199 protein-coding genes, 2 tRNA genes and 1 other annotated feature (1 of these 202 running past the window's edge) are annotated in these 230,686 nt (G+C 53.0%); of the genes, 49 read left to right on the forward strand and 152 right to left on the reverse strand.

The annotated features are described in order from the left end of the window. A protein-coding gene (locus tag BHK98_RS06640) for a LysR family transcriptional regulator (protein ID WP_075712750.1) crosses the window boundary here: on the forward strand, positions 1–196 show its end. The gene continues 686 nt to the left of window position 1, outside the view; the window shows 196 of its 882 coding nt (coding positions 687–882); its start codon lies off the left edge, out of view; its stop codon occupies positions 194–196. A 73-nt stretch (positions 197–269) separates the two neighbouring features. Beyond that, positions 270–977: a DUF554 domain-containing protein gene (locus BHK98_RS06645; RefSeq protein WP_075712751.1), complete on the forward strand. Its 708-nt coding sequence runs from the start codon at positions 270–272 to the stop codon at positions 975–977. Between the two features lie 15 nt (positions 978–992). Here the strand turns inward: BHK98_RS06645 and BHK98_RS06650 are convergent, their stop codons facing one another. Beyond that, positions 993–2,033 (reverse strand): YeiH family protein, encoded by a 1,041-nt coding sequence (locus tag BHK98_RS06650; protein ID WP_075712752.1) that lies wholly within the window; start codon positions 2,031–2,033, stop codon positions 993–995. Positions 2,034–2,211: 178 nt separating this feature from the next. On the opposite strand from BHK98_RS06650, the gene BHK98_RS06655 reads away from it, so the two are divergent. Further along, complete coding sequence (locus BHK98_RS06655; protein ID WP_075712753.1) at positions 2,212–3,090, forward strand: LysR family transcriptional regulator; 879 nt, start codon at positions 2,212–2,214, stop codon at positions 3,088–3,090. Between the two features lie 108 nt (positions 3,091–3,198). Here BHK98_RS06655 and BHK98_RS06660 read toward each other — a convergent pair whose 3' ends face one another. From BHK98_RS06660 to BHK98_RS06680, 5 genes are all read right to left on the reverse strand, one after another. Continuing rightward, positions 3,199–3,414 (reverse strand): hypothetical protein, encoded by a 216-nt coding sequence (locus tag BHK98_RS06660; protein WP_075712754.1) that lies wholly within the window; start codon positions 3,412–3,414, stop codon positions 3,199–3,201. Between the two features lie 17 nt (positions 3,415–3,431). Beyond that, on the reverse strand, positions 3,432–4,046 hold the full coding sequence (locus BHK98_RS06665) for a cytidylate kinase-like family protein (protein WP_075712755.1): 615 nt from the start codon (positions 4,044–4,046) through the stop codon (positions 3,432–3,434). Between the two features lie 199 nt (positions 4,047–4,245). Continuing rightward, the gene (locus BHK98_RS06670; RefSeq protein ID WP_465250957.1) at positions 4,246–6,099 is read right to left on the reverse strand and encodes an ABC transporter ATP-binding protein; all 1,854 of its coding nucleotides are present in this window, start codon (positions 6,097–6,099) and stop codon (positions 4,246–4,248) included. A gap of 18 nt (positions 6,100–6,117) precedes the next feature. Then, entirely contained in the window at positions 6,118–8,427 is a 2,310-nt protein-coding gene (locus BHK98_RS06675) for an ABC transporter ATP-binding protein (protein ID WP_075712757.1), read from the reverse strand. Further along, positions 8,424–8,930: a MarR family winged helix-turn-helix transcriptional regulator gene (locus BHK98_RS06680; protein WP_075712758.1), complete on the reverse strand. Its 507-nt coding sequence runs from the start codon at positions 8,928–8,930 to the stop codon at positions 8,424–8,426. Before BHK98_RS06680 ends, BHK98_RS06675 begins: the two co-directional genes overlap by 4 nt. A 306-nt stretch (positions 8,931–9,236) precedes the next feature. Here BHK98_RS06680 and hcp point away from each other — a divergent pair, with 306 nt between their 5' ends. After that, positions 9,237–10,871 (forward strand): hydroxylamine reductase, encoded by a 1,635-nt coding sequence (hcp, locus tag BHK98_RS06685; protein ID WP_075712759.1) that lies wholly within the window; start codon positions 9,237–9,239, stop codon positions 10,869–10,871. A 93-nt stretch (positions 10,872–10,964) separates the two neighbouring features. Here the strand turns inward: hcp and BHK98_RS06690 are convergent, their stop codons facing one another. Further along, on the reverse strand, positions 10,965–11,237 hold the full coding sequence (locus BHK98_RS06690; protein ID WP_465250942.1) for a type II toxin-antitoxin system RelE/ParE family toxin: 273 nt from the start codon (positions 11,235–11,237) through the stop codon (positions 10,965–10,967). Positions 11,238–11,244: 7 nt separating this feature from the next. Further along, positions 11,245–11,514 (reverse strand): type II toxin-antitoxin system prevent-host-death family antitoxin, encoded by a 270-nt coding sequence (locus BHK98_RS06695; protein WP_075712761.1) that lies wholly within the window; start codon positions 11,512–11,514, stop codon positions 11,245–11,247. A gap of 704 nt (positions 11,515–12,218) precedes the next feature. Here BHK98_RS06695 and BHK98_RS14070 point away from each other — a divergent pair. From BHK98_RS14070 to BHK98_RS06725, 7 genes are all read left to right on the forward strand, one after another. Next, positions 12,219–12,392 carry a helix-turn-helix transcriptional regulator gene (locus BHK98_RS14070; RefSeq protein ID WP_083628097.1) on the forward strand — a complete coding sequence of 58 codons (174 nt, stop codon included), beginning with the start codon at positions 12,219–12,221 and terminating at the stop codon, positions 12,390–12,392. Then, the gene (locus BHK98_RS13640) at positions 12,320–12,493 is read left to right on the forward strand and encodes a hypothetical protein (RefSeq protein ID WP_192846834.1); all 174 of its coding nucleotides are present in this window, start codon (positions 12,320–12,322) and stop codon (positions 12,491–12,493) included. Before BHK98_RS14070 ends, BHK98_RS13640 begins: the two co-directional genes overlap by 73 nt. After that, a complete protein-coding gene (locus BHK98_RS06705; RefSeq protein ID WP_143404553.1) occupies positions 12,471–12,746 on the forward strand; it encodes a hypothetical protein in 276 nt (91 codons plus the stop codon). Before BHK98_RS13640 ends, BHK98_RS06705 begins: the two co-directional genes overlap by 23 nt. Before the next feature lie 280 nt (positions 12,747–13,026). Further along, positions 13,027–13,743, forward strand: a complete 717-nt coding sequence (gene cuyB, locus BHK98_RS06710; RefSeq protein ID WP_075712763.1) for a cysteate racemase — start codon at positions 13,027–13,029, stop codon at positions 13,741–13,743. 148 nt (positions 13,744–13,891) lie between these two features. Further along, a complete protein-coding gene (locus BHK98_RS06715; RefSeq protein WP_083628099.1) occupies positions 13,892–15,301 on the forward strand; it encodes an amino acid permease in 1,410 nt (469 codons plus the stop codon). A gap of 124 nt (positions 15,302–15,425) precedes the next feature. Continuing rightward, on the forward strand, positions 15,426–17,084 hold the full coding sequence (locus BHK98_RS06720; RefSeq protein WP_075712764.1) for a M20/M25/M40 family metallo-hydrolase: 1,659 nt from the start codon (positions 15,426–15,428) through the stop codon (positions 17,082–17,084). 499 nt (positions 17,085–17,583) lie between these two features. After that, positions 17,584–18,348, forward strand: coding sequence for an IclR family transcriptional regulator (locus tag BHK98_RS06725; RefSeq protein WP_075715037.1), 765 nt, complete (start codon positions 17,584–17,586; stop codon positions 18,346–18,348). 226 nt (positions 18,349–18,574) lie between these two features. Here the strand turns inward: BHK98_RS06725 and BHK98_RS06730 are convergent, their stop codons facing one another. After that, entirely contained in the window at positions 18,575–20,005 is a 1,431-nt protein-coding gene (locus BHK98_RS06730; protein WP_075712765.1) for an aldehyde dehydrogenase family protein, read from the reverse strand. 39 nt (positions 20,006–20,044) lie between these two features. After that, the gene (locus BHK98_RS06735) at positions 20,045–21,208 is read right to left on the reverse strand and encodes an FIST signal transduction protein (protein WP_075712766.1); all 1,164 of its coding nucleotides are present in this window, start codon (positions 21,206–21,208) and stop codon (positions 20,045–20,047) included. Between the two features lie 373 nt (positions 21,209–21,581). On the opposite strand from BHK98_RS06735, the gene BHK98_RS06740 reads away from it, so the two are divergent. After that, complete coding sequence (locus BHK98_RS06740) at positions 21,582–21,797, forward strand: RDAC family protein (protein WP_075712767.1); 216 nt, start codon at positions 21,582–21,584, stop codon at positions 21,795–21,797. A gap of 27 nt (positions 21,798–21,824) precedes the next feature. On the opposite strand, the gene BHK98_RS13185 is transcribed toward BHK98_RS06740, so the two are convergent. From BHK98_RS13185 to BHK98_RS06990, 50 genes are all read right to left on the reverse strand, one after another. Then, positions 21,825–22,805, reverse strand: a complete 981-nt coding sequence (locus tag BHK98_RS13185; RefSeq protein ID WP_083628101.1) for a gamma-glutamylcyclotransferase family protein — start codon at positions 22,803–22,805, stop codon at positions 21,825–21,827. Positions 22,806–22,929: 124 nt separating this feature from the next. Further along, entirely contained in the window at positions 22,930–23,817 is an 888-nt protein-coding gene (locus BHK98_RS06750) for a hypothetical protein (protein ID WP_075712768.1), read from the reverse strand. Between the two features lie 14 nt (positions 23,818–23,831). Further along, the gene (locus BHK98_RS06755; protein WP_075712769.1) at positions 23,832–24,053 is read right to left on the reverse strand and encodes a hypothetical protein; all 222 of its coding nucleotides are present in this window, start codon (positions 24,051–24,053) and stop codon (positions 23,832–23,834) included. 85 nt (positions 24,054–24,138) lie between these two features. Next, positions 24,139–24,495, reverse strand: a complete 357-nt coding sequence (locus tag BHK98_RS06760) for a DUF1304 domain-containing protein (protein WP_075712770.1) — start codon at positions 24,493–24,495, stop codon at positions 24,139–24,141. 268 nt (positions 24,496–24,763) lie between these two features. Then, the gene (locus BHK98_RS13520; RefSeq protein ID WP_158024471.1) at positions 24,764–24,940 is read right to left on the reverse strand and encodes a hypothetical protein; all 177 of its coding nucleotides are present in this window, start codon (positions 24,938–24,940) and stop codon (positions 24,764–24,766) included. A gap of 104 nt (positions 24,941–25,044) precedes the next feature. Next, the gene (locus BHK98_RS06765; RefSeq protein ID WP_075712771.1) at positions 25,045–25,671 is read right to left on the reverse strand and encodes a flavodoxin family protein; all 627 of its coding nucleotides are present in this window, start codon (positions 25,669–25,671) and stop codon (positions 25,045–25,047) included. 55 nt (positions 25,672–25,726) lie between these two features. Then, positions 25,727–26,095, reverse strand: coding sequence for a fluoride efflux transporter CrcB (crcB, locus tag BHK98_RS06770; RefSeq protein ID WP_075712772.1), 369 nt, complete (start codon positions 26,093–26,095; stop codon positions 25,727–25,729). A 44-nt stretch (positions 26,096–26,139) separates the two neighbouring features. After that, positions 26,140–26,502, reverse strand: coding sequence for a DUF4180 domain-containing protein (locus BHK98_RS06775; RefSeq protein WP_075712773.1), 363 nt, complete (start codon positions 26,500–26,502; stop codon positions 26,140–26,142). Positions 26,503–26,845: 343 nt separating this feature from the next. Continuing rightward, the gene (locus BHK98_RS06785; RefSeq protein ID WP_075712775.1) at positions 26,846–27,334 is read right to left on the reverse strand and encodes an HD domain-containing protein; all 489 of its coding nucleotides are present in this window, start codon (positions 27,332–27,334) and stop codon (positions 26,846–26,848) included. 39 nt (positions 27,335–27,373) lie between these two features. Further along, complete coding sequence (locus BHK98_RS06790; RefSeq protein WP_075712776.1) at positions 27,374–27,664, reverse strand: hypothetical protein; 291 nt, start codon at positions 27,662–27,664, stop codon at positions 27,374–27,376. Positions 27,665–27,697: 33 nt separating this feature from the next. Further along, positions 27,698–28,618, reverse strand: coding sequence for a BsuBI/PstI family type II restriction endonuclease (locus BHK98_RS06795; RefSeq protein WP_075712777.1), 921 nt, complete (start codon positions 28,616–28,618; stop codon positions 27,698–27,700). Then, positions 28,611–30,098 carry an Eco57I restriction-modification methylase domain-containing protein gene (locus BHK98_RS06800; RefSeq protein ID WP_075712778.1) on the reverse strand — a complete coding sequence of 496 codons (1,488 nt, stop codon included), beginning with the start codon at positions 30,096–30,098 and terminating at the stop codon, positions 28,611–28,613. Before BHK98_RS06800 ends, BHK98_RS06795 begins: the two co-directional genes overlap by 8 nt. Positions 30,099–30,500: 402 nt before the next feature. Further along, positions 30,501–30,574, reverse strand: a tRNA-Gly gene (locus tag BHK98_RS06805). A gap of 35 nt (positions 30,575–30,609) precedes the next feature. After that, positions 30,610–31,848 (reverse strand): pyridoxal phosphate-dependent aminotransferase, encoded by a 1,239-nt coding sequence (locus tag BHK98_RS06810; RefSeq protein ID WP_083628103.1) that lies wholly within the window; start codon positions 31,846–31,848, stop codon positions 30,610–30,612. A gap of 125 nt (positions 31,849–31,973) precedes the next feature. Then, entirely contained in the window at positions 31,974–32,621 is a 648-nt protein-coding gene (trmB, locus tag BHK98_RS06815) for a tRNA (guanosine(46)-N7)-methyltransferase TrmB (RefSeq protein WP_075712779.1), read from the reverse strand. Between the two features lie 13 nt (positions 32,622–32,634). Next, entirely contained in the window at positions 32,635–33,435 is an 801-nt protein-coding gene (locus BHK98_RS06820) for an energy-coupling factor transporter transmembrane component T family protein (RefSeq protein WP_075712780.1), read from the reverse strand. Further along, entirely contained in the window at positions 33,432–34,295 is an 864-nt protein-coding gene (locus BHK98_RS06825) for an energy-coupling factor transporter ATPase (protein ID WP_075712781.1), read from the reverse strand. Before BHK98_RS06825 ends, BHK98_RS06820 begins: the two co-directional genes overlap by 4 nt. Further along, positions 34,280–35,119 (reverse strand): energy-coupling factor transporter ATPase, encoded by an 840-nt coding sequence (locus tag BHK98_RS06830; protein ID WP_075712782.1) that lies wholly within the window; start codon positions 35,117–35,119, stop codon positions 34,280–34,282. The genes BHK98_RS06825 and BHK98_RS06830 overlap by 16 nt, the downstream gene beginning before the upstream one ends. Positions 35,120–35,248: 129 nt before the next feature. Further along, positions 35,249–36,193 (reverse strand): diacylglycerol/lipid kinase family protein, encoded by a 945-nt coding sequence (locus tag BHK98_RS06835; protein ID WP_075712783.1) that lies wholly within the window; start codon positions 36,191–36,193, stop codon positions 35,249–35,251. 42 nt (positions 36,194–36,235) lie between these two features. Then, entirely contained in the window at positions 36,236–38,104 is a 1,869-nt protein-coding gene (ftsH, locus tag BHK98_RS06840) for an ATP-dependent zinc metalloprotease FtsH (protein ID WP_075712784.1), read from the reverse strand. A 96-nt stretch (positions 38,105–38,200) separates the two neighbouring features. Continuing rightward, complete coding sequence (tuf, locus tag BHK98_RS06845) at positions 38,201–39,394, reverse strand: elongation factor Tu (RefSeq protein ID WP_075712785.1); 1,194 nt, start codon at positions 39,392–39,394, stop codon at positions 38,201–38,203. 15 nt (positions 39,395–39,409) lie between these two features. Beyond that, positions 39,410–41,479 (reverse strand): elongation factor G, encoded by a 2,070-nt coding sequence (fusA, locus tag BHK98_RS06850; protein ID WP_075712786.1) that lies wholly within the window; start codon positions 41,477–41,479, stop codon positions 39,410–39,412. A 15-nt stretch (positions 41,480–41,494) separates the two neighbouring features. Beyond that, on the reverse strand, positions 41,495–41,965 hold the full coding sequence (gene rpsG / locus BHK98_RS06855; RefSeq protein WP_075712787.1) for a 30S ribosomal protein S7: 471 nt from the start codon (positions 41,963–41,965) through the stop codon (positions 41,495–41,497). 260 nt (positions 41,966–42,225) lie between these two features. Further along, positions 42,226–42,642: a 30S ribosomal protein S12 gene (gene rpsL, locus BHK98_RS06860; protein WP_075712788.1), complete on the reverse strand. Its 417-nt coding sequence runs from the start codon at positions 42,640–42,642 to the stop codon at positions 42,226–42,228. Between the two features lie 130 nt (positions 42,643–42,772). After that, the gene (gene rpoC / locus BHK98_RS06865) at positions 42,773–46,597 is read right to left on the reverse strand and encodes a DNA-directed RNA polymerase subunit beta' (RefSeq protein ID WP_083628105.1); all 3,825 of its coding nucleotides are present in this window, start codon (positions 46,595–46,597) and stop codon (positions 42,773–42,775) included. Between the two features lie 17 nt (positions 46,598–46,614). After that, entirely contained in the window at positions 46,615–50,286 is a 3,672-nt protein-coding gene (gene rpoB / locus BHK98_RS06870; protein WP_075712789.1) for a DNA-directed RNA polymerase subunit beta, read from the reverse strand. A 233-nt stretch (positions 50,287–50,519) separates the two neighbouring features. Beyond that, on the reverse strand, positions 50,520–50,882 hold the full coding sequence (gene rplL, locus BHK98_RS06875) for a 50S ribosomal protein L7/L12 (protein WP_075712790.1): 363 nt from the start codon (positions 50,880–50,882) through the stop codon (positions 50,520–50,522). Between the two features lie 52 nt (positions 50,883–50,934). After that, complete coding sequence (gene rplJ, locus BHK98_RS06880) at positions 50,935–51,444, reverse strand: 50S ribosomal protein L10 (protein ID WP_075712791.1); 510 nt, start codon at positions 51,442–51,444, stop codon at positions 50,935–50,937. Between the two features lie 58 nt (positions 51,445–51,502). After that, positions 51,503–51,623 (reverse strand) — a sequence feature (ribosomal protein L10 leader region). A 9-nt stretch (positions 51,624–51,632) separates the two neighbouring features. Continuing rightward, a complete protein-coding gene (rplA, locus tag BHK98_RS06885; protein WP_075712792.1) occupies positions 51,633–52,331 on the reverse strand; it encodes a 50S ribosomal protein L1 in 699 nt (232 codons plus the stop codon). A 67-nt stretch (positions 52,332–52,398) separates the two neighbouring features. Then, positions 52,399–52,824 carry a 50S ribosomal protein L11 gene (gene rplK, locus BHK98_RS06890; protein WP_075712793.1) on the reverse strand — a complete coding sequence of 142 codons (426 nt, stop codon included), beginning with the start codon at positions 52,822–52,824 and terminating at the stop codon, positions 52,399–52,401. Positions 52,825–52,842: 18 nt separating this feature from the next. Continuing rightward, complete coding sequence (gene nusG, locus BHK98_RS06895; RefSeq protein ID WP_083628107.1) at positions 52,843–53,430, reverse strand: transcription termination/antitermination protein NusG; 588 nt, start codon at positions 53,428–53,430, stop codon at positions 52,843–52,845. Positions 53,431–53,448: 18 nt separating this feature from the next. Continuing rightward, on the reverse strand, positions 53,449–53,751 hold the full coding sequence (secE, locus tag BHK98_RS13190) for a preprotein translocase subunit SecE (protein ID WP_083628109.1): 303 nt from the start codon (positions 53,749–53,751) through the stop codon (positions 53,449–53,451). A gap of 12 nt (positions 53,752–53,763) precedes the next feature. Then, entirely contained in the window at positions 53,764–53,913 is a 150-nt protein-coding gene (gene rpmG, locus BHK98_RS06905) for a 50S ribosomal protein L33 (protein ID WP_075712794.1), read from the reverse strand. 220 nt (positions 53,914–54,133) lie between these two features. After that, positions 54,134–59,749, reverse strand: coding sequence for a hypothetical protein (locus tag BHK98_RS06910; RefSeq protein ID WP_075712795.1), 5,616 nt, complete (start codon positions 59,747–59,749; stop codon positions 54,134–54,136). Positions 59,750–60,156: 407 nt separating this feature from the next. Further along, positions 60,157–61,683 (reverse strand): LCP family protein, encoded by a 1,527-nt coding sequence (locus BHK98_RS06915; protein WP_075712796.1) that lies wholly within the window; start codon positions 61,681–61,683, stop codon positions 60,157–60,159. A gap of 285 nt (positions 61,684–61,968) precedes the next feature. After that, entirely contained in the window at positions 61,969–63,162 is a 1,194-nt protein-coding gene (gene tuf / locus BHK98_RS06920) for an elongation factor Tu (RefSeq protein ID WP_075712785.1), read from the reverse strand. A 46-nt stretch (positions 63,163–63,208) separates the two neighbouring features. Beyond that, a tRNA-Thr gene (locus BHK98_RS06925) sits at positions 63,209–63,285 on the reverse strand. Positions 63,286–63,395: 110 nt separating this feature from the next. Further along, entirely contained in the window at positions 63,396–64,010 is a 615-nt protein-coding gene (gene sigH, locus BHK98_RS06930; RefSeq protein ID WP_158024472.1) for an RNA polymerase sporulation sigma factor SigH, read from the reverse strand. Then, complete coding sequence (gene rlmB, locus BHK98_RS06935; protein WP_245796842.1) at positions 64,000–64,722, reverse strand: 23S rRNA (guanosine(2251)-2'-O)-methyltransferase RlmB; 723 nt, start codon at positions 64,720–64,722, stop codon at positions 64,000–64,002. The genes sigH and rlmB overlap by 11 nt, the downstream gene beginning before the upstream one ends. 1 nt (position 64,723) lies before the next feature. Next, the gene (locus BHK98_RS06940; protein ID WP_075712801.1) at positions 64,724–65,215 is read right to left on the reverse strand and encodes a dihydrofolate reductase; all 492 of its coding nucleotides are present in this window, start codon (positions 65,213–65,215) and stop codon (positions 64,724–64,726) included. Continuing rightward, positions 65,212–66,042 (reverse strand): thymidylate synthase, encoded by an 831-nt coding sequence (gene thyA, locus BHK98_RS06945; protein ID WP_075712803.1) that lies wholly within the window; start codon positions 66,040–66,042, stop codon positions 65,212–65,214. The genes BHK98_RS06940 and thyA overlap by 4 nt, the downstream gene beginning before the upstream one ends. Then, on the reverse strand, positions 66,039–66,434 hold the full coding sequence (locus BHK98_RS06950) for a Mini-ribonuclease 3 (RefSeq protein ID WP_075712805.1): 396 nt from the start codon (positions 66,432–66,434) through the stop codon (positions 66,039–66,041). The genes thyA and BHK98_RS06950 overlap by 4 nt, the downstream gene beginning before the upstream one ends. A gap of 2 nt (positions 66,435–66,436) precedes the next feature. Then, the gene (gene cysS, locus BHK98_RS06955) at positions 66,437–67,840 is read right to left on the reverse strand and encodes a cysteine--tRNA ligase (RefSeq protein WP_075712807.1); all 1,404 of its coding nucleotides are present in this window, start codon (positions 67,838–67,840) and stop codon (positions 66,437–66,439) included. A gap of 19 nt (positions 67,841–67,859) precedes the next feature. Continuing rightward, entirely contained in the window at positions 67,860–68,336 is a 477-nt protein-coding gene (locus tag BHK98_RS06960; RefSeq protein ID WP_075712809.1) for a peptidylprolyl isomerase, read from the reverse strand. Next, positions 68,333–68,836, reverse strand: coding sequence for an NUDIX domain-containing protein (locus BHK98_RS06965; RefSeq protein WP_075712811.1), 504 nt, complete (start codon positions 68,834–68,836; stop codon positions 68,333–68,335). The genes BHK98_RS06960 and BHK98_RS06965 overlap by 4 nt, the downstream gene beginning before the upstream one ends. Further along, complete coding sequence (locus BHK98_RS06970) at positions 68,827–69,351, reverse strand: chromate transporter (protein WP_075712813.1); 525 nt, start codon at positions 69,349–69,351, stop codon at positions 68,827–68,829. Before BHK98_RS06970 ends, BHK98_RS06965 begins: the two co-directional genes overlap by 10 nt. Then, positions 69,348–69,935 carry a chromate transporter gene (locus BHK98_RS06975; RefSeq protein ID WP_143404554.1) on the reverse strand — a complete coding sequence of 196 codons (588 nt, stop codon included), beginning with the start codon at positions 69,933–69,935 and terminating at the stop codon, positions 69,348–69,350. The genes BHK98_RS06970 and BHK98_RS06975 overlap by 4 nt, the downstream gene beginning before the upstream one ends. 5 nt (positions 69,936–69,940) lie before the next feature. Continuing rightward, positions 69,941–71,680: a proline--tRNA ligase gene (locus BHK98_RS06980; protein WP_075712815.1), complete on the reverse strand. Its 1,740-nt coding sequence runs from the start codon at positions 71,678–71,680 to the stop codon at positions 69,941–69,943. A gap of 11 nt (positions 71,681–71,691) precedes the next feature. Then, positions 71,692–72,189 (reverse strand): 2-C-methyl-D-erythritol 2,4-cyclodiphosphate synthase, encoded by a 498-nt coding sequence (gene ispF / locus BHK98_RS06985; RefSeq protein ID WP_075715048.1) that lies wholly within the window; start codon positions 72,187–72,189, stop codon positions 71,692–71,694. 76 nt (positions 72,190–72,265) lie between these two features. Then, positions 72,266–73,384, reverse strand: a complete 1,119-nt coding sequence (locus BHK98_RS06990; RefSeq protein WP_075712816.1) for a PIN/TRAM domain-containing protein — start codon at positions 73,382–73,384, stop codon at positions 72,266–72,268. A 254-nt stretch (positions 73,385–73,638) separates the two neighbouring features. Between BHK98_RS06990 and BHK98_RS06995 the strand changes: the two genes are divergently transcribed. Both BHK98_RS06995 and BHK98_RS07000 read left to right on the forward strand, forming a co-directional pair. Beyond that, positions 73,639–74,316, forward strand: coding sequence for a response regulator transcription factor (locus tag BHK98_RS06995; protein WP_075712818.1), 678 nt, complete (start codon positions 73,639–73,641; stop codon positions 74,314–74,316). Further along, a complete protein-coding gene (locus BHK98_RS07000) occupies positions 74,306–75,820 on the forward strand; it encodes a sensor histidine kinase (RefSeq protein ID WP_075712820.1) in 1,515 nt (504 codons plus the stop codon). The genes BHK98_RS06995 and BHK98_RS07000 overlap by 11 nt, the downstream gene beginning before the upstream one ends. A 73-nt stretch (positions 75,821–75,893) precedes the next feature. On the opposite strand, the gene radA is transcribed toward BHK98_RS07000, so the two are convergent. The 7 genes from radA to BHK98_RS07035 all read right to left on the reverse strand — a co-directional run bounded on the left by radA (position 75,894) and on the right by BHK98_RS07035 (position 86,294). After that, the gene (gene radA, locus BHK98_RS07005; protein WP_075712822.1) at positions 75,894–77,276 is read right to left on the reverse strand and encodes a DNA repair protein RadA; all 1,383 of its coding nucleotides are present in this window, start codon (positions 77,274–77,276) and stop codon (positions 75,894–75,896) included. A gap of 103 nt (positions 77,277–77,379) precedes the next feature. Continuing rightward, entirely contained in the window at positions 77,380–79,341 is a 1,962-nt protein-coding gene (locus BHK98_RS07010) for an elongation factor G (RefSeq protein WP_075712824.1), read from the reverse strand. Between the two features lie 319 nt (positions 79,342–79,660). Next, complete coding sequence (gene asnS, locus BHK98_RS07015; RefSeq protein ID WP_465250943.1) at positions 79,661–81,061, reverse strand: asparagine--tRNA ligase; 1,401 nt, start codon at positions 81,059–81,061, stop codon at positions 79,661–79,663. Between the two features lie 76 nt (positions 81,062–81,137). Then, on the reverse strand, positions 81,138–82,802 hold the full coding sequence (locus BHK98_RS07020) for a glutamine--tRNA ligase/YqeY domain fusion protein (protein ID WP_075712826.1): 1,665 nt from the start codon (positions 82,800–82,802) through the stop codon (positions 81,138–81,140). A gap of 31 nt (positions 82,803–82,833) precedes the next feature. Beyond that, on the reverse strand, positions 82,834–84,234 hold the full coding sequence (locus BHK98_RS07025) for an LCP family protein (RefSeq protein ID WP_075712828.1): 1,401 nt from the start codon (positions 84,232–84,234) through the stop codon (positions 82,834–82,836). Between the two features lie 174 nt (positions 84,235–84,408). After that, the gene (locus tag BHK98_RS07030; RefSeq protein WP_075712830.1) at positions 84,409–85,632 is read right to left on the reverse strand and encodes a CCA tRNA nucleotidyltransferase; all 1,224 of its coding nucleotides are present in this window, start codon (positions 85,630–85,632) and stop codon (positions 84,409–84,411) included. Between the two features lie 149 nt (positions 85,633–85,781). Next, positions 85,782–86,294, reverse strand: a complete 513-nt coding sequence (locus BHK98_RS07035; RefSeq protein WP_075712832.1) for a ferritin — start codon at positions 86,292–86,294, stop codon at positions 85,782–85,784. Between the two features lie 276 nt (positions 86,295–86,570). On the opposite strand from BHK98_RS07035, the gene BHK98_RS07040 reads away from it, so the two are divergent. The 3 genes from BHK98_RS07040 to BHK98_RS07055 all read left to right on the forward strand — a co-directional run bounded on the left by BHK98_RS07040 (position 86,571) and on the right by BHK98_RS07055 (position 90,162). After that, on the forward strand, positions 86,571–88,037 hold the full coding sequence (locus BHK98_RS07040; RefSeq protein WP_075712834.1) for a LuxR family transcriptional regulator: 1,467 nt from the start codon (positions 86,571–86,573) through the stop codon (positions 88,035–88,037). A 954-nt stretch (positions 88,038–88,991) separates the two neighbouring features. Further along, complete coding sequence (locus BHK98_RS07050; RefSeq protein WP_075712836.1) at positions 88,992–89,894, forward strand: hypothetical protein; 903 nt, start codon at positions 88,992–88,994, stop codon at positions 89,892–89,894. A 52-nt stretch (positions 89,895–89,946) separates the two neighbouring features. Next, a complete protein-coding gene (locus BHK98_RS07055; protein WP_075712838.1) occupies positions 89,947–90,162 on the forward strand; it encodes a hypothetical protein in 216 nt (71 codons plus the stop codon). Between the two features lie 102 nt (positions 90,163–90,264). Here BHK98_RS07055 and BHK98_RS13525 read toward each other — a convergent pair whose 3' ends face one another. Continuing rightward, positions 90,265–90,429 (reverse strand): hypothetical protein, encoded by a 165-nt coding sequence (locus tag BHK98_RS13525; protein ID WP_158024473.1) that lies wholly within the window; start codon positions 90,427–90,429, stop codon positions 90,265–90,267. Between the two features lie 54 nt (positions 90,430–90,483). On the opposite strand from BHK98_RS13525, the gene BHK98_RS07060 reads away from it, so the two are divergent. From BHK98_RS07060 to BHK98_RS07075, 4 genes are all read left to right on the forward strand, one after another. Continuing rightward, positions 90,484–91,116, forward strand: a complete 633-nt coding sequence (locus BHK98_RS07060) for a helix-turn-helix transcriptional regulator (RefSeq protein ID WP_075712840.1) — start codon at positions 90,484–90,486, stop codon at positions 91,114–91,116. 70 nt (positions 91,117–91,186) lie between these two features. Beyond that, positions 91,187–91,540 carry a hypothetical protein gene (locus BHK98_RS07065; protein WP_075712842.1) on the forward strand — a complete coding sequence of 118 codons (354 nt, stop codon included), beginning with the start codon at positions 91,187–91,189 and terminating at the stop codon, positions 91,538–91,540. Between the two features lie 335 nt (positions 91,541–91,875). Then, a complete protein-coding gene (locus BHK98_RS07070; protein WP_075712844.1) occupies positions 91,876–93,714 on the forward strand; it encodes an NAD(P)-binding protein in 1,839 nt (612 codons plus the stop codon). Beyond that, the gene (locus tag BHK98_RS07075; RefSeq protein WP_075712846.1) at positions 93,708–95,504 is read left to right on the forward strand and encodes a [FeFe] hydrogenase, group A; all 1,797 of its coding nucleotides are present in this window, start codon (positions 93,708–93,710) and stop codon (positions 95,502–95,504) included. Before BHK98_RS07070 ends, BHK98_RS07075 begins: the two co-directional genes overlap by 7 nt. Before the next feature lie 163 nt (positions 95,505–95,667). Here BHK98_RS07075 and BHK98_RS07080 read toward each other — a convergent pair whose 3' ends face one another. Further along, positions 95,668–95,904, reverse strand: a complete 237-nt coding sequence (locus BHK98_RS07080) for a hypothetical protein (RefSeq protein ID WP_075712848.1) — start codon at positions 95,902–95,904, stop codon at positions 95,668–95,670. A 437-nt stretch (positions 95,905–96,341) separates the two neighbouring features. Between BHK98_RS07080 and BHK98_RS07085 the strand changes: the two genes are divergently transcribed. The 4 genes from BHK98_RS07085 to BHK98_RS07100 all read left to right on the forward strand — a co-directional run bounded on the left by BHK98_RS07085 (position 96,342) and on the right by BHK98_RS07100 (position 100,216). Further along, complete coding sequence (locus BHK98_RS07085; RefSeq protein ID WP_075712850.1) at positions 96,342–96,725, forward strand: helix-turn-helix domain-containing protein; 384 nt, start codon at positions 96,342–96,344, stop codon at positions 96,723–96,725. A gap of 197 nt (positions 96,726–96,922) precedes the next feature. Further along, positions 96,923–97,207 (forward strand): hypothetical protein, encoded by a 285-nt coding sequence (locus BHK98_RS07090; RefSeq protein ID WP_216858784.1) that lies wholly within the window; start codon positions 96,923–96,925, stop codon positions 97,205–97,207. A gap of 756 nt (positions 97,208–97,963) precedes the next feature. Continuing rightward, positions 97,964–98,749, forward strand: coding sequence for a tRNA threonylcarbamoyladenosine dehydratase (locus BHK98_RS07095; protein WP_075712854.1), 786 nt, complete (start codon positions 97,964–97,966; stop codon positions 98,747–98,749). 156 nt (positions 98,750–98,905) lie between these two features. Next, a complete protein-coding gene (locus BHK98_RS07100; protein WP_075712856.1) occupies positions 98,906–100,216 on the forward strand; it encodes a DUF1015 domain-containing protein in 1,311 nt (436 codons plus the stop codon). Positions 100,217–100,390: 174 nt separating this feature from the next. On the opposite strand, the gene BHK98_RS07105 is transcribed toward BHK98_RS07100, so the two are convergent. Further along, positions 100,391–100,753, reverse strand: a complete 363-nt coding sequence (locus BHK98_RS07105; protein ID WP_143404556.1) for a hypothetical protein — start codon at positions 100,751–100,753, stop codon at positions 100,391–100,393. A gap of 206 nt (positions 100,754–100,959) precedes the next feature. Beyond that, complete coding sequence (locus tag BHK98_RS07110; protein WP_143404557.1) at positions 100,960–101,844, reverse strand: DMT family transporter; 885 nt, start codon at positions 101,842–101,844, stop codon at positions 100,960–100,962. Positions 101,845–102,038: 194 nt separating this feature from the next. On the opposite strand from BHK98_RS07110, the gene BHK98_RS07115 reads away from it, so the two are divergent. Continuing rightward, positions 102,039–103,370 carry an ATP-grasp domain-containing protein gene (locus BHK98_RS07115; RefSeq protein ID WP_075715060.1) on the forward strand — a complete coding sequence of 444 codons (1,332 nt, stop codon included), beginning with the start codon at positions 102,039–102,041 and terminating at the stop codon, positions 103,368–103,370. Positions 103,371–103,390: 20 nt separating this feature from the next. Here the strand turns inward: BHK98_RS07115 and BHK98_RS07120 are convergent, their stop codons facing one another. After that, complete coding sequence (locus tag BHK98_RS07120; RefSeq protein WP_075712862.1) at positions 103,391–104,743, reverse strand: hypothetical protein; 1,353 nt, start codon at positions 104,741–104,743, stop codon at positions 103,391–103,393. Between the two features lie 226 nt (positions 104,744–104,969). On the opposite strand from BHK98_RS07120, the gene BHK98_RS07125 reads away from it, so the two are divergent. After that, the gene (locus tag BHK98_RS07125) at positions 104,970–106,262 is read left to right on the forward strand and encodes a sensor histidine kinase (RefSeq protein WP_083628117.1); all 1,293 of its coding nucleotides are present in this window, start codon (positions 104,970–104,972) and stop codon (positions 106,260–106,262) included. Further along, complete coding sequence (locus BHK98_RS07130) at positions 106,259–107,110, forward strand: response regulator (protein ID WP_075712864.1); 852 nt, start codon at positions 106,259–106,261, stop codon at positions 107,108–107,110. The genes BHK98_RS07125 and BHK98_RS07130 overlap by 4 nt, the downstream gene beginning before the upstream one ends. Before the next feature lie 235 nt (positions 107,111–107,345). Here BHK98_RS07130 and BHK98_RS07135 read toward each other — a convergent pair whose 3' ends face one another. The 3 genes from BHK98_RS07135 to BHK98_RS07145 all read right to left on the reverse strand — a co-directional run bounded on the left by BHK98_RS07135 (position 107,346) and on the right by BHK98_RS07145 (position 111,232). Next, the gene (locus BHK98_RS07135) at positions 107,346–108,491 is read right to left on the reverse strand and encodes a YkvI family membrane protein (protein WP_143404558.1); all 1,146 of its coding nucleotides are present in this window, start codon (positions 108,489–108,491) and stop codon (positions 107,346–107,348) included. A 273-nt stretch (positions 108,492–108,764) separates the two neighbouring features. Continuing rightward, complete coding sequence (locus BHK98_RS07140) at positions 108,765–110,201, reverse strand: basic amino acid/polyamine antiporter (RefSeq protein WP_075712868.1); 1,437 nt, start codon at positions 110,199–110,201, stop codon at positions 108,765–108,767. Positions 110,202–110,431: 230 nt separating this feature from the next. Beyond that, positions 110,432–111,232, reverse strand: a complete 801-nt coding sequence (locus tag BHK98_RS07145) for a dimethylarginine dimethylaminohydrolase family protein (RefSeq protein ID WP_245796844.1) — start codon at positions 111,230–111,232, stop codon at positions 110,432–110,434. 289 nt (positions 111,233–111,521) lie between these two features. On the opposite strand from BHK98_RS07145, the gene BHK98_RS07150 reads away from it, so the two are divergent. Next, positions 111,522–112,415, forward strand: coding sequence for a LysR family transcriptional regulator (locus BHK98_RS07150; RefSeq protein ID WP_075712872.1), 894 nt, complete (start codon positions 111,522–111,524; stop codon positions 112,413–112,415). A 203-nt stretch (positions 112,416–112,618) separates the two neighbouring features. Here the strand turns inward: BHK98_RS07150 and BHK98_RS13950 are convergent, their stop codons facing one another. Continuing rightward, entirely contained in the window at positions 112,619–112,744 is a 126-nt protein-coding gene (locus BHK98_RS13950; RefSeq protein ID WP_281247617.1) for a hypothetical protein, read from the reverse strand. 272 nt (positions 112,745–113,016) lie between these two features. Between BHK98_RS13950 and BHK98_RS07155 the strand changes: the two genes are divergently transcribed. Continuing rightward, positions 113,017–114,462, forward strand: coding sequence for a 4Fe-4S dicluster domain-containing protein (locus BHK98_RS07155; protein ID WP_075712874.1), 1,446 nt, complete (start codon positions 113,017–113,019; stop codon positions 114,460–114,462). A 139-nt stretch (positions 114,463–114,601) separates the two neighbouring features. On the opposite strand, the gene BHK98_RS07160 is transcribed toward BHK98_RS07155, so the two are convergent. The 3 genes from BHK98_RS07160 to BHK98_RS13530 form a co-directional block, all read right to left on the reverse strand. Beyond that, entirely contained in the window at positions 114,602–115,174 is a 573-nt protein-coding gene (locus BHK98_RS07160; protein ID WP_075712876.1) for a hypothetical protein, read from the reverse strand. 311 nt (positions 115,175–115,485) lie between these two features. Then, positions 115,486–123,711: a Spy0128 family protein gene (locus BHK98_RS07165; protein WP_083628121.1), complete on the reverse strand. Its 8,226-nt coding sequence runs from the start codon at positions 123,709–123,711 to the stop codon at positions 115,486–115,488. Positions 123,712–123,891: 180 nt separating this feature from the next. Then, positions 123,892–124,056, reverse strand: a complete 165-nt coding sequence (locus BHK98_RS13530; protein ID WP_158024474.1) for a hypothetical protein — start codon at positions 124,054–124,056, stop codon at positions 123,892–123,894. An 827-nt stretch (positions 124,057–124,883) separates the two neighbouring features. Here BHK98_RS13530 and BHK98_RS07175 point away from each other — a divergent pair. Continuing rightward, entirely contained in the window at positions 124,884–125,720 is an 837-nt protein-coding gene (locus tag BHK98_RS07175) for a LytR/AlgR family response regulator transcription factor (RefSeq protein ID WP_075712881.1), read from the forward strand. A 659-nt stretch (positions 125,721–126,379) separates the two neighbouring features. Here the strand turns inward: BHK98_RS07175 and BHK98_RS07180 are convergent. The 3 genes from BHK98_RS07180 to BHK98_RS07190 all read right to left on the reverse strand — a co-directional run bounded on the left by BHK98_RS07180 (position 126,380) and on the right by BHK98_RS07190 (position 130,681). Beyond that, positions 126,380–128,593, reverse strand: a complete 2,214-nt coding sequence (locus BHK98_RS07180; RefSeq protein ID WP_075712883.1) for an alpha-amylase family protein — start codon at positions 128,591–128,593, stop codon at positions 126,380–126,382. After that, entirely contained in the window at positions 128,590–129,576 is a 987-nt protein-coding gene (locus BHK98_RS07185; RefSeq protein WP_075712885.1) for a carbohydrate kinase family protein, read from the reverse strand. Before BHK98_RS07185 ends, BHK98_RS07180 begins: the two co-directional genes overlap by 4 nt. A gap of 184 nt (positions 129,577–129,760) precedes the next feature. Further along, positions 129,761–130,681, reverse strand: a complete 921-nt coding sequence (locus tag BHK98_RS07190; protein WP_158024475.1) for a LysR family transcriptional regulator — start codon at positions 130,679–130,681, stop codon at positions 129,761–129,763. A 200-nt stretch (positions 130,682–130,881) separates the two neighbouring features. Here BHK98_RS07190 and BHK98_RS07195 point away from each other — a divergent pair, with 200 nt between their 5' ends. Beyond that, the gene (locus tag BHK98_RS07195; protein ID WP_075712887.1) at positions 130,882–131,271 is read left to right on the forward strand and encodes a hypothetical protein; all 390 of its coding nucleotides are present in this window, start codon (positions 130,882–130,884) and stop codon (positions 131,269–131,271) included. 78 nt (positions 131,272–131,349) lie between these two features. Here the strand turns inward: BHK98_RS07195 and BHK98_RS07200 are convergent, their stop codons facing one another. Together BHK98_RS07200 and BHK98_RS07205 are read right to left on the reverse strand one after the other, a co-directional pair. Further along, positions 131,350–132,678 (reverse strand): sensor histidine kinase, encoded by a 1,329-nt coding sequence (locus BHK98_RS07200; RefSeq protein ID WP_075712889.1) that lies wholly within the window; start codon positions 132,676–132,678, stop codon positions 131,350–131,352. Between the two features lies 1 nt (position 132,679). Continuing rightward, on the reverse strand, positions 132,680–133,384 hold the full coding sequence (locus BHK98_RS07205; RefSeq protein WP_075712891.1) for a LytR/AlgR family response regulator transcription factor: 705 nt from the start codon (positions 133,382–133,384) through the stop codon (positions 132,680–132,682). An 877-nt stretch (positions 133,385–134,261) separates the two neighbouring features. Between BHK98_RS07205 and BHK98_RS07210 the strand changes: the two genes are divergently transcribed. Beyond that, a complete protein-coding gene (locus BHK98_RS07210) occupies positions 134,262–134,690 on the forward strand; it encodes a TetR-like C-terminal domain-containing protein (protein ID WP_075712892.1) in 429 nt (142 codons plus the stop codon). A 130-nt stretch (positions 134,691–134,820) separates the two neighbouring features. Further along, entirely contained in the window at positions 134,821–135,978 is a 1,158-nt protein-coding gene (locus tag BHK98_RS07215) for a prealbumin-like fold domain-containing protein (protein ID WP_075712894.1), read from the forward strand. Positions 135,979–136,644: 666 nt separating this feature from the next. On the opposite strand, the gene BHK98_RS07220 is transcribed toward BHK98_RS07215, so the two are convergent. From BHK98_RS07220 to lon, 6 genes are all read right to left on the reverse strand, one after another. Then, complete coding sequence (locus BHK98_RS07220; RefSeq protein ID WP_075712896.1) at positions 136,645–137,202, reverse strand: PIN domain-containing protein; 558 nt, start codon at positions 137,200–137,202, stop codon at positions 136,645–136,647. A gap of 60 nt (positions 137,203–137,262) precedes the next feature. Further along, the gene (locus BHK98_RS07225) at positions 137,263–138,093 is read right to left on the reverse strand and encodes a VanZ family protein (protein ID WP_075712898.1); all 831 of its coding nucleotides are present in this window, start codon (positions 138,091–138,093) and stop codon (positions 137,263–137,265) included. Then, the gene (locus BHK98_RS07230; RefSeq protein ID WP_075712900.1) at positions 138,090–139,274 is read right to left on the reverse strand and encodes a hypothetical protein; all 1,185 of its coding nucleotides are present in this window, start codon (positions 139,272–139,274) and stop codon (positions 138,090–138,092) included. The genes BHK98_RS07225 and BHK98_RS07230 overlap by 4 nt, the downstream gene beginning before the upstream one ends. A 432-nt stretch (positions 139,275–139,706) precedes the next feature. Beyond that, entirely contained in the window at positions 139,707–139,982 is a 276-nt protein-coding gene (locus BHK98_RS07235; RefSeq protein ID WP_075712902.1) for a hypothetical protein, read from the reverse strand. A gap of 151 nt (positions 139,983–140,133) precedes the next feature. Further along, entirely contained in the window at positions 140,134–141,528 is a 1,395-nt protein-coding gene (ltrA, locus tag BHK98_RS07240; RefSeq protein ID WP_075712904.1) for a group II intron reverse transcriptase/maturase, read from the reverse strand. Between the two features lie 486 nt (positions 141,529–142,014). Then, on the reverse strand, positions 142,015–144,399 hold the full coding sequence (lon, locus tag BHK98_RS07250; protein WP_075712908.1) for an endopeptidase La: 2,385 nt from the start codon (positions 144,397–144,399) through the stop codon (positions 142,015–142,017). 168 nt (positions 144,400–144,567) lie between these two features. On the opposite strand from lon, the gene BHK98_RS07255 reads away from it, so the two are divergent. Continuing rightward, on the forward strand, positions 144,568–145,152 hold the full coding sequence (locus BHK98_RS07255) for a flavodoxin family protein (protein WP_075712910.1): 585 nt from the start codon (positions 144,568–144,570) through the stop codon (positions 145,150–145,152). Positions 145,153–145,207: 55 nt separating this feature from the next. On the opposite strand, the gene ppk1 is transcribed toward BHK98_RS07255, so the two are convergent. The 3 genes from ppk1 to BHK98_RS07270 form a co-directional block, all read right to left on the reverse strand. Further along, entirely contained in the window at positions 145,208–147,322 is a 2,115-nt protein-coding gene (gene ppk1, locus BHK98_RS07260; RefSeq protein WP_075712912.1) for a polyphosphate kinase 1, read from the reverse strand. Next, the gene (locus BHK98_RS07265) at positions 147,301–148,194 is read right to left on the reverse strand and encodes a Ppx/GppA phosphatase family protein (protein WP_075712914.1); all 894 of its coding nucleotides are present in this window, start codon (positions 148,192–148,194) and stop codon (positions 147,301–147,303) included. Before BHK98_RS07265 ends, ppk1 begins: the two co-directional genes overlap by 22 nt. 248 nt (positions 148,195–148,442) lie before the next feature. Next, the gene (locus BHK98_RS07270) at positions 148,443–148,634 is read right to left on the reverse strand and encodes a hypothetical protein (protein ID WP_075712916.1); all 192 of its coding nucleotides are present in this window, start codon (positions 148,632–148,634) and stop codon (positions 148,443–148,445) included. A 147-nt stretch (positions 148,635–148,781) separates the two neighbouring features. Here BHK98_RS07270 and BHK98_RS07275 point away from each other — a divergent pair, with 147 nt between their 5' ends. Both BHK98_RS07275 and BHK98_RS07280 read left to right on the forward strand, forming a co-directional pair. After that, positions 148,782–149,465: a phosphatase PAP2 family protein gene (locus tag BHK98_RS07275; protein WP_075712918.1), complete on the forward strand. Its 684-nt coding sequence runs from the start codon at positions 148,782–148,784 to the stop codon at positions 149,463–149,465. A gap of 26 nt (positions 149,466–149,491) precedes the next feature. Next, entirely contained in the window at positions 149,492–150,511 is a 1,020-nt protein-coding gene (locus tag BHK98_RS07280) for a glycosyltransferase family 2 protein (RefSeq protein ID WP_281247618.1), read from the forward strand. Positions 150,512–150,519: 8 nt separating this feature from the next. Here the strand turns inward: BHK98_RS07280 and glf are convergent, their stop codons facing one another. Beyond that, positions 150,520–151,644, reverse strand: coding sequence for a UDP-galactopyranose mutase (gene glf, locus BHK98_RS07285; RefSeq protein WP_075712922.1), 1,125 nt, complete (start codon positions 151,642–151,644; stop codon positions 150,520–150,522). 432 nt (positions 151,645–152,076) lie between these two features. Here glf and BHK98_RS07290 point away from each other — a divergent pair, with 432 nt between their 5' ends. Next, positions 152,077–152,820: a hypothetical protein gene (locus tag BHK98_RS07290; RefSeq protein ID WP_075712924.1), complete on the forward strand. Its 744-nt coding sequence runs from the start codon at positions 152,077–152,079 to the stop codon at positions 152,818–152,820. A 167-nt stretch (positions 152,821–152,987) separates the two neighbouring features. Here the strand turns inward: BHK98_RS07290 and rpsI are convergent, their stop codons facing one another. The 25 genes from rpsI to BHK98_RS07415 form a co-directional block, all read right to left on the reverse strand. Continuing rightward, complete coding sequence (gene rpsI / locus BHK98_RS07295) at positions 152,988–153,383, reverse strand: 30S ribosomal protein S9 (RefSeq protein WP_075712926.1); 396 nt, start codon at positions 153,381–153,383, stop codon at positions 152,988–152,990. An 18-nt stretch (positions 153,384–153,401) separates the two neighbouring features. Beyond that, the gene (gene rplM / locus BHK98_RS07300) at positions 153,402–153,830 is read right to left on the reverse strand and encodes a 50S ribosomal protein L13 (RefSeq protein ID WP_075712928.1); all 429 of its coding nucleotides are present in this window, start codon (positions 153,828–153,830) and stop codon (positions 153,402–153,404) included. 279 nt (positions 153,831–154,109) lie between these two features. Continuing rightward, positions 154,110–156,455: an HAD-IC family P-type ATPase gene (locus BHK98_RS07305; protein WP_075712930.1), complete on the reverse strand. Its 2,346-nt coding sequence runs from the start codon at positions 156,453–156,455 to the stop codon at positions 154,110–154,112. Positions 156,456–156,532: 77 nt separating this feature from the next. Then, positions 156,533–157,108: a class II aldolase/adducin family protein gene (locus BHK98_RS07310; RefSeq protein ID WP_075712932.1), complete on the reverse strand. Its 576-nt coding sequence runs from the start codon at positions 157,106–157,108 to the stop codon at positions 156,533–156,535. Next, on the reverse strand, positions 157,092–157,706 hold the full coding sequence (locus BHK98_RS07315) for a hypothetical protein (RefSeq protein WP_075712934.1): 615 nt from the start codon (positions 157,704–157,706) through the stop codon (positions 157,092–157,094). The genes BHK98_RS07310 and BHK98_RS07315 overlap by 17 nt, the downstream gene beginning before the upstream one ends. Before the next feature lie 15 nt (positions 157,707–157,721). Continuing rightward, entirely contained in the window at positions 157,722–159,218 is a 1,497-nt protein-coding gene (locus tag BHK98_RS07320) for an aspartate aminotransferase family protein (RefSeq protein WP_075712936.1), read from the reverse strand. 36 nt (positions 159,219–159,254) lie between these two features. Next, a complete protein-coding gene (locus tag BHK98_RS07325; RefSeq protein WP_075712938.1) occupies positions 159,255–159,797 on the reverse strand; it encodes a TetR/AcrR family transcriptional regulator in 543 nt (180 codons plus the stop codon). Further along, complete coding sequence (locus tag BHK98_RS07330; protein WP_202816875.1) at positions 159,784–160,257, reverse strand: GtrA family protein; 474 nt, start codon at positions 160,255–160,257, stop codon at positions 159,784–159,786. Before BHK98_RS07330 ends, BHK98_RS07325 begins: the two co-directional genes overlap by 14 nt. A gap of 215 nt (positions 160,258–160,472) precedes the next feature. Then, positions 160,473–161,807, reverse strand: coding sequence for a tyrosine--tRNA ligase (gene tyrS, locus BHK98_RS07335; protein ID WP_075712940.1), 1,335 nt, complete (start codon positions 161,805–161,807; stop codon positions 160,473–160,475). Positions 161,808–161,844: 37 nt separating this feature from the next. Further along, positions 161,845–162,474 (reverse strand): uracil phosphoribosyltransferase, encoded by a 630-nt coding sequence (upp, locus tag BHK98_RS07340; protein WP_075712942.1) that lies wholly within the window; start codon positions 162,472–162,474, stop codon positions 161,845–161,847. 23 nt (positions 162,475–162,497) lie between these two features. Beyond that, a complete protein-coding gene (gene rpiB, locus BHK98_RS07345; RefSeq protein ID WP_075712944.1) occupies positions 162,498–162,929 on the reverse strand; it encodes a ribose 5-phosphate isomerase B in 432 nt (143 codons plus the stop codon). A gap of 2 nt (positions 162,930–162,931) precedes the next feature. After that, entirely contained in the window at positions 162,932–163,930 is a 999-nt protein-coding gene (locus BHK98_RS07350; RefSeq protein ID WP_075712946.1) for an L-threonylcarbamoyladenylate synthase, read from the reverse strand. Further along, entirely contained in the window at positions 163,930–164,994 is a 1,065-nt protein-coding gene (gene prfA, locus BHK98_RS07355; RefSeq protein ID WP_075712948.1) for a peptide chain release factor 1, read from the reverse strand. Before prfA ends, BHK98_RS07350 begins: the two co-directional genes overlap by 1 nt. 424 nt (positions 164,995–165,418) lie before the next feature. Then, a complete protein-coding gene (locus BHK98_RS07360; protein ID WP_075712950.1) occupies positions 165,419–166,804 on the reverse strand; it encodes an alanine/glycine:cation symporter family protein in 1,386 nt (461 codons plus the stop codon). A 249-nt stretch (positions 166,805–167,053) separates the two neighbouring features. Next, on the reverse strand, positions 167,054–168,424 hold the full coding sequence (locus BHK98_RS07365; RefSeq protein WP_245796845.1) for a sigma-54-dependent transcriptional regulator: 1,371 nt from the start codon (positions 168,422–168,424) through the stop codon (positions 167,054–167,056). After that, entirely contained in the window at positions 168,421–170,415 is a 1,995-nt protein-coding gene (locus tag BHK98_RS07370) for a transporter substrate-binding domain-containing protein (protein WP_075712952.1), read from the reverse strand. The genes BHK98_RS07365 and BHK98_RS07370 overlap by 4 nt, the downstream gene beginning before the upstream one ends. 180 nt (positions 170,416–170,595) lie before the next feature. Further along, complete coding sequence (locus BHK98_RS07375; RefSeq protein WP_075712954.1) at positions 170,596–171,765, reverse strand: iron-containing alcohol dehydrogenase; 1,170 nt, start codon at positions 171,763–171,765, stop codon at positions 170,596–170,598. An 11-nt stretch (positions 171,766–171,776) separates the two neighbouring features. Then, the gene (locus BHK98_RS07380; RefSeq protein ID WP_075712956.1) at positions 171,777–172,760 is read right to left on the reverse strand and encodes a lipoate--protein ligase; all 984 of its coding nucleotides are present in this window, start codon (positions 172,758–172,760) and stop codon (positions 171,777–171,779) included. Between the two features lie 11 nt (positions 172,761–172,771). Next, the gene (locus tag BHK98_RS07385; RefSeq protein ID WP_075712958.1) at positions 172,772–173,500 is read right to left on the reverse strand and encodes an MBL fold metallo-hydrolase; all 729 of its coding nucleotides are present in this window, start codon (positions 173,498–173,500) and stop codon (positions 172,772–172,774) included. Between the two features lie 5 nt (positions 173,501–173,505). Further along, a complete protein-coding gene (gene lpdA, locus BHK98_RS07390; RefSeq protein ID WP_075712960.1) occupies positions 173,506–174,912 on the reverse strand; it encodes a dihydrolipoyl dehydrogenase in 1,407 nt (468 codons plus the stop codon). Between the two features lies 1 nt (position 174,913). Further along, the gene (locus tag BHK98_RS07395) at positions 174,914–176,026 is read right to left on the reverse strand and encodes an electron transfer flavoprotein subunit alpha/FixB family protein (RefSeq protein WP_075712962.1); all 1,113 of its coding nucleotides are present in this window, start codon (positions 176,024–176,026) and stop codon (positions 174,914–174,916) included. Between the two features lie 11 nt (positions 176,027–176,037). Beyond that, positions 176,038–176,841, reverse strand: a complete 804-nt coding sequence (locus BHK98_RS07400; protein ID WP_075712964.1) for an electron transfer flavoprotein subunit beta/FixA family protein — start codon at positions 176,839–176,841, stop codon at positions 176,038–176,040. A 21-nt stretch (positions 176,842–176,862) separates the two neighbouring features. After that, positions 176,863–178,002: an acyl-CoA dehydrogenase gene (locus tag BHK98_RS07405; protein ID WP_075712966.1), complete on the reverse strand. Its 1,140-nt coding sequence runs from the start codon at positions 178,000–178,002 to the stop codon at positions 176,863–176,865. Positions 178,003–178,013: 11 nt separating this feature from the next. Then, positions 178,014–179,312, reverse strand: a complete 1,299-nt coding sequence (locus BHK98_RS07410) for an acetyl-CoA hydrolase/transferase family protein (RefSeq protein ID WP_075712968.1) — start codon at positions 179,310–179,312, stop codon at positions 178,014–178,016. Between the two features lie 23 nt (positions 179,313–179,335). Then, positions 179,336–180,292 carry a zinc-dependent alcohol dehydrogenase gene (locus tag BHK98_RS07415; RefSeq protein WP_158024476.1) on the reverse strand — a complete coding sequence of 319 codons (957 nt, stop codon included), beginning with the start codon at positions 180,290–180,292 and terminating at the stop codon, positions 179,336–179,338. Positions 180,293–180,512: 220 nt separating this feature from the next. On the opposite strand from BHK98_RS07415, the gene BHK98_RS07420 reads away from it, so the two are divergent. After that, positions 180,513–181,637 (forward strand): response regulator transcription factor, encoded by a 1,125-nt coding sequence (locus tag BHK98_RS07420; RefSeq protein WP_075712972.1) that lies wholly within the window; start codon positions 180,513–180,515, stop codon positions 181,635–181,637. 57 nt (positions 181,638–181,694) lie between these two features. Here the strand turns inward: BHK98_RS07420 and BHK98_RS07425 are convergent, their stop codons facing one another. The 12 genes from BHK98_RS07425 to BHK98_RS07480 form a co-directional block, all read right to left on the reverse strand. Further along, positions 181,695–182,666, reverse strand: a complete 972-nt coding sequence (locus BHK98_RS07425; RefSeq protein ID WP_075712974.1) for an alpha-ketoacid dehydrogenase subunit beta — start codon at positions 182,664–182,666, stop codon at positions 181,695–181,697. A 17-nt stretch (positions 182,667–182,683) separates the two neighbouring features. Further along, entirely contained in the window at positions 182,684–183,649 is a 966-nt protein-coding gene (locus tag BHK98_RS07430) for a thiamine pyrophosphate-dependent dehydrogenase E1 component subunit alpha (protein WP_075712976.1), read from the reverse strand. A 10-nt stretch (positions 183,650–183,659) separates the two neighbouring features. Next, the gene (locus tag BHK98_RS07435; RefSeq protein ID WP_083628133.1) at positions 183,660–184,382 is read right to left on the reverse strand and encodes a 2-oxo acid dehydrogenase subunit E2; all 723 of its coding nucleotides are present in this window, start codon (positions 184,380–184,382) and stop codon (positions 183,660–183,662) included. A 14-nt stretch (positions 184,383–184,396) separates the two neighbouring features. After that, on the reverse strand, positions 184,397–184,636 hold the full coding sequence (locus BHK98_RS07440; protein ID WP_075712978.1) for a lipoyl domain-containing protein: 240 nt from the start codon (positions 184,634–184,636) through the stop codon (positions 184,397–184,399). Between the two features lie 17 nt (positions 184,637–184,653). Next, entirely contained in the window at positions 184,654–185,445 is a 792-nt protein-coding gene (locus BHK98_RS07445; protein ID WP_075712980.1) for an SDR family NAD(P)-dependent oxidoreductase, read from the reverse strand. Between the two features lie 204 nt (positions 185,446–185,649). Next, a complete protein-coding gene (locus tag BHK98_RS07450; RefSeq protein WP_075712982.1) occupies positions 185,650–186,435 on the reverse strand; it encodes an enoyl-CoA hydratase/isomerase family protein in 786 nt (261 codons plus the stop codon). Between the two features lie 203 nt (positions 186,436–186,638). Continuing rightward, on the reverse strand, positions 186,639–187,751 hold the full coding sequence (locus BHK98_RS07455) for an ABC transporter ATP-binding protein (RefSeq protein ID WP_075712984.1): 1,113 nt from the start codon (positions 187,749–187,751) through the stop codon (positions 186,639–186,641). 47 nt (positions 187,752–187,798) lie between these two features. Beyond that, positions 187,799–189,280 carry a glycoside hydrolase family 32 protein gene (locus BHK98_RS07460; RefSeq protein WP_075712986.1) on the reverse strand — a complete coding sequence of 494 codons (1,482 nt, stop codon included), beginning with the start codon at positions 189,278–189,280 and terminating at the stop codon, positions 187,799–187,801. Between the two features lie 47 nt (positions 189,281–189,327). Next, on the reverse strand, positions 189,328–189,984 hold the full coding sequence (locus BHK98_RS07465; RefSeq protein ID WP_075712988.1) for a YesL family protein: 657 nt from the start codon (positions 189,982–189,984) through the stop codon (positions 189,328–189,330). 21 nt (positions 189,985–190,005) lie between these two features. After that, the gene (locus BHK98_RS07470) at positions 190,006–190,869 is read right to left on the reverse strand and encodes a carbohydrate ABC transporter permease (RefSeq protein ID WP_075712990.1); all 864 of its coding nucleotides are present in this window, start codon (positions 190,867–190,869) and stop codon (positions 190,006–190,008) included. Further along, a complete protein-coding gene (locus BHK98_RS07475; protein ID WP_075712992.1) occupies positions 190,869–191,747 on the reverse strand; it encodes a carbohydrate ABC transporter permease in 879 nt (292 codons plus the stop codon). Before BHK98_RS07475 ends, BHK98_RS07470 begins: the two co-directional genes overlap by 1 nt. Positions 191,748–191,770: 23 nt before the next feature. After that, positions 191,771–193,072: an ABC transporter substrate-binding protein gene (locus BHK98_RS07480; protein ID WP_075715071.1), complete on the reverse strand. Its 1,302-nt coding sequence runs from the start codon at positions 193,070–193,072 to the stop codon at positions 191,771–191,773. A gap of 419 nt (positions 193,073–193,491) precedes the next feature. On the opposite strand from BHK98_RS07480, the gene BHK98_RS07485 reads away from it, so the two are divergent. After that, positions 193,492–194,604, forward strand: coding sequence for a LacI family DNA-binding transcriptional regulator (locus BHK98_RS07485; RefSeq protein ID WP_083628135.1), 1,113 nt, complete (start codon positions 193,492–193,494; stop codon positions 194,602–194,604). A gap of 39 nt (positions 194,605–194,643) precedes the next feature. Here the strand turns inward: BHK98_RS07485 and BHK98_RS07490 are convergent, their stop codons facing one another. Genes BHK98_RS07490 through BHK98_RS07500 form a run of 3 tightly spaced genes read right to left on the reverse strand, consistent with a single transcriptional unit; the run spans position 194,644 to position 199,510 of the window. Continuing rightward, positions 194,644–197,007, reverse strand: coding sequence for an alpha-galactosidase (locus BHK98_RS07490; protein WP_245796848.1), 2,364 nt, complete (start codon positions 197,005–197,007; stop codon positions 194,644–194,646). Then, complete coding sequence (locus BHK98_RS07495) at positions 196,959–197,594, reverse strand: metallophosphoesterase family protein (protein WP_075712996.1); 636 nt, start codon at positions 197,592–197,594, stop codon at positions 196,959–196,961. The genes BHK98_RS07490 and BHK98_RS07495 overlap by 49 nt, the downstream gene beginning before the upstream one ends. Then, positions 197,591–199,510, reverse strand: a complete 1,920-nt coding sequence (locus tag BHK98_RS07500) for a BMP family ABC transporter substrate-binding protein (RefSeq protein ID WP_075712998.1) — start codon at positions 199,508–199,510, stop codon at positions 197,591–197,593. Before BHK98_RS07500 ends, BHK98_RS07495 begins: the two co-directional genes overlap by 4 nt. 289 nt (positions 199,511–199,799) lie before the next feature. On the opposite strand from BHK98_RS07500, the gene BHK98_RS07505 reads away from it, so the two are divergent. Then, positions 199,800–200,639, forward strand: a complete 840-nt coding sequence (locus BHK98_RS07505; protein WP_075713000.1) for a Uma2 family endonuclease — start codon at positions 199,800–199,802, stop codon at positions 200,637–200,639. A 169-nt stretch (positions 200,640–200,808) separates the two neighbouring features. Here the strand turns inward: BHK98_RS07505 and BHK98_RS07510 are convergent, their stop codons facing one another. Both BHK98_RS07510 and BHK98_RS07515 read right to left on the reverse strand, forming a co-directional pair. Next, the gene (locus BHK98_RS07510; RefSeq protein WP_075713002.1) at positions 200,809–202,020 is read right to left on the reverse strand and encodes an FprA family A-type flavoprotein; all 1,212 of its coding nucleotides are present in this window, start codon (positions 202,018–202,020) and stop codon (positions 200,809–200,811) included. Further along, positions 202,020–203,951, reverse strand: a complete 1,932-nt coding sequence (locus BHK98_RS07515; protein WP_075713004.1) for an acyl-CoA dehydrogenase family protein — start codon at positions 203,949–203,951, stop codon at positions 202,020–202,022. Before BHK98_RS07515 ends, BHK98_RS07510 begins: the two co-directional genes overlap by 1 nt. Before the next feature lie 211 nt (positions 203,952–204,162). Here BHK98_RS07515 and BHK98_RS07520 point away from each other — a divergent pair, with 211 nt between their 5' ends. Next, entirely contained in the window at positions 204,163–204,906 is a 744-nt protein-coding gene (locus BHK98_RS07520) for a Crp/Fnr family transcriptional regulator (RefSeq protein WP_075713006.1), read from the forward strand. A 51-nt stretch (positions 204,907–204,957) separates the two neighbouring features. Here the strand turns inward: BHK98_RS07520 and BHK98_RS13350 are convergent, their stop codons facing one another. From BHK98_RS13350 to rho, 6 genes are all read right to left on the reverse strand, one after another. Continuing rightward, entirely contained in the window at positions 204,958–205,299 is a 342-nt protein-coding gene (locus tag BHK98_RS13350) for a hypothetical protein (RefSeq protein WP_143404560.1), read from the reverse strand. A gap of 256 nt (positions 205,300–205,555) precedes the next feature. Next, positions 205,556–205,756: a 50S ribosomal protein L31 gene (gene rpmE / locus BHK98_RS07530; protein ID WP_075713010.1), complete on the reverse strand. Its 201-nt coding sequence runs from the start codon at positions 205,754–205,756 to the stop codon at positions 205,556–205,558. Positions 205,757–205,966: 210 nt separating this feature from the next. Then, positions 205,967–207,016, reverse strand: coding sequence for a hypothetical protein (locus tag BHK98_RS07535; RefSeq protein ID WP_075713012.1), 1,050 nt, complete (start codon positions 207,014–207,016; stop codon positions 205,967–205,969). A 97-nt stretch (positions 207,017–207,113) separates the two neighbouring features. Next, entirely contained in the window at positions 207,114–208,049 is a 936-nt protein-coding gene (gene prmC / locus BHK98_RS07540; protein WP_075713014.1) for a peptide chain release factor N(5)-glutamine methyltransferase, read from the reverse strand. Next, complete coding sequence (locus tag BHK98_RS07545; RefSeq protein WP_075713016.1) at positions 208,024–209,133, reverse strand: DUF1385 domain-containing protein; 1,110 nt, start codon at positions 209,131–209,133, stop codon at positions 208,024–208,026. Before BHK98_RS07545 ends, prmC begins: the two co-directional genes overlap by 26 nt. 3 nt (positions 209,134–209,136) lie before the next feature. Then, positions 209,137–210,546, reverse strand: a complete 1,410-nt coding sequence (gene rho / locus BHK98_RS13810) for a transcription termination factor Rho (RefSeq protein WP_245796849.1) — start codon at positions 210,544–210,546, stop codon at positions 209,137–209,139. Positions 210,547–210,637: 91 nt separating this feature from the next. Here rho and BHK98_RS13815 point away from each other — a divergent pair, with 91 nt between their 5' ends. Further along, positions 210,638–211,558 (forward strand): hypothetical protein, encoded by a 921-nt coding sequence (locus tag BHK98_RS13815; protein ID WP_245796850.1) that lies wholly within the window; start codon positions 210,638–210,640, stop codon positions 211,556–211,558. 710 nt (positions 211,559–212,268) lie between these two features. On the opposite strand, the gene BHK98_RS07555 is transcribed toward BHK98_RS13815, so the two are convergent. Next, entirely contained in the window at positions 212,269–213,465 is a 1,197-nt protein-coding gene (locus BHK98_RS07555; RefSeq protein WP_075713018.1) for an NAD(P)-dependent malic enzyme, read from the reverse strand. A 344-nt stretch (positions 213,466–213,809) separates the two neighbouring features. Between BHK98_RS07555 and BHK98_RS07560 the strand changes: the two genes are divergently transcribed. The 5 genes from BHK98_RS07560 (at position 213,810) to BHK98_RS07580 (ending at position 217,268) form a co-directional block, all read left to right on the forward strand. After that, complete coding sequence (locus BHK98_RS07560; RefSeq protein WP_075713020.1) at positions 213,810–214,667, forward strand: Rossmann-like and DUF2520 domain-containing protein; 858 nt, start codon at positions 213,810–213,812, stop codon at positions 214,665–214,667. Further along, positions 214,664–215,494 (forward strand): 3-methyl-2-oxobutanoate hydroxymethyltransferase, encoded by an 831-nt coding sequence (panB, locus tag BHK98_RS07565; protein WP_075713022.1) that lies wholly within the window; start codon positions 214,664–214,666, stop codon positions 215,492–215,494. The genes BHK98_RS07560 and panB overlap by 4 nt, the downstream gene beginning before the upstream one ends. Positions 215,495–215,558: 64 nt before the next feature. Then, positions 215,559–216,443: a pantoate--beta-alanine ligase gene (panC, locus tag BHK98_RS07570; protein ID WP_075713024.1), complete on the forward strand. Its 885-nt coding sequence runs from the start codon at positions 215,559–215,561 to the stop codon at positions 216,441–216,443. Next, the gene (gene panD / locus BHK98_RS07575; RefSeq protein ID WP_075713027.1) at positions 216,433–216,831 is read left to right on the forward strand and encodes an aspartate 1-decarboxylase; all 399 of its coding nucleotides are present in this window, start codon (positions 216,433–216,435) and stop codon (positions 216,829–216,831) included. Before panC ends, panD begins: the two co-directional genes overlap by 11 nt. A gap of 131 nt (positions 216,832–216,962) precedes the next feature. Then, entirely contained in the window at positions 216,963–217,268 is a 306-nt protein-coding gene (locus BHK98_RS07580; RefSeq protein WP_245796851.1) for a rhodanese-like domain-containing protein, read from the forward strand. A 152-nt stretch (positions 217,269–217,420) separates the two neighbouring features. Here BHK98_RS07580 and BHK98_RS07585 read toward each other — a convergent pair whose 3' ends face one another. The 3 genes from BHK98_RS07585 to BHK98_RS07595 all read right to left on the reverse strand — a co-directional run bounded on the left by BHK98_RS07585 (position 217,421) and on the right by BHK98_RS07595 (position 220,887). After that, positions 217,421–218,941, reverse strand: a complete 1,521-nt coding sequence (locus BHK98_RS07585; RefSeq protein ID WP_075713031.1) for a CHAP domain-containing protein — start codon at positions 218,939–218,941, stop codon at positions 217,421–217,423. A gap of 131 nt (positions 218,942–219,072) precedes the next feature. Beyond that, positions 219,073–220,194, reverse strand: coding sequence for a ribose-phosphate pyrophosphokinase (locus BHK98_RS07590; RefSeq protein ID WP_075713033.1), 1,122 nt, complete (start codon positions 220,192–220,194; stop codon positions 219,073–219,075). 255 nt (positions 220,195–220,449) lie between these two features. After that, a complete protein-coding gene (locus tag BHK98_RS07595) occupies positions 220,450–220,887 on the reverse strand; it encodes a YkvA family protein (protein ID WP_075713035.1) in 438 nt (145 codons plus the stop codon). Positions 220,888–221,449: 562 nt separating this feature from the next. On the opposite strand from BHK98_RS07595, the gene BHK98_RS07600 reads away from it, so the two are divergent. After that, on the forward strand, positions 221,450–222,661 hold the full coding sequence (locus BHK98_RS07600) for a leucine-rich repeat domain-containing protein (protein WP_075713037.1): 1,212 nt from the start codon (positions 221,450–221,452) through the stop codon (positions 222,659–222,661). A 149-nt stretch (positions 222,662–222,810) separates the two neighbouring features. On the opposite strand, the gene BHK98_RS07605 is transcribed toward BHK98_RS07600, so the two are convergent. The 6 genes from BHK98_RS07605 to BHK98_RS07630 form a co-directional block, all read right to left on the reverse strand. Further along, positions 222,811–223,806 carry an ABC transporter permease gene (locus tag BHK98_RS07605; protein WP_075713038.1) on the reverse strand — a complete coding sequence of 332 codons (996 nt, stop codon included), beginning with the start codon at positions 223,804–223,806 and terminating at the stop codon, positions 222,811–222,813. Then, positions 223,806–225,317, reverse strand: coding sequence for a sugar ABC transporter ATP-binding protein (locus BHK98_RS07610; RefSeq protein WP_075713040.1), 1,512 nt, complete (start codon positions 225,315–225,317; stop codon positions 223,806–223,808). The genes BHK98_RS07605 and BHK98_RS07610 overlap by 1 nt, the downstream gene beginning before the upstream one ends. Continuing rightward, positions 225,317–226,276: an ABC transporter permease gene (locus BHK98_RS07615; RefSeq protein WP_075713042.1), complete on the reverse strand. Its 960-nt coding sequence runs from the start codon at positions 226,274–226,276 to the stop codon at positions 225,317–225,319. Before BHK98_RS07615 ends, BHK98_RS07610 begins: the two co-directional genes overlap by 1 nt. An 80-nt stretch (positions 226,277–226,356) precedes the next feature. Then, entirely contained in the window at positions 226,357–227,478 is a 1,122-nt protein-coding gene (locus BHK98_RS07620) for a sugar ABC transporter substrate-binding protein (protein ID WP_075713044.1), read from the reverse strand. Between the two features lie 185 nt (positions 227,479–227,663). Further along, positions 227,664–229,634, reverse strand: coding sequence for an oxidoreductase (locus BHK98_RS07625; protein ID WP_075713046.1), 1,971 nt, complete (start codon positions 229,632–229,634; stop codon positions 227,664–227,666). A 12-nt stretch (positions 229,635–229,646) separates the two neighbouring features. After that, complete coding sequence (locus tag BHK98_RS07630; RefSeq protein ID WP_245796853.1) at positions 229,647–230,657, reverse strand: NAD(P)-dependent oxidoreductase; 1,011 nt, start codon at positions 230,655–230,657, stop codon at positions 229,647–229,649. Between the last annotated feature and the right edge of the window lie 29 nt (positions 230,658–230,686).

Here is a 230,686-nt window from a genome sequence, read left to right on the forward strand (position 1 = left end):
GTCAAGGGGCTTCGCTCTGATCCCCTCTGGAACCGCCGCGAACACGGAAACCCTCGCGGTTTTTCCCATGCGCGAGATATATTCCGAAACGGCCGAGCTCATTTACTGCGAATCCCATGTACCTGATGCCCTGCGCCGGCTGATCCGATTTGTTTCTGTCCGGACTGATGAAAAAATCGATGAAAAAAAGGAATGAATTCATGACCACAATTCATTTCACAGAGACCCTCCCCTGTGGTAGAGTAGTATCAGCAAAGGGAGGGTCTGTTATGTTTGCAGTTATCATCAATACTATAGCGATCGTCATCGGCACGAGTCTCGGCCTGATATTCAAAAAAGGAATTCCGGAGCGTGTTTCAGACATCATGATGAAGGTGATGGGACTGTGCGTCGTTATCATCGGCCTGCAGGGCTGTATACAGGAGAAAAACGCACTGATCCTCATCCTTTCCTGTGTGGCCGGCGCCGCTGTCGGCGAGCTCTGCGACCTGGACGGCCGGATCAGCCGTGGAACAGAACGGCTCACGAGGCGCTTTGAGAAAAAGGAAGCGGAAGGCGGCCGGATCACAGTAGCGGAGGCCTTTATCAATTCCTGTCTGATCATGAGCGTCGGCGCCATGATGATCGTCGGTTCTCTGGATGCGGGCCTGAAGGGCGACTATACGATGCTCTATACAAAGTCTCTGCTGGATCTCATCACCGGCGTCATGCTGGGCGCCACGATGGGTGCGGGCGTCTACGGATCCGCGCTCTTCACGCTGATCGCTCAGGGAGCCATCGTGCTGCTGTCTTCGTCTCTCGCGCCGTTTCTGTCAGACGCTCTGATTCTGGAGCTTTCCTGCAGCGGAAGCCTGATGATCGTCGCCATCGGCACCAACATGCTTGAGCTCACCAGCCTGAAGGTCATCAACCTTCTGCCCGCATTCCTCGCAGTACCGTTCGCTCTTCAGCTGATGCAGGCGCTGGGGCTGTACTGATGCGGCGGGCGGGCATTACCAGATACCCATCACCCGCTGAAGCACCAGACTCACGACCGTGATTCCGATCCAGCAGCAGAGTCCCATGAGAATGGGTTTCCCGCCGTTCTTCACCAGTTCCACAATGTTCGTGTTCAGGCCGATCGCCGCCATCGCCATGATAATGAAAATCTTGCTGAGTTCCTTCAGCGGCGTGAATATGTCCGCAGGAACGCCGGCGCCGGTCGCCGCTGTCGTAATTACAGACGCAAGAATAAAATAGAGAATGAACATCGGAAAAACACTGAGAACCGGAACCTTTTTACCTTCCGCGCGTTCTCTGACCTCCTCATCCCGCGTCCGCATGAATGCGATCGCCATCGTAATCGGAATAATCGCCAGAGTCCGTGTCAGCTTGACCGTAACCGCCTTGTCCAGTGTCGCCGTGCCGAGATTCCACATACTGTCCCAGGTCGCCGCCGTCGCAGTCACCGACGACGTATCGTTCACCGCCGTTCCGGCGAAAACGCCAAACGCCTCTCCGCTGGCGGTATCAAAGCCAAGCAGATGTCCGAGAGGCGGAAACAGAACCGCAGCCAGAACGTTGAAGAAGAAAATCACTGAAATTGCCCGGGCGATATCCTCGTCTTTCGCATCAATTACACTTGCCGTTGCCGCCACTGCAGAACCTCCGCAGATGGACGAGCCGACTCCGATCAGCATGGAAAGCTGTCCCGGCGTCCCTGTCGCTTTATGAAGGAGCCAGGCGATGACCAGCGATGTAGTGATCGTACAAAGGATAATCGGCAATGACTGTTTTCCCGTCTGCGCGATAACGCCGAGATTCAGACCGAATCCCAGTAATACCACGGCCGTCTGCAGAATCTTCTTTGAGGTAAAAGCGATTCCCGCACGGTACACACCTTTGTCACGCAAAGCCAGACAGAACACCATCCCGATCAGGATCCCGAAAATCGGCCCTCCCACCACCGGGAACGCCCTTCCCAGCAGCCATGCCGGCGCGGCGATTCCGCCGCAGAGCAGAATTCCTCTTCCATTCGTTTTCACAAATTCCATTCTGTTTTTTCCTCACTTTCTCCGTTTATCCGCCGTCAGCGGACTTCTCACATCATACCCTCTTTCAACTATAAAGTAAAATCATATTTTTTCATGTATTCATACGGAAATTTTATGATACAATGGTATATGTATTATCGTCATTTCAGGCACACGGCTTCAGAGGAGGAATTTCAGCATGTTGGATTATCGGTTTCAGACCTTTCTCACGGTCTGCGAAACCCTGAACTACACCCGCGCGGCGGCGAAACTCGGTCTTACGCAGCCGGCGGTGTCACGGCACATCAGAAGCCTGGAAGAGGAATACGGCGTACCGCTCTTTGTGCACAAAAATAAGCGCATATCGCTCTCCCCCGCAGGAACTCTGCTGATGCGTCACGCCCGGACGATCCGCAGCGACGGGGAGCTTCTGCGTCAGCAGCTGAAGGACACGGATGCGCAGGTCCGAGAGCTTCGCATGGGCACCACCAAAACCATCGCCGACTTTGTCATCGGCCGCCCGATGGTTCGTTTTCTGCGCAGGAACCCCGAGCTCAGCCTTCATCTGTCCGCTGCCAACACGACAGAGCTGCTGGAGCGGATCCGGCAGGGTACGCTGGACGTGGCGCTGGTCGAAGGGCATTTTGATTCCCGGGAATTCGATTCCTGCCGGTACAGCACAGAAGACTTTATCGCGGTAACATCGGCAAAGCATGCTTTTGCACACGAACCGCTGAAGCTCCGTGAGGTTCTGAATGAGCCTCTGCTGATCCGGGAACCGGGCTCGGGCACTAGGGATATCCTTGAGAAAAACCTCGCCGCGGCGGAGCTGAACATCGGCGATTTCAGCCGGTGCGTCGAAATCGGAAGTATGCATATCATCCTCCAACTGCTGGAGGCGGATATGGGAATCTCCTTCATGTACCGCGCGGCGGCGGCAGAAGCATTGTCACGGGGAAGCCTGCGGGAGCTCCGGCTGCGTGATTTCCGGGTGCGTCACGATTTCAGTTTCGTATGGAACAAAGGGAGCCTTTTCGCGGATACGTTCCGCGAAATCTGCCTGGAACTTCGGGGATAAGCCGCCCGCACCGCATCAGACAGAAAGCCGCCGCACCTGCGCCTCTCAGCGCCCGGTACGGCGGCTTTCCCGTCTTCCGACATATCATTTCTATCTGCTTTCGCAGACTTAATCCTCCAGATCCTCTCCGGCCCAGTCGTCGCTGGACCATTCCTCGTCCGGCCAGTCCTCGTTGACGAAAATACGCTTCATGACCTGATCCATTCCGATAACCAGAGTCACTCCGGTGACTACGCCGACTCCAATGACCGCCAGCATCACCTTCGCGGCCTTAGACGTGGTCTTTCTGCCCTGATCCGCTTTGTTCGCGCTCATCTTGTTCATGTTCTACCTCCTTCAGATCATCTGTACATTCTTGTCCTGACAAAGTCAACTACCAGATCCGCAGCCGCCTCTTCGGATATGTAGCTGCTGTTAATGCTGAGATTGTAGTTTTCATACGCTCCCCATTTCTGGCAGGTGTGGTAATTATAGTAATTCGCCCGGGCCTTGTCGTAGGTCGCGATCTTCTTTCTGACCTCCTCCGGGTCGTCCCCGTATACCTCCACACAGCGTTTGACCCGATCCGGAAGCTCCGCGTAGATGAAGACGTTGGTCACATTCGGAATGTTCTTCAGAATGTAATCCGCACAGCGTCCGACAATGACGCCCTCGCCGAGCTCGCCGATCTGCTCGATGATATCGAACTGTGTCAGAAAGAGCTTCTCGTTCATGGAAATCGGTTCGCGGTAGATATTATCGCCGAACACCATCGCGGAGGACAGCGTATAGGTAAACGCACTCTTCGCTCTCAGCTCCGCCGATTCAATCACCTCGCGGGAAAGACCGCTTTTCTTGACGGCGATGTCAATGATTTCCTTGTCATAGCACGGGACACCCAGCTTCTCCGCAATCATGGCACTGATCTGTCTGCCGCCGCTTCCGTATTCTCTGCTTACTGTGACTAGCTTCTTCATTTGCCTCACCCCTTCTTTGTATATCATCATTATATACTAAATGCAGCGGAAAAGAAACAGCATTTTTCAGACAATATTTTCGCAGGGCGCGGGCGCGGCCTGCTTTAGATCTGCTGTCGTCGGGCAGATTGCGCAGGCGCGAGGCCGACCAGCCTCGCATTCACAGACATCAGGCGATGCCGTCGTCGCGCCGGCTGCCTCAGGACACCTTCTCGAACTGAGAATTGTAGAGATCCGCGTAGAATCCGTTTTGCGCCAGAAGCTCCTCATGAGTCCCCTGCTCAATAATGTCGCCGTGGTTCATGACCAGAATCAGATCAGCGTTCCGTATCGTGGAAAGGCGATGAGCGATGACAAAGCTGGTCCGCCCCTCCATCAGAGTGTCCATGGCGGCCTGGATCTGCTCCTCTGTACGGGTATCCACCGATGAGGTGGCCTCGTCCAGAATCAGCACACGGTTATCCGCCAGAATCGCCCGGGCGATGGTGAGCAGCTGCTTCTGCCCCTGAGAGACATTGGTGGCGTCCTCGTTCAGCTCCATATCGTAGCCTCCCGGCAGAGTCCGGATGAAGTGATCGGCGTGAGCCGCCTTCGCCGCAGCGATGACTTCCTCATCCGTCGCGTCCAGACGTCCGTAGCGGATGTTTTCCATAATCGTTCCGGAAAACAGCCATGTGTCCTGCAGCACCATACCGAAGTTCTCCCGCAGCTCGTGACGGTCGAACCGGCGGATATCCACGCCGTCCAGCGTGATACTTCCGGCGTTCACATCGTAGAAGCGCATCAGCAGCTTGACCATCGTGGTCTTGCCGGCTCCGGTCGGGCCGACGATGGCGATTTTATGCCCGGGCTCAGCCTCCGCACTGAAGTCGTTGATGACAATCTGATCCTCGCTGTATCCGAACCGGACATGGTCAAACCGGACGCGCCCCTCAACCTTCTCCAGATGAACCGGATCCGAAGGCGTTAGTTCCTCCTCTTCCTCCGCGAGGAATTCAAAGACACGTTCCGAGGCCGCCGTCATGGACTGCACCTGGTTCATGACCTGCGCGATCTGGGCGATGGGCTGCGTCAGATTCTTGACGTACTGGATGAACGCCTGAATGTCTCCGATTCCGATGGTTCCGCGTATCGCCAGGAAGCCTCCGGAAATAGCGACGCCTGCGTATCCCAGATTTCCGACAAACATCATCAGCGGCTGCATGATTCCCGAAAGACACTGCGACTTCCAGGCGGAATCATAGAGCACGTCGTTGGTCTGCCCGAAGGTTTCTATCACATCGTCCTCCTTGCAGAACGCCTTGATAACCTGCTGTCCGGCGAAATTTTCTTCTACCTGCCCGTTGATATGACCCAGATAATTCTGCTGCGTCTTGAAATATTTCTGCGAGAACCGGATCAGGAGGGTCATCAGCACCGCGGAAACCGGAATGACGACCAGCGCGATCAGCGTCATCAGCGGTGAAATAGTCAGCATCATCACGATCACGCCGATGATAGTTGCCACAGAGGTGATAATCTGCGTAATACTCTGATTCAGTCCGGTTCCCAGCGTATCGACGTCATTGGTGATGCGGGAGAGAACCTCTCCGTATGTCCTGCTCTCAAAGTATTTCATGGGCATCCGGTCAATTTTCTCCGCAATCTCCCGACGCATGCGGTAGCAGATTTTCTGGGTGATTCCCGTCATGATCCAGCCCTGCAGAAACGCGAACACCGCGCTTGCGATATACAGACTCAGCGTTATCAGGAGGATACGGGCGATTGTTCCGAAATCAATTCCTCCGGTTCCGCTGATCTTCCGCATGAGTCCTTCGGCAATCTCTGTGGTGGCGTTTCCCATGATTTTCGGTCCCATCACGTTGAATACCGTGGACGCGGCCGCGAATATCATCACGAAAAACACGCCGATTCTGTATCTTCCCATATACCGGAGCAGGTCCCCGAAGGATCTCCGGAAATGCTTCGGTTTTTCACCGGGGATCATCCCCGCAGGTCCGCTGTGTCCGCCGGGGCCCCCCGGTCCGGGATGCCTGCGGGGCGCCGTTTTCATCGAACTGTCTTCCTTCATTTATATCCCCTCCAATTCCGTACTGGAAAGCTGCGATTCCGCGATCTGGCGATATACCTCGCAGTTCTCCATCAGTTCCTGATGGGTTCCCTTCCCCACCATACGTCCTTCATCCAGCACCAGAATCTGGTCAGCGTTCAGGATCGTGCTTATCCGCTGTGCGACAACAATCGTGGTCGCGTCTTTTACCTTCTCAGACAGCTTTTTCCGCAGCTTCGCGTCTGTCTTCATGTCAAGCGCCGAAAAGCTGTCGTCGAAAATCAGGATCTTCGGCCGCCGGGCGATGGCTCTGGCAATGGCGAGCCGCTGCTTCTGACCTCCGGACACGTTGCTTCCGCCCTGTGATACGTCACTTTCAAAGCCCATGTTTTTTTCCTCGATGAAGTCCGTCGCCTGGGCGATCTCCGCAGCCTCCCGCATTTCCTCGTCGGACGCGTCTTTGTTCCCGAAGCGTATGTTGGAGGCGATGGTTCCGGAGAACAGCACTCCCTTCTGCGGAACAAAGCCTATTTCGCCGCGCAGGGCGCGCAGGCTCAGATCCCGGATTTCCACGCCGTCCACCTTCAGCCTTCCGCCGGTAATGTCGTAGAAACGGGGAATCAGATTCACCAGAGTACTTTTTCCGGAGCCTGTGCTCCCGATAATAGCTGTGGTCTTCCCCGGCTCCGCGGTAAAGGTGATATCTGTCAGCACATTATGCTCCGCGTCCGGATAACGGAAGTCCACATGCTCGAATTCCACAACGCCCTTCGGCGCGCTGATTTCCCGGGGATGCTCCGGATCCTGAATCGAGGAGCCGGTCCGGATGACCTCATCGATCCGCTCCGCCGCAACGCCTGCTCGGGGAAGTATGATGGACATGACCGTGATGATTAAGAAGGACATGACGATCATCATCGAATATGTAATGAACGCGGTCATCGCGCCTACCTGAAGAGTTCCGTCGTCAATGCGGTGCGCCGATACCCAGGTAATCAGAACGATCAGCGCGAACATGAACATCTGCATGGACGGCTGCATCAGCGTCATGACACGGTTGGTAAACAGCTGTGTCTTTTTCAGCCTCTCATTGGCGACATCAAACCGCTTCTCTTCCTCCTTCTCTCTCCCGAAGGCGCGGATTACCGAAAGTCCGGTGAGAATCTCCCTTGAGACCCGGTTCAGACCGTCCACAAGCTTCTGCATAATACGGAACTTCGGAAGCGTGACTGCGAAGAGAACGCCCACAAACGCAATGATCATCAGAATCGCCAGAGCGATGATGTATCCCATATGAGCGCCGGTCTGTGCCACCTTGATAATGCCCCAGATTCCCATAATCGGCGCATACATGACCATGCGCAGCATCATCGTCGTCACCATCTGGATCTGCTGCACGTCGTTGGTACAGCGTGTAATCAGCGACGCGGAGGAGAATCTGCCGATCTCCGCATTGGAAAAGCTCATCACGTTCCGGAACAGTTTCCCCCTCAGGTCGCGCCCCACAGAAGCGCCGATCCGAGCCGCGAAGAAGGACGCCACTGCCGCGGCGATAAACATCATCAGCGCCATCAGGAACATCCTGCCGCCCTCTCTCCATAAATACTGCTTCTGAATCCGGTCCACATTCATCCCCGCCGCCTTGTCACATCCGGCCGCATAGGCAATTCCCATGGATTTCAGCGTCTGCGTCCCCACAGAGTCGATGGTCTCCTCCATCTGTTTCTTCGCCTTTGTCACCGCCGAGTCCGACATGGCTCCGGAATCGATCATGCTCTGCATCATCGAACGCATGTCTACATATGTCTTCACCTTTCCGTTCTCATCCTCCGCCCGGAAGGTGTCGATGTCATAATGAAGCAGCTCTCCGATTTCCTTTACCGACATATCGTCAATACGCGATGCGACAGTCCTGCTCTGAGGGTTCTTCTGCTGCAGCAGAGAAGAACGGATGATTTTTCTGAACCGGGACACACTGGTATGCCCCATCTCGTAGGTGAGCACGATCGGAGTCAGAAGCTCCTGATCCAGCTCGTCCAGCCTGTCTCCATCCGTGACGTTCAGAACATACCGGCTCCCCTGTCTGGTGTAGATGCTCTTCCACGTCTTTTTCTCCGTCTTTGTCATGAAGATTGACGCAGATTTATACTCCTCCGCCGTCATCTTCTCCGGCACGATATGCTCAATGCCCTTGTTCTGAATCCCCACATCGATGATGTCCTGTGTGTACTCCGGCAGCGCCAGGTCACAGTAAGCCTGGATGCAGAGCATCAGCGCCAGGATTATCACCGTGACCCGATAGGGCTTCAGGTTCCCGATTATTTTCCTCATATATTTTCGTCTCCCTTCCCTTTATCACAGCGCTCTGCCTTCTCCGCCTCTGCGGCGTCCACCAGCCGCGTCAGGGAATCCAGCAGCATTCTGACGTTTTCCCGTCCCATCCGGAGGAAAATCCCCCGAAAGAACTGATCCATCTGCGCCCTGCACTGTCCGCATTTTTTCCATCCTTTTTCAGTGAGGCGCACCAGCGTGTTCCTCCGGTCACCGGGATCCGCAGACCTCTGGGTATATCCCTTCAGCTCGAGATTCCGCAGACTCCGTGAAACGGCCGGCGGCGGCACCGGCAGCGCCTGTACGATATCCGATACCCTGACGTAATCTCCGTCCCTCATCTCATGCCCGATGGCGATCATGGTATTCAGGTCCCCTTGATTCAGCTCGCAGTCCTTTATCTGCGGATGAAGCCGCTTGATGCGTCCGATCAGATGAATCAGCTCCCGCTGCTCTTCACGAATCCGTTCATTTTCCTCATTTCCTGCATTCTTCCTGTCCATACGTCCTCCCTCCGCGCCGTTCTGTCTGTCCGCGCACGCATATTGTTATCTTTGTTAATAATTAACAATGTTAATTATTGTAGCACCGCGCCCTCACCGTGTCAAGAAAAAACTCCGCAACGGTCATGTAAACTTTTGTAAAAATTCCAGCCGCGTAACATTTGTTACCGTCGTCCCCCCCACTGACGTGATATCATGCAGATAACATACGAAACCGATACGCAGTGACGGCGCCCCGGGATCCGGCTTTTCCGAGCCGCTCAGAGCGCACGCTCAGCGAACGCCATGAAAACGGAGGTAATCAATATGGAAAACAAAATGTTCTGCTATCAGTGTCAGGAAACCGCCGGCTGCACGGGCTGCACCGTGTCCGGAGTATGCGGCAAGAAGCCGGAGGTCGCTGCGATGCAGGATCTGCTGATTTATGTCACAAAGGGACTTTCCGCGGTCGCCTGCCGGCTCCGTCAGGAAGGAACCGCGGTCAGCAAGGATGTCAATCATCTGGTGACGCTCAATCTGTTCACTACAATCACAAATGCTAACTTCGACAAGGACGCCATCGTGGCCAGAGTCAAGGAAACTCTGGCAGTCAAGCAGCAGCTTCTGGGTCAGGTTCACAACAACAACGACCTGCCGCCGGCCGCGCTGTGGAACGGAAGCGAGGACGAATACGCGGCCAAAGCCGCCGCCAACGGAGTTTTGTCCACCAAGGACGAGGACGTGCGCTCCCTGCGCGAGCTGATCACCTACGGTCTCAAGGGTCTCTCCGCATATACGAAGCATGCGAACGCGCTGCTGGAGGATGACGCCGACGTCGATGTGTTCATTCAGGAAACGCTGGCGAAGACTCTGGACGACTCGCTGTCCGTGGACGACCTGGTTGCACTGACGCTGGAAACCGGAAAATACGGCGTACAGGGCATGGCGCTGCTGGACAAGGCAAACACCGGCGCCTACGGCAATCCGGAAATCACCAAGGTGAACCTGGGCGTCCGCAGCAATCCGGGAATCCTGGTCTCCGGTCACGACCTGAAGGACCTGGAGATGCTTCTGGAGCAGACAAAGGGAACCGGCGTGGACGTCTACACTCACTCCGAGATGCTGCCGGCCCACTACTATCCGTTCTTCAAGAAATATGACAACTTCGTAGGCAACTACGGAAACGCCTGGTGGCAGCAGAAGGACGAGTTCGAGAAATTCAACGGACCGATCCTGATGACCACCAACTGCATCGTCCCGCCGAAAGACAGCTACAAAGACCGTCTCTGGACCACCGGCGCCGCCGGATATCCGGGATGCAGACACATCGACGCGGCCTACGGTGAGGTAAAGGACTTCTCTCCCATCATCGAGCAGGCGAAGAGCTGTGCCGCTCCCACAGAGCTGGAGCAGGGTGAGATTGTCGGCGGATTCGCGCACGAGCAGGTGTTCGCACTGGCCGATCAGGTTGTGGACGCCGTCAAGTCCGGCGCGATCAAGAAGTTCGTCGTAATGGCAGGCTGCGACGGTCGTCAGAAGGCGAGAAGCTACTATACGGACTTCGCGAAGGCTCTGCCGGAGGATGCGGTGATCCTGACTGCAGGATGCGCCAAGTACAAATATAACAAGCTGGGACTGGGCGACATCAACGGGATCCCCCGTGTTCTCGACGCCGGCCAGTGCAACGATTCCTATTCTCTGGCGCTGATCGCGCTGAAGCTGAAGGAAGTGTTCGGGCTGGACGATGTCAACGATCTGCCGATCGTCTACAACATCGCGTGGTATGAGCAGAAGGCGGTCATCGTACTGCTGGCGCTCCTGTACCTTGGCGTGAAGAACATCCACCTCGGACCGACCCTTCCGGCCTTCCTTTCACCGAACGTGACCAACGTTCTGGTGGAAAACTTCGGAATCGGCGGAATCGGCACAGTCGAGGACGACATTCAGAAATATTTCGGCTGATATTCAACGGCCCGGCGGCCTCCGCGACCGCGGAGGCCGATACAGTCAAAAGCGCCCCGTGCGACACAGTTCGCCGGGGCGTTTTTTTGAGCATTATTCGAAAATCCTCGTAATATCCTGATGCCGGTTGATTACTCGATAAATCTCAACATACTCCTTACCTGCCTTGTAGATAATCACATAGTCTTCCCATATCGCATATTTATAATCTGTCCTTAAACTGACTCGCTTTGAAAGATCTGATCCCATTCCCGGAAACATCTGGAGATTTTCAAATTTACCGTAAATTTCCTTTATGGTCTTTGCCGCATATTCCTCATTGTCTTCAGCAATGTAATCCCGAATATTCTTCAGATCCTTTGCCACAATCGGGTTAATCCGCAATTTTAACATCTTGTTCCCCCACAAGTGCCTTCAATTCATCCAAATCCAGCCATCCCTCACTGTCTTTCACTGCTTCTTCGGCTTCCTGCAACTTCATCAAAAGCTTTTTTTCCGCACGATCACGTTCATAATCTTCAAAATCCACCACCACAAAACGACCTCTGCCATTCTTTGTAAGATATACAGGTTCACCCTTGCGACAGTTTTTCAGGACTTCATTATAATTTCTCAAATCAGATACCGGTAAAATACTCGCCATATACTTTCAGCTCCTTCCTTGATTTTATCTTGTTTCTGCTACTTAATGCGTGCTCAGCTATCGAATATGCTTGAAATATCAATAATACAAAGAGCATATTCGATGGTCTGCCGCAAGGTTTTCAAGCGTTTCATCCGAAAACCCTGCGGCAGCGGGATTCGGAAACGGCCGAATCCCTGAGCACAGGCATCAAGTAGTGTCTGCCGGCGCACACTACCGTTGGATAGATTGTGCGCCGCGGCACTGCTGACAAACTGCCGTCAGCGCCCATTAAGTCCGACGGGGACTTAATGAGCAGATACTACTTATATTATACACAAAAGCTGTAAAATTCAACGTGAATTTTTACAGCTTTTTATTCGAGTGATAATCCAGTCTTTGTTGTTACAGAATTCCGAATCCGAATAACAAATAAAATATCATTCTTTATTGAATATAAACTACATTTGCTATTAATATTCGTGCAAATCACCCTTATTACTTAAGCACTGCTCCTCGCAGAGATACATTGAATTATTCAGAAAAATATATTTAAATGCTATTGTGCGCTCTATCTGTTCAAAAAGTCCGGATGACTGCAACGCTTGATACAAATGTTAAATTGCGTTGCCTGATTAACAGGAAATCCGGCGGCATAATGGGAATAGAATACAGAGAAGCCGACTGCAAAACGGCAAAGACAAATAGGAAAGGCAGGATCAGTTATGACGCTCAGTGAAAATATAAAAAATTTGCGCAAACGAGCAGTAATGACTCTGGAACAACTTGCTGATAAACTCGGCGTTACAAGACAGACCGTGTCAAAATGGAAAATAACATATCTGTTCAGGATGCAGATATATTGTCTGAGACGGCAGATGTTTTTGACGCTTCGGTAAGCGAACTTCTCGGATACGGCGCGGACAACGGTTCAACAAAAGACTATGCCAAAATTTTAGCCTCATTGAATGGGGAACTTGCAGAAAAGCATCTCTTCTGAGGTGGCTTTGTCGTATCGGATCAGCGTGCAGAAAATATGCAGCGACCGGTATTACCGGGCAGGTGAAGAAAATACGCTGAACATAGGACTTCTCGTCAAGGGGAGTCTGAGTGAGTTCAACCGCGGATATGTCGGCAGCGGGCACGAGGAGGCGTCGGTCAACCTGAAAGGTCATAAAACAGTTTCGATGTGCGGAATCAGCTTCGGGTCGCTGGGCAAAGCAGACATCGACGAGCTGCTTTCCTCCGACTGACCGCTGCACCTCTGAAAAACCCTTACGAGGCTTTGTGCTCATGAAACGAGAGTACGAGCCTTTTTTTGTGAACAGGTACAAATCAGAACAGTGTTTTTTTCCTCTGTCCACTTGTTATCTTTCCGCTCCGTGCTATTATAATTAGTATCTGCCCATTAAGTCCCCGTCGGACTTAATGGGCGCTGACAGCAGTTTATCAGCAGCGCCGCGGCGCACAATCAATCCAATGGTAATGTGCGCCGGCAGAACTCGCATTAATATATAAGGAGTGTGAATAAATATGAACAGGAAAATCGGTGTAATCGGCGGCATGGGGCCCATGGCCAGTCAGCTTTTTTATAAGATGGTCACGGAGAAAACGGTTGCGGACAGAGACCAGGATCACGTCCCGATGATGATCCTGAGCGACCCCCAGATGCCGGACCGCACGCAGGCGATTCTCAGCGGAAAGACAGACGAGGTCACGGCGCGACTCCTTGAGGACGCACGGACACTGGAAAACTGCGGCTGCGACGCCATCGCGATCACCTGCAACACGGCTCATTACTTTGCGGACAAAATCGCCGATGAACTGCACATCCCGATTATCCATATGATCCGGGAGACTGCCGGAGAAACCGCAGAGGAAGCGACGGCAACAGGAAACCGCAGAGTCGCCATACTTGCCACGGACGGAACCATCCGAACCGGGCTCTACCAGAAGGCGCTGGAAGCGCAGGGACTTGAGCCCTTTGTTCCCGGCTCCGAGGGTCAGGCGCTGGTCATGCACGAGATTTACGACTGTGTCAAGGCGGGTCTGCCATACGATCGGGAGGCCTGGGCAGACATCCACAGAGAACTGACCGGACACGGATGCGGGCGGGCGCTTCTGGCCTGCACGGAGCTTTCCGTCATCGGCAGCGACAACGACCTGGGCGATATGTACAAAGACCCGCTGGAAGTGCTGGCGCGCCGTGTCATTGAATTTTCCGGGCACAAAGTAAAACCGGGCCGGTAATGCCGATGTGACACCTGCTGATTTCGCCGTTCTGGCGCGCCGGCGAGCTCGCGAGCCGGTCCGGGTACGGCAGTGACGGCATACCGGTGCGTTTGCATATTTTCATTTTTTATTTTGTTTTATGTTTTTGTTTTAGGAGGTAAGTTTTATGAGTAAGAAAGTGCCATGCATTCAGCATGTGATGGACACCAGCCAGGGTCTGAACAGACACATGACGACCCGCGCCGCGATCATGACCGGCGTCGGCGGTACCATCGGAACGGGACTGTTTCTGAGTTCCGGAGACGTTATTTCCACAGCCGGACCGGGCGGAGCCATCGTGATGTACCTCATCGGAGGCCTGATCGTCTGGCTGATGACCACCTGCCTGGGCGAAATGTCTGCCGCCATGCCGGTTTCCGGAAGTCTGCAGGCCTATTCCACAGAATTTATCGGTCCGGCCATGGGTTTCACCATCGGCTGGGTCAACTGGATCGGCGGCGCGATGACCATCACCGCACAGGTTGTGGCCTCCGCCATCATCATGCGGGACATCATCCCCAATTCGCCCACATGGCTCTGGATCGTTGTATTCTCTGCACTGCTGTTCGGCGTCAATATGCTGGACGTAAAAATTTTCGGAAACATCTCCTTCTGGGCCTCCTCAATTAAACTGATCATGATCGTTGCCTTCATCATCGTAGGCGCAGGAATGATGGGGGGTCTCGGAAGCGGAGACGCAGTAGGATTTTCCAACTTCAGCGACGGTGCGTTCCCGACCGGTCTCGCCGGAATGGGAGCAGTCATTCTGACGTCCTTCTACGCCTATGCCGGAACGGAGATCGTTGCGTCTACAGCCGGTGAGATTCAGGACGAGAACAAAATGGGCCGGGCCATCAACATCACTCTTCTGGTTCTGATCGGCTCCGTCGTAATCAGCATCGCCATCGTCGCGGCCCTGCTCCCCTGGCAGCAGGCAAACGTTCTGGGCAGCCCCTTTGTCTACGTATTCCGCAACGCCGGAATGCCCAGCGCAGCCCTGATCGTCAACATCGTTGTTCTGACCTCCGCGCTGACCTCGGGCAACTACTTCACCTTCGCCTGCGCGCGGTACCTGTGGTCCATGGCCAAGTTTGAACAGGCGCCGAAGTATTTCGCAAAGACCAACAAAAACGGCGTGCCGGCTAGATCGCTGATCGTCTCCATGCTCTTCGCGATGATCGGCATCGTCGCTCAGTTCGTCGCAGAAGACACCGTATATCTGTTCATCGTATACTTCATCGGAGGCGCCAACATCTTCATGTATTCCGTAATCTGCATTTCCCAGTACAGATTCAGAAAGCGCTATGTCGCAGAGGGCGGCGATCTGAAGGATCTGAAGTTCCGGGTCGCAAGCTATCCTCTGGTACCGGTTCTGGGCGTTCTGGCCTTCCTGATCATGCTGGTCGTATCCCTTATCGACGCCTCGCAGCGCACAGGAATCATCGTCAGCGCGATCTGCTACATCGGAATCTACGTCCTTGCGACGCTTTATGTAAAGAAACACGGCGACGCGAGAGCGAAGAATATCGATATGTAGTGAACAAAATCATGCGGCAGCACACAGCGCAGTTTGCTGCCGTCACAAATATGACCCGTGTGCGGACTCACTCCGCGCACGGGGCTTCTCCTATCTGATGATCTGACATTCAGGAGGTAATCACATGATTGAGAAAAACAGAATGTATGACAACATGAAAAGGCTCGTCGAGGTTCCCAGCGTTTCCGGCACAGAGGATGAGATTCTGGCCGCACGGAAGCTGGAGGAGCTGCTTTATGAGATTCCTTATTTCGCAGAGCACAAAGACAACGTCCGGCTGGTTCCTCTGGAAAACGATCCCTTTGACAGAGTCATCGTCACCGCTTATCTGGAATGCTGCCCGCAGAGCAAAAAGACCGTCATCCTGACCGGCCACTATGATGTGGTAGACGTCGAGGAATTCGGCAGCCTCCAGAAGGATGCATACGATATCGAAAAAATCAGCCGCGAGATCAATCAGCTTCCGCTGGACGACAGCGCCCGAAAGGATTTCGAAAGCGGTGAATGGTTCTTTGGCAGAGGTACCGCGGATATGAAGTTCGGCCATGCTTTGTGCCTGGAGCTCCTCCGCTATTATTCCGAGAACGGCGGCATCAACGGCAATCTTCTGTACACCGCGGTCTGCGGAGAGGAGACCAACTCGGAGGGAATGCTCCGGGCGGTTCCCTTCTTCAATCAGATGACCGATGAGAAAGGACTGGACTACCAGGCCCTTCTGCTGACCGAATGCTATACTGTGGACGACAAATCCAGGGAGGGCGTCCACTATGTCCACATGGGCGCTTCCGGGAAAATCATGCCCATGTTCTTCTTTGTCGGCGAATCCACCCACGGCGAAGCACCATTCATGGGAATTGACCCAAACCTCCTCTCCGCAGAGGTTTACAGGCGCATGAGCCTCAACGTCGATTTCTGCCAGACCGCGCGGGGCGAAGCGACGCCGGCGCCGGTATGCCTGAAAAGCATGGACCTGAAATCGACCTACTCCGTCTCAATCCCGATGTACGCGGCATCCTACTACAACATCATCAGCGTGGATCTGGATCCGGAGGTCGCGATGAGCAAGCTGAAGGAAATCGCCTTTGAGAGCTTCAACGCGGCGAATGAACTGTACGACCGGAGGATCAGCGAATATGAGGCGCGCTTCGGTATCCGTTCTCAGCGTCACCGTCCGCAGCCCTGCGTCATGACCTTCCGGGAGGTGAACGACGCCGCAAAAGCGAACTACGAGCGGGACCGCGGCGCCGGCGAACCGGACTACGACGCCTATATCGACCGGCTGATTCACGAATGGCAGGCCGAAAATCCGGAAATGCAGACCACAGCCATCCGGACCATGAAAAAAATCTATGAGATGTCCGGATTCAACAGGCCGATGATCATCATTTCCATTATTCCCCCATATTATCCGGATGTTTACCCCGATACCGGCGATCCGAAGGTGAAGAATCTGCTGGAATGCCTGGACCGGACCATTGAATACGCCCGGACAGAGTACGACACGACGCTGGAGGAGCGGGACTACTACATGGGGCTGTCCGACCTGAGCTACACCGGGCTGGATTCTTCCAAGAACTTTGACCAGCTGTTCCAGAACGTGATCGGCGTGAACCATATGTATTCGCTGCCCGAGGAAGATCTCAAGCGCTTCTCGGTCCCCGGCATCGTGCTGGGCGGCTACGGAAAGGACTTCCACAAAAGCACCGAACGCCTGAACAAAAAATACAACTTCGAGGTGCTCCCGTATCTGTACATCAACCTGATTAACGATCTGCTGAAGTGACGGCGGACATTACCCGGTGATGCTGCCAGGAAGCATTGTTTCATCGTTTTTCAAAAGACAGTCTTCGCCCGGCAGTGACGACATCGCCGACAATTCAGGACATATCCGGCTCCCAATCGCAGGGCAGGTTCTTATACTCAATCGCGGGGCAGGCTCTCATAGTCTTTTCCGGATGCTTTATGCCGACAAGACAGCTTTGTAGGTTTTGTAGGTTAACAATTAACCCACAAAACCTACAAAATCTTCTTTTTCTGCAAAGGCTTTCCCGAAAAGGGTGGGGAGAGACTCGCGCATACTCACTGCAGAGATTCACCGCAGCGCCCAGACGCCGCAGATAACCGACCGCCCCGCTGCGAATGCCGCTCCTCCGCAGGGCAGATAACCGCACATGCCGCCCGAATGCCGTTCTCCTCTTGTCATTCCCGCACAGATTGCGTATAATAACCGTAGCAACGCGCCGGCTCCGGCGCACTCTGAGAAAACGGAAGCGGGTTTATTTATGAAATCGGATAACAATGTACAGTCTGTGGACCGTGCGCTGGACATCATTGAAGTCCTCTCCGAGGAAAGCGGCGGCCTGGGGACCACTGAAATCGCGAAACGCCTGAACATGAACAAAAGCACCGTGCATCGCATCGCCGCAACGCTGCTGAACCGGGGATATCTGGCGAAGGACAGGAACGGCAGTTATAAAATCGGACTGGAGCTTATCCGCGCGGTCGGATGTTATATCAACAGTCTGGAACTCCAGACGGAGGCCAGGCCCTATGTCGCCAAAATCACCGGAGAGCTCGGACTGACCTGCCACCTCGGCGTACTCGACGGTGACGAGGTCGTATACATCGAAAAAATGGACGTCTTCTCCAATGTGCGTCTCTATTCCCAGATCGGCGTCCACGTCCACGCCTATTCCTGCTCTCTGGGGAAATGCCTTCTTTCCAACTATTCCGCAGAGGAGGTGCGGCACATCATGTCGAACTGCAGGTTCGTCCGATTTACGGACAAAACGCTTTCCTCCATGGATGAACTGATCGCCGACCTGGACGCCGTGCGCCGCCGCGGCTGGGCCCTTGACGATGAAGAATCAGAAATCGGGCACCGCTGCCTTGGCGCTCCCATCTACGACTATCGGGGCGACATCATCGCCGCCATCTCCGCGAGCGGCCCCACCAGCGTCTTCACGGAAGACCGGATCGAGAGTGTCGCGTCGTATCTGACAGAGCAGGCGATGGAGATCTCCCGCACCATGGGATATACCGGCTGACTTCTCTCACAGGTACAAAGAACACTGCACATGGCGTGGACGAGGAACACCGATCCTTCACGGTACAAAGCGCGGTCGAACCCTCACGATACAAAGGACGCCGATCTCTCACGAAACAAAAAAGAGCGCCGAACCTGCCGGGTGCATCACAAAAAAAGCCCGCCGCCGGAGTCTGTGACACTGTCATCACAGACTCCGGCGGCGGAGTTATGCTTTGAGTCAGAGATCAGAAAATATTTTTCAGTACAATCGTCTTACTGCGGGTCATCTCATTGAAGGTTGAGAATACGCCCTCGGTACCGATTCCGCTGTCTTTGTAGCCTCCGAAAGGCTGCTCGAATGCGCGGAAGAAACTGGCTCCGTTGATGACCGCACCGCCGGCCTCCATTTTGGACGCAACGCGGAACGCCGTCTTCTGGTCACGGGTGAATACGCAGCTGGAAAGTCCGAATCTGGAGCGGTTTGCGATGGCAATCGCTTCCTCCTCGGTGTCGAATCCGATAATCGGAACGACCGGTCCGAAGATTTCCATGTCGGACGCCACATCCGCGTCGGCCGGCACATCCACGATGACCGTCGGCTCATAAAATGCACCGTCCCGGTGACCGCCGAGAATGATCTTTCCGCCCTGTTCCACGGTTTTGTTCACCTGTGCCTCCACCTTGACGGCCGCCTTCTCACTGATCAGACATCCGATCTCAGTGTCCGGATCATCCGGCTGCCCCACCTTCAGACGCTTAATCCGTGCGACGGCCTTCTCTGCGAATTCATCCTTCAGAGAGTTATGAATCAGGAACCGCTTGCTCGCGCAGCAGACCTGACCGGTATTGTACATTCTGCCCCAGACAAGTTCTTCGACAGCCAGATCCACATCGCCGTCCTCCATGACAATGAACGCATCGTTGCCGCCCAGCTCCAGAGCAGTATGGGTCAGATTGTCCGCACAGAGCCTCGCGGTGGAAATTCCCACTTCCGTGCTGCCCGTCAAAGTTACAAGATGCACCCTGGGATCTGTAATCGCAGCCTCCTTGACCGCGCCCGGCGCAGTCAGACACTGAATCGCGCCGTTGGGAACGCCGGCCTCACAGAGCAGTCCGGTCAGCTTCAGCAGCGTCAGCGGATTGTCCGAGCTGGGAAGCACGATCGCCGCATTCCCCATCATCAGCGCCGGCGCCACCTTCTGGTCAAACAGGTCGCAGGGGAAATTGAACGGAATGACACAGGCCACGACGCCGATCGGTTCGCGGGTGATCAGCTGCAGATTCGTATCCTGTCCCTGCTCTGTGCCCTGCGGGATAATGCTCCCGTAATAATGCTTGGCGTGCTCCATGAATCCGCTGAACCCGATGGGAATATTCCCGATCTCCGCCTGCGCCTCACGAATCGGCTTCCCGTTCTCCGCGCAGAGCGTCTGCGCCAGGTCATCTTTGTTCACCTCTACCAGCTGAAGGAACTTCTTCAGCACCTCAGCGCGCTTCCAGACCGGAAACTCCGCCCAGATCTTCTGGCCCTCAACTGCGGCGTCCACCGCGGATTTCACATCCGCTTCCGTCGCACGGGGCACAGATTCGATGACCGCTCCTGTCGCCGGATTGGTGACGTCAAAGGTTTTTCCGCTTTCACTGTCTACATACTTTCCGTTTATTACCATTTTCATACAAAATCACCTCCGTATGCTTCCGTCGTATGCTCTATCCTATTTTTCGAATCCCGCAAAGGAAAGCATCAGCCCTCCGCAGGTGTTTCTGCCGTCGTCCTCATATCCGAACTCGCCGAAGGTGAACTCGGTGATGAAGGGAACGCCGCCGGCGGCGTCCTTCAGCGCCTTCGCAACCTCATCGATGCGATCGCCGATGCCCGCTCTTCTGCCGCCGCAGTGAACCAGCATATAGGCACCGGGCTCCTTCCCGAGCTTTGTCTTCAGCTTCTCCAGCGTCTCACCGGTAGAGGAAATCAGCTGATCGACAGACCCTTCCATCAGGATCATCGCTGTACCGACCGCCGCGTTGTTGCCAATATTGAAGGTCATGTCCTCGTTCGCACTCTGGGGATGCCGGATCGCAATCAGGTCTCCCAGAGGATCCTTCACTCCCACCGGAGCGGTAACCGAATATCCCAGGAGATTTCCGCCCTCAATTTCATCTTTCTTAGCGCCGGTCCACTCCATGTATTTCTCCAGCGCCGGAACTCCGTCAATCTCGCAGATCTTCCGGTAATCCTCGACCTTCGTGATGATGCCGACCTTCTCAGTCTCCTTATATGCACCTGTATATACATCGGCAAAGGCTTTGTCGGTGTAGAAGAAGGCTACCGCAACGCCGTCCGGCGTAACCATGTCCGAGGTGTACAAAACCCACTCTCCTGTAATCGTATTGTCCGCGGCGCTTCCGCCGAACATCGGAACGCGTCCGATGACCTCCGTGATTCCCTTCAGATAGAATTCCTCTTCACCCGGAGAGGCTACCATGAAGAAATAATCCGGAGCGCAGTCCTTTCCGGCGTTTTTCATCGCCTCGACCGCGACCTTGTGGCCTGTCGCCCGTGCGTCACCCTCTTTTGGAGATCCCGCGACTCCGACGGTCATGTCCGCATCCCCCATCGCCATGATTCCTACGAATCCGTCGTCTCCGGTCACAAAGCCCTGATCCGTAATGACTCCCGTAAAGGAAGTGTTGCCGATCAGAGGTACCCCGGGAAGCTCTTTACTGACCGCTCCCAGCAATGCCTTTGTGTCATACTGGACGCCGCTGTAAACGAACGCCACCTTCGCGTCCTCAACCGCCTTTACTGCAGCCGCAGCTTCTTTTCCCGCCAGCTCCGGGCTGGCGTTCACACTTGTTCCGGTTTTTGCACTCAACATATAGATCCCTCCAATCTGATTTTTCGAAATTCTTTATTTGTTTAGATAATACTCCATTCACGGAAAAAGTCAACGAACCCGGTTTTGTTCTGAGATACTCCTGTTTCACGATGCGGAACGGCAGATTTTCTTCCGGCATACATATCTCGCACAGAACCGCTTTCAATCCCGTCGACGTAAGAAATACAGCCGTCTCCCATTCCTTCAGTTCCGGGCAAATTATCCGATAACTCATCCGGAAAACCTTTCGAAATTCTTTGTTTTCCGCCGAAAAACAGCGTATAATGAAGAAACAGTTAACGCACACGCAGCACCGGCAGCACAGGATTATCTTCGTGGCGCCGCCGGGCCGCAGCTGAAAGGAATTCTGAAAATGAACAATCTCACTGTTATGGACATCAGCCGCCTGCAGCTTGAAATCGAACACCGCTTCGATGTGCACATTCACATCCACGACACCTGCAGCGGCTTCGACCTGTCGCTTGACGAACCGAATGCGGAGGTATCCGCCTGGATACAGGATTTCATGCGGAAAAACGGAGAGCCCCTGTTCATCTCCGACGACGGGCTGACCTTTGTTGTCGGATAGAGGCTCTCTCTCCGCACGCAGCCGTGCTCAACCCCGATACGGCTGCTGTTCGAAAGGAATTTCTCTCAGCCCCTCTACACTGCAGAGATACTCATAGACGATGGCATCACACGCCGCGGCTCCGCCGCCGTCCCCGCAGCGGCTTTTGTCCGTGTATGCTTCCGCCGCCACGCACACGCGCCTTCTGCCGTAGAGGCTGCCGTTACCCTCGAGCATATCCAGCCGCTCCAGAGTTCTCCTGCTCACGCGGTAAAGCTCGCCTCTGACGCACCCCTCACCCGGCACAATCGCAGGAAAACTACCGACATCGTACATATCAAACCCTTCCAGGATTCCGCGCCCGATGCACGGACACCCCCGCAGATAACCGCGGTGGTTGCTCCGCCCCCGCAGCAGTGTGCCGTACACAAATACGGTATAATGCAGCGCCTCATCGACGCGCCGGATATCCTCCTCGTAGTCCTCACCCCATGCGCCGCGGAAATTCTCTTTACGGACCATCATCGCGAACTGCCCGCCTATCCTGTCAAACATCTCAGTAAACTTCCGGGACATATCCGGATGGTCCGACAGGAAATCCATCACTCCCGCCGTCAGGAAGAAATCGACTGCGCGAATCTGCTCACGCAGCCCCTCATAACCATGGCCGCTCAGTCCCCTTCCTGTACAGCAGTCCAGGCTCCTCGCCAGCGCTCTTCCCACTGCGCCCTCAAGCAGCCCGGGGTCAGTTCTGTACGCCTTCATCAGCACCGCCGAACAAAGGTAAGTCGGGATGTAAATGAAATCCACCCTCGCATCCGACGGAACCCAGAAATCCTCCAGCAGCGCGAAAAAGCCGTCCTCCCTCTGAAATTCCACGATGCTCCGGATTCCCGCCATCCACACGGGGTCGGTCGCATCCGGCGCCCAGTGCAGGAAGCCTTCCAGTTCTCTGACAGTGTTCAGCATCTCCTTAGTATCTACATTTCCTTCAGTTCTTCTCTCCAGCTTTAATACATTTCTCAGCATATCGGTCCTCCTTTGTACCACCAGCGCCCGTAATGTCCGACGGGAGCTCAATCAGCAGATATTGTTTATGGCATCATTATCGCACAAAAAAAAGGCGCTTACCCTGCAACGGGTGCGCCGCTTTTCATTTGTACACAAAGGACTCTCGGATGACCTCGATGTCCCGGGGATCGGCGTCAAGAACCTCTCCGCTCTCCGTCCGGAATACATATCCCCTGCCTTCTCCGGATCGACGCGGTTCAAACGTCCCGGTGTATTCCTTCCCCATCCACAGAATGCGGCAGGAGCTTCTGCGCTTCATCAGATACATCTGCACATGCCGGTCGTCGGTGGAGAAGAACCGGTCGTCTCTGTAATCGTTACTCACATCCGGACGTCCATCTGCCGGACAGATCTTGTCGATCGCGTAGTCGGACAGCTGAAGCTCGATGCGCCGGACGATATCCCACACCAGCTGTGAATTAGGGTCATCCGGAGGCAGCACGTTTTTCAGATACTCTGTCATTGCGTATACCTCTGTGAGATTCAGCGGCAGGAAAATGGGATGCAGCGTCGATTCGTAAAAGACTCTGCCGTCTTCACGGGTCTTCGTGATCTTAATCTCCGCTCCGAAAATCTCCAGTCCGTTCTCAAGCGCCTGCAGATCTTCCCGTCTGGTCCGTTCGTCGATATGAAAGTGCTCGTCGATCTCCCTCAGCGTCCGCCTCTGCTGCAGAAATTTAGCCATCTCCAGCTGTCTCATGAATGCATAATCGTAGAAGGACACATCGTACAAAGGCGATTCGACCTCAACGCCTTCCGTCCTCCGCAGATAATCATAAAAAGCGACAATCAGCGCCCTGGTGGTTTCCTTACGGGAACGCAGCGTCAGAACATATTCATCGATCTGCACGGTATCTGTCCACCACTCCATCCTTCGTTCGAGATTATCATAAAACCGTTCCGGATTATGGGAAATCATATACTTTCCCTCCGTCCTCCAGAATTTCACAAAGCTCTCATGCAGGCTCATTCCGTCACCTCCGGTCAGGCGGAGACCAGCGCCGTGCACAGGGCAGCCACCAGCACCACAGGAAGCACGATCCATCCGAGCAGAAAAATTCCCAGTCCGAGCATGCCGATGATGAGCAGCGGAGCCAGCAGGATTCCCATCACCACATACGCCGCCTTGAACAGAAACACGATTAATTTAAAGATAAGCATCCCGACAGCAAACAGTAATATTACTGAAAACAACATTGTAAGCATAATCGTTCCTCCCATGTAAAACACTTTTATCGGCCGTATATCCGTATCCGCCGGCCGGCAGTTCTTTCAGCCTTTGTGCCCGCGCTCAGAAAAGCCCGGAAATCAGCGTCAGAATCGCCAGTCCGCCCTGCATGAGTATGATCCTGGGATTGCTGGTGATACTGCCGTAGAGCGCTACAAGCACAATATAGCCCATCAGAAGCATGACCGCGGTTTTACTGACAAACAGAAACGCTGCCAGCAGAATCAGCACCGCAAGCAGGCCGTTGTATACACCCTGGTTCTTGAACAAAGTATTAACCGACTTCCGTTCCAGCTCGTCCAACTCCATCCCGAAAACCTTCGACGTTCTTTCCGACGCCGTCGCAAAGGTCTCAAGATACATGATATACAGAAATTCCAGCGCTGTCAGCGCCGCCAGTACTTTTGTGATTATCGTCATTCCCTGTCCCTCCTGTAATGTCAAACAGTTTCTGCATTTTTTCCGGATTGGTCTTCAGTTCTGTATCAGTCGGTCTCTCAACTTCCGTTGCGTCTGCCATACTTTCACGTCTCCCTTTAGTCATAGTATTATATCCCACGACATGCTTTTTTGCAAGCAGCGGCATGCACAAAACACGACACACATAAAAAACCAGCAAGGCTGTCCCTGCTGGCTCTGCATTGCATTCTGCGGTTCGAAATTCGAAAAACCAAAAGAACGCCCGGCGTCACCCCTCCGACGAAGTCTCCGAAGTCTCCGCGAGAATAATCGCCTTTCCGCTGTTTGTAACGGAAAACGAAAGCACCTTGAAACCCGCTCCCGCGATCTCATTCGCTTTTTCCTCCACCGCTTCGGCCATTTTGGAGGTCTGCGGATTGTAATCGATAACAAAAGTTTTATACATGACAAATCTCCTCCTTTCTCGAAAGATACCAGATCAGAGAAGCTTCATCTACCCGAAAAAGAAAAAGGGAATGTCAAATCTTTGTAAAAGCGGGGCGTTTCCGCCTACCGGCCGCCGATGAAATCCGTAAAGACATCTGTCGCTGTTGCGGGCGCGCCGTATCTGTCCTTTCCGTCTGCGATGGATTTAATCATAAACGCCATATTCAATGTCAGATTGCGAACAGTCTGCAGTCCCTCTTCATCCCTGTAGACGTCTTCTTTTGTATAACCATGCACATCGTTCCAGTAGGACGACGGCGCCGTCGGCATGCCGCAGATTCCAAAGAACTGGTTCAGCGCCTCAAAGGTCGCGCTGTTTCCGCCGCGCCTGCAGGAAACGATGGACGCGCCCACCTTCATGCGGAGATCCAGGCCGCAGCTGTAGAACAGACGCTGAACAAAGGAAAGAATTGTGCCGTTGGGGTTCCCGTAATAAACCGGAGAACCAAGAATCAGGCCGGACGCTTCTGCCAGCTTGGGCGCGGTTTCGTTGACCAGATCATTAAAGACGCATTTCCCTGTTTCCTTGCACTTTCTGCAGGCGATGCACCCGCGGATGTCTCTGTTCCCGATCTGCAGCTCCTCCGTCTCAATTCCCTGCTCCGCGAGAATCGCTGCAGCCTCCTCCATCGCTGTATGTATACAGCCTGCGGGATCCGGGCTTCCGTTAATCATCAGAACCTTTGCCATAAATACCTCCAAACCTTGCCTGAACTATAAATCATCATCCCACGCTTATTGCGCCCTACCTCGAGAATACGACCTGGGGCAGTGCCACCGCCAGAACCCCGAGAATCATGCTGGCGGCCACATAGACAATTGCCATCGCCGTCCTTCCGTTCGCCACAAGCTCGCTGGTTTCAAGTGCGAAAGTCGAAAATGTTGTGAATCCGCCGCAAAGCCCCGCCTTGAGAAGCAGTTCCATCTGCGGACTGAAATTTTCGTGCTCCGCTACCATAGCCGCCAGAAAGCCGATCAGGAATGCGCCGGCCACATTGATAACAAGCGTGTTTACCGGAAAAGCCGTATGCTCCCTGACCGGAATCAGACTCACCAGATACCGGAGCACCGAACCGACAAAGCCCCCGCACCCCACCAGCAGACAATTGTACATAATAAAATTTCCTCCTTTTCCGACACGACTGCGGCATCTTCACGCTATCCAATCAATTTTTCAATCGCTTCTTCCTTTGTGGCGACAAAGAATGCGTTGATTCCTTTGTTGCTCTCATAAATAAAATCCTTCAGAGCTTTGCTTGTGTAACTGGAATAGTCCCCATAGACAGCGATCCGGCCGCCGTAGTTGACATACTTCTGCAGGATCTCACCTGCCAGACCGGTACTGAGAACAAAAAAATCCGCCGCAAGCAGTGCACTGCTGATCACGATATTCTCCGTCCCAATCTCGTATTTCGCAGTCATCAGTAAATCCAAAGCAGACTGTGCGTCTGTAATAACAGGCGAATCACCGTTTACAATAGCACAGACCGCACCGTCCTTCTCAAATTTCGTAATATCCATTGTACCACCTCCATCCGAAGTTATCTTCTATATTCTCCATTTTTTCCGATCCACAACTCATACTGCGCCTTCATCGCCGCTTACCGAACAGAAAGAAATTCACGAGCCAGAAAACCGCCCCATACACCAGAAAGGTGACGGACACGATCAGGATCCATATTCCAATATCGGCTCCGGCGATTGCCAAGGTCCCGGCGCTTTCGGCCGCTTCGCCGCTCCCGTCTGCTCCGGCCGCTCCGCGGAAAACGACGAAAAGCAGGGCGATTGCCGCACCTAATGCCGCCGACACGGCAGCGGTCAGGGTGAATGTTCCTTTGCGATGAACCCTCTCTTTTCCGTCTGCCTACTGTATTCCGAACACCGCTTTTATCAGCTTCTTCCCAGATTGCGTTTTCGCAGCCTTCTCCAGAAAGCTCCGGATACTCTGTCCGGAGTATCCGTTTTCGGAAGCGTTTGCGATGTAGTCAGCCTCAACGAGAATCTGCCAGTCGGCGCTGTCAATCCCTTCAAGGGTATGGTGATGTTCAACCAGAAAGGCGACCCTGTCAATCTGAGTCTTTGTCATCCCGGTGTTCGCCAGAAATTCCCTCACCAGCGGCCCGCCTTCCTTCTCCTGATGCTTTCCGTCAGTATTCCCATACTTTTCACGGCACAAAGGACAGGCGATGTCATGTGTCACAGCAGCGACTTCGAGGATAAACTGGCATTCATCGTCCAGCCCCTCCAGTTCGCCTATCGTCTTCGCGTATGTCCACACCCGTATCAGATGGTCTATATCGTGAATATTGCCGTCCGACCGGATAATCATTTTCTCAATTATTGCCGCAATCATCCCTGCTGCGCTCCCTTCCATCAATGCAATCAACGGACATTATTTGTCGATCCACAGATGATGCTTGTCATAATATTCGTCCTCATCCGGGTCAGGCACCCTGACATTCATAGCGCCCAGCTCCTCCGGTTTGTTCATTCCCGTCACGCTGCCCGGCAGGTCGTCCGCAACCCCGACCGGCGGAATGCTCCCCCTCACCGGTTGTTTTGTTACCAGCCGGTAAACAAGTCCCCCGACGATAATTCCCGCGATACGCCTCACCGTCTCTGACCGACTGCTCAATCGCAGCCGGAATATAATCTGTTCAAAATGTCCCTTCTGCATTGTCATGTCTGTTTGCTCCGCGCCCTATCGCACAGTTCTTCATCTCGGTCCCATAAACCTATTCCCATTCAAATGTATCATATGCTCCGGCATTTCAGCAATCCAGACCTCTGTCTCCCATGCAAGTTCCTCTGCAAATTTTTTATATGTTTTAAAGTCCAGAAACGCAGTTACAAATATCTTCCCAGCCGTAACATCTTTTGTCATTTCCGTTATTTCCAGTACACGTTTCGGATTCATCGGACCGACCGATGTTACCGATTCCACAAAATAAATCCAGTCCTTATCTTTTCGATACAGCACAACGTCTGGCATCTTATCGTGTAATGTGATTTCAAATCCTAACTCTTTCAACTTTTCTACATTCTTTACCAGATCTTTTTCTATTGTATCTCCAACGTACAGACACTCCGAATTTGGAGCAAATCTTGGTGCAAATTCTTCGATAATAACTTTTTGAAGCTCGTTATGCTTACCTGTAGAAAACTTAAAACTTTCACCATTTATATGTACGGGCATCATTGTCATTTTCTTTTTTGAAGCATACAAATCAATTAACTTCTCATGGTAATAAAGGAAACGTTTTACAGAGGTTTCCCATGCCGATGTCCCCATAGTTCTCAACATCTTGACTGTCTCTTCTGTCAATCTGTACCGATAATTCGGGCTGTTGGTCGTTTTCCCATTGTCCTCTATCAATGCGGCGGTCCGAAATCTGTGCAAAGCCTGTTTTCTAAACGTTTCTCTGCTATTTTCTGCATAACTCATACCATAAAAGCTATTAACAAACTGAATAATATCATGAATACGAATCCATTCATTTGTTGCCTCGCTCCATGACATATCCGGCTTCACTCCCGCCATTGCCAGTATCACATAGCAACATATATCTGCTTGCTGTGCCTTGGGCATACCTATTGTTCTCAGAAATCCTCTTGTTTCCTCTATTTTCTTATCCACAATACCCCTCTAATATCAAATTACAATTTGCCTCTGAATAATCCTTACTTTTAAGCATTTTTCTTCCCATCTCCTGAATAGCCTCTAAATCCGGTACAGGCATTGCGTTGATCTCTGTTGAATTAACCTGCGTAGACCCATTCAAAATACGGTAATATTCGTCATAAAGTGTAGAATTAAACAACACATACAAACCATATACTAGACATTCTGACATCTCCGTTAATACACCGTCCACAAAATTAATTTTATTCTGTGTACTTATCTTTTTGTATTGTGGGAATCTTTTTGCCAGATATACTCCACACTGTAATCTTCGGTGTTCTTCCTTTGCTGTAAATCGTTTTACAAATAGATAATTTTTATTATCCTGCATCAACCCCTTTTGCCCTGTCACTACATATTCATGCTCTTTATGTATCGGGAATTCGACTTTCCCATGCTCTATATGTTGTGCATAAAATAAAGGAATCGCTCCTTCTTCTTCCTCATCCCGCAAGATTTCACGATTACGAAAATCTACTGTTAATCCTGTTTTCATTTTTACGCCAATTGCCGGCAGCGTTTTATCAAATTTGCGAATTTTCCTCAAAACTTCCACTTCTTTTTCATCAGTCATAAGGTAAACGTAATAATCCGAACCAGCTACAACCAAATCATACGGAACTGTCAATGAACTTATTTCTCCAAAATCACCATTTGATTTCGACGATGTAATAGTAACTGTTTCCGGGGGTTTAGCCGTTTTTCTTACCTTAATGATGATTGTTTCCTGTAGTACACTTTCTTTGTCAAATACCTTACTGCGACTAACAAAAAGATGAATGCGTTCCAGTTTCCCGACTGTCAGAAAATACTCTCTGAAACGTTTAAAATATGCTCCAGATGTCCATGATCGCGGAATAATATATACCATTTCCCCATCCTCACATAAATTAAACAGCCCCATAGAAGCAAAAATAAAATACAAATTTGGTGCCCCATAGCATATTTCCGGCATCGCTGTTGCTTCTGGAGCATCTTTAGAAATTTTCATATATGGAGGATTTCCAATTACAAAATCATATTTCTTAGGATCATCACTTCCACCTATCATATGGTTAAAATCAAGGTATTGAGTAAGGATATAATTGTCTTCGATTATGTTAATATCAATTTTTTTTTCGGATTTTGCCTTGCAGTATTCCAAATTTCGCTTTAGCAATGGCAATACATTATTATCATTCTCATAACAGGTAAGCTCAATTTTCTGGACAGAGTCTATAGTTTCTAATCTTTCAATAAAAGCACACGATAGTATGCCCGAACCAGCTCCTGCATCAAGTACGCTTACCCTACTCTTCTTCTCATCAATATCATATAAATCAGCCATAAAACGGGCAGTCTCCATACTTGTAAAAAACTGCCCATACCTTTTACGCTCTTTTTTCGGCATACTGTCTATATATTCGTTTGTAAGTCTTATAACTTTTTCCAGCATATTCCACCTACCTGCAAGACTTTTATTTCCTGTTATTATACTATAACTCAATCCTGTTTTCAACGCTCTTTAACGAACATTTGTTCTTTTTTATTTCTCAGATTTCACCGGCATCCAAAAATCAAAAATGCATTTTTAATCCACCTTTCTCTCGCAACCCGCCGTCCTGCGCCTCCTCTTTCAGTCGGCTTGCACCGCTCGCTGCCCGTCAGTCCACCGGACTGACGGGTTTCACGCTCGCGCCCTTTTGGAGACCTGCCCGATGAGCCATGTGAATCGCCGGCAGGTCCCATGTCAGGAGCGCAGCGCTTCAGCGCGTGGCGCTCTACGGCCCGGGTTCGATTCCCTTTTTCTCTATCCCACGAAAAAAACGGCTTCCTTTTCAGGATGCCGTTTTTTTCGTGGAGCGGGCGAAGGGAATCGAACCCTCAACGCAAGCTTGGGAAGCTCGAATTTTACCACTAAACTACGCCCGCATATGCGGCCGGTGAAACCGGCCAACGATATTATACTATCTTTTGTTCAAAACTTCAACTACTTTGGCGGGAATCCTGCGGCATTTCTCTTCTGAGACGGACGCCAGCGAGACGCGCAGTCCCATGGCCAGCGGCACCAGGAAGATGCCCTCCGCTTCCAGCTCACGGCTGGCGGAAGCCGGATCATCACAGGGAATCGATGCGAAGAATCCGCCGTCGTAGGGAAGAATCGGCAGACCGGCCCGCGCCGCCTCCTCTTCAAAGGCGCGGCCGCGCTTCAGAAGCATGTCGCGGATCTCCTTCCTTTCCTTTGTGACCCGATCCAGAAGATCCTTATCGGCGAAGATATTGGCGATGATGCTCTGGCCGACTCTGGGGCTGTTGGACCAGGACGCGCGGGAGGAAAACTCGCAGACACGGACGAACTCGTCCGCAATCTCCTCATTCGGCGCGAGGCAGATCATCGCTCCGCACCGCAGTCCGTACAGAGTGAACGTCTTGGACATGCTGAACGCCAGAATCGGGAGGACATTCGCAGGCAGCTCCTCCAGATACGGAAGGAAGCTTCTGTATTCGTCTTCATCTCCGGCAAAATCAATATACGCAGTGTCCACCAGCAGCGCGATGCGCTTTTCCGGTTCCTGCGACGACAGGATGCCGATCACCTTCTGCCAGTCCGAATCAGTCAGCGAATACCCCGTCGGATTCTGTGCCGGCGTATTCAGAATGATAATCAGGCGGTCCTGCTTCTCCAGCATTTCTCCGACCCGTTTGCGGAAATCCTCTGCGTTGAAGCCGTGATTCTCGTCAAACAGACGGAAGGTCGCAATGCTGCGTCCCTGCTCAGCCGCAATGGTTTTGTAGGGAGACCAGTGCCAGTCAGTCGTCAGAATCTGATCTCCCGGACAGGAATAGTTGGCGATGGTGTTCCGCAGCGACCCGGTACCTCCCGGCGTTGCCACAGCGCGCACCTGCCCCTTGGGCTCGTAGTTCCTCAACGCCGCCCGTATCGCCGCCTTCCGGAATTCGGGCGTTCCCCCGATGGGCGCGTACTGGGCGTATTCCACCGGCTCAAGGCCCATGAACGTATCATCCACCGAAGAAAGCACCAGCAGTTCTCCCTCATCGTCCAGAAGAGCGCCGATAGTCGCATTGATGACTTTGTCCTCACCGACGTCCTCCGCCATTTCCCGGGCTCTGCGGCTGATGCCGAAGATCACATCTTCCTTAGGAATGTTTCTGCCGTTCGCGGCAGCCATAATAAAATCTGACATAGCAATCTCCCCCTGCGCATAGTTTTTGTACAAAATTCTGTTCTATTATATTCCAAACCGCACCGGTTTACAAGAGTTCAGAGGGTTTTTCAGCGGAGGTTCTGCCCTGCCGCGTCCGATTCGTCCTACAGTGCCTTCCTCAGGCGCATGAAGCTGATGCTCTTGCCTGCGGCGGAGAATTTGTCCTCATACTCCGTTGTCACATATTCCGAAGGCGCCTTCGCAACATGCAGATCCCTCGTCACTTCCTCCACGACGAAGAACCCCTGCTTCAGCACCTGCTCCAGCGAATACTCGAACAGCCCGTCGTTATCAGTCTTGAACTCCAGGATTCCTCCCGGGCTGAGAACACGGGCGTACTCCTTCAGCTTCTCACCGCTGGTGAGTCTCCGCTTGGCGTGGCGCTCCTTGGGCCACGGATCGCTGAAATTCAGAAAGATCCAGTCCACCTCTCCGTCCGCGAATATTTCATCCAGAGAACGGATATACTGCAGCACGAAGCGGACGTTCTCACTTCCCGTTTCTCTCTCCTTCTCCAGCGCGTGAAGCGCCACGCTCCTGTGCCCTTCAAAGCCCAGGAACATCCAGTCCGGGTGACGTTCAGACATTCTCGTGATGAACTGACCCTTGCCGCATCCAATCTCAATGGCGAAGGGACGGTTCCCTGCAAACTCTTCTCTCCAGCGCCCTCTGTATTCGCCGGGGCTGTCAATGCAATACTGTCGGAAGGCCTCGATTTTACTGTCGAGATCCTTTATCTTTCTCTGCCTCAATCTGCTTCCTCCGCTAAAACATAATGCGCATTCCTATGATTACTCCCAGGAACAAAAACATCCCGGCCAGACACAGTGCGTCCGCCCGTCCCATCTTCATTCCGTTCATCCTCGTTCTTCCCGCGCCGCCCCGGTAGCACCGGGCCTCCATCGCCATAGCGAGATCCTGCGCGATCCGGAAGGCGCTGACAAAGAGCGGAACCAGAATCGGAATCAGCGATTTCGCCCGGGCGAAAATGTTTCCGCTCTCAAAATCCGCGCCGCGGGCCTGCTGCGCTTTAATGATTTTGTCGGTTTCCTCCATCAGCGTCGGGATGAACCGAAGAGCGATGGACATCATCATGGCGATCTCATGCGTGGCGACCCCGACTTTGTTCAGCGGGCTCAGCAGGCGTTCGATACCGTCCGTCAGGCTGATGGGCGTCGTCGTCAGAGTCAGCAGCGACGTACCGATGATCAGCAGAATCAGACGGATACTCATGAACACCGCCGTATACAGACCGTTATCCGTCACGCGCAGCGGACCGATATGGTACAGCACTCTGCCGTCAATCATGAAAATGTTCAGGCAGAAGGTGAAAATCAGGATAATCAGAATCGGCTTGAGCCCTCTCATGATAAACCCCGGCGGCACTCTGGAGATCCCGACGACCACCGCCAGCACGCCTGCGCAGACCGCGAATCCCGGAAAATCGTTCACGATAAACAGCTCGATAATATACAGAACCGCCGCTGTTATTTTCACTCTCGGATCCAGCCGGTGCACAAAGGATTGCACCGGATAATACTGACCCAGCGTAATATCTCGGATCATTTCGCTTTGCTTCCTCTCAGATAATCATAAATCGACTCCTCCGCCTCCCGCAGCGTCAGCGCTCCGATATCGACGTCGATTCCTCTCTCCTTCAGCTGATACATCATTTCTGTCGCCGGCGGCACATCCAGCGCAATCGCCGCAAGCCGGTCCCGCTGACGGAATACCTCCTTCGGCGTTCCCACCGTGATCAGCTTGCCCCGATCCATAACCATCACTTTGTCCGAAAGCGCGGCCACATCGTCCATATTATGGGAGACAAAAATAATGATATTCTGCTGTGATTCATGTACCTTGCGGATCATTGCCATAATCTCGTCATGGGAGCCCGGATCAAGCCCCGCGGTGGGCTCGTCCAGAATCAGCACCTGCGGTTTCATGGCGATGACGCCGGCGATGGCGACCCGGCGCTTCTGCCCTCCGGAAAGCTCAAAGGGCGATCGCTCAGCCACCTCGCCGTAGTCCAGTCCGACAAGCTCCAGCGCGTCACGGACGCGTTCGTCGATTTCGTCCTTCCGCAGTCCCAGATTTCCGGGGCCGAACGCCACATCCGCAGCGACGGTCTCCTCAAACAGCTGGTATTCCGGATACTGAAAGACCAGCCCGACCCTACGCCGCACATCCCGCATGGAAATCCCCGGGCGGGTAATCTCCGTTCCGCCGACGATAATCGTGCCCCCGTGAGGCTTCAGCAGGCCGTTCAGCTGCTGCAGCAGCGTGGATTTACCGCTTCCCGTGTGGCCGATGATACCCGCCACCTCGCCGTCATAGATATCGAAATTGATATTGTCCAGGGCGACAGTCTCACTGGTCAGACCTTCGTTATATATGTATGAAAGATTTCTTACCTGTATTGACATACAAACTCCACCATGTCCTCCGGCGTAATTACATCCTCCGGAACGTCAATTCCTCTGCTGCGCAGCGCCGCCGCGATTTCCACCGCCACCGGCACATCCAGACTGACCTCAAGCATACGCTCCCGCCTGGAAAACACCTCTGCCGGAGTACCGTCCAGCAGGACCCTGCCTTTGTCCATGATAATGACGCGATCCGCTCTCACCGCCTCATCCATGAAATGCGTGATCAGGATCACGGTGATCCCCTCCTCATGCAGCTGCTGTATGATCTTCATGATGTCGCGCCGCCCCCGCGGATCCAGCATCGCAGTCGGTTCGTCGAAGATAATACATTTCGGGCGCATGGCGATGACGCCGGCAATGGCGACACGCTGCTTCTGTCCTCCGGAAAGCTGATGGGGCGCTTTGTGCCGGTACTCACCCATTCGCACGGACGACAAAGCCATGTCCACACGCTCCCGGATTACGGACGGCTCCACACCGAGATTTTCCGGGCCGAACGCCACATCGTCCTCCACAATGGAAGAAACCAGCTGATTGTCCGGGTTCTGAAAGACCATGCCGGCGGTCTGGCGGATCTCCCAGATATGCTCATCGTCGCGGGTGTCCCATCCGTCTACAAGGACCGTCCCCTCCGTGGGAACAAAGAGGCCGTTCAGATTCTTGGCCAGCGTGGATTTTCCGGACCCGTTGCGGCCGATGACTGCGACAAAGCTGCCCTCCTCGATGTCCAAGGTAACGCCGTCGATGGCGCGGACCGGCTCTCCGTCCTCTTCCTTCTCATATTCAAATATAAGATTTCTGATCTGTATTATACTGCTCATACTGCCTCCGGGCAGGCCGGCGCATTTCGCGCGTCTCCTCTGTCCCTGCCCATAGATAATATATTATACTACAAAAAAGCCACGTCCCGCAACATTTCAATTTTGCGGGACGCGTGACCGCGGTCAGCCTCAGTGCTCCGGAATAATCAGCCGCAGCGCGCCGGGGCAGATTTCAACCTCCAGCCCCGAAGTATCGGCAATCTCACCGTCCACACAGGTCAGAAAACTCTCACTGTCCTTCGGTATCAAGTGGACGCGGCGGCATTTCTTTGTGATCAGAAGATCTCCGACATCCTTTCTCTCCAGATGCCTTCCCCGGGCGAAATCCGGAAAAAAACGGAGGAACTGCCGCCGGCTCACATAATTGATGATGTTCAGATCCAGCATGCCGTCCACGAGACTTGCCTGGGGAGCAGACTTAATCCCGCCTCCGCAGTAGGAGCCGTTGCATACCGCGCAGAGGAGCATGCTTCCGTCGATAATCTTTTCGCCGTCGCCGTACACGGTAAGCCGTATGCCTTCCCTGCGCACAAACTTTTCAAACACTGCCAGCATATACGCCGCAGAGCCGGCCAGGAGCGGACGCTCCTTCAGCTGCGCGGCTCTCGCCACCACATTGCAGTCGAATCCGTTGTTGATCATATTGACACAGAACCGGTTCACATCGATACCGCCGAGCCGGCCTCTGCACCGCAGCAGATCGATTTGCCGCGGTGCTCCCGTCAGCTGCTCCGCAACGCTGCGGAACGCTTTTTCCGACGGGGGAAAGTTCCGGATAGTATCGTTCCCCGTTCCGATGGGGATCATTCCGACGGAAATGTTCTGATAACCTGCGACGCCGTTAATCACCTCGTTAAGCGTACCGTCGCCGCCGCAGGCATAAACCCGGGCCTCCTCGCCCTTCAGCTCCGCCGCATAGCGGGCGGCGGTTCTCTCGGCGTCGCCTCTCGCATTGGTCCTGTGGATCACCGCCTCTATCAGACGCAGCCTGGTTTCTCTCAGTATTTCCTGCCGCAGCGTTTCCGTTTCCTTTCCCCGTCCCGCGGCCGGGTTAATGATGAATATATGTTTCATATACTGTCCCTGATATCATTCGCTCCCGTGCCGTTTGCACCGTCATTCCTGCGTCGGCTCCGGAGACTCTGTGTTACTCTGCCCGGATATGCTGTCCCTGTGAAGAATCTCCATGAATTCGTCTCCTGTAATCGTTTCCTTCTCATAGAGGAATTCGGCCAGCTCATCCAGCTTGTCTTTGTTGTCGCGGAGCATCCTCAGAGCCTTCTGATGCTGCTCCCGGATCACTTCCACGACGCGCTTGTCAATCTCCTCCTGGGTCGCGGCGGAACAGGTCAGCGATGTGTCCCCGCCGAGATACTGGTTGTTCACCGTCTCCATCGCGACCATGCCGAATTCGTCGCTCATGCCGTACCGGGTGATCATGGCGCGAGCCAGGCGGGTAGCCTGCTCGATATCGTTGGACGCTCCGGTGGTGATGCGGCCGAACCGGACCTCCTCCGCGGCGCGTCCTGCGGTGAAGGTGGCGATTTTATTTTCCAGTTCTTCCTTGGACAGCAGATATTTGTCTCCCTCGTCCACCTGCATCGTATAGCCGAGTGCTCCCGAGGTCCTGGGGATGATGGTGATCTTCTGCACCGGTGCGGAATCGGTCTGAAGCGCCGCCAGCAGTGCGTGCCCGATCTCGTGATATGCGACGGTCCGTTTTTCATCGTCGGAGAGAATCGCGTTCTTCTTCTGGTAGCCGACGATGACGACCTCGATGCTCTCCTCAAGATCCGCCTCACAGACGGTGGTCCGGTTGTCCCGGACAGCCCGCAGCGCCGCCTCGTTGATGATATTGGCCAGCTCCGCGCCGGAAGCGCCTGAGGCCATTCTGGCAACGGTATGGAAATCCACATCCTCCGCCAGGCGGACCTTCTTTCCGTGGACCTTCAGAATCGCCTCACGTCCCGCAAGATCCGGCAGCTCCACCGGTACCCGGCGGTCGAATCTGCCCGGACGCAGAAGCGCGGCGTCCAGGGATTCCGGACGGTTGGTCGCAGCCAGAATAATGACGCCGTTATTGCTCTCGAAGCCGTCCATTTCAGTCAGCAGCTGGTTCAGCGTCTGCTCTCGTTCATCGTTGGAAGCCAGCTGATTTTCTCTTTTCTTTCCGATCGCGTCGATTTCATCGATGAACACGATGCAGGGCGCCTTCTCCTTGGCCTGCTTGAACAGGTCTCTCACCTTGGAGGCGCCCATTCCCACGAACATCTCGACAAATTCCGATCCGCTGATGCTGAAGAACGGTACGTTCGCCTCGCCTGCCACGGCCTTCGCCAGCATGGTTTTTCCGGTTCCCGGCGGACCGACCAGCAGTACGCCCTTGGGCATAGACGCACCCACAGCAGTATATTTCTCCGGATTGTGGAGATATTCCACGATCTCCATCAGGTTCTCCTTCGCCTCATCTTCTCCGGCCACATCATCGAAATGAATGCCTTCGGTGGACTGGACGTAGAGCTTGGCGTTGCTCTTGCCCATGCCGAACATCATGGAGCCCTGGCCTCCGCCGGCCTTGTCCATCATACGTTTGGACAGAACCTGTCCCAGCCAGAGGAAGATGATAATCGGCAGAATCCATCCCAGCAGGGTAATCAGCAGCGACGCGCTCCCGCTGTTCGTGATGTTGGTGGTGAACTTCGCTCCGGACTTGTACAGACGCTCGGTCAGGCCCGTATCCCCCTCCATCGGCGTGGTGGAATAGTACTTGTCATTTTTATCGGTGAAAATAATCTTGCTGCTCTGGATCTGGACCTGTTTAATCTGCCGGTCCTCCGTCATCTTCATAAACGTCCCGTAATCCACCTTGGTAATCTGGCTCTGCTGCATGGCCGGCAGCGCGAACATATTGAACGCGAGGATCACACAGAGGATCAGCAGATAATAAAATATCATCGGCCTTCTCGGCCTTTTGACTTCCTTCATTTGCGACATCTCCTATCTCGTTGCCGTTTCACTTTTCACTCCGTTTTATACAACAAAAGACGCCCGTTGGAGCGTCTTTTGACTGGGTTCCATCTGTTACTCGATGATTTCGGTTACAACGCCGGAGCCTACGGTTCTTCCGCCTTCTCTGATCGCGAATCTCAGTCCTTCCTCGATAGCGATCGGCGTGATCAGCTTGATCTCCATCACAACGTTATCTCCCGGCATGCACATCTCGGTTCCTTCCGGCAGCTTCAGGTCGCCCGTTACGTCCGTTGTTCTGAAGTAGAACTGCGGTCTGTATCCGTTGAAGAACGGCGTATGACGTCCGCCCTCTTCCTTCTTCAGCACGTATACCTGTCCCTTGAACTGCGTATGCGGATGGATGCTTCCCGGTGCAGCCAGTACCTGTCCTCTTTCGATTTCGTTTCTCTGTACGCCTCTCAGCAGCGCTCCGATGTTGTCTCCCGTCTCTGCCTCGTCCAGAATCTTACGGAACATCTCTACGCCTGTGACGACTACCTTTCTCTTCTCATCAGACAGTCCGACGATTTCCACCTCGTCTCCGACCTTCAGCACGCCTCTCTCGACTCTTCCGGTCGCTACGGTTCCGCGTCCGGTGATGGAGAATACGTCCTCTACCGGCATCAGGAACGGCTTGTCGTTGTCTCTCTTCGGCTCAGGAATGTAGCTGTCTACCGCTTCCATCAGCTCGACGATCTTGTCTCCCCACTCTCCTGCGGGATCCTCCAGCGCCTTCAGCGCGGATCCTCTGATGATCGGCGTGTCGTCGCCCGGGAAGTCGTACTCGCTCAGCAGCTCTCTGACTTCCATCTCCACCAGGTCCAGCAGTTCCTCATCGTCTACCATGTCACATTTGTTCAGGAATACGATGATGTAGGGAACGCCTACCTGTCTCGACAGCAGGATGTGTTCTCTGGTCTGCGGCATCGGTCCGTCCGTCGCGGCGACAACCAGGATCGCTCCGTCCATCTGCGCAGCTCCGGTGATCATGTTCTTTACATAGTCCGCGTGTCCCGGGCAGTCTACGTGCGCGTAGTGTCTGTTCGGGGTCTCATATTCAACGTGTGCGGAGGAGATGGTGATTCCTCTTTCCTTCTCTTCCGGCGCCTTGTCAATCTGATCGAACTCTACGTCCTCACCCAGGCTGTATCTCTGATGCAGCACCTTGGTGATCGCAGCCGTCAGAGTGGTTTTTCCGTGGTCTACGTGACCGATGGTGCCGATATTGATATGCGGCTTGGTTCTCTCATATTTCTGTTTTGCCATTGTAATTCTCCTTTATTACTTACTGCTGACTTTCTCTACCAGACTGTCAGGCAGCTTCTCGAAGTGGTCGAACTGCATTACATAAATGCCCCGGCCCTGTGTTCTCGATCTCAGATCGGTAGCGTATCCGAACATCTCCGAGAGCGGTACCATCGCTCTGACCGCAACGGCTCCGTTGTTCATGTCGGATCCCTCGATACGTCCCCGTCTTCCGGAAATGTCGCCGATGACATCTCCCATGTACTCCTCCGGAACCGTGACTTCTACCTTGAAGACAGGCTCCAGCAGCACCGGCTTCGCCTTCTGCGCCGCTTCGCGGAACGCCATGGAGGCAGCAACCTTGAAAGCCATCTCGGACGAGTCGACCTCATGGTAGGAGCCGTCATACAGCTCTACGCCCACATCGACGACCTGATATCCCGCAACCGGTCCGACTTCCATCGCGGACTTGATTCCCTCTTCGATAGGTCCGATGTATTCCTTCGGAATCGCACCGCCGACAATCGAGTTGACGAATTCAAATCCGGAACCCGGCTCTCTCGGATAAACCTTGATCTTGACATGACCGTACTGACCATGTCCGCCGGACTGCTTCGCGTATTTGTGATCCACATCGGCGGTAGCCGTAATGGTTTCTTTGTACGATACCTGCGGTTTGCCCACGTTCGCCTCAACCTTGAACTCACGAAGCAGACGGTCCACGATGATCTCCAGATGGAGCTCGCCCATACCGGCGATAATCGTCTGTCCCGTATCCGCGTTGGTGTAGGTCTTGAACGTAGGATCCTCCTCCGCCAGCTTCGCCAGAGCAACGCCCATCTTTTCCTGACCGGCCTTGGTCTTCGGCTCGATGGCGATCTCGATAACCGGATCCGGGAATTCCATGGACTCCAGGATGACCTCGTGATCCTCATCGCACAAAGTATCTCCCGTCGTGGTGTTCTTCAGTCCCACCGCCGCGGCGATGTCGCCGGAGTACACTCTGGAGATCTCCTGTCTCTTGTTGGCGTGCATCTGCAGGATACGTCCGACTCTCTCCTTCTGTCCCTTCGTGGAATTGTAGACATAGGAGCCGGAATCCATCGTTCCGGAATAGACCCGGAAGAACGCCAGCTTACCGACATACGGGTCGGTCATAATCTTGAACGCCAGTGCGGAGAACGGCGCTTTGTCGTCGGAAGGTCTGTCGACCTCTTCTCCGGTCTCCGGATCCACTCCCTTAATCGGCGGGATGTCGATCGGCGCCGGCATATAATCGACGATGCCGTCCAGCAGCATCTGGACGCCTTTGTTCTTATATGCGGAACCGCACATTACAGGCACCATCTCATTCGCGATCGTCTGTTTACGAATCGTCGCCTTGATCTCCTGCTCTGTCAGTTCTTCGCCTTCCAGGAACTTCATCATAAGATCCTCGTCGCACTCCGCGACAGCTTCCAGCATCTTATCTCTCCACTCCTGGGCGAGCTCCAGCATGTCATCCGGAATCGCCTCTTCGTCGATCTGGGTTCCCAGCTGGTCCTCATAAATTTCTGCCTTCATCGTAATCAGGTCGATGATCCCCTTAAAGGTCTCTTCCTTTCCGATCGGCAGCTGAACAGGCACAGCGTTCGCCTTCAGCCTGTCCTTCACCATGTCAACGACGCGGAAAAAGTCCGCTCCCATGATGTCCATTTTGTTCACGAAAATCATCCTGGGAACGCCATATCCCTCTGCCTGTCTCCAGACAGTTTCCGACTGCGGCTCTACGCCGCCCTTCGCGCAGAGAACGGTAACAGCACCGTCCAGCACACGAAGTGATCTCTCAACTTCAACGGTAAAATCTACGTGTCCCGGCGTATCAATGATATTGATACGGTTGCCCTTCCACTGGGCGGTCGTCGCAGCAGACGTGATGGTGATACCGCGCTCCTGCTCCTGCTCCATCCAGTCCATCTGGGAGGCTCCGTCATGAGTCTCGCCGATCTTGTGGGTTTTTCCGGTGTAGAAAAGGATACGTTCTGTGGTAGTTGTCTTGCCCGCATCGATATGAGCCATGATTCCGATGTTTCTTGTTTTTTCAAGCGGAAATTCTCTACCTGCCATTGTTCCTCCGTTCCATTACCATCTGAAGTGCGCAAAAGCCTTGTTGGCCTCTGCCATCTTGTGGGTATCTTCCTTCTTCTTGACGGATGCGCCGGTGTTGTTCGCCGCGTCCATCAGCTCCTTCGCAAGACGGTCAGACATGGTTCTCTCTCCTCTGAGTCTGGTGTACTTGGTCAGCCATCTCAGACCGAGAGTCTGTCTTCTTTCAGGTCTCACTTCGATCGGAACCTGGTAGTTCGCACCACCGATTCTTCTCGCTTTAACTTCTAATACCGGCATGATGTTGTTCATTGCCTTCTCAAATACTTCCAGCGGCTCCTCGCCGGTCTTTTCTCTGATCGTATCGAATGCGTCATAGACGATCTTCTGAGCAACGCCCTTCTTTCCGTCGAGCATGATGCTGTTGATCAGCTTGGAGACCGTAACGCTGCCGTATACTGGATCCGGAAGTACTTCTCTCTTTGGTGTCTTACCTTTTCTTGGCACTTCTCTTCCCTCCTTGCCTGTGAATTTTCTAATTGCGCGACTGTCTTCGCCCGCAAACCGCGGGTTACTCTGCGCGGCCCGGCAATTAATGTGACCGCCCAGTCTGTCCGGGGGTACTCGACATCACTCCTTCGGATGCCGCGGTGCTCTTATATGGTACACGAATACAAACTATTCTGTAGTACGTACAGTCCCGTCGGAATATGCGGCAGGACTTTAAGCGCACACTAAAGTTCCCATTTTCCTGAGTTCAGTCCGGTTTACTTTTTCTTAGGTCTCTTGGTTCCGTACTTGGAACGAGCCTGTCCTCTTTCAGCTACTCCGGCTGTATCGAGTGTTCCTCTGACGATGTGGTATCTGACGCCCGGGAGGTCCTTGACTCTTCCGCCTCTGATCAGAACGACACTGTGCTCCTGCAGATTGTGACCAATCCCCGGAATGTATGCCGTTACTTCGATACCGTTGGTCAGACGTACTCTGGCAACCTTTCTAAGAGCGGAATTCGGCTTCTTAGGGGTAACTGTCTTGACGGAAGTGCAGACGCCTCTTTTCTGCGGGGAATTGTTGTCCGTAGCGGTGCGCTTCAGAGAATTCATTCCCTTGCCCAGGGCCGGTGCGTCGGACTTCTTGACAGAACTTGTTCTGCCCTGACGTACTAACTGATTAATAGTAGGCATTCGTTTCTCCTTTCTTCTGATATTTTATATTCACAGCCAAACTGACCCTGATACCTCTTTCAGGGTCAGAATGACCGCAACTACCGATTAGTTTATCATAACAATTCGCCGATTGCAACTGAATTTTCCATCAGTCGTCCATCTCAACGATTTCGGATTCCTCCGGCGTTTCCTCTGAAGGCGCCAGGAACTCGTCGCTGACGTATTCGTCCGCCACAGCGAAGCTGTCGTAGCGGGCCTCCGGCCGGTTGGAGTCAAACCTGACGAACTCATTGTTTTCCGGTCTCCTGTCAAAGGATTCCATGTATTCCGTATTCTCGCCGTAATCGACTTTGATATTTTTATAGCGCTTCATGCCGGTTCCGGCAGGGATCAGCTTACCGATGATGACGTTCTCCTTCAGTCCCTGCAGGTGGTCTCTCTTGCCCTTGATGGCTGCGTCGGTCAGGACACGCGTGGTCTCCTGGAAGGATGCAGCGGACAGGAAGGAGTTCGTCGCCAGCGACGCCTTTGTAATACCAAGAAGCAGCTGCTTGTAGTTCGCAGGCGCTCCTCCGGCAGCCTCCGCCTCCGCGTTCGCCTCCTCAAGCTCGGTGATGCTGTACATGCCGCCCGGCAGCAGGTGAGTATCGCCTGAATCCTCCACCTTGTACTTGGACAGCATCTGGCTGACGATGATCTCAACGTGCTTGTCGTTGATGTCTACACCCTGATTCCTGTATACTCTCTGTACCTCCATCAGCAGGTAATCGTAAACGCCCTTGACGCCTTTCAGACGGAAGATGTCGTGGGGGTTCAGCGGACCTCTGGTGATATTCTCTCCGGCCTCGATCTTCTCTCCGGGGCGAACCACGATGGTGGCGTTGTAAGGAACATCGTATTCCTTCGATTCCCCGGATTCCGCGCCCAGAATCGTTACGCCGATCTTGCCGTTCGGCTTGTTCTCGACCTTCTGTACGGTGCCGTTCTCCTCGCAGATCTCAGCGAGACCCTTCGGCTTTCTGGCCTCGAACAGCTCCTCGACTCTCGGAAGACCCTGAGTGATGTCGGAACCTGCGACGCCTCCGGTATGGAAGGTTCTCATGGTCAGCTGCGTACCCGGCTCACCGATGGACTGTGCCGCGATGATTCCCACGGATTCGCCCAGATTGACTTCCTCGCCGGTAGCCAGGTTCCGTCCGTAGCATCTGGCGCAGACGCCGGTTTTGCTCTTGCAGGTCATCACCGAACGGATCTTTACGGATTCAATTCCGCAAGCCTCGATCTTCTTCGCCTGCCGGTCGCTGATTTCCTCACCGGCCGCAACGATGATCTCCTTCTCATTCTCCGGATTCACGATGTCCTCGGCGGCGGTCCGTCCTTCGATTCTGTCCTGCAGACGTTCCAGAACTTCCTTTCCGTCCACGAACGCGGAGACCTCAACGCCGTCGGTGGTTCCGCAGTCCTCTTCTCTCACAATCACGTTGTGAGAGACATCGACCAGTCGTCTGGTCAGGTAACCGGAGTCTGCTGTACGCAGCGCGGTGTCCGCCAGTCCCTTACGGGCTCCGTTGGAGGAAATGAAGTATTCCAGAATGGAAAGTCCCTCACGGAAGTTGGCCTTAATCGGAATTTCTACGGTCTTACCGGTCGCGGTACCCATCAGTCCGCGCATTCCGCCGATCTGACGGATCTGGTTTTTGCTTCCTCTGGCTCCGGAGGTTGCCATGATGTTCAGGTTGTTGTCCGGTTCCAGAGAGTCCATCAGTGCGTCTCCGATATCGTCCGTGGCTTTGTTCCAGGTCTCCACCAGACGGTTCACACGCTCGTCGTTGGAGATCAGACCTCTGCGGTACGCCTTTTCGTATTTGTCCACCTCAGCCTGAGCCGCGTCGATGACGTCCCATTTTCCTTCCGGAATGGCCATGTCGTCGATTCCGATAGTGACGGCCGCCTTGGTGGAATATTTATATCCCATGGATTTAATGTAGTCCAGCATCAGCACGGTGCCGGTGTTCTCATGCACCTTGAAGCAGCGGTCGATGATGTCTCCCAGCTTCTTCTTGCCGCAGAGCATGTTGATTTCCAGGCCGTATTTGTCTTTGCTGCGGTCAACAAAGCCAAGGTCCTGCGGAATCCCCTGATTGTAGATGAACCGGCCGACGGTGGATTCCACCAGCCTTCCGGTGGTGTCACCCTCCAGGTACATTCTGACCCGGACCTTCGCGTGAATCTTCACGTTGCCGTTCTGGTAGGCCATCAGCATCTCGTCGATGTCGGTGAAGACCTTGCCGTCACCCTTTTCCGGAATACGCTCAAAGCCGTTCTTCCGGTTTGCCTCGACGATCTCCGGATCGCCGAATTCGTCCATCGTGTAGGAAACCTTTTCCTTGCCGTTGACATTGACCACCTTCTTCGCCGTTCCCGGATAAGTCAGGTAGTATGCGCCCAGAATCATGTCCTGCGTCGGCGTAGTGATCGGCGAGCCGTCCTTCGGCGCCAGAATGTTGTTGACTGACAGCATCAGGAATCTGGCCTCTGCCTGCGCCTCGACGGAAAGCGGTACGTGAACCGCCATCTGGTCTCCGTCGAAGTCTGCGTTGAAGGCTGTGCAGGCCAGCGGATGCAGCTTGATGGCCTTGCCCTCAACCAGCACCGGCTCGAACGCCTGGATACCCAGTCTGTGCAGTGTCGGAGCGCGGTTCAGCATGACCGGATGCTCCTTGATCACGCCTTCCAGCACATCCCAGACCTCCGGTCTCACCTTCTCGACCATGCGCTTCGCATTCTTGATATTATGGGCGTGTCCCTGCTCAACCAGCTCCTTCATAATGAAGGGCTTGAACAGCTCCAGCGCCATCTTCTTCGGCAGACCGCACTGATAGAATTTCAGCTCCGGTCCGACGACGATTACGGAACGGCCGGAATAATCGACACGCTTGCCCAGCAGGTTCTGACGGAATCTGCCCTGTTTGCCCTTCAGCATGTCGGACAGGGATTTCAGCGCCCTTCCTCCGGGTCCCGTGACCGGTCTTCCCCTTCTGCCGTTATCGATCAGAGAGTCTACCGCCTCCTGCAGCATTCTCTTTTCGTTTCTCACAATGATGTCCGGAGCGCCCAGCTCGAGCAGGCGGTTCAGACGGTTGTTCCGGTTGATGACTCTCCGGTACAGATCGTTCAGGTCGGAGGTGGCGAAACGGCCGCCGTCCAGCTGCACCATCGGGCGCAGGTCGGGCGGAATAACCGGAACGACCTCCAGAATCATCCATTCCGGACGATTTCCGGAAAGTCTCAGGGCCTCCACGACCTCCAGGCGGCGAATGATGCGGACCTTCTTTTGTCCGGTGGAATTCTTCAGCTGCTCACGAAGCTTTGCGGAGAGCTCGTCCAGATCGATGCGCTCCAGAAGCTCGCGAATCGCCTCGGCGCCCATCGCCGCGCGGAATCCGTTTCCGTGCTGATCCTTCAGTTCTCTGTACTCCTGCTCGGAGAGGATCTGTTTCTCGACCAGTCCGGTCTCCTTCTCATCTCCCGCGTCCAGTACGATGTAGGAGGCGAAGTACAGAACCCGCTCCAGGTTCCTGGGCGTGACGTCCAGAATCAGTCCCATACGGGACGGAATTCCCTTGAAGTACCAGATGTGAGAGACAGGAGCCGCCAGCTTGATGTGACCCATTCTCTCTCTTCTGACCTTGGCCTTTGTGACCTCCACGCCGCATCGGTCGCAGATGATTCCTTTGTAGCGGATGCGCTTGTATTTACCGCAGTGGCACTCCCAGTCCTTCATCGGTCCGAAGATCCGCTCGCAGAAGAGTCCGTCTGTTTCCGGCTTCAGGGTTCTGTAATTGATCGTTTCAGGCTTCTTGACTTCGCCGTAGGACCACTCCAGGATCTTTTCCGTCGAAGCAAGCTTAATCTGCAGCGATTCAAAATTGTTCAGTTCAAAATTCCCGCTGTTATTTTTGTTCTCAGGCACAGACTTACTCCCCTTTCCTACATTTCGTCATCGCCGGCAGGCATTTCCGGCGCAGCGTTCTCATTATCAGAAGAAGCTTCCGTGAATCCGCTTCCGAACAGCTTGTCCTCACTTTCCAGCTCCGATTTCATATTCATGATCCCGTCGATGGAATCGTTTCCTTCGTAATCCGACATCTCCTTCAGCTCGATCTCCCGATCGTCCTCCGACAGCACGCGGATATCCAGCGCCAGGGACTGCAGCTCCTTAATCAGAACCTTGAAGGACTCCGGAATTCCCGGCTCCTGGATGTTCTCGCCCTTGACGATGGCTTCATATGTCTTGACGCGCCCGACGATGTCGTCTGACTTGACCGTCAGGATTTCCTGCAGTGTGTACGCGGCGCCGTAAGCCTCCAGCGCCCAGACCTCCATCTCTCCGAAACGCTGGCCGCCGAACTGGGCCTTCCCGCCCAGAGGCTGCTGCGTGACAAGGGAGTACGGTCCCGTGCTTCTGGCGTGGATCTTGTCGTCAACCAGGTGATGCAGCTTCAGCATGTACATGTATCCGACGGTGACCGGTTTGTCGAAGAATTCACCGGTACGGCCGTCCCGGAGCATCAGCTTTCCGGTTTCGGAATAGCCGCAGTCCACCAGGAGCTCCCGGATATCCTTCTCCGTCGCGCCGTCGAATACCGGGGTGGAGATGTACCAGCCCTTCTTCTTGGCCGCCAGTCCCAGATGAACCTCCAGAACCTGTCCGACGTTCATTCGGGAAGGTACGCCCAGAGGGTTCAGCATGACCTGCAGCGCCTGTCCGTTCTCCATGAACGGCATATCCTCCTCCGGAAGAATCCGGGAGATAACGCCTTTATTCCCGTGGCGTCCGGCCATCTTGTCGCCGACCTGGATCTTTCTCTTTGTCGCGATATAGCAGCGCACCAGCTTGGTCACGCCCGGCGGGAGCTCGTCGCCGTTCTCTCTCGAGAACACGCGGACCTCCACGACAATTCCCTGCTCGCCGTGAGGCACCCGCAGTGAGGTATCTCTCACCTCTCTGGCCTTCTCGCCGAAGATCGCCCGCAGAAGGCGCTCCTCCGCGCTCAAGTCGTTCTCGCCCTTCGGAGTGACCTTACCGACCAGAATATCGGTGGAGCTTACCTCAGCTCCGACGCGGATGATCCCCTCTTCGTCCAGGTCTCTCAGCGCGTCGTCGCCGACATTCGGAATATCGCGGGTAATTTCCTCCGGTCCCAGCTTGGTGTCTCTGGCGTCGGATTCGTATTCCACGATATGAAGGGACGTCAGAACGTCGTTCATGATCAGCTTCTCGTTAAGGATTATCGCGTCCTCATAGTTGTAACCCTCCCAGGTCATGAAGCCGATCAGCAGGTTCTTGCCCAGCGCGATTTCGCCCAGATCTGTGGACGGGCCGTCCGCGATGACCTCGCCCGCCTCCACGTGCTCGCCGTGGGAAACGATGGGCCGCTGGTTGATGCAGGTTCCCTGGTTGGATCTCTTGAACTTCAGCAGCTTGTATTCATCCAGGCCGTTGTCGTCGTCCCGCCGTACACGGATATGGTCCGCATCGACGAACTCGACGGTTCCTGCGCTTTTCGCCAGGATAACGACGCCGGAGTCTCTGGCCGCTTTGTATTCAATACCGGTACCGACGATCGGCGCCTCTGTCACGAGGAGAGGCACCGCCTGCCGCTGCATGTTGGATCCCATCAGCGCACGGTTCGCGTCATCGTTCTCCAGGAACGGGATCATCGCTGTGGCGACGGAAACAACCTGCTTCGGAGAGACGTCCATCAGATCCGCCTCTTCCCGCGGGAACATGGCGATTTCTCCGCCGATGCCCCTGGCCGCGACCTTTTCGTTGACAAAGTGACCTTCCTCATCCAGCGGCTCGTTGGCCTGCGCGATGATCAGGAGCTCTTCCTCATCCGCCGCGAAATAGCGGATCTCGTCGGTTACGATTCCTTTTTCTTTATCCACAATACGGTACGGCGTCTCGATGAATCCGTACTCGTTGATGATTCCATACGTTGTCAGTGAGCCGATCAGACCGATGTTCGGACCTTCCGGCGTCTCAATCGGGCACATTCTGCCGTAATGAGACTGGTGAATATCTCTGACCTCGAAGCCTGCTCTCTCTCTGGACAGGCCTCCGGGCCCCAGCGCGGAAAGCCTTCTTTTGTGTGTCAGCTCTGCCAGCGGATTGTTCTGGTCCATAAACTGCGACAGCTGAGAGCTTCCGAAGAACTCCTTAATCGCCGCCGTGACCGGGCGGATGTTCATCAGCGCCTGCGGCGTTGATACCTCCATATCCTGAATGGTCATGCGCTCCTTCACCACACGCTCCATCCTGGCGAGGCCGATACGGAACTGATTCTGCAGCAGTTCTCCCACCGTTCGCAGACGGCGGTTGCCCAGATGGTCGATATCGTCCACATTTCCGATTCCGTAATTCAGGTTCAGAATGTAACTGATGGATGCGATGATGTCCGGCATGATGATGTGCTTCGGCGAAAGCTCATCCTTCCGTCTGACCAGCTCCTTCTCCAGATCCTTTCCGGACAGTCCCTGCTCCAGGATCTCCTTGAGAACCGGATAATAGACCTTCTCCGGCAGCTTCAGCGCCTTCGCATCGACGTCCACATGCGCCGACAGGTCGACAAACTGGTTTCCGATGATCTTCGTCTCGCTGGTCTCGTCGGTCCGGGCATATGCCATCACATACAGAACTCCCGCGTTTTCGATGGCTTTTCCCATCTCGCGGGTGATTCTCTGCCCTTTTTCCGCGAGGATCTCGCCGGTGTCGCTGACGACGTCCACTGACGCGACAACGTCAACAAGACGGTTGGACAGGCCGAGCTTCTTGTTGTATTTATACCTTCCCACATGAGAAAGGTCATATCTTTTGGGGTCATAGAACAAAGAATTCAAAAGTGACTTGGCGCTGTCCACGGTAGGCGGTTCGCCAGGTCTCAGTTTCTTGTAGATTTCTTTGAGTCCGCTCTCGTAATCGGTGGTCGTGTCCTTTTCCAGGGTTTTCATCAGCCTCGGATCCGCACCGAATGTGTCGAGAATTTCCTCGTTGCTGCCCATTCCAAGTGCGCGCAGAAGTGTGGTCATCGGCTGTTTTCTGGTACGGTCGACACGGACCGAGATGACCTCGTTTGAATCCGTCTCGTACTCGATCCAGGCTCCGCGGTTCGGGATAATCTGGGACGAATACAGCTTCGTTCCGGACTTGTCCGTCTCCACCGAGTAATACGGTCCCGGGGAACGTACCAGCTGCGTAACGATGACCCGTTCGGCGCCGTTGTAGATGAACGTACCCTTTTCGGTCATCAGCGGGAAGTCGCCCATGAACACTTCCTGCTCCTTGACCTCACCGGTTTCGCGATTGACCAGACGTACCTTGACCTTAAGCGGAGCTGCGTACGTCACATCTCTCTCCTTGCACTCCTCCTGTTCATACTTCGGAGGATCGTTCAGAGAATAATCGATGAACTCCAGGCTCAGGTTGCCGGCGTAGTCCTTAATCGGCGAGATGTCCTCAAAGACCTCCCGGAGACCTTCCCTGATGAACCAGTCGTAAGAACTCGTCTGGATATCAATCAGGTTCGGCATCTTGCCTACCTCATTGATTTTACCGAAAGACATACGTTCTTTTCTACCAACTTGGATTGGTTTTGGCATTCCTATCACTCCTTATTTCCTACTTCATTACATTCGCATGGCAGTCTAATATTATACTGCACATTCGTCAAACGGTCAATAGCATAACAAAAAATAACAGAAAAATGTCGGAAATTTTACATACCCCGGAGTGTGAAAAAGACGCCGCACGGGCATCGGGAATGATGCTTCGCGCGGCGTCTCCTGTATACTGTCCGGATTTTTCCGCGGCGGTAGCGCGGGAGAAAAATCTCTTATTTTACCTCGACAGTAGCGCCGACCTCTTCCAGCTTCGCCTTGATCTCGTCGGCCTCTGCCTTCTCGACACCTTCCTTGACGTTTGCCGGAGCTCCGTCTACCAGAGCCTTCGCTTCCTTCAGACCCAGGCCGGTGATCTCTCTGACCGCCTTGATTACCTTGATCTTCTCTCCGCCGACTTCCGTCAGAGCAACGGTGAATTCCGTCTGCTCTTCCGCAGCGCCGCCTGCTGCCGCACCGGCAACCGCGACCGGAGCCGCAGCGGAAACGCCGAATTCTTCTTCACACGCTTTAACGAGTTCGTTCAGCTCGAGAACTGACATGTTCTTTATCGCTTCAATGATCTGATCCTTATCCATTATTTTTCTCCTTTACATTCATATTTAACATGCGTTTTGTATGCGATGTCGATTATTCAGCATCTGCCTCTGCCGGCTTCGCGTCCGCGATAGCGGCCAGCGTTCTGACAAATTTGCCGACCGGCGACTGGATGCTGCCCATGAACTTGGCGATGAGCTCTTCCCTGGACGGAATGCTCGCGATCTGCTCGATTCCTTCTTTGTCATAGAAGGTGCCTTCTACGACGCCGGCCTTGAATTCCATCTTCTTGAAATCGTCGATGGCCTTCTTCAGGATCCGCGCGGGCGCCGTGGCGTCCGTCTTGCTGATCGCGATCGCACTCGGTCCCTGCATCACCTCAGCCAGCTTTTCAAAATCTGTGCCTTCCACGGCTCTCTTCATCAGAGTATTTTTGTAAACGGTGTAATCCACATCCGCTTCGCGCATCATTTTTCTCATGGCGTCAGCCTCTGCAACAGTCGTTCCCATGTAGTCGATGATGACTGCTGACTGCGCGCCGTCCAGCTTTTCTCTGATTTCATCGATGACAATCTGTTTCTGCTTTTTGGCTTCTTCAGACATTAGTTCTCCTTTCTGGAATCAGTGCGCTCCGGCTCCTGATTCACGGATGGTCCGGTACTCTATAAAAAGACAACCCTGCCTCGCAGACACGAGACAAGGTCAATATTCTTTATATTGTACCTCGGCGGGATAATTAAGCCCCAGGCCCCCGCTGTCTACGGTGTTAATTTCAAATTCAGTTTTCTGTCCTACTGTCCGAGAACTGCCGGATTCACTTTGATTCCGGGGCCCATCGTGGACGTGATGACAACGCTCTTCAGGTACTGGCCCTTGGCTGCGGACGGCTTCGCCTTGATGATGGCGTCGATGAGAACTCTGAAGTTCTCCTCCAGCTTTTCCGGACCAAAGGATGCTTTCCCGATGACCGTGTGCACGATGTTCTGCTTGTCCAGACGATACTCGACTTTACCGGCTTTGATCTCTGCCAGAGCCTTTGTCAGATCCATCGTAACCGTGCCGGACTTGGGATTCGGCATCAGGCCTTTCGGTCCCAGCACTCTTCCGAGTCTTCCTACGACTCCCATCATATCCGGGGTCGCGACGACGACGTCGAAATCGAACCAGTTCTCGTTCTGGATCTTCTGCGCCAGTTCTTCCGCGCCGACATAATCCGCACCGGCCGCCTCAGCCTCTTCAGCCTTCGGACCCTTGGCGAATACCAGAACCCGGACGTCTTTTCCGGTTCCGTTCGGCAGAACGATCGCGCCGCGAACCTGCTGATCCGCGTGTCTTCCGTCTACGCCCAGTCTGATGTGAGCTTCAATCGTCTCGTCGAACTTCGCTTTAGAAGTCTCCGTGACGAGCTTCATTGCCTCGTCAACCTCGTGAAGTTTCGCTTTGTCAAACTTCTCAAGTGAGGCCTTGTAATTCTTTCCTTTTTTAGCCATTTAAAACCTCCTCGTGGTACATGCGAAGCTCCGCCCTGCTGTCAGGCGTCTCTTCTCCCACAAAACACTAATCCTCTACTACGATGCCCATGCTTCTCGCGGTGCCCCGGATCATCGACGTCGCCGCTTCCAGGCTTCCCGCATTGAGATCCGGCATCTTGATCTTCGCGATCTCTTCAATCTGCGCATTCGACAGGGTCGCTACCTTTGTCTTGTTCGGCTCTCCGGACGCTTTGTCCAGGCCTGCCGCTTTCTTTAACAAAACAGCTGCCGGCGGCGTCTTTGTGATAAATGAGAACGATCTGTCCGCATAAACCGTGATGACGACCGGAATGATCATGCCCGGCTGATCCTGTGTCTTCGCGTTGAACTGCTTGCAGAAGTCCATGATGTTGACTCCGTGCTGACCAAGCGCAGGTCCTACCGGTGGCGCTGGAGTAGCTCCGCCCGCGGGAATCTGAAGTTTAATATAGCCTTCGACCTTCTTTGCCATTCTGGCTCCTCCTTTCCTCTAATTTAATTTATCCACCTGGCTGAACTCCAGTTCAACCGGGGTGTCCCGACCGAACATCGACACCTTGACGGTCAGCACCTGCTTGTCCGGATTGACCTCCAGAACCTCACCCATCAGACTCTCAAAGGGTCCGCTGATCACACGTACTGTATCGCCGGCATTGACATCCAGGTCGATATTGACCTTTTCAATACCCATGCGCGCGACTTCCTCCGGCGTAAGGGGAATCGGCTCGGAGCCGTGTCCCACAAAGCCTGTCACGCCTTGTGTATTTCTGACGAGATACCAGGATTCATTGGTTACGACCATCTTGATGATGACGTATCCGGGAAACATTTTCCTCGTCTTGATTTTTCTCTGTCCATCCTTGACTTCTACTCTGTCTTCGGTAGGTACGACGATGTCCAGAATCAAATCCTGCATCCCCCGGTTCTCGACCATCTTTTCAATATTGACTTTTACTTTGTTCTCATGCCCGGAGTAGGTATGCACCACATACCACTTGGCCTGGCCGTCACCCCGGATCCCCTCGCCCTCCAGAGGCGAAAAGATATTCATGGTGCTTTTGTTTTCAGAATCTGACATTATTGTACCCTTCTATCCTTAGCTCAAGGTAACGCCCAGGATCGCCTTCAGAATCGCCAGGAAGCCGGAATCGACTGCCCAGAAGCCCAGCGCAAACACGGCGCAGGTGCAGATGACCACCACGGTGAACGCGCCCAGCTCTTTCCTCGTCGGCCAGACGACCTTGCTCATCTCAGTCCTGACGCCCTTCCAGTACTCGCGGCTGGTGATCTTGTCCCTGTCTTTTCTCTGATTGGCGGCCTGTGCGGCCCGCCGCGCGCGGTCAGCTTTTACGCTTTCCGTCGTTACGGCCTTCTTCACCTTCGGTTTCTTGTTCGACATTGCAGACGCTCCTTACTTCGTCTCTTTGTGGACAGTAGATTTTCTGCAGAACGGGCAGTATTTCTTCAGCTCAATACGATCCGGATCGTTCTTCTTGTTCTTCATCGTATTGTAGTTTCTCTGCTTGCACTCTGTGCAGGCCAACGTTACCTTCACTCTCATGTTAGTCCTCCGTTTTCTAACCCAAAATCAGAGCTGCATTCTCAGCTCTGTAATATTTTTTCACATAAAGTCGCTTAATAAGTGTACAACAAAGCACTGTCAATGTCAACCCCTGTTCCGAATTGATGCACAAACCACTGCTCCGAATCGCAGTTATGCGTTTCATCGCGAGAGCGCCGCGTTTTCAGGCGCGGCGCTCTCTGTAAAATGTAAGATGGTATTATTTGGTTTTTGCTTTCTTGGATGCGGACCAGCCGGAGTATACCGTTTTGCCGTCTACCGTCTTATATGTACGGACGCGTACATAATAGTATTTCTTCGCCTTAAGCTTGGAAATCGTCATCTTCGTTGTCTTGTACGACTTAATAGTCTTGCTCTTCGTCGACTTCTTGCTGAAGCTCTTCGAAGTGCTGTACTGCAGCTGGTATCCCTTGATTCCGGTTACCTTCTTCCACTTTGCTGTGATTTTCTTCTTGCCGGCGGTCAGCTTGCTGATTGAGCTCTTCGCCGGAGCCGCGGGCTTCGCTGCGTTCTTTGCCTTCTCAGCGGCAAGCTCCGCTTCCAGCTGGCGGATCCGCTCTTCATTTGCAGCGTTCGCCTTCTTCGCCTCGTCCAGTTCCTTCTTCGCAGCTTCCAGTGAAGCCTGCGTCTCCTTCAGCTGCTTATCGGAGTCATCTGCCTTTGCTTTCGCAGCATCCAGCTGTGCCTGAAGTGTCTTCAGCGATTCATTCGCTGTTTTAAGATCCTCCTCCGCTTTTTGACGTGCGGTTTCAGCAGCGCTTAATTTGTCGTTGGCCTCACCCAGAAGCCTCTCGGCCTCCGCTTTTTCGTCCAGCGCCGTATTCAGAGCCGCCTGTGCAGTCAAAAGCTTTCCTTTAGCTGTTTCCTCATCTGCCTCTGCCTGTTTCACTTTCGCTTCATAGGATTCTATCTTGCCTTCAGCAATTCCCTGTGCAAGTTTAGCGGCTTCCAGGTCGCCTAATGCCTTTTGCAGGTTTTCTTTTGCTGCTTTTGCTTCGCCTATGGCAACATTCTTCTCCTGGTCGCTCAATGTTTTGTCGTTTATGGCTTTCTGCGCTGCGGTATCTGCATCCTGCTTAGCCTTCTGTGCCTCTGCAAGATCCTTCTTCGCCTGTTCGGTTTCTGCCTTTGCGTCAGCGGCCTCCTTCTTAGCTGCAGCAATCTGAGCCTCGGCGTCCTGCCGTGCCTTCTCTGCGTCAGCCTTTGCCTTTTCTGCCGCCTGCTGCGCCTTTTCCGCATTGGTGAGTTTCTCGGTCAGCGTTGCAAGGTCCTGCTTCGCCTTTGACAGGTCTTCTTTGGTCGTGTTCAGTTCTGTCTGTGCGGCGTCCGCCTTATCTTCAGCAGCTTTCTGTGCGTCCTGAGCGTTCTTCAGCGCATCCAGCGCCTTGTTCAGATTTTCCTGAGCTTCTGCAGACTTGTCCTCGGCAGCCTGCTGCTTCGCTATCGCAGCATCCCGCTCTGCCTCTGCTGTCGCTTTGGCAGCTTCTGCCGCAGCCTTGTCGGCTTCTGCCTTTGCAGTCTTCTCTTCAGCTTCCTTCTGCTTAGCCTCCGCTACAGCCTGGGCTGCCTGGGCTTTTGCCAGATCTGCCTTTGCGTCCAGCGCTTCCTTCTCTGCCTTTTCTTTTGCAGCGATAGCCGCTGCTTTCTCGGCTTCGCTTGTGTTCTTGTCATTTTCGGCACCTTCCGCTCTGGCGTCTGCCTCCTGCTTAGCCTTCTGTGCCTCTGCAAGGTCTTTCTTCGCCTGTTCGGTTTCTGCCTTTGCGTCAGATGCTTCCGTCTTCGCTGCATCTCGCTGTATCTCGGCATCTTTCTGCGCCTTTTCTGCAGCTGCTTTGGCTTCTTCGGCATCCTTCTGCGCCTTTTCCGCGTTGTCGAGTTTCTCGGTCAGCGTCGCAAGTTCCTGCTTCGCCTTCGACAGGTCTTCCTTGGCTGTGTTCAGTTCTGCCTGTGCGGCGTCCGCCTTATCTTCCGCAGCCTTCTGTGCATCCTGTGCATCCTTGAGGGCACTCTGCGCCTTGAGCAGATCTGCCTGAGCTTCTGCGGACTTATCCTCTGCTGCTTTCTGCTTCGAAACTGCAACATCCCGCTCTGCCTCTGCTGTCGCTTTGGCAGCTTCTGCCGCAGTCTTGTCGGCCTCTGCCTTTGAAGCCTTTGCTTCGGCTTCTGCCTGTTTCGTCTCAGCTGCTTTCTGGGCAGCCTGTGCTTTTGCCAGATCTACCTTGGCAGCCTGCTCTGCCTGCTCGGCTTTCTCTTTTGCAGCGATGGCCGCTGCTTTTTCGGCTTCGCTTGCGTTCTTGTCATTTTCGGCAGCTTCTGCTCTGGCGTCTGCCTCCTGCTTAGCCTTCTGTGCCTCTGCAAGGTCTTTCTTCGCCTGTTCGGTCTCTGCCTTTGCATCAGCTGTCTCTGTCTTTGCCTTCGCAAGTTCATCCTGAGCAGCCTTCAGATCAGCATTTGATTTTGCCAGTGCCTCCTGAGCAGCTTTCGCATCCGCCTCTGCCTTGGCTTTTTCTTCCTTCAGCGTCCTGACCGCATCTCCGGACGTAACAACCCCGTAGGTTCCATCTGCGCTTTCGATGCAGGAGAAACCATCCGCAAGATAAGCTTCCGGAACTTCTTCCGAGAAGGTTCCGCCGGAAATACTGAATTTCTCTTTCGCGGCGTCCTTCAGTGCGTCTTCGACATCAAATTTGCCGTTGAACTTACCGTTCTTGATGGTCAGTCCGGTCTTGTTGGTCTCCGGAATTCCACCCCATACATCATACTGAATGTTTCCGACGATCTCTCCGGTAGTATCCACGGTGGCTCGTGCGCCGTCCGGATAGTTCGTTGTCACGCAGACGTCGAACGCGTTCTGTCCTTCCGCAGCCTTGATGCTCGAGCTGCCCAGAATTTTGATGTCGCCGTTGTTGCAGCTCAGTGCATAGCTGCATTTGTCGTTCATGGACGAATCCACATTGAAGTCCTGCAACGTCAGGTTCGCGTAGTTCTGGATTCCCATCTTTCCGCCGGCAACTTTCAGCGTTCCGTTCTTCAGGATGATGGTCGCGCCTTTCTCGAAATGCATGGCCTGGCTCTCATAGCCGGTGCTTCCCACGGCCCGGCCGTTCATCGTATAAGTGTGTCCGTCAAAGTCGAATGTCAGTTTCTTCGCATCCTTCGCCAGGAGTTTGACGCCGTTTCCTTCCGCATCTTTCAGCAGGGTGATGGTGTCTCCGTCTTTCGCCGCCGCAACTGCTTCAGGCAGCGACTCATACTTCATCTCTCCTACGGATGCGATTACGTTTGCATCATCCTTCAGAGAATAAGTTCCTTCTTCGTTCTTCGTCAGGAAGAAGCCGTCTGCCACATATTTTGCGGCTGCAGTGTCCGTAAAGGTTCCGCCGGAAATACTGAATTTCTCTTTCGCGGCGTCTTTCAGGGCGTCTTCGATATTGAACTTGCCGTCGAATTTTCCGTTCTTGATGGTCAGTCCGGTCTTGTTGGTCTCCGGGATTCCGTCCCATACGTCATACTCGATGTTTCCGACAATCTCTCCGGTAGTATCCACGGTGACTCGTGCGCCGTCAGGATAGTTCGTTGTCACGCAGACGTCGAACGCGTTCTGTCCTTCCGCAGCCTTGATGCTCGAGCTGCCCAGTATCTTGATATCGCCGTTGTTGCAGCTCAAGGCATATTCGCAAACTTTATTCATCGAGGAATCTACGTTGAAGTCCTGCAGAGTCAGATTGGCGTAATTCTGGACTCCCATCTTTCCGCCGACAACCTTCAATGTCCCGTTCTTCAGGGTAATGGTCGATCCCTTTTCGAAGTGCATGGCCTGACTCTCATAACCGGTGCTTCCTACGGCTTTACCGTTCATCGCATAGGTATGACCGCCGAAGTCGAAGGTCAGCTTCTTCGCTTCTTTCTCTATGAGTTTGACCCCGTTTCCTTCTGCATCCTTCAGCAGAGTGATGGTGTCACCGTCCTTCGCTGCTGCGACTGCCTCCGGCAGCGAAACGAATTTCTTTGTGCCTACTGCAGCGACTGCATCTGCATCGTCCAGAACCCCGTAGGTTCCGTTCTCATTCTTTGTCAGGAAGAAACCTTCTGACACGTAATTTTCTGCAGCTGAATCTGTGAATGTTCCGCCTGAAATGCTGAATTTCTCTTTTGCGGCATCCTTCAAAGCGGCCTCGATATCGAATTTGCCGTTGAATTTACCGTTCTTGATAGTCAAACCGGTCTTGTTATTCTCCGGGATTCCTTTCCATACGTCATACTGTACGTTTCCGACAATCTCACCGGTGGTATCCACGGTGACCCGTGCGCCGTCCGGATAGTTCGTGGTCACACAGACATCGAAGGCGTTCTTTCCTTCCGCCGCCTTGAGACTTGAGCTTCCCAGGATCTTGATATCGCCGTTGTTGCAACTCAGCGCATAAAGGCACTTATCGTTCATGGACGAATCCACGTTGAAGTCCTGCAGGGTCAGATCCGCATAGTTCTGGATTCCCATGTTAAAGCGCTCAACCTTCAGCGTTCCGTTCTTCAGGGTAATGGTCGAGCCCTTTTCGAAGTGCATAGCCTGAGTTTCATATCCCGGGCTTCCTACGCCTGTTCCGTTAAAGGTGTAAGTATGTCCGCCGAAGTCAAAGGTCAGTTTCTTCGCATCCTTCGCCATGATTGCGACGCCGCTGCCCTCTGCGTCCTTCAGCAGAGTGATGGTATCTCCGTCCTTCGCTGCGGCGACTGCTTCCGCCAGCGAAGCAAATTTCTTTGTTCCTACTGCAACGACTGCATCTGCATCGTCCAGAACCCCGTAGGTTCCGTCGCTCTTCGCTTCCTGCGAAACGCCCTCGGGCAGATACTCGTCCGGTATTTTCGATGTGAATGTTCCTGCTCTGACTGCTATTTTTCCGGTTCCTGCTTTGACACCGATCGCATCGATGCCTGCGGGAGTGCTGATCGAAGTGCCACTCCCGGTAACGGTCAGGTTAGTGGCCTTGTTGACGTAAACAGCCGGTTTGTTTTTCGTCTTGCTGTCAATCACGCAACTCTTCATCGCCACGTCTACGGTCGCACCCTCATCTGCCGCAACCTTCACACAACCGTACGCTGTTTCAGGAGCCGAGATTTTACAATCCTTCAGACTGTATGTATAGTTTCCGCCCCCGTACTGATGATCAACAAACAGCGCATACATGTCGTCATCGGCGCTTCCGTTCAATGTACACCCGTTGAATTCTGCGTTTCCGTAAACCACGACGCCGCCGTCAAAGATGCAGTTGTTGAACTCATCCTTCTCTCCGCGGGCATAAATATACTTCGTCGAGCGGTTTGCTCCCGTGCTTACTTTAGACGCGTCTTTTTTGTTGACAAAGTGTACTTTGTTGAATGTGAAGGACTTTCCAGCAGGCGCAGAATCGTTAGGGTCGATGCCTGCAAAGGTGAATCCAGCCGGCGAATTCCCCGCCTGGTTGGGCCAGGAATAGCCCTCCGGCGCACCTGCCAGTGTAATAGAATGACCGTTTCCGTTGATGGTTACGCTGTCCACGTCCGCCGGGAAACGAACCTCGTATCCCTCCGTGGCTGTATGTGTCGTCTCGTCCAGCGCGGTGTCCGTCAGAAGTTCGATGGTTACCGATTTTCCTGACGCGGCAGCCGCCGCTTCCTTCAATGTCGCATACTTCACGTCCCCGATCTGGGCGACGGCGGCTCCGCTTTCGCTACTCTCGCCGGACGGCGTATCGTCCGCAAAAGCAAACGCCGGCATGTATGCGAAGAACATTGCCAGCGAAAGCAGCAGAGCAAAAGATTTGCTTCTGATTTTCATCTGTTCCCTCCCATAAACTCAGGCAAGCCGTATCTCCGGCTCACCAGATAAAATAAAGAATCGCAGTCGTTACATTCACGGCGCTAGTATAGCACATTTCGGAATGAATTTCAATTCAATTCTGCATTTTCCTGCAAGACTCATCAGTAGTCGGTAAACTTTCACCATGTACGGACAACAAACAAAAAAACTGCCGCAGTAGACACATTTTCGTCTGCCACGGCAGCCGTAAAAAGTACCGCACCAGTTTTCATTCTGACGCGGTACTCGCTTCGGGAAATTTCATTATTGTGTTTTGTGTCGCCGCATACTGCAGCCGTTACTGGATAATTCCCGGTCGGCAGTATGCTGCACGCCGCCGGCTCCGTCGGTGTGGATTACAGCCGTTACTGAACAGTTCCCAGCCGTTACCTGATAGTTCCGTCCATAACGCCGATAATTTTGTCCGTAGCGTTGGTCACATCATCCTCGTCGGGCTGCATGACGTAGACCTGATAATCGCCGGAAGAATAGCAGGTTTCCAGGACACTGGTGCCGTTCACGTTCTGCTTCTTGATTTTCCATTTGTAGCCGCCGTTGACCTGCATCTTCACGAGCTGCTTGATCTGAGAGGCCTCCATGTTAATCTCCATATACTGCTTACAGGAATTCAGGATCGTGGAATAGCGGGAGAGAATCGTTGTGCTCGACGTACATTTGCTGATAATCGCCGACATAACCTTCGCCTGGTCTCTGTTCCTCTGAACGTCCCCATCCTCAAAAGATTTCCGCTCCCTGGCAAAGGCCAGTGCCTTCTTGCCGTCCAGATGATTCTTTCCCTTCCGGAAAGTATACTGCACCGCCATGCCGTGCGTCGTGAACGCATAATCCGAATAGACATCGATACCGCCGATGGCGTCCACGAATCTGCGGACTGTGCTGTAATTCACCTTGACATAATAGTTCATATCGATGCCTGTCAGTTTCTCCACCGCACCGATGGTTTCCTGAATTCCGTAAATCCCCGTATGGGTCAGTTTGTCCGTCGCATTGTCGTAGGACGGAAGCTGGATTTCATAATCCCGGGGAATGGAAGTCAGAAGAACCACATGCGTCCTGGGATTCACAGTGACAATCATATTGACATCGGAGCGGGACATTTCCCTGATACTGCCGCTGGTGTCCAAGCCGCTGACGTAAATATTGAAGGAGTTCTGCGTGACGTCCACCTTCTTCGACAGATCCTTCTGCGAAACGTCGATACGAATCGTATAGATGATACGCGTCTTCGACTTGAAATTGCTGACCTTCTCACACATAGTTTTATACTGTGCCGCGCTGACAAAGACCGATTCGTAGTCGCCCTGCAGCAGCCCGTCGTCCAGTTTGGACAGTGTCTTGATAATCTTATAGGTAATGTTTATACTGCTTGCCAGCTTGTTTTTTGCACTGGAATAATTGCTTTCCGTCGTGAAATACGTTCCTGCAGTTTTGCCGTCCAGATCCTTCAGCTTTTCATATGAGCTGCTTTTCTTCACGATAAGATAGAAATCCTCTGTCTGATTGCCGACATCGGTGACTTCTTTGAAAAAGCTGGAAGTGTCGTTAAGATTAACCATTCCGTAAGCGTACCCGCCCATCAGTGCCACCGACAAAACCAGAGCAACGATTTTCCGGCTCCGGTGTATGTTTTTAAAGTACAGCATCGGGAAGATAAGAAGACTCAGCGCAGCGAGTACTGCCAGAACCTTATACAAAAGATTCGCCGGCAGCATATCCAGACGAAGAATCATTCCGACAAAACCCGCAAGCATCAGGCTGTACAGCACCGACCAGACCTTGCTGAATCGGTTCAGGTATATCCGCCCCCGGGACTCCTTCCGTTCGGTTTCCGCGCCGGTTTCCGCACCTGGAGACCGCTCTGCACTATTCGTTTTATTACGTCTATTCCACATATCAGATCACCATTTCCAACAGATTTCATACATCCGGGCGTCATGCGTCCAGAGGTACCTGTCTTTTCATTCACAGACTCCGCGGCGGCTTCGGCCGCGCCGGTTTCTCCGGTGTCTGCGTTTCATTATACTGGTCTATTCTACTATGATGATCCCCCGGTGTCAATGAGACATAACAAAAGACGCCCGTTTGAGCGTCTTCTGATTATATTCTGATTGTATTTCCCGTTTAATCGGTTCTCTGAAGCCCGGCCGAACGGCCCCGACTTTCCTTTCGCTGTCCGATTACTCGATGATTTCGGTTACAACGCCGGATCCTACGGTTCTTCCGCCTTCTCTGATCGCGAATCTCAGTCCTTCCTCGATAGCGATCGGCGTGATCAGCTTGATCTCCATCACAACGTTATCTCCCGGCATGCACATCTCTGTTCCTTCCGGCAGCTTCAGGTCGCCCGTTACGTCCGTTGTTCTGAAGTAGAACTGCGGTCTGTATCCGTTGAAGAACGGCGTATGACGTCCGCCCTCTTCCTTCTTCAGCACGTATACCTGACCCTTGAACTGTGTGTGCGGGTGAATGCTTCCCGGTGCAGCCAGTACCTGTCCTCTTTCGATTTCGTTTCTCTGTACGCCTCTCAGCAGCGCTCCGATGTTGTCTCCCGTCTCTGCCTCGTCCAGAATCTTACGGAACATCTCTACGCCTGTGACGACTACCTTTCTCTTCTCATCAGACAGTCCGACGATTTCCACCTCGTCTCCGACCTTCAGCACGCCTCTCTCGACTCTTCCGGTCGCTACGGTTCCGCGTCCGGTGATGGAGAATACGTCCTCTACCGGCATCAGGAACGGCTTGTCGTTGTCTCTCTTCGGCTCAGGAATGTAGCTGTCTACCGCTTCCATCAGCTCGACGATCTTGTCTCCCCACTCTCCTGCGGGATCCTCCAGCGCCTTCAGCGCGGATCCTCTGATGATCGGCGTGTCGTCGCCCGGGAAGTCGTACTCGCTCAGCAGCTCTCTGACTTCCATCTCCACCAGGTCCAGCAGCTCCTCATCGTCTACCATGTCACATTTGTTCAGGAATACGATGATGTAAGGAACGCCTACCTGTCTCGACAGCAGGATGTGCTCTCTGGTCTGCGGCATCGGTCCGTCCGTCGCGGCGACAACCAGGATCGCTCCGTCCATCTGCGCAGCTCCGGTGATCATGTTCTTTACATAGTCCGCGTGTCCCGGGCAGTCTACGTGCGCGTAGTGTCTGTTCGGGGTCTCATATTCAACGTGTGCGGAGGAGATGGTGATTCCTCTTTCCTTCTCTTCCGGCGCCTTGTCAATCTGATCGAACTCTACGTCCTCACCCAGGCTGTATCTCTGATGCAGCACCTTGGTGATCGCAGCCGTCAGAGTAGTTTTTCCGTGGTCTACATGGCCGATGGTTCCGATATTGATATGCGGCTTGGTTCTCTCATATTTCTGTTTTGCCATTTCCTTACTCCTTTTACATAACAATAATTTCTCTATTTACAAAAATTGGAGCTGTTGAGCAGATTCGAACTGCCGAACCTCATCCTTACCAAGGATGCGCTCTACCAACTGAGCTACAACAGCCTGTCGCAACATTTAAATCGTACTATATTTTTCGCCGGTTGTCAATTCATTTTATGTTAAAATTCCCGCGAAAATCCCGTTAAAATTCAGCGTCACGCCGGCTCCGGAAATCACCCCCGCAGATACGCGCTGAGTTTCTTCTTTATCCGCTGAATCGCATTGTCGATGGACTTCGGCGTTTTTCCCAGCCGCTCCGCGATCTCCCGGTAGGAAAGTCCCTGCAGCAGCGCCGTCCAGACTTTGTTCTCCAGAGGGCTGAACACATGCACGCCGTCCGCCTCCAGGCGCTCCACCAGGTCGGACGCCAGCGCAACCTTTTCCGGGTCCATGTCCTCCGCCGCCGCAATCCGGTCGATGAGCGGCGCACCATCTTCGTCATCCGCCGGCTCCCGGTCGTTCAGAGACAGCGCATCGTTCAGAATCTGATGTTTCTTGCGGTTCGCACCTTCAATCGCGGACAGGATCTGCCGCGTGACACACATGTCGGCAAACGTCCGAAAGGACGCTCCGCCGGCTCCGTCGTAATCCCGGATCGCCTTGAAGAGTCCGATCATTCCCTCCTGAATCACATCCTCATTGTCGCCGCCCGCGATGAAATAGCTCTTCGCCTTGTTCCGGGCAAGCGCCTTATACTTCTGTATCAGATATTCCTCTGCGGTGCGGCTTCCCTCGTGCGCCATCTGCACCAGCTCCTCGTCCCGCAGAATGTTCAGATCATTTTCCATCTCTCTGTTTCCTGACCTCATACATTAAAACCGCCGCTGCATTGGACGCGTTCAGGGAGGTGATTTTCCCCACCATGGGAATCGAAACCGCAAAGTCGCACTTCTCCCTGACCAGCCGGCTGATACCGCGTCCCTCGCTGCCGATGACCAGCGCCACCGGACCCGTCAGGTCCTGCTTCCAGTACGTCTCGCCGTCCATATCGCAGGCGTAGACCCAGATCCCTTTCTTCTTCAGCTCCTCCAGCGTCCGGGGAATATTGGTCACCCGCGCGCAGGGCAGATATTCCACAGCCCCCGCAGAGGTTCTGGCAACCGTTTCCGTCAGTCCGCCGGCCCGCCTCCGGGAGATAATCACTCCGTGAGCCCCGGCACATTCCGCCGTCCGCATCACCGCGCCCAGATTGTGGGGGTCCTCCAGCTCGTCCAGAACAATCAGGAAGGGCGGTTCACCCCGTTGCTCCGCCAGCGCCAGCATATCCTCCACGCCGGCGTATTCGTGCGCGGACACAAAGGCAATCACGCCCTGATGCCGCCCGCCCCCGGCTTTTTTGTCCAGAAACTCCTTCTCTTCATATCGGATGATTACGCCCCGCTCCTTTGCCAGGGACAAAATCCTGCCCACCGAGCCTCCGGCTCCCTTCTGAATCAGAACGCGTTCCATCTCTCTGCCGCTCTTCAGCGCCTCCGCGACCGGATTGCGGCCGATAATCATATCAGTCTTTTTTTCTTTCATATTTTACGAAACGGTACCGAATCCCGTTTTCCTCCATTTCCCCGCTCTGCCGGGTGATCTGAAACGCGGGGTCCATGTCCAGGTTCCGGAACCGGCGGTCCGCCGGGAATTCCGCGTCGATCTTTGTGATATAAACCGTATCACACCAGGGCAGAAGCTGCGCGTAGACGTCCGCGCCGCCGATGACAAAGGCGTCCGGATCATCCTTTGCTGCCGCCCGGAGCTCGTCCAGATTATGGCACACCGTATCCACCCGATCTGCCGTGAAATCCCGCCGGGTGGTGAGCACGATGTTGCGCCGCCCCGGCAGTCCCCGTTTCCCCGGAAGGCTCTCCAGCGTCGCTCTGCCCATGATCACCGTATGCCCCAGCGTAGTCTGCTTGAAATATTTCAGATCTCCGGACAGATGACATAACAGCTGTCCTTTGTTGCCTATGCCCCAGTTCCTGTCCGCGGCAAGAATCATGTTCATATCGCCACCTCGATTTCGTGACGGAAATCCTCATATTCATAGCCGTCCAGACGGAAGCTGTCCCGGCTGAACTCATAGAAATCCTTCACTTCCGGATCGATCCACAGCTTCGGCGCCTCATGCTGCCTGCCGGCTGTCATTTCCCGGACGATCTCCACGTGCCGGTCATAGATGTGGGCGTTGGCGATCACGTGAACCAGCTCTCCCGGGCGGAATCCGTAAGCGGACGCCATCGCATAGACGATCAGCGCGTACTGCACCACATTCCAGTTGTTGGCGGTGAGCATATCCTGGGAGCGCTGGTTGAGCACAGCGTTCAGACGGTTTCCGATCACCGTGAAGGTCATGGAATAGGCGCAGGGATACAGCGCCATCTCCGACAGATCATGATGATTGTACATGTTCGTCAGGATGCGCCGGGAGCCCGGGTCGTTCTTCAGGCTCCAGATCACCCGGTCTACCTGATCCATATCCCCCTCCGGATAATGGTGCTTCACCCCCATCTGATAGCCGTAAGCCTTGCCGATGGAGCCGTTCTCATCTGCCCATTCGTCCCAGACATGGCCGGACAGGTCACGGATGTTGCTGGATTTCTTCTGCCAGATCCAGGAAATCTCATCCCAGGCACTTTTCCAGTAGGTGCGGCGCAGCGTGATGATCGGAAACTCGCGGCTCAGATCATAGCGGTTCACCAGGCCGAACAGAGCGATGGTGTGCGCCGGGGTGCCGTCCGCCCAGTGGGGACGGACATCCAGATCCCGGTCGGAAACGCCGTGCTCCAGAATATCGTTTATGTTCTGCACGAACACTTTGTCTGCGTAACTCATTCTCTTCCTTCCTCGATGAGACGGATGGCCCGCGCGATGACCTCGTCGCACCGTTCTTTGTTCCCGGACAGATACAGATATCCCACCAGCGCCTCAAGACCCGTCGCCAGCTTGTAGTCGATGGGGGTGGAGCCCCGCGGCTTCGACGTTCTGGTATGGTTGCGGGCACGCTTCAGCAGCCGCAGTTCCTCCTCCGTCAGAAAATCCTCCATCAGACCGCGGGCAGCCAGAGCCTGGGCGTCTGCTTTCACAAAGGATATCGCCATGCGGTTGATCCGGTCCACCCGGACGCCGCCGCGCTCCATCACGTATTCCCGGACATATAATTCATAGACGGCGTCGCCTATGTAGGCCAGCGCCGTCGTATTGCTCAGTTTAGAATCGACTTCCATCCTCATGACTCCCGGATGATCTGCACGCCCTGAGGGGTGTCCTTCAGCGTGATGCCGCGGGCCTTCAGCTCATCACGGATTGCGTCCGCCCTGGCGAAATCCTTCGCCTTCCTGGCCGCCTGCCGTTCATCCACCAGCTTCTGAATCTCCGGATCGACGCTCTCGTCCTCTTCCTCCTGAAGAAGTCCCAGAATGTCACAGAATTCCATCAGCGTTTCCAGCGCTTTTCCGGCAAAGGCGACGGTGGCGCCGCCGGCGATCTGCGTGTTGATGGCGGTAATCAGCTCGAATACAGCGCTGATGCCGTCTGCGGTGTTCAGATCGTCATCCATGGCCCGGATGAACTTCTGCCGGTATTCGTCAAAGCCCTCCGCGGTCTTCTTCTCCTCCGGCGTCATTTCTCCCGCGCTGCCGTTTTCGCGAAGGAAGATCAGGTTTTCCTTGCAGTTGCGCATGCGCTCCAGGCTCGCCCTCGCCTGTTTCATCAGCTCCTCGCTGAAGTCAATGGGGCTCCTGTACTGACCGGAGAGCAGGAAGAAACGAATTTCCTCGCCGCTGTACTCCTTGCGGATATCTCTGACCGTGAAGAAATTCCCTTTGGATTTGGACATCTTCTGACGGTCCATCGTGATATACGCATTGTGCATCCAGTAGTGCGCGAACGGCGCGCCGTTGCAGCACTCCGACTGGGCGATCTCGTTCTCGTGATGAGGGAACTGGAGGTCCTGTCCGCCCGCGTGGATGTCGATGGTATCTCCCAGGTGTTTCTTCGCCATGGCGGAGCACTCGATGTGCCAGCCCGGGCGGCCCATGCCCCAGGGAGATTCCCAGGCAATCTCATCATCCTGCTTCTGCGCCTTCCACAAAGCAAAATCCAGCGGATCCTTCTTGACCTCGCCGACGGCGATTCTGGCCCCGGATTCCAGATCGTCAATGTTCTGTCCGGACAGCTTCCCGTACTCCGGGAACTTCCTCGTCGAGAAATAGACGTCTCCGTCCGCCTCGTAGGCGTATCCTCTGTCGATCAGCGTCTGGATGAAGCTGATGATGTCGGGGATGTGTTCGGAAACTCTGGGGTGGGCATCCGCCTTCCGGACGTTCAGCGCCTTCGTGTCCGTGAAGTATTCCCGGATATATTTCTCCGCGATTTCCGGCGCGGTGCAGCCCTCTTCACGGGCGCGGTTGATGATTTTGTCATCCACGTCGGTGAAGTTCTGCACGTACTTTACTTTGTAGCCCCGGTATTCCAGATATTTCCGCATGGTGTCGAAGACCACCAGCGGACGGGCGTTTCCGATGTGGAAGAAATTGTATACGGTGGGGCCGCAGACGTACATGGAAATCTCGCCCTCGCGAATGGGAACCAGTTCCTCTTTTCTTCTCGTTAATGTGTTGTATACCTTCATTTGTTTCACTCCCGGAAAATTATTCTACCGTAATTGTCTTAATCACGATGGGGTCTACCGGCTTGTCCATATAGTCCCGCTCTGCCTTCGCGATCTCCTGTGCGATCTCCATGCCCTCCAGGATCTTCCCGAAAGCCGCGTACTCGCCGTCCAGATGAGGCGCGTCCGCAACCATGATGAAGAACTGGGAGCCCGCAGAATCGGGATCCATCGTTCTGGCCATGGACAGGACGCCGGTGGTGTGCTTCAGATCATTTTTGACGCCGTTGGATGCGAACTCGCCCTTGATGGTGTGTCCGGGTCCTCCGGTGCCGTTGCCGTTGGGACAGCCTCCCTGGATCATGAATCCCGGAATGACGCGGTGAAACGTCAGCCCGTCGTAAAATCCGTCGCCTGCCAGCTTCTCGAAGTTCTCCACTGTAATGGGCGCAATATCGTCATACAGCTCGCCCTTCATGACTCCGCCGTTTTCCATTTCAATCGTTACTGTCTTCATACTTCTCTTCCTTTCTTGTCCTTCATATATCCCTTCGGATCGTAAGGCTCTCTCAGTTTGTAATACGCACGGCCGTCCACGTCCTCCTCAAGGACATCCCAGACCTCGTCGTTAAGGAACCGCGGATACAGGTGCTCCAGCGTCCCGATTTCCTCCCGGCTCATGAACCGGACCTCCCGAAGAATCTGACGGGTTTCCGGAAGTTCCGGATCCCAGCCCAGTTCCAGCTCTCCGCCGATGATTTCTCCGATCATATAGTTGACAAAGCGCTGTCCGCGCTGAGGTGATACTTCCTCTACATGCCAGGCGACTCCGGTGATCCGGATGTCCAGATGCGTCTCCTCCTTCACCTCGCGAACCGCCGCCTGAATGGAATTCTCACCATCTTCAATAGCGCCTCCCGGCACCATCCAGATATCCTTATCCTCGTGATGCTGTCTGAGCATCAGAAGTTCGTTGTTCTCATTGACAATCAGTACTCGTACTCCGCCTACCCACATAAAAACGCTCCTATCACGCCGGCTCCCAGCACGATGATTACGGGGCTGATCTTCAGCTTCCCCACCAGCACGACGCTGGCGATTCCGATGATAATCGGCACCGGCGCCAGAGATGTGAACGCAGTCTGTCCCATGAAGATCACCGCTGCGCCGATCAGGCCCACAGTCACGGGACGGATCCCGGTAAACGCGCCCTCGACGGCCCGGCTCTCCTTAAATTTACTGATAAAGCAGCAGCATATGATGACCAGAATGAAGGACGGCAGCGCCGTCGCGAAGGTCGCCACCAGCGCCCCCGGAACGCCTGCGCAGTTGTAGCCCACATACGTCGCCGCGTTAATCGCCAGTGGTCCCGGCGTCACCTGCGAGATAGCCACCAGGTTGGAAAATTCCCCGGCGTCCATCAGCTGAAACTCCTTCGCGCCCTGATAGATCATCGGGAGCATGGCCATGCCTCCGCCGAAGCCGAACAGCCCTATACGGGCGAACACGCAGAACAGCTTCAGGTAAATCATTTCCCTCCACCTGCCTTTCCGCTCTTCCGTGTCTTCACCGCCTCGCCGATCAGGCCCAGAGCAATCCCCGCGAGGATGGCGTATACGGCGTTGAAGCCGAAGCAGGCGATCGCAGCAAAGGACCCGGCGGCGAGTATCCAGGCAAAGGCGCTCTTCAGAACCTGCCGTCCCACCTTGTACGCCGAATACGCGATCAGACCTGTGGCCGCCGCCTTGATTCCGGCAAGCGCTCCGCTGATATACCGGCTGTCACCGACGCCGTGCAGAAACTCCACGACCGCGATGATGATGCAGAAGCTGGGGAGAACTACGCCGAATGTCGCCACCAGCGCTCCGGGGATTCCTTTCTTGTAATGCCCGATATATGTCGCCATATTGATGGCGATTACGCCGGGGAGACCCTGACTCACCGCGATGCAGTCCACGATCTCCTCCTCATTCATCCAGTGCTTCTGATCCACAATGATGCCCTGCATCAGCGGAATCATCGCCATACCTCCGCCGATGGTGAACAGTCCGAGCTTGAAAAAAGTCCAGAACAGTTCCAGATACATATTCCTTCCACCGGTCTCTTTTTCTTCCATCGGCTTCACTGCCCTCTGCGCTCCGCATTAATCAGACCGACGGCTTCCGCAATCGCATCCTGTACGGTCAGCTCTCTCCGATCCTTCTCGCGACGCAGCTTGTACTCTACTTTTCCTTCTCCCGCCAGCTTTCCGACGGTGATGCGTACCGGGATTCCCATCAGATCCGCGTCCTTGAATTTAACTCCGGGGCGCTCTCTGCGGTCGTCCAGCAGCGTTTCCACGCCGGCCTGCTGCAGCTCCGCATAAATCTGCTCCGCCACAGCCGTCTGTGTCTCGTCCGCCGGCTTCACCAGAGTGACGATCACATGGTACGGCGCGACGCTCACCGGCCAGATGATTCCGTCCTCGTCATGATGCTGCTCCACAACCGCGGCCAGCGTTCTGGTCACGCCGATTCCGTAGCAGCCCATCACAACAGGCTTCTCCTGCTGGTTCTCATCAACGTACCTGGCGTTCATGGACTCCGAGTATTTGGTACCCAGCTTGAAGATCTGTCCCACCTCGATTCCTCTCGTGTGTCTGACGGGTGCGCCGCAGACCGGGCAGGGATCTCCCTCCTTCAGTGTTTTCAGGTCTGTGACGATATCTCCGGTGTAATCTCTTCCATAATTGACATTGATGAAGTGATGATCCTCCTCACAGGCCCCGGCGCAGAGATTCTTCAGCCCCGGCAGCTCGCTGTCCACCACGACGGTGCAGTCATGCAGTCCGATGGGTCCGGTGAATCCGCCGACACAGCCTGTCGCCGCACCCATCTTCTCCTCGTCCGCGAACTCGATCTGGTGCTCTGCGATGCCCAGAGCGTTGACCAGCTTGGTCATATTCAGCTCCCGGTCGCCGCGTACAAAGGCAGCCGTGTATCCGTTTTCTCTGCCTTCTCCGTCGTACGTGACAAAGAGCAGCGCCTTGATGGTCTGCGTCGTGTCCAGCTTCAGATAGTCTGCGACCTCTTCAATGGTCTTTGTTCCCGGCGTATACACCTTCTCCAGCGGAAGCGGCTCTGTCTCTTCCTGCGCCGGCGCGTCCACGCACGCCGCACGCTCTGTCGTCGCCGCCATCCCGCATTTGTCACAGTAGGCAATCTCGCTCTCGCCGATCTCGGACAGCGCCGTGAACTCGTGGGAATTGCTTCCGCCGATGGCGCCGGTGTCCGCCTCTACCGGGCGACAGTCCAATCCGCACCTCTGAAAGATTCTGGTATAGGCGTCGTACATCAGTCCGTAGCTGCGATCCAGTCCCTCTGCATCCGTATCGAAGGAGTAGCAGTCCTTCATGATAAATTCACGGCTGCGGATCAGTCCGAAACGGGGTCTCGCCTCATCCCTGTATTTGGTCTGAATCTGATACAGCATCAGGGGCATCTGCCGGTAGGAGGAGATGTCATTGCGGATCAGATCCGTAAAAACCTCCTCATGAGTCGGTCCGAGGCAGAAGTCTCTGCCGTTGCGATCCTTAATTCTCCACAGCTCCGGTCCATACGCATTCCAGCGCCCGGACTCCTCCCAGAGCTCCGCCGGCTGAATCGCCGACATGCAGATTTCCTGCGCGCCGCTGGCGTCCATTTCCTCCCGGACGATCTGTTCGATTTTCCGAACCGAGCGCCAGCCCATATTCATAAAGCCGTAGACTCCGGACACCTGTTTCCGGATCATTCCGGAACGCAGAAGCAGAACGTGACTCGGAATTTCCGCCTCGTTGGGAACCTCCCGCAGTGTCCTGAGATGCATTTGTGATAGTCTCATTTTTCCTCCAGTTATAACATCTTGTAGTCGTTTATGTTCTTTTCCACGAGGAGACACACGGCCTCCGCGGCGATGCCCTCGCCCCGGCCGGTGAATCCCAGTTTCTCCGTGGTCGTCGCCTTGACGCTGATCCGATCCGTCGGAACGCCGATTGACGATGCGATGTTCCGTCTCATTTCCTCAATGTAATCCGCCAGCCTTGGCCGCTGGCAGATCACGGTGATGTCCGCGTTTCCGAGCGCATATCCCTCCGCATCCGCGAGAGCCGTTACCCGCTCCAGAAGCTTCAGACTGGAAATACCCTCATATTCCGGATCGGTATCCGGAAAGTGCTTTCCGATGTCCCCCAGGGCCGCCGCCCCGAGAATGGCGTCCATCAGCGCGTGAACCGGCACATCCGCGTCGGAATGTCCGGCAAGTCCCCATCCGCAGGGAATTTCCACACCTCCCAGAATCAGTTTGCGGTCCGCCGCGATTCCGTGAACGTCAAAGCCTGTTCCAATTCTCATCAGCGCCTCCATTTCTGCGTTTCCGCCGCATCGCAATTCATTCCGAAGAGCGGAGCGCTGTGCTCCGGCAGCTTCGTCAGCCGTTTTTCAGCCGGCCGAAGATCATTCTTCCCGCCGACGTCTGCAGCACGCTGGTTACGCGAATCTTCGCCGTTTTGCCGATCATTCTCCGCCCGTCTTCCGCCACGATCATAGTGCCGTCGTCCAGATAGCCGATTCCCTGATGAGGATCCTTGCCCTGCTTCACCAGATCCACGGTCATCTCCTCACCCGGCAGAACCACCGGTTTCAGACAGTTCGCAAGCTTGTTGATGTTCAGCACTCCCACATCGTTAATCGCCGCCACCTTGTTCAGATTGTAATCGTTCGTCACGACCTTGCCGTTCATGATCTGCGCCAGCTTCAGCAGCTTCACATCCACTTCCGGAATCTCCTTCAGCGACTTCTCGCTGTCGGTATTATAGATCTCCACGCCGTATTCCGTCTGAATCTTCTTCAGAATATCCAGACCGCGCCTGCCCCGCACCCGTTTCAGCGAATCCGACGAATCCGCGATATGGCGCAGTTCCACCAGAACGAACTCCGGTATCACGATGGGTCCTTCCAGAAATCCGGTGCTCAGAATATCCGCGATCCGTCCGTCGATGATTACGCTGGTGTCCAGAATCTTGGGTATCTCCGCGCTTTTCTTCCGTCCCCGGCTCTGCTTCGCCGGCTGCTCCTGCTGCGTCCTGCGGGCAAGCAGCGCGCTGGAATACAGCTCTGATCCCTTGCTGGACGCGATTACCACGCCCAGGAACCCGAACACGCCGTAGGCGATGATCACAATCACTGCGTACACATATTTGTTAACGATAAAGGTGAACATCTGCGTCAGCAGAAAAGCGATCAGAAGCCCCATGATCAGACCGACGGCACCGGCGAAAATTCTGTTGCCGGAGACGCCCTGAAGGTCATGCTCGATGTTGCTTGCGACTTTGCTTCCCTGCCGCCCGAAAGAGGGCGCCAGCTTGAAGAATAAAAGGGCGAAAATAATGGCGAATACGACGGCGATACCTATCTGCTGCGTGTCCGTGAACATCCGGTCCACATTCTGGCCCGTACTGTTCATGGCGAATTTAATCAGAGCGCAGACGGCATAGCCAAAAATGGCGCCGAATATCGTCACCAGTCCTCGAAACAATTTTTTGAGCATATCTCTTCCTCCTTCCCCCCCGATTTCGGTTTCCGCAGCGGCAGAACACGGTTCGGCCGGTTTTCTGCGCACGCAGCTCCCGATAATAGATAGTATAATCCATGCCACCTCGAAGCGTCAAGGGTGCGAACGGGTCGCGACTTTAAATTTCAGTCCTTTTATGATAGAATCATTATGTAGTATTCATCAGAAATACACACATGAAATATAGTATAGAGCAAAGAATGATTTTGGAAGCAGGAGGAGGAACTCTTATGTATAAGCTACTTGTTGTGGACGACGAACCGAAAATCCGTGAGGTCATCCGGGAATACGCTGAATTCAACGGTTACGAGGTCACCGAGGCGGCCGACGGAATGAGCGCGGTGGGTCTGGTCAAACTCAACGATTACGATCTGGTCATCCTCGACATCATGATGCCGAAGCTGGACGGATTCTCCGCATGCAAGGAGATAAAAAAGATCAAGGATGTCCCCGTCATCATGCTCTCCGCACGCGGCGAAGAGTATGACAAGCTTTTCGGCTTTGAGCTGGGCATCGACGACTATGTGGTGAAACCCTTCAGCCCCAAGGAGCTGATGGCGCGCATCAACGTGGTGCTGGCCCGCAGAAACGCAGCGCCCCAGACCAGGAGCGACGTGCTGAAATTCGGCGGTCTGGAAATCAACATCGCAGCCCGTACCGTCTCCGTCGACGGGGAGCGTATCGAGCTCACGCCCAAGGAGTACGACCTCCTCTTCTACCTGATCGAAAACCGCAACATCGCCCTGTCCAGAGACAAGCTGCTTTCCGACATCTGGGGCTACGACTTTTTCGGCGATGACAGAACCATCGACACCCACATCAAGAACCTGCGGAACGCTCTGGGTCCCTACCGTGACTATATCGTCACCCTGAGAGGCGTCGGCTACAAATTTGAATATGACGAATAATCTTTTCAGAAAAAAATTTGATTTTAAAAGCATTAAATTCCGGCTGTGGATCGCATTCATCGGGTTCGCGCTGATTTTAATCCTGCTGATCTGGTGTCTGCAGATCTTCTTCCTGAACACCTACTATGCTGGAATGAAGAAGGCGCAGACCACTGAGATCTTCAGCGATATCCAGGAGACCTTTGTCGCGAGCGAATACGACTCCGCAACGCTGAAGAAAAAAATCGCCGCAGAGTCGGCCAGCAACGATCTGTCGATCTACGTCATCGATCTCAGCAGCGGCGAATTTCTGATTCAGCAGGATTCCGACGAGCAGAGCGAGGAAACCCCCGGACTCTCTATGCGCTATTCCAAGGAGCTGGCAGAGCTCAACACACGGCTCTCCCACAGCCCGCTGGACAAGGCGACGCTGGAGGCGAGCTCCTCTCACTCCTCAAAGCGCCAGATCATCGGGTACGCCAGCTACCTCAAGGATTCCAGCGGCGAAAACGCATACGCCATGTATATCTTCGCGCCTCTGGTGCCGGTAAGGTCCACCGTGCTGATCCTGCGCTCCCAGCTCGTCTACATCACGATTATCTCCATCATCCTGGCACTGGCACTGGCACTCTATCTCTCCAACCGCATATCCCGCCCGATCAAGGCCATCACCAGCTCCGCGGCGAAGATGGGAAAGGGCGATTACAGCGTCAAATTCCGCGGCGGACAGTATTCCGAAATCAACGAGCTGGCAGAGACGCTGACCCGTGCGGAGGGCGAACTGGAAAAAACCGATATGTATCAAAAGGATCTTATCGCCAACGTTTCCCACGATCTGCGGACGCCGCTGACCATGATCAAATCCTATGCGGAGATGATCAGGGATCTGTCCGGGGACAATCCGCCCAAGCGGAACGCTCATCTCAGCGTCATCATTGAGGAGACCGACCGCCTGAACAATCTGGTCAACGATATGCTGAATCTGTCGCGGATGCAGTCGCGTAAGGTAGTCCTCGACATGAGTCACTTCGACCTGCAGGAGACAGCGGAATCTCTGGTGGCCTCCTACGATATTCTCCGGGAGAGCGACGGTTATCACATCCGGTTCAAATGTGAAGGCGGCCCCTTCCTGATCCACGGCGACGAGGCCAAGATCAAGCAGGTTATCAACAACCTGGTAAACAACGCCATCAAATACTGCGGCAAAGACAAGGTCGTGCTGATCAAACTGCGCAGGAACGGAAAATACGCCCGCTTCTCCGTCACCGATCACGGACAGGGCATCGCTCCCGATGAGCTCCCTCACGTATGGGAACGCTACTACAAATCCAGCACCCACCACGTCCGTTCCACCGAGGGCAGCGGTCTGGGGCTCTCCATCGTCAAGGAGATTCTCGTCCTGCACAAAGCCCGGTTCGATGTGGAATCGACACTGGGCAAAGGCAGTACCTTCTGGTTCGAACTGCCTCTGGACAAGTCCAGACAATCCGCCCCCGCAGGGCCGACATTAAACGACCGGCGATAACCGCCGGCCGGTCCGACGCAGTTACCGGGATATACCTGAATCCATTTCGCAATCAGGTGTATCCCGGTTTTTTTCATTCTCCGAACGCCCGAACCGCTTCCGACAGCGATCGGACGCCGGAGATCCGGCAGCGTCCGGCTTCTCCTCGCTTCATCCGTCCGGCGTTCCGGGCAGGCATAATAATCTGTTCGTAGCCCAGCCGGTCAGCCTCCAGCGCGATTTTCTCCGCAGCGGATACGGAACGCAGATCACCGGTCAGCCCCACCTCTCCGATGGCGACAGTCCTCCTGCGGCAGGTCACGCCCCTCAGCGAAGAGTACACCGCCAGAGCCACGCCCAGATCCACCGATGTGCTGTCCGGCCGCAGTCCGCCCACCACGTTGACATAGACATCCTGATCAATCATCCGAAGTCCCAGCTTTTTTTCCAGAACGGCCAGAATCATCGAAAGCCGCTGATGGTCGATCCCCACTGCAGTACGACGCGCAAAACCGATATTCGCCGGCGTGGTCAAGGCCTGGATTTCCAGAAACACCGGACGGCTTCCCTCATAAACCGCCGTGACGACAGAACCCTCCGTCTTTTCCTCTGTACTTTCCAGGAAACTGCCGGACAGATTCTGTATCTCTCTCAGGCCGCCGCTTTCCATCTGAAAAGCCCCGATTTCGCTGGTCGTGCCGAACCGGTTTTTGTACGCCCGCAGGATACGGATCTCGTGATCCCTCTCTCCGGAGAAATTCAGAACGCAGTCCACCAGATGCTCCACAATCTTGGGGCCTGCCAGTTCTCCGCTCTTGGTGACGTGCGCGACGATGAAAACAGGAATGCTGTCGCTCTTTCCGATCTTCATCAGAAGGTTCCCGCAGGCCCGGACCTGAGAAACGCTTCCGGGTACGGAATCCAGCTCCTGTGTGTACATAGTCTGGATGGAATCGATAATCAGAAATCCCGGCCGGATGTTCTCGCAGGCAGCGATGATATTTTCCATATTCGTTTCCGCCAGCACCAGCAGAGAGTCGCTCATCTCCGGGCAGACGCGGTCCGCCCGCATTTTAATCTGCTCCTCAGACTCCTCGCCGGATACATACAGCACCGGCGCCCCTTTTTCCGCGATATTGGCGGCCGCCTGAATAATCAGGGTCGACTTGCCGATTCCGGGTTCACCGCTGATCAGCGTCAGCGAGCCCTTCACCAGACCGCCGCCGAGGACTCGGTTCAGCTCGCCGATTCCCGTGTCGATACGCTGATAATCCGCCGAACCCACCTTTGTCAGAGGCGAAGGCGAAGCTGCTCCCGCGCCTGCACTTCCTCTGCGCCGGGAATCTCTCTCCGGAAGCTCCTGAATTTTCTCCTCCACCATGGAATCCCATGCGCCGCAGATACACCGCCCCATCCATTTGGGGCTTTCATAACCGCATTCCTGGCAGACGAATACCGTTTTCGCTTTTTTCGCCATGTTGTCACTCTTCTCCCTTTAGAGCGCGCCCTCAGCGCGCGAACCAAAAGACAAGCATCGTGAAATGCTTGTCTCTGATGGTTTCCTTTGTGATATCGGTCTATTATTTCTCATTCTCGGCCTGATGCTCCGCGATAATCTTCTCTGCGAGAGCCTTCGGCACCTCCTGATAACGGTCGAACTTCATCTCGAAGGTTCCTCTGCCCTGCGTCATGGAGCGCAGTCCCAGCGCATAGTCGAAAAGCTCGGACTGAGGCGCCTCTGCCAGCAGCTTCTGTTCGCCGTTGCTCTGCGGTTCCATTCCCAGAATCTTTCCGCGGCGTTTGTTCATGTCGCCCATGACATCGCCCATGTAGTCGTCCGGAACATAGATATCCAGATGCATGATCGGCTCCAGCAGGCACGGATTTGCTTCAACGATGCCCTTCTTGAAGGCCAGCGCCGCCGCCAGCTTGAAGGAGACCTCGTTGGAATCCACTTCATGGTACGAGCCGTCGTACAGCACCGCCTTGATGTTCACGCATTTGCAGCCGGCGAGCGGACCCTTCTCCATGCATTCCTGCAGTCCCTTTTCGACGGCGGGAACGTAATTCTTCGGCACCGAACCGCCGAACAACTCCTCTGAAAACTCCAGGCCGGGCTCCTGCGACGGAGAGAACCGGATATGGACATCGCCGTACTGACCGGCTCCGCCGGACTGTTTTTTGTGCTTGCCCTGCACGTCGGAACTGCCCTTGATGGTCTCTCTGTATGCGATCTTCTGCGGAACGGTCCGGACGGAAACGCCGAAACGATCCTTCAGCTTGGCCATGATGATGTTCAGCTGCATGTCGCCCTGCCCGCCCAGCAGCGTCTGATGAGTCTCAGGGTTTCTTTCCACCACGAAGGAGGGGTCTTCCTCACGCAGTCTGGCGAGACCGGTGCCCATCTTCTCCTCGTCGTTCTTGTCCTCCGCCTCGATGGCGATGAAATATGTCGGCGACGGATAATCCAGCGGCAGGTAGCGGATGATGTCGCTCTTGTCACAAAGGGTATCGCCCGATTTAGTGTACTGCAGCTTGGCGACGGCGCAGATGTCGCCCGCCTCCGCATAATTCAGCTCCGTCTGCTCTTTTCCTCTCAGGAAGAACAGCTTGCCCAGCTTCTCGGATTTCCCCGCTCTCTCGTTATATACCTCGGTGCCGGATTCCATCTTGCCCGTCACGACCTTCATAATTGAGATCTTGCCGACGAACGGGTCGACGATTGTCTTGAATACAAAGGCCGACATGGGCGCGTCGGTGACGCACATTCTTTCCACCGGCTCGTTGTTGTCGTTAAAGCCTTTATACGCACCGTGCTGAAGCGGCGTGGGAACGTAGGTCAGCAGCAGATCCAGAAGACCTTCAACGCCCTGTCCCAGCTCAAAGGCAGAGGAGCAGACCGGAACGATCACGCCTTCGGAAATGCCCTTGACCATACCGTTCTTGATTTCCTCATCTGTAAAGTCCTCGCCTTCAAAATATTTCTCCATCAGCTCCTCGTCCGCCGAGGCGATGGCCTCCTTCAGATCTTCATCGATTTCCGCGGACAAAGGCCAGCTCAGCGGAATCAGCGCGTCCCCGAACTTTTCCTTCAGCTCGCCGAAGGTCTTGTAGAAATCGAATTCGTCTTTGTCTCTCTTATTGATGACGATGAATCTCGGCGTGCTGTAACGCTCGCAGGCCTTCCAGGCCGCTTCCGTACCCACCTGGATTCCGGAGCCCGCGTCCACCATGATTACGGCGGCTTCCGCAGCTCGCAGCGCCGCGTTGACCTCGCCGATGAAGTCGAAATATCCCGGCGTATCTATGAAATTAATCTTGCTGCCCTTCCACTCGATCGGAACGACCGAGGTGTTGATGGAAAAGCCCTTTTCGACTTCCATCTTGTCATAGTCGGATACAGTGTTCCCGTCCTCGACCTTGCCGAGCTTCTTGATGACTCCCGTCTCATAAAGCGCAGCTTCAAGGAAAGTGGTTTTCCCGCATCCGCCGTGACCCAGCAGGGCGACGTTTCTAATGGTTTCGCTCGTATAGCCTTTCATATAAGACCTCCTCGTACATATTATTCGGCGGAGCTCCCGCCGTTTCAGTCAACAAAAATATTCTAACATAAATGTGTCCTCTGTACAATGGCTTTTTGAATAGTCAGATATTCCAGGGTATACGCCTGCCGCAATTTGCCATATATACCCCAGAAACGGCAGTCTCAGGCTGCCTGATGTCGTCTCTGCAGCAGTATGACTGAATTCAGCGTAAACTTAAAGAGGCTCTGCATCGGACGATTATTCATCGTTCGTGCAGCAGCCTCTTTTTTTCGCAATACTGTGCCGGCCTTGCCGGTTCTGCCGGCTCTGCCGACGTCTAGAATTCTGCAGTCTTGGGCGTTCTCGGGAACGGGAGCACGTCGCGGATGTTGCTCATTCCCGTGATGTACATGATAATCCGCTCGAAGCCCAGGCCGTAGCCGGCGTGCTTAACGCCGCCGTATTTTCTCAGCTCCAGATACCACCAGTAATCCTTCTCGCTGAGTCCCAGCTCTTTCATCCTCGCCTGCAGCACATCCAGCCGCTCCTCACGCTGAGAGCCGCCGATAATCTCGCCAACGCCCGGCACAAGCATATCGCATGCGGCGACCGTCTTTCCGTCGTCGTTCAGGCGCATGTAGAACGCCTTGATGTCCTTCGGATAATCTGTAACGAAGATCGGTTTCTTGAAAACGGTCTCCGTCAGGTAGCGTTCATGCTCCGTCTGCAGATCGATGCCCCACTCCACCGGGTACTGGAATTTCTCACCGCAGTTCTGAAGAATTTCCACTGCCCTGGTGTAAGTGACCCGCTCAAACTCTGAGCCGGCCACGTGCTGAAGCCGGTCCAGCAGACCTTTGTCGATAAAGCGGTTGAAGAATTCCATCTCATCCGGAGCATGCTCCAGCACGTAATTGATGATATATTTCACCATATCCTCCGCCAGCGCCATATCGTCCGCAAGATCCGCGAAGGCAATCTCCGGCTCGATCATCCAGAACTCGGAGGCGTGGCGGGCCGTGTTGGAATTTTCAGCGCGGAAGGTCGGACCGAAGGTATAGACGTTGCGGAACGCCAGAGCGAAGATCTCCGCCTCCAGCTGACCGCTGACCGTCAGATTGCACTCCTTGCCGAAAAAGTCTTTTGAATAGTCGATGCTCCCGTCCTCTGTCCGGGGCAGGTCGTTCAGATCCAGCGTGGTGAGCTGGAACATCTCGCCGGCGCCCTCCGCATCGCTTCCGGTGATAATCGGCGTGTGGACGTATACAAACCCTCTCTCCTGGAAGAACTGATGAATCGCGTAGGCGACCAGGGAACGCACGCGAAAGACTGCCTGAAAGGTATTGGCTCTCGGCCTCAGATGAGCGATCTCCCGGAGAAATTCCATGGAATGTCTTTTGTTCTGCAAAGGATAATCCGCAGCGGAATCCGCCTCAATCGTAACCTCCTCCGCATGAATCTCGAAGGGCTGCTTGGCCTGCGGCGTCAGCAGGAGACGTCCCTTCACCAGAATCCCGGCGGAGAGAGGCGCCCTGGCGATCTCTTCGAAATTGCCGAGCTCCTCCGCCTCATAGACGATCTGAACCGGGCTGAAGCAGGTTCCGTCATTAAGGGCGATGAACCCGAACCGGTTGGAGCTGCGGTTCTGGCGCACCCAGCCTCTCACCGTGATCTCCCGGTCCGCATACTGTTCAGCATGCTGCTGAAGCTCTTTCAACTCAATATCTCTGATTTCCATTTCCGGATCTTCCTCCTCACGTTGTCAAATACAAATTGTGTGTTTCAGTAGTTTCCTGTCCCTTACCTGTTTTTCTTCATCTGTTTTTCTTCGGCTTGAAGGAGCTCTTCAGGTCAACGATCCGATTGAAGACCTTCTCCCTGTCGTTCGTCAGCTTCTCATCCGCGATGTAGTATCCGTGGCGGAAGAACTGGAACCGCTCGCCGGGCTTTGCCTCTGCAAGGGACGGTTCCGCATAGCATATCTTCTCTTCCACCGAGTCGGGGTTCAGGACCTGTTCGCCCTGTTCATTTTCAATATACAGGTAATTGTAGTTCCGGACCCGGACGGGCACTGCCGTGGCGGCGTCTACAAAGTGAATCGTCCCCTTTACTTTCCGCCCCTCGAATCCGTTTCCCGAGCGGGTCTGCGGATCGTATGTGCAGTGCAGCTCCTTTACGGTCCCGTCGGGATTTTTAATGACGTCCTCACATTTGATGAAATAGGCGCCCTTCACCCGGACTTCGTTTCCGGGGAACAGGCGGAAATATTTCTTCACCGGAACCTCCATAAAATCCGCTCCGTCGATGTATATCTCCCGGGAGAACGGAATCTCACGGTTTCCCATCTCAGGCACGTTCCTGTTGTTCTCCACCTCGACCATTTCCGTTCTGTCCTCCGGATAGTTGGTGATGACCACCTTAATGGGGTCCTCAACTACATTCCGGTTCTCGACTTTGTCCTTCAGGTCATCTCTGACAAAGTGCTCCAACATGGCGATATCAATCGTGCTGTTGCTCTTGGCCACGCCGATCTCATCGCAGAAGGTCCGGATGGCCTGCGGCGTATAGCCCCTCCGCCTGAGACCCGCGATCGTCGGCATCCGGGGGTCATCCCAGCCCTCCACAGTGCCGTCGTCCACAAGAGCCTTCAGCAGGCGCTTGCTCATCACTGTATTGGTCAGATTCAGTCTGGCGAATTCAATCTGCTTCGGCGGATGCGGCCAGAACCCGACGTTCTTCAGAACCCAGTCGTAGAGCGGCCTGTGATCCTCAAATTCCAGGGTGCAGATGGAATGGGTGATTCCTTCGATGGCGTCCTCGATGGGGTGCGCGAAATCGTACATGGGATAAATGCACCATTTGTCCCCGGTGTTATGATGAGACGTATGGGCGATTCTGTAAATGACGGGATCCCTCATATTGATATTAGGAGACGCCATATCGATTTTCGCCCGCAGAACCCGTTCGCCGTCGGCAAATTCTCCGGCGCGCATACGCTCAAACAGATCCGCCGCCTCTTCTGCGCTCTGGCTCCTGCAGGGGCTCTCCTTTCCGGGCTCCTTCAGCGTTCCCCGATATTCCCGGATCTGGTCGGGACTCAGGTCGTCCACATAAGCCAGGCCCTTGCGAATCAGTTCCATCGCCGCCTCATACATGGTGTCGAAATAATCCGAGGCCCACAGGCGTTTGTCCCATGTGAACCCGAGCCACTTAACGTCTTCCTCGATGGAATCCACGTACTCCATGTCCTCCTTCACCGGATTAGTATCGTCGTACCGGAGATTTGTCCTGCCTCCGTATTTCTGTGCGGTGGTAAAGTTCAGGCAGATGGATTTGGCGTGGCCGATATGAAGGTAGCCGTTGGGTTCCGGCGGAAAACGGGTATACACCTCTCCGCCGTAGGTGCCCTCCTCGATATCCTTTTCAATAATCTGATGGATAAAATTCAAAGACCTGTTTTCATTTGTTTTCTCGCTCATTTTCTTCTCCGTTCAGTTAGTTGTCTGCAGGCTAATTGTTGCCGTAGGAGACTCCCGTCTGGGAAACTATCTCATCGCTGATCGCACGGCAGGTCGCGCTCGGAACATAGTCCGTCTGTCCGAAGGCCTGCCGGTGCAGTCTCTTGACGTTGGTGTTCAGCGTCGTCGGAATCGCATACCAGACGCCGTTTACGATGCCGCCGTAATAACTCTTCGGCCAGCTGATACTCTTCTGCATGTCCATCATGGGAGCGCGCAGCATCAGCGTCGCCAGCTGCGTCTGCGTCATATTTGTCCGAATCTCCGGCATTACCTCCTTCGAAAGCGTTGAAAGCTTTGTCGGCGAGGAAGCGGCCTTCTTCAGCACTGCGCTCATTATCTTTTTGTATCTCTGCGCACGCCCCGTATCGCCACCTGATGTCTTACGGATCCGGCAGTAGGTCGTCGCCTGCACGCCGTCCAGCGTCTGCACGCCTGTATGGGTAATCTTATGATATTTGCTTCCTACGTTACGTCCCGTTTCCGGTCCCCATTTGTTGAGATCCGCAATCTCATTCTTCTTGACATCCACCTCGATGCCGCCCAGGGTATCCACTGTGTCCGCCACGGCCTGCCAGTTGAACACCACATATTCCCGGATATTCAGATCCAGGTTCCGGTTCAGGGAACTGATGGTATCCACTCCTCCCCCGTATGCGTGTGCGTGCGTCACCTTGTCGAGCATAAGGTTTCCGCTTCCGTCCCGGATCTTCAGATAGGAGTCCCTCATCACGGAAATCATGCGTGTTTCCCCGGTGGTTCTCTTGATGCTGAGGATGATAATGGCGTCTGTGCGGCTCCCCGTGTAGCTTTCCCCTCTCCTGGCATCCGAACCCAGGATCGCGATGTTGCGGTATCCTTTCAGATCTGAAGCCACCTGATCGTTAATTGCAAAATTCTTTCCGCTGGTATCAACATGATCCAGGTTCTTTGTCAGCGAAAGTATATACGCGAACAAAGCGACTGCCAGAATCAGCACCAGAATAATGATGTTGCGGATCAGCCGGCCCAGATGGAAGCGATGTCGTTTCCGGGGCCTCGACGCTTCGGGCTGCCTCCGGCTTCCCCGTCCGGCGCGGCGGGATGCTCCGTGTTTTCCCTGCCGGGATTCTCCCCGGGCTGCCAGATAATCCTCATACGAATAGCCCTGCTCCTGATAGCGAGCCGGGTCACTCTGGGAATTCCGCGAATCGTAATATCCCTCATCATAACTATAGTTCCGTTGACTTTCCGCCCGGCGCGAGGTCCTCTGCCGCCCGTGCCTTCCCCCTTTTTCTGCACGGGCCTGACGCTCATATTCTTCTGCCCGGCGGGCATATTCCGGATTCTCGTATTTCCGGATCAGCTCCGGACTATAGCGCGCGTTATCTAAATCCCTTGTTTTTCTGCTCATAACTAAATTATAATACCATACAGGGATTGCATTTGCAAATATTACGGAAGGGAAAATCAGCCGGAAAAAGCCGCTTCAGAAAGCGCATCCTCGCGTCATAGTAAAGCGAAAAATCGCGGCGAAGCAAATACCCCCGAGGCACTCATACAGGGCGGTCAACTCGCCTGACACTGTTCACCCTTCATTTGTCCAGGCCGCATTCCGGCGCAGCAGCAGCTCTCGCTCATTGGGAAGCTCCCCCTCGATCACCGCATCCAGCAGACGGTTCAGTCGTTTTCCCACCTCCGGCCCCGGCGGAAGTCCCAGATCGCATCCTGTCACCGCAAGCTGCCTGAGGCTGAAACAGTCGCCGTCTGTCAGAATCCTCTCCAGCAGCGCCGTACCGTCTCCCCGGATTTCCAGTGCGCCCCGGACCGCATCCTCGCCAAACATGCGAAGCAGACGTCGGAGCTGTACGCGTGCGGGCTCCGTGCCTTCGCCGCTCCGGTTCTCTTTTTTGTACAAAGGCATCGCCCGGCCGGCGCCGCAGGCGCCCGCGCTGTTTTCTCCGCTGCCGCCGGAGAACTCTTCCAGCGCCAGAAGCACACCCCGGATATCTCTCACAAGACGAACCGTCCGATTATCATATTTCAGAAGTTTCGGATCCGCATCCGCTATAGACGCCAGACGCACAGGAACCGAAGCCGGCAGCCGGTCCAGATCATTCACCGCCGGAATCCGCAGCCCTGTCGCCCGGCTCAGCACTCCCCTGTACCGGGTCAGAACCAGATCCGCGCGCTGTCCCAGAATCAGCCTGCTGAACTCCGCATTAATACGTTCCACAGCCACCATCCGGACGCGGTCAGCCAGATCGTATATTGCCGATTCAGTGTTTTGTTCAACGGAAAACCCCAGTACCGACGTAAAGCGCAGCGCCCGCAGAATCCGCAGAGCATCCTCACTGAAACGCTGCTCCGGCGCCCCGACACACCGGATTACCCCGTTCCGCAGATCGGTTCTGCCGCCGCAGGGATCCTGCAGACCGGTCTCTTCATTGTAGGCCATCGCGTTGATGGTGAAATCCCGGCGCGCCAGATCCTCCTCCAGACTGCGGGTGAACCGGACCGTGTCAGGATGACGTCCGTCAGAATAGGTTCCATCGACGCGGTAAGTCGTCACCTCCACAGGTTCATGCTCAACAATCACACTGACAGTGCCGTGCTGAATGCCGGTGTCCGCTGTGTGTGCAAAGCACTCTTTCACCTCTGAAGGCATCGCGGATGTGGTGACATCCCAGTCGGCGGGGGTTTTGTTCAGGAGACTGTCCCTCACGCATCCCCCTACCACAAAAGCCTCATGACCGTGTTCATGGAGCGTCCGCAGAACATAATTCACTTTTTCCGGTACCTGAATTCCCATACTCTCTAAAAATGCCGCCCCGTGCGGGACGGCAAACTCGTTGTTCAAAACTGCCGCAGGCTCCGTGCGGCTTCCATGCCGCGGCCGCTGCCTGCCCCCGGCACCGTGAATCACGACCGTCCGACAGTCGCAATCGGTTCCGGCGTTTCTTACAGAACCAGTGACGGCGCGGCGTAAACTCTGCCGGCCAGTTCCTGATCCAGCATATACAGTCCCTTGGCATCCGTGCCGAACATTTCCATCTTCTTAATGAGATTGCTGGCGTTATCCTCTTCTTCCACCTGTTCCTTGACGAACCAGTCCAGGAACTGCATGGTACGGAAATCACGCACATCGTAGGCTGCACTATAGATATTGTTAATCAGTCCCGTCACATACTGCTCGTGCTTATATGCCTCCTGCAGCGGATCCATGTGGCACTTCAGTTCTGCCGCCGGCTTGTCAATCGCTTCCAGCACGATAGACTCCCCGTTCATCTGCAGGTACCGGAGCATCAGCATCGCATGATCACGCTCCTCCTGCGCCTGAACCGTATACCAGTTGTTGAATCCGCTCAGCCCCTCATCCTCATAATAGTTCGCAAACATCAGATAGAGATAGGCGGAATAAAATTCCTTGTTAATCTGTGTGTTCAAAAGTTCTTTTACGTTCTTATCAAGCATATTCTACACCTCCTGCTGTCATCGCTTTGATTTCTTTTTATCGTATCACAAAATGCTTTGTGCGTCCATAGCGGAGAATCAATGTGACGTAAATTCCCTCGTACATAATCCAATTCTTTGTTGCTTCCCGGAGCAAAAGTGTTTAAACTGTTCTTAGGAGATTGTGCGTCACCCGCAGACCCGGAGCATCTCAGCCCGACGGAGCCTGTTTTCTCCGGCGAACCTGCAGCCCCTCCTGCATTGAGGACGAAGTTAAGAAGAGAATGGACACTGGCGATGCTTTACAACATTTCCTTTGACATATGTGCCGGCGTGATTACGCTGTTTGCGTTCTATACTATGGTATTCCGACGGGATCTGGAGAGATTTTCAAACAGGCTCTTTCTCCTGGTTGTCGTCATGCACTTCATCTCTGTCGTCTTTGATGTCTGGAGTTCCGTAGCCAACTCCTATATCCCTGAACACAGCATTGCCGAGAGGGATTTCACAAACTACGTTTTTCTGGGCGTGCATACGAGTGAGTCCGCCGCCTTCTTCCTTTTCCTTCTGGTATGGCTGGGCACCTTTCCGACGATGAAGAAATGGCAGCACGCTCTTCTCTGGATGCCGGAAGTTCTGATGATTCTACTGCCTCTTGCTCTGAATCCAACATTCAGATGCGTATTCGGATATGACGAAGCGGGGCTTTACGTCCACGGTCCTCTGATGATTCTTCTCTACGTCAGCGCAGACCTTTACATGGTCCTGTGCATTTCCTTTGTGGTATGGAAACACGACCGTATGACAAAACAACAGCGAAAAGCCTCTCTGTGGCTTCTCCTCCTCTCCCTGATTCCGATGCTGGTGCAAAGTATCCTGATCCCCCATCAGCTGATTGAGATGTTCTTTCAGGCTCTCGGTCTCTGCGGATATATGCTTGCGGTAGAAAATGTGGACGAATCCCGCAATCCGGTAACAAAGGCCTGGAACCGGCACGCCCTGATACGGGATTTCACCTACTGCCTGGTGAACAGAACGGAAATCGCAGCGGTCATCGTAAAGATCTCTCAGATTGATGCGCTTCGTATCGCATCGGAGAGTTCTTCCATATTCCACGGACTTCGGCTTCAGCTCGCGGAATGGTTCGAGCAGGCGGCCAGACCGAAATCGATGAAATTCTATGACTGCGAACGCGGAGCCTATGTAATTCTGACCAGCGGAAAAAACACCGAAGACGAATGTGATGAGCTCTGTCGCAGCATCGAAGTGCGGTTTGAAGCGCCGTGGCGCTGCGAAGGGCGCGAGTTCCGTCTCTCCGTCCAGGTATCTGAAATCCGGTTTGCGGAAAGCCCCGCCTCCGTGCAGGATCTGCTGTATATGATTGCGCAGCCCTTTGTGCACCAGACCGAAGGCATCTCTCACGCAAACCGCCGTGAGCTCCTCTCCTCCTTCCGCCCCGGTAACACCGAAGCCGAACACCTGCCTCATGAGCTTCAGGAATCACTGGATCGTTTCCTCGCCGGAATATCTGATCTGACCCCGGCCGAACGCAATATCTGCGACCTGTACATTTCCGGCTACGAAATCAGCGAGATTCCGGGCAAAGCCTTCATCAGTATGAACACCGTAAAAAAGCATAACAAGAACATCTATCGCAAACTCTGCGTCAACTCGCGGGAAGAACTGATGCTATATGTGGATCTTTTCTTCCGGTGCGGCCGGGAGGACGAGCTGACCCGTCGAAGCCGTTTCGAACAGCAGTAACATAAGGCGCGCAGTTCACCGGAGCGACGAAGCGACTGATTTTCAGACGATTCCCTCAGAGTGCCCGGCGGGTACTATACAATACCCTCAGTATTATGATATATATACTGTGTAATGTGATAAAACATATGTTACAAAACTAAGAGAAAAGAGAGGTACTTTGATACAATAGTTTTCGACGAAAAAACGGGTATCAAAACGGAAAGGTTGAGAGAAGTCACAGAGAGGATGGGAAAATCCTATATGGCAGGAAGGTATTTACAAATGAAAAAGAGCTCCGAAGGCAAGTGAGCAAACATGAAGCCAGATACAACAAGACATCAAAGACCGTATTAAACTTTAAAAGCCCAAATCAAATTGTCGAAGAGTATTTCTCAAAGTGTAACACATGTCTTGACAGTTAAGAGAATATTATGATATATATAAACTGAGTATTGAGAAAATCAACATTTATTTATGGCGTGAGGGCGCGGTAGAGGAGTCGAAGCAAGAGGAAAAAGCCACGAATTACGTTTCCACTACAGTGACCTTGTCAATCTCCGGTGGAGTTGCAACCTGCTACGAAAAAATAATCAGAATTTCCGGGAAGGCCGCCAAAACTTCGATTCATCTATATTTGCCGAAATATCAAAAAGGTTCATGGGGAACTGTAAAAGATTGAAGTTCTTCAGGAAATACCGCCAGCAGAACGCTAAAGAAGGATCAAAAAGTTTCAAAGGGCTACAAATATCGGGTGAAGGGGATTTTTAAGGCCTATGCAGGAAGTAAGGTGGAAAGGACTGAAAAATACAATTCCTCAGAAAAATACTAATGAATGAGAGCGGAGCGTTCTTATGAATGATTTTATGGGAGGTGAGACCAATGTGGGAGTGAAAGAACAAGGTAAGTTGCTTAGATGAAGTATAGCGAAAACAAAGATTTGAAATTTTCAATTCAAACGAAAGGAAGTGGAAAATGAACAGATTTGGAATGGGTAAGGCCCTGGTTTCTGTGATTGCTTCAATCACGTTGACTATTTCAATGTTTGTGCCAATGAGTTATGCTGATGAAATAAACAAGATGGAATCCGGTGATTCTGAAAGCGTTTTGCTGGAAGCAAGCAGGGTGGCGGGCAATATTGAAGACGAAAACCAGACAATGGCCTCTAAATTCTCTGAGTATCATGATGATGAGAAAACTAAAGAGGATTTTAAGATGCTTGCGATGAACGGATTTTTAGCGAATGGCGAAATCGTTAGCGCCAGTGGGTCGAAAACCTCACAGGGAACAAGATATACTGTTGATTACGATGGAATCCAAAATGAAATTGTAGTCGTTGAACAAACTCAGGACACAGCGACATTAATTATTAAACAAGGAGACATCGTAAATCATATTGTTCTAACGTCTGACTTTATGACAATTGATGGAGAAAAGGTTGCATTGGAGGAATCATCCTCTACAGATAGTACGTTGAAGAGTGCGGATAATACACATTATTGGACAAAAAAATGCCCGTATGATAAAGCAGCTAATTATACGCATTCTACAGGAACAGCAAATCATTCTGTTACATTACCGAAATCGGTGAAGACGGTGGCGTTTTCAGTTTTCGTAAGCATCGTTTCTAAAGCGTTTGGAAGTAGTATAGTTGGAACACAAGCAATAACAGTTTTATATAATTTTCTACTAGATACGCAGCCTACAGCAAAAGGCTTTAGTGGAAAAACGAAGAGTTACACTCATAAAAACTACACAAGTGGCTATATCAAACCGAGACGTTTGACAGTAACAAAAATTAAATATACGTGGTACACGAAGATCAATTATAAAGGCGATACAAAAAAAGAAACATGGTATCGTTGTGTTCAGTGGTAATATTTGCAAGAAAAGCCAAAACGTAAGAGAAAATTGAGATAGGAGGCTAAGAATGGATAAAAAAGCAGGAAATCTTGGACTGTTTCCAAAGCCAACAAAGAAAACGTTCTATTCTATCTTTTTCGAGCAAATAATAATTATTATAGCGGTACTAATTATATACCTTTTAAAAATCTGGGAAGAACCTTTATTCTTGATGATTATCGTTTCAGCAGTATCGTCTTTAGTATCTTCCATTCAACTTTTAAAGCACTTCCCGAATGGATAATGGCGGTGGGAGTGAGTGGGGTGAAGAAATCTCTGTAAATCAGGGTTTTCTATGATAATCTGAGAATAGAGCGGCCGACTCCTAGTGATCGGCCGCTGTTTACTAAATAACATAAATCGCCACGCATTTTCCCCGGTTCCGGATCGGCATCGTCCATTTTTTGCTGACCTCGAAAGTTACCGGATACAGAACGGAAACCGCGGCGGTCATCGTAAAGAACTCTCCGATGCGCTTCGTATCGCATCGGAGAGTTCTTCCATATTCCACGGACTTCGGCTTCAGCTCGCGGAATGGTTCGAGCAGGCGGCCAGACCGAAATCGATGAAATTCTATGACTGCGAACGCGGAGCCTATGTAATTCTGACCAGCGGAAAAAATGCCGCAGACGCATGTGATGAGCTCTGTCGCAGCATCGAAAAGCAGTTTGAAGCGCCGTGGCGCTGCGAAGGGCGCGAGTTCCATCTCTCTGTTCAGATATCTGAAATCCGGTTTGCCGAAAACCCCGCCTCCGTGCAGGATCTGCTGTATATGATTGCGCAGCCCTTTGTGCACCAGACCGAAGGCATCTCTCACGCAAACCGCCGTGAGCTCCTCTCCTCCTTCCGCCTCGGTAACACCGAAGCCGAACACCTGCCTCATGAGCTTCAGGAATCACTGGATCGTTTCCTCGCCGGAATATCTGATCTGACCCCGGCCGAACGCAATATCTGCGACCTGTACATTTCCGGCTACGAAATCAGCGAGATTCCGGGCAAAGCCTTCATCAGCATGAACACCGTAAAAAAGCATAACAAGAACATCTATCGCAAACTCGGCGTCAACTCGCGGGAAGAACTGATGCTATATGTGGATCTTTTCTTCCGGTGCGGCCGGGAGGACGAGCTGACCCGCCAAAGCCGTTTCGAACAGCAGCAGCATAAGGCGCACAGTTCACCGGAGCGACGAAGCGACTGATTTTCAGACGATTCCCTCGGGATACCCGGCGGGTACTATACAACACCCTCAGTATTATGATATATACCGTATGCGCCGGATTCTGCCCGTTCTGGTGCTCTGCACCATGGTCTTTTTCTTCACCGCCTGCGGCGCTAAGTATGCGGACAGTGAATACCTCGGCACATGGAAGGCCACCACAGCGACGATGAGCGGCATCAGTCTCGATGTCAGCAAAACCATCGGCGAATTTTCCATCACATTGGAGAAGGACGGAAGCGTCAGAGCCACCATCGGAAAAGATAAAGAGAAGGGCAAATGGGAAGAGACTGAAAACGGGTTCAAGCTGAAGGACAGCAGTTCTGAAATGGAGTTCACGAAGACGGAAAAGGGTAAAGCAAAGGTTGAATATCAGGGGATGACTCTCGTATTCGAGCAGCAGTAGCACAGGTGAGCGAAACGGTTTCATCTGCTCCACCGGCATTATGCGATACAGGCTGCCGCCGCAGAACCGATAAGCGCTCTGCCTGAAAGAGCGCAGATCAGAGGTCAGGCGGCGGCCTTTTTTTGTTTCCGGAAAAGCCCCCGGACGAAAGCGCGGATTTCGCCGTATTCCGTAACGGCCAACGCGCTGCCCGCACAGATTTCGTTAATTTTTTATCTATTCTTGTATGGGGTTTCCTATGCGTATATAATATATGCCGTAATGTTAAAGTATATATTGATTTGTTGTGCGGGCGCACAAAATCTGTGCTCCTGCGAGATTCCAGAGGTTAATTTATGGAAAGACTTGTAATTGAGACCCCGGAAGAGGGTCAGCAGGTATTGGAACAGATCGGCAGACGTTTCAAGAAGAGAATCAGCGCCAGCCCGCTGGGCCTGTGTCCGGTGGACATGCTGCTGAACTATCTCCGCATCTGCCACGCGCAATCCTGCGGCAAATGTTCTCCGTGCAGAATCGGGCTGTGGCATCTGACTGAAATGCTGGAAACCATCCGAAACGGCACCGGCGACATGGAAACCATCGATCTCATCGAAAAAACCGCCGACATCATCCGCGTGTCCGCGGACTGTGCCATCGGCTATGAAGCCGCAAACATGGTGCTTGAGGGGATGCAGGGCTTCCGCAAGGATATGGAAGAGCATATCAAAAGAGGCCGCTGTCTCTACGGCATCGAGCAGGCCATCCCCTGCACCGCGGTATGTCCCGCTCACGTCGATGTCCCGGGCTATATTTCGCTGGTCAAGGCAGGTCGCTATAAAGACGCGGTGCGCCTGATCCGCAAGGATAATCCGTTCCCCGCTGTCTGCGGCTACGTCTGCGAGCATCCCTGCGAGAAACGCTGCCGCCGCCAGATGGTGGATGATTCCGTCAATATCTGCGGCATCAAGCGGTACGCTGTGGATCACGCCGGAGACATTCCGGTTCCTCAGTGCGCTCCGGCCACCGGGAAAACTGTGGCGGTCATCGGCGGCGGTCCGGGAGGACTGACCGCGGCTTACTTCCTCACTGTCATGGGGCACGAGGTGACCGTTTATGAACAAAGGCATCATCTGGGCGGAATGCTCCGCTACGGCATCCCCGACTACCGGCTGCCCAACGACATTCTGGACCGGGATATCCAGTACATCCTGGACACCGGCGTCAACGTCATTCTGAACACCAATATCGGCGAGGATATGTCTATCGACGAGCTGAAGGCGAAGTACGACGCAGTCTATATGTCCATCGGAGCTCACGATGACAAAAAACTGAAGCTTGCGGGCGAGGACGCCCCTAATGTATACAGCGCTGTCGAGCTTCTCCGCGCCATCGGCGAGGACGAGGCGCCGAACCTGAAGGGCAAAAAGGTCGTCGTCGTAGGCGGCGGAAATGTCGCCATGGACGCGACCCGCTCCACGCTCAGACTGGGCGCATCCTCCGTCACCTGCGTTTACCGCCGCCGTATCGCGGACATGACCGCGCTTCCGGAGGAAATCGCGGAAGCACAGGCGGAGGGAGTCAAGATCCGCACGCTTCTTGCGCCGGATCACATCGAACTCGACAAGAAAACAAAACGGGCTAAGGCTTTGTGGGTTCAGCCTCAGCTGATCTCCCTGATCGGCCAGGACGGCCGCACCTCCGTGCGCAAAGCTGAGGAGAAGGCCTTCCCCATCGAGTGCGACTACATCATCGTCGCCATCGGTCAGTCCATTCATTCTCAGCCCTTTGAGGGCAGCGGCCTGAAGCTGAAACACGGCGTCATCGCCGCGGAGAGCTCAAGCTTTGTTCCCGGCAGCGGCAACGTGTTCGCCGGAGGCGACGCGGTTTCCGGACCGGCGACGGTCATCCGGGCGGTGGCGGCCGGCAAAGTGGCGGCAAACAATATCGACTATTTCCTGGGCTATAACCACGTCATCAAATCCGGAGTCGAGGTTCCGGATCCTCAGATGACCAACAATCCTCCCTGCGGCCGCGTCAATCTGACGAGCCAGATGATTGACAACATCGAGGGCAACTTCGATCTTGTCAGTATCGGAATGACCCCTCAGGGCGTCAAGCAGGAGTGCGGACGCTGTCTGCGCTGTGACCACTTCGGATTCGGAAGCTTCAGAGGAGGGAGGAAAATACAATGGTAAAACTGACAATCAACGGCCTCCCGGTCGCCGTGGAGGACGGCACCACGATCATGGAGGCGGCAAAGGCCGCGGGAATCTCGATTCCGCATCTCTGCTATCTGAAAGGCATCAACGATATCGGCGCGTGCCGCATCTGCAGCGTCGAGGTGGAGGGCGAGCTTTCGCTGGTCCCCTCCTGCAACACGGCCGTCCGTGAAGGCATGAAGGTTACCACCAACTCTGCCCGCGTCCGTTCCGCGTGCCGCACCAATCTGATGCTGATCATGTCGCAGCATGAAGGACGCTGTTCCCTCTGCGACCGGAGCGGAACCTGCCAGCTGCAGAAGCTGACCAACGACTACGATTTCTTTGAAAACCTGTATGTCACCGACCTGCCCACCGACAAGGACCGGATGTGGGTCAAGGATTTCCCGCTTATCCGGGATCCGGCCAAGTGCATCAAGTGTATGCGCTGTATCCAGGTCTGCGACAAAATTCAGAAGCTGGGCGTATGGGAGCTGATGTCCACCGGCGGGCGCACCCGTGTAGATGTTTCGCAGCACCGCTCCATCGACAAAGCTCAGTGCAGTCTCTGCGGGCAGTGCATCGTCCACTGTCCGGTAGGCGCTCTCCGCGAACGCAAGGACGCCACCAAGGTCATGGCCGCACTGGATGATCCGGAAATCACGACGGTAGTCCAGATCGCTCCGGCGGTCCGCACCGCCTGGGGTGAAGCGCTGGACCTTCCGCCTGACAAAGCCACGGTCAACCAGCTCGCCGGAGCTCTGAAGCAGATGGGCTTCGACTATGTGTTCGATACCAGCTTCTCTGCGGATTTAACCATCATGGAGGAGGCGACGGAATTTCTGCACCGGCTGCAGAAGGGTGATCTGGAGAAATATCCGATGTTCACCAGCTGCTGCCCGGCCTGGGTCCGTTTCCTGAAGAGCCGCCACCCGGAGCTGGTGCCCCAGCTCTCCACCGCCAAAAGCCCGCAGCAGATGTTCGGCTCTGTCATCAAAAGTTATTTTGCGGAACGCATCGGCGTCCGGCCGGAAAAAATCTGCTGTATCTCTGTGATGCCCTGTGTCGCGAAGAAGGCGGAGTGCGATATTCCTGCCATGCGCGACGAATATGGCGTCAAGGACGTGGACTACGTTCTGACGACCCGGGAAATTATCCGTATGCTGCGGCTCAGCGACATCACGCCTGACAAGGTCGAGGAAAAGCCCTTTGACCGCATCATGGGCGACTATTCCGGAGCCGGCGTCATCTTCGGCACCACCGGCGGCGTCATGGAGGCCGCGCTCCGCACGGCCAGCTACATGGTCACCGGCAAAAATCCGTCCACAGGCGCGTTCGGTTTTGTCCACGCAGGCAAAAAGTTCGCGGAGGGCGAATATCCCTGGCAGGAGGCCACTTACACCATCGGCGGCAATAAAATCCGCGTCGCCGTCACCAGCGGCCTGCGCAATGCGGACAGACTCTGCAAGGCGCTGCTCCGCGGCCAGGTGAAATACGACTTTGTGGAGGTCATGGCCTGCCCCACCGGCTGCGCCGGCGGCGGCGGACAGCCCTTCCATCGTGACGACGTCGAACGCGGCGCAACCCGCGGCAAAGTGCTCCGCAATCTGGACGAGCACATGCAGATGCGGTTCAGCCACGAAAACCCCGACATCCAGCGTCTCTATTCCGAGGCCCTGGGCGAACCCATGAGCGACGCCGCCGAGAAACTTCTGCACACCGACCACGAAAGCTGGCAGATGCCGGACGAGGGCGAGCCTCAGACCCCGGACATCCACGTCGTGTAGCGGCACGGCTGCGAGACGGTCGGCGAGACGACCGGTCTGGCGAAGTGGCGACGAGTGAAGTGACGATCCAGCAGCCGCCGGCCGCATGCTCCCTGCCTGCGAAATGCTTACTGCTTCACAGCATTTTGCAGCGCAGGGTTTTCTTTGTAAAAAAAACCACGGACTATGTCCGCGGCTCTCTCTTTGGCCAAACCGGCCATTTCAGACGTGAGACGTCGTTGAACTGCTCATTGATATAGTATCGGATCTCCTCAATCGTAACGTTCCGGTCATATCGTTCAAAAAACTCCATCATGTTGTTTTCGATGATTTTTTTTGCGACCTTCTCGTCGGAGGGGTAAACCGCGCCTCTGAATGTTGCGTTCCTATAAGCCTTTCTCAAGATATTCTCCTTGCTCATAATAACACCTCCCCCAATGAGTAACTCGACGCCTCCTTTCTGTTGTTATATTTTACATTAGAATCAGAAAATTGTAAACTTCCAATCCGCCCTTGTTTTTTCAACAAAGCCCCGGCCCGACGCAGGCAAGCATAATCCTCCATTTTCTGGAAACTCCTTTTGACTCACATCGTTGGGAAAATCTGCCACAAAACGCAAAAAAACCAAAAATGTGGCAGAATGTGCGCTAAAAATTTGGCTCTTCATCAGAATGTGTGGGTGACATCCTGTCTGATTTTGTTGCTATAAGCCTTCACGGGATATCGATAATGCTTGAAATAAAGGGGCTGTACAACTCAATTTCAATGTAAAAAAACATTGCTTGATATATTGAGGTTAAGGCAACATAATTAAAGCAGGAAAAGGAAAGACAATTATGAGAGGAGTTTGCGACAATCATGACACTCAATGAAAAAATAAAAACATTACGAAAAAAAATAGGCATGACACAGGAACAACTCGCTGACAAGCTTGGGGTTACGCGACAAACTGTGTCAAAATGGGAAAATGGCATGTCTGTTCCTGATGCAGATATACTAACGAATATGGCTGACATATTTGACGTTACAGTAAGTGAGCTTCTTGGATACGATGCAGAAGATGTTCCGGTAAATGATTATCCGAGAATTTTAGCTTTATTAAATGAAGAACTTGCAGAAAAAAACAGGAGTCGAAAAACAATCCTAAAAATTGTAAAAATAGTATTGATAGTTATTGGCGCAGGCTTTGCGGCATTAATATCGTACATACTTTTTTGGATGATCATTGCTGCAGGAATGTAACCAGAGAAAATAAACGCGTTTATTATATATGTTGTTTTTAAGAATCATGTAATTATGGGAAAGGACAAATTAATATGAGAAAAACTATTTCAATCATGTGCATCCTTGCATTGATGCTTTCTTTATCGAGCATTGCTTTTGCAACATCGGAAGATACGGCTAATCAGGACACCTAAACTGCTATTGACGAAACAGAAGTGGTTTATATTGATGATAGCACACTCGATTTGAATGGAACGCAGCAAGTAGAGGCGGAAGAATTCAAGAACACGACACTTCTTTCGCAGAAACAGAAACTTCTGAAGGAATCCATCGGACAGACGAAAGAGAAACTGGAAGGCTTAAAGGAAGCACAGAAACAGGCAAAGGAGCCGCTTGAGCGAGGTGAACTCAGGCAGGATAAATACGATGCCCTTCAGCGTGAGATCGCAGAGACAGAAAATGAACTGAAACGGAGACTCTCTCTTCCGGATTCAGAATAGCTTCATAAACATCCTGTCGATCCGGAATTCTTCACGATGTACGTACATGAAACCGAACTTTACTCTCGCCCTGCATTCGCGAGGAAGGCCGCTGCTTCTTTCAACTCTACTTTTTGGAGTGCATCTCAAAATATATGTTATACATAGTAAAAGTGCCCTGAAATCTGCCACATTTCTCGGAAAAAGCCAGAAATGTGGCAACCCTGAGTGCCATCTAACTCGCCTCCGCCGATCCGTACCTGAACGGATCACATTCACAGTCGTTTTGTCTCCATTTATTCGTCAGTTGTTGACAGGTTGAGTGAGTTGGCAAGTTGAATAAGTTAAGCAGGTTGAACGGATTGAGTAAGTCAGACGGATTCAGCGTGTTGGACGGACAAAGACATATCGGGCGTTGACCTGCTCAGTCAATTTATTCAGTTCTGTCAGACCAATCGATATCGTCGCCAGGTAACATTCGAATATCGCACATGTCGGGATCGCACATAAAGAACACGCCGCCGTCGTAAAGAAATAACTTTACGAAAACTAAGGATAGCGATAAACTATTAAATAGCGCAGCTTATTCAATCTCTGTCGGGCTCGAGGGGCTCCCGATCGTCGGCATTGACTCCGACCTCAGACAGGATTCGGCGCCGGCAAGCGGCCGAGCGCTGGAGGGGCTCTGCGTGTCGAACAGCGAGGACAGGCTTCCGCAGCCCCGTAGAAACACATATTACCGTAAATTTATCAGCAGAATATCAGTAGGAGACAGTAATGAATCAATTTTCGCGGATGGAACTTGTTATGGGAGCAGAAGCCCTGGAAATTCTGAACAGAAGTCGCGTAGCGGTCTTCGGCGTCGGAGGCGTGGGCGGATACGTGGTGGAGGCGTTGACGCGGAGCGGAATCGGCGAGCTGGACATTATTGATGACGACAAAGTGTGTCTGACCAATCTCAACCGTCAGATTATCGCAACCAGAGATACCGTTGGCAGACAGAAAGTGGACGTTTGCGAGGAACGCATCCTTTCGATCAACCCCGATGTGACCGTTCACAAGCACCAGACCTTCTATCTGCCGGAGAAAGCAGCCGAATTTGATTTTGTTCACTACGACTACATCGTAGATGCCATCGACACCGTTTCAGCGAAGCTGGATCTCGTCATGCAGGCGCAGAAACACGGCGTACCCATCATTGCCGCCATGGGCTGCGGAAACCGCGTGGACCCGGGCAGACTGGTATGCACGGACATTTACAAAACAGAAATGGATCCGCTTTCCAAGGTCATGCGCAGAGAACTGAAAAAAAGAGGCGTTCGCGGACTGAAGGTTGTCTATTCGACGGAACCTCCAATCAAGCCCTACATCAGCGAGGCAAATTCGTGCCACAGCCACTGCATCTGCCCGCCGGGAGTTCAGCGAACCTGCCTGCAGCGCAGAAGCGTTCCGGGATCAACGGCTTTTGTGCCCGCCGCCGCAGGACTGATGATCGCATCAGAAGTCGTTCGTGACCTGACGTCTTTCGACCCGAAGGGACGCGTCAAGGGCGGCCGCCAGTAGTCGTGCGAGCGTCGCCGGACGCCTCAGGGAATGACCGCCTCGGGATGACCGCCAGTAGTCACAATTATATTGCAATTACAACACAATTTATCTATAATTGAGCTATAGGATTATTTGAACTGATATGATCGAATCTCATTACAAAGGAGGTTAATAATGTCGAAATACGATTGGGGAAAATTCGGACTTCACATCCCGGAGATCATGATTCCGCGGGAGGGGACCGATTACAGCAGATGGGCTGTCGTGGCCTGCGACCAGTACACTTCCGAGCCGGAATACTGGCAGGAGGCGGAAAAAATCGTGGGCGACGCGCCTTCGACTCTGCGTCTGATGCTCCCGGAAATTTATCTGGAAAAGGAAGGCGAAGCGGAACGCATCCGTGATATCCGCAAAGCCATGGACGACTACATCGAACACGGCATCCTGAAAAAGCTGCCGGCAGGCTGCATGCTGGTCAAACGGACCGCCGCAGGCCGCACCCGCCTCGGTCTGGTCATTGCCACCGATCTGGAAAGCTACGACTTCAACAAAGGCTCCACATCTCTGACCCGTGCGACGGAAGGGACCGTGGTAGAGCGCATCCCGCCGCGCCTGCGAATCCGCGAGGGTGCGCCGCTGGAAATGCCGCACATCATGATTCTGATCGACGATCCGGACAAAACCGTCATCGAACCGCTGGTCAACGCTCCGAAAAAACGCATCTACGATACCGATCTGATGCTGGAGGGCGGCCATATCACCGGCGATTTCATTAAAGAGGCCGATCTGGAGGGCATGCGCCAGGCACTTTCGGAGCTCTACGACAAGGCCGTTGAAAAATACGGCGACGGCAACGTCATCTTCCAGGCCATGGGAGACGGGAACCATTCCCTGGCTACCGCCAAAACCAACTGGGAAAACCTGAAGAAGACACTTAGCCCCGAGGAGCAGAAAACACATCCTGCCCGCTATGCACTTTGTGAGATCGAAAACATCCACGACGACGGCATCGTATTCGAACCAATTCACCGCGTGATCTTCGCCAAAAAAGGTCAGAGCGGCATGGATCTGGTCAACGAGACTGTGGAGCTGCTGGCGTCCCAGAACGGCGGTGCGCATCTGGCAGAGGAAGGTGCCGAGGCGCGCGAGGGGTGCTTCGCGATTCCTTATCTGACGGCGGAGCAGAAGGGCACGATTATCGTGGAACATCCCGCGAACAAATTGGAGGTCGGCGCGCTGCAGAACGCGCTTGACGTTATCGTCAAGGAACGCGGGGATGCGGATATCGACTATATTCACGGCACAAAGGCTGTCGAGACGCTTTCCGACAAACCCGGGAACGCCGGATTCATGCTTCCGGCCATGGACAAATCCATGCTGTTCCCTGCGGTTGCCGCAGACGGCGCGCTGCCGCGCAAGACATTCTCCATGGGCGAAGCCAACGAGAAGAGATATTACATCGAGAGCCGCTACATCGGAAAATAGCGGAAATCCGGCACCGCATACAAAACGCGTCCGACCGGCAATCCGGCAAGTCGCGGCTTCACACTCAAAAAGAGCTGTTCACATTGAACGGCTCTTTTTTCAACTGCTTTCAACTGCGGTTTCGGTCATGACCGGTTTCTCCGATTCTCTCCGGACACTTTCCACACCGCATCTCTATGCATTTTCTGCGTTATTTTCCTTTGTGCTCTCAGAAGCGACATCCCGGTCGGACGGCGTCAGATGGAAACGATCCTCCTTGTTTCCCACCGGCAGCTTCCCTTCATTCGCCAGCTTCATGTCCTGTGCATTCTGCCAGCGCTTCGTCAGCTTGTCGTCGTTAAGATAGCGCTCCGCAAGCCCCGCCTTTTTCTGCCCGGTATCGCGCTCCTGCCGTTCCTTCTCAAAGTCCGCCGAGGTCTTTGAAAAATCCAGATCCTTACCGGTTATCTTTTTATAGATGCGCGTTATCAGAAACATCAGCAGTGCAAACCCTGCCAGAATCAGTATGTCAAAAAAAGCCGTCGTTATATCTATCATCTTTCTATCCCCCCTGACCACATCGCGGTTTGTCAGCAGCGCCTCGTCGTGTCCTTTGTTTGCAACACGCATCATGGTGCTGAATTTCAATTATCCCCAGAACCCATTCAGTCCGGCAGGAATTAAACGGGCCGAAGATCTTATAACCTGAAAATAATTATATCATATTCTGACAAGTCCGTCAATTTTTGCATATTCTCCGCCCTCTACATGCTCTTCGAGGACAGCCAGACTCCGCTGACGGTCATCGTCAGTCCGATTACGGTGTAGATACCTGCCGGGTCACCGTTGACCGTGACCCCAGCGACGACGCCGATGATCGTTATCATTGCAGAAGTGAGATTATTCGCGATAGAAATATCCAAAGTACAAAGAAGTTTATTGAATCCTGCGTAGCAGATTACAGAACAGCACACTCCCAGGAATGCGATTCCCGCCGCCACCTGCCAGTGAGTGAAAAAAGTCACATACATCTGACTCCAGCCGCCCTCCAGAAGACAGATTCCATTAAACAGAATCATTCCCATGAACGACATCATGGCCGTAATGGCCATCGGCTCGTATTCCTCCCCGGATTTAGAACTGAAAAAGCCAAATACAGTGCCGGCCATCACCGCGCCGGTCATGAACAGATAGCCAAGCGTCTGACCACCGCCGATAAACGCCGGTGAAAACACAGTAGTCACCACAACTCCGGCAAACGCCAGAAGAATGCTGAGTACACCCATCCGACCGGGTTTTTTGTGAAAAAACAAAATTGAAACCAGCAGTGTTGCACACGGAATCGTAGCGATAAAGATAGAACTGATGGAAGCTGAAGAGTATTTCAGACCGTAAATCTCAAAAACAGAATAAATGCACGGCTCTGTGAGGCCTGTGAGGAACAGGAATTTCGCATTCTTCCCGCGCAGATTGATGCGGATTCGCCCCGCGCCGATCAGACACGCGAAAATAACAGACGCGAGCGTCCACCGGAGTGCCAGAATCTCCATCGTTCCCAGCCATTTCAACAGCTGTGTCAGGACAATAAACGACATCCCCCAGAATACTGAAACCACCATCACCAGTCCATACGCAACACTTTTTTTCATCCGATTATTTTTCTGACCTCCCCTGTATGCCTGTTTCAGCCGTCCGTTCACGGTCTCGCCGTCCTGAAGCCGCCTGCCTACGGTCTCGCCGTCCTGAAGCCGTCCGCCCGGCGGTGTGAAATTCTCCGCCCGCGGCAGCGTCCCGAAATATTATAACATTTTCATCAGTTTTCTGCTATACTAATGATATGAATATGAAAAATACCCGAAAAGAAATCAACGAGGACTGCGAGCGCTATATCACCGCGCATTACGACGAAGTAAAAGCAGCCTGCCTGGCGATCCGGGAAAAGCTTCCGGACTCACCTTTGTACTGCAACGGTCACCTGCTGGCGCGTCCGCTGACGATGCAGAAGATCTACACTAAGGAGGATGAAATGGTCTTCGCCGATGTCGTCTCCACCATGCACAGCATCTGCTGCAAGGTCATTCACCGCTACCTTGCCGACGCCGGCTACCGGAGTCTTTTCCCCTTCAGCCGCGAGCTGGAGGAGCTGATTCTGACTGACCCGGGCTACGACCAGCCCCTGCCCGTCGCCCGCTTCGACATCTTCTACAACGAGGACACCGGGAGCTATAAGTTTTGTGAAATCAACACTGACGGCACCAGCGCCATGAACGAGGACGTCGTCTGGAACCGGCTCATGGAGGATAATCCCGCTCATATGTACATCCGGCAGAAGTACGGTCTGACCCAGAGAGAACTCTTCGATTCCTGGATCTCGGCGTTCATGGACATCTACTCCGGGTACAAAGGCAGGGTCGCCCATCCCGCTGTCGCGGTCGTCGATTTTCTGGATACCGGGACCCTCACCGAATTTCAGGAATTCGCCCGGCACTTCCGGAAGGCCGGCTACGACTGTCATGTCTGTGACGCGCGGGAGCTTCGCTACGACGGAGAACATCTGAGAACAAAGGACGGTACAGTCATCGATGCGGTCTACCGCCGGGCGGTAACCTCCGATCTGATGGCACATTTCGACGAGGTCCGGCCTCTGATAAACGCGATACGGGACAGGCACGTCTTTCTTGCCGGATCACTGCGAACCCAGGTGGTTCATAACAAAGCATTTTTCACGATCATGCACCTTCCCCGGACACAGGAATTCCTCAGCGACAAAGAAAAAGCCTTCATCAGGGAACATATTCCCTATACCTGTGATTTCGGACCAGCAAGCATAGAGCTGGATGAGGTTCTGAACAACAAGGACCGGTACATCCTGAAGCCCAACGACTCCTACGGCGCCAGCGGCGTAGCCGACGGACTCGGCCACAGCCCGGAGGAATGGGAGAAAATATGCCGCGAATACTACGGCAGCGGCTTCATCTGCCAGGAATACTGCCATCCATACGAAAGCCGGAACATCGATTTCATGTTCGGCGACGGCCGGTTCCACAGCTACATCAACATGACCGGACTTTACGCCTACAACGGAAAGTACGCAGGCGCCTACACCCGCCTTTCCCGCGAAACACTGATCGTCTCCTACGGAAACGAGCGCAGCGTGGCGAGCTATTACATTTAGGCGCCGGAGCGGCGAGCGGCTTATCCCAGCAGCTCTGCCGCGTATTTTTTTGCCAGCGCCAGACCCCGTTCCTGATAGTCCTCTCCGAAATCCGCCACGACGCGGTCTGCATAGCGGCCGCCCCGAACCAGCTTGGCCTTCTGGTATTCCAGCGTTTCCATGACGCGCTCCCGATCCGCCTCACCCATCTCCCGCTCCCGGAAGAACCGCTGTATCTCCGCCAGCGCGCGGACAGCACTGTCATGAACAGACAGCCCGCCGGAGAGAATCACCCCGTCATCCATCAGTGCGGCAGTCTTCATGTCCGCCAGCGCCTGCTTCTGTTCCTCTTCCGTAAATTTTCTGTCCGGTCTGAAAAGCAGATACAGAATCAGAAGGTGCAGAAAACGCACATCCTCCACACACACGCCGGCGGGCTCGAAGGGATTCGCATCCACAGTACGGAATTCAATATGATTCACGCCGTAATGCAGCAGTGTATCCAGACTGTATCTCCCCATCGGCTTGATGCGTACCGGATAATAAAGCTCCGCGGGATACAGCAGCGCACCGCTTTCCACATATTTCAAAATCGATTCCACATAGGAGCCGAGATCCGAATAATCCAGAATCGGGTCGAAGGTGTTCCAGTACCCGTCCCATCCGCATCGTGGACTGGCGTACCGGCTCTTCACGGTTCCTGATGCTCCCGGCGCACTCGGAGTCGCCGACGTTCCTGATGCCTCAGATCCGGCCGGCTCCCGCTCGTTCCGGCCGCCGGTCAGCGAGCTGTGATAAACCGGGCTGGCCGCGGTCAGATACACGACAAGCCAGGCGTACCGTGTTCCCCAGGCGTTCAGATCCAGATACACGTGATTTACGAAACTGGTCCGGTCTTCAATACCGATGCAGCACTGCTCGTACAGGGCCTGCAGGAATTCCTCAGAAAAAGAAAAGTTTACATGAACGCCGCTGTACAGCATCAGCCGGCTTCCGTATTTTCCCTTCAGATACTTCCGGTACTCTGTCTTCCAGCGGGAATCGCCGTTGAACTGCGCCACCGGATTGTCGCTGTCACTGAAAATCCGCGGAGGATTTGAAAAGGGCCACAGATACTCCGGACCGCCGGGATGTGCGCTGAGCTTCCGGAGCGCTCTGCGGTGAAGCCGCTCCAGCTCTTCACATACAGCCTCCGGCGTCTGCCGGATCCCGGTAATAAACTCCGTCTGATTTTCGCTGAAATCGCGGCTGATATGACCGCTGCTGGCGAAAGGATGCGCCGACTGCGCCAGCGCTCCCCGTTCATCGATCCTCATCGTTTCCCGTTCCAGCCCGAAATTTCCGTCAAACAAATGGCGGCTGACCGCTTTCCAGTTTTCTCTGTTGTTGTCCACTTCACTCTCCCCGCGTTACCTCGCGCATCACACGCATTAAAATATGTTTTTGTATACCACCTTTCACGATTCTGAAACCCGGACGGCCGGATTAACCGGATTCGTCCCGGACACAGCCGGAGGCCGGAGCAGCGCACGAAACAGAGACGGGGCCTAATCGAAGGATTTGCCGCGGACACACGGCCCGGAGTGTGATATAATGACAGCATAAGGAGGAGCACCTGTCATGAACGCCATGTCATCTCATCTGAAAGGACAGATCCGGCAGACTCTCATTCTGAGCCTGATCACTATCTGTGTCGCCCAGATTAATCTCCATATCTTCACGGAAACCTTCACCATCTCTCTGGCGACGGTCTGTCTCCCAGCCTTCATGTACCTGCTTGACGATGTGGCGATCCTGCCGCTGTCGCTGCTCTCCGGATTCGGAATCTTCGGGAGCCGCGTACTGATTCACGCCGTGCAGACGGGCAGCGCCTCCGGAGCGGCAGACGATTACATGCCGGAGATCATCTTCTACTTCGCGCTGGGGCTTCTGCTTTTCCTGTTCGATCATCTCATCCGTCACCGGCGGAAGCTTCTCCTCTTCATTCCGGGCGTCATGTGCATCGACTATCTGTCCAACGCGCTGGAGCTTTTCGCCCGCATACAGACCGCCTCCTACGCCCTGGATTCTCAGCTCGTCCTGATTGTCGTCGCCGGCATCCGCGGTCTGATTCTCACCGTTGTTCTGGCTTCTCTGGACCGCTACCGTATCATGCTCCTGACCCGGACGCACGCGGAACGCTATCAGCGTCTGATCATGCTGATCTCCCGCCTGAAGGGAGAGACCGTCTGGATGAACAAAAACGCCGCGATGATTGAAGAGACCATGAACACCTCCTACGCCCTGTACACCGATCTTCTGAACTCCGGAGGTCCGGACAGCGAGCGGCAGGCCCGGCAGGCTCTGAGTGTCGCCAAGGACGTACACGAAATCAAGAAGGAATACATCCTTATCCAGCGTGGGCTGTCGGAAGCCATGCAGAGCGAAACGGAATCCGACGGCATGCTGCTGACGGAAATCTTCACCATCCTAACTCAGTCGGTCCGGGACGAATACGCCGATTCCGGGCGGGTTCCTCTGATTACCATGGAGAGCGAAAACCGGCTGTACACCCGGGAGCCCTATCTTTTCCTTTCGATTTTTCATAATCTGATTACCAACGCCGTCGAGGCGGCGCAGAAGCGCACCTGCGCGGTAAGCATTACGGAAACAGAAGGAGAACGCAGTTACATCTTCACCGTGCACGACAACGGTCCGGGGATTCCGATCAAGTACCGCGACCGGATTTTCAGCCCCCGCTTCTCCACAAAGGTCAATTACGAGACAGGAGCTGTGAACCGCGGCCTGGGACTGTGCATCGTGAAGGATATGGTGGAACAAAATCTGGGCGGCACGATCCGCCTGCCCGATTCCCCAGGCGGCGCAGCCTTTGTTATCACCATTCCTAAGGAAAGAATGGAGGAAGCCACATGACACGACTCTTTCTGATTGACGATGACCCTTCGGTCACCGACATCCTGAACATCATCATCGAGGAGCAGTCGCTGGGAAAGGTCTGCGGAGTTTCCCACAATGCGGCCGACGCCCTGGAGGATCTGCCTTATCTGGAGCCGGACATCGTCATCGCAGACCTGCTCATGCCGGACATCGACGGAATCTCTTTTGTACAAAAAGCCAGACGGATTCTGCCCTCCGCCGCCTTCATCATGCTCTCCCAGGTCTCCTCCAAGGACATGATCGCCCGGGCCTACGATGCGGGAGTCGAATTTTTCATCCAGAAGCCGGTCAATGCCGTGGAAGTCCGCCAGGTCATCGAGAACGTCTCACAGAAGCAGAATCTGCTCCGCGCCATGGATCAGGTCCGGGACATTTTCGCAGGCGCTGCGCCGGAGGGCGGGCGTCAGACCGATACAAAGGAACACGGCGGCGGAACACCCGAACGGCTCCGTCACATTCTTCAGGATCTCGGGCTCTCCGGGGAATTGGGCTGCGAGGACATCATTATCGTCGTCAGCTACTTCTGCGGCCATGAGGAGGAGCTTTCCGGAATGACGCTGAAGGAAATCTGCGGGCGTTTCTCCGATTCCCCCAAATCTATGGAACAAAGAATCCGCCGCGCGGCCGCGGCGGGACTGTCAAATCTGGCGCACCTGGGACTGGACGACTACGGCAGCGAAATATTCGATGAGTACGCCAGCAGCCTGTACAGCTTCGAGCAGATCCGCCGGGAAATGGATTTCATCCGCGGAAAAAGCAGCCGGCACGGAAATGTACGGATCCGGAAATTCATCGCTGCACTGGTCAGCGCCTGCGTGGAGTAGTCCGGTGCGCACACAGCAGCCGGCGGGCATGGGCCGGAGAGATTTCCGGAGACGCCGCTCAGCGATCGCACGCGGCTGTCGACATGCACGCAGCAGCCGGCGGGAACTGCGCGCCGCTTTGATTCTGCGTCGCCGTTCCCGCCGGCTGTTATAAAATGTGTTAAAAGGTGTCTTTTTTGTTCCGCCTCAGCGGACGATCGGCTCGGTCCGCTCCGCGATCGTGATAATATGCTTCTTACGCAACGCCCTCACGCTCCTCTCTGACGTATTCCGCCGCGCCGGCAGCCTGTTTCGGCATCCCCGGCTGCACTGTTTTCCCGTGCGCCTGCCATTCGCGGTACGCGATGAATCCGAACAGAATCAGTCCCACATAACCGCTCAGCGGATAGATGATATTAACCAGTGTCTTGAAATTCGTCATTCCCAGAACCAGACCGACGGCGGTGACTGCCAGAGAAAGCAGTACGAATTTCTTTGTTCCCTCCTCCGCGAAGGTCCGCACGACACTCCACAGCATCGGCACCGTCGTCGTGTAAATCCCGCAGCAGATGATGATGGAAAAGATAACGCCGAAAACAGGATTCAGCCGGCCGGCAAGCACCAGTGTCGGCACTGCCGATGAGTAGATATCCTGAATGTTCGCCATCAGCCCCAGATTCAGGGTAAGCACGCCCGCGCCGAACAGAACGCCGCCCAGCGTTCCGCCCAGAGCCGCTTCCCTGGCACTGTTCGCACTTTTACCGATGCTGCAGGACAGCATGATGACGATGATAGCGTTAAAGGCCGGGTACAGAATCGAGGACCACAGCCATCCTCCCTGCGTCTTTATGATATCCAGAGTCGGAATGATTTCCGCCGCCGCAGCTATTCCCGTCGTGCCGGACAGGAAACTGTAAAGACCGATGCCTACGGAGAACACGATGATCACGGTTCCCAGACTTCCCAGAATATCCGTCAGCCTGGTGATTCCCAGGATGACAGTGAAGAAGGCAAGCGCGGCCATGCCCACACGACCTACCGCCGGGTTCAGCCCGAAGTGCTGCGCCAGCGTCGCGCCCGCTCCCGCGATCATGATGACATAGATTCCGAAAATGAATACCTGGAAGACGATCTCACATACTTTGCCTAAACGTTCCCCGAAGTAATAACTGATGATTGTTCCCGGACGGTCCATCTGCTGTTCATATCCGTGTTTCATGAACATGGCTCCGACCCAGGAAAAGACGATGGTGGTCACCACGGTTCCCGCGATGCTCCAGAATCCCTGCGCGGAGAAGAACTGCATGACCTCCTGCCCCGTAGCGAATCCGGATCCGATGGCACAGGCCACATACGCGCCTGCAAACTTAAACACATTACCAATACTTACACTGTTCTTCATTACTTTCACGCCCCAATTCGTTTTTGCAATTGTTAAAATTGTCTGATTTTCTCCTTGTTTGCGTATACTATACGAATCCGGTTTCACGGGGTTTCAGAAAATAACAGAAAGGAAATAAAAAAATTCAAAAAAATCCCCGCAGAACCTGCGGAGAGGAATCGCAGGCCGGGGGAAAGCGGCGAGCGGTCGGGGATGCCGGCGATGTCGGCGAGCGGCCGCCGGGGATGTCGGAGAACGCCGCCGAGACGCCGGGGATGCCGGCGAGCGGCCGAATCAGAACGGCTGAATCGCGCCGGTCTTCAGGCACACCAGCGAGATGACGAACAGAACTCCGACCAGAAGGAACGCCGCCCAGTCTGTCTTTGTTTCAAAAATCTTCCGATTCCGTTCCCTCTTGCTTATGCAGAACAGAATCGTGCCCGGGAAATACAGTGTGCTGGTAATCAGGATGTACTGCCAGCCGCTCCCGTACAGCAGCCAGAACCCGTAAACGGTGCCGATGACGGCGGTCAGCCACATACCGAATCTGTTTTTGTTCCCCGGCTCCAGCCCCTCGCCTCTGCAGCAGAGCTTGAGGTAAAAGCAGGCGGAAAAGACATACGGAAACATAATCGTGCTGGCGGACAGCGCATACAGAATCTGATAGGTGCTGCTGTTGAAATACATGATGACGATAAACAGCTGAACCACCAGCGACGTGCCCACAATCGACCAGACCGGCGTGTTGTGCCGGCTCATCTTTGTCAGAAACCGCGGGAAGATTCCCTGCTTCGCAGGTTCGTAGGAGCTGTCTGTACAAAGAATCACGTACGGGAGCATGGCTCCGATCAGGGACATGATGACCGCGATGTTGACCAGCGCGCCGCCCCAGGGACCGACCACATATTCCATAACGCCGGCCAGAGGAGGATTGCTCAGCTTCGCCAGTACGTCGAAGGGAACCGCGCCCATGCTGAGAACGGAAATCAGAATGTACAGCGCGATCAGCGACAGGAACGAGTAGATTGTGGCCTGTCCTGCGGCTTTCGTCGTTCTGCCGCGGCCGGAGAGAACCACCGCGCCTTCAATGCCGACAAAGGTCCATACGGTAATCTGTACCGTGGATTTAATCTGTGCGAACAAAGAACCGCTGTCCGAAGCGCCCCAGAAGTTCGCCGTGAAGTTCTCCCATTTGAACGCACCTGCAAGGATGATCGCCAGAATCGCGAAAATAATCGGGATCATCTTGACGATGACGACGAACATGTTCAGTCCCACCGCCGCATTCACGCCGCGGTACACGAGCCAGGTCAGCGCCCAGATGAAGATGGAGGCGACTGCGGCGGACGCCAGATTATTCCCTTCTCCGAAGACCGCGAAGAAATTCCCCAGTGCGGCGAACAGCAGCGCCACAAAGGTTACCTGTGCCAGCACCGCGCTGATCCAGTAGCCCCACGCGGAGATGAAGCCGATATACTGCCCGAATCCTTCTCTCGCGTAGTTGGATATTCCGCTTGTCAGGTCCGGCCGCACGACACTCAGTTTATAAAAGGTCATCGCCAGGCCCAGCATTCCGACAAGGCAGATTCCCCATCCGATCAGCACCGCACCCGCATGCGCGCCCGCTGCGGCAAAGTCCCCGGAAATACTGAAAACTCCGGTCGCCAGAGTCGTGCCGATGGCGAAAAACGTCAGCTTCACGACACCAAGCTTTTTTTCTTCTTGTTCCATAACTGAATCCTCCAGAACTCCTGATTTCACAGAGAGGACCGCCGCACGGCGATCCTCTCCCCATCTTACATTAATACGTGCTCAGCTACCGAATATGCTTGAAATATCAATAATACAAAGAGCATATTCGGTAGCCTGCCGGCGCACCCTTCCATTGGATGGTGCGCCGCGGCGCTGCTGACAAACTGCCGTCAGCGCTCATTAAGCCGGGAATGTCGGCGAACATCCGCTTAAAACCGCAGAGAAAGGCAGGTCAGACTGCCGTCAATTTTCCGGAACTCACTGGTGTCTACCAGTTTCACGGGATAGCCCAGCTCTTCAATATACTTCTGTGTCTTGGGATATCCCTCCGGTACGATGACGGTTCCGTTGATGTACAGGCTGTTAATGGCATAGAGCTCATCCGGCTCCACCACATAGCGGTTGAAGTCTTTGAATGCCGGTTGCTCGTTCATGACCGGACTCACCAGCATGTTATTGTTCTCAAGATAAATCACGAAATCCTTCAGATGCAGCCCCTCTGTCACGGGAACCGTGGAGGATGTGTAGCCGAATTTTGTCACGATGTCGTTGAACTGTTTCGCCGCTTCCGCGTTAGTGCGCTCAGACTGCCCGATATAGAAATGATCGCCGACTCTCATCACATCTCCGCCTTCCATTGTTCCCGGCGCCTCGATGAAGAAAATCTGATCATCGCTGTAGAACTTTTTAATCACCGGCAGAATCTCATCCTTCTCACCGTTCCTGGAATCTCTCGCCGGATTGGTGATGATGGCGCAGCGCTCCATAACCACCGCCGGATCCTCCACGAAACAGGAATCCGGGTATCTCTCATCCGCGTCCAGTTCCTCAACCTCGAGTCCGAGTTCCTTCAGTGTGGCGACATAAGTGTCATGCTCCTCGACAGCCTTTTCATAAACCGGCGTCGCATCGTCATACATTGCCGTCGTGATTCCATCGATCAGCGCACGGCACGGCTTCCTTGTAATCGCTTTAGTAAACATCATAACCTCCTCGTTTTCTCTACTCATCTTTACAGCTTCTGCGCTGCTTCCTCTGCAAAATCCTGTTCGCCGGGCTCCGCCCCCGGCCAACAGCCTTCGAGCGATCTCCGGCTATCTCGCGGAGCTCTCCAATCAAGTCTGCGGAAAGCGAATTGACTTTTCATACGTTTACTATATAATAGGCTTAGATATTCGTCAAACGCAACTTAATCATATTTTCCATGCGTATTTTGCATGAAATGTGCAGCATCCGCAAGTTCTACGACGAACAACACACGCAAGAATCTTGATGCAGGTCATTCAGAAGGAGGCACATATGAATATTACGCAGTACGAAGCGCTGGTTCGGGCTGTAGAAAGCGGCACCATGACCGAAGCCGCTCGCGAGCTGGGCTACTCCCAGTCCGGTCTCACGCGTGCGCTTAATTCTCTGGAGCAGGAATGGGGTGTAAAGCTTCTGCTTCGTGGCCGCAGCGGAGTCCGCCTGACCGCGGAGGGACAGCTTCTGATGCCGCTTATTCGAACGGTCATGAACGATCAGCTCCGACTGAATGAACGCATCGACGAAATCACCGGTCTGCGGGAAGGCCTGATTCGCGTCGGCACCTTCAACAGTGTCTCCGCGCAGTGGCTCCCCGGCATCATCAAGCAGTTCCGCAAAGAATATCCCGGCATACGGTTTGAACTGCTTCACGGCACTGACGAGCAAATCAACGCCTGGATCCTCGACGGGCGGGTGGATGTCGGATTTATCGCCTATCCGGGCGCACCGGAACTGGATTCTGATTTTTTATATCGGGACCCCATCGTCAGCATTTTCGCCGACAGCGATCCACATGCAAAGCTGTCCACCTTCCCCATCGCAGAGCTGCCCCGGCTCCCGTACATCGCACTGTACGAGGGCGTGGAGGATGAGATAACCGCCATCCTCGCACAAAACAGAATTCAGCCGGATACAAAATTCATGGAAAGTGACGATCACGCCGTCATCGCCATGGTCGAACAGGGCCTGGGAACAAGCCTGATGTCCATGATGATGCTTCAGGGTTTCGACCGTCGAATCACTGCAGTTCCGCTGGATCCGCCCGGCCACCGGGACCTGGGCGTCGCTTGCCGCGGCCGACAGTACCTTTCCGCCGCGGCCCGAAAATTCTACGACTGCATCTGCGACTGGGTCAGAAACGAATATGCGGCGCGGACGGTGAGGTAGAGCAGCGGACGGGCAGTGGGGTGATCTTCCGGCGATAGAGTTATCACGTTATATCGTAAATTGGCGATATCAAAGCCCTTCTGGGGTACATTGATTAGAAAATCTGCAACATTTTTGGTTTTTTTCGATTTTGTGGCAACTCCTATCGTTCAAGTGGGTTTATTTTTCGAAACCGTGCCGCTCACCGAAACGGCTGAGGGAATTTACAGAGTTGTTCCGCTTTCCGGACATCCGGCGCGGAGCGGCTTCTGCTCCTGCCCGCACTTCGAAATGCTCCTGCCCGCACTTCGAAATGCTCTGCCCGCACCGTAATTTTGTATTGCATCCATTATAATCCTGCTGCAATAATTGACGCTGCAAGTAACTGTCGCAATTCCGGACTATTGCTGTGTCATTACCTTGAAAACCAGAATTGATGATTGGCAGCATTTCTGATAAAATATTGTCATCAACATTTTGTTTATAACATTCGAAATGCGGCAGGGCGTCGGATGCGAAGGTGTTGCGGGACAACACTCGCCGACCGGTCGTCGTCGACCTGCGGAATGAGGATGCGGGACGCATATCGGGTTTTATTTTGTGCTTGCAGGAGAGGAGTAGCATGAACGCTGACGTTAATATTATTCAGATCAAACACGAGGTGTGGCGTGAAGTCGCACGGCTGGCTTTTGAGGGTGTGCTGGAGGAGAAGTATGAGTATCTGCCGGAGCAGCTTTGTCCGGGGCCGCTTCCGGAGCACCGGTGCTGTGTTTACCGGGAGAGGGAAATTACGCGGCAGAGGGTTCGGACGGCGATGGGCAAGGCGCCGGAGGAGAATGACAACGGCAACATCGTTCAGGTCATCGACCCTGCCTGCGCGGACTGCCCGATTTCCAGTTATCTGGTGACTGACAACTGCCAGAACTGCGTAGGGAAATCCTGCGTGGAGGCGTGCCGGTTCGACGCGGTGATTCCGGGGAAGAATTTTACTGAAATCGACCGCTACAAATGCAAGGAATGCGGAATGTGTGCGCGGGCATGTCCGTATAATGCCATCGTCCATATCCGCCGGCCGTGTAAATCCGCATGCCCTGTGGATGCTTTGACCTATGACGAGTACGGCCTGGCCAAAATTGATACTGACAGATGCATCCAGTGCGGCCAATGTGTGCATAACTGCCCTTTCGCGGCCATCACCGGGAAGAGCTCCATCGTACAGGTTATCGAAGCCATCAAATCCAAGCGTTCGGTATACGTGCTGCTGGCGCCCGCGATGGAAGGCCAGTACGGGAAGGAGATCACCATCGCAAGCTGGCGAAAGGCCGCGAAACATCTGGGCTTCGACAACCTTTTCGAGGTCGGGCTGGGTGCGGACCTCACCACGGCTTCAGAGGCGGAGGAATGGAGAGAGGCACTGAAAACAGGCGAACTGAAGACGACGTCCTGCTGCCCTGCTTTTGTTAATTACATACGAAAATTCTATCCGGAGCTGGCGGGCGCTATCTCCACGACGGTCAGCCCCATGTGCCAGCTGTCCCGCATGATCAAGGCCAGAGAGCCCTACGCCGTCACGGTCTTTGTAGGCCCCTGCATGGCGAAGAAAGCAGAGGTTCAGTACGAGAACATACCGGGAAATGCGGATTATGCTTTGACCTTCAATGAATTCGAGGCGATGATGCTGGCGAAGGACGTGCATTTCGAAGCGCGGGAGGATGAGTATCAACAAAGCAGCATCTACGGAAAGCGCTATGCCTCTGCGGGAGGCGTTGCCGACGCCTGTGAGGAGTATCTGCGAGAGCAGGGCTTCGACGGTGAACTGCGTATCGCGCGTGTAAGCGGACACCGGGAGCTGAAGAAAACACTGGAGCTGGCGAAGCTTGGTAAGCTGGACGCTCAGTTCATCGAAGGGATGTTCTGCGACGGCGGATGCTTCAACGGCCCATGCGGCTATGATTCCGGACCTAAGGCAAAGCGGGCGAGAGAGGCTCTGCTGTCGGCCAGTGACGAACGCACGATTTCCTCGAACATCGAGAACATCGACCGATCTGCTTTCGACAGTCACCGATAGACGCGGACGGTCAAGCCAGAACGGTTAATGAGAGCGGTGCAGCAGATTATACATCACGGTGCAACTGAAAAGGACGCGGCCCCGGACTCCTGTTTTACAGTCCGGGCAGCGTCCCTTTTTTTCTTATTTCTGCTTCGATCTATTTTTTCTTCGAGGACTTTTTGTTCGTCTTGTTTCCGTCATCTGCGTCATCGGAAGTATTCCCTTTTTTCACATCGTCTTCAGTCTTTGCATCATCCGCGGCCTCTGTATCGTCCCCGGTCTTTGTGCCTTCCGCAGCGTTGTCCGCAGCCTTTTCAGCATCGGCGTCTGCATCCTTCTCAGCGGTCTCCTTTGTCTTCGCCTTGCTTGCAGCAGCGGTCTCCGCAGCTTCTTTCGGTTTCACGGACTTCTTCGACAGAGCATCTGAGGTCGTCGCCCCGGATGCTGCACTCCCGGCGGGAACAATTTTGTTCACCGTGTCGAGGACTTTACCGATACCGAAAATCAAGATCGTATACGTCAGATACGGCGCCGCCTGCTGGAGTGTGTACTGGAATACGTCGCCCTTCATGCTGGAAAGTGTCGTTCCGTACTGGGACGCATAATTTGCCAGATAAGAAATGGCTGAGTATACCATGTAGCAGGTCAGTGCCAGCATCAGAATCGCCAGGATATAAAAGACCCATACGATTACGCTGCCGGATTTCTTTTTTGTTGTGTTCTTGCTCATTGCATTCTCCTTGTTTTATATGATAATTCCATCTCATATTCTGGATTCCAATTATGTTGATATTGCGAAGGGACGGTGTATTGTGGCTGAATGTTCCCGTTAGCGGCTTGCGGCCTAACGCGAAGAGACCGGTGCACCAGGGAGAGGGGTTTCGTCTCTGTGTGAGGTTAATATCTCGTCCGGTGCTTCGGCCTCTGTCGCTGAAGAGTAATAACTCGGTCTCCGCTCATCAGAGCGCTGTCGGGCTTTGTTCGGCGCCGACAGTGTTTGACGGCGGTGACAGCGGTCAGTTATTCTCTCGTTTATCTATATCAATCGCATTCTGTTTTACGCCTGTACACCCAGAGTGCTCCCAGAGCAGCCGTGGAGGTCGCTCCCAGAAGAATCATCAGCATCAGGTCTGAACAATCGCCAGTATCCGGGCCGTTCTTCTTTTGTCCGGGCCTCTTGTACCGGTTCGTGAATTTCGCCTCGCCGGCTCTGTTCCCGTCCTTTGTGACCTCAGCCTTCACAGAAAGCTTGTTGTCGCGGCTCTCTGTTACGGTGCAGGTCAGTGTGTATTCCGATGTGTCGTAGGTGTAACCGGCTGCGCGGTTGTCCTTCTCCGTCATCGTATAGACGTAGGTTCCGGGCTCTGTGAACCGGATAACTCCAAACTCGTAGGAGCCTGCTCCCCGGACGGTAATCGTCTTTGTCTGCCCGGAGGAACCCTTCGACATCGGCAGACTGTCTGCCTCAGCCGTGGTGCTCTTTCCTTTCAGAACAAAGGTGAATTCTCCGGCCTTAGTCGGGTTGCCCTTAACCACCTTCCGGACCGGCGGGTCCAGATAGCACGGCGTCGGAACCGGCTTGGTGTACGTATTATTGAAGGTTATCTTCTCCCCGACTCCGCAGCTCCAGCTGACACTCATCGGCTTTCCGTCGAAGGCGTCGGTCACAGTCGCTGTGACTTTGTACTCAGCGCCGTCATAGGTCATGTGCTCTTGATCGCCCCTGACCTCGGAAATCGTGTAGGTATAGGTTCCCGCCTCACTGAATTTCAGTTTCGGGAAGGCCACGCTTCCGTCCGCCTTGTTTTTCGCCATAGCCACAACCCTGCCGGTCTCATCCTTCATCCGGAAGGTGAATTCGCCCTCCGCCAGATCTCTTCCGGCCAGTTTCTTTGTGACTGAAATATCATCGGTTACCGAGGACTCGCCCGGTGTCGGCTCGTACCGGTTCGCAAAGGTGAACAGCGTTCCCTCCGGATCGGCTTTCGCCTCCAGAAGTCCCTTTCCGTCGTCCTTAACGGTCACCTTGAAGGTTTTCTGGCCGTCGTTAATCACGCCCGGCTGATTTCCGGTTTCGATAACTGTGTATGTGAAGGTCTTTTCGCTGCTGTCTCCCAGATCGTCCTTGGTGAACGTGATGTCTCCGAAATTCACAGCTCCGCCTTCTCCGTTCTTCACCTCAGTGCTTTTCGGCATCGGCGCTTTGTCCTCTCCTTTGAGAACAAAGGTGAATTCGCCTGCCTTCAGCGGCCGGTCTCCGCTCATGGTCTTCAGACCCGATACGTTAATCACCGCATCATTAGCCTCATAACGGTTGGTGAAGTCCAGCTTCTTCGCACCGTCGCTTTCCACGCTCAGCTGATTTCCGGACGGATTCACCGTAACCTTCACGCTGAAGGACTCCGTCTGAGTGTTCGGCTGCAGCGCCGCGTTCTCCGGTTCATTTTCGGTTACTTTGTAATCGATCCTGTACACGGTTCTGCCGTTTTCGACAGACCTCTTGGCATAGCCCTTATCAACCAGCTTCTCCAGAGAATTTTCTCCGGCAGTGGAATACTGCAGGGCTCCGAACTGAATCGCCGCATCCTTCCCCGCCGCGTTCTGTCCGCTGAGCACCTTCGCGTGGTCGCCGTCCGCATACCGGATATCGAACGTGAAGGCTCCGGCCGGCATGCTCAGGCTTGCGCCGTTTCTGCTGAGCAGTTTCTTTGTACCGGAAGGCGTAATGCTGCCCGTCGCCGTATAGTGGTTCTTGAACGCCGGCTTATTTCCCTCAGCTGTCGCCACAAGCTGTCCGCCGTCGCCCTTCGTCACTTTGACTCTGACCACCTGGACATTGCTGTCATAGGTTACGCCTGCAGACTGTCCGACGGTTTCCTTCACCGCAAACTCGTACTCGCCCTCTTCTGTGAAGGTCAGCTTTCCGAAGCTGAAGGAGGTCGGTTCCCCGTTCTTTCCTCCCGCCACTGCGGTTCTGGTCTTCTCAATCGTGATTTCTCCGCTGTCAACAGCCGCCCGGGTCAAATCGTTACTTCCTTCGATGGTAAACTCGTACTTCTCCCCTTCGTGCATGTCGCGGCCATACAGCGTCTTGGTGCCGACAACCGCGGCATCGTCCTCGAGGGTGGCCGCTTTGAAGCTGTTCGTCACAATCGGGTTATTTCCGTCTACGTGTGCGATCAGATGTCCGTTATGATCATCCTCAACCGTGACCCTGATGAGTTTTTCACCGTTGTCATAGGTCCAGCCGCCCTTGCTCGGAGTCGTAGTCTCCTTTACCGCAAAGGTGTATTTGCCTGTCTTGCTGATGGTCACCTTTCCGAAGCGCAGCGTCTTGCTGTCTCCGGCTTTGATGCCGTTTTCGGTAACCACCGTGTCTTCACTTATTTTAACGTTCTCCGCCGCGCCGCTCTTCAGCGACAGCCGGAAGGTGAACGGTTCCACAGCCTTATGACCGTCTACCGCCTTGGTTACCTTCAGTGCGGTATCGCCTTCCAGTACAGCAGGCTCCGCTTTATAGCTGTTGACAAATTCAGGAGCCGTATTCGCTTCTGCATGCAGCTGTCCCTGTCCGTCATCTGTCACAGTGACAGTAATCGTCTTTGCATCCTCGTCCTGATTGGCGTAGGTCCATCCGTTCGGAGCAGTTTTATTCGTCTCCTTCACTGTAAACCTGTACGTTCCGGCCTTTGTGAAGGTCACATCGCCGAAGCTGACGGGCTGGCTCTTTCCGGCCTCAATCGTCCCTGTGGTCTTCGCTGTGCCGCCGTCCTGCGCTATGGCGGCGCCTCCCTGCGGATTGTCCGCCGCAGGCGTCAGACTGAATCCGTAATCCTCTGTGGAGTCATGCCCGGTCACCTTCTTGGTCACCTTCAGCGCGGTGTCGCCACCCAGTGTCACAGACTTCGCTTCATAGCGGTTAGTGACGGTCGGGCTGTTGCCGATAACCTCAGCTTTCAGCGTACCGGTTCCGTCATCCGTTACTTTAACCGTAATGGTTTTTTCCCCATTATCATAGGTCCAGCCGCCCTTGCTCGCAGTCGTAGTCTCCTTTACCGTAAAGGTATAGATACCGACCTTTGTGAAGGTCACATCACCGAAGCGGACGGGCTCACTGCTCCCGGCTGCGAGGCTGCTGCTCTTTGTTGTCGCGGTATCGCCTCCGTCTGCAATGACTGCGCCCTCCGGGTTGTTGTCGGACGGTGTCAGTCTGAAGGTGAACGCGCTCAGAGCATCACGTCCGGTAACCTTCTTTTTCACCTGCAACGCAGTGCTGCCGCTCAGGGTCACAGGCTTCGCGGAGTAACTGTTAACGACGGTCGGATCGTTGGTATCCTTCCCGTTCGCCACGGTGGAAGCCTCCAGCTGTCCTTTGCCGTTATCGGTGACGACAACGGTAATCGGATGACTGGTCTTGTCATAGCTCCATCCGGAAGCTGCGGCGGGATCCGCGTTGGTTTCCCGGACATTGAAGACATATGTTCCCGCCTTCGTGAATGTCACGTCGCCGAAGCTGACGGGCTCACTGCTTCCCGCTGCGAGGCTGCTGCTCTTTGTTGTCGCGGTATCGCCGCCGTCTGCGATGACGGCGCCCTCCGGGTTATCGGCAGCCGGCGTCAGCCGGAAGGAGAAGGCCTCCTTCGCGTTCCAGCCGGTCACCTTCTTGGTCACCTTCAGCGCGGTGTCGCCGCCCAGTGTCACAGACTTCGCTTCATATCTGTTGGTAAAGACCGGATTGTTATCGGTCACCGTCGCGGCCAGCTGACCGTCGGCATCCTTTGTTACGGTCACCGTGACAGTCTTCGCGTCTTTCTCTCCGTTCGCGTAGGTCCAGCCCTGCGGAACTTCAGTATTGGTCTCTCTGACCACAAATTTATACGTACCTGTCCTTGTAAACGTCACATCACCGAACTTCACAGTATCACTGGAGCCGTCCGCGATGCTGCTTCCGGTGACTGCCGTATTCCCGTCCTTCGCGATGGATGCTCCCTGCGGATTGTCCTCTGCGGGCGTCAGGCTGAACTGGAACGCTTCTGAGGCGTCTCTGCCCTCGACCTTCTTCGTCACCTGGAGCGCCTTGTCCCCGGACAAAATAACCGGCCGGAAGGTATTTGTAACCGTCAGAGAATCCTCTTCGTCGTACTTGACGCCGGCGGAGAGCTTATGGGTCTCCTTATCCTTCGTCACGGTCACCAGAACCTTGTGACTCGCCGTGGAATACGTCACGCCCGCCAGGTCGCCCTTCACCTCTGTCAGCGTATACTCGTAGGTTCCCGCCTCGCTGTAGGTGATGCTGCCGAACGCAGCCTCGGGCGAGTTCTTTGTCGCCTTCACGGTACCGGACTCCGGCATCGGCGCACCATCGGTCACCGCAGCCAGCCGGAACGTGAATTCCGCATCTGGAAGCGCGTCCCATCCGTTGAAGTTCTTTTTCACCTTCAGGTTCGCTTTGGCGTTGGTGTAGATGTTGGTCACGGTCAGCGTATCGCCGGAATAGAACACGGTATAGTTGCCGTCCGGTTTTTCGCCATCGTTCACCGCCGCGCCGCTGCTGTTCAGCTCCTTAACTGTATATTCAATCTTATTGCCGTCCACATAGGCCGGGAGTTTCTCAAACGTCCCCTTCCAGACACTGCTGTCTCCTGACGCGGCGTCGTTTGCGGTCAGGGTAAGCGTCTTTCCGTCGACCTTCTGTGTCTTTCCGCCGACGGTCTGATACAGCTGCATGGTCACACTGTCCGGGCGGACCTTATTTTTGTCGCCGTTATCGTCCCACTTCTTGGTCACGTTCACATCGGCCGTGGTCGTCGTATTTTCCACGGTCAGTGTGTTCCCTTCAATCTCCGGATTGAAGAGCAGGTTGTAGAACCAGTTCCAGACCTTGTTCTGCCCGTCGAATTCCACCTTGACCACGCCGCTTCTGGTTACGGTCACCTCGTAGGATTTCTCATTCGGCTCATAACCCTCCGGCGCCGTCGTTTCCTTCAGCGTATAGGTTCCCGCCTTTGTGAATTCGATGGAAACCCTGCCGTCGGTGCCGGTGGTATAGGTCCTGCTGTCCTGTCCGGAATCGGTCAGTGTGAAGACCGCTCCGTTCAGTCCGCCGCCTGTGGCGCTGTCCTTCTTGAACAGCGTCAGGCTGACCGGCTCGTCGATCTCTGCCTTCTTCATCGGAGTATTCGTGATATTGTAACCGTCATAAGCCGTATTAAAGCCGCTGAGAGCCGTCTCGGTGACAGTATACTTTATCTCTTTTCCGTCGGAATACTTCGCCAGATTCTTCCAGCTGTATTTCCAGCCGTCGTCTGCCGTCACCTTCTTAGTGTCTGTATACACCGCCGCAGAGGAATCTCCCGCCGTGCCGGTGAGCGTAACCTGAATGCTGCCGGGACGCGTGTACCCGGTCTTCCCCTGATACTCATCGTCCTTCCACGTCTTGGTTCCGCTGATGTCCACCGTCTCTGGAGTATGCGTGTTGGTTAGAGTGTAGCCGTCGGTCATATTTCCGGCCACGGCGGTCTTGTATGTATTCGGACCGTCGGTTCCGGTAATTGTATTGTCCTTTACTTCCTCTACCGTATACTGGATTTCCTTCTCGCCGTTATAGCGGGGAAGCCCCTTGAAGCTCGATTTCCATCCGTTGTCTGCGGAAAGGGTAATCGTCTGGTCTTTTCCGTCCGCATCCTTCACCGCCTCGCCGTCCGCATAGAGCTTCACGCGAACGCTGTCAGGCCGGATGCCGTCCTGATTCTGCGCGTCATTCCAGGATTTCGATACGGAAACCTCTCTGACAAAATATTTGTTGGTGTATTCGACATTGTACTGCGTATCCACGCAGTCGATGGTTCCGCTGGCTGTCCTTCCGTCGGTTTTCGCCGCGGTCGCCTGCTTCGGCGGATTCTCCGCCTGAGTAACCGAGCTTTTCAGTGTGTCGAGACGGAAGCTTCCGCCCGGAGCGGACTCCGTCACAGAATAGGTGCTTCCGACAGGCAGATCCAGCAGACGGATCGTCCAGCCCGCCTTTATTTTCACGGTAACCGTGACTCCGCTGCCCGCCTGATAGCGCCCGGTTTCTTTGCCGTCCTTCTCCTCCGGAATCGAATTGGTCGGATTCAGACCGGTGACCAGATTGCCGTTCTCGTCGCGCACGCCGAACACATAATCTCTTCCGTCCTTGCAGACGGCACTGAAGGTGTATTCAAACTGCGCGTCCGGAATCTCAGCGTCAGCGTCCGAGGTCACCTTCTTTGTCACCTCCAGCGAGCTCTGCCGGTAATTTGTGATATTGAAGCTGGCATTCTCCTCGTCCTCAAAGAGAACCCTGTAGACGGAGGAACCGATCCGGTAGTAGGTGTCGTCCCCGGAAACGAAGTAAGTGTCGTCATCCTCCATTCCAGAGGGAACATCGCTTGCGCTCACCTTCGCCAGTGTATAAAGTTTTCCGTCGATCCTCATCGGATGAATAGTATCCGCGTCGATTTCCCAGAAATATCCGAGGGCCTTCGGCTCCTGAAGATCGTAATCATGTCCGGTATTGTATACCTTGATTCCGGTAATCTTTCCTGCATCGTCTTTGACCGTTACCGCAAGGCCGTCTCCCGTGTAGGTTGACGCGGACCAGCTGTTGCCGCTGTTCAGCGTCACATGGGCGCTGGGCGTCTCCGTCTTCCCGTCCTGGATAACGTTCAGCCGTACCTCGCTTCCCTCGCGGGAATCCACGTCATTCACCCATTTCTTGGTGATTTTAACGCTGTCCACCGAAAGAGGCACGCCGTCCGGGTTGGTATATTTCACCGGATTCTGCGTTTCATCGGTCTCTGTGCCTGTATCGTCGTAGGTCAGAGTCGCTTCTGTATTCGTAGTCAGCTTGTAATCGGAGGTGAGGTATTTCTGAACCTCGGAGGTCAGATCGTCGTAGGTCACGACGTCAGTATCCGACAGCCCGGATCTGAAATACTTTTTCATCGTCGAGGGAATCTCGCTGTACGTGCATTTGTTCTTCAGGCTGGTAATCAGGTCGTTGGTATCCTGGCTCGGATAACAAATGAAACTGACCCTGTATGTTACGCCGTTCTCCAGAAGCCCCAGATGCGTAAGATCCCACGTGACGGCGCCGTCCCTGAAGGAAGCCTCCGGCATCGGCGCTCCGACCTCCAGTGTCTTTCCGCCTTTCAGTTTCACGTTCTGGGTTCCGCCGTCGATTGTGCTGATCTTCCCGTCTTTCAGAAGAATCGTATGCTCCGTTCCGTCGGTATCTGTCATGGTGTAGACAAAGGATTTCTCATCCACGGACAGCAGTGAGCAGATTTCGCCGGAGCTGGTAGTGACCTGACTGGTGGTTCCGTCCTTTACGGTGACTTTTCCGATGCCCACCTTCTCAATCTCCTGCAGAATCGCCTTCAGCGCCTTGCTTAGAGCCGCGGAATCACTCGCCGCATAGTAATATGTATCGTCGGGAATCCCGCTATCGTCGCCTGTATAGGCGTAATTTGTCAGCGACTGCATCCGGTCCACGTTTCCGAACACGCCGATCGTATATAGACGTTTGCCTTTGTTCACAAGGGCTCTGGCGTCGTCTCTGGCGTGATTGTAGCAGCGTTCCACACTTGTGGCGTTCTCGCTGCCTGTGCCGTAGACACCGTATTGGCGATAATAATCGTCATCAATGTCCCAATAATCCCAATCCCCTCTTGTGTTGCGGAAGGTGGGATTTCCGTCTGAACAGAAGATTACATAGGTCGGATCGTTATCTCCGAATGAGATGTTCTCCACCTCCTGCAGCGCATCCTCCCAGTTCGTTCCGCCGGATGCGCTGAGCCCGTTCACCGCACTCGAAAAGGCGTCGTAGCTCGTCGTTCTGGGGATGTTGGTCGTCGCCGTTGTCGAGAATGTGACCAGAGCCATCTGCACAGAATCAGGATTGGCGGAGGTGTTCTTGGACAGCAGTTCCTTCGCCAGGCTGTTCACCGCCGTCTTTCCGGCAGCAAGCCTGGTGGTGCTCCCCGCATAATCATTCATGCTCCCGGAGATGTCCATTACAACAATGACATTCGCTGAAACATCAGTGGTCGACTCTCTCGTCGCCCCCTTCACGTCCAGTGACAGCGTGTACGTTCCGTCATGGTTGTTGACCAGTGTCTTCGTGTGCTCCGGCTCGTCCTGTGCGGCCGCGCTGCCCATCGCTGCGGACACAAAAACCGCAACCATCGCCGCGGTCAGCACCAGCAGGAGTCTGCGGAGCATACTTCTACTATTCTTTCTTTTCATAAATCATTCACCCTTAATTAAACGTCTCTTACCTTCTTAAGGTTCTTAACTCCTCAGAGACCTTAATTTCTCAAGTTCCTCAGTTTCTCAGGATTTCTAATCTCCCGAAGCCTTCCGAGTTCCTTAATGTCTCAAGCTCCCCGAGCCTCTCCCAATTCCATCCGGCGTAGAATAAAAGAATCAGTCTCTGCTCATCAGGTCGGATTCTTCATTGGCCTTCTGGGTTTTCCGTTCCGGCGTCAGCCGTCCCGGTATCAGCACACCGGCTGCGCCCGGCTCGCAAGGATTCGCCTTGATTACGACCGTCCCGTATCGGTGCACCGGACGCATTATAACCGCAGGCATTCACCTTGATGTCGACCCTATTAGCGTCAGCCGTCTTATAGAAATAATATCATAAAATGCTTCCTTTTGCGATACTCCCGCTCCCCGCGATGCCCGCCGCATCTGTCATAACACTTGCATTTACTTGTTTTCACGCTCCTTAAAAAATTTAAAGAAAATTTTCTGTCAACGGCAAAATCCACCCTTTTCCGCCCGTTTTCCGCCCGTTTCTGTCATCAACGTCAATAAAATGTCACAACCATTTTTCTTACTCCCCCTTCCGGATTTTCCTACCGATTTTCTCTGATTATTAACGCCGCATCTGTCTCTTGCAGCGATTCTTCAGGCAGTTCAGGAGAGCCGGGCGGTGAGGAGCCGGCGAGGTGTTGGCGAGGAGGTCGGCGAGAGTTGCCGAGCGAAAGCGGCGAGGGGCCGTCGAGGTGTTGGCGAGGGGCGTCGAGGATCGAGACATGTCGGCGAGGGTTGCAAGGATTGAGACATGCCGGCGAAGGTTCGGCGAGGGGCGTCGAGGATTTGCGAAGGTCAGCGAAGGTGCTCGATAGCCGGCGAAGGTTCGGCGAGGGCAGTGAAGGAATGAGCGAGCCGGCATGGAAACTGACGAGGACCGAGGTGAATGGTGAGAACAGCGAGGGGTAGGAGAGGTTCATTTCAACAGTTTTCAATATTTTTCGCGGGCATATATAGAAAATTCTCACTTTTGGTGCTATACTACATAGGAAGGTTGATGTTATGTCCAGTGTATGCCTGCTTAGACCACTCTTTTTTCGGCTTCGTCGAACGGTCGGGCAGGAGTTGATATTGAACGCTAAGAAAGCGAAGGTAAATGATTGAAAGTTGCGATTGTTAACGAAGAACGTAAGGTTCGGGAGTATTTTGTCGTGCTCCTAAAAGAGTATGCGGCGGATAAGCCGATTACCGTGGACTGCGTTTTGTTCGAGAGCGGCGATGCGTTTCTGGCGTCAGAGGACTTCGACCGGTTTGATGTTGTTTTTCTGGATATCGGTCCGACTGATGCGGGCGACGCGATACCTGCAAAGCATGCGACTGATGCAGGCAGCGTGATACCGGCAGAGCATGCGACTGATGCGGGCAGCGTGATACCGGCAAAGCATGCGACCAGAGTGAAGAACTCAAAGGGACTGGAAACAGCGGCAGCTCTGCGCAAAGCATCGGGCACCACAATGATCATACTCTTAGCTGAAAATCGAGATTACCTGAACACGGCCTTTTCCCTCCACGCATTCGATTATCTCCTGAAGCCGGTGAGCCGCCGGCGCTTTCAGAAGCTGATGGACGACCTTTGTCGCTACCTGTTCCACGAGCACGGATATCTCGAATTCACCGCCGACCGGAAGCGAATCTGCCTGCCTCTCAAATCCCTCATCTCCTGCCAGAGCAGCGGCCATTATATGAACATCCGCGATGTCGAGAAGCGTTTCTGGCGCACACGAATGACGATGTCTCAGTTAACAGGGCTGCTGGACGGTGACCCGCGTTTTCTCTCCATCAACAAAGGCATCATCGTCAATCTCGACCATGTTTCCACGATGAGGGACGGCCTTTGTACTACAAAAGACGGCTGCAGCTTCCCACTCAGAGTCCGGCAGCGAACCCAGCTGATTAATCACTGGCGGGAATACATATTCCTGAAACAAAGCCGGTAACGCGCATAGCCGGCCGGCGAGCCGAAGCAGCAAGCCGGTGACGGCGAGGACGACCGCGGCACGACGCAACCGGCCGGCGAGCCGGCTGCGAGGGGGCGACCGCGGCACGACATAGCCTCACGAAAGTTTGCTCAAATGGCATTCGGTTTGTATACAGTCGGAATTGGTTCGAAGCGGAGGTCGCACTGTACGATAGAAGTCGAATTTGGGTTAGATCTTTTGTCCAGTCACATGAATCTGCGGAATATAATGAACTTAATGTTCAATAACTGGTTCTCCGCGCCAGATGACGAGTTAGATGGTGGTCAGCGTTGCCACATTTTTGATTTTTTTTGCGTTTTGTGGCAGATTTTATTACAGTTTCTTCCATTTTTGGTAAATAATTCAATATAAGGCAAGTCTAACCGGTGTCTTTTTACCGTTTACACAAAATGGCAGCATAAAATCTGGACTACATGTATATTTTCCAGGGTTTTGAGCGGAAAGCCTGCCACATTTTTGGTTTTTTTGTAAAATGTGGCAACTCCTATCAGCACGATAGGTTTATAGGCACGATTTCTTCATTTACCCTTCCCGGTGCGAGCACCACAGCATACCTTCCGACCGGATTTTTCTGAATAATACAGAATCCATCCGAAGAGTGCCGGCCGCATTTCGCCTCAGGCCTCCGAATCATATTTATGGAGCAGCCATCGGAAATCGTGACACCGTATATGAATCCAACCGGGTCTTACAACGCAATCCGATTCCATAATATCCGGATCTGTCATCGTCCCATAAGGATCTGCGGTCGAAATTCCGACGGATGTGGCGGTGCCGGCAGCGGCACCGGTCGCAGCAGCCTCAGCAACGCCGGCGGCGGCATCGGTCGCGGCATCGATAATAGCGGCCAGGCTTACGCCGGCAGCGGCACCAGTCGCAACAGCCTCAGCAACGCCGGCAGCGTCATCGGTCGCAGCAGCCTCAGCAACGCCGGCAGCGGCACCGGTCGCGGTGATCTCGGAAGCGCCGGACAGGACAGCTTCGAGGATGGCGGCGGGGGCCTGCATCAGATCCAGGCAGGGCCCGTCGGTGTCCAGCCGGATGTCCTGGTCGTCGTCGCCGAAGTTGAACAGGGCGAGAAGCTTCTGGCCCCGGTGGTAGCGGCCGATGCCCAGAACGTGGTCGCTGCCGGTGTTGATAATCCAGCAGTCGGCTGCGGAATCGAAGGCTGGAAGAGCCGCACGGATGCTGATCAGTTTCCGGAGAGTCAGGAAGATTCGGCCTTCGCGGGTGGAGGGGTCGCTGCGCAGGGCCGCATCCTCCCAGCGAAAGCGGCCCCGGTGGATGTACCGGGAGTCGTCCCGGCGAAGGGGATCATCATGGTAAGTATAATCATTGGTCTGACCGATTTCGTCGCCGCTGTATAATACGGGGACACCGCTTTGTGTCAGAAGGAACGCGTGCAGCATAATATCGCGGCGAACCGTCCAGTCGAGCTTTTCTTTGTCACCCTCATACTCTGCCGCCTCAATGCCGCAGAGAGAAGCCGTCGTTCCGCAGAGACGCGCGTCGCCGCGGAGCTGATCGTCGTTATAAAGCTCGCCGCGGGAGGGACTGCCCGGCCATCTGCCTGTCAGAAAATCGTTCAGAAATTTTTTGTGAGCCGTCTGCTCCGCGCCGAACTGCGCCAGGAAATCATAGTCCAGTCCCCAGCCGATATCGTCGTGGCTGCGAAGATAATTCAGGAAGGTGAATTCCCGGGGCAGACCGTATACGATGCTCAACTGGTGCTCCAGAAGCCGGACATCCTTTGTCGCCACAGTGTGCCAGGTCGTCGCCATCGTCGTGACATTATAGAGCATATCACACTCCGGCTTTTCGACTGTGCCGAAATAAGGCATCACCTTACCGGGCTCCATCACCACCTCGCCCAGCAGCAGCGTTCCGGGACAGACCACCCCCGCCGCCAGACGCAGGAGCCGTACCAGGCTGTGAACCTCGGGCTGGTTGCGGCAGTCAGTGCCGCGGCGTTTCCAGATATAAGGCACCGCATCCAGGCGAACGATGTCCACCCCGTGATTACAAAGATTGAGCATGGCCTCGGTCATGTCATTGAACACTGTCGGGTTGGCGTAGTTCAGATCCCACTGATAGGGATAGAACATCGTCATGACCACCTTACCGGCCTCACTGCACCAGGTGAAGTTCCCCGGAGCCGTTGTCGGAAAGACATCCGGAATATAGGGCTCGAACTGATTGGGGACGTCCCAGCCGTCAAAGAAGAAATAGCGCGCCTGGGCGTCCGGGTCCCCGGCCCTGGCTTTCTTCGCCCACTCGTGCTCATCGCTGGTATGATTCATCACAAAATCAAGACAGACAGCGATGTCTTTTTTGTGGCAGTCCCTCGTAAGACGGGCCAGATCCTTCATGCTCCCCAGCCGGGGGTCCACCTCCGTAAAGTCAGAAACCGCATAACCGCCGTCGCTCTTTCCCTCCGGACTTTTCAGAAGCGGCATCAGATGGAGATAATTCACCCCGCATTCCTCGATATACGACAGATGCTCCCGGACTCCCTCGAGAGTCCCGGCAAAGCTGTCCACATAGAGGCACATCCCGAGCGTCCGTCCGCTTTTGTACCAGCCCGATCCTTCTCTTTGCTCATCCCATTTGTGCAGAGCGGCGCTCCGTTCCGCGTACATCCGGCGGAGCATTTCAGTGAAATAGGAAAACGCCTGCTCATCATTGTGATACAGCTCACAGTAGAGCCACTTCATCTCATCATAACAGGCAGCAAGGCGTTCCCGAAAAATCCGCTCCCGGCGCTCCGCAGCAGATTCTCGTCTGCGTGCGGACGTATTCTTTTCCGAAGTGTTCTTTGTTTTCCTGCTCATTTTCTTTCCTCAGCGTTTCCGCAAAGCTCCTCCACCTCTTCACGGGTCGGCATCACCCGGAGTGCTCCCCTGCGCGTCGTCACGACGGACGCGGCCGCGTTGGCGAATACCAGCATGCTCCGCAGGTCGCCGACGGACAGGTCGTCCAGCCCATGCTCCAGAACAAAATCAAGTACGCAGGCGCCGAAGGTGTCCCCCGCGCCGGTGGTTTCAATCGTTTTTTCGTTCAAAAAAGCGGGAACCCTGAAGCGAAAGCCTTTGTAGCACGCAAGACTTCCCTCCGGACCCATGGACAGGCAGATCAGACGGATTCCCGGATAGTCCCTCTGCAGAACGTCCAGGCCGGCGTCGAAATCCTCCTCGCCCGTGAACCAGCGGATCTCATTGTCCGCGATTTTCAGGATATCACAATGAGCCAGACCGTAGGCAGTCTGGCGTCTGGCCTCCTCCTCACTCTCCCAGAGAGGCGGCCGGAGATTCGGATCGAAGGACCTGATGCAGCCGGATTCCTCCGCAGCACGAACGGCTTCCCGCGTCGCACTGCGCACCGGCTCATCCGTCAGAGACAGAGTGCCGAAATGAAAAATCCTCGCCCGCCGGATCCGGTCGCAGTCTACCTCCTCGGGCAGCAAAGACATGTCCGCGCCGGGCTTCCGGTAGAAGGAGAAATCGCGGTCACCGTCAGGAAGCTTTTCCACAAAGGCAAGTGTGGTGTGATTCTCCGGATCCTTCCTCAGGCCTCCGATGTCGATACCCTGCTCGACCACAGCCTTTGTCAGCTGCCGGCCAAAAATATCGTCCCCCACCTTGCCGATAAAAGCGACCTTCCGACCCAGCCTGGTCAGCATCGAGAGGACATTGCAGGGCGCACCGCCCGGATTCGCCTCATAGGTCGGATTTCCCTGACCGGAAGGTCCACATTCTGTAAAGTCGATGAGCAGTTCACCCAGAGCTGTCACGTCAATATCTTTCTCTAAATTCATCACATACTCCGTTCCATCGCCAGATCAGCGTCTGCCGCACATTCCGTCTGTTGTCCCGCACGCCGGATTCCGGCGGCCGGGCGCGTTGTATCTGGTTTATTATAGCACACTATGCAGTAGTTGGAACAGAAAATTCAGGCGACCGCGGGGCGCGGAGCCGGGCGCGGGAACGATGGGCAGAAAACTATCGGGCCCGCAGCATGTTCGCAAACCGGCGGGCGGCGACCTTTGCGGTATCGCGCCGGGTCAGGAGAACAACATGGCGAATCGGGATTTGTTCTTCAAGGCTGACCCGGGAGAGACGGCCGCTGCGGATTGCGGCTTTTGTCATCTGCTCCGGCAGAAACCCGAGCCCCAGACCGTGCTCCACCAGCGACAAAACCTGATCTGACGAGGCCACCTCCATATCCGGACGGAAAATCAGTCCCTGCTCCAGAAACAGCCGCCTGTAAAACTCGAAGGTCATAGTCCCTTTCCCGTGTGAAATCAGAGGGAAATCCTCCAGATCCGCCAGACGGCGACATGCTTTTGCACCGCGGCGAAACGCACCGCCGGCCACCAGCGTTTCCTGAAACTTCAGCAGCCGTTTCACTTCGATGCCTTCCGCATCCGCTACCGGCGTGGTCACAACCGCAAAATCAATCTTCCCCTGGCGCAGCTGCTCCCGCGCCTGCGAAGTAGAATAGTTATGAATGTGAAGACGGATTCCCGGATACGCCTCGTGGAACTCCTTCAGTTTTTCTGTCAGATAGAGGGCCATCGCGTTTTCACTGGCGCCGATAGTCAGATAACCGCGCTGCAGCTCCAGCGTTTCCGCCAGAACACTTTCCCCCTGCGACAAAGCCTCGACCGCCGTTTCAACATACGGAAAAAGCTCAGCCCCTTCCTTTGTCAGCGATGCGCCCCGATTAGAACGGCAGAGAAGCTCGCATCCGAGTTCCTCCTCAAGGCGGTTCATCGTCCGGGTGACATTCGGCTGACTGCTGTTCAGCGCTTCCGCGGCCTTAGTGAAGCTGCCGCATTTGACAACAAAGTAAAATACCCGATAATGTTCATAGTTGACGTCCATATTCGCCTCCTGGCTCGCCCGGTTCAGCAGATTCACAGCCTCCATCTCCGCTGAAAGTTCATATCAAATTGATATACCTATCATCATAACAATTAATTTTACAGATATCAAGTTTTTTCATATAATGAAGATGATGATACTCCGCGGCACTCCGGTCGTATTCTGCCGGCAAGTCCGCTCTCAGTCCGGTCCGCGGTTCGGGAATTCTGATTTTCAGAGGAAGGAGCTGTATTGCAATGGTAATGAATTTGTTAGAGGCGCTGATGATTATCTGCTTCGGGCTTTCCTGGCCGATTTCGATTTACCGTTCCTACGTTTCGCGGACGGCGAAAGGAAAAAGTCTGTTTTTCGAGGTCTTCCTCTGGATCGGCTATGTTTTCGGCATCACACGCAAGATTCTGCAGCTGAACGCGGGCGACAACATCAATGCCCTGTTCTATCTGGGGCTGGTCTTCTATATCCTGAATATTATTGAAATCACTGTCGATATGGGCCTCTATTTCAGAAACAGCCGTCTGGACCGGATCCGCGATGCGGCTCTCGAGGCAGAGCTCGTGAAGGGCGAGGTCGCCGAAGACATCCTCAGCAGCATATCTGAGAATGAGGATTTCGAGAGCACAAAATAAACATCGGAGGCTGCGGCGCGGTTCGCAGAAGTTTCCGTATGCTTCCGGCTCGCCGAACTTCGACCTGCTCTCTGCCGCTCAGACTTTGCCGGCGATCAGGACGCGGGCGACAAATTCCCGGCCCTCCCGGTCGTAGGTCACGCCACCGTCATATCTTGCCACGGCGGCGTTTACGTTGCTGATTCCGTGACCGTGGAGGCGGCGGTCGCCTTTGGAGGTCGAGCGGATGCTCTGGCTCACGTTGACATTATCCCGAATTTCATTTCTGACCTCGATGATGCTTCTGTTTTCATCTGTCACAAAATATACCTCGACGGAGTCGAACCCGTTGTTCTTTGTATACTCTACAGCATTCTCCAGAAGGTTCGCCAGAATGACGCACAAATCATAGTCCGAGGTGAAATAAGGATCGCACAGGCGGCCGTGGCAGCGCAGCCGTACCCCGCTGTTGTAGGCGGCCAGCGATTTCTCGAAAATAATCACATCCGCGATTTTGTTCCCGGAACGGAAAATCGGCAGACCGTTCAGCTCCGGTCGCTCCCGGCACTGGGACAGATAATCCAGCAGCTTGTCGTTGTCACGGTGCTCCGCCAGACCGCTGATCACCTCCAGGTGGTGCCGCATGTCGTGGCGGTAACGGCGGTATTCATTTTCACGCTTTTCCAGAGCGGACAGATAAGTGTTATAGGAATCGACATACTGATTCAGACTCGCCTGCTCGTAGGACACTCTGCGCCGGGCGGAATCCACCAGGATGATAGCGAGACTGAAGGCGGCGATCATGATAAATCCGAGGACAAACAGCTGCAGAAGACGCCCGCCGCCCTCCGGCGTGTTTTCCGCGGCCACCGTCACAACATACGTAAAGAACAGCGACGCCGCCGTGATACAGATCACCGACAGACGTCCGATATAGATCCGCCAGTGCCTCTGACTCTGGAAGAACACAATCAGGAGCAGCGCCAGCGTCGCGACCAGCGCCAGAACAAAATTCGTGGACTGCGAATATTCCAGCAGCGCCTTGCGCCCGGTCAGATTCAGCAGGAACAGCACGATCACGTCCAGAAACGACTGGAGGGAGTAGCACAGACAGAACGCCAGAACACGATCCGGCAGCCTGCATCTCAGAAAGCAGAACGCGAACAGGACTGCGAATCCCGTGCTCAGAATCACCGCGTTGTCCGCTACACTGAATGGAAGACTTCCGGCGAGCGCACCGGCCCCGGCTCCGGTCTTCCCGGCATCAAACAGCACACTGGCGGCGCCTGCCGTCACAAATGCGAGTGCAGCCGCGCCTGCGGGCACAAGGATTCTGTTCCTGTCACGCACAAAATCTCCCCGGTAGAAGATAATCAGCAGCAGCGTATATTCCGCCAGCGAAAGGAACTGTGTCATCACCTGCACCATGTCAGCACCCCCATCTCTTCCTGAAGCTCGACGCACAGTAGCCGGCGTAGGCCCGTTTCACCGAAGTAAGCATTCTCTTCGATACCGGAAGCACAATATTATTGTCCATGGTAATCTCCTTCCAGGGTCTGGAATACCTCTGCACATGCTGAAGGTTGATGATGTATGATTTGTGACACTGTACAAAGAGCCGGGGATCCAGCCGGGAAACGAGTTCCTTCAGCGACCCGGTTTCCAGCTCACTTTCTCCCGTGGAATAGTAGACGCGGTGGTACCCCCGCTCTGCCTGAAAATACACGATATTGTCATCATCATTCAGCAGCTGGAGCGTCGATGCGAGGCGGGCAAAGAACGCCTCCTCGTCCACAGGCTTTGTGATAAATCCGCATACGTTTCTGCCGTAGGCCTCCGGACCAAGCTCACCGTGGCTGGTGACAAAGAGAATCAGCGTGCTGCTGCGATGAAGCTGCAGGTATTCCATCAGCTCGATGCCGGACATCCCTGTCTCCATCTCGATATCCAGCAACAGAAGATCCGGATTCCCCGGAGACATGTCCGCCCGCTCCAGCAGCTCCGCGGCGCTGGAAAAAAACTGAATTCTGAACTGTCTCTTTGTCCGGACCGCGTACGTCCGGCACAGATCGGCAAGCTCGCTGCGGGAAGCCGCGTCATCGTCACATATTCCGATATTAACAAGATCCTTCATTCAATCCTTGTCCCTTCATGGTTACGAAAACGTTTTCTTCCTGTTCACCTTCCTTTTCACCCGCGCATTTCTCCGCATCTGAAACACCGACGGTTTACCCGCCGCACACTCAACATATAATTCATGATAGCATTCCCCCTTCGCATGTCAAGATTTTTCCTCCCGTGTTCAGGAAAGATTTTCCTCCTGCGTCCACGATATCCTTCTCATTTCGCGACCGCGATATATTTTCCCTCCTGCGACCGCGAGAGATTCGCCCGTTAAATCAAAAAACCGCCCGTTAAATAAATATGAACTGTTTTTTTCTCTTCCGCAATAGTATTATATTGCCATGGGATGGATTTTAGTTTACTTTGACACGAAAGGGGTTTCGTTGACAGAAAGGGGGTCTTCCCATGGAATTACAAAGCTGGTGGGACTGGTGGCGCAGAATATTGAAATAACCTGCATACACTGCAATTAGCAATTATCAAATCGGGCGCTGTAACAACTCACAGTCCTCTCCTCAGCAATAAGCCCGTAAACAGTGAGGTGGCCGCTGCTTGCCCAGGCATGCGGCCGCTTTCTTTTTTTGTCGGGCGAACAATCAAAAGAAATCGCCGCATCTGCGACGATCTCCTCTGATTGAGTTATTGAGTTTATTATTGAGAAAGAATGTTGAAAAGAATGTTTAGTTGTGTTGTGTCATTTCCTTTTGACAGTTCTTAGTATACTCACGGAATGTGACGATCATCGGTGGATATTTCGTCGTTTCTGAGAACTTTTGTGAAGGAATCGTCACATTCAGAGTACAAAAATACCAAAACGCTGTATCAGGTATACGGAAGGACGCGATCGGAACCTTGCACCAGCCCGCTCAGAGTCATATAATACCAGCATGGCCGATCTGTGCCGTCAGACAATATTTTGTGATCTGGCCTCAACCCTTCAGGATAACACCGGCTACGACCAGTGGGTGGACGGATTCAGAAGCATCCTCTATTACGGACGCGCAAACCGGAAAATGTTCTTCCACATCTTTTTTTCTGACTACCGCTCTTCCCTGATGACCGCCCTGGACGAATACTCACACAACATCATCAGAAAAGCAATCCGCCGCTGCGCCGACGACAGCCGGATCTCTGTCTCATCCGAAACCATTAATTTTATGTCCGACTTCTATTATTTTGTGTTTATCGGAGTCATCCGGCAGGATATCTCCACGCGGTTCAGTTCAGATCCCGAACAGATTCTCGCAGGCTGCCAGGTTACGATGGAAAGTTCTATACAGAAATCACTTATGAAATTTGCAGCCGCAGGAAAATAATCTCCCCGCCCGTCGCAGGCCTTCGAGATGCACACTCCATACTCTGTGTGCATTATTCTCCCTTTTCTTTGTTCCCCTCAGCGCATATACTGGTGTATTGGAGTGCAAAAACAAAAAGGAGGAACAAAGATTGAAAAGAAAACGTGCTGTTAAATTGTCTGTTATTGTTACCGCTGTGCTGACTCTTATAATCCTGAGCGGCGCCGCATGCTATGCCGCAAATGATATTTCGAAGACAAATGTCACAGGCCTTTCTATTGAGAATGTCGATCCGGGATCCGTTCTGGAATCCGGCTCCACACAAAAGGTGAAACTGACCTTTCAGGACAACGATTCTCACGCTATCGAAAACGGGGATCAGATCACAGTTTCATGGCCGGAGTCGAGCGCCGCAGCATACTTTGTAGGATACAACAAAACAATTCCGCTGAAGGCGAAGACGAACAGCGGCGAAATCGCAGTCGGCACCGCCGTCGTGAGCAAAAGCGGCGCTACATTAACCTTTGAAGGAATTCCGCAAAACATATACAGTTTAGCCGGCTGGGTTGAATTCCAGGTGCAGGCCTGGAACAGCTCCGACCAGGAGAATACCTCCGAAGCCGCGATCACGTCGGGAGAACATTCCGTCACGGCAAAGATTCATCGCGCTGCGGCTCAGACAGATCAGCCCGAGTCTGAGGATGCGGCCTTCTACTACAAAAATGGAGGAATTTACCCTTCTGACACCGGCCGTATCGCCTGGTATCTCAACATTAACAACGGTGCAGGAATCAGCGGACTCCAGAAGGGCACGCTCCGCATCGTGAAGGTCATCGAAGGAACAACAACGCCGATTCCCGGAGTTACGTTCCGTCTGACGCGCGGCGACGGCCGTGAAATCAAATCCGGCAAATACTCCATCGATATGGTGACCGATGAAAAGGGTCAGGCGCAGATTGACAACCTTCCGATCGGCAGCTACCAGATTCGTGAAATCGCATCGCCGGATTACGTCGTATTTGACCCGGACAGCGAACCCATCGTCTTTGAGATCAAGGAAACAGATACCGAAGGACATATCGAAACAATTGAAAACCGCCCGAATACGCCGGATCCGTCTATTACGGCACCGACCGACGATAATCTCCCGGTCGTCGACCCGCCCGAGCCGGGCAATCCGTCTGATACCGTCGACCCGTCAGGATCGGATACGGGCGATACGACCGATATGGCCCGATGGATTTCCGTCCTTTTACTGAGTGTCTCGGCTCTGTCCTTTGTTTGGTATCGGCAAAGAAAGAACAATTGATTAATGCGTGCTCAGGCAGTGTTCAGGCAATGTTCACAAGACAGTAAAATGAACGCTGAACACTCTGCCGACAGATTTACAAACAGAAACCTCTTCAACATCCCGGAATGTCGGAGAGGTTTCTTTGTATTCACCGTTTGTCGTCTACTTTGTATTTCATGACAAGCCTTCTTTGCCGTTCATGATATGTTTAAAGCCTATCGAGTTGGTAGGAGTTGCCACATTTTCGAAAAAAATCCAAAAATGTGGCAGAATCCGCCCGTGAATCTTTTGAATTTTCTCTATAATTCTTGTGAAAATGTATTGTTAGTGTGTTTTTATACCCTCACTTTTCTGAGCAAGGGTTAAAACAGCATAGTTAAGCCCCTCTAACCGCCTATCTGTGTCAAAAATATAGATTATCTCCATCAAATCTGCCACATTTTTGAAAAAAACTCAGAAATGTGGCAACCTTAAACGAGAACTTTGTCCAGGCTCGAGTGAATAATCCGTCTTTTCATCTTTATAGATTACAAAAGAAAACAATTTTCGTCCGGTTCTTCATTTAAACGGCCTAGACCGGCAAGCTGCCGCCTGCGGCCATTAAGTCCGGCGGATGGTGGCGGATAATCCAGCAGTCATTAAGTCCGGCGTATGGTTCGGTGGATGGTCCGGCGGATGGCTTTGTTATTTTCCCTTCTTGCCCGCCAGCATCGGACGGATTGATTTGTAGATCACGCCGGCGTCCTCCGAACCGTATTTTTTGACCAGCGCGTTATTGATGCCCTGCTTGGTTTTGTATTTGCTGATCAGTTCCATGATCCGGTCCGCTTCATCTTTGCTTGCCGCCGGCAGAAGCTCTTTCAGTTTCTCACGCATATGCTTCATCTGAACGCCGTTCAGATCCGCACTGCGCATGACCCGCGCGCCGCGCTTTTCCCAGAAGTCAATGGCGTAATCAAAGCCTGTATCGTTGCTGACGATACAGTATTCGGCGTTCTCATTGCGGGCAATCATATATCCCAGCCAGGTCACAAGCTGGAAATCCAGCGCGTTCTTCCCGCCCGTCTTAATCGGCAGGTATTCCTTTTTCGCTCTGGAGCCTTCCAGCTTCCGGTGAACGCCGATGGAGATCGTGCTCCGCTTCTCCGAGTAAAACAGTTTAATCTCGTCCTTCTCCGTCAGGTTTTCAATTCCGCTGAATCCCCCGTTGGACACATTTTCAAAATCGATCAGATAAATCATCATATTCCTCCTATATCTCGGATCCATGGACCCATATTGTTTTTCTGATGTTCCGGCTGCTCAGTGAACGCTGAGCAGCATTGAGACGATCGTATAAACGCCTCCCGCGACAGCGATAACGGCGCCCGGCGCCGCCAGATAATCTTTGTTATATCGCCCGGCCAGCAGCAGAGCCCCTCCGAGCAGCAGCAGTGTCACGATTTCCGGATAATGCACCCCGCTCATCGCGTAAACGCCGTCACTGTTATTCGACCAGGCAGAGAGCCCAAGGCGCCGGAACACCAGATCACCCAGGCACCAGCCCCGCAGAGTGACTCCCCAGCACAGCGCGAGGAAGTCCACCAGAACCGAGGCGGTTCCCAGCCCGACCGGCCGTTTCTTTCTGTTACAAAACAGTGCCGACAGTATTCTGTAAACCACATATCCGAGCATGCACCCGAGGAAATTGGCAATCACATCATCAATGTCTGCCAGTCTCCCCGCGAAAAGCATCTGCGTTACCTCAACTCCAACGGGAATGAGTACTGCCGCGGTCAGTATGTTCCGCCATGAGTTCATTTTGCGGAAAATCGCCGGAAGCAATATCCCCATCGGAAGAAAGAGCAGAACATTAAAGAAAATCATCGTAAGACTTTCATTTGTAAAAGGCGTCAGATTGAAGGAAAAATCCGGGTCGAATCGCCAGCTTTCCGGGAAAACAAGACCTGTTATAATCCCCGCCGACAAAATATAAACGAGGAAGATGAACTCCTTCAGATACAGCAGGTGAGCTGAAATCATTTTTCTGTTACCTGAAACCGCGAGAATCGCCAGGAACAAAATATACGCTGCTGTGGCGGGAACCAGAGCCTTCGCGACAAGGGCATAGCCGCTGATAACATATGTCATCATTCATACCACCTTTTCCTTAAAACCAAATAATACTCTATGCCTGCTGGAAATAGAACAATAGAAAGAAATCTGCTGATGCCAGAAGTAATCACTTCAAAATGTGCATAAAACAGTATTAAGTTCAGTATAATAGCCAACCCTGCAATAAAAGGAAATATAGCGGTTACGCACACGAACTGTTTCCATCTTACATCCACACGGGATTTAATCCGATTTACAGTACCCCTAATCAAGCTCCCTGAGAAGATGACAAAGCTAAGTAATGCTGCAAAGAACAACGCTTTTGACGCTTTATAATTCCATCCAAGAATGCTTTTATTTTCAAGCGGGATTCGCGGTACATTATACCGAAATCCTGTTTCTTTAACAATTCTCTTAATTGCCTGTACCGATTCTATATACTGTTCTTTTGAGTTATATTTTATGCACCCTTCGCATTTAATTGACATCAGTATTTTTTTGTACATAAGAGAATCTTTTCTCCCTGGAGATATTACCGGTAAAACAATATATTCATCCAAATTCATTTTATGTCCTAAAAAAGAAATCTTTTTACTTTTTTTTAGAATCCCACTTACTTTAAATCGTATTTTTTCCGTCGCATAATATGCAGTAAATTCTTCTCCAATCCTAAATTTATGTTCATACGCATTTCCAACCAACACTGGGATTGTCATATCACTACTATATTTTTTATCCGCAGGCATTTTTCCGGTTACTAGGTCAGATTTTTCAACGCCTTTTATTTTAAAAAACAAACGATCACACTGAATTGACTTTAACGGGGTTATGAATTCTCCCTTTATTTTTTGATTCCTGCTTCTCTCATCATTACCACTGATAAAGTTTCGACTCAGTTTAAATCGCCCTTCATATTCAAGGTCCTGATTCGATACTTCCATATATGTGATATGCTTAATATTCTTGATCTTACGATAGGTCTTCATTAATATTTTCATCGAGTCCGGATCATTCATAAAATCCCCAAAATTACTTTCCTCCCCATCATAATCGTCTGTTAATGAATATTCACCGGCATTCTCATAATACACAACCTTACTGTTGTAATTTTTTATACGTTTCATCTCAATGTAATTTGACAATGTCATCAACAAAAACATTGCTGATACATTTGTTAAAAAAGCAAGTATAATTAATAAAATGCCTGTTTTTTTTACCATAACAAAACCTTAGCTCCAAAAAACACAATCCTCACGTAACCGTATATTGCTTATTGCATTATAGCATCAAAACCAAAAAAATTGTATATGTAAGAAAGGCACATTCATTGGAATATACTTTCTGTATTCTACCATATAACTTTAAATATAATATTGTTTCTTGCCTGATTAAATTCATACGCAAACAAGAAACAATATAGTCCAAGAATACAAATACTATCAAGAGGTTATCAACATCTCACTATTTTTAAGAATTATTTAGTAAAACAATTATAATATTTTCCTATTTCGAAAAACCATAAAAAATGCTACTACCAAATGCCGCACCTGTTAAATCACAGTCATTGTAATCCTAACCTGTTTCCACAGAGACTTTTCCTGTACCCCATTTTCTACCAGAAGACTTAACAGAATCACCTAAGAAGTAAAGTTTCACATTTGCATAGTGCTTATATGTTGATGTAACGTATCCTTTTGCATAGCCTTTATAATACCCATATTTCCAATGTTTATGTTTTTTGCATCTTCTTTTGAAATAACTCTTGTAACAGCTTTATGGCCTGAGGAGGAAACCCGATGATCCATCGCAAATGTAGGTGCTCCCATAATAAAAAAAACACTAAGACAAACTACAATACAAACCATCTTATAAAAATATATTTTTTTAAATTTCAAATTTATGATACTATATTTTTTTATTATCGTCAACTCTTTCTTTCCCGTCGTTTGGTCGGATTCCACAGCTGCCGCATCGGTCTTAAAGTCTGAACGGTGGGCGCCAGACCCAATCGAGTAGGAGGGGGAGTTTTCCCCCCGTCCTCTCACAGCACCGTACGTACGGTTCGCGTATACGGCGCTTTCAATAGTTGATGTGCATTCGCTGGTATGCTTCGGATAGATCATAAAATCCGATGTGTACCAGTATTTCTTTCGACAAAGCTCTGTTGACTGTGCTGGTCGCCGATGTAAACCAATACCCTCTGCGGCTGTTTGCCGTCATATAGGCATAGTATTTCGGGATTCCCAGTCTCATCAGATACTTCATCTTTGACCGCGGCCGTTTCCACATCTTCCAGATGCACATCCGGATTCGGTGGTACAGCCATCCATTGAGTTTTCCGATGCTGTTCTTCATTGCGGCTATGCCGTAATAATTTAGCCATCCGCGCATGTACACCTTGATTCTGTGCAATGCCGGAATGACGCTCTGAACCCATCTCCGGGAAGAGAGATCTTTCAGTTTAGCCTTCATCTTTCTCCACGACTTCGCATGAACGCGAACGTATATTCCGCTTCCGTTCCTTCCCCGTGCGAAGCCGAGGTACTTAAAATTTCGGATAGCGAAAACACTGGTAACTTTGCTCTTCTCTTTGTTCACGGTCAGCTTCAGCTTCCCTTCCAGATATGAAGTGCTCGTTTCCAGCAGCCGCTTTGCGGCTCTTTCGCTTCTCGACAGCAATACAATGTCATCTGCGTAGCGTACACATGGTACCCCGCGCTTCTCGAACTCTTTGTCAAACTCATCCAGATAAATGTTGGCCAGAAGCGGAGAAAGGTTTCCGCCCTGGGGCGAACCTTCCTCTGTTTCCATAACCACACCGTTCACCATCACTCCGCTCTTCAGGTACCTTTTGATGATCTGAATGACTCTCTCATCATCGATATCCTTTCTCAGCAGATTCAGAAGCCGCTCATGATTCAGCGTATCAAAGTATTTGCTGAGATCAAGACTAACCGCATAGCGGTATCCTTTCTCCGCATATTCCTTCACTCTGTTTATCGCATCCTTTGCGCTTCGTCCCGGCCGGTAGCCATAGCTTCCGTCCGAAAACTTCGGCTCGTAGATGGGCATGAGTTTCTGACTGATGGCCTGTTGGATGATACGGTCAATGACAGTTGGAATACCAAGCTTTCGTATTCCACCGTTTGGTTTCGGGATCTCGACTCTCCTCACCGGAGACGGGGTATATTTCCCACGTAATATCCTTCCAATGAGTTCGTCTTTATGCTCCCGCAAGTAAGGCAGTGCCTCCTCGATGGTCATTCCATCGACACCCGGCGCTCCCTTGTTTGCCTTCACTCTCTTGTAGGCTTTATTCATATTTCTTCTGTCCAGTATCGCCTCAAGAAGTTCCGGCTCTGCACTGTCCCTTTCCTTCCATATCCGGCGGAATGAACGGCGCGCTCCTGCATACTCTTTACGTTCCGCGCTATCCCTTTGCAGGCAGCTTTCTTTCTTGTTTTCTGTGCTCAAGTTCGTTCCTCCTTTCCCGGTCGTACTCAAGACTCCTATTGATTCGGCCCTTCACGGACTGGCCCGCTACTATGGCTTCGGCTGACTTCTCACCATTCGTTGTTACTTCAAGTCTCCTTGCTGGTGAGACCTCCCCGGGTACTCACACGTTCTTTTCCTCCATCTACCTGCCGCATTTACACTGCATGATTCCGTGCAGTAATTGGACTTTGACCTGTTTAGCGGCCTTATCCTCATACAGAGCCTCATATGCGATTTCTGTTCGTCAGGCCAGAGGTTTGCCCATGGGTTAGTATTTTCCCCACATCCGGCTTCCTTCAGATTCCACCTCACGATGGACACCCTTGCCTTCGGCTGTATCCTTCCCACTGCCGGGCGGATTCGGGACTTTCACCCTTTAGAACGTGCGCTCGCCGGGCGCACTAAAACAGCCGAAGACCGGCTCTCCGGTTACGGAGCGCCGGTCTTCGGCAAAGCAATCGGCGGTCACAGTATCTCCGCCTTCTGCAGAACCTCTTTCACCTCGGAAACAGGGATGATCTCCAGCTTATCCTTTGCCTCCTGCGGAACGTCCTCCAGATCATTCACATTTTCCGCCGGAATGAACACCGTCTCAACTCCGGCGCGCTGCGCCGCCATCAGTTTTTCAGTCAGTCCGCCGATCGGCGTGACGACGCCGCGCAGCGAAACCTCGCCGGTCATCGCAAGCTTCGGACTGACCGCGTTCCCGGTAACAAGCGACGCCAGCGCCGTTGTCAGGGTAATGCCCGCCGACGGTCCGTCCTTGGGAACCGCACCTGCCGGGACATGAACGTGCAGATCATTTTCCTCAAACAGTTTTTCCTTATCGGGGAACAGCGATTTCACAAGGCTGACGGCGATCTGCACAGACTCCTTCATGACGTCTCCCAGCTGACCGGTAATCACAACCTTGCCATTTCCCTTTGTAAACAAAGTCTCAATGAACAGAATCTCTCCTCCGGCACTGGTCCACGCCAGACCCGTAACGATTCCGGGCTTTTTCTCCGCCAGCACATGATCATGGGAGATAGGCGTCATATCCAGATATCTGCGCAGATCCTCCACTGCGACGACGACTCCCGATCCCGCCGCATCGTCGGAAGATACCTCTCCTTTTGCATCGGCCTCCTGCGAAACTGCACCTTTATCTTCGCAGCCGTCTGTGATACCGGCGGTCATGCTGCCGGCAGCCTCGGTACGGTTCTTCACGATTTCCACCGCCGCCACACGGCACAAAGTATCCAGCCGTTTCTTCAGCCCGCGGACGCCGGACTCAGCCGTGTAATCGTCGATAATCGTCCTCAGCACATCGTCACTGATCTTCAGATCCTCCGGGCGGATTCCCATGGATTCCATCGCCTTCGGCAGAAGATGCCGCCGCGCGATCTGAAATTTATCCGCCGCGGTGTATCCCGGAAAACGAATGACTTCCATTCGGTTCAGCAGCGGCTCCGGAATCGTATCCAGCGTATTGGCCGTACAGATGAAGAACACGTCGGACAGGTCATAAGGCACGTTCATATAATGGTCGGTGAAGGTACTGTTCTGCTCCGGATCCAGCACCTCCAGGAGCGCCGACGCCGGATCGCCGTTATACGATTCTCCCAGCTTGTCCACCTCATCCAGAACCATGACCGGATTGGAAACGCCGCTTTTGGCGATGCCGTCCATAATTCTGCCGGGCATCGCGCCGATGTAGGTCCGTCGATGTCCGCGGATATCAGCCTCGTCCCGCACTCCGCCGAGGCTGACACGCACGTATTTTCTGTGGAGCGCCCGGGCGATGCTTTGTCCGATGCTGGTTTTGCCTGTGCCGGGAGCGCCGACGAAACAAAGGATCGAGCCGGACTGCTTCTTCTGCAGATCCATAACTGCAATCTGCTGAATGATACGGTCCTTGACCCTCTTCATGCCGAAGTGATCCTCGTCCAGAATCTCCTGCGCCTCGCTGATGCGTATCGTCTCCGCCGGCTCCTTTTTCCAGGACAGGCCGGTGACAAAATCGAGATAATCATACAGCATTCCGGATTCCGCGCTGTTCTGATTTTCCTGCTTCAGACGGTTCAGCACCTTTTCCGCCTCCCGGCGGGCGTCCGGATTCATACCGGATTCCTCGATCTTCAGTTCAAACCGCCTCGCGTCGCTGACGTTCTCCGGATGCATCTCATCCAGCTGTTTCTGCAGATAATCCATCTGCTTCCGGATGGCGTTCTCCCGATAAGCCTTACGATAGTCCTGCTCCTGTTCGTTCTCCGCCTCAGTCGTCAGCCGGGCGATTTCGATATATTCATACATTCCCTTTTCAATCAGGTCGTTTCTGGCCGACTTGCTGTCTGTCGCCAGAATCGCGTATTTGTCCTCCGGCGGATTGCCCATCCACTGGGACATTCCTGCGGCGATTTCGTTCAGATTCCGCCACTGCATGATGTAATTGCGGGCGATGGGTCCCCACTGGAAGCCGGAGGTGTAGGCGATCAACGCCGCCTTCAGTTTTTCCAGACGCTCGTGTTCATCCTCCGGATCCGTATCGCTGATATCCGCCCGCGGCGTAACGTTCAGCTCAATTCTTTGTTCCTCGCCGATCCTCACCGAATCCACGTTCACCCTCGCCGTGGTCTCCACAATCAGATATCCGTTGGGGTTTACTTCCTTTATGACGCCGGAAACGCCGATGGGATAGAAGCTGTCCGCAGTCAGTTCCTCCCGGCTCTCTTCTCTTTTCTGCACCAGGAAGATAACGTGCTCGCCCTCCTCCGGACTCCTGCCCGCCAGCTGTGTGAACCGGTCGGTCTGAAAGAGGATACGCGCCTCCGGTACGACAATAACGTTATATACAGGTACTACAAACATCCTAATTACCTCCATTTGTTCAATCTCTAATGTAATTTCCCGGATGGTTCCATCCGATGCTTTTGCCTTTGTTAGCACTCATACCCATTGAGTGCCAGTATCAAACAGAAAATTTTCCGCCGGGTGAATTCATTGACATTCGCCGGTGCGGAATTTATAATATTTCACATGAGTAGAAAAGTATGCATATTGAAGGGCAGTCCGCGCCCTGAGGGAAACACCAACAGCCTTCTGAAGCCGGTCATCAGCGAGCTGTCCCTGTCAGGCGCTGAATGTGAAGAATTTAATCTGTATGACATGAACATCCGTCCCTGTCTCGCCTGCCGCGGGTGCCAGAAGAACTGGTCCGCACCCGCCTGCGTTCTGAACGACGACATGGACGGGATTTTCAGTTCTATGCTTTCAAGCAAACTGATTCTGCTGGCCACGCCGATCTACGTCTGGTACTGCACCGCCCCGATGAAGGCCTGTCTGGACCGGGCTGCCTACGCTCTGAACAAATATTACGGCGATGAAAAAGGCCCGTCGCTGTGGGCAGGTAAGAAAATCGCCTTAATCTCCACCTGCGGTTATCGGCCGGAAAAGGGCACGGATCTTCTGGAGGAAGGTCTGAAAAGATACTGCAGGCATTCCGACCTGCAGTATCTTGGAAAAATCGCCGAGCGTCACCTCGGATATAACGTGGAATTCATGGATGCAGAGAAGGAGCAGCGCGCCAGAGATTTCGGCCGCCGGCTTTTGCGGGAGCTCTGAAAGGATCCGCGCGCCGGGACTTTCGGCCGCCGGCTTCTGCGGGAGCTCTGAAGCGTCAGATTGACAGCCAGCGCCGGAACCTCTCCAGCAGTCCCGTTCTCCGGGATTCCGCCGGTTCTGCCGGTCTTGCGGCAACCTGCGGGATCCGGTGAATCGACTGTTTCATAAATTCATCCTGACTGCTGAACCCGCCGCTTTCACTTTCATCCTGCAGCTCCGTCTGCAGAATCCACAAAAGCTGCTGACGGATGTCCGGGTCGTGAACCGGGCAGGCCACCTCCACGCGCCGCCGCAGATTCCGGGTCATCAGGTCCGCAGAGGAAATATACAGCTTCGCCTCTTCGCCGCGCCCGAAGCAGTAAATCCGGGCGTGCTCCAGATACCTTCCGACGATCCTCTTCACGTGAATATTTTCTGTATATCCGGCCACCTCCGGGCAGATACAGCAGATCCCCCGGATGATCAGATGAATTTCCACACCGGCGTCCGACGCCTTCTGAAGCCGGTCGATCACATGCCTTTCCGTTACCGCGTTGGCTTTGATGCAGATATAGCCGTCGCTTCCCTTTTCCGTTTCCTCGTCGATATGCTTCAGCACCGTTGTCCGGATGCCGGCCGGCGCCACCAGCAGTTCTTTGTACGATCCCTCCAGATTATTCACGAGCATGTTGCGGAAAAAGGCGACGCCGTCCTCGCCGATCTCCCGGGAGGCCGTCATCAGCGACAGATCCGTGTACTGCGCGTTTGTCTTTTCATTATAATTACCGGTGCCGACCTGCGTAATGTAACGCAGACGCCCCCGCTCCTTCAGCGTAATCAGGCAGACCTTGCTGTGGCATTTATAGTTTTCGACACCGTAAATCACCTCGCAGCCCGCCTCCTCCATCATCCTCGACCATGCGATGTTGTTCGCCTCATCGAACCGGGCGCGGAGCTCCATCATCACCAGAACCTCTTTCCCGTTTTCCGCGGCACGGCACAGAATCCGGGCGATCCTGGATGTGGACGCCAGACGGTAGATCGTGATTTTAATCGAAAGCACATCCTCCCTGTCCGCGGCTTCGTTCAGCAGCTCCAGGAACGGCTCCACCGTGTCGAAGGGGAAGAAGAGAAGCCTGTCTCCCGCTGCTACCTGATTCATGATACTCCGTCCCTTCGCCAGGCTTTCCGGCCAGCGGGGAGTATACTCCGGGTACAAAAGCGGGGTCGTCAGGCTTTCCGGAAGTTCACTGATCAGCTGAAACACATATTTCATGTTCAGGGGCGTCTCATCCCGGTAGACCTGACGGTTCCGGACGCGGATACGCCGGGTGAGCTTTTCAAAAAACTCCGGGCTGATCTCCCTGTCGATTTCCAGCCGCATGATATCAAGGCTGCGGCGCTTTTTCAGCAGAGTACTGACACGGTTACGGAAATCGGATTCCTCGTCCTCAAATTTATCGTCGTCGAACTGGATATCCGCGTTTCTGGTCGCGCAGATCGTACAGCATTCATCGACATCATAGCGCCCGAACAGCTCCGTCGCGAAATGCGTGAGAATCGTCTCAATCCGGATATAACGGCCCTTCCCGGCGTCCCCTTCTGCAGGAATCAGATACGCCGGCAGCGACTCCGGAATCGGAATAAATCCGAGCGACGCCTTCCCTCCGCCGTTCTTCAGCAGCGCCGTAACGTACAGGGCTTTGTTCACAAAATGAGGAATGGGATGATGGGATCCCACAACCTGGGGCGAAATCACAGGATAGATGAACTGCCGGAAGTATGTCCCGATCCGCGACTGCTCTTCCTCGGTCAGTTCCTCATAAGTCAGATCCCGAATCGAATACCGCTCCAGCGTATCCTGTACCGACCGCCAGACCTCCTGCTTTCTGCGGATCAGGCCGGGAATGGTCTTGTAAATTTCCTTCAGCTGTTTCCCCGGCGTCATTCCGCTCTTGTTATCAATTTCATCCGGAGAAACTATGGAAAGGTCGAACAGACTTCCCACCCGCACCATAAAAAATTCGTCCAGATTGCTGGAGAAAATCGAGACGAATTTCAGTCGCTCCAGAGCCGGAACGGTTTCCCGCGCGCCCTCCTCAAGCACTCTCCGGTTAAAGTCCAGCCAGCTCAGCTCCCGGTTCTGTGTATAGGCGTAATTGTATTTCTCTACTTCAGAATTCTTTTGCACAGGTATCCCTCCCTCACGCCATACCGTCCGATAGCAATCTCTTTAGCGTCGAACCTTTCAACGATATACTGCATGATAAGGTATCCCGGGATCATTGTGTGGATCCGCTCGGGCGCAACCTTCAGAATCAGATCTGCCGCATCCTTCTGCTCAGTCAGCAGAGCCTTGCCCACCGCCTCGAAGTGTTTCCGCGTAATCACCCGGTCCTCTGCCGGCACATCACACACTCTGCGGGCCAGCTTCAGCACGGCGCGTGCGGTTCCTCCTACGCAGATGACCCTTCTGATGTCTTTGTCCCGGAACGCAGCGGACGGGATTTTGTTCTCTACCGTTGCCCGGATCCTCGCGATTCCGCGCTCTCCGGGAAGAATCTTGCGGACGCAGTCTTTGTACAGGCGCAGCGACCCGATCTCATAACTCCCCGACCGATCCACCTTCCCTCCCGCGAAGGTGACGATTTCCGTGCTGGCGCCGCCGATGTCCACAAAGGCCCCGCTGGCGCACTCAAACTCCTTCATCGCGCCGACGTATCCGTAGTACGCCTCCTCCTTGCCTGAAAGAACCTCGATGGAAAAGCCGGTGAGCTCGCTGATCCGCGCCTCCGCCTCGTCAGTGTTGCTGATGTTCCGCAGAGATGCTGTGGCGAAGACATGTACATTATCGATTTTCAGGCTTTCCAGCATGAATTTGAACTGCAGCAGTCCCACCGCCGCGCAGGACATACCCTCGTCGGTGAGGCGTCCGTCCTCCACATAGCCGGCCAGACTGGCCATCACTTTTTCCTTAAACAAAATCTCAAACCCGGAATCCGTCACATCATAGACGGTGAGACGCATGGAGTTTGAGCCGATATCGATAATTGCCTGATTCATTGTCATTCCTCCGTTCACTGTGTTTGTCTGCTCTTATCAATCAGTTTCCCTTTTCTTCCTAAAGAGATTGTAAAACAGGCATGTTAAATTTCCTGTCGGGAGGATGTTAAATTTTTGTAAACAAAAGATGTCGGACGCGAGGAGGAAGGCTCTGCCACAAAGAAAAAACGCCGAGGCACGAGTGGCACGAACGGCACAGAACAAGACTGGAATCCGCCGGGTCTGGGACACCAACCGGACATCTTCGTTTACAGGTTGTCCGGATTGAAAAATCTTCTGCCGTCATCCTCAAACAGAGGGTATCCGTTTTCCTTTGTACATTCTCCCTCACGCACCCTGGGAATCTCCGCATCAAAATCGATGGCGCAGCATTTCCCCTTCGCTTTCTTGCAATGCGGATATTTCTCGCAGCGGAAAAGATAACATTCCTTTTTCTCCATAGCACTCTCACCCCCGTACAGGTCATTTTTTTGTTAAATTTCCCCGGTAATTTGCACGCCGGCCGTTCTGTGTGTTATTATATACTCATCTGTTTACAAAACCAACACAAACCCGTAATACAATAGAGAGCAGGAGAAAATTGTATTATGAATTTACTGAAAAAAAACGATATACAGCATAAGCTCAGGATCTCGGCGCCGCTTCTGGTGTTCATGGTATTTTACATGATCTGGTTTTCGGCGCTGGAGCAGAATACCGGCAGTCACTATCATGTAATCTATTCGTCTCTGGACAGTCTTATCCCGTTCTGCGAATATTTCATCGTGCCGTATTTTTTATGGTTTGCTTTTGTTCCGGCAATTATGATCTATCTTCTGTTTGCAGACGAAACGGCCTTTCGGCGGACATCGCTGATTCTGATGGCCGGAATGCTGTTCTTCCTGATCACATCCACCATCTACCCGACGATACTCTATCTTCGTCCGGCTGAAATGCCGAACGACAACATCTTTTGTCAGATGGTGGTACGCCTGTATCAGACCGACACGCCGACGAACGTCGCGCCGAGCATTCACGTATTCAATACGCTCGTTGTGCTGGAGGCGCTGCACACCTGCCGCGGCAGGCTGGCGCGGAATCCGCTGGTTCTCATCGCAGCAAACGTGCTTTCGCTTCTCATTGTACTGGCCACGATGTTCCTGAAGCAGCACTCTGTTCTGGACGTGCTGTCGGCGTGCATCATGTTCATTGCCATCGTATGGTGTGTGGACCAGTTTGATTTCTATGAGGTCAGAAAGCCTGCCAGAGTCAGAGATGACATTACCGCATAATCCCCCCGAACGGAAGGAAATTCAGTTTGAAAGAAAAAGTAATAACCTTTGCGATCCCCTGTTTTAACTCGGAAGAATATATGGAAAAGTGTGTCGAATCACTGCTCCCCGGAGGGGAGGACGTCGAAATTATCATCGTGGATGACGGTTCCACAGACCGCACTGCTGAAATCGCCGACCGATATGCGGCGCGCTATCCGCAGATCGTCCGGGCCATTCATCAGAAAAACGGAGGACACGGCGCCGCGGTGAACACCGGAATCGCCAACGCGTCCGGCCGGTTCTTCAAGGTCGTCGACAGCGATGACTGGGCAGATTCTGCGAGCTACCGGAAGGTGCTCCGTTTCCTGAAGCTGGTCATCGAGCAGAACCAGCCGCTGGATCTGCTGGTCTTCAACTATGTTTATGAAAAGGCGGGAGCATATCACAAAAAAGTCATGCGCCCTGCGGGTCTCCCGAAGGGCAGGTTTTTCGGCTGGAAGGACGTCGGTCATCTGCAGAAGGCCCACTACATCCTGATGCATTCCATGGTCTACCGGACGGGGCTGCTCCGGGAATGCGGACTGAAGCTGCCGGAGCACACGTTCTATGTGGATAATATCTTCGCGTTCCAGCCGCTTCCCTTCGTAAAAACCATGTATTATATGGACGTCCCCTTCTACCGCTACTTCATCGGCCGGGAGGATCAGTCCGTCAACGAGAAAGTCATGATCCGCCGCATCGATCAGCAGATCCGCGTCAACAAAATCATGGTCGAGATCTTCTCCACTGCGAAGTTCCCGCATATCAAATGCTTCAAATACATGCGTAACTATCTGGAAATCGTGACCATGATCACTCATACGATTCTTCAGCTGGACGGCACCAAAAGAGCCTTCGCCAGGCGGGGAGCTCTGTGGCGGTATATTGAGAAAACCGATCCGGTCATCTATCATTTCCTGCGTCACAGTCTGATGGTCCGCTGCGTCGGGCTTCCCGGAAAAGTGGGGCATGAGATCGTATGTCGCGGCTACCGCGTGGTTCGTCTGATCTACGGATTCAATTAACGTCAGCGCTATCTGCAGAGCTGCTGTTCGGCCAGCTCTAACGCGGCTCCGATCACCTGATCCATATCGTAATACCGGTATTCCCCCAGACGGCCGCCGAAAATCACTTTAGGCTCGTTCTTTGCCAGTTCTCTGTATTCTTTGTACAGGGAACTGTTTTTTTCGTCGTTTACCGGATAGTACGGCTCATCTCCCGGCTTCCACTCCGCACTGTACTCTCTGCTGATGACGGTCTTCGGCAGCGGGTTTCCGTCCTCGTCCCTGCCGAACTCGAACCATTTATGCTCGATAATCCGGGTCCACGGGGTCTCTCTGTCTGTGTAATTGACTGCGGCGTTCCCCTGGAAATTTTCCCGATCGAGCACCTCGGTTTCAAACCGGACGGACCGGTACTCCAGATTCCCCAGACGGTATCCGAAAAACTCATCGATCGCGCCGGTATACACAATCGCGGCCGCGAGGCCGTTCAGTTCTTCTTTGTGCTCCAGATAATCCACCCCCAGACGCACCTCGACGCCCCGCAGCATATTCTCCACCATACGTGTATAACCGCCCACAGGGATCCCCTGATAGAGCGCGTTGAAGTAATTATTGTCAAAGGTGTATCGGACCGGCAGCCTGCGGATAATGAAAGCCGGAAGCTGATCGCAGGGACGCCCCCACTGCTTCTCCGTGTAGCCCCTGATCAGTTTCTCATAGATATCTGTTCCGACGAGGCTGATCGCCTGCTCCTCCAGATTTTTCGGGTCCGTGATCCCCGCCTCCCGGCGCTGCCGACGGATTTCTTCCTGCGCTTCCTGCGGCGTCACGACGCCCCACATTTTATTGAAGGTATACATATTGAAGGGCAGCGAATACAGCTCACCGTGGTAATTCGCCACGGGGGAGTTGGTGAAGCGGTTGAAATTCGCAAACTGTCCGACATAATTCCAGACGCGGGAATCGTTGGTATGAAAGATATGAGCGCCATACCGATGCACATGTATCCCTTCGATTTTTTCTGTATAGACATTGCCGGCCACCTGAGGCCTGCGGTCGATCACCAGCACGCGCTTTCCCGCCTGTCGCGCCCTCTCCGCAAATACAGCGCCGAAAAGTCCGGCGCCCACGATCAGATAATCATACTGTTTCATTGCTCTCTCCGTTTCCCTGATTTAATTCGGCACGATTTCTTCTTTGCCCGCGGAATCCGCCGGTACAAAAGCACGCGCACGACGGTTCCGTCCGCGGCAGCGCCCGTTAAGTCCGACAGGGACTCAATGGGCAGATGCTGTTACAATTATTATAGTGGTTCAATGGGCGGACTTCAAGAAGTTCCGTTGCCTTTGTCCCATTCTCCGGCGTATCGTCATTTTTGTTCCCGTTTCGGAACAGTAATCTAATTTTTAGTAGTTGTGTTCTCATTTCGGAATATTAATTTGTTTTCCAGTCATTATATTCTCGTTTCGGAATATGAGGAACTGCAGGACTAAGGCAAGGACATTCATACATTTCCCTTGACATACGTCGGATTTTTCTGTATGTTCAAAGCAGGCATTTTCTACGCTCATGAAAAGGAAGTATCTATGAAACCACATTTAAAGGAATTCTTTTGTGCCGTTCTCACATCGGCTCTGATCGCTTCAACGGTCACCTTTTCCTTTGCGGCATCCCCTCAACCCTTAGAGAAGACCGCAGCAGATATCGAAAAGGCTTCTATTACGCTGTCTGATTACAATTACACACACTCCTTTACCGGCAGAAAAGCAATCACAGCCATTGCGGAAACCTACGGGCTGCAGAACCCCGAAGCAATCGAGGAAATTATCTACGTTCCAATTCAGCAGATTACGGTTTCCGAGAGCGACGAAGGCAATGTGCCAGCCGCCGCCCCGTCTGTTCTGCCTCAGAGTTCTTCAAAAAATAAGTATTATGCGAAAAAAAAGGGGAACGAAGAGAAGAAAGGCGAGCTTCTTCGCTCCTCCTGGTACAACTATCCGGGAGGACGAATGAAAATCAGCGAGGAAATTTCTACGACGCATACCTTTTCTGCCGCCGCGGGAGTAGACGTTGACGGAAAAACAGTAAAGGCCGCCCTTAAAGCTGCATATGAATTTTCCATCACAAAGAAGCGAACGATTTCCGACGAGCAGGATGTCGTCGTGAAAAAAGGATGTAAAAGAAACGCACGCGCCTATGTAAATAACAAAATCTATTATTTCAACATCTGGAAGAAACGAATTCTTCTAAAGGATAAATACTGCGGCAAAGGTCACATAACCAGACCGGTGGGCGTAATATTCGAAATCAGAAAGAACCAGAAGAAATAGAAGCCCGTTCATTCATGCGGTCAGTCTTGCCCCGCCGGATATCCGATGAGCTTAATGCGTGCGGTCGGCTTATTCGCCGCGCCGCGGCGCACGCCACTTTAAAACCCCCGGAAATCAACCGATTCCGGGGGTTTAAAGTTTCGACAGTTCTTCTTCGGTAACTGAGACTAACGCTTCGAGAACTGGGATGCTTTACGGGCTTTCTTGAGTCCGTATTTCTTTCTTTCCTTCATTCTCGGGTCTCTGGTCAGGAACCCTGCGGCCTTCAGCGGCGCTCTGTAAGCATCCGCATCCGCCTCGCACAGCGCTCTGGAGATTCCGTGTCTCAGCGCGCCCGCCTGACCGGTCAGTCCGCCGCCGTTCACCAGTGCGATGACGTCGAACTTCCCTTCCGCTCCGGCAACGCCGAAGGGTCTCACGACTTCCTGTCTCAGCAGTTCTGCCGGGAAATAATCATTCAGGTCTTTTTTGTTAATCGTTACCTTTCCGGTTCCAGGGAGCAGTCTGACTCTGGCAACGGAAGATTTTCTTCTGCCTGTTCCACGATACTGTGTCTTAGCCATATTCTATTCCTCCCTTTCCTAAAATTCCAGTGGTTCCGGCTTCTGAGCCGCATGCTTGTGCTCAGGGCCTGCGTAAACGTGTAACTTCTTGAACATCTGTCTGCCGAGCTTGCCCTCCGGGAGCATGCCCTTTACTGCATGACGGATAATTTCCTCAGGCTTCTTCGCCTGCATTTCCTCGAACGTTACTTCCTTCTTACCACCCGGGAATCCGGAATACGATACATAGGTCTTCTCTTTTCTCTTCTTTCCGGTAACGCTGACCTTTTCCGCATTGACGACAATCACGTTGTCGCCGCAGTCAACGTGCGGAGTATACGTCGGTTTGTTCTTTCCTCTCAGGACAGACGCGACCTCTGAAGCCAGTCTTCCGAGAGTTTTGCCTTCTGCATCGACAACGTACCATTTACGCTGCACTTCCGCAGGCTTAGCAATGTAAGATTTCATGTTGCTTCCTTTCTGCCTACTGGGAATCCCTCCGGGATTCTGTTTCGGCCCTGCCTACTGAGATCGAACGGGTTTGGAAATCGATCCTGGTCGGCATCGCTAAAATTGATTCAGCTCGCAAGGCTTCCGGTACGCACAGTGGTTCAGTCCTGCCTGACCTGCCCGCGACAAAAACAGGCGTCTGCGTAGACGCATCATTTATTATATAGCAGCGCCGCGAAGAAATCAAGCATTTTATCACAAAGCGCAGCACAGCTTTTTTCAAAGGCCGCCGCACATTCAATGACGCTTTCTCTGTCTCGCTTCTCTTCCGAGGAAGTTTTCAACAAAGGCTGTGAATTTGTAGAAATAGCGGAAAACCGCCTCGGTCGCCATCATGAACACCACCAGGAGCAGCGCGCACTGCCAGTTCACCGGGCTGATGCCGAACAGTGAATTGTGGAAAATGATCATATAGAAGAATCCTGCCACCATAACGACCATCATGCCGAGATGCAGCCGGTTCATGGGCTTCGCGACCCGTGCCAGAATCATGAACTCCACCAGCGCCACCAGGGCGGAGCTCGCAGTGGAAATCATGCTGGCCTTCAGCTCGAGCACATCGCCGAACACCAGCAGACAGCTGACGGAGAGGAACAAAGTAATCCCCGCCGGCGCGGCCATCCGGAAGACATTGCCGAGGAAGCTGCCCCGTATCCTGTCTCTGTTCGGTTCCAGGGAGAGCACAAAGCTCGGGATCCCGATGGTGAACATGCTGATAAGCGTAATCTGCGAAGGCTTCAGCGGATATTGCAGAACACTGACAAGGGAGAACATCGCCAGGAGCAGCGAAAAGATATTCTTGGTCAGATACAGCGTTGCAGTTTTGATGATGTTATTGACCACCCGACGCCCCTCCGCAACGACCAGCGGCATCCTCGAAAAATCGGAATCCATCAGAACAAGCTGTGCGGCGTTAGAGGCGGCCTCGCTGCCGGAGGCCATAGCGATGGAGATGTCCGCGTCCCGCAGCGCCAGAATGTCGTTCACGCCGTCGCCGGTCATGCCGACGGTCTTCCCCTGTTTCTGGAGCCCTTTGACGAACATCCGCTTCTGCTCCGGCGTGACACGTCCGAACACCGTGTAGCGGCCGACCGCACGGTCAACGTCATCCTGAGATTTCAGCGTTCTGGCGTCCACATAATTCTGTGCGTCAGCGATGCCCGCCTCCTGCGCCACATTGGAAACCGTCACCGGATTATCTCCCGAGATCACCTTCACATCCACTCCGTTTTCTGCGAAATACTCAAAAGTGGGCTTTGCACCTTCCCGGATGGGATTGACCAGCAGAATCAGAGCCAGCAGCCGGACCTCCTCCGTCAGAGTCTGCCCTCTAGGCTCTTCCCTGCTGCGGGCGAACGCGAGAACCCGGTAGCCCTGTTCGCTGACAGACTGAATGTATTCACTGTAACGGGAGAAATTTTCTCCCAGCACAAACTCCGGCGCGCCGAGAACAAAATTGCCGTCCTCATAGCTCGCGCCGCAGTATTTGTATTTCGAGGAAAATCCGCAGACGTGGAAGGGCTCTCTTCCCAGACCGTCCGTGAAGTAATTCTGCAGAGCCGCCATAGTGATATTGTCGCGGCTCTGACTCTGCGCCAGATCTGCGATATAGGGGCGCAGCGCCTCCTCTGAATATTCCTTTGTGGCAGATTTCAGTCCTGCCACCTGCATCTCGTTCTCCGTGATGGTTCCTGTTTTGTCCACGCACAGCACATCCACCCGCGCCAGTGTCTCAATACAGCGCATATTCTGAACCAGGACGTCGCTCTGGGCAAGGCGCATGGCGCTGACGACCATCGCGATGCTGGCCATCATGTACAAACCTTCGGGGATCATTCCCAGAACCGCCGCCACCATGGCGATCACGCTGGCACGGAAGGACAGACCCTGAATGGCGATCTGCTGGAACATCAGGATTCCGCCGATGGGGATGATGGCAACGCCGATGAACATTACAAGCCGGTCCAGGGATTTCACCATCTGAGACTGATTGTCGTTCTTCTTCTGACGGGTCGCCTCCTCCGTCAGCCGGTTGATATAGGAATGCTTTCCGACCGCAGTGAGGCGGGCAGCGCATTCGCCGGAAACCACAAAGCTTCCGGACATCAGTTCATCGCCGGGACGCTTTTCGATCTCATCGGACTCTCCGGTGATCAGAGCCTCATTGACGCTGACACTTCCGTCCTCCACCCGCGCGTCCGCCGGAATCTGGTTGCCGGCTCCCAGAACGACCACATCGTCCAGCACCAGACGGTCGGTGTCCACCTCCTGCCGGCGTCCGTCCCGAATCGCGATACTCTTGGGCATCTTGGAGAATTTCAGATTGTCCAGCGTATTCTTGGAGCGGATCTCCTGGTAGATGCCGATGCCGGTGTTGGCGAAGATAATCAGCATGAAAGAAAGGTCCTTGAATGATCCCACAACAATAAGCAGGACAGCCAGAACTGTGAATATGAGATTGAAATACGTAAAAATATTGGATTTTACAATTTCATTCACTGATCTGGTGGAGGAGGACACCTCCTCATTCACCTTGCCCTGCTTTACTCTTTCCTGTACTTCCTGTGTAGTTAATCCCGTCATATTTTTTCTTCTGCGCTCCTTCTGACAATACAATCATTCTAACATAATCTGATGATTGGTCAATAGGGGCGGAGCGGTCACAGCCGGCTGTCGATATACCGGCGCGCAGCCTCCTCGATCTTGCAGCATTTGTCATAGCAGTCCGCAATGTCGGCCCCGCAGCAGATCATGCCATGGTGAGACATGATGCAGCCGGAGGCGCTGCCCAGAGCGGCCAGCGTGTTTCTCGTCAGCTTCTTCGTTCCGGCCAGTCCGTACCGGGCGATTTTCAGTCCGCGGCCGATGTCCCCGGCCAGTTCAGGGTCCTCCACCTCCAGAGGCATCTCTGCCGCGGCAAAAATGCTGCAGTATTTGGAATGAGTGTGGATCACCGCGCCCACCTCAGGCCTCGATGCATAAATTCCGCCGTGGAGCGCTTTCTCTGACGTGGGCTTCTGCGCGCCCTGCCAGTCCAGAGTTTCGATTTCCACCAGAACCATATCCTCCGGCGTCACCCTTTCGTAATCCAGTCCGGACGGGGTACAGATCATGAGCCGGTCATCCAGACGAACCGAAAGATTCCCCCAGGTTCCCTGGACCAGCCCCGTTTCAAGCAGCCTGCGGCCGTATTCCACAAGGAATTCCCGGCCCTCTCTTTCATCCTTCAGTATCATCCTTGTGCTCCTTCTCTGCCTTTGAATATTTTCTGCGATAGATCTGATGCATCAGCCTGCAGTCCAGCGAGCCGATGGGCTTCGCACCGCCGATAACCGCCGCCTTCAGAATCACCTCGGCGGATTTCTCCAGCACCGTCATCGCCACATAAGCCTCGTACAGATTTCTGCCGCAGGTAATCGCATAGCCGCCGGACTCTTCCGGATGCACCAGCACCGCCTCCGCACTCTTCAGCGCCCGGGAAATTCCCCGGAACGTCCGCGGCACGATTCTGGCTTCCTGCCCGATAATCTGCGCCATATCGTCCAGAACCGCGGGAATCTTCCGGCGGGAGGCAACACAGATCCCCACATAGGGCGTTCGCGACAAAATCATCGCCCGGTCCTCCCGGAACGCCATCAGCACGTCCTTCTCCACTGACGGCTGATTGGTGATATCAATGATATCCTCCTCCGTCAATGATGAAAAATCCGCATCCTCCTCGGTCGCCAGACACCGGTCGCCGACGCGCACCAGAATCTGCGGGTGTCTCCCCGTCGAATAGGGAAGCGCATTCATCATCGATGCATACTTCACAATCACATCTTTCATTTCCATTCTTTTTTCCTGTCTTTATTTTCTCACACCTTTATTTGTTCTCGCCACATGCCGGAACACTTCCTCGAACCGGTCCAGCGCGTCGTCGATCACTTCGTCCGTATCTGCCAGCGAGGTGTACAGCCGGCTTCCCGCCAGAGTGACGATGCCGTTGGCCATATAAGCGGCTCCCATACGCTCCATCGATTCCTTGCGGGCAATCATTATATCTTTGTTCAGAAGGAGCCCGACCGCCGACTTTCCGATGAAATAGGAGGAATAGTCGTAGCTCATGGCGCCGGTGCATTCCAGATGCACGATACTCCCCTGGTTGTATGCGACAAAGGGAAGGCTGTACTGCTCTATGAGCTTCCGGAGTCCGTCAGTCAGCCGGTCGCCGGCCCTTCCCGCCTTCTCGCAGGCATTGGTTTTCTCGATCTCGCAGATCGCCGTATATCCTGCCAGCGCCGACAGAGGATTGGCTGCCAGCGTTCCGCCGACATATGCTTTGTGCTTCATGGTGCCTACGCCTGCCGCCATCAGCCCGGCGTATTCCTTCTTCCCGCCGACGCCCCCGGCTCCCGGAAAACCACCCGCAACAATTTTTCCGAAGCAGGTCAGATCCGGCACCACGTCGAAGTACTCCTGCGCGCCGCCCAGCGCCACGCGGAAGCCCGTGACCACCTCATCGAATACCAGCAGCGCGCCGTACATGTCGCACAGCCTGCGAATGCCCTGGTTGTAGTCGCGCGCCACCGGTCTGGTACCGCTCTCCGGACCCACCGGCTCAACGATCACAGCCGCCGTGCCTCCCCGCAGACGGTTGATCCGCAGGAAATTCTCCAGCATGTTCAGATCGTTGGGACGCACCTCGTCCACATATGCGAAAAGCTTGCGGGGAATTCCGTGGGATTCCATCAGATTTCTGCTGCCGGGAATCTTCAGCCCGTACACCATCTGATCGCTCCATCCGTGATAGCCGCCGCCGATCTTGATGATTCTTTTGTGCCCCGTCGCGATACGCGAGATCCGCAGCGCCGCCATGACCGACTCCGTGCCGCTCCCCAGCATCCGGAACATCTCCACGTTCGGCATGCACTGATGGATCTTCCTGGCGATCATCAGCTCAGCCTCATGGAGCAGACCGGTCACCGGGCCGCAGGTGTTCAGCAGTCCGATCGCCGCATCCCGTATCGCCGGATAGTTGCTCCCCAGGATGGTCGGCCCTCCGGCCTGCAGAAAATCGATGTAGCGGTTTCCGTCCCTGTCGTACAGATAAGCTCCCTCCGCCCTGTCGAAACAGACCGGAAACGGCTTGTTGAACGCGAGATTATGCTGTACGCCCCCCGGGATGTACTGTTTCGCTTCCTCATAGATCTTCCGGGAGCCAGCGCACTTCTCGTCGTAATACTTCAGAATCGTATCCTCATAATATTCGTCTGTGACCTCATAAATCGGCAGACTCGTAAGATGAGACAGTTTCCGGTTGATCTCCCTCGGATTGTCCCAACGGCTGATACCGCAGTTGTTCATAATTTGTCACCTCCGCGCCGGCACTTTTCGTGTCGTCTACAAAATACTGTTCGCCATTTCGTTGAATTTTCTCTTCATCTTTCTGCGGTCGAACTCATAGTTATTGATGAAGTAATGATTAACCAGCCCATAATAAATTCCGGTGAGCTGGATGACCTTCTGCTCCTTTTCCCGATCCGGCATATCCGGCAGATTATCCGCGATAACCTTTTCCAGCTTGGCCAGGGACGGGCGCTCCTGTTCACTGATAATGCTGTTCGCCACGAGCTTGGCGGTCAGCACCGGATAGTTGCAGGTGTCGTCGATCAGCATCTCGAACATGGAACGGATCAGATCCTCGCCCTCCTGTCTGGAATCTCCGCAATAGGAGAGCACATCGTTCACTTCCTGCTCCATCACCGCGAGCATCAGCTCGTTGATTGTGGAGAAATGATTGAAGATCGTCGTTCTGCACATGTCCGCCCGTGTGGCGATATCGTTGAATGTTACGTGATTCAGTCCCTTCTCTTCAAACAGTTCCTTCGCCGCATGCATGATGATCATTCTGCTGCGCGCCCGTTTTCCTCTAATTTCCGGCATCTTTTTTCTTCCTTTCCTGCTGCGCTCTCTTATTCGTATTCATACTGTCCCGGTATACAAAGAAACGGTCGTACAAATACTCTGTCGTGAGATTGATGCACATTGTAAATCCCAGTACAACGTAGTCGTTCCATCCCGCTCTGTCCGTCAGCATATTCCCCCACCAGGTAGAGGCGGGCGTGAATACGCAGTAAAAGAGAAATACCTTGAACATCGCCATCGGAACGTTGTTGGCGGATTTAAATGTGAATTCGCGGTTCCATGTAAAGTTCCAGAGCACTGAAAGAATCAGGGCAATCAAATAACATGGCCAGTATGTCCATCTGGTCAGCAATTTGAGAACCGTGAACGACACGGTCTCCACGATCCCCGCTGACACGGAGAACAAAAAGAATTTAAAAATCTGAATCTTCGTCTCCCGGGCATCCGGCGTATACACATCACTGCGACTTTTTTTCACACTATAACCCCCACCAGGCAAGTTGTACTTTTGTTTAATTATCTCACTATTATACGGATAATACAATACAAAATTTTTAGTTATTTTTTCAGTCTTTTTTGTTTGTAATACATAAAAGTTGGAAAATAAAGACGACAGCAGAAAACCCGGACCGCATCTTCCTCCGTTCAGACGATGACGCGGCCCGGGTCCGGTATCTCAGTCACGTGCACCCGCTACCGGAGCACGACCTTGATGAATTTTTTCTTTCCTTTCTGGATTAATATCTCGCCGTCCCGGAAATGCTCCGCCGTTATCGAAGCCCGGGCGTCTGTAATCTTCTCTCCGTCGACGGACAGTCCGCCCTGCTCCACCGTTCTGCGGGCCTCGCCGTTGGAGGACGCCAGCCCCAGTTCCTTCATCAGCGTCAGCAGACCTTTGCCCTCGCCGGCGAAGTCGGCCGCGGGATATTCCTTTGTCGGAATATTCTTCGTCGCAGTGCCGCCGCCGAACGCCGCCCGTGCGCCTTCCTGCGCCTTGCGCGCCTCCTCTTCACCGTGAACGAGCTTAGTGACCTCATAGGCGAGGACTTCCTTGGCTTTGTTGATCTCCGCGCCCTCCAGAGCAGCCAGCCGTCTGACCTCATCCATCGGCAGGAACGTGAGCATCCGCAGACATTTCTCCACATCAGCGTCGTCCACATTGCGCCAGTACTGATAGAATTCATACGGAGAAGTCCGTTCCGGCGACAGCCACAGCGCTCCCTTAGCGGTTTTTCCCATCTTCTTGCCTTCGCTGTTGGTCAGCAGAGCGAAGGTCATTCCGTAGACCTCTTTGCCGCACATCTTGCGGGTAAGGTCGACGCCGCCGATGATATTGGACCACTGATCGTTTCCTCCGAATTCCATCTTCACATCGAAGTCCCGGGCCATGACCATGAAGTCATAGGACTGCATCAGCATATAATTGAACTCGAAGAACGTCAGGCCGCCGGCCCGCTCCATTCTCTGCTTGAAGGCCTCCGCCCGCAGCATCTGGTTGACATTGAAGTGAGTGCCGACGGTGCGGACGAACTCCACGTAGTTCAGAGGCCGGAGCCAGTGTCCGTTGTTGACGCTGATGGCCTTTCCCGGTTCGGGCGTCTTGCTCTCATGTCCGGGAGCGAACACTCCATTGTTCCCGGCGTATTCCCACTCCTCGTCAAATTCAAGGAAGCGGTCGAAGAGCTTCTTGAACTGACGGCAGTTTTCATCAATGGTGTCCACATCCATCAGCTGACGCATATCCGTGCGTCCCGAAGGATCTCCGACCATGCCGGTTCCCCCGCCCAGCAGCACCACCGGAGTATGACCGAATTTCTGCATATACATCATGATGATGACCTGCATGAAATGCCCCACATGCAGGCAGTCCGCCGTGGGATCGAATCCGATGTAGAATTTGATCTTTTCCCGTCCCAGAAGGCTGCGAACCGCATCCTCATCGGTGACCTGCTCGATGAAGCCGCGCTCCTTCAGAACGTCATAGACGTTATCATGCTGACTGATATTATCCGGTATAAAATTTTTCATTTAAAAAGCACTCTCCTCATTAATTCTGTTTTGTTCTTCACTTCGTTCCGTACAGCCTGTCCCCGGCGTCTCCAAGACCCGGCACGATGTAGGCGTTCTCGTCCAGCGTCTCATCCTTGGACGCGATGTAGATATCGATATCAGGGTGCGCCTTCTGCAGCGTCTCAATGCCCTGCGGAGCCGCGATCAGGCACATGAAGGTGATGTTCCGGCCGCCGCGCTTCTTGATGAAGTCGATGGCCGCCACCGCGCTTCCGCCGGTGGCCAGCATGGGATCAACCACGAAAATCTGCCGTTTCTCGATGTCCTTCGGCAGTTTACAGTAATACTCCACCGGCTCGTGAGTCTCAGGGTCACGGTAAAGTCCTACATGCCCGACCTTGGCGTTGGGAACCAGCGCCAGCATTCCGTCCACAAAGCCCAGTCCGGCCCGCAGAATCGGCACGATCGCGATATCCTCGCCCTTCAGCATACGGACTCTGGTCCGGCAGATCGGCGTTTCAATCTCCACCTCCTCCAGAGGCAGATTCCGGGTCGCCTCGAAGCCCATCAGCATGGCCACCTCCTTCGCCAGCTCCCGGAAATCCTTGACACTGGTGTCCTTCATGCGCATCAGCGCCACCTTGTGCTGAATCAGCGGATGATCAAAAACATAAACTTTTCCCATAATGTGACTCCTCTCTCCTCAGATTACATTGCGTCCAGCATATCCGTTCTTCTCTTGTGACGTCCGCCCTGGAACTCGCTGTCCAGCCACGCGTCGGTGATGCGGATCGCCTCCTCCGTTTCCAGGATCCGGCCGCCCAGCGCCAGCACATTCGCATTGTTATGCTGTTTCGCCAGCTCCGCCATCTCCACCGAGGTACAAAGAGCGCAGCGCACGCCCTTTACTTTGTTCGCCGCGATGGAGATTCCGATTCCGGTGCCGCAGCAGACCACGCCCAGGTTCGCCTTGCCCGCCGCGACCGCCTCGCCGCAGGCCTGCCCGTAAACGGGGTAATCCACCGAATCCTCGGTATCCGTTCCAAGGTCCACGACCTTGTATCCGCGCTCAATCAGATGCTCCTTCACCGCCAGCTTCAGCCTGAATCCGCCGTGATCACTTGCTACCGCTATAACCATTTCTACACCTCTCTTACGTTAAAACCTGCTGATTTCAGCATCCTGTTCATGACCGAAAATCCGACTCCCCGCTGCGGAAGCGCCGCCGCGAGAATCACGTCCGCGCCCTCCCGGTCCGCCTGACGAAGCATGGCGAATATCTCATGCGCCGCCACGGTTTCTCTGTCTTCATCGAAGTCAATAACAAAGACCTTCTGACCGAGCGCTTCACGCTCCGCCCGTTCCTGGTCGATGGCCGCCTCCACACGGATACGGTCTCCCTTAAAAATAATCATCTCCGCTCTGGGGGCGTAATGCCGGTACTTCATCCCCGGCGCTTTGGGATGAAAATCCTCTCCCTCCCGCGGTTTCCTGTTCAGCGTCGGGTCAAGCAGAATCTCCTGACCCAGCGCCTCCTCAAAGTCTTTCTTTGTGATATACCCCGGACGCAGGATCATCGGAATCTTGCCGGTCATATCGATAACGGTAGACTCGATTCCGATCCGGCACGGCCCACTCTGAATCACCGCGTCGATGCGTCCGTCCAGGTCGTCGATGACATGCTGCGCCGTCGTCGGACTCGGCCGCCCCGAAAGGTTGGCGCTGGGCGCCGCAATCACGCATCCGGACCGGCGGATCAGTTCTCTGGCCACCTCGTTTTCCGGCATTCGCACCCCGACCGTCTCCAGATTTCCGGTGGTAACGTAGGGAATATATTCGCCCCGGGGAACGATCATGGTCATCGGACCCGGCCAGAACCGGTCCATCAGCGTCTTCATGTCTTCCGTCACCAGGAACGTGACCCGCCCCAGCTCCTCCCGCTCCGCGATATGCACGATCGTCGGATTATCGGCGGGCCGCCCCTTGGCCTCGTAGATTTTCCGCACAGCATCGGCGTCCATCGCGTTAGCGCCCAGCCCGTAAACCGTTTCCGTCGGAAACGCCACGAGCCCGCCCTGCTCGATAATCTGCGCCGCGATGCGGATATCTTCATCTGTATCCTTCAGTAATCTCGTTTTCATCAGAAATTGTTCATCTTCCTTGCCTGGTCATCTGTGGTCAGGGCGTCGATTATCTCGTCAATATCGCCGTCCAGAATGGAATCCAGCTTGTACAGCGTCAGTCCGATGCGGTGATCGGTGCAGCGCCCCTGGGGGAAATTGTAGGTGCGGATCCGTTCGCTCCGGTCGCCGGAACCGATCTGATCCTTCCGTTCCGCCGCAATCTCCGCCGCCTGCTCCCGCTGCATTTTGTCATACAGCCTGGCCTTCAGAACCTTCATCGCCTTTTCACGATTCTTGATCTGGGATTTTTCGTCCTGGCAGGTGACCACAAGCCCCGTGGGAAGGTGTGTCAGCCGAACCGCGGAATCCGTCGTGTTGACGCATTGTCCGCCGTTTCCTGACGCCCGGTACACATCCACCTTGACGTCGTTGGGATCGATGTGCACCTCCACATCGTCCACCTCCGGGAGCACCGCCACGGTCGCGGCCGACGTATGAATCCGCCCGGACGCCTCCGTCTCCGGCACCCGCTGCACCCTGTGAACGCCGCTCTCATACTTCAGTCTGGAATATGCGCCCTTGCCCTTTATCAGCACCTCCGCCTCCTTGACGCCGCCGATTCCGGTGTCGTTGAGATCCATGATTTCCACCTTCCAGCGCTTTCTCTCGGCGTACCGGGTATACATGCGCAGCAGGTCTCCGCCGAACAAAGCAGCCTCGTCCCCGCCGGTACCGGCGCGGATCTCGAGGATGACATTGCGCTCATCGTTGGGATCCTTCGGAATCAGCAGAACCTTCAGTTCCTCCGCGATCCGGGAAATGCTGTCCTCCTGCTCCGCGATCTCCGCCTTCGCCAGATCCCGCATCTCCTCGTCGCTTTCATTCTCCACGATTTCACGGGCGAAGTCCAGTTCCTCCTTCGCCTTTTTATATTCCTTATATTTCGTGACGATGGGCTCCATCTCGCCCATCTCCTTCATATGCTTCTGCCAGACACTCTGATTCGCAATGACATCCGGATCTGCAACGATCCTGGTCAGCTCATCGTATTTATCGACGACAGAATCCAGTTTTTCAAACATACTCCACTTCTCTCCTTCTGTGCGGCCGCGCTCCGGCGCCGAATCCTCAAAGCTTCTCCGGTCCGTCAGCCCCGGTTTCCCGAAACCTGACTTCCTCCCCGAAGCTCCGCTGATGCCGCAAATTCCTAACTTAGTATTGTAGCATAGAACGAGGGAGTTGTCACGGTCAGAGGCGGGAATTCTCCAATATAAGCGGAGAAAATATATCAAAAGAATTTCGAAAGCGCTTTCAGAACATTTTATCCTGTTACTCTGCACAAATGCAGACATGATGGAATGCTGTTTAAACAAAAGCAACATCTCGATGGGGTGATACATCAAAGATGTCGCTTTTCAAGCGTTCTGTCCGAACACATTATATTTGTCAAAATTTCTATTTGTCAGCTTTTATACCGTTTCACTATAATAGCATCTCTCTGATTTTTTATTCAGCCATTTCATCATCATGAATAGGAAGAACCACACCATCATCCACACTCCGAAAATATCTTTTTGTCAGTTTAGCGACCTTAGGACTCAATAAAATCAAAGCAATCAAGTTCGGAATCGCCATGAGTCCATTACATGTATCCGCAAGATCCCATACAAACTCAAGACCGCCAATAGATCCGATTATAATAAAGACACACCATGTAATCCGAATTGGTACGACCGATTTTGTGCCAAAAAGATAATCCGCCGATCTTTCACAATAATAATTTGCCGAAATTAAACATGAATAGCCAAACAAAATCGCACTTATCATAACTATATAGCTACCAATTGTACCCGGCAACGTCATCTCAAAGGCCTTCATTGTCAACGCCGAGCCGGACAATCCCGAAGTCCATGCCCCCGAAATAACAATTGCCAGACCTGTAATCGTCGCTATAATCAAGGTATCAAGGAATACTTCAGTAGCCCCCCAGATACCCTGTTCCGTAGGATAATTTACTTTTGCGCTGGAATGAATAATCGGAGAGCTTCCTAATCCCGCTTCGTTTGAGAACAAACCTCGAGCCATTCCTTTTGTCATGCATTGTATAATTGTAGTCCCCGCAAAACCTCCAACGGCACCTTGCGGACAAAACGCTCCTTTGAATATTTCGGCAAATGCAGAAGGTACCTCCCTGATGTTCAACATAATAATCATTATTCCTGCAACAATATAAATGCCCGTCATTATTGGTGTTAAAAACTGACAGACTTCTCCAATTCTTTTTATTCCGCCAAGAATTACAACCGCTGTTAATACTGAAAAAGCAATCCCTGTTGCTATCGGCGGAATCCCATACTGCGCCTGAACGGACAAGCAAATAGAGTTCGTGTCTACTATTGCTCCAACTACAAAGTATGCAATAATTACCATAACCGAAAAAAATCCTGCCAGCCATTTCTGATGCAGCCCTTTGTCAATATAGTACATAGCCCCACCAGCAAAGGTTCCATCGGGTCGCTTTTCTCGATAATGGATTCCCAATGATATCTCTGAAAATTTAGTTGCCATTCCGAATATGGCAGAAACCCACATCCAGAAAATAGCTCCTGGTCCTCCAATTGCAATGGCCGTAGCTACACCGGCAATGTTTCCAGTTCCAACAACAGCCGCAATAGACGTAAGACCTGCCTGCGCCGATGAAATCGAGCCTTCACCATTCGATTTAGCAAACGCTTTCCCAATAGTATTTTTCCAGATATACCCAAATCTCCTGAACTGGATAAAATTCAAACGAATTGTTAAATATACCCCTACTCCTACCAAAAGCAGAACCATATAAGGTCCCCAGACAATTCCATTTATCTGATCGTTTACAGCATATACAATTCTCATATGACGACCTCCTACAAACACTTTTTCAAAAATTCTAACTTATACAATTTCTGATTCGCAAATCATGTGCCAGAATATGTGTTATCATGAGTTCGTTAACCATTGTTATATGCAGAAACGCAGAGTTTTGCCCGTCTTAAGAAATTCAGCCGCCTCCTTAGGCAGTGCTTTGTACAAAATATATTCCACCTAAATGCCGAAATTTATTTCATATTCAATATAAATTCAACTCGAATGATGAAATTTATTTCACGGTTTCAACCCATACTTATTAATCTTATTCCAAAGTTGCCGAGGTGTGATGGACAACTCTTTAGCAGTACGCGTAACATTCCCATCATACTCTCTTAATTTTTTTGAAATAAACCGGGATTCAAAAAAATCACGGGCATCGTGAAGCGATTGAATGTTTTCCGCACCCGAGCAAATTCTTTCCGCAATTTGCTTGTCAGGCAAAACATCGCTGTGCCGAATTATCCCGTCTTCGCTGAGAACAACCAATCTTTCCAATATATTTTTCAGTTCTCTTACATTTCCAGGATAATTATAGCCCAAAAGCCCTGTCATAACTTCTTCATCAACAGAAATAACTTTTTTCTTTTGTTCTGTCTGAATTTTTTTAAGAAAAAAATCAATCAAACATGGAATGTCTTCTCGACGTTCACGAAGTGGCGGTATTGTAATTGTAAGCGCATTGATTCGATAAAGAAGATCCTCTCGAAACATTCCGACTTTCGTTTGCTCTGACAGTTCCTTGTTAGTCGCGGAAATAAGGCGGATATCCAAAGAAATTGTTTTATTGCTCCCAATTCGTTCAATTGTGCGATTCTCCAATGTTCGCAAAAGCTTGCCCTGCGTCTCCATAGGTAGATCTCCGACTTCATCGAGAAAAAGGGTTCCACCGTCCGCCTCTTCAAATCTCCCAATTCTTTGACTCAATGCTCCTGTAAAAGCTCCTTTTTCATGACCAAACAACTCTGACTCAATGGTTCCACTGGAAAATGCTTGACAATTAACCGGAATAAACGGTCTGTTTTTTCGTCCCCCATTTTCATGAATATAGTGAGCTATTACTTCTTTGCCAACTCCCGATTCACCGATAAGCAACACATCAATATTTGAACGTGCAGCTTTTTCACAAGTCTTTAAAACTGCTGCAAATTCTTTGTTGGATGTGTCTAAAAAAGCTTCTGGGAAATTTTCTTGACGCACCAACTTTTTCGTCTTCTGTTGTTTTCTGTATTCTTTTGCAAGTCGATCTACATCCGTCACCAATTTAGTTAAGTCATCACTTTTGACAAAATACCCAACTGCTCCATTCTTTACTGTCTCCACCGCACTGTCAATAGTTCCATATGCCGTTGCAATCATAATCTCAATATCCGGATACTTTTCCTTGACAATCCGAACTAATTCCTGTCCACCCAGTCCCGGCATCTTCAAATCCGTAATCACAAGATTAATCATCTCCTCGCTCAGAATTCTCAATGCTTTACTTCCATCTGAAGCAGTCCGTACAATGTATCCGCAGTTTTCAAAAACAATTGACAATACATTCTGATACTCAACCTCATCGTCTACCACCAATATTTTGAAATCACGATTCTCCATTCTTTTCATCTCGAAAGCTCCTCCTCACTCGGTAATACTATCCTGATTATAGTGCCTTCGCACTCATGACTCTCCACTGTAATTTCTCCTCCAAGCCTTTCAACTTCGGTCTGCACCATATACATGCCGAGGCCAACCCCGGTTTCCTTTGTTGTAAAGAAAGGATCAAACATAGACTCAAGAGTTTTTTCACTCATACCACATCCGTTATCTTGCACTTTAATTTCAACTTTTTCACCATTTCTTTGAAGATCGAACCGAATCATATTCTTTCTATTATTTACCTCGTTAAAAGCAGCAATCGAGTTTTCCAGGATATTCAAAAATATCACCTTTAACGATTCTGAATTGGTCCAGATCATTTTACCATAGTTGTCTTCAACTCGCACATCAATCATATCCTGAAGCAATTCTTTTTGTTCCAGCTCTATAATATTCTCCAGAAACCTTTTCAAGTCTATTGCTTCTGATCTGTCCATGTTCTTACGTGAAAAATTCAACAGATTTGCAACCAGATTATTAATTCTGGAAACGGATTCATTCGACACCCGAACTGCATGTTCACTCACATCGTCCGTAACATATCCCCGAAGAACATATAAATAGTTTCGAATCAACCCCAGTGGATTACGTATTTCATGTGCAAGCCCAGCAGATAAATGTCCAACCGCCACCATCTTAGAATATTGCCTCATTTTACGTTGAATAACAGCCTCATGCGTAACATCTTCAACAATAAACAATTTTCGAGGCACATCAGAAACCAAATTCGTACTTCGCAAATCGTAATAGTTACCAGCATATGATACGTCATGAACCTCTGTGGATTTTGAATCGCATATTCGATATAGGTGATAAAACAGCGGGAATTCTCGGAGAGAACGTTTCAATATTTGTCCCGAAGGAAGTCCCAGTTTTTCTGCCACGCAACTATTGCAATCCAATATTACCTCCGAACCATCAATCACCATAATGTATAGTTTCAACGAATCAATAATCGTTTTCAAGTCATTTTGGTTCTTTCGAAGTTCTTTTGTTTTTTCTTCAATCCTCTGGCAAAGAAGACTGCTCCATAAGATAACAATGATTCCTGTCGCTATCAAAATAATAAGTAGCAACAAGCCATAATTATACATTTTACTATTTTTAAAAATCAAAGTGTCGCTGCCGAACCACTTTCTCTGCACCTGCTCAATTACGTTCTTTCTCTTTAATTGAAGAATCGCCTTATTGAGTATGCCCAATAGCATCTGGTTGTCCTTGTTTACTGCAAACGCAACATCTTTTCTGTATATTTCAATACCAAGCTCGCGAAATTTTGTTTCATCTCCGCGTTTATTTTCCAGATATTCTATAACTGCCGCATCACCTGCCAGCGCATCAATATCTCCTGACAAAATTTTATCAAGCCCTTCATTGACATTATTTACATATCTTAATTCAACACGAGACCCTGTTTCTTTACTGTAGGAACTTCTAAAATACTCTTCTGCAAAATCGTCTCTTATTACACCAATACGTTTTCCTTTAAGATTATGAATGTTCAAATCCGTTCCTTCACGAGCAACGATCTCTCCTGTCAATTTGTAGATTGGCTGTGTAAAAGAAAATGATTCAGCGCGAGATTTCGTGGGAAACATATCAACCATGTCAATACTGTTGTTTTTTAAAAAAAGGACTGTTTGTTCCCAAGAATACGGTTTTTTTTCAATTCTCACTCCACATTGAATCGAAATCGAATCCATATAATCCACAACCAGCCCTTCGTACTCCCCTGTCTTCTTGTTTACAAAGGAAAATGGCGGCGCATGATTGTCGCCACCATAAATAAGAATTTTCTTCTCCTTCATATACTGCTTTTCTTCTGACGAAAAAGGGAATGAATAGCGGACATACTGAACTACATTCACATCATATTTCAGTTGAATAAATACTGCAATTAAGACGACAACAATACAGAGCAGAACAATCACAGTTTCCAACATTCTTTTCTTTGTCATCTTTCTACTCCTATCATAAAATGCATTATATTTCATTATGATTATAACACAATTTTATAAATGTCACAGTAGTCATTCTTTTCAGAGGAAGGGGGCTGCTACAATTCAACGCAGCAGCCCCCTCCTCTATGGGTTATATATGAGTACTTTTTGGCAACTTTTTTCCTATCCCACGTATCCCTATGATCTGGCAAGTTCGTAGGTTCTTCGGATCACCCATTCGCAGGATTCATCGTCGATAGGTCTCGGACTGAACAACGCCATAATATCTTTCTCCGCAACAGGAGTCAGCCTCTTAATAGCCTCCTCTTCATCCGGTATATAGGCAGTGATATCATCGATTCCTACTGCTCTATACATCCTGCGGATCTGTTCACCGGTCTTCCGTGCGATCTCCCGGGTGGAATCTTCCGCATCATACGCGGCATGAAGAAGTTCTGCGATCGCACGAATCTGTTCAGGGCAGGTGTCTGAAACATATTCCAGTGATGCCGGCGTGAAGATCGCACAGCATACGCCGTGGGGAACATGATAAAGGGCGCCCAGAGCGTGAGCGAAGGCATGGGACATAGAGCATTTGGCATTTCCGATCCCGTATCCTCCGAGATTGGAAGCCAGCTGCATATCCTCTCGGGCATTGATGTCATCTCCATGCTCCACAGCTTGCTTGTAACTCCTCTCCATCAGGCGGATTGCTTCATAGGAAACCACCTGCGTGATTCTGCAGGTCATTTTCGAAGTAATAGCATCAATAGCGTGAGCCAGTACATCAAAAGCACATGCTGCGGTGACCTTCGGAGGTGCGCCTAGAGTGAGTTCCGGATCAATCAATGCCATTGCAGGAGTCGTTCCCGCTCCAATGATGACACGTTTGATCCCGTTCACCGTATCCGTCACCACTGCGCCTTTCGATGCTTCGCTTCCGCTTCCGGAGGTTGTAGGAATAGTAATCAACGGAATTGCCGTTCTCTGCGGATGGGAAATGTCATAGAATGTCTCTAGTGGTTCGCCATTATCCAACAGAAGTTTAACGCACTTCGCCGCATCCATACAGCTTCCTCCGCCAATGGCAACAATGCTGTCAACTTCTGCATCCTTTCCAAAGGCCGCGATCTTTTTTATGATCCGATCGCTTGGATCCGATTCTACTTTATTGTTTTCTGCAACTTCCAGTCCTGCTCTTTCAATTGCTTGTACAATGAGAGCCGGAAGGCCCGCCGCTTCTACCCCTTTCCCGTGCATGACCAGAACTTTTTTACATCCCATCGCCGCCAGTTTTTCGCCTGCCTCCTTAGAGCAGCCCCGTCCGAAGAACTGAGGAAACGTTATCATGAAACTGTTTGCGCCCATAGTTTTTCCTCCTATTCAAACATTGTTGCTAAAATTTCTTCTTCTGTGATCGTCCCGAAATAATCCGGCAGTTTGATTCCATCCAGAACACTTCTACACTCCTCTTTGGTAAATTCCTTTCCAATAAACAAAGGAATGATTTCTCCCATAGGTTTCACTGCCAGAAAATCGCCATAGATTTTGAGGGCTTCGATCCTTCCTTTTTTCATATTTCCATAGATCTCAAGAGTTCCTCCATCCCAGTAACTCTTGTGATGCTTTTCAAACTCCGGAGACCTACCGTAATTCCATTCCCATGTATCGTACTTATCCCTTTTCAGCTGCTCTACACCCCCCAGTTCTTCCTCTGTTAGAGAACTCTGCACAAAACCTTCCCCAGAAAGAGATTTCTTCAAATGGTCCCAGAACTCCTGAAGGGTCATATCTTCATCGATATAATCCGCGATATTACCTACTCTGCTCTTCACTGACTTGGAACTCTTTGAACGAAACTTATGCGGATCAACATTCAACGCTCCGTCAATCATCTCCGGATCGGATCGGAACAGCAAGGTTCCATGATGCAGTATCCTGCCTTTTTCAATGCGTTGGGCCGTACCGGAGATTTTACGCCCGTCAATGAGAATGTCATTCCGCCCAGAAGCCACTGCATGCACATGCAACTGCTCCAGAGCATTGATAACCGGAATTGTAAACTGATTTATCGTAAGTTTTTCCGGGTTATCCAGATCTGTGATAAATGAATAATTCAGATTTCCCAGATCGTGATACACTGCACCACCTCCGGTTGTCCGGCGAACAACATTGATGTGGTGCTTTTCCACAAAAGGAACATTAATTTCCTCCAGCGTGTTCTGATTCTGGCCGATGATCACAGAATTATCGTTCTGCCACAGAATGAGAGTGTCGCCTGCGGTCCGATGACAAAGAACATACTCCTCGAAAGCCAGATTGTATCGCGGGTCAGTTGCCCCCGTTTCCATATATGTAACCATAATTTTCTCCCTTATAGATGAATTTCTTTCGTCTGCAACGGTCGACACAGAATATGGACATTCTTCTCCTTCGGAAGTTTTGCCAAAGCGTAGTTCACTGCCGAAAGATAGCGAAATTTATCATCCTCCGGCGCAGGAAGATGGTACAGGATCACATGCGACGGATTTATTCTTCCATATACATAATCAATGCCTCCCGGCGCGGTCAGCCAGGGGAAGTCCATAATAGCCAGATCGATGTTTCTTCCCTTCACTTTCGCTGCCAGTTCCTCCGTGAAAAATTTTCCGTCTCCAGGCATCAAAATGTTCTTCCCTCCCACGGAGATCAAACATCCAAAATGCGGAGTCTCCTTTGAGGGACCACCCTCATGAAGCAGCTGGAAGAAGTCGAAGTCTATTCCATGGAACTTCATTGAGATATCTTCAGATAAAACAGCCCTTGGGTTTCGAATGGTTTCATCCGGCAAAACAGTCTCTGGGCCAATCAGAAGGCAATCTGGATAGGCTTCCAGATATGCCTTCGTCATCCCAGCGGAATAATGGTCCTTGTGGGCATGTGTGAAGAAAAGGCAGTTCGCATTTTGAAATTCCGGCGCCTCCATTACGCGGCGAAACAACTCCTGTGTCATCACAGAAATCCCTTCATCCGCCGCCTCGAAGAACGCATCCACAAGAATCTTCTTCCCCTCGATTTGTATCGAAACACCTGCATTGACGCTTAATGTTATTTTGCAATCCATATTTGTCACCTTACAGGCGGCATGTTCAGGGTACGCCCCTGCAAATCAAGTGCCGCCTCTCGAACCGTCTCGGAGATAGTCGGATGGGAGTGAATCGTGGTGATCAACTGCTCTACCGTCATGCCCATACGAATCGCAATAGCGCCCTCGGCAATCAGATCAGTTGCTCTCGGTCCGATGATATGCATGCCAAGGATCTTTTCTGTCTCAGCGCTTGCAATGATTTTCACCAGTCCCTCGCCACCGTTCATGATTATGGCTTTCCCATTGGCGAACATAGGAAACTTCCCAACTTTATAGGTTCCTGCTTCAAGCTGATCCTCCCGAAGCCCCACTGCCGCCGCCTCCGGCTCCATATATACACAGGTGGGATTTGTGGACTCATCGTACACAGAATCTATCCCCATAATATTCTCTGCAGCAACCTCACCCATACAGGAGGCCGTATGAGCAAGCTGCGCATGTCCTTCCACACAGTCTCCAATGGCGTAGATTCCTTCCACGTTCGTCCTCATATGTTCATCTACGATGATTTTCCCTCTATTGTTTTCAATACCGCCCGTCGCCAGCTCCAGGAACTCTGTATTCGCCTTCCTTCCTACGGCGACCAGGACTTTTTCCGCTTGGAAAGAAACCTCTTCCCCGTTTTTCTTCTCACATATTACGCGGGCACCTTCTGTTATCGCTTCAATGGACTTAACCGGCGTTCCCATCTGGATATCGATTCCCATGCCTTTCATATGACGCATGCCCACCGCCGTGATTTCTCTATCTAACATAGGAAGTGCATGATCCATGGCCTCCACCACGGTGACCTTTGTTCCAAAGGATGCGTAGGCGCAGGCCAGTTCCAAACCGATCACACCTGCTCCAATGACCACCAGGCTCTTCGGCAGTTCCGTCAAGGAAAGCATTCCCGTCGAATCCAGACACGCTGAAGTGGAATTCACTCCGGGGATAGGAGGCGTCGCGTTGACAGAACCCGTGGCCAAAATCACCGCGTCTGCTTCTACAGGCTCCGTCTCGCCATTGGCGCCCTCTATCTCCAGTTCCCCGGGAGCCACAAAACTTGCTTTCCCGTAAATCACACTGACTCCATTGGCGTGCATCAGCCCGCCTATTCCATTTACCAGTTGGGAGGACACCTTATCCTTATTTGCCATCACCTGGGGAAAGTTGATCTGCGCTCCCTTCACATCCACACCTATCTGAGGACCCTGAATCCGGATCTGCTCCAGAAGTTCTGCGCTGTGAAGCATACACTTTGTGGGAATGCATCCAATATTCAGGCAGGTTCCGCCCAATTTATCCATTTCGATCACAGAGACCTCTGCACCCAACTGCGCCGCCCTAATGGCGGCAATGTAGCCACCGGGGCCTCCACCGATCACTGCTACTTTTTTTCTGCTCATTCTACTGCCTCCTTAAATCTGTCTCGTAGAGTTCCTCAGCATCGTCCCACAAATTGATGATCACCGGAACCACCTTGTACAGATCCCCCACGATGCCGAAATCTGCTACCGTGAAGATGGGCGCATCCGGATCCTTATTAATGGCTACAATGATATCCGAAGTCTGCATGCCGGCTAAGTGCTGAATCGCGCCGGAGATACCACAGGCAAAGTAAATTTTCGGTTTCACTGTAGTTCCTGTCTGCCCAACCTGATGAGAATGATCAATCCAGCCACTATCCACCGCCGCACGGGAGGCTCCCACCACGCCGCCGGTTTTCTCAGCAAACCTCCGCATAAGCTCGAAGCCCTCCGGACCGCCCAGTCCCCGTCCGCCGGAGCAGATAATATCTGCGTCCGTTAAAGAAATCATTTCCTTCGCCGACTTGATAACCTCCAATACTTTGATACGAATATCCTTCTCTTCCAACTGGGGCACAACCACTTCTACTTCCCCATCTGCCTGAAGATCTCGTTCCAGCCTCTGCATGACGCCAGGGCGCACTGTTGACATCTGAGGTCTTGTATTAGGGCAGATGATGGTCGCCATCAGATTCCCGCCAAACGCCGGACGGGTCATCTTCAGGCCCCCGTCATCTGATGCCGGATCAATTTTGCTAGTGTCCAATGTGGTATTCTTATTTGCGTAATCAACATATTTATCCAGGTTCACATCTAGATGAGTGCAGTCTGCCGTAAGTCCGGTGTCGACACGAGCTGCGATCCGCGGTGCAAGATCCCGTCCGATATGAGTAGCTCCATAGATGACGATCTCTGGCTTGCGCTGTATGATCAACTCTGTCAGGGCTTTTGTGTAAGCATCAGTGGTGTATTGCTTCAACAAAGGATGCTGCAAGGAGATTACGCCATCTGCACCGTATTCGAAGCACTCCTTCGCCAGGGAGTCCACATCCTCTTGGGCTCCTGCCAAAATAGCATACACCTTTGTATTCCTCTCCATATCTCTGGAGAGTCGCCGCCCTTCGCCGATCAACTCCAGGGCAACATTAGCCAGTTTTCCGTCACGTTGCTCTGCAAATACCCAAATGTCTTTATATTCTTCAAAACGATTCATTTTTGCCCCCCTTAGATCACATGCTTTGCTTTCAGATTGACCAGAAGTCTGGTCGCCTGTTCCTTCTCGTCGCCCCCGTCCAGCATGATCCCTCGACCCTTCGGTTTAGGGGTAAAGGAACGGAACACATTGGTTGGAGAAGCCTTAAGACCGACGATCGCGGGATCCAGGTTCACATCCGTGGCACTCAAGGTTATAATTTTTTCATCCATTTCTTCATCAAAAATTCCCGCATAAGTCATATATCGGGGCTCATTTAATTCCTTTACGCAGGTTAACATGCAGGGGAGGGCAACCTCGACAGTCTCGTATCCATCCTCCAGTTGTCGTTTGGCGAGAACCGTGCGACCGTCCTCTTCTATTTCCAGACCCTCTACATAAGTGACCTGAGGAATTCCCAGTTTCTCAGCGATCTGCGGTCCTACCTGCGCCGTATCCCCATCAATGGCCTGCCGACCTCCGATAAGAATATCAAAATCCCCCAGGTACCGAATCATGCCTGCCAGAGCATTGGATGTCGCCCATGTATCCGAACCACCAACTGCACGATCCGTCAACAGGACGCCCTTATCCGCTCCCATGGCGATCGCCTCGATCAGAATATCCTTTGCCTGAGGTGGTCCCATAGTCACCACCGTGACGGTGGATCCGGGATAGCGGTCCTTCAGGGTCAGAGCACCTTCCAGCGCATTTGCATCATCAGGGTTCAATATGCTCGGAACGCCCTGACGAATCAGTGTCCCTGTTTTGGGATCGATTCTGATAACATTAGTGTCAGGTACCTGCTTGGCACATACAATAATTTTATAAGCCATCTTCTTTCCTCCTGTAACACTCTATTTAAATACCTGCCCGGCAATGATCATTTTCTGAATTTCCGATGTTCCTTCATAGATCTCGGTGATCTTCGCATCCCGCATCATCCGCTCCACCGGATAATCCTCTGTATACCCGTATCCACCATGCAGCTGCACAGCCTTTGTAGTGACAAACATTGCTGTCTCTGCAGCATAGTACTTAGCAATAGACGCATCCATGATGTAAGGAAGCCCATCATTCTTTTCCTGAGCCGCCTTGTAGCAAATCATTCTGGCGCATTCCGTTCTGGCCTTCATCTCCGCAATATCAAACTGGAGTCCCTGGAATTTAGTCAGAGGTTTGCCAAACTGTCTTCTTTGTTTCATATATTCAACAGTTGTTTCCAATGCTCCCTCAGCAATGCCTACTGCCTCTGCAGCAACACCAATCCGTCCGCCATCTACAATTTCCATGGCAATGTTGAAACCACGATTGTATTTTCCCAGAAGTCTGTCCTCCGGGATGCGGCAATCCTGGAACACCAATTCTGCCGTCGCTGATCCCCGGATTCCCATCTTCGATTCGATCTTGCCGATGGAAAATCCCGGATCTGTATCCTCCACAATGAAGGCTGAAATACCTTTGTTCCCCAGATCCTTGTCGGTCTGAGCAATGATGACGTATACCTGAGCCTGACCACCGTTTGTAATAAAGCACTTAGTTCCGTTCAGTACCCATTCACCGTTCTCCAAAACCGCCTTGGTCTGCTGACTTCCCGCATCGGAGCCTGCTCCCGGCTCAGTCAGTCCGAAGGCACCCAGTTTCCGTCCGGAAAAGAGATCCGGCAAATATTTCATCTTCTGCTCCTCACTGCCAAAAGTGTAAATAGGCCAACAACAAAGAGAGTTGTGGCAGGCAAAAGCCGTGGCTGTTGTGGCACACGCCTTGGCAATTTCTTCAATAGTGATGATATAGGAAACGTAATCCGCGCCGGCTCCGCCGTATTTCTTGGGATAGGCGATTCCCATCATTCCCAGTTTACCCATCTTGTCAATGGTCTCCCGAGGAAAGCGATGTTCCTGGTCAATCTCCGCTGCGATAGGTGCTACCTCGTTTTCCACAAAACGCCGCACCAGTTTCCGCACGAATTCCTGTCTTTTTGTCAGTTCAAAATTCATTCATGGCCTCCTTACCAAAGTTGATATTTTTCTGCGTCCTTTCTGATTTCCGTCCGGAAGTCCGGATGAGCCACCGCAACCAGATTCTGTATCCTCTGTCGGATATTACGTCCCCGCATGGGTGCAATCCCATACTCTGTGACGATGTAATCCACATTATTTCGGGAAAGAGTGACAATGGCTCCAGGGGTATGCATAGCATTGATAGTGGAGCGTTCTCCTTTCTTGGCGGTAGAATGCAGGCAGATGATAGACCGCCCGCCCTTTGATGCTCCTGCTCCTGCAGAAGTATCCACGGCACCGCCGGTACCACTGTACTGCAAAGTTCCGATGGATTCCGAACACACCTGCCCGGTGAGATCCACCTCGATAGCCGTATTGATTGACACCATATTATCATTCTTCGCAATGATATGGGAATCATTGACCAGATCCCCCGGCATAATCCATACACCCGGATTCTGGTGCATCATATCATACAGTTTTTGACTTCCCAAAGCGAATGTTGCGATGCTCTTTCCGCGAAAGAGTGTCTTCTTCCTATTCGTCACTGCCCCGGCTTCTGTCAATCGGTAGATGGCATCGGTCATCAGCTCTGTATGCACGCCAAGGTCCTGTTTTTCCATCAGTCCGTTCGCCACAGCATCCGGGATCTTGCCAATCCCCAGTTGGATGGTATCGCCATCGTTCACCAGAGTGGAAACATAACCCCCGATTGCTTCATCCTCCGGGGACAATTTAAGTGTCTCCGGCAAAACAGGAATCGGCTCCTTGGACTCTACGATGTAATCAATATCACTGATATGGATTTCTGTATCCCCATTTACCTGAGGCAGCCTCGGATTCACCTCGCAAATCACAACATCTGCCCGGCGGGCAAACTCTTTTTCGTGTATGTTGCTCAGGGAAAATCTGCAAAATCCATGCTCATCCATAGAGGACACCGCGCCTATGAAGACATTTGGTTTATAATAGTCAGCCCAGCGCCAGGACCCGTCGTGAAGATGTCCCGGAACATAGTTCACGAGTCCCTTACGATGACCAGCTCGATCCCCGTCCATCTCAAACAGGCTGTCCACGTCGATCAAGTCTCTGTATTTTTCCTCCACCAAGTATGGATAGTTAAACAGATCCATGTTGCTGTATATTTTGAAACCTACCCCCGCCTCAGCAACCTTATGCAGGTTCTTCAGCAACAGGAACGGTGCCTGTGCGCAGAGCGAAGTCATAATGCGGTCGCCCTGATGAATATGAGAAAGAGCTTCTTCTACACTAACGATTTTTTCTCTGTAAATTTTTTTGTAATCCACTGTTGCAAATCCTTTCTGTCACTTTACCGATGAGGATCAATTATAACCTTGACATCCTGAAGTTTTCCAGAAGACATTGCAGTCATCCGCTCTTGAACTTCCCCCATGGAAATCACACTGGTGATATGCGGAAGAAAATCCTGCGGATATTTCTCAATCGCACAGATCGCTTCAGTAAAATCATTTTCAGTTATGCTCCAGCTAGAGACATATGACAGTTCTTTGTATTGAAATGCGAAGAAATTGAAACTGAGAACGCCCTCCATGCTGCCAACCTGAATTATTGTCCCGCCTTTCCGCGCCATAGGGATCAGCGTCTCGTTAAACAGCTTATCATTGGGATGGCTGCACTCGAAGATCTTGTCGAATCCGATTTTTGTTTTCGCCTGAACCGCCTTCAACGCTCCTTCTTCCATAGGATTGACGACTTCGTCAGCTGCGCTGAACTTCTTCAGGTGTGCAATCCTATTCTCGTTGATTTCTGACATTACAATATAAGCGCCTTGTTTTTTTGCCCACCATGCCGTGAGTATAGCTATGATGCCACCGCCAATGATTAGTATATTTTCCCCGGCCTGAACGTTTCCCCGGGTGATCGCCGCGTGGTGCCCGTTGGCGATAGGCTCTACCAGTGCACCCAATTCCGGTTTCACAGCGCTGTCCAGCTTGAATGCTTTGTCTGCAAGAACCGCGAAGCGGGCAGTGCACGCTCCATCAATCGTCACGCCGGGACCACCCTTTGTGACCGTTTCATTACACAAATTCTCCATTCCATTGTTGCAAAAGAAGCAGTTTCGACAATAATTCGCAGGAATGCCGGCAACTCTATCACCTATGCACAGATCTTTCCGCGGTCCCGGATCAACCACCGTTCCACAGTATTCATGACCCATTATGTGCCCACTGCCGAAAATTCTGGTTCCCTTCCACAGCGTAAGGTCAGAGCCACACAGTCCAACCCTTTCCACATCAATAATCACATGTTTTCCGTCCTGGATCGGCTCCGGAATATCAACGATCTGAAAATTCTTCGGTTCCACTAATCTCAGTGCTTTCATGGATACACCTCCGTTTCGGTCACTCTCATATTGCAATTAATTGCAATCTTCTTTCATTTTTTGTATAATATCAATACAACTATTGCACGTACAAAAGGAGTAAATTATGCAACCGTCATCCATCAAGGAAGTTTCGGCATTATTGAATTTTCTCTATGAACTGCCCAATGACTATACCAACTACCCGGATCATGTTCTGGAGTTGATCGACCGATATTTTCCGTTTCATAAACTGACCTTTATCCCGCTGAATTCCAGTTTTGCCACACTGAACAGCTCCAATCCGGACACCTGGTTCAACGAAATCCGCACGCGCGGTCTCAGTGAACAACTGCTGGAGCAGTATTACACCAGAGCCGTGGATCTAGACCCCTTTCGGGCTCGTAATCTCCCTGCTCAACTGCGTTTCCGACCGGTCATTCAGGTAGAAGAAGCCTTCCCGGAAAAAAATTCTCGCAGCGCCAGGTACCATTCCTTCCTGCGGGATGCAAATGTTCCCTATCAGACGATCCTGAATCTGGTATACGACAAGGTCAGACTTGGAGTCATTTCCATCTATCGATCTGAAGAGGAAGGACCTTTGTCCCGGGATGAAATATGGATCCTTGAGGAGCTCAGTCGCTTCATCGCACAGCACTATATGATTGCTATCTCCCAGACAAGTCGGCATCTTGCCGAGGAACTCTTCAACTCCTGCTACCAAAATGTAGACTTCGGCGCCATGATATTAGACAACAAGAGGAACGTTGTCCAAGCAAACGATTGCGCCCGGAAGTATTGCGATATCATATACAATGCTCTCTTCCGCGAGTGCGATCCGTTGTCAGATGAATCCGCCTCTGAGAATCTGCACACTGTACAGTATGTGATGACACAGTTTCAGGAACGACTTGTCACTGACAACGAGCACATCACTATTCCCATCGACAATGCCCTGTTCGAATTTCGGATTAATTCCTTCATTTCCATCGATGAGAACTTCAGCAAAATCAGCCTGAATTATCTTCTCTTCATTTTCCAATCCTCTTATATCTCAGAGTCCGAAAAACTGGGATATTCCAGAATCCGGCAGAAACTAACGGATCGGGAGTGGGAGATTGCAAAACTGATTGCTCAGGGGCTGACCAACGCCAAGATCGCGGAACAGACCTTTATCAGTCTGAACACGGTGAAAACTCACATTCAGCATATTTACGAAAAACTGAACGTCCAGAACCGTGTTTCTCTTATGCAGCTTCTTTCCGAGGAAAGCAAGTCTCAGTATTAGGGTTTATAATCGTCGATACCGGCATCAACTGCCGGTATCATCTTTTTTGTCAGTGTCCTATTTCACCATTTCCTTAATGGTCTTAGCAATACTGTCTTCACTTGGAATCATGAAGAGCTCTGCTGTCGCATACGGTATTGGTGAATCGATTGCGCCCAGTCTTCTGACCGGTCCCTTCAAAGCATTGTAGCAGGTTTCCCCAATATTGGAGGCTATGTCCGCGGTCCAGTTACCTTCACGACAGCCCTCTGCCACCATCAGCAGTCTTCCTGTCTTCCGTACAGATGCCTCAACGGTTTCATAATCAAAGGGTTTGATTGTCCTCGGATCGATCAGTTCAATGCTGATTCCGGCCTTTTCCAGCTCAGGCAAGAGCTTGAAGATGCGCATGAGCATCAGCTGTCCTGCAACGACTGTAATATCTGTTCCTTCCTTGCATACCTTAGCTTTTCCGATAGGAACGATCTGATCTTCACCAGTCTGTACATCACCGGGAACTCTATACAGCGCTTTGTGTTCCCAAAACAGCACCGGGTTGTTGTCCCTGATAGAGGCCTTCATCAATCCGTAAGCATCCTGTGGGGTAGAGGGTTCTACCATCTTCAAACCCGGGGCATTCATGAACCAGCTGTCTACGGTCTGGCTGTGATGCGCACCAATTCCTCCGCCAGCACCCTGAGGTCCGCGGAATACCACCGGGCAGCATACCTTTCCGTGAGACATGTATCTCATCTTGGATGCCTGATTGACAATGGCATCATAGATCAAAGTACTAAAGTCTGCGAACATGATCTCAAACACCGGACGCTTCCCGTACAGCGCTGCTCCTACGCACATATTGGCGGTTCCAGCCTCTGCAAGAGGTGTGTTGATCACACGATCCGGCCATATCTTATAGAGTCCGGTGGTTACGCCAAAAGTACTTCCCATCTCTCTGATATCTTCGCCCATCAGAAATACGTTTTCGTCACGCTCCATTTCCTCTTTCAATGCGGTATTCAGAGCCTGTATCATTGTCATTTCTGCCATGATTTCCATCTCCTTTCTCAGTCTGCGAAAACAAGTTCCGGCCCGATAACGTCTTCCGGTGTAGGAATTTCCGCCTGCACTGCCTGCTCAAAGGCGGTGTTGACTATCTTGCCCTGTGCCTCATCGATAGCATTTAACTCTTCTTCCGTAGCAATGCCTTTGGACATCAGGAATTCGCGGCAACGTTTCACCGGCTCGTGCTTCATCGCCTCTTCTGTCTCGGCAGGATCCCGATACACAGTAGGATCACCCTCGAAATGTCCTCTCAGACGATAGGTCTTCAGCGATATCACATTCGGCTCACCTCTACGAGCTTTCTCCAGACCGATACGGATCAGTTCTCTTGCCTCGAAGATATCATTACCGTCTCCAAACATGACCGGAAGACCCATTCCATATGCTCTTTCTCCCGGGTCCCTCAGACGACTGACATCGTGCTTGCGTGTGGAAATCGTAATATCATTGTTCTCAATGATCATGCAAACCTTCAAATTTCTTGATGCAATCACATTCATCACTTCGTTGACTGCACCCTCTTCCAGAGTCCCATCGCCGATTCCCAGAATCAAACAACCTTCAGTGTCATCAAATTCGGTCAGAGCCAAACCGAAACCTGCGCCGATAGCCTGATTTTCGCCCATTAGACCGTTAGATGGGCAAATGTGATGCTCTGGTGAGAAGATATGCACATAGCTGGCAACTCCCCCACACAAGGAGCTCTTTCTGCCGATCATCTCGGTAGTAAAGTCGTTGATTCCGCATGTCAAAGCATACAGCGGATGACATCTCGGGTGCGGACTCAGCCAGTCAGCGTCCTCCTTCTCCAGATAGATTGCCATCTGAATCGCCTCCTGACCAACAGCCAGGTGGTAAAATCCGGGGAGCTTTCCTGTCGCCAGCAGTTCCGGAACCTTCATCTCATACTGCCTGGCAAAAGTCAGCTTCTCATATGTGTCCATGTAGTATTCTTTTGGATATTTCATAATGATCCTCCTATTCTATCGTGATTATCTGATCCGCCACCGCGGCCATCTCCGAGAACGTCCTCATGAACATCGAGGCTGGGGCACCGTTGATAGCGCCATGATCAAGGGTAATTGAAAGGTAAGCTTTGGGACAGATCCCAATGGACATATCCTCCAATACCACCGGCTCATTCTGAATTCGTCCAACAGCGATGATTCCAGATTGGGGCACATTCAGAATGGGATCCGCATTATCCACATTAAACATCCCAATGCTGCTCAATGTGAAGGTTCCACCCTCCATCATATCCATGGTGAGCTGATTGTTCTTGACCTTCTCCTGGATTTCCTTCATTCCCGCAGAAATGTCCAGCAAAGACTTACTTTCACAGTTTTTGATTACTGGAACAATAAGCTGTCCCGTGGGTGTACCCACTGCGACACCCATATTGATCGAAGAGTAGTAAATCAGTTCACTTTCTGTCCGAGAGCAATTCACCTCAGGATGTTTCTCGATAGCCATAGCTGCGAGCTTTACAAAAATATCTGTGATACTTACTTTGTATCCCTCTTCTTTTAACTTCGCTCTCAGTTTGACCACACCGCTCACATCTGCATGAACAAACCCCGAAACCTGAGGTGCTCTGCGCATACTTTCCTGAAGAGAATCCAGTGTCAACTTGCGGATTCCGATCATCTTCTCAATTTTACTTATAGTTTTACCATCCTGCGTAGTTTCGCCCACCTGCATGATTTCACCACCTTTTAGTCCTCGATGTATCCGATGATGTCGCCGCAGTTAGCCTTCTCACCAACCTGCGTACTGATCTCCGTCAGAGTCCCGTCATGCATCGCTTCCAGGTCATTGGTCAGTTTTTCTGTCATAATACTGCAGAGTTTGTCGCCCTTTTTCACCGGATCTCCGACGTTCTTATACCACTCAACAATCTCTCCATCTTCCATCGTCGCGCCGAATTTCGGCATGTTTACCTCATACTTAGCCATTATTTTCTCCCTTCTTATCAATCCATGTGCATACCGCCACAGATATTCAATGCCTGTCCTGTAATGTTCTTTGCCAAATCAGAAGAAAGGAACAGCACCGCATTTGCAATATCTGTTGTCTCCTGCGGTCTCGCAAGCGGAATATGATCAGAACAGAATTTGTCAAAGAATGCGTCCTGCTTCTCCTCATCACCCGGAATAATCTGCCGCAAATATTTCATCCAAATATCCGTCTTGATGATGCCTGGGCACACTGCATTGTACTGCAAACCGAATTTGGCTCCCAACATAGCGTAACTCTGGGTCAGGTTGATGATCGCAGCCTTCGTCATAGCATAATGGGGAACCAGAATGCTTCCGCCACGGCCTGCCACGGATGAAAAATTGATAACTCTTCCTTCTCCCTGTTCCTTCATATACGCAAGGGCCAGCTTGTCGATAATATCAGTACCGTTGATGTTAATGTTCATCATCTTTGCAACTGCATCCGGATCCGCCTCGTGCAACATCTGATAAACGCATATTCCTGCGGCATTTACAACGATGTCAATCTTGCCAAACTTGTCCTTCGCAAGTTCAAACATTTTCTTTACCTGAACTGCATCAGTTACATCACACTCTGCTGCATATGCCTGGACACCATACTTATCTGCGATCTCCTTAGCTGCATCTTCTGCTCCCGCAACGTTCATGTCGCCTATCACGATGTTGGCACCGCAATCTGCCATTAGACATGCCGTCTCCTTACCGAGCCCGGTCGCAGCACCGGTGAGAATTGCGACACGATCCTTCAGTTCGATACTTACCATTCGTTTACCTCCTCTTTCGATTTTGTTTACGTTGTAACCATCCTATCAGACCTCCCTCGCTTCTGCATCGCACCCCGGAATGATGTTGTTCTTCTCGGCCCGTATCACCCCTTTTTATGATTTTTTAAAAGAGCAGATCGCTTTCGCGCCTGCTCTTTCATGTTGTATGATTCTTCGAATGCTCTCCTCTGCTCATACCGTCATCTATTTCCCCTGGAACTGCGGTTTTCTTTTTTCGACAAAGGCTGCAACGCCTTCCCTGAAATCACTGCTATGGCTAACCTTCAATTGTGTCGGCTTTTCACCATTTTCCAGATACATAGGCAAATCTCGATAGGCTGCGTAATAAACCTGCCGCTTCAAATTCTCATATGCTTTCAGTGGTCCTTTTGCGATTTTATTCGCCCACTTCTCCGTTACAGCCTCCAGTTCCTTAGACTCCACAACCTCTGTTGCCAAGCCGAAAGCCAAAGCATCCGCCGATTTCATCGGCTCTCCTGTAATCATAAATTTCATCGCCTGTGCCATACCTAGAGAATGGGTTAACAGATACGTTCCACCGGTGTCTGGTACCAGCCCTACATTAACAAAAGCCTGTACCAGCGTTGCTCTGTCTGACAAAAGAACAATATCTCCTGAAATTGCCAGACTGGCTCCTGCTCCTGCGGCGACACCATCCACCTGTGTGATGACCAGTTTCCTCATTTTCTTTATCTCTAAAACCAGTTTACCCACATTCTCCACCAGCTCGGTAAAATCAATGTCATCTCCTGCCTGAAGTTTTTTGTAACTATATACCAGATCCCCTCCCGCAGAAAAAGCTTTTGCGCCAGAACGCAGAACAACCACCTTGATCTCATCATCCTGATCACATGACTGCAGTCTCTCCAGAAGTTCTGCAGACATCCCTACATCAATCGCATTCAGATTATCCGGACAGTTCATTGTTATAATTCCAATGCCATCCCTTTTGTCCAAAAGCGTTTTCATCACTATCACCTCGTTTCGTTACTGATCCGTCATAAAATATTAACAATATATTTTATTCGTAAAAATTATTCTTTGCATATCGCCCTAAAGGTTGATTTGTAATATTCTAAATTTTTACTTATTATGGGGGATATTCTCCTCCACAGCAAAAGCGGGCATCCCGCCATAGCAGAACACCCGCTTTCGCTGTAGTATAGAGCAGTTCAGAAAAGAATATTTTTCTCGGTTTCTTTGTCGAAGAGGTGAATCTTTGACATGTCAAGCGCGAACACCGCATCGGAGCCCTGGCGCAGCTGTGTGTTGGAATTCACCCGTGCGGTGACCTGCGTCCCCTCAACGTCGAAGTAGAGATACGCTTCGGCTCCCAGCATCTCGTACACCTTAATCTTCGAGCGGATCACGCAGTCCGGATTGGCCTTGATGAACTCTTCATCGTCGGAGATATCCTCCGGACGGATGCCGAGAACGACGGTTTTGCCGTCATAGCCGCCGTCGATCAGGGCCTGTCTTCTGTCCTCCGGCACATGAAGAACATGCTCTCCGACAGCAAGAGTCACGCTGTCACCGTCAACGCTCACTTTTGCGTCCATGAAATTCATCTGCGGCGATCCGATAAATCCCGCGACAAACAGATTGCACGGTCTGCTGTAGAGATTATCCGGCGTATCGATCTGCTGCACCACGCCCTGCTTCATGACGACGATCCGCGTTCCCAGCGTCATCGCCTCTGTCTGATCGTGTGTCACATAGATTATCGTAGCTCCCAGCCGCTCATGGATTTTGGAAATTTCAATCCGCATCTGGACTCTCAGCTTGGCGTCAAGGTTGGACAGAGGCTCGTCCATCAGGAATACCTTGGGGTTTCTGACGATGGCGCGGCCCATGGCGACACGCTGCCGCTGACCGCCGGAAAGCGCCTTCGGTTTTCTGTCCAGCAGCTTCTCCAGGTCCAGGATACGGGCCGCTTCACGAACCTTCCGGTCGATCTCGTCCTTCGGCAGCTTCCGCAGCTTCAGCGCGAAGGCCATATTGTCATACACGGTCATGTGCGGGTACAGCGCATAGCTCTGAAACACCATGGCGATGTCCCGATCCTTCGGCTCCACATCGTTCATCAGCTTCCCGTCGATGCGGAATTCTCCCTCCGAAATATCCTCCAGACCCGCGATCATCCGCAGCGTGGTGGACTTTCCGCAGCCGGAGGGACCGACAAAGATAATAAATTCCTTATCCTCCACCTCCAGATTGAAATCGGTCACGGCGTGATAGCCGTTGGGATATATTTTCTGAATTCCCTTCAAAGACAAATTTGCCATTTCTTCTCTCCTTTTATTTCTTATCCCGATAACGGTTCCGCCCCGGATCAGATCTCCAGGCGGTATTTTTTTATATTCAGTATCGCTTTTCCTTTTACATGGAAGGAGATCCCCTCTGCCTCCCGGGGCGTTTCCAGGGTGACGGTCATGACCTTTTCTCCTCCGTTTACAAAGACCTCTGCGCTGTACCGGTCCAGGATCATCCTGAAACAAAGTCTCCCGTTCTCGTGGCGGATACCCGCCTCTCTGTGGCGGATGATCGCCCGCCTCTGACCCGAGAATTTCCGGTCGATGGAAATCACCGAGTCATCCGGGCGGAAGCAGAACTCCGTATAGAACCGCTCATCGCAGGCGAACCGGCACCGGAACTCTCTGTATCCTTCTACCGGATCCTGCGCCCGGATCTCCACCTCCAGGTCCACCAGTCTGCCGCTGATTCCGTGAATGCTCAGATCCGCGTCGTCCAGGCGGACATTTTCTCTCACCACCGGGTCTCTGCGGTACGCGGAAAGTTCTCTGACCGGAGTCTGGTACAGCACCCCGTCCCGAACTGAGAGCTCCCGCGGGATACTCATCTGTCCGAATACCGGATGCGTGACCGTCCGCAGACTCGTCGTGTCCGGGTTCTGCATCCAGCCGATCATGACCCGTCTCCCGTCCGGCGTCAGCGTCGTCTGCGCCGCATAGAAGTCGATGCCGTAATCCGCCGCATGATCGCATTCCTCCGTGAAGATCCCGGTTTCCCGATCGTATTCGCCGACAAAGTACACGCAGCTGTTTCCGCTATGATATTCTCTCCCCGAAGGGAGCATATCCATGGCGCTGACCAGCAGCACATATTTTCCGTCCAGCCGGAAGAAATCAGGGCATTCCCACATCCGCCCGATACGATCATGGTTCTCCGCCAGGACCGTATCAAAGTTCCATCGCAGCCCGTCCTCACTGCGGAACAGCACCACCTGCGTGTATCCGCCTTCATTGCGGCAGGCGATGACGACGCCGTAGCTTCCGTCCTCCTCCCGCCACATCTTCGGATCCCGAAAATCATACGGACTCCCGCCCTTCGGGAGATCCGCCGCGGTAAGCACCGGATTTCCTTTGTATTTCACATAATCCAGTCCGTCGCCGACGGCGAGGTTCTGCGTCTGCACAGAGGCTCCTCCAAACTCTGTCTCAAACACCGCACCGGTATACATCAGCAGCTGTTTCTCATCGCGCATTGACACCGCGCTTCCGGAGAAGCAGCCGTCTCTGTCGTAAGGCTCATCCGGCGCAAGCGCCGCCGGCAGATACGTCCACCTGATCATATCTCCGCTGACGGCGTGTCCCCAGTGCATGGGACCCCAGTGCGAGCTGTACGGATAATACTGATAGAACAGATGATATTTTCCTCCGTAACAGGAGAACCCGTTGGGGTCATTCATCCATCCGATCCGGGGTGACAAATGGAATGCCGGCCGTTCCTGCTCGTCGATCTGCAGTTCTGCTTCCTCTTCATAATGTCTCGCTTCATTCAATGCCTGACTCATCCTGTCACCTCTTCAGACGGCTGCAGTTCTGCAGTCTTCTCCGCAGTTTATTTCTCTTCCTTCGGGACAGTCCCGGACTGCGTGTTTATCTCCGCTTCCATTTTCTGAAAAACCGGATCGTAGAGCAGTGTACAAAGATATCCCGGAAGGCTGACTCCGTACAGCAGGATGGCCAGAGGCGCCGCCTTATGCAGATACAGCAGTGCTGCGCCCCACGCGACCCATATCAGAATCATCCCCATTGTCCGGGGCAGATTCCCGATGGAAAGCCGCATCGCGTTTTTCAGCGTTTCCCGGACGGTGTTTTCAAACCGCGCCAGCAGGCCGAAGCTGTATGCCGCCAGTGTCACCGCGTAGACTGATATAAATGTCAGAATCAGCATCAGCGCTGTTGTGTCCTTTGTATCAAACCGCCGCAGCGCCAGCAGATCCACCGCAGCCACCGCCGCGAAACCGGCGTAAATCAGACCCAGCCCGATTCCCTGCCGCAGGTTGTCCTTCAGAGACCTGAAAAACATCTTTGTGATATAGGTCTCCTCATTCCGCGCCTGATGAATCGTCACGTAGTTCATGGCAGTCAGCGACGCTCCCAGCGTTACGACCGGAAGAGCGCACGCCAGCGTCAGGAGATTCAGAACCGCCAGGTCCACAAGCCGCGACAGGAAACGCATAATCGGATTATTTGTGTCAAAAAACCGCTCCATATTCTCTCCGGCTCCTGTTTATCAGCCCTTGACCGCGCCTGCCGTAACTCCTGCGACGATGTATTTCTGCAGGAACAGATACAGGATCAGTATCGGCAGCATCGCCAGCAGCAGCGCCGCCATCACCAGACCGATGTCTGTGGAATAGGTTCCGTAGAACATCTGCGTCGCGATCGGAATGGTGTACAGCTGTTTTTCACCCAGCACCAGACTCGGCAGGAGGTAGTCGTTCCAGAAGGCCATCGCGTCAATAATCGCCACCGTCGCCACCGTCGGCTTCAGCAGCGGGAACACGATCTTCCAGAAGGTCTGCCACCTAGAGCAGCCGTCGATGAGAGCGGCCTCCTCCAGCTCAAGGGGAATATTCGTGTTAATCGCTCCATGGAACATGAACGTCGCCATGGAGACGGAGAATCCGGTATGCATCAGAATCAGCGTGATCCTGCTGTTCAGGATATGGAAAATTCCGCCGTATACAGATACCAGCGGCACCATCAGCACCTGGAACGGGATGACCATGGATGCGATCATCGCCGCGAACAGAATCGCGCACGCCTTCCATCTTCCGTTGCGGACGATTACAAAAGACGCCATCGCCGAAAACAGAATCGTCAGCACGGTCGCACAGAAAGTGATGACCGCGGAGTTCCTGAACACGTTCCAGAAATCCATCTTGGCCATCGCGTCCGGGAAATTCCGGAGTGTGAATCCGTGAGCGCCGATGAGAGCCAGCGGATCCGAATTGATATCGCCCTTGGTCTTGAATACGTTAATCAGCACCAGAATAAACGGCGCGATAAAGAGAAGGAATACGAGAATCAGCACGATGATCATAATCACATGCTGGATCTTCTTTTTTCTTGCGGCCTGTTCACTCGCATTCATTACGCCTGCACCTCCCCCTTCTTACCGACATAGACCTGGGTAATTCCGATGACCGCGCAGATCACAAACAGAATCAGCGCCTCCGCCTGGCCGGTGCCGTAATCCTTGTAGACAAAGGCTTTGTTGTATACATGCATCGCGGCAAGCACGGAAGAGTTGAACGGCTCGCCCTTGGTCAGCGACAGGTTGACATCGTATACAACGAAGCATCTGGTAATGCTCAGGAATATGCATGTTACAAAGGAAGTCCTCATCAGCGGGATCGTCACGTTCCACATCGCCTGTGAAGGCGTACAGCCGTCGATCATGGCCGCCTCCTTCAGACTGTCGGAAACGCCCATGAAACCCGCCACGTAAATCAGCATCATATATCCCGCGTACTGCCATACCGATACCAGCACCAGGCAGAACAGCGCGCCGGAGGGCGTTGACAGAAGAGACGGGACGGTGCCCGCCGCAATGGCCTCTCCCAGTGCGACAAATGCGCGGTTGAATACGAATTTCCATACATATCCCAGAACGATTCCACCGATGAGATTCGGAATGAAGAATCCCGCCCGGAAGAAGTTCTGTCCCTTGACTCCGCTGGTCACCAGATACGCCAGCAGAAAAGCCACCACATTGATGAGTATGACGGCAAATGCGGAATAGATCAGTGTCCTGCCGATCGCCGCCCAGTAATAATAGTCCTTGAATGCCGAAATATAGTTCGCGAAGCCCACGAAGGGTTTGCTTACGGAGACTCCGTCCCAGCTGGTGAAGGTCAGATAAAGTCCGTATACGAACGGAATGATGATCACCATTGAAAACAGGAGCAGAGCCGGACCGGCAAACATCAGGAACTGTTTTGTCTTATATGACATCGTGTTTCTTTCCATTAGATGCTCTCCTTACGAATTCCTTATTCGTCCTCATGTTTCGTTAACGTCTTGGTCTTCCAGTAGGTGGTCACCGCCTTCGCGAACCCCTTGCGGGTGTCCATACCGGCCAGATACTTCTGGAAGGACGCGCCCAGAATCGCGTAATGATCGTCCGGCAGGTAATTGTAGTTAGGAATAAGCTTCCCGGCGTCCGCATACTTCTTGACGGACCGCCCCAGCGGATCCTTCACCTGCAGCCGAATGTTCCTGTACGCGGGAACAAGCGCGCAGTCGTCTACGATGAACTTCTGCCCTTCTTCGTTATACACCAGCCAGTTTAGGAAGGCCTTCGCCTCTTTCCTCTGCCTGTCCGAGGTGTACTTCGAGGAGTCGATAAAGAAGAATTTGGAGCCGCCGCCCACTAATTCTTTGTTCATTCCATCGTCGGTGTTCTGCGGGACCGGCATAATTCCCATGTTTTTGCTGTAATCATAGGCGCTTAGAACGGACCAGTCCCAGTTGCCGCCGAACATGAACGCGATTTCCCCCTCTGCGAGTTTCTGTTCGGAAACCTCGCGCTCCGCGGAGATCGCGCTGTCTCTGGAATAATTGTTTGCCATCAGAACGTCGAACGTATCCATCAGCTCGTTGAATTTTTTGTCCCTGTAGAGATCGACGGAGCCGCTGCTCAGCCCCCGGACAAAGGCGTCGGGATTCTTTCTCTCTTCATAGACCTGCGCCAGGTAATGCGCCGCCAGGGACCAGTCTTCCTTCATGATGCCGGTCGGATGCTTCATTCCGCCCTTTCTCAGCTTCGCAAGAAGTCCCTTGAATTCTGTCAGTGTGGAATAATCGGATGGGTTAAATTTCTCTTTCGTGATCTTTTCAATCGCATCGGCGTTATAGATCAGACCTCTGGCCTCTACGCAAACCGGAAAACCGTAGACTTTGCCGTCGATACTGATCTCATAGTCGGTGTCCTTGACCCATTTCTGATCACTGAGATCTACCGCGTGCTCCTTCGCCAGTGAATAAACATCCTTGGCGTCGACCATCGAGATGGTGTAGGGATTGTTGGATGCATACTTTGTAGCCAGGTGAGCCGAGACCGTATCGCTGGAGTAGTAGACCTCCACCTTCACGCCCGTCTCCTTCTCGTATCTCTTTGCCATTTCGAGCATCTGATCCTGAATTTCCATCTTGGAATTGAAAATCGTAATTCCGCTGCTGCTTCCCGAAGTCTGGGAATCCGTATCAGATGAGGTTCCGCAGCCTGTCAGAAGGAAACCTGACATCGCCGCAATCACAGTCAGAGCAATCAACTTTTGAATTCTTTTCTTCACTCTGCTACCTCCATGTTCTTTCCCGGGATCCTTCTTCACGACGCGCGTCTGCGCCGTGCGTCGTTTGCAGACTGCGCCGGGGACATTTCTCCGCTGCCGTGCGTCGTTTGCAGACTGCGCCGGGGACATTTCTCCGCTGCCGGAGCGCGTGCGCTGTGTGTCTGAATCCCTAACAAAGTAACCGGTTATTTTTTACAATAATTTTACATTGTTTGTAATTCTCTGTCAACCGGTTTGTTGCTAATATTGTCTAATTTCTAACAAATCCAACCATTTCCTCTCGGTTCTGCCACATTCTCCCTTTTTTGCGCGGAATAAAAATTCAGGTAACCGATTACTTTTACTATTGCAACCGAAAAAAAACTGTTTTATAATCGCTTTAGACAAGGACAGCGTGAAAGGCGGTGAACGTAACTCCCATGGCGAAAAGAAACGTGACCTATCAGGACATAGCACGGTACACAGGCTTCTCGAAAACAACGATATCCAGATTTTTTAACCGTCCCGAGTCGGTTACCCCCGAACACCGGAAACAGATCCGGGATGCGCTTGACGTGCTGGATTACAAAAGCAACAAGGTTGCCAGGATCCTCGCCAACGGGCAGACGGAATTTATCGGACTCATCGTGCCGAACCTCTACCTGGGTTTTTATGCAGAGCTTCTGAATCTCTTCCTGAACACCTATGAAAAATACGGTTACAAATTCATCGTCTTCAGCGGCAGCAGCCACGAGGAGACAGAGCGCCGCTACATCAGCGAGCTCCTTTCCTACAAAGTAGAGGGACTCATTGTCCTCAGTCATACGATTCCTTCCATCGAGCTGGCGTCCTACGGCATCCCCGTCGTCGCCGTCGAGCGGGAGGACCGCTGCATCAGCAGCGTCAATACCGATAATTACTCCGGCGCCGTCCAGGCGACGGAGCTCCTGCACCGATGCCGCTGCGACATCTGTCTTCACATCAATTCCCAGGACTATGATCCGCAGGTTCCCGCCAGCGCCCGCATCACCGGCTTCACTGACGTATGCGAGCGTCACGGCCTGGACTACAAAATCCTCACTTATACGCTCGGCAGCAGCTACGATGATCTTCAGAAAAAAATCGACGCCATCGTCGAGGACATTATCGCTTCATATCCCGGAAAGCGAAAAGGAATCTTCTGCAGCAGCGACACGACCGCCGGCATCGTGCTGAATCACATCCTCCGGAAATACGGACACCTCCCCGATGAATTCAAGATCATCGGATTCGACGGCTCTCCCGCCGCGATGCAGGCGGTCGTTCCGATCAGTACGGTGGCGCAGCAGACGGACAAGCTTGTAGAATCCGCCATGGAGCTTCTGGTCAGACAGATTTCCGAATCCACAGAGGGTGCCTCTGCACAGAGAACCTCATCCGAGGGAAACGGGGGGAATGCGGAAAAGGCGGTGAAGGAGGGAAATACGGGAAACGGCGGAAGCGCTTTTCCGTCGAAACCCGAACACAGAATCATTCCGCCGATCCTGATGCCCCGCGGCACCAGTCGGCCGTAACGTCCCGCGTCCCTTCCCGCAGAATCGCCGCCTGTCCTCTCAACGCGCATCCTCCCGCGAAGGGTGCCTCTGGCTCTCCCGCTGCCTATCCTCCCGCAGAAGCCGGAAGATAACGCTCTGGTACTCGTCCCGCATCTCCGGAAGCGGAAGCCCCATATCCATCAGCGCCTCTGCCGGGTATATCCGCGGCGTCGCTCCGTTCCATGATTCCGGAGCTTCCTCCGGCTCCACTTTGTACATCGCTCCCGGCGTGAGTCCCCGCAGCCTCACATACTGCGTCGGCATATTGCCGTGAATTCCGGTGGTCACCACCGTTACAACCGCTTCCCGTCCGGATTCCTCCACAAATTCCCATGCGACAAACTCATCCGTGCGCGGGCCGGCCGATCCCTCACAGTTCAGATGATCTGACAGACGATAATACAAACCCTCCTGTATCAGCCGCCTGATTTCCCGGTACCGGGTTATCTGCCGGCGTATCTCCTGTCGCTCCTTCGCCGAGAGCTCCGCGGGATCCATTTCATATCCGAAGGTTCCTGCCATCGCCACCGCTCCCCGGGTTGCCAGCGGCGCCGTCCGGCCCGTCTGCCCGTTCGGACAGGCAGACACATGCGCGCCTACCGCAGCTGCGGGATAGCCGAAGCTCGTACCGTACTGAATCAGCAGACGATCGACCGCATCTGTGTTGTCGCTGCACCAGATCTGCGGCGTGTAATAGAGCATACCCGCGTCAAAGCGTCCCCCTCCGCCGCAACAGCCTTCAATCAGCAGTTCCGGATAGCGCCGGTGAAGTCTCTCCAGCACATCATACAGACCGAGAATATAATCGTGAAGAATCTTTCCGCGGCTCACGCAGGTCGCTCCGCCATGCTCCCGCACCTGCCGTCCCGGATCCGAATAAGCCTCGACGATATTTCGGTTGCAGTCCCATTTCAGATACTCGATATTCCCCTGATCAAGCACCTCACAGATCCGCGCAAAGATATATTCCCGCACATCAGGACGCGAAAAGTCCAGAACAAGCTGATATCGTCCCCGCACCGGTTCCGCGCCGGGAATCGCAAGCGTCCAGTCGGGATGCTCCCGATAGAGCCCGCTGTCCTCGCTGACCATCTCCGGCTCCATCCAGATCCCGAACCGCACGCCTTCAGCGTTCACACGTTTCGCTAAATCTCCCAGCGTGCCGCCCAGCTTTTCTTCATTGGCGAACCAGTCGCCCAGTCCCCGCAGATCATCGCGGCGTTCTCCGAACCAGCCGTCATCCATCACGACCATATCGATTCCGAGAAGCTTCGCCTGGCGCGCGAGTTCCACGACAGTGCGCCCGGTAAAATCAAAGTACGCCGCCTCCCAGCTGTTCAGAAGCACCGGGCGGGGACAATCCCGGTATTTCCCGCGGACAATGTGGCGCTGAATGCATCGATGATGATTCTGACTGAGTCCGGCCATCCCGTTTCCGCTGAAACTCATGATCACCTCCGGAAGCGTCAGTTCCTCTCCGGCTCCAAGGGGATAATCCAGCCGGCCGTCTCCCATTCCCATCTGCATCCTGGTCTGCCCGTACTGATCCCGCCCGGCCTCTGCTTCAAAGCCTCCGCTGTAAACCAGCTGCATGGACCAGCATCTCCCGGCGCGCTCCCCGGCATCATGCTCCGACAGAATCACAAAAGGATTATACTGATGGGAGGACGCTCCGCGCCGGCTGCCGATAACCTGATTTCCGCCGGTCAGCCTCTGCCTCCGGGGAATGCGCTCCATCGCATGCCGCCCCATGAATACTGTGAAATCAAAGTCTCCGTGAACAAAGTCGAGACATGCCGTCTGCGCTTTGTCGAGGAAGACTCCGGCTTTTCCTTTGTTCCGCAGAATCACACTGCGGGTGATGATATCACAGTGCGGGAGCACGCCGTACAGAAGCTCCGCCTCCAGCCCGAGCCGTTGATCCTCCAGAACAATCTCCAGCGTGAACGCGTCATCCTTCTCCCCGGCGTACGCTGCCGGAAGACCTGCCAGCCCGTATTTCCCATTCCGAATACGATGCTCCCTGTATCGCAGATCACACCCGGCAATTCCCTCTGAATCCCGGACGCACAGTAGTGTGCTCCGGAAGTCGCCGCCGCCCTGAAAGGGGAATTCCTGCGGCAGCGCATCCAGCGAATAGGTCCGGTTCCTTCCGGCACATCCGGGATTCCCGGAAAAACCGCGGTCCCTGTACGTCAGCAGGTAATCTGTCCGGCCGGCGGTGCGGTTCCCGTAATACAGATGCAGCAGATATCCGTAAGGATCCGCCATCATCTGATATGTGGAATGGTCAGTATGAATCGTAAAAATTCTTTTTTCCTCATCGTACAAAATCATTTCCGTTCCTTCGCCTCCATCTTCTCTCCTTCTTCCCGCGGCCATATCGTCTCAGCGCGGCCAAAGGCGTTGATGATCCTCGTTCCGCAGTCATGCTCCGTCTCTGTCGGAAGTTCACGGACATAACTGCCGTGAACGTGACCGTGAAACATCAGATCCGGCTGCCATCTCTCCAGAATATCATTAAAGCATCTGAATCCGAGATGCGCGCGGTCTTCCAGATCGCCCCAGCCCGCCGCGGGCGCATGAGTCAGAAATACATCCAGTCCTCCCTGCCGTCGGATCTGCCGGTCCAGGCGTCGGGCCCGCCGGCACATGTCTTCCTCTGTATACATATGGGAGCCTTCTTTGTAGCGCATACTCCCGCCCAGTCCGGCAATGCGAAGTCCCAGGACAGACGCCGTGCTCCCGTCGATGCACACACATCCCTGAGGCGGGCGGAAATCATATTTCTGGTCATGATTTCCATGTACGTAAAGCAGCGGCACATTGGTCATGGTCACCAGGAATTCCAGATATTCCGGAGCCAGATCACCGCAGGAGAGAATGAGTTCCACACCCTCCAGCTTTTCTGCCGCAAAATTCCCCCACAGATATTCTTCCTCAATATCGGATATCGCCAGTATCTTCATTTTTCTATGACCCCGCTGACGCTTACCGCATTCTTCGCGGTAGACTTCAGTTCTTCAAGCTTAGGCAGCGAGCCGTCCACGTTGTCAAGCAGCCAGTCCATGCCGATGATTCCCTCATTGCTCATCCGTCCTTCCCTCTGCCGGACTCTTCCCTGTCGGTCCTTCAGTTCGCCTTCAAACGGATAGACGTTCCCGGAAACGATTCCGTCCCGCAGATATTTCACCATCCTCCGCGTTCCGGGACTGAAGTCCCGCAGCAATTGCAGATCCAGAATCCCCGAGCTCATCCCGTACCAGTAGTTGACCGCCTGATTCCTCTTCACCGCATTCAGTCCGTCCCACGTTCCGTTCATCACCGTCCGGAGGATCAGCTCATAATATCTCCCCCAGTTCCAGCAGGGAACCGCCAGATTCACCGGTTCTCCGGCTTCATACCGGTACAGTCCGTACTCCCGGGAGGTGCTGTGCAGGGGCTGCATGTCCGCACCGGAAATCACTGAAACCTCCTGCTCCGCAAGTTCCCGCCGCCAGTCTGAGTTCTCCTTTGTCGCCCAGGTCAGAATCACCCTGCTCTGCGGATCGATCATAGCTGCTCCGGCCGCAAACGCATTGATATTGGCGATATACCCGTATATCGGATAATCCGCCCGGTAGCCGATGCGATGGTTCTCCGCGAGACAGGCCGCCAGTGCGCCGAGAACGAACTTGACCTCATAGGAGCGGGTGTAATAGGTCCTGACCGCCTGATGCTGCAGCTTGACCGAACAGTTCAAGAACCGGATCTTCGGATAATGGATTGCGGAGCGGAAGGTTTCTGCCATCAGGGCCGGAGATGTCGTGAATATCACCTCGTCCCCATGCTCCGCAGCGCGGTCGATCGCCGCCCGGACGGCTTCGTCGTTTCCGCAGTCTGAAAATTCCTCTGTCTTTAAGATTCCGTCGAAACGTTCCTCCAGATATTCCCGCCCCAGTTCGTGGGAGTAGACCCAGCTGGAGTTTTCTGCGTTTTTCTCATGCACAAAGGCAACCCGGAGAGGCTTCGCCTCGCTGTAGGCGCTTCCCGCAAAGAGACTGAAAATCCCGGAAGACCGGGTTCCTCCGGAGAGCTCCGGCGTATCGACAATGTCGATCGCCTCCTCCCTGACGCCCGTCCGGAATTCCTTCCAGAGTTTATCCATTCTCCGGCGGATCTCCTCCGGAGATTTGCAGGTCAGAGAATCGATGCTGTATACGGACAGATAAATCAGAAGCGCGTCCGCCGCCGTTATATCAAGCCGCCCGCCGCCCTTCTCCGCAAAGAGCACGCCGAAGTAGACAAAGACTGTTTTCAGGAGCCGCACCGCCTCCTCCGGCCAGGGCGTCTGAAGGTCCCGTCCGAATTTCTCCGCCAGACGTTTGTAGCAGCCCAGTTCCGAGAAGGTGATTCCATAAAGGCCCGTGACGCGGTAAAAATCCAGGAATTCATAGTAAATCATCCGGTCTTTTTCTTCCGTCTTTTGGGGAATCACCCGTGTCACATCCGCTAGGATCGAATCCCCGTTCAGGTACTTCATTACCGAAACCCGCTTGTTTCCTTCAGCCACATAGAAACAGTTCATATATTCATAGACCTTGACGGGATCGGTAAACCCCGTATCCATCTGAATATCATACAGGCTGACCCACTTGGCCGCAAACTCGCTGCCCGGTTCCAGAAGCGGCATGAACCCATAGGAAAATGATTCTTTCCTCCCCGCAGTTTTCGTTCCGTGAATCATATGGACCGGAATCTCCATCGTTCCCAGATATTCCTCCCCAACGGTCTCTTCCATGGAAAGCAGGTCGTCCAGTGCCGGCAGATACGGATAACGCCCTCTGGCCACCGCCCGGTGATATTCCTTTTCTCCTCGTTTCCTTACGATTTTATAATCGATCACGAACGCTCCTCCTTCGCAGCAAGACGCTTTCTCCTGTCTGAATCTGATGATTCATTATACAATAAGCCGCAGGATTTTTCAACAGGAAATGCGAACATATGTTCTTTTTTTATTTGACATGTCTCCCCGCGCTCTGCTTTTTCGTTTCTGTCGCGCGCTGTTCCTTCATATTGTTTCCATTAATTTCCGCGACGCTTTTGATCATATACATTTTATTTCCATTTATGGAAATTTTACGGTTGACAAATGGATTCGCGCGCAGTATACTGTCACAAAAGGAGGTTCCGCGATGACGATTGATGAAATGAAAAAAAGGAAAGGGGAATTAGGACTCACCAATGAAATGCTGGCAGAACAGTCCGGTGTTCCTCTCGGAACAGTACAGAAGATATTTGCCGGAATCACAAAGGCTCCGCGTTATACGACAATCCTTGCCCTTGAAAGGGTTCTCACGCCATCCTCCCCGGAGGAATCCCCCGACAGACTGTCATACAGTCCGTCATATAATGAAACTGACGCTTCCGTCATAAGCGACGGAGCATTTTCATATCTCCCCCGGCACTCCGTCCCGCTGACCGTCGAGGACATCCTCGCCCTGCCCGGAGAACAGCGAATCGAACTGATAGACGGAATTCCGTACGATATGGCGCCGCCTTCAACGCTGCATCAGAAAACAGTCACCTGGCTCTCCTACCGGTTTTCTGATTACATTTTCCAAAACCGGAAACCCTGTTCAGCATATGTCTCCCCGGTCGGAGTACAGCTGAATCATGATGACAGAACGCTGCTGGAACCGGATCTTCTGATTCTCTGTGATCCGGAAAAGGTGAGAAGCACTCATATCCTCGGTGCTCCGGATCTGATTGTCGAAGTTCTGTCTCCCGCGACACAGATCCGCGATATGACACTGAAGCTGTACAAATATCAGGATGCAGGCGTTCGGGAATACTGGATTATTGATACAAAAAATCAGCGCATCATCGTCTACGAGTTCGCCCGCACCGGACTCACTCACATCTACACCTTCAGCGACCGCGTTCCCGTCGGAATCTGGGACGGCAGCTGCAGCATCGACTTCAATGAATTTGCCGAACACGCAGGATCTCTCCTGAAGGATCGCGGAGAATGAGAAGCACAGAAACAAAAAAGCCGCGCCGATCGCTCAGCGCAGCAGTCTGCCGACCGGGCGCGAGCGCCCGGTCGGCAGCAATGGCATATCTGTTATGCAATCAGGGCAGTATTTGCTTGATGCGTGCCCGGCCATTAAGTCCGGCGGGGACTTAATGAGCAGACACAGCTTAATAATCCTGCTTCATCGACTCGATAATGCTGTCGGCCAGACCGTCCAGCTCATCCGCAGTCATTTTGTTCACGGCGGAAAGCAGGGACACCTGTTCGTTCAGCACGGTCATCTGCTTCATCTCGTCCAGCTCCTCGCAGATCAAAGTGCCGGCCTGGGGCGCCCAGGAGCCGTTCTCCACCACGCCGACCACACGCTTCTGCATATTCAGGCGCTTCATGTCATCAATGAAGTTCTGCATAGGCGGAAAGACGTTCAGATTGTAGGTCACGGACAGAATCGCGATATGGCTCAGTTTGAAGGCCTGTCCGATCAGATAGGACACATGCGTCTCCGCCACATCGTACATATGGACATTGTGGAAGCCCTTTTCATGGAGCTTCGCGGCCAGGATCTGAGCGGCGTTCATCGTGTTGCCGTACATGGAAGCGTATACGATCATCACGCCCTTTTCTTCCGGCGTATACGTTGCCCAGTGGATGTATTTATCCAGCAGCCAGGGGATATCCTTACGCCATACCGGTCCGTGAAGCGGGCACAGCATCTTGATGTCGATGGCGGAGGCCTTCTTTAGCAAAGCCATGACCTGAGGCCCGTATTTGCCGACGATGTTCGTATAGTAGCGACGGGCCTCATCGATCCACTCGTTCCTGAAATCCACCTCGTCCGCGAACAAAGCGCCGTCCAGTGATTTGAAGGAGCCGAAGGCGTCCGCGCTGAACAGAACGCCGTTGGTTAGATCGAAGGTGACCATGGCCTCCGGCCAGTGAACCATCGGAGCGGCCACGAAGGTGACCTCGTGCTTTCCGAATTTCATGGTATCGCCTTCCTTCACCATGATGAAGTTCTCTTCCTCAACGCCGAAGTTGAACTGATTCATCAGCAGCCACGCCTTCTCTGTGGAGACCACCTTGACGTCCGGATACCGGAGGATAATCTCGTTGATGGAGGCCGCATGGTCCGGCTCCAGATGGTTGATTACCATGATATCCAGCGGTTTCCCGTTCAGAACATATTCCACGTTCTCGCAGAACTGGCGTCCCACGGACCAGTCCGCCGTGTCGAACAGGACGGTCTTCTCGTCCATCAGAAGATACGAGTTGTAGGAAACGCCGTCTTCAATCGGATGGATGCTCTCAAACAGATGCAGTCTTTTATCGTTCGCTCCGACCCAGTACAGGTCGTCGGTTACCTTTCTTACGCAATGCATTACTGATCCTCCTTATTCGATACTTTTTCAACCTCGATGAACGCGGTCTTTTCCTCGCCGCATACCGGACAGATCCACTCCTCCGGCAGTGATTCGAACGTGGTCCCGGGACTGATGCCGCCTTCTTCGTCACCGACGGCCGGATCATATTCGTAACCGCATCCGTCACAGACATACGTCGTCCAGTGAGAGGGCTCCTTCAGAATGGTTGCCTTTCTCATCTTGACTCTCGGCGGCGCCGGCTTCTTCTCCTCGCCGTTGTCCAGCGCCTTTGTCAGCAGAGGAAGAATCTCCATCACATCTCCGACGATGCCGTAATCCGCATTCTTGAAAATCGGCGCGTTCTTATTTTTGTTGATGGCCACGATAGTGGTAGCCTCCCGGATTCCCTTCAGATGCTGACCCGCGCCGGAGATCCCGCAGGCGATGTACAGATTGCCGCTGAACTTCTGGCCGGACATACCGACATAGCGGTCCAACGGAAGATATTTCAGCGTCTCCGCCACCGGTCTGGAGGAGCCTACGGCCGCGCCGGCCTGCTTCGCCAGATCCTCGATCAGTTTCATGTTCTTCTTATCGCCGATCCCCTTTCCGGCGGAAACGACGCGGTCCGCATCGACAATCGGCGTCATCGGATCAATTCCCACTGTGAAGTCATAGCCGTCTGCCTTCAGGGCCTCTACCAGCTGATCCACCCGTTCCTGCGCGGTGCCTTTGCTGTAGATCTCCTTTTTCCGGGCTCCGGTGATAGGACCCTTCTGCTTTCCTCCCGACACATTCATTTTCGGCGGTTTACCCAGAATATTCGCAGCGATTACGATCCTCTGAATTTCATTTGTTCCTTCATAGATCGTAGTAATCTTGGCGTCGCGGTAAGCTCTCTCTACCTCCATTCCCTTGAGGAAGCCGTTGCCTCCGTAGAGCTGCAGGGCATCGTTGCAGACCTCCAGCGCAATATCCGATGCGTACGCCTTCGCCATTGCGGCCTCCATTCCATAGGGTTCATGAGCCTGCTTCAGTTCTGCGGCGGAATAGACCTGGAACCGTGCGTTCCGCAGCTTGATGGCCATATCGGCGAATTTGAACTGGTTTGCCTGCTGATACGCGATCGGCATCCCGAACTGTACTCTTTCCAGTGCGTATTCCTTCGCATGCTCAAAGGCTCCCTGGGCGATCCCCAGTGCCTGCGCGGCGATTCCGATGCGGCCGCCGTCCAGCGTGGACATGGCGATCTTGAAGCCTTCTCCCTCGTGGCCCAGCAGATTTTCCTTCGGTACCTTCACATCATTGAAAATCAGTTCCGCAGTTGAGGATGAGCGGATTCCCATTTTGTCATAGTGGTCGCCGAACTCGAAGCCCTCATAATCCTTCTCGACAATGAACGCGCTGATTCCGTGCGTCCCGATGTTGGGCGTGGTGACCGCGAAGACAACGTAGGTGTCTGCGATCGGCGCGTTGGTGATGAACACCTTTCCGCCGTTCAGGATGTAATGATCGCCCTGAAGCACCGCAGTGGTCTCTGTTCCGCTCGCATCTGATCCTGCGTTGGGCTCCGTCAGACCAAAGGCTCCCAGCTTCTCACCTTTCGCCAGAGGAACCAGATACTTCTGCTTCTGCGCTTCAGTTCCGTAAGCCGCGATAGGATAAGTTCCCAGCGATGTGTGCGCGGACAGGATAACGCCTGCGCCGCCGTCCACGCGGGCAAGTTCTTCGACCGCAATCGCGTAGCTCAGAACATCAAGTTCCGCTCCGCCGTATTTTTTCGGATATGGTATTCCCATCAGACCGAGTTTAGCCATCTTGGCTACCGCCTCGTGGGGGAATTCATTGCTCTGGTCCAGCTTAAACGCAATAGGCTTGATTTCCTCCTCTGCAAACGCTCTGACCTTAGCCCTGAGCTCTTCATGAGCCTCTGTAGTTTTAAAAAGCATTTGTCTGTCACCTCCCGGATTCACAAAAGTTGCTGTATTTCCGGCGTCCCTGCCGGGCAGCCGGACAAAAGTTAATAGTATTGTCTGAATATTTTGTACCGAAATTATATCCTACTTTTGCAGGTGATGTTGTGACATTTGCAACTTTTTGTGATATTATTTAAAAAAAACGGAACGCACACCCCTTAATTCACTTTGTACGGAGGCACCTATGGAAAAAGTCAGTCTGCTGGACAACATCGGTCAGGATTCCATCGACATGATGATTCCCTGCTTCAAACCGATCACAAGAAAATACAGAAAAGACGACACTATCCTGTCCTACGCGGCGGGCGTGCCCGCCAGCGTCGCGGTTTTGTTCCGCGGACAGGCGCGTCTGGAGATCCTCAACGAGGAGGGGGATTTGTTTTTGTTAGAGAGGTATGAAGATGGAGATGTCTTCGGAGAACTGTTTTCTCTGCCGCTGGAAAACTTCGAATACATCGTCAAGGCGCTTACGGACTGCACTGTCATCTATCTGGATTACAATCATATCATCACGCCCTGCGAGAATCTCTGCGCCCACCACAGCCAGCTCATCAGCAACCTGTTCATGATGACGGCTCAGAAGGCTCAGGAGCTGTCGCTGCACATCTCGATTCTGGGGCAGAATTCCACCCGCGACAAGCTTATGACTTATCTGAAGCATGTACGCTCTCAGACCGGCCGCCGTCTCGCAGGCAGCGGCATCGCCGTAGACAGAGCCTCCGCCGTCCGTTCCGGGGGAGGAGGCACAAAGAAATGGCCGAACACTTTATCCTCACCGCCGGATCGTCTTTTTACGATTCCTATGACGCTGGGACAGCTGGCCGAATATCTGATGGTGGACCGCTCCTCCATGATGCGGGAGCTCCGCGCCATGAAGGATGACGGTCTCATCGAAAGTAAGAACCGTCAGTTCCGAATCCTCGTATAGGCTGCCGCAGGATTTCCGGGGAAGGCCGCCGCAGGATTCCCCGAAGTTTCATCATTTACCGTTTTCGGTTTCAGACGCCTCCGCGCTGCCACCGTCTTCGTTTGATGCTTCTAAGATTGCATTTACGTTTCTTTCGATATTGCTGATTTTCCGATAAAATTTTAAGCCGACGCGTATTACCAGCGCAATTATCACTATCCATATAACCAGACCCACTATTGTTACAATTACATTAAAGAACGGCATTTTGTCTTCCCCCTTCTGCCGGGTCGTTTTCCGGCTGTGCTTTACTTTGACTTTTTCTTTACGCTTTTTACAGTCCGCATGTTCCGATTTAAACGCCCGAATACTTTTTACGCTTTTACCGCAGGCGGCATAAACTGAATATGACATCGCAAAACATTATAATATCCCAATCTGACCAAAGTATAGCACCTTTTGACGGAATTGTCAAAAAAATCTGCATCGTTCTTCCGGGTCTGACTGTATTATTCCGGCGAGTCTGCTGTAAATCCTTGAACTTTCCGGATTTCCGGTGCGTACGTACTGTTAAATCAAGGTTTTTTCAGCACATGAAAAGAGGCCGCGCCTCGGACGATTTTCATCGTTCGTGCAACAGCCTCTTTGGATTCTCTTCTGATTGACAGGATCAGTCCAGGTTGTACTTCTGCTTGAACTTTTCAACACGTCCGCCTCTGTGCGCGAACTTCTGCTGACCTGTAAAGAACGGATGACATGCTGAGCAAACGTCAAGACGGAGTTCCGGCTTGGTTGATCTCGTAACAAAAGAATTTCCGCATGCGCAAGTTACTTTACATTCCATGTAATCAGGATGGATTCCTTCCTTCATGCTATTACCTCTTTCCTGCTCAGGTGTTCACCCGGCATAATTTTGTCTGCACAAATGCAGCCTAATTATGATACCACAGGTTTCGTCCCGAGTCAACAGCGCCTGTCGAAATTTTGATGCAACGCCGTGTCGAAATTTTGGTGCAGCCGCACGCCAGTTTTGGCGCGGTCGGATGGAGAATTTTTTTACACCCCCGGACCCTGCCTTTGTTCACTCCGTAATCACCCGCAGCAGATCGCTGAAAACTCCATAGGCGGTCTGCAGAATTTCCGGCTCTTCCTCCACGATGGAAAGCCGCCCCATCAGATCCGTCTGAATCGTCACGACTGATGTCGTCCCGTGAACAGTCGCCAGGAACTCCGTTTTCTCGACGGCTTCCGGCGCGACCCTGGCAAACACCCGTCCGTTCTCCCGCCAGCCCCGGCACAGGAGCTTGAGACTCTTCCCTTCCGCCGTCAGAGCCCGCACCTGTTCCGGAGTAACATCCTCGATGCCCTTCCGGTCCACCTGATCCGGCGTCATGTCGGCATCCATCAGAACGTTAAGAAGCGCAGTAATTTTGGCCGCCGCGTCATATCCCTCCAGATCCATCGCAGGGTCTGCCTCAATAAACCCCTTCTCCCTGCCGGAACGCATAATCTCATCATACGGCACGCCCTTTTCCATTTCCTCAAGAACAAAATTCGTCGTGCTGTTCAGGATGCCGGACACCTCCTGCACCCTGCAGAGCTTCAGAGTATGCTCCGCCAGATTGAACACCGGCGTTCCGTCCATGACCGTCGTTTCATAGTAAAAACGCAGTCCGCGCTCTGCCGCCGTATCCCGCAGCTCGCGATACGCCCAGGCAATCGGTCCTTTGTTCGCCGTAACGACATGCGCACCCCGGGCAAACGCCTTGCGAATGTGCCCGATGGCCGGCTGTCCCGTCTTAATGTTCAGCGGCGTCAGCTCACAAAGCACGTCGAAGTCGCCCCTCGCCAGAACCTGCTCCGCACCGCCGTCTCCCAGCAGCTCCGGTCCCGTTTCGAGACCCGGCGTGCCCTCGCTGAACGCTCCGTTCTCCGTAATGTCCGAAACCGCCCGGCGCAGATCGATTCCCCCGGAATCCAGCACGATTCCCCGGCTGCCCGTCGCGATTGCCGTGACAATCACTTTGCAGTCATAGGCTTCAATAATTTCCTGCTGCTTGTCGACAAGCAGCTCAGCAAGCGCTTTTCCGCTGTTTCCGAAGCCGAGCAGCGCAATCCTCAGTGTTTTCATAATCCTCTCCTGTTCCGTTTCTGTCCGCCCCGTTTCTGTTTTCTCCGGCGCGGTTTACTTTGTTCCCGCCTGTCCCGGTTCTGTTCCGTCCCGCACTTCACACCGCGCTCTGCGGATACCTCCGCCGCGCCCACACGATGCGATTGCGGCCCGCCAGATCGCGCATGACCTGCGCAGGCTCGAATTCCCCCGTCTCGGCAAACATATTCGCGACCGCCTCTCCCTGGTCGTGACCGATTTCAAACATCGCGACGCCGCCGTCCGTCAGGTGCTCCGTCAGCCGCGGGATCATCTCCCGGTAAGGATCCAGCCCGTCCTCGCCTCCGGCCAGCGCCAGCAGAGGCTCATGCTCCCGAACCTCCCGCTGAAGTCCCGGGATGACTCCGTCCTGAATATAGGGGGGATTGCACAAAATCATATCGAACTGCCTTCCGGCAGCCGGTTCTAGAAAACTGCCGCACAGAAATTCAGCACTCCCGCGGCGTCCCTCCCCGAAGCTTCCGGAAAATCCAAGTTCCTCCGCATTCCTTCGGGCCACGTTCAGAGCCTCCAGACTGATATCGCTGCATGACACGCGCACCGGCACCTCTGCCAGCGCAGCTACAGACAGGCCGATCGCGCCGCTGCCGCAGCAGCAGTCCAGAACACGCACCGGCTCACGCGCCGGCTGCCGATCTTTCGCTGCCGGGTTTTCTGTCGTAGGCTTTTTCAGAAGCTCCAGCGCTTTCTCCACAAGAAGCTCCGTTTCCGGCCGCGGTATCAGAACCCGTGAATCGACGCGGAACCGCAGTCCCATGAACTCCGTCTCGCCGGTAATGTACTGCAGGGGCTCACCGGTGCCGCGGCGTCGGATCAGGGCTTTGTACGCGGCGATCTCCGCGTCCGTCATCTTACGCTGGTATTCCATAAAAAGACGTGAGCGGCTGACGCCCGTCAGGTGACAGAACAGAAGCCGGCTGTCTGTCTCTGCGTCGGCAACGCCCTGCTCTGCCAGCTCCTGCGCGCCCCTATTGATCAGTTCCCTCGCCGTCATCGCACGTCCTCTCCGCATCGTTTTGTTCCCCGGAGCCTTCGGTGCCGGAGACCTCTTCACGTTCTTTTTTCAGCGCCGCCAGATCCATCGGTTCCAGCAGCTGTCCGTTCCGATCCACAATCCCCTCGATGCAAGGAGCCTCCGGTTCCACAAGGACCCCCTTCAGCGCAGCGATGGCAATTTCCAGCTGAGAATCATCCGGCTCCCGCGTGGTCAGTTTCTGCAGATACAGCCCCGGGATACTCAAAATCCTTACCAGCCAGTTGTCGGAACGCCCCGCCCATTTCAGCAGCTCGTAAGACAATCCCGCCACCACCGGCAGAAGCAGAATTCTCGACACAATCCGCATCAGCAGATCCGGCCATCCCAGAAGGGAAAACAGCACCAGACTCACCACCATGACGAACATCAGAAAACTGGTGCCGCATCTGGGATGCAGCGTGTAAAACTGCTGCGCGTTGGCCGGCGTGAGCTCCAGATTGTTCTCAAAGCAGTGAATGGTTTTGTGCTCCGCGCCGTGATACTCAAACACACGCCGGATATCCTTCATGCGCGAAATCGCCGCGATGTATACGATGAACATGATAATGCGCAGCACTCCCTCAATCAGATTCAGCGTCACCGCTCCGGGCACAAAGGGTTTCAGCCAGCCGATTGCGGCGGTGGGAAGCAGCACGAACACGCCGACGGCGAAGACCAGCGCAATCAGCACCGACAGGAAAATCATCAGCTGCCAGACCTCGTTTTCTCCGATTCTGCCGGTCAGCCAGGCTTCAAAACGCCCCGGCTCATACTCCTCCTCGTCATCCTCCATAAAATATTCCGCCACATCCGCAGACCAGGTCAGAGTCTTTGTTCCCTCCACGAGAGATATCACAAAGGAAACCACGCCCCGCAGGAGCGGGATCCTCGTCCAGCGGGCGCTGGCCGTATTTTTATTTGTTTTCATATGGATCCGCCCGTCGGGAAGCCGCACAGCGATGGCCGTCCGCTCCATTCCGCGCATCATGACTCCCTCCAGAACCGCCTGCCCGCCGATCGGAGTGGGGCACGCGTCTTTCAGGAAAATTCTGCTCATGTCCATGTTCTAATACATCCTTCTTCTGGTGCTGAACACCTTCTTGATAATCTCGATGAAATCGCGGTTCGTCCGGGTATGCGCCAGATTGTCGATGATTTCCTCGCCGGCGTCCTGCGTGGATTCGTTGGCAAGTGCCCTGCGCATGATCCAGATTGCTTCCAGCTCGTCCTGACTCATCAGCAGCTCCTCGCGCCGCGTTCCGGACCGGGAGAGATCGATGGCCGGGAAAATCCGCTTCTCCTGCAGCTTGCGGTCCAGATGCAGCTCCATATTTCCGGTACCCTTGAACTCCTCGAAAATCACATCGTCCATACGGCTTCCGGTGTCGATCAGGGCTGTTGCAAGGATCGTGACGCTTCCGCCCTCCTCGAGGTTTCTGGCCGCCCCGAAGAACTGCTTCGGTTTGTACAAAGCTCCCGGATCGAGGCCTCCGGACAAAGTCCTGCCCGACGGCGGAATCACCAGGTTGTAGGCGCGGGCGAGGCGCGTGATGCTGTCTAACAAAATAACCACGTCGTGTTTGTGCTCTGCCAGACGCCGCGCGCGCTCCAGCACCATCTCCGCCACCTTGGCGTGATGCTGCGGCTGCTCGTCAAAGGTGCTGTACACAACTTCTCCGCGGCTCAGAGAGCGCTTCATGTCGGTGACCTCCTCCGGCCGCTCGTCCACCAGCAGAACAATCAGATCCACGTCCGGATGCTTCTTCTCAATGCTGTGGGCGATATTTTTCAGCAGGGTCGTCTTTCCGGCCTTCGGCGGCGCCACAATAAGTCCCCGCTGCCCCTTTCCGATAGGCGCAATCAGGTCGATCAGTCTTGTCGAAAGGTCGGACGGACTGTCCTCCAGCGTCAGCCTCTCGTTGGGGAAAATCGGCGTAAGGTCGCTGAAATTCGGACGCCGCATTGCGACACCCGGCTCATCGCCGTTGACTGTCTCCACGTAGAGAATAGCGCCGAATTTTTCTCCGGGATTCGGCAGTCGGGAAATTCCTTTGATTTTGTCGCCGGTTTTCAGGTGAAAACGCCTGATCTGCGCGGGACTCACGTAAACGTCCCTGTCGCTCGTCAGGAAATTGTCGAAACGAAGGAATCCGAACCCGCCGTCCGCAAGCTCCAGGATCCCGGTCACCTCCGGCCGCGGCCTCTGCTGATACCGCGTCTCATGCTCCCTGGCGCGGCCGCGGGACTGTTCATGGCCGCGGCCCTCCGCCGTTCCTTTCGTCCTGCCGGCGGCAGTATTCCCGGCAGCAGTCCCGGCAGTACTCCCGCGTTCCGTCTCAGCAGCTTCCGCTTCAGCACCTTCCGCCTCAGCAGCTTCCGTTTCAGCACCTGCAGAAGCCTCACCCGGGGCCGCTCCGGATGCTGCAGAAGGTCCCCTTCCGGACACCGGGAAATCGCCGGAGTCTCCGGTACCCACGATGCTTCTAACTCCCTGGACGGCAGGCAATTTTGAACCGTCGGCGACACTGCTTCCGTCTGCCGATGCTGTGTCTGCGGCAGCAGTGTCGATGCAGGCAGAACTCGAAGCCGACGCTGTGTCTGCGGCGCTGTCGGAATTCGAAGCCGATGCTGCAGCCGTTTCAACTGCGGTGTCGGCATCGGCAGAATTCGCAGCCGCCGATGCCGTGGACGCCGCAGCATCCAGAATGTCAGGAGTTGCGGCTGCATCGGATTTTCTTCGGGTGGTGGTTTTTCTGACCGTCGTTCCAGAAGATGTTTTTCCCCGAACTGCAGTCGCTGCCTTTCGAGTCGTACGGCGCTTCGGCTTTTCCTCTGTCGCCGGCTCCGCCCCCTCTGATTCTGTGGTCAATGATGCAGTGTCAACGATCTCGGACGGCGCAGCCTCTGCATCGTCATTTGGCGATGCGGCGTCAGCGGTATCGGGCGATGCCGCCCCGCCCGCCTTCTTTTTGGCTGCGGCCTTTGTGCCTGATCCTTCTTTTGTTGCCGCCTTACGGGTCGTTGTCCTGCGCGCGGTGCGGCGCTTCGGCTTTTCCTCTGTTGCCGGCTCCGCTCCCTCTGATTCTGTGGTCAATGATGCAGTGTCAACGATCTCGGACGGCGCAGCCTCTGCATCGTCATTTGACGATGCGGCGTCAGCGGTATCGAGCGATGCCGCCCCGCCCGCCTTCTTTTTGGCTGCGGCCTTTGTGCCTGATCCTTCTTTTGTTGCCGCCTTACGGGTCGTTGTCCTGCGCGCGGTGCGGCGCTTCGGCTTTTCCTCTGTCGCCGGCTCCGCCCCCTCGGGCACAGGTGTTCCTGCTGCTGATGCGGCAGCGGACGATACGGCGGAACCGATGTCATCAGATGAAACGGCAGCGGACTTTCGCGTTGTCCTCGTCGACTTACGCGTGCTCTTCTCAGCTTCGGTTCCCATCTCGTCAGCGACAATGGCTTCTTCTAATTCTTCTTTTTTCTTGCGGGCATAATGACCTCTTCTGTCTAAAACTACAAAATACGCCGGTTGGCGCTCGGATTCAAAATACTGATAAATTCTTGGAAAATACGGTAAACTCCCGTCTCAGAATCTTTACGGTTCTATTGTAGAACATAATCTGTCGTTTGTAAACAGGGAATTGCAACGATAATGACACAGTAATAGTCCGGAATTGTGACGGTTAATTGCAGCGCCAATTGCAGCAGGATTATAATGAACGCAATACAAAATTACGGCGCGGGCAGAGCATTTCGAAGGGCGGGCATGACCAGAACACGCCCCATCGTTTCGGAGAGCGGAACAGTTCCGAAGAAATAAACCCACTTGAACGGTAGGAGTTGCCACAAAATCGAAAAAAATCCAAAAATGTGGCATAAAAATGAACTGTTAGTTCATAAATCGCGCCTTTGGGAGGCAGATATGCCGATGACCGGGTCGGTAAAGGTCGGTAAAAGTCGGTAAAGGTCGAATTTGGTCGCACGATTGTATTTAAATACATAATAGCGAATAATATTACTCAAAATCTGCCACATTTCTCGCAAAAAACCAAAAATGTGGCAACTTTAAATACGTCTAACTCGAATATGAACAATTCGACCAAATTAAGTTCGTTCTGGCTTCGAACAGTTCACCTTAGGCGGTCCAGTTTCGGCAGCCGCGGGTGTCGTGCGGATCGTCGCGCGGCTTCGGCGTCGCGCATCTTCAGCGTCGCGCAACTTCGGCGGCTGCGTGTGCCACGCCGGAGCGCCTCGCGGCTTCGGCGACTGCATGTGCCACAGCGGGGCCGACGGCGGGATCAAAGGCTTTCGGGATGATATAGTCCGGGGCGAGCTCGTCTTCCGGTATCAGATCGGCCAGCGCGTGTGCCGCGGCAAGCTTCATTTCCTCATTTATGTCGCAGGCGCGGGCGTCAAAGGCGCCGCGGAAAATTCCGGGGAAAGCGAGAACATTATTAATCTGGTTCGGGAAGTCGGACCGTCCGGTTGCGATGACGGCCGCCCCTGCTTCCCGCGCATCATCGGGGAAAATCTCCGGCGTCGGATTGGCGCAGGCAAAGATAATGGCGTCTTTGTTCATGGAGCGCACCATATCCTTTGTGACAAGTCCTGGAGCACTGACGCCGATAAACACGTCGGCTCCCCTGATCACCTCGGCCAGGTCGCCCTTGACCCGTTCCGGATTTGTGACCTCCGCCATCTCCTCCTTAACCCAGTTCATCCCGATCTGGCGGCCTTTGTAAATCGCGCCGCGCCGGTCCGTCATAATGATATTCCTGAAGCCCGCGGACAAAAGCAGCCGGGTGATGCTGACGGCCGCCGCCCCGGCGCCGCTGGTGACAATCCGGACATCCTCCTTTTTCCTGCCGGTTACGCGCAGGGCGTTCGTCAGGCCGGCCAGTGTGATAACCGCCGTTCCATGCTGATCGTCGTGAAAAACAGGGATGTCGCACTTCGCCTTCAGCTTCCGCTCAATCTCAAAACACCGCGGCGCGGCGATATCCTCCAGGTTGATTCCGCCAAAGGACCCGGAAATCAGATAAACGGCATTGACAAATTCATCCACATCCTGCGTTCTGACACACAGCGGGAAAGCGTCCACATCGCCGAACGCCTTGAACAGGACACATTTTCCCTCCATAACCGGCATTCCCGCCTCCGGACCGATGTCCCCCAGCCCCAGAACTGCCGACCCGTCCGTGATAACTGCGCACATATTCCAGCGCCGCGTCAGATCATAGCTCCTGCGCGGATCCTTCTGAATCTCCAGGCACGGCTGCGCCACCCCCGGCGTATACGCCAGCGACAAATCCTCCTCATTTTCGACCGGCGTTCTCGCGACGACCTCGATCTTTCCCTTCCATTGCTCATGCAGCTTCAGCGACTCTTTTGCGTAATCCATTTGCGTCCCCCCGTTCGATGCATTTTTTAACAAAAGATATATGGCGCGGCTGCAGTTCGTCGAGTTCGCCGGCGGGCCTGCGCTTCCGCGTTTTCTCCTGTTACAAAGCATAATTTATCTTTTTCCTCACGTCAAGGGGCTTTCCGGGTTTTCGCAGCAGAAAGCTTTCCGAGGTTTCGCAGTAGAAAACCTCGTCCGTCTCCGCTCAAAAAAACTCTTTACAAACCCTTCCGACAGCGTTATACTGCAACCGATGGACGGTATTCCAGAAGGAAACTGTACCGGAAGAACTCCGAACCGGCCGGAAGGGCCAGGACATCACGTCACCCGAAAGAGGTGATTGATTGAAGACAGGATTTATAGGAGCAGGAAAAGTGGGATTTACCCTCGGGAAATATCTCACAGAACATGGAAAAAAGGTTACAGGCTATTACAGCCGCAACACTCATTCTGCCCGTGAGGCAGCACAGTTCACAGACACGAAGGCCTGCGATTCGCTCGCAGCGCTCATTCACGAAAGCGACGTGTTGTTCCTGACAGTACCTGACAGCAGCATCACTTCCGTATACGAAGAGATCGCGGCGCATCCGATTCGGGGGAAATACATTTGTCACTGCAGCGGGGAGAAGACCTCTGCCGAGGCGTTCCCGGGCATTGACAAAACAGGTGCATACGAATATTCCGTTCATCCGTTGTTCGCCGTAAGCGACAAATACCATGCTTACGAGGAACTCCCGGATGTTTTTTTTACCATCGAGGGGAACAAAGATCATCTGAACGGCATCCGCGAGATGCTCTCAGAGGCCGGACTTCAGACGCGGCTCATCGATCCGGCGGACAAAACCCGCTACCACGCCGCCGCCGCGGCGGCAAGCAACCTGGTAATCGGACTGCTGGATCAGAGCATTTCGATGCTGGGCGAATGCGGGTTTTCCGAGGAAGACGCACGGGCGGCGCTGACGCCTCTGGTGCTCGGCAACGTCCGTCATCTGCTGCGGGACGGCCCGGTGCAGGCCCTGACCGGACCTGTGGAGCGGGGCGACGCCGAAACCGTCCGGAAACACCTGGCGTCCCTGGACAGCCGGCGCGACAGAGCTTTGTACTCCCTTTTGTCCCTGCGCCTTGCAGACATCGCGCAGAGGAAGCACCCCGACCGGGACTACGCCGCGGTCGAAAAAATCTTGGAGGAATTTGCAGAATGAAAAACAGTATTATGACGTTCCGTGAAAAGAAGGAAAAGGGCGAAAAGATCGCCATGCTCACATGCTACGACTATTCCACCGCACGGCTGATGGACGCGGCCGGCATCGACGGCGTGCTGATCGGCGATTCCCTCGGCAACACCATGCTGGGATACCCGGACACACTTTCCGTAACGATGGAGGACATGATCCGCTATTCCACCGGCGTCGCCCGGGGCTGTGAGAATGCGCTGGTTGTCATGGACATGCCGTTCATGTCGTATCAGCTCTCCATGGAGCAGGGACTGATGAACGCGGGACGCCTGATGAAAGAGGCCCGCGGCCAGGCCGTCAAGCTGGAGGGCGGCGCCCGGGTATGTCCCCAGATCAGAGCGATGACAGACGCCGGAATCCCTGTTATGGCGCATCTGGGGCTGACCCCGCAGTCGGTAAACGCTTTCGGCGGACACCGCGTCCAGGGGAAGACTGACGATGCCGCGAAGCAATTGATGGAGGACGCCCACAAAATCGAGGACGCCGGAGCCTTCGCCGTCGTCCTGGAATGCGTTCCCGCTCCGCTGGCCGCCCGGGTCAGCCGGCAGCTGAAGATCCCCACCATCGGCATCGGAGCAGGAAACGGATGCGACGGACAGATTCTCGTTTACCAGGATATGCTGGGCATGTTCAACGACTTTACTCCCAAGTTCGTCAAGCACTTCAGCAACATCGGCGAGGAAATGAGCCGGGCCTTCCGGGACTACATCTCCGAAGTCCGCTCCGGCGCATTCCCGGACGAGGACCACTCCTTCAAAATGAAAAACGAAGAAATCCTTTCAAGACTGTATTAGCCGCGGCGGTCACATCACACCAGAAAAATCACATTGAAAAAACGAAAAAGAGGACGAGAGAACTATGAACACTGTAAACACAATCAACGAGCTTCGCGAGCAGGTCCGTGCCTGGAAGGCCGAAGGCCTCACCATCGGCCTTTGTCCTACCATGGGCTATCTCCACGAGGGACACGCCTCTCTCATGGACGCCTCCGTCAGGAGCTGCGACCGCACCGTCGCTTCAGTCTTTGTAAACCCGATTCAGTTCGGACCTAATGAAGATCTGGCCACATATCCCCGGGATTTTGAATCCGACTGCAGGCTGCTGGAGGCCCATGGGGTTGACCTGGTCTTCCACCCGGAACCGGCTGAGATGTATGCGGACGACTTCTGCACTTTCGTGGACATCGACGTACTGAGCAAGACGCTGTGCGGCAAGACGCGGCCGATTCATTTCCGCGGCGTCTGCACGGTTATCACAAAGCTGCTGAACACGGTGACGCCGGACAAAATCTTTTTCGGACAAAAGGACGCCCAGCAGCTCGCCATCATCCGCCGCATGGTGCGGGATCTGAATTTCGATGTGGAAGTCGTCGGATGTCCTATCGTGCGGGAAGCGGACGGACTTGCGAAGAGCTCCCGAAACACATACCTGAATCCGGACGAACGCCGGGCGGCCCGAATCCTTTCCAGAGCGATCCGGCTCGGCCAGGACATCGCCGACGGGGGCGAACGCAGGAGCGGGAAACTGCTCGCTGCCATGAAAGAAAAGCTGGTTTCGGAGCCGATGGCTGAGGTGGAGTATGTAGAGGTGGTCAACGGTGAAAACATGCAGCCTGTCGATACGTTCCGAGAGGGCGATCTGGTTGCGATGGCAGTCCGCATCGGCGGCACCCGTCTGATCGACAACTTCACCGTGGGTCAGCCGCCCATCGATTTTCAGGAGGGACAGTCCAATGCAGATTGAAATGTTAAAAGGAAAGATTCACCGGGCCACGGTCACCCAGGCCGAGCTGGGCTACATCGGCAGCATCACCATCGATGAGGAGCTGATGGACGCCGCCGGAATCGCAGAATATCAGCGCGTTGACATCGTCGACGTCGACAATGGAGCGCGTTTTTCGACCTATACCATCGCCGGCCGGCGCGGATCCGGGATTTTCTGCCTGAACGGAGCGGCGGCCCGCTGTGCCTGCGTCGGCGACAAAATCATCATCATGGCATACTGCCAGATGACGCCGGAGGAAGCCGAACGGCACCGCCCGTCTGTGGTTTTTCTGGATGAAAACAATCAGATCAGCCGCATCACCAATTACGAAAAGCACGGTCGTCTGGAGGACATGACGGAACTGTAAATCCGCCGGGCGCAGCCAGGCATCGAAAGCCGCCGGGCGCAGCCGGGCATCGAGAGCGGCCGGGCGGCTGCAGGCAGCCCTCAGCGCCGGCCGCCATGGTTCGCAGGATAGAAACACAGGAGGATTTTATTTTGTTCAGCAAAAAAGATATCAACGATTACGCACAGGAAGCCCGCGACACGAACGGAGCCGTCCTGGTAGACGTTCGGAACCGAAAAGAATACGAGCAGGGGCATCTGCCCGGCGCAGTCAATATCCCGCTGCCGGATATCCAGTTCTCCATCGGAAAACTCGGTCCCGTCAGCACGCCGCTTTTCGTGTACTGTCTCAGCGGAGCGCGCAGCCGGCAGGCCTGCAACAATCTGAAGAAAATGGGATACGAGCACGTTGTCAACATGGGCGGAATCAGCCGCTGGACCGGAGAACTGGAGAAATAGCCTCCGGCACAGGCCGCCGTCGGGAACCATCTGCGGGTTGGCGTGCAGGCGAGAACCATCGTCCGAAACGCGGCTGTCGGGAACCGGTCGCTGTTCGCGCACTGCCCGCTGTTCGCGCACTGCCCGCTGTTCGCGCACTGCCCGCTCTATGGTTATTCGCTTTCAGGCGTTCCGTACCCCATAATGTATTTACTGAAGACCCAGTAGGATTTTCGTTTGCAGATGTCACCTGAGGCGTTGCCCTCGATGGTGAATACGCGACCTAGGTGGTACCCGGCGACGATACCCACATGGTCGGCCACATCGTTGTCATTCCAGTCGAAAAAGATGATATCGCCGGCCACCGGTTTTTCGCCGGCGTTCCGCCATTTTCCTTTGTCCTTAAACCAGTTCAGACCTGTCTGCACATAGGAGAATTTCGGAACCTTCCCCTCTGAAAGATATCCGTTCTGATCGGCGCACCAGGATACGAAACAGGCGCACCAGTCCACCTCGGAATCAAACCCGTACCAGCTCCAGAACTTTTCACCGCCCTCGTTCCCCAGCTCCTGTCGGGCTGTTTCCACCATCGCGGAATTTCCGTCCAGAAAAGCGGCCCCGTTCTTCATGCTGATTCCCAGCAGAGCCGTCCACGCAATTACAATAAACAGCGCAATCATCATAATCTGTCTCGGGCGCAGTCTTCGTCCTGTTCTTTGTGTCCGCGGCTTTCGGCCGGAACGTGGCGGTTCCCGGCGCACGGGTTCCCGGGATTCCCACGCATTCCGGGATGATTCGGAGGATTGGGGATTCCATTCGTCGTAGGGATTTTCCTGAGGCTCCGGCTCCCACGCATCATAAGAATTTTCCCGAGGCTCCGGCTCCCATGCATCATAAGGATTTTCCTGAGGCTCCGGCTCCCATGCATCGTAGAAATTATCCCGAGGCTCCGGCTCCCATTCGCCATAGGAATCCTCCTGTGGCTCCGGATCCCATGCATTCCAGGAGGTCTGCGTCATCCTGTCGGATTGGGAGTTCCTGTTTTTTCTGTCGAATCTGGACCAGAAATCCAAATCCTCAAAGGCTACAAACTCGCGCTCCTTTTCGTCCGAGTGCTTGCCTGCATAGCCGGAACCGATGTGCAGGTGACTCAGCAGGACTCCGGGCAGTGCGTGAATCCAGTCCGCTGCCTCGTCATATTTATCGCGCAGCAGGGCAGTCAGACCGGACAGGCCGGATTCAGCGGCATGTCTCGCCCCACGGGAACGAACGCCGTTTCCGAATTCCGGCACGTCGAAACCACCGTCGCCGAAGGACGGATCTTTGATACTGCTCTCTCCGGTACTGCTGCGACGGGAATCAGTGCCGGTCGACTCGTCAGCTGAGGCGTGTCGGTCGGCACGGTCGGCGCGGTCAAAGCCGATGTCAGAATAACGGGAACCAGTGCCGGCCGACTCGATGTCACTGTCGCCGGGCCGCCACTGATGCGCCTTCAGATATTCCTCATAAGAATTGTAAATCGGTTCTTCCGGCTCCTCTGGCCGTTGGACGTTGCGGGGAACAAAGTCCTCGCCTGCGCCCGAATCGTCATCGGCGAACCGGCGGCGACGGTTTTTCTGTTCAAAGCTCCCCCGGCGATAGACCCGTGTCTGATCCGCCGGGCTGTCGCCTCTGCTCTTTCTGGATCTCCACATATCCATTCCTCCCTTTGATTAAGACATTGTACCATTTTTCACGGCGTATGAAAAGAGCGGACCCCTCTTTTTCGGAATCCGCCCTCGGTACATCTCGATTTATTTAAGCCCTGCCTGACTCTGCGGGCTCGTTACTCCTTCAGCAGTGCAGCGATTTTCGTTCTGGGATCGATGATATCGCTGACGGAGATATCGCCGTTCAGTGCCGCGATGAGGTAGGACACATATTTGGAGACGTCCACCTCGTAGAACCACTCTTTGTTCACAAGCTCCGGCTTGCGGTAGGTCAGGTTCGTGCAGAGAATGCCCTTGATTACGCCCTCTTCATAGGCTTTGTCAAACTCCGCAAGTCCGTTGGTAAAGAGACCGTAGGTCGCATAGCAGTAGATGTTGCCGGCCTTTCTGCGCTTCAGCTCGTAGGCAATATCCAGCATGGATTCGCCGGAGGAAATGATGTCATCGGTGATGAAAATATCCTTCCCTTCCACCGACGCGCCCAGATATTCATGGGCCACGATGGGATTATGGCCGTTCACCATAGTCGCGTAGTCCCGTCGTTTGTAGAACATCCCCAGATCCACGCCCAGGACGGAGGAATAATACATGTTACGGTTCATCGCGCCTTCGTCGGGGCTGACCATCATGAACTTCTCCTTGCGGCAGTCCAGGTCGGGGAAGGTTCTCTTCAGTTTTTTCAGCACCTGATAATACGGAATAATATTATCAAATCCCATCAGGGGCACCGCGTTCTGGATCATCGGGGCGTGGGCGTCAAAGCAGATCAGGTTCGTCACGCCCATGGCCTGAAGCTCCTGCAGCATGCAGGCGCAGTCCAGCGACTCGCGGAAGCTTCTTTTGTGCTGGCGTCCCCCATACAGAATCGGCATGATGACGGAAATTCTGTGTGCCTTTCCGGCCGCCGCCTGAATCAGCCTCTTCATGTCCTGGTAATGATCGTCCGGAGACATGTGGTTGACATAGCCGAACAGGTTGTAGGTGCATCCGTAGTTGCCTACGTCAACAAAGACATAGAGATCGCGTCCGCGCACCGTCTCGTTGATCATGCCCTTGGCGTCACCGGATGAAAAGCGGGGGCATTTACTGCTGACCAGATATGATTCAGCGTCCTCTCCTGTCCAGCGGCGCAGATAAGCGTCGACCATCTTCGCCAGTTCTTCCGCTCCCTCTGTCGCCACAAGTCCAATGTTGCCGAAATTGCTGGGGGTTGTAAGTAATTCTTCTGGTGTTCTCATAATTTTTCCCTTAACTCTAGTGTTTAATGCTTATTGCTCCTGAAAAATAACTCCACCCTATTCTACAATAAATTCCGCAACAAAACTATGCCTACCGTAAAAAAAATGTAAATTTGATGTAAATCGGCCCTGCACGCCGGGTCCGGCGAGGCTCACTGTGCAGGCATCGGCCCTGTCGTACAGCTCGCACAGGCAGTTCCGCCATACGATCCGCACAAACAGTTTCGTCATACAGTACGCGACCGGTCCGCGCCGTCATTTACGCTTATTTTCCAGCCATATCATAAATTTGTCGATATCGTCCTGACACCACTTCACCACAGCGCCCGCCACAACCGCATCGTCCAGAAGCCCCGCGCCGGGAACCGCATCCGGAATGACATCAAGGGGAGTCACAAAATAAATCAGCGCCGCCACAATCGCGATCAGATGCGGCATGGAAATCGCCGTGTATTCACCTCGCACAAAACAGTGTATCATCAGAATGAGCTCCGGTATATACGCCAGTTTGTCTCCGCCGGCAGGCAGTTCCTTCAGTTTTTGCCGCGCCTGCAGCAGAAGGTCCTCGATCCTGTTCTCATCCTTCAGGAGTTCCTTCGCCTTTTCCTGAAATTCATTGAACTTTTCCGTGAGTTTCTTCGTCGGCATCTCCAGGGTGCCGGGTCTGCTGTGCTTCGCCGTATTATGCCGCATGCCGTTTCCTCCTTATATCGTCGGGTACAAAAGATCATACTGTCAATATATAAACAGCCTCATTCCTTTTCGGTCTTTCATCTTTTCCATACACTCACTCCTCTGAGAAATTTGTCTGTATTCATATTATACTTTCCCTTTGGCTCCCGGGCAACAAAAACCAATTCTCCGGGCTGCGCCTTCATACGCGAAGTACCAAAGTACCCTTCGGGTACTATCGAAAAATGGCTCAGGGAATTATAATTAGTGTATGCTTATTAAGTCCCCATCGGACTTAATGGGCGCTGACGGCAGTTTGTCAGCAGCGCCGCGGCGCACCATCCAATGGAAGAGTGCGCCGGCAGACACTAATTGATGCTTGTGCTCAGGGATTCGGCCGTTTCCGAATCCCACTGCCGCAAGGTTTTCGGATGAAACGCTTGAAAACCTTGCGGCACATAACCGCGAATCCCGTAATGCTTTGTTGCAGCCACAGCTGTAAAAACGCAATGCCGCAATACTTTGTGAGATGAATGAGCCCTGAAAAAGGGAACGGACTGAGATCCGGAGGAGGAAAAATGTCATGAAGAAGAACGGATTGAAACACACTGCCGCGCAGGGTCTGACCATCATTCTGGCCCTGATGCTCATGCTGGCACTGATGCCGGTGATGGGCGAAAAAACAATGGCGGAAGACGAAATGTCCTTTATGAGTGATAATTGTAAATACACGGTTATCGATACGTCCGATCACAGCGTCCGGCTGGACAGCTATCGCGGCGATGACAGAGATCTGATCGTGCCCGAGACAGTCGAACACGAAGGAATCACGTATACCGTGGTCAAAATCGGAGCGATGGACTGGCAGACGTCTCCTCTTGTCCGCATGGAACTGCCGGACACCGTCACCGAACTGTCCGTCGATGCCTTCAGTGGCCTTAAGAGCCTGCAGGCGATCAGTCTCAGTAAAAGCATCACCGAAATTCCCGATAACTGCTTCTTTGGATGCAGTGCATTAAAAACAGTCAGAGGCACAAGCCAGGTCACCTCCATCGGCCATTACGCCTTCTACAATTGCGGATTGACATCCTTTACAGTTCCTGAGAACGTCACAAAGCTTGGAGAGAGCGTTTTCTCATATTCTTCGAAGCTGAAGACTGTCACCCTGTCCAGAAAAATGAAATCCGTTGATCCCTCCGCCTTCGAATTCAGCGGTGTACAGACATTCAAAGTTCAGCGCGGCAGCAAATACTTTGCAGCAGGCAAATATCTGCTCTATAACAAAAAGAAGACCCGGATCGTCGCCTATGCGCCGGGACGGAAAAATCGTTCCTATACGGTTCCCGGAAACGTCACCTCCATCGGAGCACACGCTTTCTATCTTAATACCCATCTCAGAAAAGTCACCATACGGAAAAACGTCCGCACCATCGGTACCGGCGCCTTCGAATGTTCAGATCTCACCTCGGTTATCCTCGCCGGCAGGACCCGCGTGATCGGAGAAAACGCCTTCCAGTGCTGCGACAAACTTAAATCCGTCAGTTTCGGGAAAAGGGTTCACACCATTCAGGCCGGCGCATTTAGAGCCACCAATCTGAAGTCTGTCCGGATCCCCCGCAACGTCAAAAAAATCGGCAAACAGGCCTTCGGTTACGATTGGGACGTAGGATTCGATGAAGAAAATACCACCATCGACATAGTTGTAAAAAGATCCGGCTTCAAGATCTACGGCAAAAAAGGCAGCTCCGCTCATAAATATGCGAAGGCCAATAAGTTCAAATTCGTGAAGTACTGAGCCGGCTTCGTGAAGTACTGAGACAGCGCCCGCATTATTTGCTCCTGCAGCGACAGCCGTCCGGTGTGATGTGCCGGGCGGCTGTCGTTTTCCATTAATAGTTTATCAGATGACGATTCCTTGCAGGATGCAAATCCTCTTTTACTGATTCACGCTATCTGCGAGTCGATTTCTCCTGCAGGCTCTTCGTTGGAGGCTCCACTTTTTTTCCGTTTAAACCCTTTGTTTTTGGAAAGAAGAATAGTGATATACAGAAGCAGCATCAAAATAATCCCTTCCGCCAGTTCTGTAACAGAGGAACTCGCTCCGCTGATTGTCAGACCATTTACAATAACCGTGATACTCAGGGAACCGAAGATCAGTTTATATATTTTGGAACGCATTCCTCCGCTGACGAGCACGCCTCCAAGGAATACACCCATCTGCACTTTCATCTCCATGAAATTTCCCAATGTGCTGCTTGAACCTCCAGTCGCGGAAATCAGCAGCAATCCCATAACAGCCGCCATAACACCGGAGATGATGAACGCAATATGCCTAACCTTAACCGTATCTACGCCGATTGCAATCATTGTATTTTCGTTTTCGCCCATGCCCTTGCAGTAATATCCGAACTTTGTTTTTTCAAAGACATACCAGACGATGACAGTCAGTACTGCCGTAATGAGCAGTGCCGGGCCAAATCCGTTCATAAAATGCAAACTTTCCGGGAGATATACCTGTTCCCATTTAACATTACATACGTTCAAGAACCCCCGAAGTCCCATCAGCAGTGCCAATGATGCCATAAAAGAGGATACGTGAAAACGGGAAGTAATTAACCCCAGAAATGTGCCGCTGGCCAACCCGATCAACAATACCAGCAGCACCGTCATCCATGCTCCATAAATTGAACCATAATAAGCTCCTACCGTCGCCGCCACAGCTGCTACAGCGCCAATGGACAAATCACAGCCCCCCGTAGCGATAACAAAGATTACGCCCAGACCACCCAGTATTACCGGAATAGAATCGCGAATCACTGACTGAATATTGAATGACGAAAACAGCGCTCCTCCAGAAGTAATCCCAAACACAAGCAGAAGCACGATAAGCGCTACGATGGGTAATATATCGATCAACTGCACATTTTTATTCTTCAGCATTATATCATCACCTTCACAATCGCTTCTTCACTTAACCCTTCACTTCGCGAAACTTCCCCGGTAATCTGTCCGTCCTTCATGACGAGAATCCGATCCGACATACCAATCGCTTCCGGCAGTTCATCTGTAATCAGCAGGATTGCGAGCCCCGCAGCTTTCGCGTCTTTCAGGCATTGATACAAATAAGCCTTAACGCCGACATCCACACCTCGTGTCGGACAATCGACAATCAGAAGCTGAAGATCTTTCAGCAGCCAACGCCCCATATTAACCTTCTGCTTATTTCCGCCGCTCAGGGCATCAATTTCCTGGAAGATACCTACTGATTTTACGCGGAACTGAGAACGCGCATCATCTGCTATCTGATTCAGCTTCTTCTGGCTGAGGAAATCCGCAGTTCCTATTACCTCCGGAACAGAGCTCATATCAAAGTTTTCACGAATCGAAGCGTGCAGCATCAGAGCTTCATTGTCTCTATCCTTTGGAACATAGCCTACTCGGTTTTTCCATGCCCCAGAGGCTTTCTGAATTTCGTACTGCTCCTGAACAAGAATAACAGAGCCGCTGCTTTTTTCTTCCAAACCATATGCTACTTTCCCAACTTCATGGATTCCGGAATCACTCAGACCACAGAATCCGAGAATTTCTCCGGCGTACACATCGAAGCTGATATCTTTAAGCCCCCGGGGAGTTGACACATTTCTTAGCGATAAAATGACTTCATTCCCTCTGGTTGCCTCTGCGTCGCTTCTGTAATACTCGCCTTCCAGGCTTCTGCCTACCATTTTTGTTTTCAGCTGATCTTCCGTTATCTCTTTGCTGTTCACTGTCTCAATCAACTCTCCATCCCGCAAAATTGAGATCGTATCCGTGATTTCAATCATCTCGTCCAAATCGTGTGTAATCAGGATTACGGATTTCCCGAGCTCTTTATATTTCCTGATCAGTGCATGGAGTTTATCCCGATTATCCTGTGCAAGAGCCTGCGTGACTTCATCAAGAATCAGTACATCCGGATCGGTAGAAAGTGCTCTGGCAATTTCGACGATTTTCTTTTCTTCAACACTCATGGCATTCGCATGTTTATTCAACGGAATTCTGGGCAAACCCCATTGCTCCAAAATCTCTCCGGCGCGTCTGTATATTTTTCTCATATTTACAACGCCAAATCGGGTAAACTCTCCGGTTCTTCCAAGAAAAACATTCACGCCCGCCGACAACGCACCTATGCAGCCTAATTCCTGCACGACGATAGACACACCGTGATTCTGGGCATACAAAGGACTGTCCGGACGGTATACCTCCCCATCTTTAAGTATCGTTCCTGAATCGCTGGAATAAATACCCGCTAACTGGGAGAGAAGAGTTGACTTTCCAGATCCGTTTTCTCCGGCCAAACCTCTGATCTCACCATGTCTCAGTGTAAAATCAATATTCTTGTTCGCATAAGTCGGACCAAAATGTTTGTTCAATCCAGTTACCTTGAATACTAAATCATTGGAAGTGTTCATTATTTGACAACCTCCTTCGTGTTTCTCTGCGCCAGAACTCCGAAAATTATTACGGAAATTCCAAGAACCGTTTCCTGCCATGTCCCGGAAGGAACATTCATCAATGTCAGGAAGTTGAAAATCGCCATTACGAACAGGGTACTAAGGATAACCGCGACGATAATGTTGATTTTTTTTGCCAATGCCTGTGAAAGAAGTGCCGCAGCCAGTGGTTGGAAGGTCTGGCTGAGACTTTGCAATCCGGTAACGGAATTGACAGTCCCGGCAAAGCTCTCTTTCATGAATGATGCCGCTCCGACAAAGATTCCCGCAACCAGCCCACTGAGAATTACTGTTCTCCCAAGTTTAATTCCCATATTTCTGGCAACAGACTGATTGTCTCCCATGGCACGAATATCCAGTCCTATAGTCGTTCTGTTATAAATAATGTATGCAACGATCAGCCCAATCAGAATAACCACAAACGCCAATGGCGCTCGTCCCAGCTGCGCGTACCGATCATCCAGATCGACGACTCTCAGACCCATGTCCAGCCTCTTTTCTGCATAGAAGGAAGAGATTGCCTCATACACCATCGTCATTCCCAATCCAGCGATCCAGGATGGAATTTTGGTTACCTGAAATATTGTAAAGTTTAACATCATCAGCAGAATTCCAACAACAAGGCCACTTATCACCAGCCCCGGATAACCAAGCTCATTGCCAAAAGTTCCCGCTACGTTCGCTGCCAGTACAATAACAGCGCCTAATGAAAGATCAATAAATCCACTGGCGAAAATGAACACAAACGCCCATGCTGTAAAGGTCGGAACCGATGCGTTTACGGCAATTGTCTTCAGATTTGACGGCTCCAGAAATTTGCCCGATGTCAGCATATTCATAATCACCAGGACGGCGATCGCTGACACAATGACAACTAATTTTACCGCCCATCCAGCCTTTTTATCTGTGCCAATCACTTTAAATACCTTCCATTTCTGATAGTGCGCTGACCGATGAGTCAGCGCACTAATGAATATTATCCTGTTGATATAACGGATTACTTCTCTGCCACAGCTTCCATTCTCGTCTTATAGTTGTAATTGTCAATCATATCCTGATAATCTTTCCAGGACACGTCCTTATTATTTCTGTAAAGCAGATTCTGGAATTCCTTCTTAGAGAAAATTTCTCCATTGATCCAGTACTTCTCGTAGTTTTTCACGTTCGCTTTCGTTACCATAATGGTCTGCAGACCCTTTGTCGCCGGAGCCTTTCCGTCCTTATCTTTAATTGGATGTCCATCAAGGTAGTTGATCAACAGCATTGCGGCAAAGCTTGCACAGTAGGTGCCAGCTGCACCATTGGCCGCTTTGATTTTGCCGTTCTTGATTCCCTTGATAACATTCGGGTCAATGTCAGTACCGTAGACCGGCATGCTAATTCCCGCACTTGACATAGCTTTCAGAGCGCCATTGGAATAGTCTCCGCCACTTCCATACAGACAATCGGCATTTTTATGTGCAGCAAGGAGGTCTCCTGACTTTTGCACCGCTTCCGACGGATCCGCACAATGGACAGTTCCCAACACTTTTCCGCCCAGTTTAGTAAATTCTTGTGTGAAACCCTTGACTCGCGCATCATGGTTTGTATCTCCGACCGCAGCTGCAACAATCAAAGCAGTCCTGTGTCCGTCTTTATATGCTGCCTTAGCGATGTTTTTACCCGTAAGTACATCATCTGTGGATACAGCTCCGGCAAAATACTTGTTATCCTGCAGCTTCTTAATCGTCTTTTCACTCTTCGGATATTTGTCGCCGAGTGCAAACGGCATTTTACTTTCTTTCATCAGATCATCCAGCGATCCATACAAAGTATCTGCTGCTGTCCAGACAACAACGCCATCGACCTTTGATGAGATCAGATTCTTCACATCAGAGATGACATTATCAACAGTGAAGTTATCATTTGCTGTCTTGAGCTTGCTCCCCACTGCTTCCACCGCGTATTTTGTTTCCTTTTGGTTGAGATCCAGTGGATACGCACCTTTTCCGAAATTATTATATCCGATTGTGTAGAAATCTTTTGCGGTGCTGGATTTTTCCGACGATGATCCGCACCCCACCATCAGACCCATGGTGACTACGACACACAGAGCCACACAAAACAGTTTCTTCTTCATTTTACTCCTCCTCTGAGTTACAAATAACACGAAGTACTCTTTACAACCCGGTTGCCGTTTCTGTAACCGTAGAATTGCCTCGCAAACGAATTCTCAGTTTTCAGAAACTTGATTTTCTTAATTATATATTTTCGTTACAATCCGCCGCAAGTTGTGATTTTCCTTTTTGAAGAGGCAATTTTAAATTAATCGTTGCGTATCTGCAATACTGTATAGTAACCCCCATTCATTGCATCATAAATCTTACCTACTCGAGCGCAATCGCCGATAATGAAGCTCTCGTCAATCTCATCACACAACTGATCGACAAGAGAATGCGGAGAGCGAAACCCCAGGGCACATACAACAGAATCTGCCATAATCTCAGATATCTTCCCATTCCTTTCTACCAAAACGCCAGTTTCTGTTATTTCTGTTACAGTAGAGGAAGTATGCAGAGCAGCTGCGCGTTTTACCTGCGGCATAAGCCCTCCTCGGTAAAAAGAATTCACATCTTCACAAATAGTCTCCTTCATTTCCACAATATCCACTTGATGACCTTCATGGGCAAAGGAAACAGCAGCTTCTGCGCCCACCAGTCCTCCACCCATAATAACAACCTTCTGACCCAGTATTTCAGGATGCAATTCTGCATCTATCGCCATAATAACATTCTTGCGGTTTATCCCTTTAATTGGAGGTCTTAACTCTTCTGAGCCAATCGCAACCACAAGCGCGTCCGGAGACAGGCTTCGCACCCATTCCGGTGTCACTTCTGTATTCAGACGAACATCAATATTTTCTCGTTCAACCCTGCGAACAAGAACCTCACAGAGGCCTCTGATATCTTGTTTGAAATATGCTGCACCCGCAGGCCGCAGATTCCCTCCCAACATTTCCTTTTTCTCCGCCAGGACGACCTTCATTCCTCTGCGGGACGCCGTGATCGCCGCCTCCATGCCGGCTGGTCCTCCTCCGATTACAAGAAGTGTTTTATCTGACGTCACAGGTGAAATTTGCTCTCTATGCAGTTCCTGTCCCGTTACAGGATTCACCGTACACTTCACCATCTCGTTCTGTCCGGTTGAAGCAAAACATTCATAACACCGAATGCATGGCGTAATATCATCTGCTCTGTTTCTCATCGCCTTATAGGCAATGTATGGATCTGCCAGTTCCGCACGACCGATTTCCACAATGTCAGCCTGACCGTCAGCAAGTATCGCCTCCATCTGCCCGGGATCGTTCAACGCACCTACACAGGCAACCGGGGTTTTCACATGTTTTTTTATCTCTGCTGCCAAATAGACATTTGCACCATGTTCCAGGAAGGAAGATGGATGCGTTCTGCAGAACAGTTCAGGGTCTTCATGATTGCCGCAGGAAACATTAATCAGATCCACACTGTTATCAATAAGCTCTGCAACCTCAATGCACTGCTCCATGTTTAATCCCGACGGAGACAAGTCATCTCCTGAAATCCGAATTTCAATCGGAAACGAAGGGCCCACAGCATTCCGAACAGCCCCCAGAGAGCGTGTCAGAAAGCGGGCCCGATTCTCCAAGCTCCCTCCATATTGATCTTTTCTGCGGTTCATCACTGGTGACAGAAACTGCGAAAAGAGCCAGCCATGTGCCGCATGGACCTGAACCATATCAAAGCCACACTCTTTTACCAACTTTGCGGCGGTACCGTACGAGGAGATAATCTCTTCAATCATCTCCTCACTCATAGCGTGAACTGTTCCCAAAGGAGTTAATTCATCACTGGGGCCATAGGCGATGCCGGTTTTTCCTTCATCACCGCCAACACTCAGAAGTCCTCCGTATTTTCCACCATGTGAGAGCTGAATATTTGCGTATGCCCCTGCATTATGAATTGCTCGAGCGGCTTCCGTTAATCCCTGACGCACTCCAAACGCATCCAGCTGCAATTGCTTATTATGCGATTTTCCTGTCGGAGAATGAACAATTGATTCCCCATATGTGACCGCTGCAGCGCCTCCTCTTGCTTTCTCTGCCAGATATGCAATCATTTCAGGTGTAAATAAGCCTTCTGTAGTTATCATACTCGGGCTCGTTGGAGCTGCAATAATCCGGTTCTTTAATCGTATATTGCCGATTCGAATTGGTGAGAGAAGATTTGGATACTTTTCCTTCCCTGGATAACACTTCATAATATCCCCTCGTTATTTTTTAATCTTCCACAGATACTTTCTGGGTTCCTTATTCAAATATGCCAACACTTCATCGCCCATCATAGTCCCGGACCAATTGTCCACATCCGTGGTAAGTCCTGCCATATGAGGCGTCAGCGTAACGTTTCGCATTTTCAGAAACGGATGATTCGCAGGAATCGGTTCCTTCCAATAAACGTCCATCGCTGCTCCGGCAATCGTGCCGTTCTGCAGCGCCTCAACAAAATCTCTTTGATCAATTACTGCCGCTCGAGCGGTATTAACCACATACGCCGTAGGCTTCATTTTGTTGAACCAGTCTCTGTTCACAATTCCTTTTGTGGATGGAAGCACCGGTAAGTGAATACTGATTATATCACTTTCTGTCAGCATTGTGTCAAGATCTACCGGCTCTGCTCCATCTGCTCTGATTTTATCCGCCGGAAGATACGGGTCGTATGCCAGTATTTTCATTCCGAATGCTTCCGCGCGAACGGCTACTTCACGACCGATAGCGCCATATCCGGCGATTCCCAGTTTTTTGCCGTACATCTCGAATCCAATTCCGTAATCGGTGAACGGATGGTTTTCATCCAGCGGCCCCCAAATAACATTTTTGACCTCCGGAACATCATAAATATCTTTCATCGGTTCTCCAAGATGCTCTCCTTGATGTAGGCCGACGGTTGCTGCTGCAATTCTTCTTGCGGCGGCAATCATCAGGCCAATAGTGAATTCCGCAACTGCCACACGATTTCTTCCCGGAGTATAGGACAGTTCCAGTCCTGCCTCTTGAATCGCATTGAAATCAACCGTTACCGGAGTTCCCTTTGCTACACCGATGAACCTCATCCCCGCCTCTGCCCATGCATGAATCGTATCCGCTCCGGCAATCTCATCCCCAAGGACAATGATTTCATTTCCGATACATTCCTCACGGGTCATTTCCTCTGTGACATTTCCCTTTCCGTGCTTCAATTCACCACAGATTGATACATCGCAGCTCTTTTTTATTTCATCCATTACATTGCCTGGTAATGGAGTACAAAGTG

This window comes from Hornefia porci (assembly GCF_001940235.1).
Lineage (GTDB): Bacteria > Bacillota > Clostridia > Peptostreptococcales > Anaerovoracaceae > Aminicella > Aminicella porci.

Coding starts and splice junctions, on each gene's coding strand:
- BHK98_RS06645 (WP_075712751.1), top strand. CDS start 270: ATGTTTGCAGTTATCATCAATACTATAGCGATCGTCATCGGCACGAGT.
- BHK98_RS06650 (WP_075712752.1), bottom strand. CDS start 2,033: ATGGAATTTGTGAAAACGAATGGAAGAGGAATTCTGCTCTGCGGCGGA.
- BHK98_RS06655 (WP_075712753.1), top strand. CDS start 2,212: ATGTTGGATTATCGGTTTCAGACCTTTCTCACGGTCTGCGAAACCCTG.
- BHK98_RS06660 (WP_075712754.1), bottom strand. CDS start 3,414: ATGAACAAGATGAGCGCGAACAAAGCGGATCAGGGCAGAAAGACCACG.
- BHK98_RS06665 (WP_075712755.1), bottom strand. CDS start 4,046: ATGAAGAAGCTAGTCACAGTAAGCAGAGAATACGGAAGCGGCGGCAGA.
- BHK98_RS06670 (WP_465250957.1), bottom strand. CDS start 6,099: ATGAAAACGGCGCCCCGCAGGCATCCCGGACCGGGGGGCCCCGGCGGA.
- BHK98_RS06675 (WP_075712757.1), bottom strand. CDS start 8,427: ATGAGGAAAATAATCGGGAACCTGAAGCCCTATCGGGTCACGGTGATA.
- BHK98_RS06680 (WP_075712758.1), bottom strand. CDS start 8,930: ATGGACAGGAAGAATGCAGGAAATGAGGAAAATGAACGGATTCGTGAA.
- hcp (WP_075712759.1), top strand. CDS start 9,237: ATGGAAAACAAAATGTTCTGCTATCAGTGTCAGGAAACCGCCGGCTGC.
- BHK98_RS06695 (WP_075712761.1), bottom strand. CDS start 11,514: ATGGCGAGTATTTTACCGGTATCTGATTTGAGAAATTATAATGAAGTC.
- BHK98_RS14070 (WP_083628097.1), top strand. CDS start 12,219: ATGACGCTCAGTGAAAATATAAAAAATTTGCGCAAACGAGCAGTAATG.
- BHK98_RS13640 (WP_192846834.1), top strand. CDS start 12,320: ATGGAAAATAACATATCTGTTCAGGATGCAGATATATTGTCTGAGACG.
- cuyB (WP_075712763.1), top strand. CDS start 13,027: ATGAACAGGAAAATCGGTGTAATCGGCGGCATGGGGCCCATGGCCAGT.
- BHK98_RS06715 (WP_083628099.1), top strand. CDS start 13,892: ATGAGTAAGAAAGTGCCATGCATTCAGCATGTGATGGACACCAGCCAG.
- BHK98_RS06720 (WP_075712764.1), top strand. CDS start 15,426: ATGATTGAGAAAAACAGAATGTATGACAACATGAAAAGGCTCGTCGAG.
- BHK98_RS06725 (WP_075715037.1), top strand. CDS start 17,584: ATGAAATCGGATAACAATGTACAGTCTGTGGACCGTGCGCTGGACATC.
- BHK98_RS06730 (WP_075712765.1), bottom strand. CDS start 20,005: ATGAAAATGGTAATAAACGGAAAGTATGTAGACAGTGAAAGCGGAAAA.
- BHK98_RS06735 (WP_075712766.1), bottom strand. CDS start 21,208: ATGTTGAGTGCAAAAACCGGAACAAGTGTGAACGCCAGCCCGGAGCTG.
- BHK98_RS06740 (WP_075712767.1), top strand. CDS start 21,582: ATGAACAATCTCACTGTTATGGACATCAGCCGCCTGCAGCTTGAAATC.
- BHK98_RS13185 (WP_083628101.1), bottom strand. CDS start 22,805: ATGCTGAGAAATGTATTAAAGCTGGAGAGAAGAACTGAAGGAAATGTA.
- BHK98_RS06750 (WP_075712768.1), bottom strand. CDS start 23,817: ATGAGCCTGCATGAGAGCTTTGTGAAATTCTGGAGGACGGAGGGAAAG.
- BHK98_RS06755 (WP_075712769.1), bottom strand. CDS start 24,053: ATGCTTACAATGTTGTTTTCAGTAATATTACTGTTTGCTGTCGGGATG.
- BHK98_RS06760 (WP_075712770.1), bottom strand. CDS start 24,495: ATGACGATAATCACAAAAGTACTGGCGGCGCTGACAGCGCTGGAATTT.
- BHK98_RS13520 (WP_158024471.1), bottom strand. CDS start 24,940: ATGTATAAAACTTTTGTTATCGATTACAATCCGCAGACCTCCAAAATG.
- BHK98_RS06765 (WP_075712771.1), bottom strand. CDS start 25,671: ATGGCAAAGGTTCTGATGATTAACGGAAGCCCGGATCCCGCAGGCTGT.
- crcB (WP_075712772.1), bottom strand. CDS start 26,095: ATGTACAATTGTCTGCTGGTGGGGTGCGGGGGCTTTGTCGGTTCGGTG.
- BHK98_RS06775 (WP_075712773.1), bottom strand. CDS start 26,502: ATGGATATTACGAAATTTGAGAAGGACGGTGCGGTCTGTGCTATTGTA.
- BHK98_RS06785 (WP_075712775.1), bottom strand. CDS start 27,334: ATGATTGCGGCAATAATTGAGAAAATGATTATCCGGTCGGACGGCAAT.
- BHK98_RS06790 (WP_075712776.1), bottom strand. CDS start 27,664: ATGACAATGCAGAAGGGACATTTTGAACAGATTATATTCCGGCTGCGA.
- BHK98_RS06800 (WP_075712778.1), bottom strand. CDS start 30,098: ATGCTGGAAAAAGTTATAAGACTTACAAACGAATATATAGACAGTATG.
- BHK98_RS06810 (WP_083628103.1), bottom strand. CDS start 31,848: ATGTCAGATTTTATTATGGCTGCCGCGAACGGCAGAAACATTCCTAAG.
- BHK98_RS06820 (WP_075712780.1), bottom strand. CDS start 33,435: ATGATCCGAGATATTACGCTGGGTCAGTATTATCCGGTGCAATCCTTT.
- BHK98_RS06825 (WP_075712781.1), bottom strand. CDS start 34,295: ATGTCAATACAGGTAAGAAATCTTTCATACATATATAACGAAGGTCTG.
- BHK98_RS06830 (WP_075712782.1), bottom strand. CDS start 35,119: ATGAGCAGTATAATACAGATCAGAAATCTTATATTTGAATATGAGAAG.
- BHK98_RS06835 (WP_075712783.1), bottom strand. CDS start 36,193: ATGAAACATATATTCATCATTAACCCGGCCGCGGGACGGGGAAAGGAA.
- ftsH (WP_075712784.1), bottom strand. CDS start 38,104: ATGAAGGAAGTCAAAAGGCCGAGAAGGCCGATGATATTTTATTATCTG.
- tuf (WP_075712785.1), bottom strand. CDS start 39,394: ATGGCAAAACAGAAATATGAGAGAACCAAGCCGCATATCAATATCGGC.
- fusA (WP_075712786.1), bottom strand. CDS start 41,479: ATGGCAGGTAGAGAATTTCCGCTTGAAAAAACAAGAAACATCGGAATC.
- rpsL (WP_075712788.1), bottom strand. CDS start 42,642: ATGCCTACTATTAATCAGTTAGTACGTCAGGGCAGAACAAGTTCTGTC.
- rpoB (WP_075712789.1), bottom strand. CDS start 50,286: ATGCCAAAACCAATCCAAGTTGGTAGAAAAGAACGTATGTCTTTCGGT.
- rplL (WP_075712790.1), bottom strand. CDS start 50,882: ATGGATAAGGATCAGATCATTGAAGCGATAAAGAACATGTCAGTTCTC.
- rplJ (WP_075712791.1), bottom strand. CDS start 51,444: ATGTCTGAAGAAGCCAAAAAGCAGAAACAGATTGTCATCGATGAAATC.
- rplA (WP_075712792.1), bottom strand. CDS start 52,331: ATGGCTAAAAAAGGAAAGAATTACAAGGCCTCACTTGAGAAGTTTGAC.
- rplK (WP_075712793.1), bottom strand. CDS start 52,824: ATGGCAAAGAAGGTCGAAGGCTATATTAAACTTCAGATTCCCGCGGGC.
- nusG (WP_083628107.1), bottom strand. CDS start 53,430: ATGTCAGATTCTGAAAACAAAAGCACCATGAATATCTTTTCGCCTCTG.
- secE (WP_083628109.1), bottom strand. CDS start 53,751: ATGTCGAACAAGAAACCGAAGGTGAAGAAGGCCGTAACGACGGAAAGC.
- rpmG (WP_075712794.1), bottom strand. CDS start 53,913: ATGAGAGTGAAGGTAACGTTGGCCTGCACAGAGTGCAAGCAGAGAAAC.
- BHK98_RS06910 (WP_075712795.1), bottom strand. CDS start 59,749: ATGAAAATCAGAAGCAAATCTTTTGCTCTGCTGCTTTCGCTGGCAATG.
- BHK98_RS06915 (WP_075712796.1), bottom strand. CDS start 61,683: ATGTGGAATAGACGTAATAAAACGAATAGTGCAGAGCGGTCTCCAGGT.
- tuf (WP_075712785.1), bottom strand. CDS start 63,162: ATGGCAAAACAGAAATATGAGAGAACCAAGCCGCATATCAATATCGGA.
- sigH (WP_158024472.1), bottom strand. CDS start 64,010: ATGGAAAATGATCTGAACATTCTGCGGGACGAGGAGCTGGTGCAGATG.
- rlmB (WP_245796842.1), bottom strand. CDS start 64,722: ATGATTATCGGCCGCAATCCGGTCGCGGAGGCGCTGAAGAGCGGCAGA.
- BHK98_RS06940 (WP_075712801.1), bottom strand. CDS start 65,215: ATGAACATGATTCTTGCCGCGGACAGGAACTGGGGCATAGGCAACAAA.
- thyA (WP_075712803.1), bottom strand. CDS start 66,042: ATGAGTTACGCAGACAAAGTGTTCGTGCAGAACATAAACGATATTCTG.
- BHK98_RS06950 (WP_075712805.1), bottom strand. CDS start 66,434: ATGGAAGTCGATTCTAAACTGAGCAATACGACGGCGCTGGCCTACATA.
- cysS (WP_075712807.1), bottom strand. CDS start 67,840: ATGAAGGTATACAACACATTAACGAGAAGAAAAGAGGAACTGGTTCCC.
- BHK98_RS06960 (WP_075712809.1), bottom strand. CDS start 68,336: ATGAAGACAGTAACGATTGAAATGGAAAACGGCGGAGTCATGAAGGGC.
- BHK98_RS06965 (WP_075712811.1), bottom strand. CDS start 68,836: ATGTGGGTAGGCGGAGTACGAGTACTGATTGTCAATGAGAACAACGAA.
- BHK98_RS06970 (WP_075712813.1), bottom strand. CDS start 69,351: ATGATTTACCTGAAGCTGTTCTGCGTGTTCGCCCGTATAGGGCTGTTC.
- BHK98_RS06975 (WP_143404554.1), bottom strand. CDS start 69,935: ATGGAAGAAAAAGAGACCGGTGGAAGGAATATGTATCTGGAACTGTTC.
- BHK98_RS06980 (WP_075712815.1), bottom strand. CDS start 71,680: ATGAGACTATCACAAATGCATCTCAGGACACTGCGGGAGGTTCCCAAC.
- ispF (WP_075715048.1), bottom strand. CDS start 72,189: ATGAGAATTGGAACAGGCTTTGACGTTCACGGAATCGCGGCGGACCGC.
- BHK98_RS06990 (WP_075712816.1), bottom strand. CDS start 73,384: ATGCTCAAAAAATTGTTTCGAGGACTGGTGACGATATTCGGCGCCATT.
- BHK98_RS06995 (WP_075712818.1), top strand. CDS start 73,639: ATGTATAAGCTACTTGTTGTGGACGACGAACCGAAAATCCGTGAGGTC.
- BHK98_RS07000 (WP_075712820.1), top strand. CDS start 74,306: ATGACGAATAATCTTTTCAGAAAAAAATTTGATTTTAAAAGCATTAAA.
- radA (WP_075712822.1), bottom strand. CDS start 77,276: ATGGCGAAAAAAGCGAAAACGGTATTCGTCTGCCAGGAATGCGGTTAT.
- BHK98_RS07010 (WP_075712824.1), bottom strand. CDS start 79,341: ATGAAAGGCTATACGAGCGAAACCATTAGAAACGTCGCCCTGCTGGGT.
- asnS (WP_465250943.1), bottom strand. CDS start 81,061: ATGGAAATCAGAGATATTGAGTTGAAAGAGCTTCAGCAGCATGCTGAA.
- BHK98_RS07020 (WP_075712826.1), bottom strand. CDS start 82,802: ATGAGCGAGAAAACAAATGAAAACAGGTCTTTGAATTTTATCCATCAG.
- BHK98_RS07025 (WP_075712828.1), bottom strand. CDS start 84,234: ATGAGCAGAAAAACAAGGGATTTAGATAACGCGCGCTATAGTCCGGAG.
- BHK98_RS07030 (WP_075712830.1), bottom strand. CDS start 85,632: ATGGGAATTCAGGTACCGGAAAAAGTGAATTATGTTCTGCGGACGCTC.
- BHK98_RS07035 (WP_075712832.1), bottom strand. CDS start 86,294: ATGCTTGATAAGAACGTAAAAGAACTTTTGAACACACAGATTAACAAG.
- BHK98_RS07040 (WP_075712834.1), top strand. CDS start 86,571: ATGCTTTACAACATTTCCTTTGACATATGTGCCGGCGTGATTACGCTG.
- BHK98_RS07050 (WP_075712836.1), top strand. CDS start 88,992: ATGAACAGATTTGGAATGGGTAAGGCCCTGGTTTCTGTGATTGCTTCA.
- BHK98_RS07055 (WP_075712838.1), top strand. CDS start 89,947: ATGGATAAAAAAGCAGGAAATCTTGGACTGTTTCCAAAGCCAACAAAG.
- BHK98_RS07060 (WP_075712840.1), top strand. CDS start 90,484: ATGAAATTCTATGACTGCGAACGCGGAGCCTATGTAATTCTGACCAGC.
- BHK98_RS07065 (WP_075712842.1), top strand. CDS start 91,187: ATGCGCCGGATTCTGCCCGTTCTGGTGCTCTGCACCATGGTCTTTTTC.
- BHK98_RS07070 (WP_075712844.1), top strand. CDS start 91,876: ATGGAAAGACTTGTAATTGAGACCCCGGAAGAGGGTCAGCAGGTATTG.
- BHK98_RS07075 (WP_075712846.1), top strand. CDS start 93,708: ATGGTAAAACTGACAATCAACGGCCTCCCGGTCGCCGTGGAGGACGGC.
- BHK98_RS07080 (WP_075712848.1), bottom strand. CDS start 95,904: ATGAGCAAGGAGAATATCTTGAGAAAGGCTTATAGGAACGCAACATTC.
- BHK98_RS07085 (WP_075712850.1), top strand. CDS start 96,342: ATGACACTCAATGAAAAAATAAAAACATTACGAAAAAAAATAGGCATG.
- BHK98_RS07095 (WP_075712854.1), top strand. CDS start 97,964: ATGAATCAATTTTCGCGGATGGAACTTGTTATGGGAGCAGAAGCCCTG.
- BHK98_RS07100 (WP_075712856.1), top strand. CDS start 98,906: ATGTCGAAATACGATTGGGGAAAATTCGGACTTCACATCCCGGAGATC.
- BHK98_RS07105 (WP_143404556.1), bottom strand. CDS start 100,753: ATGATAGATATAACGACGGCTTTTTTTGACATACTGATTCTGGCAGGG.
- BHK98_RS07110 (WP_143404557.1), bottom strand. CDS start 101,844: ATGAAAAAAAGTGTTGCGTATGGACTGGTGATGGTGGTTTCAGTATTC.
- BHK98_RS07115 (WP_075715060.1), top strand. CDS start 102,039: ATGAAAAATACCCGAAAAGAAATCAACGAGGACTGCGAGCGCTATATC.
- BHK98_RS07125 (WP_083628117.1), top strand. CDS start 104,970: ATGAACGCCATGTCATCTCATCTGAAAGGACAGATCCGGCAGACTCTC.
- BHK98_RS07130 (WP_075712864.1), top strand. CDS start 106,259: ATGACACGACTCTTTCTGATTGACGATGACCCTTCGGTCACCGACATC.
- BHK98_RS07135 (WP_143404558.1), bottom strand. CDS start 108,491: ATGAAGAACAGTGTAAGTATTGGTAATGTGTTTAAGTTTGCAGGCGCG.
- BHK98_RS07140 (WP_075712868.1), bottom strand. CDS start 110,201: ATGGAACAAGAAGAAAAAAAGCTTGGTGTCGTGAAGCTGACGTTTTTC.
- BHK98_RS07145 (WP_245796844.1), bottom strand. CDS start 111,232: ATGAGTAGAGAAAACGAGGAGGTTATGATGTTTACTAAAGCGATTACA.
- BHK98_RS07150 (WP_075712872.1), top strand. CDS start 111,522: ATGAATATTACGCAGTACGAAGCGCTGGTTCGGGCTGTAGAAAGCGGC.
- BHK98_RS13950 (WP_281247617.1), bottom strand. CDS start 112,744: ATGGATGCAATACAAAATTACGGTGCGGGCAGAGCATTTCGAAGTGCG.
- BHK98_RS07155 (WP_075712874.1), top strand. CDS start 113,017: ATGAACGCTGACGTTAATATTATTCAGATCAAACACGAGGTGTGGCGT.
- BHK98_RS07160 (WP_075712876.1), bottom strand. CDS start 115,174: ATGAGCAAGAACACAACAAAAAAGAAATCCGGCAGCGTAATCGTATGG.
- BHK98_RS07165 (WP_083628121.1), bottom strand. CDS start 123,711: ATGAAAAGAAAGAATAGTAGAAGTATGCTCCGCAGACTCCTGCTGGTG.
- BHK98_RS13530 (WP_158024474.1), bottom strand. CDS start 124,056: ATGCCTGCGGTTATAATGCGTCCGGTGCACCGATACGGGACGGTCGTA.
- BHK98_RS07180 (WP_075712883.1), bottom strand. CDS start 128,593: ATGAGCAGGAAAACAAAGAACACTTCGGAAAAGAATACGTCCGCACGC.
- BHK98_RS07185 (WP_075712885.1), bottom strand. CDS start 129,576: ATGAATTTAGAGAAAGATATTGACGTGACAGCTCTGGGTGAACTGCTC.
- BHK98_RS07195 (WP_075712887.1), top strand. CDS start 130,882: ATGGTAATGAATTTGTTAGAGGCGCTGATGATTATCTGCTTCGGGCTT.
- BHK98_RS07200 (WP_075712889.1), bottom strand. CDS start 132,678: ATGGTGCAGGTGATGACACAGTTCCTTTCGCTGGCGGAATATACGCTG.
- BHK98_RS07205 (WP_075712891.1), bottom strand. CDS start 133,384: ATGAAGGATCTTGTTAATATCGGAATATGTGACGATGACGCGGCTTCC.
- BHK98_RS07210 (WP_075712892.1), top strand. CDS start 134,262: ATGGCCGATCTGTGCCGTCAGACAATATTTTGTGATCTGGCCTCAACC.
- BHK98_RS07220 (WP_075712896.1), bottom strand. CDS start 137,202: ATGATTTATCTGATCGATTTTGAAAATGTGTCCAACGGGGGATTCAGC.
- BHK98_RS07225 (WP_075712898.1), bottom strand. CDS start 138,093: ATGATGACATATGTTATCAGCGGCTATGCCCTTGTCGCGAAGGCTCTG.
- BHK98_RS07230 (WP_075712900.1), bottom strand. CDS start 139,274: ATGGTAAAAAAAACAGGCATTTTATTAATTATACTTGCTTTTTTAACA.
- lon (WP_075712908.1), bottom strand. CDS start 144,399: ATGTTTGTAGTACCTGTATATAACGTTATTGTCGTACCGGAGGCGCGT.
- BHK98_RS07255 (WP_075712910.1), top strand. CDS start 144,568: ATGAGTAGAAAAGTATGCATATTGAAGGGCAGTCCGCGCCCTGAGGGA.
- BHK98_RS07265 (WP_075712914.1), bottom strand. CDS start 148,194: ATGAATCAGGCAATTATCGATATCGGCTCAAACTCCATGCGTCTCACC.
- BHK98_RS07270 (WP_075712916.1), bottom strand. CDS start 148,634: ATGGAGAAAAAGGAATGTTATCTTTTCCGCTGCGAGAAATATCCGCAT.
- BHK98_RS07275 (WP_075712918.1), top strand. CDS start 148,782: ATGAATTTACTGAAAAAAAACGATATACAGCATAAGCTCAGGATCTCG.
- glf (WP_075712922.1), bottom strand. CDS start 151,644: ATGAAACAGTATGATTATCTGATCGTGGGCGCCGGACTTTTCGGCGCT.
- BHK98_RS07290 (WP_075712924.1), top strand. CDS start 152,077: ATGAAACCACATTTAAAGGAATTCTTTTGTGCCGTTCTCACATCGGCT.
- rpsI (WP_075712926.1), bottom strand. CDS start 153,383: ATGGCTAAGACACAGTATCGTGGAACAGGCAGAAGAAAATCTTCCGTT.
- rplM (WP_075712928.1), bottom strand. CDS start 153,830: ATGAAATCTTACATTGCTAAGCCTGCGGAAGTGCAGCGTAAATGGTAC.
- BHK98_RS07305 (WP_075712930.1), bottom strand. CDS start 156,455: ATGACGGGATTAACTACACAGGAAGTACAGGAAAGAGTAAAGCAGGGC.
- BHK98_RS07310 (WP_075712932.1), bottom strand. CDS start 157,108: ATGATACTGAAGGATGAAAGAGAGGGCCGGGAATTCCTTGTGGAATAC.
- BHK98_RS07315 (WP_075712934.1), bottom strand. CDS start 157,706: ATGGAAATGAAAGATGTGATTGTGAAGTATGCATCGATGATGAATGCG.
- BHK98_RS07320 (WP_075712936.1), bottom strand. CDS start 159,218: ATGAACAACTGCGGTATCAGCCGTTGGGACAATCCGAGGGAGATCAAC.
- BHK98_RS07325 (WP_075712938.1), bottom strand. CDS start 159,797: ATGCCGGAAATTAGAGGAAAACGGGCGCGCAGCAGAATGATCATCATG.
- tyrS (WP_075712940.1), bottom strand. CDS start 161,807: ATGAAAAATTTTATACCGGATAATATCAGTCAGCATGATAACGTCTAT.
- upp (WP_075712942.1), bottom strand. CDS start 162,474: ATGGGAAAAGTTTATGTTTTTGATCATCCGCTGATTCAGCACAAGGTG.
- rpiB (WP_075712944.1), bottom strand. CDS start 162,929: ATGGTTATAGCGGTAGCAAGTGATCACGGCGGATTCAGGCTGAAGCTG.
- BHK98_RS07350 (WP_075712946.1), bottom strand. CDS start 163,930: ATGAAAACGAGATTACTGAAGGATACAGATGAAGATATCCGCATCGCG.
- prfA (WP_075712948.1), bottom strand. CDS start 164,994: ATGTTTGAAAAACTGGATTCTGTCGTCGATAAATACGATGAGCTGACC.
- BHK98_RS07360 (WP_075712950.1), bottom strand. CDS start 166,804: ATGAGAATTGTATATGCTGTAAACGATCAGATAAATGGAATTGTCTGG.
- BHK98_RS07365 (WP_245796845.1), bottom strand. CDS start 168,424: ATGAAAAGAATGGAGAATCGTGATTTCAAAATATTGGTGGTAGACGAT.
- BHK98_RS07370 (WP_075712952.1), bottom strand. CDS start 170,415: ATGACAAAGAAAAGAATGTTGGAAACTGTGATTGTTCTGCTCTGTATT.
- BHK98_RS07375 (WP_075712954.1), bottom strand. CDS start 171,765: ATGGGCGCAAACAGTTTCATGATAACGTTTCCTCAGTTCTTCGGACGG.
- BHK98_RS07380 (WP_075712956.1), bottom strand. CDS start 172,760: ATGGTTACATATATGGAAACGGGGGCAACTGACCCGCGATACAATCTG.
- BHK98_RS07385 (WP_075712958.1), bottom strand. CDS start 173,500: ATGGATTGCAAAATAACATTAAGCGTCAATGCAGGTGTTTCGATACAA.
- lpdA (WP_075712960.1), bottom strand. CDS start 174,912: ATGAGCAGAAAAAAAGTAGCAGTGATCGGTGGAGGCCCCGGTGGCTAC.
- BHK98_RS07395 (WP_075712962.1), bottom strand. CDS start 176,026: ATGAATCGTTTTGAAGAATATAAAGACATTTGGGTATTTGCAGAGCAA.
- BHK98_RS07400 (WP_075712964.1), bottom strand. CDS start 176,841: ATGGCTTATAAAATTATTGTATGTGCCAAGCAGGTACCTGACACTAAT.
- BHK98_RS07405 (WP_075712966.1), bottom strand. CDS start 178,002: ATGAATTTTGAACTGACAAAAAGACAGGAATTCGTGCGGAAACTGGTG.
- BHK98_RS07425 (WP_075712974.1), bottom strand. CDS start 182,666: ATGGCAGAAATGACAATGATACAGGCTCTGAATACCGCATTGAAAGAG.
- BHK98_RS07430 (WP_075712976.1), bottom strand. CDS start 183,649: ATGAAATATCCAAAAGAATACTACATGGACACATATGAGAAGCTGACT.
- BHK98_RS07435 (WP_083628133.1), bottom strand. CDS start 184,382: ATGCAGGTGGGCGAAACTACGCAGGATGGTAAAACTATAAGTAAAATT.
- BHK98_RS07440 (WP_075712978.1), bottom strand. CDS start 184,636: ATGGCTAAGTATGAGGTAAACATGCCGAAATTCGGCGCGACGATGGAA.
- BHK98_RS07445 (WP_075712980.1), bottom strand. CDS start 185,445: ATGGTAAGTATCGAACTGAAGGATCGTGTCGCAATTCTCACCGGTGCT.
- BHK98_RS07450 (WP_075712982.1), bottom strand. CDS start 186,435: ATGAAAACGCTTTTGGACAAAAGGGATGGCATTGGAATTATAACAATG.
- BHK98_RS07455 (WP_075712984.1), bottom strand. CDS start 187,751: ATGGCAAATTTGTCTTTGAAGGGAATTCAGAAAATATATCCCAACGGC.
- BHK98_RS07460 (WP_075712986.1), bottom strand. CDS start 189,280: ATGAGTCAGGCATTGAATGAAGCGAGACATTATGAAGAGGAAGCAGAA.
- BHK98_RS07465 (WP_075712988.1), bottom strand. CDS start 189,984: ATGGAGCGGTTTTTTGACACAAATAATCCGATTATGCGTTTCCTGTCG.
- BHK98_RS07470 (WP_075712990.1), bottom strand. CDS start 190,869: ATGAATGCGAGTGAACAGGCCGCAAGAAAAAAGAAGATCCAGCATGTG.
- BHK98_RS07475 (WP_075712992.1), bottom strand. CDS start 191,747: ATGGAAAGAAACACGATGTCATATAAGACAAAACAGTTCCTGATGTTT.
- BHK98_RS07485 (WP_083628135.1), top strand. CDS start 193,492: ATGGCGAAAAGAAACGTGACCTATCAGGACATAGCACGGTACACAGGC.
- BHK98_RS07490 (WP_245796848.1), bottom strand. CDS start 197,007: ATGGCCGCGGGAAGAAGGAGAGAAGATGGAGGCGAAGGAACGGAAATG.
- BHK98_RS07495 (WP_075712996.1), bottom strand. CDS start 197,594: ATGAAGATACTGGCGATATCCGATATTGAGGAAGAATATCTGTGGGGG.
- BHK98_RS07505 (WP_075713000.1), top strand. CDS start 199,800: ATGACGATTGATGAAATGAAAAAAAGGAAAGGGGAATTAGGACTCACC.
- BHK98_RS07510 (WP_075713002.1), bottom strand. CDS start 202,020: ATGCATTGCGTAAGAAAGGTAACCGACGACCTGTACTGGGTCGGAGCG.
- BHK98_RS07515 (WP_075713004.1), bottom strand. CDS start 203,951: ATGCTTTTTAAAACTACAGAGGCTCATGAAGAGCTCAGGGCTAAGGTC.
- BHK98_RS07520 (WP_075713006.1), top strand. CDS start 204,163: ATGGAAAAAGTCAGTCTGCTGGACAACATCGGTCAGGATTCCATCGAC.
- BHK98_RS13350 (WP_143404560.1), bottom strand. CDS start 205,299: ATGTCATATTCAGTTTATGCCGCCTGCGGTAAAAGCGTAAAAAGTATT.
- rpmE (WP_075713010.1), bottom strand. CDS start 205,756: ATGAAGGAAGGAATCCATCCTGATTACATGGAATGTAAAGTAACTTGC.
- BHK98_RS07535 (WP_075713012.1), bottom strand. CDS start 207,016: ATGAAAACACTGAGGATTGCGCTGCTCGGCTTCGGAAACAGCGGAAAA.
- prmC (WP_075713014.1), bottom strand. CDS start 208,049: ATGACGGCGAGGGAACTGATCAATAGGGGCGCGCAGGAGCTGGCAGAG.
- BHK98_RS07545 (WP_075713016.1), bottom strand. CDS start 209,133: ATGGACATGAGCAGAATTTTCCTGAAAGACGCGTGCCCCACTCCGATC.
- BHK98_RS13815 (WP_245796850.1), top strand. CDS start 210,638: ATGCAGGCAGAACTCGAAGCCGACGCTGTGTCTGCGGCGCTGTCGGAA.
- BHK98_RS07555 (WP_075713018.1), bottom strand. CDS start 213,465: ATGGATTACGCAAAAGAGTCGCTGAAGCTGCATGAGCAATGGAAGGGA.
- panB (WP_075713022.1), top strand. CDS start 214,664: ATGAAAAACAGTATTATGACGTTCCGTGAAAAGAAGGAAAAGGGCGAA.
- panC (WP_075713024.1), top strand. CDS start 215,559: ATGAACACTGTAAACACAATCAACGAGCTTCGCGAGCAGGTCCGTGCC.
- panD (WP_075713027.1), top strand. CDS start 216,433: ATGCAGATTGAAATGTTAAAAGGAAAGATTCACCGGGCCACGGTCACC.
- BHK98_RS07585 (WP_075713031.1), bottom strand. CDS start 218,941: ATGTGGAGATCCAGAAAGAGCAGAGGCGACAGCCCGGCGGATCAGACA.
- BHK98_RS07590 (WP_075713033.1), bottom strand. CDS start 220,194: ATGAGAACACCAGAAGAATTACTTACAACCCCCAGCAATTTCGGCAAC.
- BHK98_RS07595 (WP_075713035.1), bottom strand. CDS start 220,887: ATGCGGCATAATACGGCGAAGCACAGCAGACCCGGCACCCTGGAGATG.
- BHK98_RS07600 (WP_075713037.1), top strand. CDS start 221,450: ATGAAGAAGAACGGATTGAAACACACTGCCGCGCAGGGTCTGACCATC.
- BHK98_RS07605 (WP_075713038.1), bottom strand. CDS start 223,806: ATGCTGAAGAATAAAAATGTGCAGTTGATCGATATATTACCCATCGTA.
- BHK98_RS07610 (WP_075713040.1), bottom strand. CDS start 225,317: ATGAACACTTCCAATGATTTAGTATTCAAGGTAACTGGATTGAACAAA.
- BHK98_RS07620 (WP_075713044.1), bottom strand. CDS start 227,478: ATGAAGAAGAAACTGTTTTGTGTGGCTCTGTGTGTCGTAGTCACCATG.
- BHK98_RS07625 (WP_075713046.1), bottom strand. CDS start 229,634: ATGAAGTGTTATCCAGGGAAGGAAAAGTATCCAAATCTTCTCTCACCA.
- BHK98_RS07630 (WP_245796853.1), bottom strand. CDS start 230,657: ATGGATGAAATAAAAAAGAGCTGCGATGTATCAATCTGTGGTGAATTG.